Raw genomic sequence first — 230,686 nt, forward strand, 5'->3', positions numbered from 1 at the left:
TCGAGATATGGGAATGTAAACAAATCTTTCGACTCGCCCAAGGGATAAGAGCTTCAGGAATAACGGGATTTGCGTTGCTCTTGCGTCTTGAAGGGAGGTGACTTACATAAGGCGAATTCCATTCATCTTCCGCTCATTTGGGGGGTGGCCCTGACGGGCCGCCTTTTTTGTCTTGTCTCAGCAGAACGCCTCTTCCGACATCGAACTGCCCCATCTTACGGGGCTGGAAGCCCGCATCGCGGAGCGGATCGCACCGACGCTGGCCGATCTGGGCTACGAGCTCGTGCGTCTGTCCGTGCTGGGACGTGACACTCCGACGATCCAGATCATGGCGGACCGTGCAAACGGCTCCCTGATTTCGGTGGAGGACTGCGAGCAGATCAGTCACGCTGCTGGCGCCATTCTGGACGTTGACGATCCGATCCCCGGTGCGTGGATGCTGGAAGTTTCGTCCGCCGGAATCGATCGTCCGTTGACGCGCGCCAAGGACTGGGAGCGATTCGCCGGCCATCTTGCGAAGGCCGAGCTGGACGTGCCGCTCAATGGCCGTCGTCGTTTCTCGGGCACTGTCATGGGGGCACGGGACGGTAATGCCATTATCCGTCTGGATGATGGGACCGAGGCTGTGCTGCCGCTGGTGGACATCCGCAAGGCCCGTTTGGTCCTGACCGATGCGCTGATCGAAGCGAGCGCTGCTCTTGCAGGGGTCAGCTCCGAAGGGGAAGATGGCGGGGAAGCGCGCCAGGCGCCCAAACTGAATCCGAAGAAGCCGGGGAAAAAGTGATGACCCGTCTCATGCTGGCTGGAGGTCCGATCTGATGGACACGTCTGTTACACGTCCCGAACTGCTGCTGGTTGCCGATGCAGTATCCCGCGAGAAGAACATTGATCGCGAGGAAGTGCTCGAAGCTATGGAGCAGGCCATCCAGAAGGCTGGCCGCGCGAAGTACGGGCATGAAAAAGACATCCGCGCGACGATCGACCGCAAAACCGGCGAAGTCCGCCTGAGTCGCTGGACCGAAGCGGTCGAATATGTGGAGAACGAGGACACCCAGATCCCGTTGCATATTGCGCGTAAGTTTCAGCCGGAAATTCAGCCTGGCGAGCATCTGGTTGATCCGCTGCCGCCGATCGATTTCGGCCGCATCGCAGCACAGACGGCCAAGCAGGTCATCGTACAGCGCGTGCGCGAATACGAGCGCAAGCGCCAGTATAACGAGTTCAAGGATCGCGTGGGCGAGATCGTTAACGGCACCGTCAAACGCACAGAGTACGGCAACCTCATGGTCGAGATCGGTCATACGGAAGCCCTGTTGCGTCGCGATGAGCTGATTCCCCGCGAATCCTTTCGCAATTCCGACCGCATTCGCGCCTATATTTATGATGTGCGTGACGAGCCGCGTGGTCCGCAGATTTTCCTGTCCCGCACCCATCCGGCCTTCCTCGCCAAGCTGTTTGCGCAGGAAGTTCCGGAAATCTACGACGGGATCATCGAAATCAAGGCTGTGTCCCGTGACCCTGGGTCGCGAGCCAAGATGGCCGTGATTTCGCGCGATGCTGCGATTGATCCGGTCGGTGCCTGCGTTGGTATGCGTGGATCACGCGTTCAGGCTGTCGTGGCCGAACTGCAGGGCGAAAAGATCGACATCATCCCCTGGAGCCCTCAGGCTGCGACGTTCGTCGTCAATGCGCTGGCACCTGCTGAAGTCAGCAAGGTGGTGATGGATGAGGAAGCGGGGCGCGTTGAAGTCGTGGTGCCTGATGAGCAGCTTTCGCTCGCCATTGGCCGCCGCGGGCAGAACGTGCGTCTGGCCAGCCAGCTGACCCGCTGGGACATCGACATTCTGACGGAGGCCGAGGAATCGGAACGTCGTCAGGAAGAGTTCCGCAAGCGCTCCTCGCAGTTCGTTGAGGCGCTGGACGTTGATGATGTGATCGCGGGCCTGCTGGTGACGGAAGGCTTCCACACGGTCGAGGAACTGGCCTACACGGATCCGGGCGAGCTGAACGATATCGAAGGCTTTGACGAGAGTGTGGCTGAAGAGCTCATGCATCGTGCTAACGACTATCTTGCCAGCAAGGAACAGGCCCTGGACGACCAGCGCAAGGCGCTGGGTGTTACGGATGATGTGGCCGATCTGGGAACATTTACTAACCAGATGCTGGTGACGCTTGGTGAGAAGGGCGTGAAAACGCTTGATGATCTGGCAGATCTGGCCGGTGACGAGCTGGTGGAGATTCTCGGTGAAGAGGCCTTCGATGAAGATGCCGCTAACGAGATCATCATGGCAGCACGTGCGCACTGGTTTGATGGTGAAGAAGCCGACTCGGCAAAGCCCGAGAATGGTGACGGGGAGTCGACCGACGTCTGATATTTCTGATACTGATAATGGTCCCGTTCGTGGTGCTCTAGGGCGTCGCGGCTCGGAGCGGCGATGCATCGTTACGCGAGAGCAGAAGCCGCCTGAAGGCATGATCCGTTTCGTGGTCAGCCCGGATAACCGGGTTGTTCCCGACCTCGCCGGAAAACTTCCGGGTCGGGGAATGTGGTTGAGTGCCAGCCGGGATGTGTTAGATAGCGCCCGCACACGACAGGCTTTTGCCAGAGCGGCCAAAGCCCAGGTGATCGTACCGGACGGTCTGGCCAACTTGGTTGAGGCCGCGTTGGTGCAACGGATGCTGGACGCAGTCAGCTTGGCTCGCAGAGCGGGTCAAACGGTCTGCGGGTTTCAGAAGTGCCGGGAGTGGCTCACTTCAGGCAGGGTAGGGGTGGTGATCCGTTCGGAAAGCGCAAGCTCGGACGAGTTCTCCAGACTGGTGTCAGGCCGGCGTTCTCTGCCGGTGGTGACAGTTCCCGATCGGGTCCTGGAATCGGCGTTCAGCCGGGACCGGGCGGTCTATGCGGTGATGGCGCCAGGAGCGTTGGCACAGCGCCTGATCGCCGAACATGAGAGATTTTCGGGAGTGGCAGGACGTCCGCTCCCAGACCCCACAGGGGTCAGTAAGGAACAGGCGGAACTATGAGCGACGGCAACGAGCGCAACCAGGACGGAAACAACACCCCATCACAGGGCGGCGAACAGACCAGAAGCAGCCGCCTGTCGCTTCGCCCTGCTGGACGTCAGGAGGTCGGGCGTACTGTGGATGCCGGCTCCGTGCGTCAGAGCTTCAGCCATGGCCGTTCCAAGGTCGTGCAGGTTGAGGTGCGCAAGCCCAAGCGCAATGCGGCTGGCCCGGGTGCCGGTGCGGCAGGCCGTGGTGGCCGTGCGGGTGGCCGTGCTCTGACGGCAGCCGAACTGGCAGCCCGCCAGCGCGCCCTTGAGCTGCAGCGTAAGGCTGCGGCCGAAGAAGCTGCACGGCGCGAGGAAGAAAAGATCCAGATCATGTCTGCCGCCGAGGCCGCGCGTCGCGCCGCTGAGGAAGAGCGTCTGATCAGCGAACAGAAGGCTGCGGAAATCGCGGCTCTGAAGGAAAGCGAGCAGCAGGCTGCCCGCGAACAGGCTGCTGCTGAAGCTGCGGCACGTGCTGCCGAGCAGGCCGCGGCCGAGGCCGCGGCTCGCGAGGCCGAGGAGGCCGCTCGTTCGGCTCCGCTCGATCCGCGCAGCCATTCGACCGGCGGTGTGCAGCTTGCCGCTCCGGTCCAGCGTCTGCGTCCGCTTGCCGAGCGTGCCATTATGCCGCCGCGTCCGGTTCAGCCGTCCCGTCCGGCCGCCGCCGCTGCTGCGCCGGCCCGTAACAATGAGACGCTGCATCTGCGTTCCGGCGCTGCCGCCGGTGGCGATGACGAGCGTCGTCCCGCACCGCGCCGTAGTGGCCCTGGTGCCCCGCCGGCTCCGGCGCGCCGTCCGTCTGCGCCTTCCCGCAAGGGTGGTGGCAGCGATCGCCGTTCGGGTCGCATCGACGTCCGCGCCGCGATCGAAGGTGATGACGACAAGACGCGTTCGCTGGCTTCGGTCCGCCGTCAGCGCGATCGCGAGCGTCGTCAGGCCGAGCTGGAGCGTCTGCGCTCTGATCAGGTCCGCGTCGTGCGTGATGTCATCGTGCCGGAAACCATCACGGTGGCCGAACTGGCCAACCGTATGGCGTCCCGTCAGGGTGAAGTTATCAAGGCGCTCATGAAAATGGGCGTCATGGCAACGGCTGCGCAGAGCATTGACGGCGATACGGCCGAGCTGGTGGTTGAGGAATTCGGCCATCGCATCAAGCGTGTTTCCGAGAGCGACGTTGAAATCGGCATTGAAGGCCTGGAAGACAGCGCCGATGAGCTGTTGCCGCGCGCTCCGGTTGTAACGGTCATGGGGCATGTCGATCACGGCAAAACCTCCCTGCTCGACGCCCTGCGCACCACGGATGTGGCTGCAAGCGAAGCCGGTGGTATCACGCAGCATATCGGCGCGTATCAGATCACGGCGCCGTCCGGGAAGAAGATTACCTTCATCGATACGCCGGGTCATGAGGCCTTCACCTCCATGCGTGCCCGCGGTGCGTCCGTCACCGATATTGTGGTGCTGGTCGTGGCAGCCGATGACGGTGTGATGCCGCAGACGATCGAAGCCATTAAGCATGCCAAGGCTGCCAATGCTCCGATCATCGTTGCGATCAACAAGATCGACAAGCCGGGTGCCAATCCGAACCGTGTCCGCCAGGAACTCCTGAGCCACGAGATCGTGGTCGAAGAAATGGGTGGCGATACCCAGGACGTCGAGGTTTCGGCCCTCAAGCGGACCGGGCTGGACAAGCTGGAAGAGTGCATCCTGCTTCAGTCCGAAATGCTGGATCTGCGCGCTAATCCGGATCGTGTTGCCGAAGGTGTGGTGATCGAAAGCCGTCTGGATCGTGGACGTGGCCCTGTTGCCGCTGTTCTCGTCCAGAAGGGAACGCTGCGTCGCGGCGATATCCTGGTGGCCGGTTCCGAATGGGGCCGTGTCCGCGCCGTGCTCGACGATCGTGGTCGTCAGCTCAAGGATGCTGGCCCGTCCATGCCGGTCGAGGTGCTCGGCCTGACGGGGGTGCCGGGTGCGGGTGAGCCGTTCGTCGTTGTTGAAAATGATGCCCGGGCCCGTGAGATCAGCGAATTCCGTCAGCGGAAGATCAAGGAGAAGGAAGCCGCGTCGCAGGTTGCGGCTCGTGGAACGCTCGATCAGATGCTGGCCCGTATTCAGGCTGGTGTGCAGAAGGAAGTTGCTCTTCTCATCAAGGCTGACGTGCAGGGATCGGCGGAAGCTATTTCCACGACCGTACAGAAGCTGGCCCATGAGGAAGTTGCGGTTCGCGTGCTGAACGCCAGTGTCGGTCAGATCACGGAAAGTGACATCCAGCTCGCCAAGGCGTCGAATGCCATCATCGTGGCCTTCAATGTCCGTGCAACCACGCAGGCTCGTGAACTGGCCCAGCGCGAGGGTGTGGACATTCGCTACTACTCGATCATCTACCAGGTGGCAGATGATGTGGAGCAGCTGGTCAAGGGTAAGGTCGCGCCGAAGCATCGCGAGAAGTTCCTGGGCTACGCCGAGATCCGTCAGGTCTTCAACATCACCAAGACCGGCAAGGTGGCGGGTTGCTACGTCACCGAAGGCCTCGTCAAGCGCGGCTGTGGCGTGCGTCTGCTGCGTGACAACGTGGTCATTCATGAAGGCGAGCTGAGCCAGCTCAAGCGTTTCAAGGATGACGTCAAGGAAGTGGCACGCGGTTACGAGTGTGGCCTGTCGTTTGCGGGTTACAATGACCTGCGCGAAGGCGATGTCGTCGAGTGCTACGAAATGGAAGTGATCCCGGCTTGAGTTCGCGTTCTAAACATGACCTGAAAGGCCCCGCTGGCGTCACCGCCCAGGGGCCAAGCACCCGCCAGCTCCGGGTGGCTGAGGAGGTCCGTCGTGTTCTCGCGGAGCTGTTCGCGCGGACGGAGTTCCGTGACCCGGAACTTCTGGATGTGCGGATCACGGTCACGGAAGTCCGCATCTCCCCGGATTTCAGACACGCCACGGCTTTCGTGACGCGTCTGGGGCGGAGTGATGTGGAGGTTCTGCTGCCTGCTCTGAAGCGGGTGGCGCCGTTCCTGAGAACGGGTCTTTCCAAGGCCCTCAATCTCCGGACGGTGCCTGAGATCCACTTCCAGCCTGATACTGCGCTGGATAACGCCATGGAACTCGACGAGATTATGCGGTCTCCAGAAGTCCAGCGGGATCTGAACTCCAAGCCCGACTGACTTTTAAAAAGCCCCTCACTTCTGGTGAGGGGCTTTTTTTGCATTCCGTGCCTCTGCTGGTCTATCAGCGGCCCTTCAAAAGTAAGGACGGGATGTATGGGTAGGAAACGTGGACGCGATATCGACGGGTGGCTGATTCTCGACAAGCCGCTGGGGCCGACCTCCACGGATATGGTCAACAAGCTGCGATGGGCTTTTGATGCAAAAAAGGCCGGCCATGGCGGAACGCTCGATCCGTTGGCCTCTGGCGTGCTGCCGATCGCGTTCGGCAAGGCCACGCGGACTATTCCCTACATTATGGACGCGACAAAGCGTTATCGTTTTACCCTGACTTTCGGCGAAAGCCGTACGACGGATGACCTTGAAGGCGAGGTTCTGGCGACGTCGCCAAACCGCCCGACCGATGAGCAGATCCTAGCCGTCTTGCCTGCGCTGACGGGCAATGTCATGCAGGTACCCCCGGTTTTTTCGGCGCTTCGGGTCGGGGGCGAGCGGGCCTATGACATGGCGCGGGCCGGCCGTCCGCCGGAACTTCCGCCGCGTCCGGCGCGGATCGATTCGATAACGTTAGTGGAACGTCCGGACGCAGATACGGCCGTCTTTGACGTCCAGTCCGGCAAGGGCGTTTATATGCGTTCTCTGGCGCGGGATATTGCGCTGGCCTGTGGAACGGTCGGACATATTTCGGTGCTACGGCGGACGAAGTGCGGGCCGTTCGATCTGAGTCACGCCTTGACGATCGATCAGATATCACTGGACAAATCGTCTCAAACTGTGGACAACGCCGATGCTCTTCCGGCTCCTCTGCTGGATGCGGCGACCGCGCTGGTCGACATCCCGGCGCTGGCCGTCACCGATGCGGAGGGAAGGATGCTTGTCTGGGGGCAATCGATAGACCCCGCGGACCTCGTGCATCCTCTGCCGGCGTCGTCGCAGGTGGAAGACCATCTGTGGCGCGCGATGATCGGAGAGCACGTGCTGGGTCTGTGTCATGTCCGTCATGGGCGGCTCAGGGCAGCGCGTATGCTGGAAAACCACGAGTTTTTTGGAGAACACGATGTCGATTACCGCAGAACGCCGCACGGCACTGATTTCTGAGTACAAGCAGAGCGAGACGGATACGGGTTCGCCGGAAGTGCAGGTTGCAATCCTGTCCGAGCGTATCGTCAACCTGACCGAGCACCTGAAGACCCACAAGAAGGACTTCCACTCCCGTCGTGGTCTTCTGATGATGGTCGGTCAGCGTCGTAGCCTGCTGGACTACCTGAAGCGCAAGGACCAGGCTCGTTACCAGAGCCTGATCGAGCGTCTCGGCCTGCGTCGCTGAGCTAGATCTGTCCGGGAGCCTGCTCCCGGACATCCCGCCATCGCCTGTCCGGCGGTGCGGGTGCGCGACCGGCGTTTCAGGCCACATGGTGTCGTGCCGGGGACTTCCCGCCATCACCGCCATGCCGTCCGAAACGCTGCTCCGCCACCTGCCGGACACCCGGAGATGGTTTCACCCTTAATTTGGGAAAACATGCATGTTTGATTATTTCCGCAAGGAAATCGAATGGGCCGGACGTCCTCTGATCCTGGAGACCGGGAAGGTCGCACGCCAGGCAGATGGCGCCGTCATGATCACTTATGGCGATACGGTCGTGCTCTGCACCGCCGTTGGCGCCAAGAGCGTCAAGCCGGGACAGGACTTCTTCCCGCTGACGGTCAACTACCAGGAAAAGGCTTACGCCGCCGGCAAGATCCCGGGTGGGTTCTTCAAGCGTGAAGGTCGTCCGTCCGAAGCCGAAGTTCTGAACGCCCGTCTGATCGACCGTCCGATCCGTCCGCTGTTCCCGGAGAACTTCCGCAACGAAGTTCAGATCACCGCAACGGTTCTGAGCTACGACAACGAGAACGATCCGGCTCTCGTGTCGCTGATCGGCTGCTCTGCTGCGCTGACGCTCTCCGGCATTCCGTTCTTCGGCCCGGTTGCATGCGCCCGTATCGGCCGCATCGACGGCAAGCTGGTTGTGAACCCGGTTCACGATGAACTCAAGGACAGCACGCTCGACCTGATGGTCGCCGGTACGGCCGAAGGCGTGCTGATGGTTGAATCCGAAGCCAGCGAGCTTTCGGAAGAGACGATGCTTGAAGCCGTCACGCTGGGTCACACCTCCTTCCAGCCGGTCATCGACGCCATCATCGCGCTGGCCGAGCATGCTGCGAAGGCGCCGTGGGATCTGCCGTCGCTGACGAAGGAAGAAATTGCCCTTCGCAAGCGTGTTGAGAAGGTCGGCAACAAGCTGATGGCGGACGCTTACAAGGAGCGTCAGAAGCAGGCCCGTTACAAGAAGGTCGCCGAAGCCAAGGACCGGATCAACGAGATCCTGGCCGAGGAAGGTCTCGACGTCGAACTGGCCAAGCCGATGCTCAAGGAGCTTGAGGCACAGGTTGTTCGTGGCTCCATCCTCAAGACGGGCATCCGTATTGATGGTCGTGATCTGAAGACGGTCCGCCCGATCCTCGCCGAAGTCGGTATCCTGCCGCGCGCTCATGGAACATCCCTGTTCACGCGTGGCGAGACGCAGGCCCTCGTGGTCGCAACGCTCGGCACGGGGCAGGATGAGCAGATCATCGATGCGCTGGAAGGTGAATACCGTTCCAACTTCATGCTGCATTACAACTTCCCGCCGTATTCGGTTGGTGAGTGTGGCCGCATGGGCTCCCCGGGCCGTCGTGAAATCGGTCACGGCAAGCTGGCATGGCGCGCAATCCACCCGCTGCTGCCGAGCAAGGAAGCTTTCCCGTACACGATGCGTGTGGTTTCCGAGATCACGGAAAGCAACGGCTCGTCTTCCATGGCAACTGTCTGCGGTTCCTCGCTCGCGCTGATGGATGCCGGCGTTCCGCTGCCGCGTCCGGTGGCTGGCATTGCCATGGGCCTGATCAAGGAAGACCGTGGCTACGCCGTGCTGTCCGACATCCTGGGTGACGAAGATCACCTCGGCGACATGGACTTCAAGGTGGCTGGTACGGCTGACGGCGTGACCGCGCTTCAGATGGACATCAAGATCACGTCCATCACGCCGGAAATCATGAAGATCGCGCTGGAGCAGGCCCGTGAAGGCCGGATTCACATCCTTGGCGAAATGTCCAAGGCGCTGACGGAAGGCCGTTCGGATGTTTCGGGCAATGCTCCGAAGATCACCACGATCTCCGTTCCTAAGGAAAAGATCCGTGATGTGATCGGCTCCGGTGGCAAGGTGATCCGCGAGATCGTCGAATATTCTGGTGCGAAGGTTGATATCGGTGACGATGGCACCGTGACGATCGCTGCTTCGAATGACGAACAGGCCCAAAAGGCTATCGCCCGCATCGAAGGTATTATCGCCGAGCCGGAAATCGGTCGTATCTATGACGGTAAGGTCGTCAAGACTGCCGATTTCGGTGCGTTCGTGAACTTCCTCGGTCCGCGTGACGGTCTGGTTCACATCTCCGAGCTGGCCGAAGGCCGCGTTGCGAAGACGTCCGACGTCGTCAAGCAGGGCGATACCGTGAAGGTCAAGGTCATCGGATTTGATGACCGTGGCAAGGTCAAGCTCTCTATGAGGGTTGTCGATCAGGCCACGGGCGCCGATATTACGGAGAGTGTGGGGGCCAAGCCTGGCCGTCCGCCCCGTCGCGACGCCGAATGAGTGTTGGGGCGGGGCTCGCAAGGCCCCGCCTTTTTTTTTCTGAGTTTCGGAGACAGCCAGTCCCCATGAAATCTATTGATACCCTCCGTTTTGGTGGTCAGGATGTGCTGCCTCTGATCGAAGGGGGCAAAGGTGTTTCCGTCTCCACGGGTTTTTCAGCCGGACACTGGGCTGCCGCTGGCGGGATCGGAACCATCTCGGCCGTCAATGCGGACAGCTACGATCAGGACGGTAACCCCGTACCGCAGATCTATCACGGTCGCACGCGCCGCGAGCGCCAGCAGGAGCTGATCCGCTACGCGATCGACGGCGGCATCGCCCAGGCGAAAATTGCTCGCGACATCTCGGGTGGCAAGGGCCGGATCAACGTCAATATCCTGTGGGAAATGGGCGGGGCCGAGGAAGTCATCATCGGGATTCTCGAAGGAGCTCCCGGACTGGTACATGGCGTGACCTGTGGGGCGGGGATGCCGTATCGCCTGTCCGACATCGCGGTCCGTTTCGGTATTCCGTATTACCCGATCGTGTCCTCTGGGCGCGCCTTCAACGCTCTGTGGCGCCGTGCCTACAGCAAGGCTCCCGAACTGCTGGGTGGTGTGGTTTATGAAGATCCGTGGCGTGCGGGGGGCCATAACGGCCTCTCCAACACGGAAAATCCGCTGTCTCCAGAAGATCCCTATCCGCGCGTTCTCGAACTGCGTCGCGTCATGCGCAATTATGGTCTGGGCGAAACGCCAATCATCATGGCTGGTGGCGTCTGGCATCTTGAGGAATGGCAGGACTGGATTGGCAATCCGGAACTGGGGCCGATTGCGTTTCAGTTCGGAACCCGTCCGCTCCTGACGCAGGAAAGTCCGATCCCTAACGCCTGGAAGCGCCGTCTTCTGACGCTGAAGAAGGGAGATGTGTATCTCAACCGCTTCTCCCCGACCGGGTTCTACTCTTCGGCTGTCAAGAACAGCTTCCTGAGCGATCTGTGCGACCGCTCCGCGCGTCAGGTGCCGTACAGTCAGGAAACCGGTGACGGATATGAGGCGTCTTACGGCGTCGGTGTCCGCAAGCGTGAAGTCTTCGTGCCGGCGGCCGATCGTCCGAGGATTGCCGAATGGGAAGCCGCGGGCTTCACCGAGGCCCTGCGCACACCGGATGACACTCTGGTTTTCGTGACGCCAGAAAGCGCTCGCGAGATCCTGGCGGACCAGACGGCCTGCATGGGCTGTCTGTCGCAGTGCCGTTTCTCCAACTGGACGCAGAAAGAGCCATACACGACGGGCCAGAAGGCTGACCCGCGTTCCTTCTGCATCCAGAAGACGCTCCAGACCATTTCCCATATCCCGCCCGGAGCGGATGACGATGTGGTCATGGACCATAACCTTATGTTCGGCGGCACGAATGCGTGGCGCTTCGGGACGGATCCGTTCTACGCAAACGGATTTGTTCCGACGGTCGGCCAGCTCGTGGAGCGTATTCTGACCGGTCGCTGAGACATGGTCCGTGACCCTCTCTCTTTTGGTCCGTCGTCCCGGCCTGCCCTGAATCGGGGCAGGCCGTTCGACTTTCTAACGCAGTTTCTGGCGCGGTATTCGATCCCTGTCAGTCCGGAGCAGATTGCTCCGGCGGAAGGAAGCCGGGCTGCAGTTGCCACGGTCGTGGCACTTCTTCCCGCAATTTATGAACATCAGGCCGTGCTGGCCTGGGCTGCGTTTGCGGCCTTCTGGAGCTGTCTGATCGAGCCGGGCGGGACGGCTCGAGAACAACTCCGTATTCTCGGACTCTTTACGGTGGCCGGCGCGATCCTTGGGGGCGTGACGTCTCTTATCGCCGTGTATCCGTTCTGGGGCGTGTTGCCCTGGCTGCTTTTGACGGGCCTGCTGGTCGGTATGGCCCGCGCGCTGACACCGTCCATGGCGTTGCTCAGCACGCTTCTGGGCTGCGTGATGCTCGCGGGAACGGGGTTCCCGGCCCATGGGCTTCAGGATGCTTTTGTCATTGCCGGGGCATTTGGTGGCGGCGGTCTGTGGGCCACGCTCCTGTGCCTCGTCATCTGGCCGCTGCATCCCTATGCGCCTGCACGGCGGGCCGTGGGAGGCTGTTACCGGCTGCTGTCGGTTATGGCGGGCGAGATCGCGGCGGGGCGTTTTCAGGAAACCGTACACCGGCAGAACGTACGGACGGCAATCGAGCGCGCGCGCGCTATGGCGCTTCAGATTGATGCCGGGCATGCGAGTTATGGCATGCGCGGGCGACTGATTGCATCTCTGGCCGGTGCGGAACGCCTGTTCACTGCGATGCTGGCCGTCGAACATCTCGTTGAGACGCGTGGCCTGGACTTTGAGGCCCGGGGCACGCTGGCGGCGTTTTCCGCGCTTTGCCTGCATGCCAGTGACGCCGCACTTGATCCCGCACCGGACCTTGCTCATCTGGCCTCTGAGGGGCTCGCGCTTGCGGAGAGCATTCCCGCGACGACGGGGCCGATTGGGGAATTGGTCGCGACCAGTGCGCGGACCCTGGGAACGCTGGCTGAAGGGCTCGCGCAGAAGGAACGCCTGCCATTTGATGCCGAACTGCCCCGACATGTCGCCCGGCTGACGCCGGCGATCTGGCAGCATACGCTGCGTCTCGTGGTCGGTCTGCTGGCGACCTATATGACCACCTGGTGGCTTGGACTTGATTACGGGTTCTGGGCGCTGGTGGCGGTGGTACTGGTGATCCAGCCGTCCGGACAGACGACGCTGGTGCGGGCGCTGGAGCGTGTGCTCGGGACCGTGGGCGGTGGTGTGCTGGCGTTGCTGCTGACGCCGTTCCTGCCAGGATCGACCCAGATGCTGGCGGCTGTGGCGCTGTTCGTGATCGGTGCCATTGCCATGCGGGCGGTCAATTACACCATGCTGGTCGTATTCATCAGCGCGCAGTTCATCGTTGTGACTGAAATGATCATGCCATCGCAAGGTGTGGCCTGGATGCGGATGCTCGACAACACGCTTGGCAGCGTGATCGGGCTGCTCTGCGCTTTCATGGTCTGCCCGCAACGCCGGGGTCAGGACATGGATGGTCTGTTGCAGACGGCTGTTGTGGGCAATCTGCGCTATCTGGCGGCCGTTCTGAAACGGGAAGATCCGGTCATGACGGACCGCATCCAGCGTCAGGCCGGCATCGATACGACACGCGCGGAGTTCGCCCGAGGCTCGCTGCCTGTTCTGGGGGGAGTATCCGCCGTCGGAGAACGCGCGACGCAGGCCCATGCCCTGTTGCGGGCGCTGCGCCGGTTGAGCGGCGAGGCGACCCTGCTGCGTTTCGATATCTCTGCCGGGCTGTGTGAAGGCGATGCGCAGGCTGGTGAACGCTGGAGCGCTACGGCGGCAGCTTTGGAAGCGGGTGGCCCGCTTGCAGGTATCACCCTTAAGCTCCAGAACGGGGAAATCATGGCCGAGATCGCGGCTTTGGAACGGGCCGGACGCGGGGATCGCGCCGTTTCCTGAAATCAGGACGGGGGGAGACGGAACTCCATCTCCCCTTCTGTTTGTGTCTCATGTTTCAAAAGAAGCGCGGGCGTCAGTGACGGCCGCCGCCGCCATGACCACCACCGCCGGGACCGCCGCCATGTCCACCTGGACCGCCGCCGGGACGACCGCCGCCACCTGGGCCACCGGGCCCACCACCATGACCCCCGCCACCCATGTGACCTCCGCCCCCCGGCCCGCCACCGCCGGGGCCACGTCCGCCGGGGCCGCGGCCACCACCTGGGCCGCGTCCGCGATAGGGACCGACACCATAGCCTGGGCCCCAGCCGCCACCCCAGCCACCGCCCCAGCCGGTATCGTAACCGCCATAATAGCCACCGCCTCCATAGCTGCCATAGCCGCCGTAACCATCATAGCCGACGCAACCGGACAGCATGCCGAGCAGGCAGAGCGCGCCGCTAATGCGGGCGAAGGTCTGTGTTGTCCGACGGATCATTTCGCGTCTCCTGTCAGGTCGGTGTCATGCAGTTCCATGACGCCGAAGGCGGCACCCGCTGGATCCGCAAGGACGGCGATCATGCTGTTCTGATGATCCAGATGTGGTTCGACCAGGACGCGGCCGCCAAGTTGCACGGCTTTTTCGGCCGCACTGCCCACACTGTCCACCTGTACGAAGCTGAGCCAGCGGGCCCGTGCGTTCGGCGGTAGTCGCGGTGGGAGCGGATTAACCGTTGCGCGGGCTACGGACTGCGCCTCAAGGATGTAACGCTGGTTGGTGTCAGGCGCTGGCGCGGCCTCGACCTGATAGCCGAAGAGCTTCTGGTAGAACCCTGCGCTTGCAGACGGCGTGGAGGTCAGGAGTGAATGCCAGATCCAGTCGCCCTGTACCGTAGGATCCGTATCGTTTTGGTCGCCATGCAGGGCATGCAGGCTTGCAAAGAGGGCCCCTTGCGGATCGGCGATGATGGCCTGTTCGCCCCGGCCCTGGATCATGGTCGGGCGGAACAGCACCTTGGCGCCCCACTGACGTGACGATTTCGTCAGTGTCGCAACGTCTGGCGCTGAAAAGAAAGGCAGCCAGAGCGGATGAGGCGGGTTGTCGGTATCGGGCAGGGGGCGCTCGACCAGACCGGCCACGACATGCCCGTTCACGAGGGCTTCAGAGTAGTGCCCGCGAGAGACGGGACGGTCCTGAAAGGTCCAGCCCAGAAGGCCGCCGTAAAATGCCTTAGCCTTGGCGAGATCGGGAGTGGTGAGCTGGGCATAGACGATTTTGCCAGGCAGGACCTTGGCCTCGCTGGCAGGAGCCGGGACTGTCGTCTGCGCATGGGCGCCGGAAAGGGGGGCTGTCAGGCCGAGACCGATGGAAAGAGCCGCTGACAGCGTGACGGCAGCCGTACCTGCTCGGGAAGGACGGGGAAAGGGCGGCAAGGCGGCACTCCTTCTGTTCTGACCCGCACGAAGCGCCTGCTGGCACCCGACGCTGGGCGGAGAGGGGGTATTCTGTGGTTCCCCGGAATAGGGGCATGACGTTTCATGTCCCATTCCGTTCCCGGAATGCAGCAAAAATGAGGCAAGCCCTTGTCGGGGAAACTCAGATCAGGGCCAGCTCGGTCAGTTCGCGCCGCAGCTGGGGCGGAAGATCGGCAATTCCGTCCTGTATCAGGCTGTTGCCGAGGTCCGGCGGGGCGTCTTTGGGTTCCAGATAGCGCCAGCCCTGAAAGGGCCGCATGGGGCGGGGCTGGACCGGGATGATGTCATCGGACACGACAATCAGCGTACCCGTACTGCCATCAGCGCGTTGGCAGGATTCCAACCCGATGATTGGCTGGCGGCACAGGACCATGCCGTCCATCACGCGGTACAGCGAGCCACCATCCAGCACCTCTTCGGCCCGTTTGGGCATGGTGCGGGTCTGGACGGTGGCGTGGCCGTTAACGCGGTCGTGGTTCAGCCGCTCGCGCAGGACTTCAATACTCGGGCAGCCGACGGCCAGCTTGATGATGTTCAGCATAGTGTCGGATGCCCTCCTGTAAGCTTTTAGTGCGTGCCCATGGCGTTCTGGGATTGCGAGACGAACTCGTTGATGAAGCGCGTCTTGTCGATGGACTGCACGATCTTCACCTTGCGCAGATTAACGCCTTTCGGAGCTGTGGAATCCGGCCAGACATGGGCATGACCGTAATCCATCCCGTGTTCGATATTGACGTCCATGACGGCCGTGACGGACTTCGTGATCAGTGTGGGATCAACGGCGATGGCAGAAGTCAGTTCATCCCACAGCGGCAGAGGGGCCTGATACTTTTTCAGATAGTCCGTGACAGCATTGTGCTTTTCGTCGATGCGGTTGGCGATTTCAGGCGTCATCATGATGTCGTTCGAGACATTTCCGACGCAGGTGATGGAAGCCCACGGCGCGGTCAGGGCAATGCGGGCGGCTTCAGGGTCCATAATCAGGTTGAAGTCGGACGCGAAATCGGCATTGCCGGTGACGGACATCATGCTGGCATCAAGCAGACCGCCCATGAAGACAAGCTGTTTGGCGGTTGCGGCAAAAGTCGGGTCGATGCGGATGGCGAGCGCAAGATTCGTCAGCGGACCGGCTGCAATGATCGTGACCTGATGCGGATGGGCATGAACTTCGCGGATCAGGAACATGGCGGCCGGGAGCGAATCGGCAGTGATATGGGGGGCACCTTCCGGCAGTTTGCCGACGGGGGGCTGCGTGGCCGGGACGTGTTCGATGGAGCCGAGGCCACCCCAGGCGCCTTTCCACGGAATGACACCAAACTGTTGTTCGCGCAGTTTCGTCTCCGCGACGGTGTTGACCAGCGGCGTGGTGGCGCCATTGGCGACAGGGATCTGTGTCTGGCGGGTAATTTCCAGAAAGCGCAGGGCATGCGCCGTGCCTGCGTTCTCCCAGTCATCGCCGATAACGGAGGTCAGGCCGAGCAGCGTCACGCCGGGGCGGTTGAGGAGCGGGATGATGGCCTGAATGTTGGAGCCGCCCGGGCCTAGGAAGTCGTTGTCGAGCACGACATAGTTCGGAGCGGGGGTCGAAGCAGGGGCAGCGTTCGCAGTGGCAAGCGGAGCCAGTACGGTGCAGGCGCCCAGAAGGGCAGAGAGAATGGGTCGGCGCATGGTCTCTTCCAGATGGATTAAGCCCGGATCATGCCCTCAAGTGACGAGGCGCGCCAGTATCGCTTCAAGACGAAGCCGTCCTTCGCCGGTCGCGCGCAGGATACCGCTGTCCCGTTCGAGATAGTTTTCCTCGATGCAGGCTTCAAGCAGAGCAGGGTCCACACAATCCAGAAGTGCGCGGCCCGTGCGGGCGGCGAAGGCCGCCTCGTCGATGCCTTCGGACAGACGCAGGCCCATCAGCAGGGCTTCGCGGCCTTTTTCTTCCGGCGTGAGCAGGGTTTCTTCGGTACTGCCAGAGCCGGTCTTTTCCACCCGGTCGGCCCAGGGTTCGGGCGCACGATGACGGCGGGTGGCGTAAAGTTCCCCGTCCAGCGTCAGGCGTCCATGAGCGCCGGGGCCAATGCCGATGTAATCCGCATAGCGCCAGTAGGTCAGGTTATGCCGGCTTTCTGCGCCGGGGCGGGCATAGTTTGAGACTTCGTAGGGTAGCAGACCGTGACGGGCAGCAATGTCGCCGGTCAGGTCATACAGGTGGGCGGCGGTGTCTTCGTCGGGCAAGGTGAGTTCGCCGCGCCGGTGCATGGCTTCGAACTTCGTGCCCGGTTCGATGGTGAGCTGATACAGCGACAGGTGATCGGCCACGAGGTCGAGTGCTGTGGTCAGCTCGTCCGTCCAGTCGGCATCGCTCTGGCCGGGGCGGGCGTAGATCAGATCGAAGGAAATGCGTGGGAACAGGGTTCGGGCAGTTTCGAGTGCGCGGATGGCCTGTGTGGCGGAGTGTTCGCGGCCAAGCTTGTGCAGCGCATCGTCCCGCAGGCTCTGTACGCCGAGCGACACCCGATTGACCCCGGCCTGACGAAACGCCGCGAATTTTCCGGCTTCGACGCTGGTTGGATTGGCTTCGAGCGTGATTTCCAGATCGTCCTGTGCGTCGAACAGGCGGTGTGCGTCCTCGATCAGGGCGGCGACGGTTTCGGGCGCCATGAGCGACGGCGTGCCCCCGCCGAAAAAGATCGAACGCAGGGGACGTTTGACGCCATCCCGGGTCAGTCGGGCGGCGTCATGGGCCAGTTCACGACGCAGGGCTGCGGCGAAGCGCTGCTGCGGGATCACGTCCCGGACATGGGAGTTGAAATCGCAGTAGGGGCACTTCGCCAGACAGAACGGCCAGTGAATGTAGAGGGAAAGCGGCTCAGCCAAAGGACGGGAGGTCAAATGGCGATCCGGACGCCGAATTCCACCACGCGGTCAGGCGGGATGCGCAGGAACTCGGTCGTGGAGGCCGCATTGCGCTGGAGCAGGAGGAAGATCCACATGCGCCAGAGCTGCATCTTCGGCACGCGGGAGCGGACGACGAGTTCATGGGACGTGAAATAGGAGGCCTGAATGGCGTCGAAGGCCACGCCGAGCGCGTTCAGTTCCAGCAGCGCGCGGGGCAGGTTGGGCATCTCCATGAAGCCGTAGCGGACGATGACGCGGTGAATGTTGGGGGCCAGTTCCTGAATGATGGCGCGGTGGCCGCGCTCGGCTTCCGGCTGGTCAAGGTTCTGGACCGTCACGAACAGGATGTGATCGTGCAGGACCTTGTTGTGCTTGAGGTTATGCAACAGCGAATTCGGCACGATGTCGGGGTTGGCAGTCAGGAAAACGGCCAGACCAGGGACGCGGATCGTGCGGGACTGAGGCAGACGCGCGAGGAAGGAGCCCATCGGCATGGAATCCGCCTGCTGGCGTGCAGCGATGAGGCTGCGGCCGCGCTTCCAGGTGGTCATGATGATGGTGCTGATGATGCCGATTGCGAGCGGAACCCATCCGCCATCGGGGATCTTGAGCACGTTTGCGGAGAAGAAAATGCTGTCCACGATGAAGAAGAAGCCGAAGACGATCGCGACCGTAGCGGTCTTCCATTTGAAAACGCGGCGGAACACCACCATAGCCAGCACGCAGGTGCACAGGAATGTTCCCGTCACAGCAATGCCGTAAGCCGCAGCGAGGGCCGAGGATGAGCGGAAGGAAAGGACCAGAACCAGCGCACCGAAGGCCAGAATCCAGTTCAGCGAGGGTAGATAGATCTGCGCTTCCTCGGATGCGTTGGTGTGCATGATGCGGGTGCGGGGCAGGTAGCCGAGCTGGATGAGCTGGCGGCACAGCGAGAAGCTGCCCGAGATACCGGCCTGCGAGGCGATCACGGTTGCGAAGGTCGCAAGGATCAGCATCGGGATCTGCGCCCAGTGCGGCACCAGAAGATAAAACGGATTGGACAGGGCGTGCGGATTATGGATCAGCAGGGCGGCCTGTCCGAAATAGTTCAGTGTCAGCGACGGCAGGACGAAGAACAGCCAGGCCTTGCGGATCGGGGCGCGTCCGAAGTGGCCCATATCGGCGTAAAGGGCCTCGGCACCTGTGACGGACAGCACGACCGAGCCGAGCGCGATGAACGACAGATAGCCGTGCATGGCGATAAATTCGAGCGCGAAGGTCGGAGACAGCGCGAGCAGGATATGGGGATAGAGGAGAATGCCCTTGACCCCGAGAATGGCGAGTACGCTGAACCAGCAGATCATGATCGGCCCGAAAGCCTTGCCGATCTTCCCTGTGCCTAGAACCTGGACCGAGAACAGGGCGATGAGGACGATCATGGCCAGTGGAATGATGATGTGACTGGCCGAGGGAACGGAAGTTTCAATACCCTCCACAGCCGAAAGTACGGAAATCGCCGGGGTAATGATGCTGTCACCAAAGAACAGACAGGTGCCTGCAATACCCACGAGGCCGAAGAGCCATCGGAAATGCTGTGATTTACACACGCGCTGGGCCAGGGACATGAGCGCGATGATGCCGCCTTCGCCATCATGATCCGCCCTCATGATGAGGATAACGTATTTGATGGTGACGATGAGCATCAGCGCCCAGAAGGTCAGGCTGGCGAGCCCCATGATTTCCCAGGGCTGGGCCGGCGCCTTCGGCGAACTGACGATGCTGACCGAGGATTGCAGGGCATAGAGCGGGCTTGTGCCGATATCGCCATAGACCACCCCCAGAACCGCGAGCAGGGCGCCCATGCCGGCGGGACGCTTATGGCCCGAGCCTTCTTCTCCACCGCCGATTTCGTGGGTGTGTCCCTCCGAACGTGCCTGCTCGATCGTTTGCACGATTTCGGCGGATTCGTTGGGAATTCCTACGCCATGAGGAGAATTGGAGGCGCGGTCACCGTCATGTTCAGGCATTGCTGGTTCCATTTACGGGCGTCAGTAGAATGCCGTCATCTCCTGTCGCAGCGCTCGTCAAGCGCGCTCCACATCACGGCAACTTCCCCTCATGACAAGATTTCTGCGACGGACGCAAGCCGCGTGTCAGGATTGTGGCGCGGGACGGCTTCCGAAAATGGCAGTCCCGACCCGGACCAGCGTGGCATTTTCTGCAATGGCTTCCTCAAAATCCGCCGACATACCCATCGAGAGTACCGGTAACCCGTGACGCTGGCCCATCTGGCGCAGGAGACGGAAATGCGGAGCGGGGTCCTCGCCTTCAGGGGGAATGCACATCAGCCCACGGATTTTCGGACCAAACCGTTCGAGCGAGGCTTCGATGAAAGCATCCGCCTCCTCGCGCGGAACACCGGATTTCTGAGGTTCGTCGCCGGTGTTGACCTGCACGAGCAGCTCGGGAAGGCGCCCGGCTTTTTGTGCACCCTTTTCGATGGAGGCGGACAGGGACGGGCGGTCGAGGCTCTCGATCATGTCGGCGATCTGGCAGGCTTCGGCCGCCTTGTTGGTCTGAAGTCCGCCGATGATATGCAGCCGCAGGTCGGGCCAGCGCTTCCGGAGCTCGGGAAATTTCGAGGCGGCTTCCTGCACGCGGTTCTCGCCGAACAGGCGCTGTCCGGCGTTCAGGGCCGCCTCCACGCTCTCGATCGGATGGAATTTGCTGACGGCGACGAGGGAGACATCGCCTGCCGCACGTCCGGCCTGTTCGCAGGCCCGGGTAATGCGGTTGCAGATGGCGGCAAGGTTCCCGCTGATAAGGGTTTGGGCAGTAAGATCGGACATGCCCGGAGAAGACGCCATTGCGTCCGTGGCCGCAAGATGCGATTTCGGCAGGATGCGAGAGATCGATAGCCTGTCATGACCCAGACTCCTTCCAACACGTCACCCCGTAATCCGGCCTCCAAAACCCGGAAGGGCGGACCACGCCGCCCTCAGGGAAGCCGTACGCCACCGAGCCGTCCCGCGCCCGATCCGACGCGCGATCTGGCCTTTGATATCGTCTGTGGCGTAGTCGAGCATCGCCGGATGCTGGAGACGACGCTGGATCGTGCTGGCGCGATGGACGCACGCGACCGTGCGTCCGCGCACCGTCTGGCGGCAACGACCCTGCGTCATCTCGGTAGCATGACCGAACTGCTCCAGCCCCTGCTGCGGCGCGAACCGCCTGAGCCGGTGCGTTGTGCGCTGCTCATGGGCGTGGCGCAGCTTCTCCATCTTGAGACACCGCCTCATGCAGCCGTGGGCACGATTGTGGACCTGCTTCGCCGTCGAGGTCTGGCACCTTTCGCGGGGCTGGCCAACGCCGTCCTGCGGCGTGTCGCGCGTGAAGGGCAGGACCTTCTCGACGGTCTGGACGAGGACCGGCTGGATGTGCCGCCCTGGCTGTGGAGCGCGTGGGGCAAGCGGGCGCGGGCGATTTCGCGCGGTCTGCATCGTGAAGCCCCTCTGGATCTGACACTACGCCCGGGTGCGGTCGCACCGGAAGGCGGCGAAATGCTGCCGACGGGCTCCGTCCGCTATCCGGCCGGGACGCGCATTACGGCGCTCGAAGGGTTCGAGGACGGCGCGTTCTGGGCGCAGGACGTCGCGGCGACGATGCCGGTAAAGCTGATGGGCGATGTGTCGGGCAAAACCGTCGTCGATCTCTGTGCGGCTCCGGGCGGCAAGACGGCGCAGCTTGCAACGGCAGGCGCGCAGGTCGTGGCGGTTGAGCGTGAGGAAGCGCGGGCAAAGCGGCTTGAGGAAAATATCGTTCGTCTGAAGCTCTCGGCGAAGACGGTTGTGGCTGATGCTGCCACATGGCGTCCGGACGCTCCGGTGGACATGGTTCTGCTCGACGCACCGTGCTCCGCAACGGGCACGCTGCGTCGTCATCCGGACGTGCTGTGGATCAAGCGCCCCCGCGATGTGACGGCGCTGGCGGAAGGTCAGGATACGCTGATTGATGCTGCGCATGACATGCTCAAGCCAGGCGGCGTGCTGCTTTATGCCGTCTGCTCGCTTCAGGACGAGGAGGGTCCGGAGCGGATCAAGGCGGCGATTGCGCGCGGTGGCTGGAAGTTCGATTCGTTTTCGGAAGCGGAACTCGCCGATATGGCCGTTGCCCGGACATGGGACGGGATGTTTCGCACCCATCCGGGGCTTTGGAGTGAACTTGGCGGCATGGACGGCTTCTTTGCCGCGCGTCTGATCAAGGTCTAAGGCCGGTCGGCATCGGGAATGTCTCCCGATGCCGGATGTGCTGCCTTCAGGGCGCCGGGTTGGAGTGGACCTGATGGATGGCGTTGATCTTCTCTTCCAGCTCGGGCGTGATGACGACATCTGTTGCACCGAGAATGGTGCGGAGCTGATCGACGCTGGTGGCGCCAATGATATTGGACGTCACGAACGGGCGTGAGGTGACGAACGCGATCGCGAGCTGAGTAGGATCAATCCCTTCCTCACGGGCGAGGGCGTGATAGGCCAGAATAGCATCGTCAACGCCGGGCTTTTCGTAACGCTGGCCACGGTTGAACAGTGTGGTGCGGGCTCCGGCGGGGCGGGCGCCGTTCAGATATTTCCCGGTCAGGTAGCCCTGCGCGAGCGGGGAATACGCCAGCAGTCCGACCTTCTCGTGAAGCGCCATTTCGGCAAGACCGATTTCGAAGGTCCGGTTGATCAGGTTATAGGCATTCTGGATGGAGGCGACGCGCGGCAGGCCCGTGCGGGAGGCTTCCAGAAATTTCGAGACACCCCACGCGGTCTCGTTGGAGAGGCCGACATGGCGGATTTTGCCTTCAGCCACGAGATCGCCGAGCACGCCAAGCGTGTCTTCGAAAGGAACGGCGGAGTCTTCCGGCAGGTCGCGGAAGGTCGTGCCACCTTCACCGAACAGGCCGATTTTCCGGTCGGGCCAGTGGAGCTGGTAGAGATCGATGTAGTCGGTGCCGAGGCGGCGCAGGGAGCCTTCGAGTGCGTAGCGGATCTGACGCGGGGTCAGGCGTGCTTCCTCGCCCTCGGGGCGGAACCACGGCATGGCTGTCCGTCCGACGACCTTGCTGGCGATGACGAGGCGGTCACGGCCGCCGCGTGCTTTTAGCCAGCTTCCGATGATGGTTTCGGTCGAGCCCTGCGTCTCGGCGCGGGGCGGGATGGAATAGAGTTCGGCGGTGTCGATGAAATTGATGCCGTGGTCCAGCGCCATGTCGAGCTGGGCGTGCCCCTCGGTTTCGGTGTTCTGCTGACCGAAGGTCATGGTGCCGAGGCAGATTTCACTGACGGTAATGCCGGTGCGGCCAAGTTCACGCTGTTTCATGGAAAAGACCTGATCAGAAAGATGGGGGAGTCCTTAGCATGGACAGAGCCGGGCTATTGATCAAGGCGGGGTTCTGTCCATGTCCTGCTTATGGAGCCAGCGTGACGATCACGCGCAAGCCCTTGTCGGGACGGTTTTCAAGGCGGACATCACCGCCCTGACCGTGCAGAATGGTCCGGGCAATAGCCAGACCAAGGCCGGTTCCGCCGGTTTCACGGTTGCGGCTGCTCTCGATGCGAACGAAAGGTTCGAACACGCGGTCCAGCTCGTTTTCAGGCAGGCCGGGACCATTATCCTCGATCAGGATGCGGACCGCATTGCCTTTTTCGCCGGAATAGGTGGCCGGAATGAGCGTGACATGGGCGTCTCCGCCATATTTCAGGGCATTGAGGATCAGGTTGTTCAGCGCGCGTTTCAGCGCGACTGACCGGGCCTTGATGCGGACGGGCACATTGGGCGGTTCGTAGAACAGGTCGTCGGCCTTGTCCGGCAGGCTCTCGGCGGCTTCATCCATGATGGTCTGGAGCAGGGCGCGCAGGTCCAGCGTGACGATGGGCTCAGCGGAGGCGCTGTCGCGTCCGAAGGCCAGCGTGGCGGAGACCATGGCCTCCATCTCGTCCAGATCGGCCAGAACCTTGTTGCGAAGTGCGTCGTCGTCAATGAATTCGGCGCGCAGTTTCAGGCGCGTGATCGGCGTGCGGAGGTCATGGCCGATGGCGGTCAGCATGAGCGTGCGGTCGGTTACGAAACGGCGGATGCGCGTGGCCATCGTATTGAAGGCAATCGCGGCACGTCGAATTTCGGAAGGGCCATTTTCAGGCAGGGCTGCGGTGTTGACGTCCCGGCCCAGTGCCTCGGCGGCGTTGGCAAGCGTCGTGACGGGGGCGATCAGGCGTCGTGTGGCCCAGACGATCATTGCACTGCCAGCAATCGACATGACGAGGAAGGCGATCAGGAAAGTCGGAGAGCCGAACGGATTGGGCAGGGGAGTGACGAAACGCACCACGAGCCAGCAGTCCCGGTCAGGCAGGAGGATCGAGGTCGAACGCGTGCGCATTTTCTGCCCGATCAGGACCTTGCGTGGATAGAGCGACGATGGCAGGAGCGCCCAGCGCATGAAGGGCGGCATATCGTGGCGCCATATAGCGCCAGGCAAGTGGGGGGCGCCGTTCGGGTGCTCGGCATCCGCGCGTTCGCTATCCGCGTGGTCGGCAGGAAAATGAAACTCCGGTCCTGGTCCGCCGCCCATTGGGCCCATCGGTCCGGGACCAGGGCCGGGAAATCCTGGCCCCCCCATGTCGGGGTCAGGGTGTGCACCGCCCGGATCCATCGGGCCGGGAGGCGGAAATCCTTCATGGCCCTGCGGGTCTTCATGCAAACGATGCAGGAAAGACGGTGACGTCAGCGCCGGGAATGGGATTTCATGCCCCTCGATCAGTGGGTCCGGCTCTTTGAGAAGCAGGACTGTGATGTTGGAGGGGCCGTGCAGGTCTTCGATCGTGTCGTGACGGTCGGCGGGTTTGGCTTCCGCGACCGCACGGTAGATCGAAAAGACCTGGACCTGCTCTTCATGGAGCTGACTGCGCTCTTCCAGGTCAAAGCGATCCAGCGCGTGGATTCCGAGTCCTGCCGCTTCCACGACCGCAAGGCCTACGATCAGCAGAAGGCTGGTCCGGGCAACAAGAGACCGTGGCAGGATGTGCATCGGGTTCAGAGACGCTCTACTTCCGCTGCGAGCACGTAGCCGCCGCCACGGACCGTCTTGATGACCTGCGCATTGCGCCCGTCATCCTCGAGCTTACGGCGCAGGCGGCTGATGGCCACGTCGATCGCGCGGTCGAACGGCCCGGCCTGACGGCCGCGCAGCAGTTCGAGCAGCATGTCGCGTGTCAGGACGCGGTTGGCACGTTCGAGCAGCGCCATCAGTAGATCGTACTCGCCACCCGTGAGGGAAACTTCCGCCCCGTCCGGGTTCAGAAGACGGCGGCGCACGGGGTCGAGGCACCAGCCGGCGAAATGGATCTTGCGGGTATCGGCGGCCTGACGCTTGTCTTCCACATCGACTGTCCGGCGCAGTACGGCGCGGATACGGGCCAGAAGTTCACGCGGATTGAATGGCTTGGCGACATAATCGTCCGCACCGAATTCGAGGCCAATGATCCGGTCGGTTTCATCGCTCATGGCGGTGAGCATGATGATGGGGACATTGTCCTGCGAACGCAGCCAGCGTGCGACTTCAAGACCACTTTCGCCGGGCAGCATCAGGTCCAGCACCACCAGCTGGTAATGCCCGTTGGCCCAGGCTTTGCGCGCCTCGCGGGAATCACGGGCGGCCGTGACGCGGAAATGGTTGCGCTCAAGGAACTGGCTCAACAGTTCGCGGATTTCGCGGTCATCATCCACGACCAGAAGATGGGGCAGTGTTTCCGTGCTCATGACCAGAGGCCTTTCAGGAATGCTGTGACCGCGTTCGGACTGCGTGTGCCGCCCCCGAGAAGGGACGGCACTGCGGCGATGTTAGGCCAGCCAAGGCGGAACAGGCAGGTTTTTCGCACGCAGGAACTCCGGGTTGAACAGCTTGGACTGATATCGGGCACCACCGTCGCACAGAATTGTAACAATCGTATGTCCGGGACCAAGTCTGCGTGCCGTCCGGATCGCTGCGGCCACATTGATGCCCGACGATCCCCCCACCGACAGTCCTTCTTCAGATGTCAGGGAGAAGATCTGTTCCAGCGCTTCGGCATCGGGAATGCGTTCGGCATCGTCTGGAGCCGAGCCTTCAAGATTGGCCGTCACACGACCCTGTCCGATGCCCTCGGTGATGGAGCCGCCCGTGATGGTGAGGTCATTGGATTTGACCCAGCCATAAAGCGCGGAGCCTTCCGGATCAGCCAGGACGATACGCGGGGCTGTCTTCCCGGCAGCCTGCGCCTGATCGCGCAGTCCCAGCGCAATTCCGGCCAGCGTGCCGCCGGTGCCGCAGGCGCAGGTGAAGGCATCGACCTTACCGCCCGTCTGCTCCCAGATCTCGCGCGCGGTGGTGGCACGATGGCCTTCTCGGTTGGCGGTGTTGTCGAACTGGTTGGCCCAGAACCCGCCGATCTCTTCGGCCAGGCGGCGCGAGACGTGAACATAGTTGCCCGGATCGCGATACGGCTTGGCTGGCACGAGCCGCAGATCGGCGCCGATCATGCGCAGGAAGTCCAGCTTCTCACGGCTCTGTGTTTCCGGCACGACGATCACGGCCTTGCAGCCGACGGCATGGGCGACCAGTGTGAGGCCGATTCCCGTATTGCCGGCCGTTCCCTCCACGACCGTCCCGCCGGGCTTCAGCGCTCCGCTTTTCAGCGCGTCCTCGATGATTGCCAGGGCAGCACGATCCTTGACGGAGCCGCCCGGGTTCATGAACTCGGCCTTGCCATAGATGTCGCATCCCGTTTCCTCCGAGGCGCGTCTGAGGCGGATGAGGGGGGTGCCCCCGATCGCGGCGGTCATGCCCGGAGAGACGGCCTGCCACCCCTTCGTAGGGAGCTGGGCGCTGGTTTGGTGGTTTGGGGAGATGTCAGTCATAGTTCACTCCTGTGTTGGGTGAATTATAGAACGCGTTTTGGAAGGATGAGGAAGAGCATGAAGGTCCTGACGGCAAGACAGGCATGGGAAATGCTTGAAAAAGACCCTGAAAATGCCACCGGGAATGCTGATGAAGTCGCGCCGCGTCCCGTTCTGGTGGATGTCCGGACACCGCCGGAATGGATGCATGTGGGATTGCCGGATGCCGACGCGATGACCGCACCGCTCCTATGCATCACCTGGCAGCCGGATCGTCAGCAGGAGTTCGTGGAAGCGCTGCTTGAAGCTGTCCCCGATCAGCAGATACCGCTGCTGTTCCTTTGCCGGTCGGGGGTGCGTTCGCATCATGCTTCACTTCTGGCGGAAAATGCCGGTTATGCAGATGTCAGCAATATCGTAGACGGATTCGAAGACCAGCACGGCCCCGGCAAGGGCTGGCGCTCCAGCGGCTTGCCGTCCTCTTACATGCCGCTGTCGGGTTCCTGATCCGCGTCGTAATGAACTTCCAGAACGGCACACCAGGGATAGCGGCTGTCATAGCTGTGGCCTGAGCCATCGGCGATCATGCCGTTGGCATCCGTGGGAACATGGGTGAGGGCCACGGCATCGTCCACATTGCCGCCGACGATGCTCAACTCATGACCAAAGGGTTGGGCGTTCTGGTTCGTCGCTGACACAATGCCGCAATGGGCCGGAAAGCCGTAGCTGGTGGGCAGCATGGAAAAGGTGACGGTCTTGCTGCGGCCTCGGCCGACGCAGATCAGGTCGCCGATCTTCGGGGCATAGGTGCCCGGGTCATGGGCCGTAACACCACTGGACTGCCCGCTGGCAGCGGCGTTGATGTAGGTCGAGTGATTGGGCGAATACGGGAAGCGGCCGTTGGCCCCGGCTACCCGCATCACATAGGAAATGAAAGCTGCGGACCAAGCGTAATGGCCGTCATGTTCGATCTCGAAACGGGTGCCCTGGGAGTCTGTCTTGCCCGTCCAGCCAACTTCCGTCTCGTATGGGTCCTGCCCGATCCACCAGTACTCACCAATGCGCTGCCACAGGCCGGGAAGGCGTTCGGGCTTCAGTGCAGCATCGGTGGGTTCGGGCCTGTCTTCGGGGTTATCGTCCGAAACGGGGGAGCCGAACATCCGCCATTCGCGCAGGGCGATGGCAGCGACGTCCTGCCGGTTGAATGGTTCGAAATTGCGGGTGGCGAAATCCGGGACGTGGCTGTCATAGCCCACCGGACCAGTGGTTCCGTTCGCATACTGGGCGTTCGGCGTGCTGGCCGGGTACGTGCGGACACTCTGCTGGCTGGAACATGCAGCCAGTGCGAGCAGGGCGGCCGTAGCAGCCGCTCGCCTGAAAATATGCGAATCTGGCACTGTCATCCTCGTTGGGGGATCTGTTTCCCAGGCTGAATGAAGGGCCAAGACGACCGGGGCGTCAAGGATGAGCGTTCAGAGGGGCATGGCTGGCCGTATCGGCCACCATGATTTTCGTACAGGCTTTCTCAAGCGGTGCCAGGCCCGATCTCCCGCAGACCGGAACAGTGATGGGTATTGCATAGTCCCGGTCCCGGCAGGAGGGCCTCGTCAGAGGGCTTCTGTCTGCTCGGGAAAGAGGGACTGCAGTCCAGCCTCGGATGCATCACAGCGGCCGCGTTCGGTGATGAGACCCGTCACGAGCCGCGCAGGCGTTACGTCGAAAGCGGGGTTTGCTGCCGGGCTGCCCTGTGGCGCAATCCGCACGCGGCCGGCTTCCCCGTTGCTGTCTAGCCCCGTCATGAACAGGACTTCGTCCGGACTGCGTTCCTCGATGGGGATTTCCTTTACGCCATCGCGGACGCGCCAGTCGATGGTGGAGGACGGCAGGGCCACCCAGAACGGAACATTGTTGTCATGGGCGGCCAGCGCCTTGAGATACGTACCGATCTTGTTGGCGACATCACCCTGGGCGGTCACGCGGTCTGTGCCGACAATGACCATGTCAACACGCCCGGCCTGCATGTAATGGCCGCCTGCATTGTCAGCGATCACGGTATGCGAGACGCCGTGGCTGCCAAGTTCCCATGCGGTCAGGAGGCTACCCTGATTGCGGGGGCGTGTTTCGTCCACCCAGACGTGAACAGGGATACCTTCGTCATGGGCCATGTAAATCGGGGCAAGGGCAGTGCCCCAGTCCACGGTCGCGATCCAGCCGGCATTGCAGTGGGTCAGCAGGTTCACCTGTCCCTGACGGCCTTTGCGCTCCCAGATTTCGCGGATCAGTTCCAGCCCGTGACGGCCGATGGCCTCATTGACCTGCACGTCCTCATCGCAGATTGAATCGGCCTCGACATAACCTGCCGCTACGCGTTCTGTCGGCGGGACGGCTTTGAGGTGCGTCACCATCCGCTCGATGGCCCAGCGCAGGTTGATGGCCGTCGGGCGTGTGGCCACCAGAAAGGCCGCGGCCTTTTCCAGAGCCTCGTCCGACGCATCGTCCTGAAGTGCAAAAACCAGACCATAGGCCGCAACCGCCCCGATCAGCGGCGCGCCACGCACCTGCATGCTGGTGATGGCGTCAGCGACGGCGCCCACATCCCGAAGCTCCAGGAGTTCCACGTTCCAGGGAAAGCGGGTCTGGTCGAAAATTCTGATGCTGCTCGCATCGTCGGAAGGGCGCCAGAGACTGCGATAGGAAATGCCGTTGATTTTCAAGGGAACGCTCCTTGCGGACGGAAAAGGAGGGTGAGTCGCTGAGCGGGCCGCAGCACTAATGGCACGCGTGGCCCGCGACATGCTGGACCAGAGGTTCCTGCATGTGCGTGATCCGCCGCCCTAACTCAAGTCCCTTAGCGTGAAACTTTCACGCGCGGGAAGTTCAGAGAACCCTGTCGAGAATTGCCCTGGCGCTGTCTTTCCAGGGTACAGGCTGGAATTCGGCCCGGACTTTTGCCGTCCACGCCGCCAGTCCCTCAGGATCTTCGATCGTCTCGCGGATCACTGTATAAGCCTCATCAAGGCTGTAAGGGCTGAAATATCGCCCGAGCGGTCCGCCGGCCTCGGGAATGGAGGTCGTGTTGGACACCACGCACGGGCGCCCCATGGAGAGGCTCTCTGTCACGGGCAGCCCCCAGCCCTCAAAGAAGGATGGGAAAACGGAGAAGCTGCAATCCGCATAAAGGCGACGCAGGTCTTCGTCCGTGGGGTTCCGGATGAACCGGATCTTGCCGTTCAGCCAGTTCGCGTTTTCAAGCTGCTGCATGAAATCGGAAACAAGCCAGCCTTCCCGCCCTGCAAAAACAAGGGTCGGTATTCGGTCAGCCGGCATCTCTTCCAGCATCCGCCGCCAGACCCGGAAGAGAAGGGCATGGTTCTTGCGGGCCTCAATGGTCGAAACAAACAGCACATAAGGCTCACGCACCAACGCTTCCGCACTCATGCTTCCATCGGACAGACCAAACCCGGTCCCCAGGGGAATAGGGTGAACAGGAATATTCGTGCCGATGTCCTGTTCCGAAAGATACGTCCGTACGTCTTTTGCCGTGGCATGGCTGATGGCGAAAAGTGTATCCGCGAGAGGCAGGATGTCCTGATGCCAGGCGCGGAACGTCGTGATGATGCCGCGGTTGCACCATTCCGGACAGCGGATGGGAACCAGGTCGTACATGAGTAACGCGTAGGACAGTCGCAGATCATCGCGTAGCCATCTGACGGTCTGGCTGTAACTGGCGTGGTGCCAGGGGGAGCCTAGGGTCAGGAAGACATCGCCGGGGCGAGCGACATCTGCAAGTTGTGTGCCTTCCGAGAAGGTTGTGAGTTTCGGTCGGGCGTGACGCGCGTCGAGGCGGCTCCTGAGAGCTTTCAGACCCAGCCGTACGAATGTGTGGGGAAGGCCGGCGAGACCTTTAAGGATCCGGCTCTCCGTCCGCAGGAAAGCAGAGAGTGTGTCTTCCGGCGCAACCTGTTCGAGTGCCTGGACTGTCAGGGGCGGTGCATTGACCGAGGACGCTCCGGGTTTAACGCTAGTGTTGGTAGCCTCGCGGAACACGGTTTCGACCATGGTCCAGTCGACGGTTCTGAAATCTCGGGCATCGCTGGCACCCGGTCCACGGCGCACGAACTGGACGTCATGGCCGGCAAGATTGCGCAGGGCCGATCCAATTTCGAACACGACGCGCTGGATGCCGCTTGGCCGGCTGTGATGCAGCAGGTGATGCAGCAGATCGTCGATGTCGATCCACAGGGTCATGATGTCTGTCCGTTCATACGGCCCATCAGATGGGCGGAATGGCAGGCGTCCAGGATCGCATCCGCGCTGCGTTCCCAGGGGACGGGTCTGAACTGTTCACGGACTTCGTCCTGCCATTTTTTCAGGCCGGGCCTATCCTCGATTGTTTCCCGGACGACACGATAGGCTTCGTCGAGGTCTTCGGGGTTGAAGTACCGCGTCAGCGGGCCGCCGGCTTCGGGGATGGAGGTCGTGTTCGACGCAATGCAGGGACGTCCGTTGACGAGGCTCTCGGTCACGGGCAGTCCCCAGCCTTCATAAAGGGACGGGAAGATCGTGAACATGCAGCCATCGTACAGGTGGCCCAGTTCCTCATCTGACGGGTCACGGAGAAGACGGATTTTCCCCCGCAACCACTCGGTATTTTCGAGCTGTTGCATGAGGTCGGAGACGAGCCATCCGACCCGGCCCGCAAAGACGAGGGTCGGAACCTGATCCCGCGGCAGGTCCGTTACGAGACGGCGCCAGATGCGGAATGCCAGCATGTGGTTCTTGCGGGCTTCAAGGGTGGACACGAACAGCACATAACTGTCTTTCGCGGGAAGGCCCTTGGGACGTTCGTTTTCGATCCTGCGGGGCGGCCCGAAGCCGCTGCCGATCGGGATGGTCTGTACGGGGGCCAGCAATTTCAGGCGCTGTTTGCGGGCGTAATCTTCTACGGTCTCGGCCGTGGAATGGCTGATCGCCAGAAGGCGACCGCACTGGGGAAGAGTGGTGTCGAGCCAGTGCCGGAAATCCCGTATCAGGGAAATTGCGCACCATTCGGGCCGGACGGCAGGAATGAGATCATAAAGCAGAAGGACAGGCTGGATGCCGTAGGTTTTGCGCATCCGGGCCAGGCGTTCGCCGAAATCGGGCTCCGACCATGCTGCACCGAGGATCAGGAAGATATCACCGGGTTTTGGAGCGTCGGCCGAAGCGGCTGCGGGCGTAGTTGGGGACAGGGGAGCCTGTACTGCGTTGCGCGGCGGGGCGGCCCGCTGGAACTTCGTGCGGGCGTAACGGCGTAAGAGTTGCAGAGCTCTGAGCTGATTGACGGCGAGGTTCAGGAGCGGACGTGCCAGTTCGGGCGGCAGGCTCTCGATGCGCCGGATAATGGCATGACGCAGACGGCGCATCAGAGAGTGGGATGGCGTATGCGCAGCGCTGCGCCCCTCTGTGTGAGTGGGCGTTGCGTCGTCCGTGTGGGTGGAAAAAAGCGTGTTCAGCGCGTCAAAGGAAACAGGAGAAAGGAGAGAACCTGTCTCGGGAATGGCACCTGTGTTCCGACGGGTAAGAACGATACGGCCGATATCCGATTTCGCGGCAGCTTGCTGGCGGATGACGCTGAGTATTTCGAACACAAGACGCTGGATGCCGCTGGGGCGGGTGTTGTTTTCGAAATACCGGAAGATATCTTCGACATCGATCCAGATGGTGTAGTCTTTGGTCATGTGTCAGAACTGGCTTCGCTATTGCCGACGAAATCATCGGTCTTTCAAAGATCTATAATGCGGTATTGTAGAATAATCATCGCCTTGTGGGCAAGGGGTGGGCATAACGTTGCAGGTCAGTGAATAGTTTTCTTAAATATTCGATATGATACATTCCATAAAATTTGCGACATGTTTCCGACATAGTTTGTTTTTTCTGGAAATATATTCAGTCTTCCTAAGAATTTTCTGAGGTATTTGTCTGGAAAAGCTCTTTAGGGCAAAAGATCGGGGCTGATTTTTCGCGGCTCCGTAACCATGGTTCCGTAAGTTTCCGCATTTTGTCCCTCGGGAACATGGTCGTCTTCGAAGCAGGCTCGTTTTTTTTAAAACCGTTCCTTAAGACGGTTAAAAAAAAGAAACGGATGTTTGCCGATGATTGCTGCCTCGTGAAAGCTGCCACAAAGATACGCATCAGTGCGTTCGCAGTCTATTTTGCACTTTCTGCCTTACTGCTCGTCAAAGGGTTTTCCCTGCGTCACCACCTGATTGGTGTGGGGGGCGATGTGGAGTCCTTTGCCTGGATGCTTTACTGGTGGCCCTGGGCTATCGGGCACGGCATCAATCCGTTTGTGACGGATCTGGCGTGGAATGGCCTGGGCTATAACCTGACCTGGGCAACCGCACTGCCGACTTTCGGGCTTCTCCTTGCGCCTCTGACGTGGCTGGGTGGCCCAGTTCTGACGACCAATCTTGTAGCTGTACTGGCCCCCGCCTGTGCGGCTTTCGCGGCATTCGTTTTGCTGCAGTCTGTGACCAGGCGTTGGGGGCCGGCGTTTCTGGGAGGGCTGGTCTTCGGGTTTTCGCCGTATGAGATGGGGCAGTCGCTTGGTCATCTCAATCTGACGAGCATCGCACTGGTGCCGGTCTGTCTGCTTTTGTGCAAAGCCTATCTCGACCGAACGATTACAAGGCTTCGCTTTGTTGCAGCGCTGTCGATGACGGCTTTGCTCCAGCTCGGCATCTCTACGGAAGTTCTGTTTACTTCCGCTGTTATGGGGGGCGTGACCTGGTGCGTGTTTGTGGCGACTGCGTCGGGCAAGGCACGATACATTTATTTTCTTCTGGCGCGTGACGTCGTGCTGGCCGGGATTGTAACGATTACTTTTGCATCGCCTTTTTTATTCTATCTGATCAAAGGCATGAAGGTCGTGCCGGGGCAGCTGAATGATGCAGATTTCTATTCTGCGGACATTCTCAATTTTCTGGTTCCCACGCCGGTGACGCTTCCCGGTGGGACGTTGTTCAGTTCGATCTCCGATCAGTTTACGGGGAATATCAGTGAGCAGGACGCCTACATCGGGTTGCCGTTTTTTCTTTTGGCCGTCTATTTTTCAACCATAGCATTCCGGAGTTCGCTGCTGGTGAAGCGGTGTGTGCTGGTGTTCTGGATTTCCGTTCTTTTCTCGCTGGGCGGTGTTCTCCACGTCGGGAATGACGTTGCCCATGTCCCCTTGCCATGGCGTCTCGTGGATTGTTTGCCAGTTGTGAGTTCGGTGCTGCCCGTCAGATTTGCGATGTTTACCAGTCTGGCTCTGGCTGTCCTGTGTGCAGTGTTTCTCGCGCAACGTGCGACAGTGGGCCGTTATGGCGTTGTTCTATGCGGGCTTCTGTTCCTGCTTCCCGCTCCGGCAGCGCAGGGTTGGGAAGCGACGACGTCCAGTCCGTTTTTCACCGAGGCCAGTATAAAGCGTCATTTCGGCGACGATCCTGTTCTGGTTGTTCTGCCCTTCGGATATCTGGGGCATTCCATGGCTTGGCAACTCCAGTCCGGCTACGCCTTCCGGCAGACTGGCGGATATCTTGGCTATACTCCGACCAGTGAGCGTAACGACGCTGTTCTTTCGGGCTTTCTGAATAACGTCATACCGCCACATTTTGATGAGCAGCTGGGTGTTTACTGCGTCGATCATCATGCGACGGCCATTGTCATCGGGCCCGGTACCAAAGACATATTGAGACGGGCGCTCCTCGAGACACATTGGCCGGCTGAACGGGATGGAGACATGATCATCGTCCGGGTCCCGCCGCGCGAGACGCTGCCGCTCTTTCGCATTTCGGGAGATTACTGGCCAAGCCCCGCTGAAGTGAACTGGATGGGACAGCAGGTCGCGGTCGAGACGGGTGTTGTGCCAGCACGGATCGAAATTGGCCGGCCTTATGCCGTTTCTTCGCCCGGAGTGTCGGTCTCTACAGACAATATTATACGACATATTAGCTTTCAGCCTGGAGAGAAGGCTGTGCTCAATCTCCCTGCGAATAGCAGAACGACCATCCGGGCAGATAAGGTATTTGTTCCCGCAAAGGAGGGAATCAATACGGATCAGCGGGCCCTTTCTCTCCTGATTGGTCGGCGCTGATGCTGCATGAGGGGGCGTTCTGGGATGTCGGGAAGATAGCCGCCGATGAAATCCAGCCTCTGTCTGGGAGCTTTCTTCGGCCGGCAATTTTTCTCGATCGGGATAGGGTCATTAATCGCGACCATGGCTGGGGCGGAATCCGTAAGCGGTTTGAACGGGAAAGCAATGTCGGTGAAACCATCGCCCGTATTGCGGGCCGTGGAATTATATCTTTATCGTAACGAAATAATCCGGGAATATGCGTAATTTTTATTCCAAGTGCGATTTTTATTATCTCATGAACTGGGTATTCTGTAGTATTCGGTAATATTGTGATAATATTTATTTTTGAAAAATACTGACCTATGCGTCATCAGTGATTATCGGAAAATACCGGGGGACGATTATGGATCGCAAACCCGGACTAGGGATGTTTCTTGATTTGATGGAGCGGTGGAAACTATGCCCTGACTGGTGCCTCATGTTCGGGGATCAGTCTTCCGATATAACGGTCGCTCACGCGGCGGGTGTGGAAGGCCTGACTGTGGGGACTGCATCGCCTGCATAACTGATCGCTTCAAGAGAGGGTTTTGGACTGCCTGCGTTCCCTTGAGGATCAGGTTGTCGTCTTCCGCATGCAGTCTTCATAGATATCACGCAGGGTGTCTTCCCATGCGACCTGTCGTTTCCACCCCAAGGTCGAGGTGATGAGTGTCGCATCGCCTCGGGCAACCGGGATATCCGAGGGGCGTAACCTGTCAGGATCCGTGACGATTTCGGCGTTGATGCCGCTGATGGTCAGAAGATCGTCCAGAATTGAGCGAATGGAACGCGTCTCACCAGAGCACACATTCAAGATCGTGCCCGGCGTTAGAGGCTTATTCGCTGTGAAGACATCAAGATAGGCGTTGCACACATCGCGGACATCGAGAAAGTCGCGCTGGGCATCCAGATTGCCGACGCTGATTTCCGGTTTCTGGAGCCCTTTTGCGATACGCGCGATCTGGGATGCAAAGGCTGGAACCACGAAATCGGGCGACTGGCCGGGGCCGGTATGGTTGAACGGACGCATCCGGATGACCCGCAGGCCCTCTTTGGCAATTGCGCCCAGTGCCAGATCGGCAGCAGCCTTGGTCGCGGCATACGTATTGCCCGGGGCGAGGGGCGCACTCTCGGTCAGGGCTGTCCCGCGCTGGAACGTAGTGCCATAAGCTTCTGCCGTAGAGGCGAAAAGGAAGGTGCTGTGTGGAACATGCCGCAGCATGGCGCGTGCGACATTGAGCGTTCCGTGCAAATTGACGTCCCAGGCATGGTCCGGAGATTTCCGGGCCGCACCAATGGTCGAAACGGCGGCGAGATGGATGCAGTGATCCGGTTTTTCGGCTGCAATGACCTTCTCAACAGCCTGCGTATCCCGGATATCCGGGATGGCAGCTAAAATCTCGCTGCCGGGGAAGCGTCTCCGCACCTGGTGTTGCAGATGCTGCCCGACAAAACCCCTTAGCCCCGTTATGAGAAGGCGCATACGACCGTCCGCTTAAAGGCCGCTGCGTTTGCGGTGGCGGGCCAGATCAGCTTCCACCATCTCGGTGATCATCTGTTCCAGCGTGGTTTCCGGCTCCCAGCTGAGAGCTTTTTTCGCTTTGCTGGCATCGCCCAGAAGAACCTCGACTTCTGCTGGCCGCAGGAAGGCCGGGTTGGTGACAACGTGATCTTCGTAATTCAGGCCAGCCGAAGAGAAGGCGATACGGCACAGGTCGCGGATGCTTGTGGTGCGGCCCGTTGCGATGACGTAGTCATCCGGAACATCCTGCTGGAGCATCAGATACATGGCACGGACGTAATCCCGCGCATGTCCCCAGTCCCTGGTAGCATCCAGATTGCCCAGGGCCAGTTCTTTTGCCAAGCCGAGCTTGATACGGGCGACGCCGTCCGTAACCTTGCGGGTTACGAATTCGATGCCCCGCAGCGGGCTTTCATGATTGAACAGGATGCCGGAGGAGGCATGCATCCCGAAGCTCTCGCGGTAATTTACGGTCATCCAGTGCGCGTAAAGCTTGGCGGCGGCATACGGAGAGCGCGGATAGAACGGCGTTTTTTCGTTCTGTACCGGTTCCTGGATCAGGCCATACATTTCAGAGGAAGATGCCTGATAGAAGCGGGCATCGCTTTTGACGATGCGGGCCGCTTCCAGCATGTTGACAGTTCCCATGCCGGTTACATTTCCGGTCAGCAGAGGCTGCTGCCAGGATGCAGCGACAAAGCTCTGGGCAGCAAGATTGTAGATTTCGTCAGGTTTGACGGTTTCCACAATGCGAATGAGCGAGGACAGGTCGGTCATATTGCCGTCAAGCAGCTCAACATCATCAAGAATGCCGAGCCAGCGAAGACGCTCGCCGATGACATCCGCGGAAGCTGAACGGCGCAGGAGGCCTACGACCCGGTAGCCTTTTCCAAGAAGAAGCTGACTGAGATAGGCGCCGTCTTGGCCAGTGATTCCTGTAATGAGAGCTGTAGGCATGCTTTTCCCAGTCCGGCTTGATGACAATCTGTGCCCACCATACGGGCTCGTAGGGTTTCAGGGGTTAACCTTCCGTATCACAGTGGTCAATGTTTGAGTGGGGGCCTGCGGAGACACTCGGTAACAGAAATAGGGACTGTCTTTTGCAAATCACTAAGAGGTGTCTGTGGGGACGGAAATATGCTCACATTGTCGCAGCTAAGGGGCTACTGGAGACCCTCTCGACAGCTCAGAAGTGTCCTGGTTACAGTATGTAGCAAAATATCTGAATGGAAAGATGATGGCATCTTACAGGAAACCTGAGAGGTCTTCGTTTCATATTCCTGCGGAGTCACAGGATGCTCGCTTTTCTGCAGGAGAGGGCAAGTCAGCGCTATCGGCTGTTGAGAAGTATCGCCTGCTGCGTGAAACGCGGCGTGTGCTCAGGCGCGAGCGTCGCGCCGCTGAGAGGAAGGTCGACCTGCGTTAAGAGGCAGATGCCGAGGTGCTGATGCTCGAGCCGGACATGACGGGAATCTCAGTCATTCCAGGATAGGCTGACGACAGCTTGGCGAGGGGGGCAGGGCGCCCCATCAGAAAGCCTTGTGCCGTGCTGCAGGAAGTGTGCCGCAACATGTCGAGTTGGGCAGCGGTTTCGACGCCTTCGGCAATGACTTCCATCGACATGGCGTGCCCTAGTGTCATGATGGCGCTGACGATGCTTTGGGTTTGCGGGTCGTTCAGCATGTCCCGGATGAATGAGCGGTCGATCTTGATCCTGTCGAAGGGGAAGCTGCGCAGGTAATTGAGGCTTGAAAACCCGATACCGAAATCGTCCATGACGATTTTCACGCCGAGAGCACGGATTTTGCTCATGGTTTCCAGATTGCGCTGCACAGCCTCGAGAAAGATGCTTTCCGTCAGTTCGAGTTCGAGCCGCTCTGCCGCCAGTCCTGTCTGGAGCAGGGTCTGGATTACGGCGGCGTACATGTCGTCGTGAAGGAACTGGATGGCGGAAATATTGACGGCAACTCTGACGTGCGAGGGCAGTTTACTGACCTGGGTACAGGCTTCGAGCAGTACCCATCGGCCGATTGAGACGATCAGGCCGCTTTCTTCCGCAACGGGAATGAAATCGTTGGGAGGAATGACACCTCTTATGGGGTGCTGCCAGCGCAGAAGTGCTTCAACGCATTCGATCCGGTTTGTTCTGATGCAGATCAGGGGCTGGAATTCCAGGAAAAACTGGTTTGTCTCAAGTGCTCGTTGCAGATCGTGTTCCAGCTCCGAGCGATGATGGACATCGGCCTGCATGAGGGGGGTGAAGCTGATCCAGTCCGGCGACTGAAGGCGGCGTGCTTCGTTCAGGGCCAGTTCTGCGTAGTGGCAGGCCGTTTCGAAACGATAGGTGTCGAACGGGATGAGGCAGCACCCGATGCTGGCCGTCAGATGTATCCTGTGTCCGTCTATCGAAAGGGTAGCGTGGAAAATATCCCGGACGATCTGAGCCCAGCGCGTTGCCTGGCCCGGGTGTTCGTAAGGGATGGGGCAGAAAATACCGAAATCGTCGTTGCCCAGTTGTGCGACGATGCACTCTTCGGTCAGGAAGGCCCGAAGACGTTTCCCGATTTCGTTGAGAACGTTATCGGCGATGCAGGTGCCATAACGCCCGCTAATGGTGCGGAAACGATTGATGTTGGCTCGCAGGAGGATCCCTGCGGGCTGCCGCGTTGTTTCGTTGCCGAAAAACGCTTTTACGGCTTTCCCGAACTCTTCCTGACCGCATAATCCCGTGTCACTCTCCGCAGACAGGCTGCGGAATGTGGTCAGGAACGGGGGAAACGTAACGGCCAGGGCCAGGCAATCCAGGTCATTGCGTCGCAAGGGTATCAGCCGGAATTCGACCTGGAAACTCCGTCCTTCCAGTGTTCGGAGGGTACCGGGACGGTAACTGTTATCCGGTGGGGCTGTCAGGGCTCCGGGCAGGATATCGCGGATGGAGGGAAAGTTCTGGAGATCGGTTCCGACGCAGGAGAGAAGGGGTCTGTTGGCCTCGATGACCCGGTCCTGGTGGAGGATGGCCAATCCTTCGCTGGAGGCATCGGCGAGATGATGGATAGGAAACAGCGCCGTGATGTTTTCTCGTGATGTGCTGTCCTGTGTCTTTTCCCGGGGCGCAGTCGTCGGAAGGGTGACGTCCGCACGGGGTGGAACTCCTTCCTGGCTGATCCTCTGGGAAATATGCACAATCATTTCGGTCCCTCTGTCTCTCAAGAAGATGGCCCGGCTTCTATTAAGAAACTGGAAATGTCAGACAGTCATAAACTGAGCAAACTGCAACAAAATGTTTCTAAAACGAGGATTCGGCCATCATGCAGCACCCCGTCCTGACCATTCTGCCGCCGCGGGAGCGTTATGAGGCGGGTCATGCGGGGGCGATTTCCCTTCTTGTCAGTCGGAAAGCACAGTTTTCGGATGTGGTGGCAGGGGTTGGACGGATCGGTATGCCTTTGCCCGGCGGGCAATACAGGCCGTTAATTCTGCCCCGGGTTCCGCTCTTGCGGAATTGGCGTCTGCGTCTCGCCTGTGTGGCGATGATGCGGCTGTGTCGTCCTGCTTTGACAGAAATTCACAATCGGCCCGATCTGGCGCGCTTTCTGGCCCGGTTCGGGCCCGTCAGACTGATTCTTCATAACGATCCCTGCACCATGCGCGGTGCACGCTCCGTCCGGCAGAGGGAAGATCTTGCCCGGCATGTTCTGGTCTGCGGCGTTTCGGACTGGGTGACCGGGCGTTTTTGTGAAGGATGCGCGCCGCTCAGGACGGAGGTGCAGCCTAACTGTATCGACCTGTCCGTATTGCCGACGGCCGGTCTGCGGCAGAAGGTGGTGCTGTTCGCGGGGCGGGTTGTGGCTGACAAGGGGGTAGATGCATTTGTCCGAGCATGGGGGGCGATCCGGGCGCAGTATCCGGGATGGCGGGCTGTCATTATGGGGGCCGACCGTTTTGGACCCGATTCACCGGAAACACCATTTCTGGAAAAGCTGCGGCTTCAGGCTGCCGCAGCGGGGGTCATGATGACGGGGTACCGGCCTCATGATGATGTGCTGGAGGCGATGGCCGGGGCGGCTGTCGTGGTGGTGCCCAGTCGCTGGGAAGAGCCTTTTGGCATGACTGCGCTGGAAGCCATGGGGTGCGGCGCGGCAGTTGTTGCGTCACCCGTGGGTGCGCTGCCTGACCTGGTGGGAGATGCGGCCTTGCTCGCAGCGCCGGATGAAGCCGGGGCGCTGGAGCAGGCTTTGAGCCGTCTGATGGACGACGAGGGTTTCAGAACCCGGTTGGGCGAACAGGGGCGCAAACGGGCGGCGCTGTTTGATGTTGCGACTGCCCGTGTCCGGCAGGAAGAACTGCGGCAGGCGGCGATTGCATTCGCGCGTCGCCCACAGCAGCTTTGAGGTCAGTCCCGTGCCGGGGGTGCCATGAAGGTCGGGTCGATGGGGTTGGGGACATGCCGGGCCAGAATATCGTCCACGGCTTTCTTTTCCTCGTCGGTCAGGGACCAGCCGAAGACGTCCTTCACGCCTGAGACCTGACCCGGTTTGCGGGCACCCCACAGGGCGATGATCGGGCCCTGATCGAGAAGCCAGCGAACGGCGAAGGCCATTACCGACTTGCCGCGCTTTTCGGCAAGCTTTTCGAACTCGTCGACGGCTGCGAGGTATTTCTCGAAATTCGGCTTCTGAAACTTCGGATCGTTTGAGCGCAGGTCATCTTTCGGAAAGGTCGTGTCGCGGTTCATCTTGCCTGTCAGCAGGCCGCGGCAGAGGGCGCCGTAAGCGAGAACGACGGCATTGTGCTTTTCGGCGTAGGGAAGGATGTCCTTTTCGATGGTGCGCTCGAAGAGGTTTAGCGGGGGCTGGATCGTGGCGAGAGGAGCGACTTCGCGGAAAATGTCCATCTGTTCGGGCGAAAAATTGCTCACGCCGAGGGCGCGGATCTTGCCTTCCTGATGGAGCTTCTGGAGTTCACGGGCGCTCTCGTCGATCGGTGTCTTGTCGTCGGGCCAGTGGATCTGCTCGAGGTCAATCGTTTCCACGCGCAGACGGCGGAGCGAGTCTTCGACCTCCTTACGAATGCGGGCCGGGCGTGAATCCCGGAAGACCTTCATGTTCTTTTCGTCTTCGCCAACCCAGTGCAGGCCGAGCTTGGTAGCGACATGCGCCTTGTGGGGCTTCTCGGCCAGCGCGCGGCCAACGATTTCCTCGGAATGACCGAAGCCGTAGACCGGGGCAGTGTCGATCAGGTTGATGCCTTCGTCGATGGCAGCATGGATGGTGCGGACACCGTTGTCATCATCGGGGCCGCCCCACATCCAGCCACCGATGGCCCAGGTACCTAGGGCGACGCGGGAGAGAGGCGTATCGATGCCGGGGATGCGGATGGTGTCGGATGCCATGAGTGTCTCCACTTGAAATAGACAGTAACGAAAAAGCGCTTCGGACTGTAAGTGGTTGCATGGCAGCAGGAAACCTTCCATCCACGCCAGATGCGTTTCTCTCCTTCTGTCCTGACCCGGATCGGCCGCTGGGCCGCCGTAGTACTGCCTCTGACCCTGACGCATGTGCGTGTGGCGGGTGAAGCCGATCTTGATCTTCTGGCCGTGCTGCTTCTGCTACATTCGTCTCTGACCGGGCGGCGTCAGGGCGGATGGGACTGGTTCCGGGAGCCTTGGGTTATCGCCACGTTCTGCTGGTGGGGCTGGCAGGTATTGTGCACGCTGTGGGCGTCGCCGGGGCACGGGGCGCTGGTTCAGTCTCTGCTGGCAATCCGGTTCCCGCTTGCCGCCGCTGCTTTGGGCTGCTGGTTGCTGAAGGATGCGCTCTGGCGTCGGCGTGTGTTGTGGCTGACCTGTGCGTGCGCGATCTATATCGCGTTTCAGATGCTGGTCCAGGCTGTGTTCGGGCGCAATCTGTTCGGGATTCCGCGCTTTCATGACGGAACACTGACCGGACCCTATGCGCATCCACGCGCTGCGGCACCTCTGTCCCGGTTGATTTTACCACTGCTGATGGTCGGGTGCGCGGCGGCGGAAGGGGCGCGGAGCCGTCTGATGCGAACATTGGGGCTTTGTGCGGCCACGGTTTTGGCGGTCGGTATCATGGTTCTGGCCGGGCAGCGGATGCCGCTTGCGCTGTCTCTGCTGGGGATTGGTGTCTGTGCGTTGCTGTACCGGCCGATGCGTCCGGCGGCACTGGCTGCGGCCGCGATGCTCCCGGTTTTAGTGCTGGTGGCTCGGGTATTTTCGCCGGGCAGCTTCTTCCATCTCGTGACGCTGGCACGGCAGCAACTCACGCATTTCGGTCAGTCGCCCTATGGTGAAATCTATACCCATGCTGTCGTGATGGCGCAGGCGCACCCTTGGATCGGGCAGGGTTATGATGCCTACCGGCATTACTGTGCTACGCCCTCCACCTTTCATGGAATTGCGGGTCTGTCTGATACCATACCGGGCCAGGGATGGCTGTCCCTTTGTGTGCAGCATCCGCACAACCACTACCTTCAGGCGCTGGTCAATGCAGGAGTGCCGGGGCTTATCCTGTTCGTGTTGATGATTGCGACCTGGTTGAAGGCGATTTGGCCGGGACGGAATGGCGCGGCCATTTCGATCGGCCTGTTTGCCGCGGTGTTCATTCAGGAATGGCCGATCGCGTCCTCGTCGGACTTCCTGAACCTGCCGCTGAGCGGCTGGGGCTTCCTGCTTCTGGGGCTGGCGCTGGCCTATGGGACATTCCGGGGTGGGGACGGGTTTCAAGCGGACAGGGACCGGCCTATATCGTAAGGCAGATTACGGAGGCTTTATGTCCAGCACCCCTGACACCATCCCCCAGACTGCTGCGTCTGACCGGAGCGGCACTGTTCCTGTAACGGTCCTCACGGGCTTTCTCGGCGCCGGCAAGACGACGCTTCTCAATCATATTCTGACGGCCGAGCATGGCCGCAAATATGCGGTTGTCGTGAACGAGTTCGGCGAACTTGGGATCGATAATGACCTTGTCGTGGATGCCGATGAGGAAGTGTTTGAAATGAACAACGGCTGCATCTGCTGCACGGTGCGCGGGGATCTGATCCGCATTCTGGGCAGTCTGCTGCGCCGGCGGAACCGTTTTGATGGTATCATTGTCGAGACCACCGGGCTGGCCGATCCGGCTCCGGTCGCGCAGACGTTCTTCGTGGACGAAAACCTGCGTGAGAAGGCTCGTCTGGATGCGGTCGTGACGGTTGTGGATGCGTTCAACGTCATGGAAACGTTGGACGAAAGCCCCGAAGCGGTGAACCAGATCGCGTTTGCCGATGTGATCGTGCTCAACAAGGTCGATCTTGCGGATGAAGAACGCCGCAAGGAGATCGTGGCCCGTCTACGCAAGATCAATGCGGTGGCGCAGATCCATGAGGCGCAGCATGGCGGCGTGAAGCTGACGGATATTCTGGACCGGGGTGGCTTCGATCTGACTCGTGCGCTCAAGACGATGCCGGACTTTCTCGAGAACGAGCATCACTCGCACGAAGAGGGCATCACCAGCATTTCCCTGAGCATCAAGGACCTGATCGATCAGCGCCGTTTTCAGGCCTGGATCGGAGCAATCCTTCAGGAGCAGGGAGCAGACATCCTGCGGGCCAAGGGCATTCTGCATTTCAAGGGCGAGAAGGACCGCTTTGCGTTCCAGGCTGTGCACATGATGGCGGATGGCGATTTCATTGGTCCGTTCCGCGAGGGCGAGAGCCGGGACTCCCGTCTGGTGTTCATCGGGCGCAATCTCAACCGTCCGCAGCTTCGGCGCGGCTTTGAAAGCTGCATTGCGGAATGATGGGTGATCTTCTGACGGACCGGGGCGGAGAGCGCCGCTTCGAGAGCCCGGTTGTCCAGGTCATCTCCTCGCGGGATGGTCACGGCTTTGCAGCGCTGACGGCGGACGGGGAGCTTGTGCTGATCCCACGGGACCGTCTGCGGGATCCAGAAAGCTGGACGGTTGTCGCAGTGCATGACGGCGGGCTGTGCCTGACGCGGGATTGCGCTCCGGATGCGTTCCTGTCAGGCGGCGAGGACGGAAAGCTTGTCCGGACGTTCGCTGACGGGCGGAGCGAAATCCTGCATGAAGGCCGCCGCTGGATCGACTGCGTGGCGAGCACGCCAGACCATCTGGCGTTCTCGACGGGCAAGCAGGTCGAGGTCCGGAAAGCAGAAGGGCGGGAGACGCTCAAGGTTCTGGAGCATCCTTCGACCGTGACTGGCATCGTTTTCGATGCAAAGGGCAAGCGGATCGCGGCGTCACACTATAATGGCGCGTCGGTTTGGTTCGTGCAGGCGAAGGTCGATACCGTGCGGCCGTTCGAATGGAAGGGCAGCCATATCGCGATTGCCATCCATCCGGGCGGGGAGGCACTGGTGACGTCCATGCAGGAAAATGATCTGCATGGCTGGCGCCTGTCGGACGGGCACAATATGCGTATGAGCGGCTATCCGAAGCAGGTGAAGTCGCTGGCGTTTACGCGCAATGGCCGCTGGCTGGCGACGGCCGGGGCGGATGCGATCATTCTGTGGCCGTTCTTCGGCGGTGGGCCGATGGGCAAGGCTCCGGCCGAACTGGCACGTCTGCCGGGCCTGTTTGTCAGTGCGGTCTGTCCGAATCCGAAAGAGGACATCATCGCCGCGGGCTATGAGGACGGGACGGTCGTTTTGGCGGAAATCGGCGGAGGCGACCAGCGTGTTCTGCCGCTGTGTTCCGGGCAGGACACGAAGCGGGGCAAGGTGACGTCACTGGGTTTCACGCCGCAGGGTGGGGCTTTGGTGTTCGGAACCGAAGAGGGTGTTCTGGCCGCGATTGACCTGTCCAGTGCGGGCTGATGCCTGAAAAGGCCGGCAACTTTTCTGATGAATTGTTGCTGCGCCTGAAACACGGTATGTTCGCTCATGCCCAGCATGGACCCCGCCTCAAAAGCGCCTGTGAAGACCGTGGTTTCACCGGACGCCCTGCGGCTTCCGGCGGAGCGGCCTGATGATCTGAATATGTACGGAGATCTGAGAGCATTTTCAGATCTCGACCTTGATGACATTGCCGTCGCGGCAGCGGCTGTCTGTCGCACGCCGATCGCGCTGGTTAGTATTCTCGACGGGGACCAGCTTTGGTTTTCCGCGCGGGTCGGTACGGATCAGCCGTCTGGGGCCCTGGCCAATTCGGGATGTGCGCCTGTTATCGCGCGCGGGGTTCCGGTGGTAATCCCTGATATGCTGGCCGATCCCGAGACGCGGAAGAACGGTCTCGTCTGTGGGGCACCGGGCCTGCGCTTTTATGCAGGCTATCCGCTGTTCACCGTAGAAGACGAGGTTTTCGGCACGCTGTGCGTTGTGGATCATCAGACACGTCCGCAGGGTCTGTCGCAGGCGGAAAATAGCGGACTGGCGGCTCTGGCGCGTCAGGCCATGCGGCTGATGGAGATGCGTCGGGAAACGGTGGCGCAGGAGCGGCGTCTGACGGCGCAGCAGATTCGTAGGGAGCGGGCCACCAGGCAGGCCAGACAGGCAGAGGCGGAACGTCGGCAAACCCTGGAAAAATACGCTATCCAGCAGGCTGCCGGTGCAGCCGGCGGGGTTGGAATCTATGAATATGATCTGACCAGCGGGGACATCGCCGTTTCCCCGGAAGTCTGCCGCATTATCGGCCTGCCCGTCACGGATGTCATAACGGCGCGACAGTGGGTGGGGCAGGTGCATGAAGACGATAAGCCGCAGATCCCGGTTCTGTCGCAGTTGCTGGACGGATCGGCACCGCTGAAACTTGAATATCGCGTGGTGCGGGCGGATGACCAGCGGGAACGCTGGGTCCTGCGCCAGGGGGTGCTGGACCGTGATGAGGCCGGGCGTCCCGTCCGCCTGATCGGGACAATCCAGGACATCACGCCTGAGCGGAATGCGACCAGCCGTCTGACAACCCTTCTGGCGGTGGGCGATGCCCTGCGTATGGCCACGACGCGCAGAGAGGCGCTGACGAAGTCTGGCCAGCTCCTGGGGCAGCGGCTGGAGGTGCAGCGTGTCGGGTTTGCGACCGTTACGGTGCGTGACGAACTCTTTACCATCGATCAGGGGTGGTGCGCGCCGGGGATGCCGGTGCTTTCGGGAGAACTCTCCTTCAAGGCCTTCCGCCGGACTTCGGATCTCCTGCGTAGTGGCGCCGTCCTTATTCTGGACGACCTCTCCAGTCCATCCTGGATGCGCGAGGAGCGTGAAGCCTGTCGTGCGATGCAGGTCGAGGCGCAGATTATCGTCCCGAAAATTGATCACGGCGAACTGACGGGCTGTCTGTTCGTCCATAGCGCGCTTCCGCGGGAATGGACGCTGGACGAGACATCTTTCATCCGGGCTGCCGCGGACCGGATTTTTGCGGCGCTGGATGAGTGGGATGCCGAGACACGGCAGGAGATCGTCAATCATGAAATCCTGCATCGTCTGAAGAATACGCTGAGCATCGTGCAGAGTCTGGCCCATCAGGGGTTCCGCAGCGTGGATGACCAGGGGCCACTCACGACCTTTACGTCCCGCCTGGTAGCGCTGAGTGCAGCACATGATCTGCTGATGCGCCGGAACTGGCAGTCTACGGATCTGGCGAGCCTGGTTCAGGGTGTGCTGACGCCGCTGGGCGTGGAGAACAGGGTTCAGGTCTCGGGGGCGTTTCTGAAGCTGGGTCCGGATACAGCGACGTCTTTCTCGATGCTGCTGCATGAACTGGCGACGAACGCCATGAAATACGGTGCACTGAGTGTTGCCGAGGGGACGGTGTCCCTGCACTGGACGACGACAGGCACCGGCGAAGGGGCTGTCATGTCATTGCAGTGGCGTGAGGCCGGAGGACCGCAGGTTACGCCACCCGCACGGACCGGCTTTGGCGTGCGCCTTCTGAAGGCTGGACTGGGACGGCACGGGAAAACGGAACTTCACTACGCCCCGACGGGTTTATGTGCAGATCTGACCGCTCCCATCCTGTCGCTTGCGACGGCCTGAGACACACCGGAGACCGTTTTTTATATGCCGGAGGATCCTGACACACGACTCACGATCCTCATCGTCGAAGACATTGTCTTCATCCGTATGATGACGGAGGACTATTTCGCGAATGCCGGTTTCAAGACCCTGAGCGCGCGTACGACGGCAGAGGCTATTGTTCTTCTCGAAACGGACCCGACGATCCGTTACCTGTTCGCGGATATTCATTTGCCAGGCGGTGAAGACGGCCAGAAACTGGCTGACATGGCTCCGAAACGCTGGCCTCTCGTGAAGATCATTCTGACCTCCGCCGACACGCCTGCGGGTCAGGTCCGGCTGCCGGTGCGCGGGTTGTTTGTTTCTAAACCCTACAGTCTGGACCGGGTCAGGCAGGCTTTCGAGACAATGCCCTGATCGGATTGTGCCTCAGCGGTCCGTGTGACCGAGGTCGCGTTCTGGAGCAATGATGTCCCTGACACGCTGTTTCAGTTCTTTGGGGCCGGGGAAGCCGCCGTCGCGTTTGCGTTCCCAGATCAGCGTTTCATTCACATGAATTTCGAATCGGCCGCCCGTATTGGGAATGAGCGCAACTTCGCCCAGGGCCTGACCAAAGGTGGAGAGCAGTTCCTGCGCCATCCAGCCAGAGCGGAGCAGCCAGTTGCATTGCGTGCAGTAGCGGATGGAGACACGGGGTGAATCAGGTGTCATGAAGATCCTGTGGCGACTTTGGGGTGTTTGTTCCGAGACAGTCTCATAAGAGTTTCACACGTAAAAGCCTTCGCGCCCGCAGTAGTGAACGTTAAGGATACGGACTGGTCCCTCATTCCGTTTTCTTGACAGGATTTTCCGGCTTATGCGCCCTGCCTTTCGTCTGCCCGCTGCACTGCTCCTGTGTGCGACTGTTCTTTCCGCCTGCGCACCTGCGGCGCATACGCCCGCTACTGCCCAGAACGGCATTCTGCCTGACAGTGCCGCACCGGACGAACGCCTCGTGTTGGCTCCGCCGCCTGCGCCCGGGAGTGCTGCGCAGGGTGATGATGATCGGGTGTTTCATGTCACGCGTGCGCTGAAGGATACGCCCCGCTGGAAACTGGCGCAGAACGATGCGGATCTGGATCCGGCGCATCTGGTCCGGGATTTCTCCTGTGCTGCAGGTTTCGAGATTGATCTGGCCAAGGCACCGCATCTGGTCCGCGTGCTGGAGCGCATCCGCCATGCCGTCGGGCACCGGACTTCGGACGTGAAGAAATACTGGCACCGTACGCGGCCGTTCGTGGGCACGAACCTGCCGATCTGCACGTCTTCCGAAGGACTTGGACTGAACGCGTCCTATCCGTCAGGTCATACGACGGCGGGATACGGGATGGCGCTGCTTCTGGCGCATCTGATGCCGGAACATGCCTCGGCCATTCTCCAGCGCGGGCGTGTGTTCGGGGAAAGCCGGATCGTCTGCGGGGCGCACTGGAAGTCGGATGTCCAGGCCGGGTACCTGAACGCCTCCTCGCTGATGGACGTGCTGCTGGCGCGGCCGGAACTTCAGGACGATCTGGCGGCGGCGCGGCAGGAACTACTGGTTATGCAGGGAACGGCTCCGGCTCCTGAGGCGGGAATGTGCGCTGTTGAGCATGACGCTGCAACCCATTCCCTACTTAGTGAACCGTAAGTTTGTGACCAGTGTCCTGAGAGATCAGGACACTGGTTTATTGTCTTTCGGCGGCGAATGATTGTGGCGGGTACCACGGTCATTGGCTTCCATGAAGCGGTCGGCCAGGCTGCTATATAGTGAATGCGGACAGATCATTTTCGAGACGCCGAAGGCCAGGAAGGACGTGGCCAGAAGCGCCAGCGTGACCTGCTGGTTGTCGCACATTTCCATGACGATGATCGTTGCTGTCAGCGGCGACTGCGACATGCCACAGAAATACGCCACCGTGCCAAGCAATACGACCGCACCGGGTGTCGTGTGGGGCAGGAACTGTTCCACCCAGCCGCCGATCCCCGCCCCGATGGCGAGTGAGGGCGCGAACATGCCGCCCGGGATGCCCGAGCAATACGAGACGATCATCGCCAGATATTTGAGGATGAAGAACGAGGCCGGGTAGTGCTCGGTCCCGTTGAAAATGGCGCGGGCCTGATCATAGCCCGTGCCATAAGTCGCGCCCTTGGAGACAAGGCCGATCAGGGCCAGAACAAAGCCGCAGGCTGCGGCAAAGGCGATCGGGCGTTTGGCAGCGAACTGCCCGACACGTCCGGGAATGCCGCGAGAGGCCTTGATGAGAAGGGCTGAGAAGCTGCCTCCTGCGAGGCCGCCGAGAATGCCGCAGGTCAGCACCGCGATCCATGCCGTGCCGACCGGCACGTCCACATCTGCATGGCCAAAATAGGTGTAGTTGCCGATTAGCGCGATGGCGGTGACACCGGACAGGACAACGACGGTCAGGGTACGTCCCGAGGCCTTCTGCTCGAAGGAGTGGGACAGTTCTTCGATGGCGAACATGATTCCCGCGAGCGGCGTGTTGAAGGCAGCGGCCATGCCGGCAGCCCCGCCGGCCAGGATCATGCTGCGTCGTGCGGTGATGTTTGATTGTCCGAGCAGACGGGAGAAAGCGTGCATGATGGACGCGCCAACCTGAACGCTTGGGCCTTCACGGCCGATGGAGGCGCCGCAGATTATCCCGAAAGATGTCAGCAGGATCTTGCCAAGAGACGTCTTGAGGGACAGCACGCGGTCCACGACGGTAACGTTCTCGATATGCAGCGTCGCGATTGTCTGTGGAATGCCGGAGCCCTGTGCTCCTTTGAAGATGGTGCGCGTGGCCCAGGTAATAAGGGCGAGTCCTGCGGGAGCTACAACCAGCATGGCGGTGGGGTGCCAGTCCACAATCTGATGGCGCACGCCCGCCGCCCAGTCACCCAGCCGGGCGAACAGGACTGCTATGATGCCGACCAAAACCGCACCCAACCAGTAGACCGCCGTGCGACGCCATTGTTGCGTCGTGACCTTCGCCGAGCGTCGCAGATGCAGGATACGGTCCTTGCGGCGCATGGCGTGCTGCGAGGAGTGGGCTTCCTGGAGCGGAGGTTCGGGCGGGACGGCGGCGACGGGTGAAGGAGGCGGTGTATCAGCCAATATTCGAACGTCCGGGAGGGGCGGGGTGTGGAAGAGACGCCCGGTTCAGGCCCGCGCGCTGATGTTTTGCACCTGCCATTAACATGGGAAAGGGGTCAAGGGTTCTCGGGCGCTGGGGCGTGGACAGCTGAATCTGTCTGTGACTGTGTCATAAACCGCACAATCTGCAGCGGCTTCCCCAAAGGAGTCCCGGCCGTGGCCCCCTTCAGCCTAATTCAGGACGAGCGCGCCGGAATGCTTGGCCTTGTCTTCGGGTTCGACATGGATGTGGATGGAGGCGCGGCCGAGCTCGGAACGGATGGCGGCTTCTATCTGGTCGCAGATCTCATGGGCATCATGGACCGTGAGCATGCTCGGGACCACGAGGTGGAACTCCACGAAAGACAGTGCGCCGACCTTACGGATGCGCAGATCATGGGCCTCAAGCGCACCCGTGGCGCTTTTGGAAATGACAGCTTTGACCGCGTCCATCTGCTCGGGGGAGGGCGCTTCGTCCATCAGCCCGGACAGGGAGTGCTTCATCATGGAGAAGCCCGCGCGCATGACGTTCAGTGCCACCAGTGCGGATAGCACGGCATCAAGGCGGTCCCATTTAAGCAGCGGGATTAGCGAGACGCCGATCACGAGTGCGATCGTTGCCCAGACATCCGACACGACATGCTCGCCCGCGGCCTGAAGGGCCTGTGAGGACTGTTTGCGTCCGACGGTGATCAGGGTGCGACCCCAGGCGAGATTGACCAGCCCGGCCAGTGCATTAAGCGCCACACCCGCGAAAGGCGCGTTGACCGGCTCGGGGTGGCGCCAGTCATGGATGGCTATGACCAGAATGCCGATGGCAGTGAGGACGACCAGCACGCCTTCGATGACGGCGGAGAGATACTCCGCCTTGCCGTGACCATAGGGGTGGTTGTCGTCGGCAGGCATGGCGGCAACGGACATGGCCCAGAGCGTGCCGACGGCCGCGACCACATTCAGGATGGTCTCGATCGCGTCCGAAAGCAGCGCTTCCGAGCCCGAGACCATATAGGCCGCGTATTTGATGGCCAGCACCACCACACTCAGCACGATGGAGGCGCGGGCGACCTTAATGCGGGTGGATGTCATGACAGGTCCTCAGCAGCAGGGCTGGTGCGTGTCGCAGACTGAAGACCGGGTTTCAAGCTGGAAAGTGGGATGGGCGATGTCAAAGCGCGTCCGGACAAGTTCTGCAGCGCGGGCGATGACGAGATCCGGACTGACGGCTTTCGCGGGATCGCAGATCAGATGGACGGTCAGGGCAGTCTCGGTCGTACTCATGGCCCAGATATGCAGGTGATGCAGTCCGGAGACGCCATCAAGCGACAGAAGGGCAGCCTGTACGGCGTCAGGATCGATTCCCGCCGGGACCGCATCGAGTGCCAGGTTCAGCGAACTCCGCAGCAGCGACCATGTCCCGATCACGATGGAAACCGACACGACCAGACTCATGATCGGGTCGATGATCGTGTAGCCCGTGAATGCGATGAACAATCCTGCGATGACGACTGAAAATGCCATGACGGCATCGGCCGCCATGTGCAGGAATGCGCCGCGGACATTGAGATCGTTCGAGGCGCCTTTCATAAAGAGCAGGGCTGTCACAGCATTAACGGCGATTCCAACCAGCGCGACCCAGCTGATGACTTCACCCTGGACATTCTGGTGCGAGAACAGGCGCAGGACGGATTCCCAGACGATGCCACCTGTGACGAGCAGCAGGATCGTGGCGTTCGCGAGGGCCGAAAGGATTGTTGAGCGTCGCAGGCCGTAGGTGAAACGCGTGCTGGAGGGGCGTGTGGCGAGAACCTGTGCCAGCCAGGCTCCGGCGAGACCGAGCACGTCCGACAGGTTGTGTCCCGCATCGGCCAGCAGGGACAGCGAATGCGCCCAGACACCCCACAGGGCCTCCCCCGCGACATAAGCTGTGTTCAGGGTGATACCGACTGCAAACGCCATGCCGAAACTGGCGGGAGCATGGACGTGCTGATGGCCGAATCCGAAACCGTGACTATGTCCGTCGCAATGGTCGTGATCATGGTGATGATCATCATGATCGTGGTCCGCATGATTATGCGCGTGATGCTCATGCGGAAGGGCGGTGTCATGATGATCGTGATCGCAGGCACAGTCGTGATGGGGATCCTGGGTCATGGAGGCCAGTGCTATGAGAATTGAAAGCCGACCTTACTGCATGTTAGGCGGCCGTCCCATATCTATTGCCGAACCATGCATGGCATGGTGTCGTGCCTGATATGAACGGCAGCGCTCCTGATGCGTCAGGACGTGCATAATGAAAAAGGAGAAAGAGACGATGGCTGAAAAGCGTATTCTCATTATCGCAGGTGATTTCGTTGAGGACTATGAAATCATGGTGCCGTTCCAGATGCTGCTTCTTGTCGGGCACAAAGTCGATGTCGTCTCACCGGGCAAGAAGGCCGGAGAGCAGGTCGTCACAGCCATTCATGATTTCGAGGGGCACCAGACCTATACCGAAAAGCGCGGCCATAACTTCACGTTGAACGCGACCTATGCAGGCGTGACGGCAGACGCTTACGACGCGCTGGTCATTCCAGGCGGACGTGCGCCGGAACAGCTCAGCACCGATGAAAGCGTGCTGGATCTGGTCCGCGCTTTTGTCGAGAGCGGCAAGCCGGTTGCCGCAGTCTGTCACGGTCCGCAGCTTCTGGCAGCGGCAGGCGTCATCAAGGGCAAAAAGATTTCGGCCTATCCGGCCTGCCGTGCCGAAGTGCTGCTCGCCGGGGCCGAGTACCAGTCCCTCCCGATGGATGGTGCCGTGACGGACGGGCAGTTCGTGACGGGGCCGGCATGGCCTGCGCATCCGGCGTGGATCGGGCAGTTCCTCAAGGTTCTGGGTACGCAGATCACACCGTAAGGGATTCATCGGCGGCGTTCACAACACTGTGGCGAAACGCGGCCTGAAATCGTAGAGAGGAAGCATGACGACTTCCTCTCCTTCTCCTGATCCGCAGTCCACCAGACGCACCGGCAGCTTCGGCCGTGCCGAAGGTTTCATGGAGCGCGCCTTCTTTGCAACGCGCTGGATCGCCGCACCGCTCTATTTCGGTCTGACGATCGGGTTGCTGCTGGTGGCGTTCAAGTTCTTCCAGCAGTTGGTTGGACTGGTGCTGAAGGCGACGGGGCTGGATTTCGACGATGTATTCGTCGGCGTGCTGGACCTGATCGATCTGGTCCTGCTGGCCAATCTGCTGCTGATCGTCATGTTCTCAGGCTACGAGAACTTCGTTTCGCGGCTCGATATCCGCAGTCATGAGGATTATCCGAGCTGGATCGGGCATGTCACGTTCGGGGACATCAAGATCAAGCTCATGGCCTCGATCGTGGCGATGTCCGCGATCCATGTGTTGGCGGATTTCATCCGCGTGGATGAGACCTCGACGCGCGCTCTGGAATGGAGCGTGGGCATTCATCTCGCTTTCGTGGTTTCGGGCGTGCTGATGGCCATCATGGACCGCATCATGGAAGGCTCACCGGATACGCATCATGCCGATCCTGCGCCGCAGGTTGCAGGAAAAGCGGGCAATGATTCGGGGAACGGGCACCACTGATGATCCGAATAACTGAACTGCGCCTCCCGCTCGACCATCCGACGGAGGCGCTGCGCGACGCCGTGCTTTCGCGTCTGAACATCGCGTCCGAAAACCTGAAGAGCCTGACTGTGGCGCGTCGCGGATATGATGCCCGCAAACGCGGCCATATCGTGCTTGTCTATAATGTGGACTGTGATGTCTCGGACGAGGCTGCGGTTCTGGCCGCCCATGCGGGCGATCAGCATATCCGCCCCACACCGGACACGACCTACCATCTGCCTGAGGCGACGCTGCCCGAGGGAATGCCACGTCCCGTCGTGATCGGGGCCGGCCCCTGCGGGATCATGGCGGCGCTGACGCTGGCGCAGGCCGGTCTGAAACCCATCATCATCGAGCGTGGCAAGGATGTGAAGGCGCGGACGGTCGATACGTTCGCCCTGTGGCGTAAATCCGTCCTGACGCCTGAAAGTAACGTGCAGTTCGGTGAAGGCGGAGCCGGGACCTTCTCGGACGGGAAACTCTATTCCGGCGTATCGGATTCCCGACATCTGGGGCGGCATGTTCTGGAAGAATTCGTCCGTGCGGGTGCGCCGGAAGAAATCCTGACCATTTCCAAGCCCCATATCGGCACCTTCCGTCTGGTCACGATGGTCATGTTCATTCGCGCTGAAATCGAGCGTCTGGGCGGCGAGTACCGTTTCGAGACGCGCGTCGAAGGGCTCGAGACTGAAGGTGAGGGCACCGGGCGTCGCCTTCGGGGCCTGAAACTTTCAACAGGTGAGATTCTTCCAGCAGAACGCGTGATCATGGCCGTGGGACATTCAGCGCGTGACACGTTCGAAATGCTGCGGGACGCGCAGGTGGAGATGGACGCCAAGCCGTTCTCCATTGGCGTACGCATCGAACACCCCCAGTCCGTGATCGATGTGGCCCGTTTCGGGGCCAGTGCCGGTCACGAGATGCTGGGGGCTGCGGATTACAAACTCGTCCATCATGCCTCGAATGGCCGCGCGGTCTATTCGTTCTGTATGTGCCCCGGCGGTCAGGTCGTGGCGGCCACATCCGAGGAGGGGCAGGTCGTTACAAACGGGATGAGTCAGTATTCCCGGGCCGAGCGGAATGCCAATAGCGGCATCGTCGTTGAAGTGAAGCCGGAACTGGACTTTCCGGACGATGTTCTGGGCGGAATGGCCTTCCAGCGCATCTGGGAAAAAGCGGCGTTCGTCGCAGGTGGCAGCAATTATAATGCGCCTGCCCAGCGGGTTGGAGACTTTCTGGCCGGGCGTGCTTCCAGCTCGCTGGGGGACGTCGTGCCATCCTACCAACCGGGCGTAACCCCGACAGACCTGACGCTCTGTCTGCCGTCCTTTGTGACGGATGCCATCCGTGAGGCCCTGCCGCAGTTCGAACGGAAGCTCCGTGGTTTCTCCATGGACGATGCGGTCATGACAGGCGTGGAAACGCGGACCTCATCCCCGATCCGCGTGCGTCGTGACCATGAAGGGCAGAGCCCCACACTGCGCGGCCTGTTCCCGGCTGGCGAGGGCGCGGGCTATGCCGGGGGAATCCTCTCCGCAGGAATTGATGGCATCCGCGCCGCGGAGTGGCTCGCGGCCTCTCTTTAAGAGGCCGTTTCGTCGCCTTCCATGTGCTCGCCGGGAAGTTCTTTCGGACGGATCAACGCGATCGCACCGGTCACCACACTCGTCGTCAGCACGAAAATCTCCGCTGACAGTGGCAGGGTCAGGGCCGTGGGGCCGAACATGGGAACGAATTTCTGCGCCATGCCCTGGCCGATGGAGCCAAGGGCGTAGCCCAGTCCCATGCCGAAACTCCGTGTGTCGGACGGGAAACGCTGTGCCAGATAATGCGGGACCAGTGCGAAGATGCCCGATGCAGCACCTCCCATAACAAAGGCGGCGATCAGCAGTGTGTTCCATCCCGGCGCACTCAGGAACGGCCAGATCGTCAGCATCACGACAATAAGTGCGCTCAGCATGACCCGGACTTCCCCAAACCGTTCGGCAAGCCATCCGCACAGGACCTTTCCGCCAAAGGATCCGGCGCAGTAGAGCGTGACGGGCCAGAAAACGGCCTGTTGGGACAGATGGTGGCTGCCGCGAAGGATGGTCGGATAATAGGTATAGATCGCGGCTTTCTGGAACTCGAGAAAACCCATGAAGGCAATGGCCTGAAAGGCCGCGCCCGTCAGCTTGAACCTGGGACGCAGTTTGGCTGGAGCGCGGGGCTCGTGTCGCTGAGCCAGACGCGCTTCACGGTTTCGAAGCCAGACCGGGCTTTCCGGCACCCCGATCCGGATGAAAAGAGCCAGAAGTGTCGGGGCCAGACCGATGAAAAACAGCACCCTCCAGCCGTAATGCGGAAGAACGAGCGCCTGCACACCCGCCGCTGCGAAATAGCCGACCTCATAGCCGGACATCATGAGCGAAGACGCCATCGGGCGCGTCCAGGCCGGAACGCTTTCCATCAGAAGTGCGGCAGAGGCCGTCCATTCGCCACCAAAACCGATTCCGAACATGAACTGGATTGCCATCAGCACATAAAAGTGATGTGTCAGGCCCGTCATGGCGGAAAAGACAGCGAACCACACGACACCAAGCATGAAAGCAGGCTTGCGCCCATAACGGTCAGCCAGCCATCCCCAGCCCGTATTGCCCAAGGCCCGTCCGATGGACTGGCCCATCAGCACGGCGCCCAGATCCGCAATGGTGCATCCGAGATCATGAGCGATGTCGGGCAGCGTGAACATCAGCGTGGTCTGGTCGAACGCGTCGAGAAACCAGCCAAGAAAAGACGCAAAAGTGACCTGCCAGTAGGGCAGGAGGGCCCTCAGGGAGCCTTGGGAAGAAGATGTTACGGCGGAGCGGGTGGTAGCATCCGTCATGCAGAATGGGTCCTGTTCCGGCATCGGAGATGAAGCCGTTCCGAAGGGGTGTCACAGACCCGGAAGTACGTCCGGGCGGGAAACCGTAACAGCTTTGTCCGAATTGATCGAACGAAGAGTTCACTTCTTCAGAGAATGAATAGGTCGGGAGGGTAGGAGAGGGCGATGTGTGTCAGGAGCGTGCCATAAAAACCCATTCTATTAAGGAAAAATTAGGCTCTTGAGCGGCATTGTCCCCGACATGAAGAACGGAGGTGTCCGCATTGGATGATCTAGGACAGGGAGCAACTTTGGTGCCGGTAGCCCCTCAGGACCTGCATGCCGGCCGGACAGTCATGGCAGAGGAACTGTCCGAACTGCCGAAAGGCAAGACCGGCCATGCCTTACCGATGACTGCGTCCAACGCAGGGATGTTTGCAACGACGTTAAGGAGCCGCAGAGCACGCCAGAAAAGTGCGCTGCCCCCTCTGCGATGGTTGCCGCGCTTTGTGGTGGGACGTAGTGGAGCAGACAAGGTGATCGGGGCGCAGGTGGACATGAGCCAACTCTGGCTTTCCGTTCCGCGCCGGACCCTACGCAAGAGTCGGCGCAAGAGTCTGGGCCAGCAGCAGCGGGAATTTGACACCGATCTGCTGGGGAATGCCTGTGCACAGGCTGCGACATGGCCGGAAGGTATGCGGTTGATGGTTTCGCTGGAAGACGATCAGGCACCGGACGGAGATTTCAACAACCGGCTGAATACCGTTCTTCAGGATAGTGGTTTTCCGGTCAGCCGGCTTGATCTCGTGTTTCAGGAAAGCGGTCTGGCGCAGGACAACAAGGAAACCTGTTACGCGCTCTCAGCACTGCGCGATCAGGGATGCCAGATTTTTCTGGGCGGTTTTGGCAGCGCGCCTTCCAGTCTGAGTCTTTTGCGGGAACGCGCGATGGGAGGGTTGCTGGACGGGGTCCAGTTCGATGCGTCTATGCTCGTACCCTCCGGCTTGACCTGGCGTCAGTCCGGCGATGCTCCGCAGCTGGATGAATCCGCCACGGTTTTTTACCGCGCAGCTCTTGAGGCCGTGAAGGCACTGGGTTTGAAGGTCCGCAGTATCGGCGTGGATCTTCCGGATCTTCTGGCTTTCATACAGAAAGTCGGATGTGTCGAAGCATCTGGAACGATGCTGGCTGCACCGGAAACGACGGTACAGATCAGCGAGCGCTTTGAGGAAACGGCGGGGCGTCCGCGCCGTCGTCGTATGGCAAGAACGGCGGAAGGTCTCTGAGGAGATTTTCCGCCGTATTGGCCGGAAAGGAGCAGGACCGCCTGCAGGATGGGGGAGGATCGTTCAGTTGATCCTACACTGGTAACTGAAGAGGCGTTCCGGATTTTCCCGAAGCATTGTGGCTAGCATCGGCAGTACTTCGGTCAGTGCCGTTTCAACAGCTTTCGGTGACTGACCGGTCTGGTCACAGATATGGTTCAGCCGCTTTTCTCCCATGAGATCCTCGACCTGTTCAGGAGACAGGGGCGTTGAAGGAGGAAGCCGGATTTCGCTGATGGTAGTGGCGAACTGGCAGTCTTCCTTCATCATCTTGATGGTAACTTCCGTCAGGCCGGAACGATCCGTGCTTGCGCCGCTCAGCCAGTCACCGAAACGGGTGAACACGGATGTTGCGGCCTGGGCTTCCGTCTGGCCTTTGCCGGATACCGAGGGCTTGTTTGTGAATGTGTTCTGAACGGTCATTGTCAGGCTCCTTCATCTCAGAAGAAAATGGGCCTTTGCCGGGCTGGTGGCCCTGCGATGACAACGCCCTTCAGGGCTGAAGGCTGCGCAGCCGGGACAACACCTTTCTGTGTGATCCGTCACAGAGAATTCGGGTGTTGCCACGATCTGCCGCCTGGCCTTTTTCAGCTAAGCGCCGCGCTTTCCACGAGAACGATTTCCGCATCTTCCAGCGCGGTGATTGTGAAGCGTTCCACGTCATGAAGTGCCGCGCCGTCGCGGTGTCCGACGGTCTCGCCGTCGATTTCCACGCTGCCGCTTGCAGGGACCAGATAGGAAAACATGCTGCGATCCGTCTCGTAGGTCAGTGTCTCCCCTGCCTTGAGGGTTGCACCGAGAACCCGTCCACGGGTTCTGATGGGGAGGGCATTGTCTTCCGGGAAACCGGATGCGAGAGGAACGAACCGCCCATTGCGTTCATGCCGTGGGAAAGGGCGTGTGCCCCAGGACGGTGTGCCGCCTGTTTCATCCGGGATCAGCCAGATCTGAAACAGGGTCGTGGCCTCGTCATCCCGGTTGAATTCGGAATGAATGATACCGCTTCCGGCTGACATGACCTGCACATCGCCTGCTTCGGTACGACCCCGATTACCGAGGCTGTCTTCATGCGTGATAACGCCGGTCCGGACATAGGTGATGATTTCCATGTCGCGATGGGGGTGCGCGCCAAAACCGTTATGCGGTGCGATGCGATCATCATTCCAGACACGCAGCCGCCCCCAGTGCATGCGGTTGCGGTCCTGATAGTCCGAGAAGGAAAAATGATAGTGGGCGTCGAGCCAGCCATGATTGGCGTGACCGAGGGTCTTGAAAGGTCTGATGTTCAGCATGGGGTCATGCTCCTGAGTGGATGTCGTGCTGTAGATAATGGGATATTGAGAGGATGAAGAAAACGGAAAGGATGGAAATGTTAAGTTTCCAAAAATGACATCACAGACCTGCCTGACCTTGGGGGCTGGGCCATTTTCGCGCGGGCTGCGGCAAGCGGGTCTCTTGCGGTGGCCTCGCGCTCCCTGTGGCGCTACCCAGGTATTACGCTGGATCTGGATGATGGAGTTGTGAATCTGTTGGGCGGCGGGTGCGGCACGACTGAGGGTTCTGCTGGCTCATCTGGAGAGAGAGCTTGGCGAGATCGTGTCACAGGATTACAGTGCCGGGCAGGAGAAAACGCGATGAACTATGATGCGATGTTTCAGTCCGCCCTTGACGGTCTGCATGCGGATGGGAGCTACCGTTACTTTGCGGATCTCGAACGCCGGGCCGGAAATTTCCCCAAGGCATTCCATCATGGCCTGGGCCGTGATGTCACGGTCTGGTGCTCCAACGACTATCTCGGCATGGGGCAGCACCCTGAAGTCCTGAAAGCCATGCACAAGGCGCTGGACGAAACGGGCGCCGGCGCAGGCGGAACCCGCAATATTTCCGGCACCAACCATTATCATGTGGAACTGGAAAAAGAACTCGCTTCCCTGCATGGCAAGGAAAGCGCTCTGCTTTTCAACTCCGGCTATCTCTCGAATTGGGTGACGCTTGGCACCATCGCCGGGCGGCTGCGTAACTGCGTGGTTCTGTCCGATGAACTCAATCATGCGTCCATGATCGAAGGTATTCGTCATTCCCGCGCCGAGAAGCAGATCTTCCGTCACAATGACGTCGAGGATCTGGAGCGCCGCCTGAAGGAACTTCCGGCGGATGTTCCGAAAATTATCGCTTTCGAGTCGGTTTACTCGATGGATGGCGATATTGCCCCGATCGAGGCCTTCTGTGATCTCGCCGACAAATACGGTGCTATGACGTATCTCGACGAGGTTCATGCGGTTGGCATGTATGGTGATCACGGTGCGGGCGTGGCTGAGAAGCTTGGTCTGTCCCATCGCCTGACGGTCATCGAAGGAACGCTCGGCAAGGGCTATGGCGTCGTGGGCGGTTATATCGCCGCCTCTGCCGCGCTGTGCGATTTCGTCCGTTCCTTCGGGTCTGGCTTCATCTTTTCAACAGCTCTTCCGCCGATGATCGCGGCCGGCGCTCTCGCCAGTGTGCGTTATTTGCGCAGCAGCAGTGCGGAGCGGGAAGGCCAGCAGCGGGCCGTTGCCTATCTGCGTCAGGCGCTGGACAAGGCTGGCCTTCCTCATCTCATGAACTCGAGCCATATCGTGCCGGTAATGGTGGGTGAGGCCGAATTGTGCCGCAGCCTGTCGGATGAACTGCTGAACCGCTTTGGCAACTACATCCAGCCGATCAACTTCCCGACTGTTCCGCGCGGAACGGAGCGTCTGCGGATTACGGCGACGCCGCTGCATACGAACGAGATGATCGATGAACTGGTCGAGGCGCTTGCGACATTGTGGCAGGAGCGTCAGCTCAAGACTTTCAAGTCCGTCGCAGCCTGAAGCGAACAAAAGAGAAGTTTTCGGACAAGCTTCTCTTTATCTTTCCGTGAACCGTTAGAAAAAAGGCAGCCCTTGGAAGGGGCTGCCTTTTTTGTGTCAGGTCATCGCCGGGATGAGGTTCAGGCTGCGACTGCAGTCTGGGCCTGGACACCATGTGCGATGATCTGGAGGCTGAGAATGCCACCGGACATTTTCAGCGTCTGGCCGAAATCCAGACGGGCATTGCCACCGGTCCAGCGTGCATGGCTGGTTTCGATGCTTCACCAGCCATCGGCATAGGGGTCCGAAAGGTGGTTGGAGAGTCGGTGCGTCTGTTCGGCGCTCCAGATCGTGACTTCGCCTACGAGAACGCCGAGTGTGCGACGGTCATCGACGAAGGGGCCGATATGGTCAGCCGGGCGTGCGGCTGGACTGATGATGCGTGCAGTCTGGCAGCCTTCGGGCAGCATGAAAACAAACTGTTCACCACGGGTCCGGATCGGATACAGGACTGTTTCGTCCTGCAGAATCAGATGGATCTGGTTCGTTTCATCCTTAGACGGTGCGGCCTGCGGAGCGGTGTAACCCAGTGTCTTTGCGCGCAGGGCAAGTGCTGCGAACAGGGGTTCGACGCGGGCACGGTCCGTAATAAGCGGCAGTGCGGCATCCTTCTCCCAGCTCAGTGCATGCAGACGGGTCAGGGTGTTCCCCTGCATGAGTGCATCAGGGCGATGACCGACATCCAGGAAGCTTTCCGACAGCGCGCCATTGGCGATCAGCACCGAATGCTGTTCGGTTTCGACATGGTAGTAGTCGTATTCCGTGATGGCATGGTCATAGGCAATGCTCATACCATTGACGAGCATCCGCACCGGAATGAAACCACCTTCGAGCATCATGCAGTGTTCAGGCGTGACCAGCAGATCCCGGCTCGGGACGCCGTCAGCCAGAGCACCGGCACGGACGCGCACGGGGACGCCATCCAGGTCAGCATGTCCCGTGGAACCGTTCTTCGCATGGGCACGGCCGACGCGCAGGACCGTCTGTGTGAGGGTCGTCCCGTTCTTGTAGATCGTGATCTGATCACCAGCCTCAAGGGTCTCGATGGCCCGCTCGCCCTGGGGCGTCAGGAGCATGGTGCCGGCGAGGTAGCAGACCTGCTTTGAAGCGTTGACGATCTTTGAACCGTTGACGATGCTCCAGCTTCCGTCAGCATTTTGAATGACGGTCGGTGTGCCGGCTTCATAACCTGCGGCGAACGAGATGTTCGAAAGCGTGATCGTGCTGCCTGCTGGATTGGTGCTGGTTGTTAGTGTGTAAGTGCCGTCGGCATTCTTGGTAAAAGCGGCTTTGGCAGCGGCATATGACCCTTTTGCGATCGTGATGACGGAGGTCGCATCGTAGCCCGTGATGGGCGTGGTCACCGTTTGTTTGTTATCCGTCAGGAGAAGCTGGTTGGGCTTGCCGTTCGTCGCGTCACTGCCAAAAGTGATCGCTTTGCCGGCAACAGCATTGTTGACGTAAAGGGAAGCCCCGTTCTGCAGCACTGTCGTGAGCGACGAGTCCATCTGGAACCAGTTATTCGTGCTGCCCAGTGTTGATCCGTCGAGGATCAGGGGTCCGGAGCCTGTGACGTTGTCGCTGCTGGTCAAAATGGTCGGGTTGTCGCTGATTTTCAGGGTGCCATTTACGAGCGTATTGCTGCCAAGATTTACGGTGTTGGACGTGGCGATATTCATCGTCCCGCCCTGGTTGACCGTCAGCTGGTTGGTATTGAAGACCGTGGTGCTGGCATCAGAGGATGTTGCCGTGACGTTGAGTGTCGCGTTGGTGGCGACCGTCAGCGTACCGAAGTTTGTTGAATTCGCCTGTGCAGCATTGATCGTGACCGTCGCATTATCGGACGTGCCAGCTACGACGCTGTCCCATCCGTAATCCTGCGGGACTTTGCCTTCACTCCAGTTTGCTGCGACGAACCAGTTTCCGGTTGCGCCACCCTTCCAATAGTTTGTCATTTTTTAACGCCCTGATGGGGCCGGAATGGGCGCGCCGAAAACGACATCACCCTCAAACCTGACTCGCTATGTGTTGTTCTGCGCGGGGTGTTAACTATTAGATAACAAAACGACAAGATTACATATGTTTTAAAAATAGAAACAGCGATGACAAATTATGAAAATCATATTTTTCGATAGCCTGTAGAGCACCCTACAACTGCATCATTCTGTGTCAAAGCGTGCTGGAGTATCTCTTTTTCGAGTAGGTCCGGGCGACGTCCTGGCAGGAAAAAATGGCGAACGGGTTGCCTGTCTCCGGTGTTCCGCTCATCATGCCGTGATGGTGTCACAGGAAAAATCGACTCCCTTCCGTAAGAATCGGAAAGTAACGAAGCTTTCCCAAAGAATGGGAATTGCGGGAGCCTCCTGTGTACTGGATGTCATGGTCAATGACCGGTCTGCTCTGGTCCGGGACAGCGCGGCTTTCATTGCGATTCTGGAAAAAATCTGGAAAGCGCGTGATGTCGATGCGAGCCTGGTCTGGTCGGAGCTCGACGAGCGGATCCGTCTGGCGGATGAGTTGCGTGCGAGTGGGATCCGTCCCTACAAGGGGGGCCGTTTCCGCTCGACGAAGCTGCCGTGACATGCCGCCCCTGCCAGACCTGTCCCATATCAACCCTGACGATCTGACCCGTCTCGACATCGTTGCCCTCATTATCATGGCGCTTTCGGCGTTATGGGGGCTGACGCGGGGTTTTGCGACCGAACTGGCCGGGCTTCTGGCCTGGGTAGGCGCGATTGTCCTGACCTATCGGTTCCACGGGATGCTCGAGCCTTATCTGGAACCCTATCTGCATCAGGCGGCACTGGCCGGAAGCGCGAGTACGGCAATTCTTTTTGTTGTCGTGCTGCTGGTCTTCACCATGCTGGGCGCGCGGGGCGGTTCGGTGGCGCGGGGCGTTTTGTCTGGTGGCGTGGACCGTATTCTGGGTGCCGTATTCGGTGTGGCGCGGGGTTATGTGGCCCTGATTGTGCTTTATCTATTGGCGGGGTCTTTTTTCGGCTCGTGGATGTCCTATGTGATGCAGGGAAGCCTCATCGGCCCTTACATTGCCGCTGGAGCCACCCATCTGACAGGTTATCTGCCTCATTTCCTGCAACCGCATCTTGCGTCTCCGTTCACAAGCGGCCATGAGGCGTCCTTGTGAAACCAGTCCGGAAAGGCCGCGCCGCATGACCCAGTCCGACAGTCTCAACCGCCCCTACGAAGAATGCGGGGTTTTTGGCGTCTGGGGTGTGCCTGATGCGTCCGCCCTGACGGCTCTGGGGCTGCATGCCCTGCAGCATCGCGGCCAGGAAGCCGCCGGTATCGTCAGTTTCGATGGCGAACGGTTCCACCAGCACAAGGGACTGGGGCTGGTTGGCGATGTGTTCGGTGACAGCCACGTCATGGCGACGCTACCCGGTACGGTGGCCATCGGTCACAACCGCTATGCGACAACGGGCGGAACCCATGTCCGCAACGTGCAGCCGCTTTATGCCGATTATGAGTTTGGTGGTCTGGCTGTCGCGCATAACGGCAATCTGACCAATTCTGCGACCCTCAAGCAGGCGCTGGTCAAGCGTGGATGCATCTTCCATTCCTCGACGGATACGGAAGTCTTCATCCACCTGATCGCTATTTCGCTTTATACGACCGTGCTCGACCGCTTCATCGATGCCGTCAAGCAGGTGAAGGGTGCGTACTCGCTCATCACGTTAACGCCGGATGACGGTCTGATTGGCATGCGCGATCCGCTCGGTGTGCGTCCGCTCGTTCTCGGCCGGATGCCTGGCTATGAGCAGGGTAATGGTGGCTGGGTACTGGCGAGCGAGACCTGTGCTCTGGACATCATTGGTGCGGATTATGTCCGGGATATTGAGCCCGGCGAGATCGTCGTCATCAATAATGAAGGTCTGCGTTCCCTTCGGCCTTTCGGGGACAAGGGCGGGCGCTTCTGTGTCTTTGAATATATTTACTTCGCACGGCCTGACTCCGTGCTCGAAGGGCAACCGGTCTATGAAGCGCGGCGGCAGATCGGCTGCGAACTGGCGCGGGAGAGCGCGGTTGAGGCGGATGTCGTGGTGCCAGTGCCGGATTCCGGCGTGCCGTCCGCGATCGGCTATGCGGCAGAGAGCGGTATCCCGTTCGAGCTTGGCATTATCCGTAACCATTATGTAGGCCGGACTTTCATCGAGCCGACGGATCAGATCCGTAATCTCGGCGTGAAAATGAAGCACTCTGCCAACCGGCCGGTTCTGGCCGGCAAGCGCGTCATTCTGGTGGATGACTCGATCGTCCGTGGCACGACGTCGCGCAAGATCGTGGACATGGTGCGTGCGGCCGGTGCGACGGAAGTGCACATGCGCATCACGTCTCCGCCGACGAAGCATGCGTGTTTCTACGGGATTGATACGCCTGAAGAGAGCAAGCTGATGGCAGCGACGCACACGCTAGATGAGATGGCACAGGCGATCGGTGCAGACAGTCTGGCTTTTGTCACCTTCGACGGGCTTTACCGGGCGCTGGGTCATGCCAACCGGGCCGAGGGCGCGCGCCGTTACTGCGATGCGTGCTTCACCGGGGATTATCCGATTGAGCTGGTGGACAAGGAAGGCAATCTGGTCGCGTAAGATCAGATTTTCCTTGAGAACACAAAAAAGGCGCCGGACCACAAGTCTGGCGCCTTTTTTTTATGCCTGAATGCGGGGAAGGCTCAGGGAGATGGGTAGGGGGGATGAGACAGGGCAGCCTTGGTGCCGGTATCCGCTTCCGAAGGCAGAACAGTGTCCAGCGGCAGGGTCATGACGGCTTCCAGGCCCGGGGTGAGCGTGGTGTAGGTCAGTGTGCCCGAGAGGCTGCTGACGACGGCATTCATCATGCGCGTTCCGAAACCTGTTCCTTTGAGCTGAGGAGTGCATTCGCCCTGATCAGAGACGGTCAGCACCAGACGGTCGCTGGTTTGAGCTAGGCCGACATACAGTGGGCCAGCCTTGCCATCATAAGCGTATTTGCTGGCGTTGATGACCAGTTCGGTCAGGATCAGGCCGATATTGATGGCGCGATCGGCCGAAATCATGATCGGGAAGAGGGAGAGGTGTAACTGTTCCTGCCAGTCTCCGCCCAGTGCCGAGCACAGCTCTTCCATCAGTTCTTCAAGATAGCGGCCGAGGTCCACGATGCCGAAATGTTCGTCCCGGTACAGGCGTCGATGAACGAGGCCGATGGCAGAGATACGGTGCTGCGCTTCGGTCAGGGCGGTTGTGGTGTCCTCGTTTGAGGCGCTGCGGGCCTGGAGTTTGAGGAAGGAGGCAACCATCTGAAGGGAGTTCTGTACGCGGTGGTTTACTTCCTGGATTAAGAAGTCCTTCTGGCGGAGCAGGCTTTCACGCTCTTTCAGTGTGGCGGCGAGGGTCGCGTTGAGCTCGCGGAGTTGCTGGGTCTGGTAATCCGCGATCAGAACGCGGCGCAGGCGGCGGGCGGTCTGTTTCTGTTCGCTGGTCCAGCGTGTGCTGTGACCGCGGATTGTCTGTTCCCAGGTTCTGAAGGAGGCGCGGGGGCGTAGGACGTCGCTGCCTTCCGCCGTCTCCTTATGCGGGTTTCCGGCCCATTCGATGGTCTGGATGATTTCGACGCGGCTCCAGATCAGGCAGGTCGGCGTCCGGAACGGGAGTGTGATGGCCATGAGGCCGGCCGAACGTTCGGGCCACTCGGCTGCGGGAGGATAATCCTTGCCCAGCATGGTGCTGACGAAAATTCCGCCGTTTGTGCCCAGTCTCAGCCAGTCATGCAGTCGGTGCAGGTTGTCCGCATCGGGCAGTACGCCGCTCCCGGTAATGGTCCGGTCACTGATGACGGCAAAGCCATTGCACGGGAAGAGGGACTGCAGTTCGCTCATGAAGCTGCGCAGGTTACTTTCGATGGGATGGTGCACGTCGAAATGGGACGTCACAAATTCCATCGCGTTGCGCAGGCGCAGACGCTCCTGATAGGTGACCAGTTCTTCCTTGTTCCGCAACTGCCGCGACATGACACCTGCCAGCGTCCGGCAGGCGGCGCGGATGTCTTCGGACAGACAGCGCGGTGTCGCATTGTGGCAGGCGATCAGGCCCCACAAAACGCCGTCCACGACCAACGAGATGGAGGCCGATGCCCGTGCGCCCATATTGGTCATGTACAGAAGATGGATCGGTGAGACGCTTCGGAGCTGGATATCGCTGAGATCGAGCCCTGTTAGTCCGGCCTCTCTGGGGCGGATGGGGGCGGCTTCGTATGTGACGTCGGGGATCACACGGATGCGGTTGCGCAGATAGAGCGCCCGGGCCTGCGCGGGGATATCGCTGGCCGGAAAATGGTGATGCATCAGGGAGGGGAAGGCCTCGTTCCGGCTTTCGCCGACAACGCGACCCGTACCGTCTTCCAAGAAGTGGTAGACCAGAACGCGGTCAAAGCCCGTGAGGCGCTGGAAGACCTCAGCGCCTTGACGACAGACGGATATCGTATCCGGACAGCGCTCGAAGCGGTCCGCCGCTCTGTCGATTTCCCCGAAAATATCCCAGGTCAGCAGGTTGTGCGCTTCGACTGGTTCAAGCTCAATGAGGAGACGGGTGTCCTGAACGTGGCGCAGGATGCTGAAGGTTTCGTCTTTCAGCCCTGCAACGCGCAGATCGGACAGGGAAGACCGCTCTTCATCGTGAAGACGGCTTTCCGGGATTTTCAGCACATCCGCCAGGGGGTGTCCGAGCCAGTCGGAAGCGAGACGCCCTTCGATGTCGCCTGCGCCACCGATGAGTTTCAGGTTCGTGCTATCGGCGACGAGCAGCAGCCCATAGGGCTGGATGGCGTCCGGTCGATGGATCGGCTCGCGGTCGCACGAGGTCATGATGGCATGTTCCAGCGTACAGCCCTGTTCGGGGGCGAGGGGGCGCTGGACTGTCAAATGGAGATCCACCCGAAAGAGGAAGAGAGCGCCCGAAGCCCCTGAAAGAGAGCAGATATGAAAGGTCCAGAAGTCATCGCTTCCATTATCTGCTCCTTCATCAGGACTCTCTATTTATGACATCATGCTTCAAAGATGGCTGTTTTAGGGCTGGCGCCCGTCGGCCTGGATCCAGGAGGCGACGTCTGCCGAGAGGGCATGACGGCTAGCCGGGCGTGTGTAGAGCATGTGGCCGCCCTGATAGAGATGCAGGGACACGCGATCCGCACCCACTGTCAGATGATCCTTCATCCAGTGTGCGGTGCCGAACGGGCAGGCCACGTCGTAATAGCCATTGGCCACGAAAACGCGCAGGCCCGGATCGAGCGCCAGCAGGCGGTTGAGGACTGGGATCTGGTGGATCGGCGCGGGACCGCCCGAACTCCACTTCCAGCTTCCGTTCACTTTGAGGGAAAGCAGGTCGTAAGTCAGCGGGGTCTTGAAGCCGAGCTCATTGGCCGCATAGCCCGAGAAGGCGTTTCCATAAGCACGGCCGAAGCCGAACAGCGTCGGATCGGGGCTTTCGTCCAGACCGTCGGCTGCGGGGTCGGCGATGGACTGTGTAAAGTCGTACAGCCCATACAGGCGGCCGTTACGGGACATAATGTCATGCGAGCCGATGGCCGGGATACCGTGCTGACGCGCGATCACATCCTGCGGCAGGCCGGTGCGCTGGGCGATCTCGGCATACAGCGCCTGACCTTCGCTGCCAGACGGGAGCTTGCCGGCGATTTTCGGCAGATAGGTGTTCAGGGACCACTGATAGGCGTCTTCGGCGGTCTTTTCCGTCACGTTCGGGCTCTGATGCGATGTGATCAGGCTGGGCATCATGAGGGCGGCGGAAAGCGGGTTCTCGTCTGAATCCAGCAGGGGCATTTCGATGGCCGGGGAGATCATGACGATGCCGTTGAGCAGGATACCCTGTTCCATCTGGAGTGCATTTGCGACCTGAATGGAGCGGATGCCGCCATAGCTTTCACCCACGAGGTAGTGCGGGGAGGCTTGGCGACCGTTGGCCGACGTCCAGAGACCGATGGCCTTGGCGAAGGCGCTGGCGTCCTGCTTGACGCCGTAGAACTGGTCTCCGGCCTTTGCCGTATCGGTGGGGCGGGAATAGCCCGTGCCTACGGCGTCGATGAAGACCATGTCCGTGACGGGGAGCCAGCTGTCGGGATTGTCACCCATTGTGGCATGTGTGCCGTCCGTCGGATCTTTGGCAGGCATGGTCAGGGCCTTGGGGCCTGCGGCGCCCAGGTTCAGATAGGCCGTAGCTGCGCCCGGACCGCCATTGAAGAAATACGAGACCGGGCGTGTGCCAGCCGGGACGCCGTCCTTTGTGTAGGAGACGTAGAACATGCGGGCGGTCGGTTTACCGTCATGGTCGCGCAGGATGAGCGTGCCAGCATGGGCGGTATAGGCGATGCCGTTCAGATGATGCTGGGTGATGGAATCTGCCGGAAGCAGGGCTGCTTCGCCGGTGAAGGCGTCGGTGGCCTTGCCGGATTCGACTTTTGTCGTGTCGGTTTTGGGAGCCTCGGCCGCCGCGGCCGTACAGACGGGGGATAGGAGCGTTAAAGCGAGCAGGGCTGCGCGGCGGGTCATCATCTGACGGGCATCTCCGATAAAAAAGCAGGAATATTCCGCCGTATCAGTCCTGAGGCGGAACGGCTACCGCTGCCGCATGAAGTTTTCGTCATGCGGCAGGGTGAGGGGCCCGGATCTGTTCAGGCTTTGGGCGGTGTAATGTTGGGACGCAGCATCAGGCGCGGGTCGGCGAAGCGGTCATACTCTTCTGATGTCATGAACCCGAGTTCCAGCGCGGCTTCGCGCGGGCTCAGTCCCTTCTCCATGGCGTGATGGGCGACTTGCGAGGCGCGATCATAACCAATGGCGGGGGAGAGCGCCGTAACGAGGACGAGCGAACGCTCCAGATCCTGCTTCAGCTTCTTCGTATTGGCTTTCGTGCCTTCGACGAGGAAGCGGCGGAAGTTTTCCGACCCATCATGCAGAAGGGTGATGCCCTGCATGATGTTGTGGATCATGAGCGGTTTGTAGACATTCATGTCCAGCATGCCCGCAGCCCCGCCAAGGCCGACGGCAACATCATTGCTCATGACCTGAAGGGCGAGCATGGCCAGCGCCTCGGCCTGCGTCGGGTTGATCTTGCCCGGCATGATCGACGATCCCGGCTCGTTCTCCGGCAGGTGCAGTTCACCCAGACCGGCTCGCGGGCCGCAGGCGAGCAGGCGAATGTCGTTGGCGATCTTGAACAGGCTGCCCGCTGTCGTGCGCAATGCGCCGGACAGATGCACGAGCGCGTCATGCGCGCCCTGAAGTGCGAACTTGTTCTCACTTGCCGTGAAGCCGAGGCCCGTCAGGCGTGCGATTTCCGTACACGCGCGACGGTCAAAGCCTTCATCCGTGCTAACGCCCGTGCCCAGCGCCGTGCCGCCAAGGGCAAGCGGGAACAGACCATCGCGGGCCTGTTCCAGACGGGCGATATTGTCCGTCAGCATCCCGGCATAACCATGCCATTCCTGACCCAGCGTGATGGGCACGGCGTCCTGAAGATGGGTGCGACCAACCTTCACCAGATCGCGCCATTCTTCGGCCTTGGCGGCCATGGCGTCACGCAGGCGCGTCAGGGCCGGGATCAGGCGACGATGCGTGCCGAGGACGGCCGCGATATGCATGGCGGTCGGGAAGTTGCAGTTGGTGGACTGCGACATGTTGACGTGATCGTTCGGATGCAGGGGCGTCTTGCTGCCGAGCGGATTGCCGGTGATCTGGCAGCCGCGGTTCGCGATGACCTCGTTGACGTTCATGTTGAACTGCGTGCCTGAGCCCGTCATCCAGACATGGAGCGGGAACATCCGGTCATGCTCGCCCTTCGTGATTTCGTCACAGACCGTGTGGATCAGATCTGCACGCTCCTGAGACAGACGTCCACTTGCAGCATTGGCCGTGGCACAGGCACGCTTCATGATCGCATAGGCCTCGATCATCTCACGCGGCATCAGTTCGCGACCGATGCTGAAATATTTCAGGGAGCGCTGGGTCTGCGCGCCCCACAGCACATCGTCAGCAACTTCGATCGGGCCCATGCCATCGGTTTCGGTACGGCTCATTGTCTGTTTTCGGCTTTCCTGCGGGTGATCCGGCTCATTTCACGAGGGAAATTATCGCACAATCGCCGCAGGACAAAGGAAGACAGCCATAGAAAATCAGGATGCCGTCACAGCGAAGAAGCAGCTTCAGGATTCCACGATCTGGGCAACCGGGTGGCGACCATAGGTATTGGTCAGGATCACGCCGGCCATCACGACGGCTCCTCCGATTAGGGTGCGCAGAGAGGGGACCTCCTTGGTGAGGATATAGGCCAGAACCATCGTGACGGGGGGCAGAAGATAAAGTAGCGCGGCGCCCCGGGACGCGCCGAGATGGCCGATCACGAAACCCCAAGCCGCATAGCCGAACGCTGCCGGGAAAATGCCGAGTTCCAGCACCGCGGCCTGTCCCTGCCATGAGGCGTGGGAGAAGCTTGTGAGGCCCTGAGGCAGCCAGGGCGTCAGGAAAATCGCACCAGAAATCAGGACATAAGCGATCGTCGGCAGGGCGCCGTAGCGGCGGATCAGGCCCTTCTGAAGGATCGTGTAAAACGCCGCGCAGACAGCCGCGCCGAACACCAGTGTCGCACCGGAACCAAAGGAGAGGCCGCCGCTTTGTCCGTTGGCGATCATGGCCACGCCGCTGAAACTCAGAATCGATCCTGCCCAACCCCAGCGGGACATGCGCTCACCGAGGAACACCATGGCCAGAAGGCCTGCCATCAGTGGGGCAGCACTGATCAGAAGGCTGGCCGCGCCGGATGAGACGGTCATTTCGCCGCAGTTGAACATGATATTGTAGACCGTAATCCCGATGACCCCGCAGGCCAGGATCTGCGGAATATCCGTCAGTTCCGGGCGGCGGGGACGCTTCCACAGCAGCCACAGGGCGGCCATGACGGCCGCAACGGCGTAGCGCAATGCGGCCAGAGGCACGGGGGCAAAGTCATGCAGGGCAATCCGGACGACGGGATAGGCGCTCGCCCATGACAGGATGGCCACGGCGACGAAGAACGGCATGAAACGCCCGGAAGAATCTGTCATCACTGTCCATTATCAGGAATATTTCCCGAACGGGAGACGGACTTTACGCGAGGCTTCAGAATGTATGCTCGAAGGTCAGTGTTCCGATGACCTGACGGGCTGTATCGCAGCCTGAGAGTGGCAGTCCGGTGCCCCCGAGAATGGAGGTTCTGGCGTTCTTGCACATGGGAATCGCTGGAGCAGTCCCGGATCAGGTCCTCGTCCAGGACCTGTCGGTATATTATTTCAGCCAGCGATCACCGCTGAAACGGTTGTGGGAGAAGAGAAAACCGGCCACCAGCCCGATAGCGGCGAACATGATCGTCCACAGCGAGATTGGCAGCAGCAGAGTCGAGAGCGCCGCGAGCAGGACCATTCCGGCGAAGGCGCAGACGGCGGATTCGAGGATGCGCGGACCGTAATGGCGTTCAGCCCCGCAGCTGGGGCATTTTTCCGAGGTCGGGCGCATGGGCTGGCGGCAGACGGGGCACAGCGCGATGGCGTTGGCTTCGGGTTTTCTCACTGACCGTTATTCTCCTGATGTTCGCCGACCGCGATACGCGCTTCCACGGCCATACGCCAGGGCGCATCGGCCGGTGCCGCTGCCAGGGCGCGGCGATAGAGGTCAAGGCTCTCACCAGAGATATGGCTGCCATTGCGACTTTCAAGCTCGGCGAGGCGGATGGCAAGCTCGGGCTCGAAATGCGCATTCAGGGCGACTTTCCAGTCCCGGATTGCGTCATCCGTCAGGCCTGACCTAGCTTCGACCTGCCCCAACATGAAGTGTCCGGTCGCATAAGTCGAGGACGTGGCAGGGATCGTGGCGACTTCAGCCTGAAGTTTATGAATTGTTTCCAGACCTTTCGCGTCTGGCCCCGTCTGACGTCCACTCAGCGGTTGAGGCGGAAGGGATGGGTGCCCGTTGACGATATAGAGCGCGAAAGCAAGCACAGGGATGCCGATCCCGACGGCGACAACCGGCAGGGTACGGCTGCGTTTTGCAGGCTCGGCGTTCAGGTCCTCAACGGCGGCTTCGCCATCCGTGGCCAGAAGGCGACGCTGAACCTCCAGACGGGCGGCCTGGTATTCCTCATCATTGATAAGGGCAAGAGCATGGTCGCGCTCCAGATCGCCAAGCTGTCCGCGATAGAGGGTGAGAGCAGAGTCACGCGCGTTGACGCGCCGGCGCAGGGTTCGCAGCCCCAGAAATGCGGGGCACAGGGCCACCGCCGCGATTATCAGGATTCCCAACCAGAACAAAAAGATTACTCCCGGCCCGACAGGGCATCCAGACGCGCGCGCTCATCATCCGTGAGCGGCGCAGGCGTGACGACGGTGCGGCGTCTGGTCGCACGCCACGCAATGACAAGTCCGGCCACCAGCGCGAGCGCCGGCATCAGCCAGAGCAGGGCGGTGGACCATGAAAACTGTGGGGCCAGACGGATGAACTCGCCATAGCGCTCGGTCATCCAGTCCATGATCTGCTGATCAGATTTCCCAGCCGAGACCTGCTCGCGCACGACCTTGCGCAGATCGCGGGCGAGGGGCGCGCTACTGTCCTCGATGCTCTCATTCTGACAGACAAGGCAGCGCAGATGCGCTCCAATGGCTTCGGCCCGCTTTTCCTGCGCCGGGTTGGGCAGCATTTCGGACGGATCATCCACGGCGAGTGCTACACCACCACCAATCAGAGCAACTGCGAGCAGCAGGGCCGGAAAGCGTTTGAAGGTCTTCATAGTCCAGCCAGCCTTGGGCGGATTTCCGCCTCGTAGATCTGTGGATCGAGGGCTGCGCTTCCGTGCCAGATGATGCGGCCTCCCGGTGCGACCAGAAAACTCTCGGGCACGCCTGTCACGCCCCAGTCTATGGCGACGCGGCCATGACGGTCTGACGCAACGCGCGCATAGGGGGAGCCGTCACGCTGGACGAAGCCGGCAGCGTTCTCGGGCTTGTCCTCATAGGCGATGCCCCAGATCGGCATATTGCGCGAGATAGCGCGCAGGCCGGGCATTTCTGCCACGCAGGGAATGCACCATGAAGCAAAGAAATTGACCAGAACCGGGCGGTGCTGGGCTTTGAGTTCCGCATCGGTGAAGCCATCGCCAAGGCCTGGGAGGCCCGGCATGGCGAAGCTCGGAATGGGTTTGCCGACATTGGGGTTCTTGATGGCGCGCGGGTCGAAGGCGCCGCTGCGCATGTCGCTCAATATCCGCCAGAAGCCGACGCCGAGGACACCTGCACCAATGATCGGAGCGGCCGTGAGGATGCCGCGTCGTGTTGCGTTCATGTCTCTCTCCCCTCAGGCGCGGGCCATGTTGCGGGCGGACGCGCGCTTGGGGGCGCCGATCCGCATGCGGCGGTCAGACAGCGAGAATGCGCCGCCAATGGCCATGACCAGCCCGCCCAGCCACATCCAGGGTGCGAGCGGATTGCGGTGCAGTCGCAGAACATAGGTCGTGTCCTGGCCGGTGCCGTGCCGGTCACCGATCACACCGTACAGGTCGGTGATGAAGTTGGTGTGGATGGCGACTTCGGTCGTGGTCTGGCTCTGCGTCGTGAAGTCGCGCTTTTCAGGATGCAGGATGGTCACGAGCTTTCCGTTATGGCGGATGGCGATGTCGGCCTGCATGGCCTTGTAGTTCGGGCCGATATAGTCGTGCACGTCGAGAAGCGTCCAGTCGTCTCCGGCCAGAGAGCGTGTCTCGCCGATATGGACTTCAACGATGGCATGTTCGGCCTGAGACATGCCGCACAGCCCAAGGATAGTGATACCCGCGCCGATATGGGCCAGCGCTGCTCCCCAGCTCGAACGCGGCAGGTTCTTCATCCGCTCCCACACGCCCTGCACGGAGGTATGGCCGATGCCGATCCGGCGCAACACGTCGGAGACGGACGCCGCGATCACCCAGACGGCCAGCGCGCCGCAGGCGATGGGCAGGATGCCGGAGAGCTTCCAGAAGCACAGGACCAGCCCGATCGCCGCAATCCCGGCTGCGGCATAAAGATGCGAGAAGGTCCGGGCGAGCTGTGCGCGCTTCCACGGCAGCGCGGTGCCGACGCCCATGGCCAGCAGGAGCGGCAGGGTCAGCGGGATCGTGGCGGCGTCGAAGAACGGCTTGCCCACGGAAATCGTCCGTCCGGCCAGAAGCTGCATGAAGGGCGGGTACATCGTGCCTGTGACGACGACGGCGCAGATCGAGCACAGCAGGATGTTGTTCAGGACCAGCGAGCCTTCACGCGAAACGGGCGAGAACAGACCGGTCGAGGTGAGGGAGGGTGCGCGCCACGCAAACAGTGTAAGCGAGCCGCCGATAACGATGGCCAGCAAGGCAAGGATGAACACGCCACGAGCGGGATCGTTGGCGAAGGCATGGACCGAGTTCAGGATCCCCGAGCGGACGAGGAACGTGCCGGACAGGGAGAACGAGAAAGTCGCAATGGCCAGAAGGACCGTCCAGATTTTCAGGCCTTCGCGCTTTTCCACGACAATGGCGGAATGCACGAGTGCTGTCCCCGTGAGCCATGGAATGAGGGAGGCGTTTTCCACCGGATCCCAGAACCAGTAACCGCCCCAGCCCAGCACATAATAGGACCACCAGGAGCCCAGCGCGATACCACAGGTCAGAAAGCACCAGGCCGCCACGGCCCAGGGACGAACCCAGCGGCCCCATGCGGCATCAACGCGGCCCTCAATCAGGGCGGCGACCGCGAAGGCGAAGGGGACGGCGAAACCGACATAGCCGGTGTAGAGAATGGGAGGGTGGAAGGCGAGGCCGGGATCCTGAAGGAGCGGATTCATGCCCTGACCATCCATCGGTGCCGGGAACACACGGTCGAACGGATCGGAGGTCAGAAGGCAGAACATCTGGAACCCGGCGGAGACACCGCCGAGGATGGCCAGAACGCGTCCGCGCAGGATGTCCGGCAGGTTGCGGCCAAATAGTGAGACTGCGCCGCCGCAGACAGCGAGGATCAGCGTCCAGAGCAGGACGGAGCCTTCATGGTTGCCCCAGACGCCCGTGATTTTATACAGCAGCGGCTTGGAGACGGCGGAATTCGCCGCAACGTTCTGGACAGAGAAATCGTCGCTGACGGCGCACATCACGAGGCATAGGAACGAATAGCCCAGCGCGATAAGCTGCGAGACCGCGAGATAGGGCGCAAGCCCTACGAGGCGCGCATCGCGGCGGCTGGCGCCCCAGAGCGGGACGGCGAACTGCACGAGGGCGAGCACGCAGGCGAGGGCCAGGGCGAAATGGCCCTGTTCTGGTCCGAACATCAGGCGATCAGCCCCCTGCTTTCTTTGCGGTCATGGTGTCCCAACTTGAGGCGTCCGGCGCTTTGCCAAAGCGCGGGTCCCATTTGCCAGTCCGTTTGAGTTCGTCCGCGACTTCCTTGGGCATGTAGGTCTCGTCATGCTTGGCGAGGACTTCGCTGGCTGTGAAGCCACCATCCTTCTGCACGGTGCCGAGGGCCACGACGCTCTGTCCTTCGCGGAACAGGTCGGGGAGAATGCCCGTGTAATGGACCTCGACGGCGGCCTGTCCGTCTGTAACTTCGAAGGCGTTCACGGGAGTACCGTTCTCGTTGATGCGGTGCAGGCTGCCGGCCATGACCATGCCGCCGAGGCGGATGGTTCGGTCAGGCGACGGCGGATTGGCCTTCACCTGCGAGGGCGCCATGAAGAAGACGATGTTGGACGAGAACGCCCGCAGGGTCAGGGCTGCGGCGGAGCCAACACAGGCCAGACAGGCGATGACGATCCAGAGGCGACGGGTCTTGCGGGTCATGATGCTGACCTTTCACGGCGGCGGGCATGGCCCTCAACGGCGGCCAGACGGGCTTTGGATTTCCGCAGGCGCAGGGCAGCACCGACACCGAGGACGAGCGAACAACCCAGCGTCAGGGCATAGGAGGCCGCGATATACGGCCAGTGGTTCGGGAGATGCATCATGCTGCTTGACTGTCCCTGCGATCGAGACGCGAACGGGCCATCATCTGGCGCGCACGGCTTTCATGGATGGCGGCGCTGAGCCGGGTGAAAATGACGGCCGCAACACCCAGCGTAAAGCCGATCGTGCAGATCAGCAGCGGCCAGAGCATCATCATGGACATGGTGGGTGCGCCGGTCAGGGTGATGCTGTCGGGCTGGTGCAGGGTGTTCCACCACTGGACGCTGAACTTGATGATCGGAAGGTCGATGACGCCAGCCAGTGCGAGGATCGCGGCGGCGCGCTGGCCGCGGGCCGGTTCATCGAAGGCGCGGATGAGGGCGATATGGCCGAGATACAAAAAGAACAGCACCAGCATCGAGGTCAGGCGTGCATCCCACACCCACCATGTGCCCCACATCGGCTCACCCCAGAGCGACCCCGTAATCAGGCACAAAGCAGCGGCGCAGGCGCCGACCGGGCCGATTTCGATGGCAGCGAGATCGGCCAGCGGATGCCGCCAGACCAGCGAGAGCACGCTGCAGATCGCAAGCCCGAGGTAGCAGGACGAAGCCAGCCAGGCCATCGGGACATGTACGTACATGATGCGCACGGTGTCACCCTGCTGCCAGTCAGCCGGGGCGACGAACAGGCCCCAGATCACGCCGACTACGAGAAACACGATCGCACCACCGGTCAGCCAGGGCAGCAGAGTGCGCGCCAGACGTAGAAACTGCCCCGGATTGGCATAGCGATGGAGCAGGTTGGGGGTAGGGCGCACTGGGACACGGACCTCGGCAGAGTGGCAACGCGGCGATGGGTTCCCCGCGACAAGTTCCCCATTGAAATAGTCCGAAGCAATCATATTCGGAAGAGGTGCGTTGTCCCATTGTTCCGATCACTGTTATCACGTTTCACGGAATTGAGCGGCAAATGCTCTAATAAATGCCCTTGCGGCGGGAGTGAGACGTGGCTTTCTGGCTGGTGAAATCGGAACCTGAGGCGTTCTCGTGGGCACAGCAGGTCCATAACGGCGTCGAGCCGTGGACGGGAGTGCGCAACTATCAGGCGCGCAACAACCTCTCGGCCATGAAAAACGGCGATCTGGCGTTTTTCTATCATTCCGTCAGCGAAAAACGCATTGTCGGCGTGGTTGAGATTGTACGGGAGGCTTATCCGGACCCGACAGCAGAAGATCCGCGCTGGGTCTGTGTGGATGTGAAGGCGATGGGGGCTTTTGCCCATCCAGTGAGTCTTGCCGACATCAAGGCGGATCCTGCCCTGGCGGAGATGGCACTGCTGAAACAGTCCAGACTGTCAGTTGCGCCGGTGACGGAGGCGGAGTTCCGTCACCTGACGCAGATCGGGGGGTGGACGCGTCCCTGAGAGGTGCGGTTTTAGTGAATGGGGGAGGAGTCGCCGTTCACGAGGATGTTCGTCTGGCCGTTGACCGGATGGCCGGCGTAGCTCGTCGGGGAGTCTTCATCTTCATAAGATGACTGAACGGGCGCGTTGAACTTCACCGGCATGCCGAACAGCGTGAAATGGGATGGCAGGTTGTTGGTGCCATTGGTCTTCTGCTGGGCGTTCGGGCCGGGCATGCCGACCGGAAGATGGGTGCGGACGCGATCGCTGTAGCTGGCAAGCACGGTCTCCGAGTCTTCCACTTCTGCATAGCCATGTGGCGGCGGCGGCGCGCCTTCATCGGGCAGGGCGGACTGCTGGGCCGGAGTCAGAGGTTTGGCCGGTGCGCCGACGATCTGGCCGGCTGTCGGGCCCATCTGCGGAAGATTGGCCGTGCCGTGTACGGCATGGTGACGGGTGTGAGTTGTGGCGGCATGGGCCGAAAAACCGGCCGGGATGAGGAGGCTGGCTGCCAGCGGAGCAGATAGGATCCAGCGCGATAATACGGTCATTGTTGTAATTCTCCTCACCCCGCCGGGGGCGTCCCGGGTAGCGTCACAGGGCCGATATCCCCATGATGGCGCCATGTTAGGATATGAAACCTGCTATCCGGTAAACGGTTTCGGGTCTTACGAACAGGAGTTTTGATCGTCATGACCGTAGTGAATGACACGCAGCTTCCAACCAGCGAATTCGCTTCGATGGCGCTGGACGGGGATTCGCTTGCCCAGCTTCAGTCGGTTCTCGAAAAGGTGGAACAGGGTCGCGGGGTTCTCGTGCGTCTTGCAGACCTGATGGGGGGGGCGGTCGGACAGGCGACGCGACTCGGTATGCAGGGACTTGGCCTGGCGCCGGCAGTGCAGGAAAAATTCCACAACGCGGCTGAGATCGCCATCGAGCGTGCGTTCAAGGTCGCCATACTTGGGATCGATAACGAGGCTCCTGCCGTTCGTGAGCCCTGGCGCGAAAATGTGGGACAGGCCGCCGTGGCTGTTTCGGGCGCGCTGGGTGGTTTCGGCGGAATCTTCGGTCTTGCACCGGATGTGGGTTTCACGACGCTGACCATCATGCGCGAGATCGCGCGTATCGCCCGCGAGGAAGGCGAGGACCTGCGTAATGAAGACACGCGCCGGGCCTGTCTCGAAGTGTTCGCCCTGCGCAGTTTTCCGGCACGACAGGCCGAAGATGAGAGCGAACTCGGGTTCTTCTCGGCGCGGGCGTTGCTGCGCGGACGGCCGATCGTCATGCTGATGGCGGAAGTGGCGTCGCATTACGGAATTGGCCTGTCGCGCAAATTCGCGTTGCAGATGGTGCCCGTGGCGGGCGCGCTGTGTGGGGCATCGCTCAATGCGGCATTTCTCGCGCATTACCGCGCGCTGGCCCGGGCCCATTTCACGATCCGCCGTCTGGAACGGACGCATGGGCTGGCCGTTAAGGAAGCAGCTGCCGACCTGCGCGCAGGGGGAACCGGCGCATCTGAAACATTCTCCTGATTTTCGGGAGTTTCCGGGGAAACCCCATGCCGATCAGTCCTGTCTGGCTTGGATAGACATTGTTGCTGGCGGTCGTAAGCTTTTCCTCACCGCCGCCGCGTGCCGTCAGCAGGACGGTCTGCACTGGGCGAGCAGCAACCGCGACGGTGATCCGCCTTGTTATACGGGGATGGCGGGAAGGCTGAATCGGGCGCAGGCCAATCTGGCGTAGACGCTGCCGATCTCTATTGGGGCAGTGCGCAGTCTGATCTGAGGTATCTCGATGGCCGGTCTGATCCTGATGTTGATCAGTCTGCTGTGAAGGACGCCTCGGTCATGGACGGGGGTTCGACACCTTCGCGCATCATCCACAGATCCATGAGCGCGGAGATGACCAGGCAGAAGACGTTGACCTTGGCGAGGGTCATCAGCAGGCCGTGCGCTTCAGGCATTGCAAGACGCAGCGCGCCGAGAATGACGAGAATGATGGCATAGACGAAGGCAAGCGGCACTGGAGGTCTCCCTGACGATGGAACACCCTTACCATGCCCGCTGCCGGCACGGCCATGTTTTCCCGTGATGACCGGATCATGACACGAGTAGAGACTGTATCCTCATGGACGACATAACGCCGGATCTTCTGTTGCGGGCCTATGCCTCGGGGATCTTTCCCATGGCGCCCGACGCCGGAAGCACGGAACTCTCATGGTACCTGCCCGAAGAGCGCGGGATCATGCCGTTGAACGGGATGCACGTCCCCAAGAAGCTTATGCGACTGGTGATGTCCGGCAAAATGACGGTGACGGCTGACCGGGCTTTCGATGCGGTCATGCTGGCCTGCGCAGAGCCTGCGCCAGGGCGGGAGACGACCTGGATCAGCGGGCGTATCCGCGCTCTTTACGGTACACTGCACAGGCAGGGAAACGCCCATTCCATCGAGGTCTGGGACGGTGAAAAGCTGGTGGGTGGCCTGTATGGCGTGTCGCTGCATGGGGCTTTTTTCGGCGAGAGCATGTTTTCGCGCGAACGTGATGCTTCTAAGGTGGCTCTGGTTCATCTTGTCGCAGGGTTGCGCAAGGGGCGGTTCACGCTGCTGGATACACAATACACCACGCCTCATCTGACGGGGCTTGGCGGTATCGGAATTCCAGCGGCGGATTATCAGTCCCTGCTTCATCAGGCGCTGACCGTGTGTGCGGTCTGGCCTGACGATTTCAGCCTTCAGGCCCTGCGGGAATCCATTGCGTCCCTGCGTGTGCCTGCCGGGTACGCGCCTGCCGGAGATCCGCCATGATTGTTTTCACGCGCCCCGCCCTCATGTCTGCCGCGCCCTTGGGAGTGCTGGCTGTCGGCCTGTGTCTGGTGACGCCGGCCCGTGCGGAGGACCATCCCCGCCTGACGCCGACGCGCGATGTCACGGTTGTCTATGAACTCACCACGCCGTCTTCGCCTGCCAAAGCTGGGCCCAATACCGTCAAGGTGGCGTTCTCGGGGGCGGGCGATCTGCTGCGGATTGATTCGCAGGACGGCAATGGCGTGACGATTCTCGACCGGCCGGCGCAGCAGGTGACGCTCGTGATGATGAAGCAGCAGGTCTATACGCGTCTGCATCCCAGCCATGGCCTGCATAATCCGTTCATGCTCGATATGGACATGCAGTATACGCCGGCGGGACATGAAACCGTGGCGGGCGTGGCCTGTGAGCGCTGGGACATCCAGAGCAGCCATGGCAAGGCCAGCGCCTGCGTGACGGAAGACGGCGTCATTCTTACTGAGAATGGCGTGGATGCGGATGGGGTGGAAGGATCGATCAAGGCCCTTTCGGTGTCCTATCATGATATTCCTTCCTCGACGTTCGAGCCGCCGGCGGGATTCCATATTCTCGAGCCGAAGGCCCGGCCAGCCCATCAGAGCCAGGCCGGAAGTGCGACACCGTCTCCCGTGCCGGAAGCCTCAGGCAGCGACATGAAGACGACAATGCCTGAGGCAGCGCGCCCCGAGACGTCCGATTCCGACAGCCCCGTGATTGGAAGCCAGGACAGTCCGGCCCCGGCGGCGACAACACCTGGCCCTGAGGCACAGTTGCCGGGGCAGTCGTCCCAGACTGATACGACCCAGCCTTCCGTTTCCAATGATTCTTCGGGGGATGGCTCGGTGTCCGCTCCGGATCAGCCGCCCAGCGGTCCTGCTGATGGAAATCAAAAATGAGGCTGACGTTCTGGCACGGCGCATGCGGCGCGGCCTGTATTCTGATGGCGGCAGTATGCGCTTTCCCGGCAAGGGCAAATGTGCCGTCTGCTCCGGTTCCGGCACCCTCGCCAGAGTTGGGTTCGGCCCCGCTGGTAACGCCGCTGCATGACGCCGATATCGATTATGTCCTGACCGGCCCGTCCGGGCAGCGCATGCACCAGCGCATGCGCTGGACGTCCGCGCTGTGGCGGCAGCGGGTCGAGCCGGAAGGCTCTGCTACGATCATGCTGACGGATTACCGTACGCATACGCTGATGGTGCTGGATGGCACGAACCGTACGGCGACTGTCATGTCTGCGCCGGGGCAGGGTTTTTCCGCGCCTGGGACACCAGCATCCGGATCATGGCGCAGACTGGGGCAGGGCAGGATCGCGGGTGAAGCCTGCACGATCTGGGAAAGCGCGGACAGCGATCATCACCCAACCACATTCTGTTACACTGATGACGGTCTGATGCTCGGGGCGGTCCATGATGGCAAGCCGGTCGTGGAGGCAGTTTCCGTCAGCCACGCCCCGCAGCCTGTCGAGATTTTCGACCCGCCGCCGGGCTATCACCGCGTCGATCCCGCGCACTGAGATCGTAGGGCCTGAGCGGCCCGGCGCTGTTACAATTCGTCCGGCTTCTGCCATGATTGGCGCCTCTTGCTGCCATTTTCAGCGGTCATGATCTTTCTCATGGACGGAAAAAGACCCCCTTCATCCGGGGATTTCCGGTCCACGTGTTTCGAGGAGAAAGATGCCATGCGTCGCATCACACGTGCAGTTCTTATGGCCGCTCCCCTGCTGATCGGCTCTGCCATTGTCCCGAATGTTCTGGTGCCGCAGGCTCAGGCTCACTGGCATGGTGGCGGCCCTGGCCCGGGCTATGGATATGGTGGCCCGCGCGGTGGCTGGCATGGTGGCTATCACGATCATTCTGGCGCTATCGTAGGCGGGATTCTGGGTGGTCTGGCGCTGGGTGCCGTGGGTGGTGCGCTTCTGGCGCAGCCTTATGCGCCTCCGCCGCCCCCGCCTCAGGTGGTCTATGCCCCGCCACCGGTCGTTTATGCACCGCCGCCGCAGGTCGTTTACGGACCGCCGCCGGCAGTGGTCTATCCAGGGATGTATCGGGGTTACTGATCAAGGCAAACTGAACACTCTGTGTCCACTTTGCCTTGATCGGAGCGGAAGGGTGAGGCAATCATGCCTGTCATGACAGCTTCTCTCTCCATAACGGACCTTCAGCCGGGTGACCGTGCGCCGGATTTCACGCTTTCCGCCTCGGGTGGACGCACGGTTGGCAGTGCAGAGCTGAAAGGGAAGCCCTATCTGCTCTATTTCTATCCGAAGGCCGATACACCGGGCTGCACGACGCAGGCCTGTGGGCTTCAGGAAGTTCTGCCGAAGTTTGAGGCTGATGGCCTGACCATCATTGGCGTCAGCCCCGATCCGGTGGCGAAAATTGAAAAATTCGCCACCAAATACGGGCTTCAGTTTCCCTTGGCTTCGGATGAGGATCATGCCGTCGCCGAGGCTTATGGAACATGGGTTGAGAAATCCATGTATGGCCGGACCTATATGGGAATGGAGCGCAGCTCCTTCCTGGTGGACGGGCAGGGCATCATCCGGAATGTGTGGCGCAAGGTGAAGCCTGCGACCCACGCAGCTCTGGTGTCTGAAGCATTCCGGAATCTCTCTTTGGGAGCCTGAGGGCTTCCCGCACGAACTTTTTTACGAGGGAGACAGGCCGGAAACGCGCCGATGACCGTCTATGGCCGTCCCCGACTTCCCGCGCTCTCCCCGCAGGCGTTTCCATCCTTTCTGTCCAGGGCCACATTTCCCCCGGCATCTGCATATTGCGCGCTGGGCAGCGCTGGTCTGTATCACGCCCATCGCGCTCGTCGCTGCCGCGGGAAGTGTCTTCCTGTGGGAGCTGGCGCATGGTCCGGTGGACATCACGCGCATCTCGCATCTTGTGGAGCCAGTTTCCATCGCGGCAGGCAAGCGCCCGGGACATCCGGCCGGCCGTCTGAGCTGGGATACGCTGCACATCCAGTGGCAGCCTGCGGCGGGTGGCGTTCCCGCCGGACTGGTGCTGATGGCGCGCGGACTGAAAGTCACCCGCTTCGATGATCTGATCGCCGAACGTGCCGAAGAGGCTGATGCCGTTCTGTCGCTGAGCGCGCTGTTTGAGGGCGTGATCGCGCCCAGAACCCTGCGGCTTGAGAACGCCACGCTGGCCCTTCGCCGTCTGCCCGGTGGCGATGTGGACATGGATCTGCCTAACCAGAAACGGGGTGGCCGGGGCGTGCCGACGCGGCTGGACAGGTTGCGGGCAATTGATGTCCACAATGTTTCCGTCACTCTCGCCGGATTGCCGCAGGGCCGGACCGCCGTGATCGGACCGGTCGAGATGCAGGGGCGCCGCATCCGGGTGGCGCACCATTCGCCGAATTTCGTCTGGACGGGAACTGCCCGGACGATGGTCATGCTCGACGGGTTCCGCACGACCCTGACGGCGCAGGCCAGGCAGGTTGGGAATACGGGCAGGCTCCATTTGGGCAGCACGCCGTTTGAACCTGCGAAGCTTGGTATTTTCAGCCCGCTGGTGGCGGACTGGCATGTTCCGGTATCGGTCGGCGCGGATGCAGTTTTTGTGCCGCATGGCATGGACGAGCAGCCTTCGGAACTGACGCTGAACCTGTCGCTGGGCGATGGACAGGTGTTCCAGAAAACGGCTGATCCGATTCATCTCCATGCCGGACAGGCGAGTGTGCATCTGCAGATGGATCGCCTGGGCCTGAATGGGGGTGCTACGGTTTCGGTGCCGTCTGTCGGGCTGGATGTGGCGGATAATACGGGTGCGCTGACACATGTGCATGCCTCGGCCAGTTTGAGGCTGGACAGTCTGCGTCAGCCACGGGTGATGGACGGGGACGTCGAGGCCGGGCTGGACGGGGTGCGCTTTGCGACGCTGGGCTCCATCTGGCCGGCCAGCATCATCAAGGGCGGCCGGCGCTGGATTTCCAGAAACATCACCGACGGCACGGGGCGGGACCTTGAGGTTAAAGCCCATCTGCACGGCGATCATGGGCCGGCCAGCATTCTGCCAGTCTCGGTTCAGGGGCAGTTGACGGGGCGCGGTCTGACGGTGAACTGGCTGCGGCCGGTTCCGCCCGCGACGGGCCTGGATGCGTCCCTGCATTTCGACGGGCCGGAGACGCTCGTGATTGATCTGAGCCGAGGTGTCCAGCCTACAGGCGTGAAGGAAAATGTGCTGCTTCCGGACGGGGAGATCCGGATTGGCGATCTGTATGCAAAGGATCAGACCGGGGATATTTCCACGCATCTGACGGGGTCTCTGGCAGGCTTCATGTCCGCGCTGGCGCATCCGCGGCTGCATCTTCTGGCGCGACATCCGCTGCCGTTCACGAATCCGGATGGAATGGTGGATGCGCATGTGCGGATGACGCTGCCGCTTGTCGCGCATATTCCGGACGGGGCGCTGCATGTCTGGACGCAGGCCACGTTCTCCGGCGTGCATCTGGGCAATGTCCTGCTGGGGCAGCCGGTGGACGGGGCGTCTGGAAAGATGTCTGCGACCGAGGCTGCGCTGGACCTGACGGGAGACGGACGGCTTGCGGGGATTCCCACGCATGTCGTGCTGCATGAGAATTTTCAGGGCGGGGCGCCGTCTCGGGTGTTGCAGACGATCGATGCACGTTCGGTTCTGGACCCGCAGTCCGCCGCGAAGGCTCGGATCGCGCCGGGAGGGCTGTTTGATGGGCATGCGGTTCTGAATGCGCATTTCGTGCAGCAGGCCAATGAGATGTCCGATCTGAAGCTGTCGTTGGACATGGCGCAGGCGGCCCTGACAGTGCCGATCTGGGCCAAGCCGATGGGTGAGCCTGCGACGGCCATGGTGCATATCGGGTTCCAGAACGGACGCATGTCGGTTCTGGACGGATTGCAGGCGCATGGGACCGGGCTTTCAGTTGCGGGGCGCGGTGTGACCCGTGCAGGCAAGCTGACGGAGATCGTGCTTGAGGGCTTCCGGATCGGCCGGACGGAGGGTGATGCGCGTATTGCCCTGCCGCAGGCCGCGGGTCAGCCCATTGGCGTGACGGTCGATGCGGATCCGCTGGATCTGGCGCCGATGTTCGCGCCCCATCTGCCGACGGCGCCGGCTGCTGCGCCGCGGAGTGGGGCAGGCGAAAAGAACGTGTCCATGGGGGACAGCTGGTCCATCAGCCTGAATGCGCCGCATGTCTATTATGGGCCCAGGGCGCAGGTCGGCGGTGTTGTCTCGCAGATTGAGCTGCGGAACGGGCATTTGGTCTCGGGGCGATTTGCGCTCGATGCGCCGACGCGGGTGCGGGCGGTGCTGGGCGATACGGGGCGTGAGCATCCGTTTGTGCTAGATATTGATAATCTGGGAACGCTGCTTGAAGGTCTGGGCCTGTATGACCGTATCCGGGGCGGTCAGACGCATCTGGACGGGGTATTCACGCCGGACGAGACGACAGTGCGGAAGGTGCCGGAAGGGCAGAATACGAAATCGGCCGGACTGTGGGGAGGTCTGCCTCCTTTCCGGGGGCATGTGGAAATGGGACCGTCACAGTTCCTGCGGCCGCCTTTGACGCTGACTGCGGTATCGGACCTGTCTCCGCTGCATTGGCTGACCAATCATCTGGACCGGTTCGAGATCAGCCATCTGGCGACGCGTCTGAGCCTGGCGGGGAACCTGCTGGTGCTGCATGATGGCGTGATCGGTAATCAGGCGCTTGGGGCTACGATGGAAGGGCCGATCGACCTGACGACGGCTAAACTGAGCCTGAACGGGACAATCGTCCCGCTGTTCGGGCTTAATGCGCTGCCCGGACGGCTGCCGGTTTTGGGGCATCTGCTGTCTCCAGAGAAGGGCGGCGGGCTGCTCGCGGCGACGTTCGATCTGCATGGAACGGTCGAGAAGCCGGATCTGTCAGTTAATCCGTTGTCGATGCTGCTGCCAGGCGCGATGCGGCGCATTCTTCATTAAGTCGGCGACCGGGGTTATGCTTCGGTAATGTGAGGCCGGGGATTTTCCTGACCGGCCGGGCTCCCCATATCCGGGGAGCAGACCTTCTGATGGGGTTTCGGGGAGCGGGAGACGCCAGTGACCGACATGACAGATCTTTTCGGCGGCGCTCCGGACGCGAACCGTGCTCCGGGACATCCTTTGGGCCGTACGCCCTCCCGCGTACCGGAGAACATGCGGCAGCAGCGCCCTATCGAAGCGCCTCAGGTGCAGCGTCGTCCGCCGTCCCGGACGCAGCCTCTGGCAGACCGGCTGCGGCCGAAGAGGCTGGAAGATGTGCGGGGGCAGGATCATCTGCTCGGGCCTGAGGGGACACTCACGCGGATGTTGGCGCGCGGGACGCTGTCCAGCCTGATCCTGTGGGGCGGTCCGGGATGTGGCAAGACGACGATTGCGCGCCTGCTCGCAGGACGTGCCGGGCTGTTTTATTCCCAGATTTCTGCCGTATTTTCCGGCGTGGCGGATCTGCGTCGGGCGTTTGAGGAGGCGGATCAGAAACAGGCGGCGACGGGTAAGGGCACGCTGCTGTTCGTGGATGAAATTCATCGTTTCAATCGCGCGCAGCAGGACGGGTTTCTGCCGTATGTCGAGCGCGGGACAGTGGTTCTGGTGGGAGCGACCACCGAAAATCCGTCCTTTGCGCTGAATGCGGCGCTGCTCTCGCGGTGTCAGGTTCTGGTGCTGAACCGGCTGGATGATGCGAGCCTTGAGAGCCTGCTGGAACATGCGGAAGAGGAAGTCGGTCGTCCTCTCCCGCTTGATCCGGAAGCGCGGGCCAGTCTGCGCGCCATGGCGGATGGGGACGGGCGGTATCTGCTGAATATGGTCGAGCAGCTTGTGGCGCTTGATCCGTCGCAGGTGCTGACGCCGCGCGATCTGGCGGCGATCCTGTCCCGCCGGGCCATCCTGTATGACCGGGACCGGGAAGAGCATTACAACCTCATTTCCGCCCTGCACAAATCGCTGCGGGGCAGCGATCCGGATGCGGCTTTGTACTGGTTCGCGCGCATGCTGGAGGGCGGGGAGGATCCGCGCTACATCGCCCGGCGTCTGACGCGGTTCGCGGCCGAGGATGTGGGGCAGGCCGATCCCTCCGCGCTGCCGATGGCCGTGGCGGGGTGGCAGACCTATGAGCGGCTGGGTTCGCCGGAAGGAGAACTGGCGCTGGCGCAGGTTGTGGTGCATCTGGCGACCGCCCCGAAATCCAATGCGGTCTATACGGCTTACAAGGCAGCCCGTGCTCTGGCGCGGGATACCGGCAGTCTGATGCCGCCGTCGCATATCCTGAATGCGCCGACGTCCCTGATGAAGGATATCGGGTACGGCAAAGGCTATGAATATGACCACGACAGCGAGGATGCGTTTTCGGGTCAAAACTACTTCCCGGAAGGGATGCCCAGGGCGTCCCTTTACCATCCCACGGACCGCGGACATGAGGGGCGTATCAGAAAACTTCTGGACATGCGGGCCGCCAAGAGGGCATCCCGCGAACCATGACAGTTACCAACCGCATCGTGACCGAGGATGAGGCCGATATTCGCCTCGACCGCTGGTTCAGACGTCACTACCCCAATCTGACGCAGGGCGCGCTCCAGAAACTGTGCCGCAAGGGACAGATCCGCGTGGAGGGAGGCCGTGTTCAGACCAATACGCGCCTGATCCCCGGACAGAGCGTCCGCATCCCGCCGCTGCCCGACGTGGACAAGCCCGCGCCGCTGCCACCGCCGGATCCGATGCTGGAGCGTGAGATTCGGAAGATGGTGATTTACGAGGACGAGCATCTGCTGGTTCTCGACAAGCCGTCCGGTCTTGCGACGCAGGGCGGGCCTGGCATTACGAAGCATGTGGACATGATGCTTGACGGCCTGCGGTCCGAGGGCGGAGACCGGCCGCGTCTGGTGCACCGCATCGACCGTGATACGTCCGGCATCCTGCTGATTGCCCGTACGCCGGGTGTGGCGGCGAAGCTTGCGGCGGCGTTCCGCGGCCGCGATGTGGAAAAGACGTACTGGGCCGTGGTGGTTGGGCGCCCTTCGCCGGAATCCGGCATCATCGACCAGCCTCTGGCCAAGATTGGCGCGGGTGGCGCGGCGCTGGTGATTGCGGCGTCACGCGATGAGGAAGACGCAGCGTCGGCCAAGACGGATTATGCGACGCTCGATGCGGCCGGAAAGAAGCTGAGCTGGCTGAAGCTGTCTCCGCTGACCGGGCGGACGCATCAGCTTCGCGTGCATACCGAATCCATCGGTACGCCGATCCTTGGTGATCCGCGCTATGGCGGAAAGGCTGCGCATCCGGAAGGGTTCATCGACCGGCTGCATTTGCATGCGCGCCAGCTTGATATTCCTCATCCCGCCGGTGGGCGCCTGATCGTGACGGCCCCTCTGCCGCCGCATATGCGCGAGACTTTCCGCACGCTGGGCTTCGTGCCGGGTGAGACGCCTGCGCCCAAACGCGTTCGTGGAGGCAGCAGCAAGGGCCGGGGGCCTGCGAAATGAAGAAGCTCACCGGCGGTCTGATTGCCGTCATCGTTGCTTTTGTTGGTGTAAGCGTGGCCACGCATGTCCTGATCGATCAGGACGCGCTGCGCGAGCGCGTGGCCGTGGCGCTTCGGCACCAGACCGGGCTTACGATGCGGGTCCGTCATTCGTCGGTGCAATTTCTGCCCTGGCCGGCCTTTGAGGCATCTGATGTTGTGCTTACGCGCGATGGACAGTCGCCGCTTCTCAAGGCCCATACAGTTCATGCCGGGATCGCCGTTTTTGCCTTGCTACATCGGGAAGTACGCTTTCAGGATTTCGTGCTCGAAGGCGCGACAGTCAATCTTGTGCGGGGACTGGACGGGCAGGCGAACTGGTCTCTGACGCCGGATCGTGAGAACGAGGATGCGTCTCTGCCGGTGCATGGTCGGAGCGGGCAGCGGATTCAGGCGCACTGGGATCTGTCTCTGGATGGGTTGCATGTCGCGCAGGCTGCGGTGATCTGGAACGATCGTCTGACACACACAAGCGGTTCGTTCGGTCTGGATAAGCTGGATCTGGCAGGGCTGCGCAGTTCCAGCCCATGGATCAGCCTGCAGGGACATCATGCGGGTACGCCGTTCGCGCTCAAGGGACATGTCGGCAATTTGTCGCAGATCCGGGGCACGCAACCTTGGGCGTTCAGCATCGGGACGACGCTGGGTGAGGGGGATAAGCGCGACTGGCTGAATCTGGACGGTCGGATCGGTAATCCGTCGCGGATGGAAAACGTAGTTCTGACGGCGCAGGGCGAATGGCTCAATCTTCAGGATGCGCATCGTCTGTTCCCGCATGCCAATCTTCCGAATGTGCCGGCCCTTGGCGGAGATGTTGCGGTGCAGGGCAGTCCCGGTCAGCTGACGGATCTGGATGGGGAGGCGTTGCTGCATCAGGTTCTTGGCGGGATGACGCCGACGCGCGTGCATTTGCATGCTGGTTATGTCGCACTGCGGCAGGGCGTGCTGCGGAACCTGCATGTCGACTCCGCAGGGCCGGATGCGGCGTTGACTGTCGCAGCAGATACGCAGTGGCGGGATACGGCCTGGCATGTCGAAGGTGGGGCGGGGACGATGCAGCAGGCGCTTGCGGCCTGGCGCGACGGGTTAAAGACCGCTGTGCCGCTGACGGTGCAGCTGCGGAGCCAGGCGACGCTTCTGTCTGGTGCGCCTTCGCTCAATGCGCAGGATAATGCCCGTTTTGCCCTTTCGGGCACGATCGGTGTGGAAAATGGACATCTTGTGGCAGAAGGAAGCAGCAAGATGCTCCATCTGCCAGGTGCTGTCCTGCATGATGTCAGTCTGCATGGCACGCTGGACGGGCTAGACCGTGAGAACCTGTCGTTCGATGGGCTGGCCTTTGGTAGTCAGGAACTGTCTGTGGACGGGGCGCTCAAGCTGGTTCTGGGGCATGACGTTCCGCCGGTCGTGAGCGGAAACCTGCATGCCACGAAAATGGATCTGGATGTGCTCAAGAGGCTGTGGCTCCAGCCTGCGCAACCGGCTGCACCGGCTGTTACGCCCGCTGTTCCGGCTGTGCCCGCACCGAAGCCTGTGGCATCGCTGAATGATGGCCCGGCTCCGGCTGTGAGCGATCAGCCTTCGGTTGAGACGGCCGCTATGGACCAGACACCGTCCTGGGTGAAGCGGTTGCGGGCGCAGGATGTGAACCTGCATCTGACGGCGGATCATGTCGTATTTGCGGGGCGTGACTATACCGATTTGGCGACGCGCCTGACGCTGTCGGGCGGCCATCTGCGTCTGGATCCGATTTCTGGTCAGGCGCAGGGACTGCCGCTGTCCGGAATGGCGGAACTGGATGCCGCTGCGCTTCCGGTGACGGCTAGCGTGACGTTCCAGCCGCTGATGCTTCCGGCTGGTCTGCTGGAGACGCAGCTTGGGATACCGCTTCTGCTTCAGGGGCCGGTGCAAGTCGTGGGGCAGCTTTCGGCGAAGGGCAACAATGCGCAGGAACTGCGACAGTCGCTGGACGGGCATCTGGGCATTTCCATGGTGGATGGCCAGGTGCAGAGCGAGCTTCTGGGGCAGATGGCAGGGTCTGCGGCCAGTTTGGTGCTCGGGAAAGGGGGGCGTTCGCTCCGCTGCCTGGGGGTGCATATGAGCATTGCGAACGACGTTGCCCATATCGACACACTGGGGCTTCAGTCCGGGCGGTTCTCGACGTCGGGCAGCGGGACTGTTGGGCTTGGGACGCAGGCGCTGGATCTGCGCCTTCTGCCGGTTGTGGATTTTGAAGGCGCAGGTGCGTCCACACCGGTTGTGCTGACCGGAACGTTAGCGGCCCCACATGTCGCGCAGGATCGGGATGCGGGTGGTAATTTCCATGTGACGGTCGGCGGGGACAGCAATACAGCTGATCCCTGCACGGCACCGCTGGCGGCAGCGCGGGAGGGGCAGGCTGGTCCGGCTCCTTCGGCGGTTAAGGCGCATCATTCAAAGGCCGGGGACATCCTGCGGGCTCTGGGAGTTCTGCATTGAGCGGGCACAAGCGTTTCTGGAAAGATGTTACGGTCGTATCGGATGACGGGCTGTTTCAGCCGCGTCTGGATGGCCGGCCGATCCGCCTGCCGCAGGGTCATGTTCTGGCTGTTCGTTCGTCCGCGCTTGCCGAAGCCATTGCCGGGGAGTGGGGCCAGATTGCAGAAGGCACAGCTTTCACGCCGGATTTCCTGCCTCTGACTCGGATGGCCGGGACGATGATCGAGCGGATTGCGCCCGCTCCGCAGGCTGCGCGGGACATGTTGCTCGGACTCGGGGTGGATGACGGACTTTGCTATTGTGCAGACGGGGTCGGGCCTGTTGCGGTGCAGGTTTTCGCCTGGCTTTCGGGTTACGGGGTCCATCCGAGTGTAACCGATGGTCTCATGCCGGTTGTGCAGCCCGAAGGGTACCGGGAGGCCTTGGCGAGGCTTCTGGCGGCACGGGATGATTTGGAACTTGCGGTTCTGGGTGTTCTGGCGCAGGCAACGGGCAGTCTGCTTCTGTCGCTTGCGGTCGTGGGTGGTGCTGTCAGCCTCGTGGATGCGGTGCTGTGGGCCAATAATGATGAAAAATCCCAGCTTGCGACCTGGGGGCAGGATGATGAACTCATCCGCACGATGGAAAACCGCGAGAAGGACATTCTTGACGCAGGCATGTTTCTAACGCTCGGACGGCAGGTTTCGATCTGAGAAGAAAATGCCCTGAATGGGGCACGATCTTGCCATATTCGGGGATCATTGAAGCTCCAGCCATGAGACAGAACGAGATGATTGGTGACTCGCCCCGCCGGGGATCGGGCGCTATCTCCGGATCTGTCGAACACTGTGAGATTCGAGGAAGATATGTCCGTATCCGTTCGTAGGCCCCTGCTGCGCCACATGGGTACCCATGTCGTGAAAACCTGCTCCATCGGAGCATGGGTCTTTCTGGCCGCGACACCATTGATCGTGGTGGTCTGTGCCATTCACGGCTGAGCCGCTGCATAATCAGGCATGAAAAAAGCCCGGCCTCCTTTTGGGAGGGCTGGGCTTTTTGTATGGGACGTCTGTCTACCGCCCGCGTTTGAGCGGTGGCTCAGGAAGAAGTGGTGGCGTGCTGTCCGGAAATGTCAGCCAATTATACCAGATCTCGTAGGTTCTGCCCTCAGTCAATCGCGTCGCGCAGATCAGTTCCATGGTGCCTCTGATCGTTCCATCAGACCATGCACTGTAAACGGCGTTGCATTCCTCTTGGCGGAATTGCTTCCATTCGGCTTGCGCCTGATGGAAATGGGCGAGTGTCTGGGTTGGTGCAGTGCCTGCCTGCATTTTGTGGATGGCGGCCTCAGTATATCGATCGAGTTCTGCCTCAGCCTGTGACAGGTGCAGGCGCTCGCAGGCTTTGCCATCGGGCGTACTGGTTCCATCGCAGGGGGAGGCCGCCAGAGCCGGATGAAGCAGCAATGCCGCTGTGATGCAGCAGCCGGAAAAATAGCAAAACTTCATCAACGGTCTCCGGCGTGTGCGGGCACGAGGAAGGGTCAGGCTTCCCCGTTATCCGGGACCATGATGCTGACGGTAGCGGTGGCGGCAATCCCTTCTTCGCGGCCCGTGAAGCCCAGACGCTCGGAGGTCGTGGCTTTGACCGAGATGCGGCTGACGTTGACCTTGAGAAGGTCGGCGAGGCGGTTACGCATGGCTTCGGCGTGCGGACCGATCTTGGGGCGTTCGCAGATCAGCGTGACGTCGGCGTTCACGAGGAAGCCGCCGCGCTCACGGATGCGCTCGCCGGCATGGATCAGGAAGCGGGCCGAATCCATGTCCTTCCATTCGTTGTCGGATGGCGGGAAATGGCGGCCGATATCACCTTCAGCCAGTGCGCCGTAGATGGCGTCACACAGCGTGTGGATGCCGACATCGGCGTCGGAATGTCCGGCGAGGCCCTTTGTATGGGGCACCTCAATGCCACACAGGATCAGCTTGCGGCCTTCCTCGAAGGCATGGACGTCATAGCCCAGTCCGACGCGGGGCAGCAGGTTTCGGTCAATCACACCTTCAAGACGCATCAGGTCCTCCGCAACAGTCAGTTTGATATTGTCTTCCGAGCCTTGAACGATCGCCACCGGATGGCCAGCCTGTTCGAGCAGGGCGGCGTCGTCGGTACGGGCATCGCGCAGGGTACGGTTAAGTTCGAGCAGGGTGCCAAAGCGGAAACCCTGTGGGGTCTGGGCGCGCCACAGCCCGTCTCGCGGGACGGTATCGATGATGATGCCGTCGGCAGCTTTCTTGATCGTGTCGATGACGGCGACGGCCGGGATCACGCCCTCATGGGTTTTCAGTGCCTCGATCACGTTCTGCACGACTTCCGCCGGGACGCAGGGACGGGCCCCGTCATGAACCAGCACTAAATCGGGCGGCTCGGGGAGGGCAGCAAGGGCTTCGAGGCCGTTACGCACGCTGTCATGACGTTCCGCGCCGCCGCTGACGGGGGGCAGGACGTTCAGTCCGGCGAGGCTGTCGGCCAGCAGGGGGTCGTCGCCCACGGGCAGGAGCATGTCCACATGCGGCAGGAGGGCTTCGGCGGCTCTACGGATGACGGGTTTGCCCCGCAGTATCCGGAACTGCTTGGAAGAATTTTCCCCGTTCTGTGAGGAGGCGTCAAAGCGCCGGCCACGACCGGCGGCGAGAAGGAGGGCAGCGATACGCATGGGGGAGGAATGGGCCGGGACGGCGGGAACGTCAAGCTTGTGTGACTGTTCCTCTGCCTGTCTGTGTGGCCCACTCACGGCCGGTCAGTGCACCAGTGTGCTGTCGTGAGGGCTGTCGAGGCTGAAAACGGGAATACTGACGTCAAAGCGATGGCCCGAGCGGGGCTCCACCATGTGATAGGTGCCGCGCATGAAGCCGGTCGGTGTCGTGAGCATGGCGCCGGACGTATAGTCGAACTGTTCCTGCGGGCCGATCACCGGTTGCTCTCCAACAACGCCATCACCATGGACATGTTCTTTCCGTCCAAGCCCGTCCACGATTTCCCAGCTACGGGAGAGGAGTTGGAACGTGTCTTTGCGCTCGTTCTCGATGCTGATGTGATAGGCCCAGGCGTATTGATGGTCTTCGGGATGGGACTGGTCGTCCAGCCAGAAGGTCCGGACCGTGACCGTCACGTCGTCCGTTGTTTCGCTGAAGCGGGGGGCGCTTTCCATGGCTTCGGCGAGTGCCGTCTCGGGATCGGCGTGCAGATGGGGGTGGGATGACTTGTCAGGCATGACGCCATTGTAAAGCCATCCCGGGGATTTGTCAGGAAAACTTATGCAAGTGCCGCAACGGCCGCCGCCCCGCGCTTGAGGTCATCGATCAGGTCTGCCGGATCTTCCAGACCGACGGAAAGGCGAATGGCGCCATCGGTGATGCCGAGACGGGCACGCTCATCTTCACTGACGCGCATATGCGTCGTCGTGGCGGGGTGGGTCGCGAGACTCCGGGCATCGCCGAGATTGTTTGAAATCGCGATGATCTTGAAGGCGTTCATGAAGGCGAATGCGCCCTCACGGCCCTTGTCCACTACGAAGGCAACCATGGAGCCGCCATTGCTCATCTGGGCTTTGGCGAGTTCATGTTGCGGGTGGTCGGCGCGACCTGGATAGCGGACCTGAACGACACCGGGAAGTTCGGCCAGTGCATCGGCGACGGCGGCGGCATTGCGCGCCATGGCGTCCGTGCGGAGCTGAAGCGTTTCCAGACCCTTGAGGAGAACCCAGGCGTTGAATGGTGAGAGCGCATTGCCCGTATTGCGGGTGTAGGGCTGAAGCGTCTCGTTGATCCATGCGCTGGAACCGAGCACTGCGCCGCCAAGGACGCGGCCCTGACCGTCGATATGTTTCGTACAGGAATAGACGATCACATCCGCGCCCAGCTTGAGCGGGGACTGTCCGAGCGGGGTTGCGAACACGTTGTCCACGATCAGCAGACCGCCTGCCTTGTGCGTCAGCTCGGCAACGCGGGCGATGTCGAGGACATCGAGCATCGGGTTGGACGGGCTTTCGATCAGCACGGCGGCTGTCGGCTTTGACAGTGCGCGTTCCCAGGCGTCGTAATCCGTTCCGTCCACCAGTTCGGTCTCGATGCCGTAGCGGGGGAGGAGGTTGGTCACGATCCAGTAGCAGGAGCCGAAAATGGCACGGGAAGCCACGACGCGGTCTCCGGCCTTCACATGCGACAGGATGGCCGAGGAGACGGCGCCCATGCCGGTGGATGTGGCGACGCAGGCTTCTGCACCCTCGAGGAGGGCCAGACGCTCCTGAAGCGTATCCACGGTTGGGTTGCCGAAGCGGGAATACTGGAAGTGCTGGACGTCGCCTGTGAAGGTCGCAGCGGCCTGTTCGGCGCTGTCATAAACGAAGCCGGAAGTCAGAAAGAGCGCCTCGGACGTTTCGCCGAACTCGGTGCGGTTCGGAGCTTCGTGTAGGAGACGGGTGGCTGTGCGCCAGTTTTCTGAAGACATGATGTCCCTCCATAAGACGCCCTGTCGGTGTAGGGCGCATGTGGTGGGCCGTGGAAGTCCTGGAAATCGTTCGATAACGACGCAGGGCCTCTTTAGCGCAATTCTTTAACCTCGCCGCAAGCCGGCCGCTCAAATCACGAGGGTCAGTCACGTTGGAGCGTTTCTGACAACGGGACTATGGGCCGTATTTCGGTTTTGCGTCAACACCTTGAAGGCGGATTGCGGAGGGATCGCAGAGCGGTTATGATCGCAACCGTAAGCGGGCGTAGTTCAATGGTAGAACGGCAGCTTCCCAAGCTGCATACGGGGGTTCGATTCCCCTCGCCCGCTCCAGACTTCCCGAAAAACAGTGGTTATTTAGGTGCCGGCGGTGCGCTGAGGGTGTCCTGATATTCCTTGCCGTTCCAGATCCAGCGGTCATTCGGGCTGACCAGCAGATCATGCATGCCCTTGTGTCGGGTGGGGAGGACGGAAATATCGCCGTTGACGGAGTCCAGAACCGTGTTCCACGTGTCGTTGTGCTTTAGATAGACGGACGTTGTGCAGCCTGCGGAACCGCAGAGGCGCGCGGACTGGAGCTGTACGAACAGGGCTTCGTCATTTTTGCCTGAAGAGAGCGGGGCGGAGCCGACGAGCACGACCGGCTGGTCATGGTGCTTGGCCGCGTCCTGAAGATCGTCCTCGTTCAGTTTGCGGGCATCTTCATCCAGCTTCGTGCCCGGATGGGCCGTTAGGATGACGGGGGCGGCACCGGCAATGGCCGACTGCGCTGCATGCCGTGTGTGATGGCGGGTCTTGCCTGTCGCGGCATCCGCACAGGACAGGGATCCGGAGAGCATGAAGGACAGGGCCAGAACCGCCGCAGGGCGGGAAAAAATCTGCTGGATCGACATGAGACCTGTCATAACACGAAATTGAAGAAGAACATTGGTGAAGCTTCGGATGTCATTCGTGACGCAACGTCACCACCAGCACGTCCCGGTAAGCCGGTTGTGACGGATCAACGGGCTGGACAGCCGTGACACCGTGATAGACGCGGTGATCGTCCACGATGGCAGCGTCCAGCGGGTTGGTCAGAGTAAAGGAGCCAAGTGGCTCTTTGCGCATGTCATGGATCGTGGTGACGCCCTGTTCCACGTTGTGACGGGCAACCATCAGCACCAGAACCCAGTCCACGCCATCGCGGTGCAGGCCTTCGGGCGTGGGGTGGCCTTCATTGCCTGGACGGGCCTCGATGCGGAACTGATGGACTTCGACATGCCAGACCGGCGGCTTTTCCGTCGGCGGTGTCAGGGAATCCGCGATACGGCTGATTGTGTGGATTGCGGCTGTCATGGCGGGATGGGTGGCAATGGTGTCCGCTACGGCGGGAAACCAGCGTTCGACCCCGCCATTGAGCAGGTTGTAGTCCCGGCTCTGATAATGGGGCTGGTGTTTTTTCCGGGTGATGGTGTCGCGCGAGACGGAGAAGGTCGCATAACGGCGTCGGCGGTAACGGCCACCATCCGCCATGTAGCGGTCAAGACCCAGATGATTCCAGCTCTCGGCAAATCCCTGCCAGTCCGTTAGGCCTTCATGCTCAAACAGAGGGCGTGTGACGTCGGCCTGCAGGAAGGAAAAGCCTTTTTCCAGCAGTGTATCTTCGATGCCGGTCAGAACCCTGTCAAAGGGCGGAGAGAGATCGGTAGGGTTCATGAGTTCTCGGACCAAGGGACGCAGGGTTAGGTGAGGCTGCGTCCCACATTCCCTCTTTGACAGGCTTCTGAAAAGGGATTTCAGGCGCCCAGATCAGGTTTGACCGGCGAAAGATGTTCGCGGACCGTGCTGCAGGCTGTGGGGGCCAAACCGAGGATGCCTGCGAGGTGCTGGCGGTACAGTCCCTCATGGATCAGACGCGCAGCCAGACCTGACAGCAGGCCGCCGCCGAAGCTGCGTTTGGTGTCCAGCATTCCCCAGCCGTTGTAGTCTCCCAGGGCCACAACGGCACCGCGGTCGTTATAGACGAAGGGAGCAGGGTCCCTGCCGGCGATGATTTCCGGTAGGGCGCGGCCAAGATACTGGCCTTCCTGGCGGGCGGCCTGAGCCGTCGGCGCGATCGGGGCTGAATCGATGCGGGAGCAGTCACCGATGGCGAAAACGGCCGGGTCCTGCGTGGTCTGAAGCGTGGTGGTCACGCCGAGCTGGCCCGAGCGTCCGCGTTCTAGGCCTTCGAGAAGGCTCGTGGCATCCGAGGCGCGCACGCCGGCAGCCCAGATGCGGAGGCTTGCGGGGATGTGCTCGCCGGATTTGAGGCTGAAACCGGTCTCGTCCGCGCCTACCACCATGGCTTCAGTCCGCACCGATATCCCGAGCTTTTCAAGCTGCTGCGTGGCGGCGGTGGAGACGGCCTCTGGAAAGGCTGGCAGGATGCGGGGGCCAGTCTCGATCAAGACGGCGTTCAGCAGGGATTTGCGAACGGCTGCTCCCAAACCGCGGGCGTCATCGATGGATTTGCACAGTTCAGCAATCAGCTGGACGCCGGTTGCGCCACCGCCGACGATGCCGATGGAGAGCTTCTCGCCAGCGGCACGGGCTTTCTGTACGGCTTCACGGAAGGTGGTGAAGAGTGCGTCAGCGTCGTTCAGGCTGTCGATGAACATACAGTGATCGACAATGCCGGGAATGCCGAAGTCATTCGCGCGCGAGCCGAGAGCGATCACAAGATAATCGTAAGGCAGTGTCGCACCGGTATCAAGTGAGACGGTCTTGTTTTCGCGATTGACGGCGACGGGGCTGCCCTGGACGAAGGTGAAGCCGAACTTTGTGGCCGTTTCCTTGAAGGGGATGCAGTTCCCCTGATGCTGCATGGTGCCCGCAGCGAATTCGTGCAGAGCCGGCTTCCAGTAATGGACGGGGCTGCGGTCAATGAGTGTCAGAGAGATGTTCTGGCGACGGCCCAGCGCTGCAGCGGCTTCAAGCCCCCCAACGCCACCGCCAAGAACAAGCACGCGAGCTCCAGCAGACATGGATTTTTCCTCATATCAAGTACGAAACGGCACCCGGATTTTGCTAATGGCCGAGGCGGGGCTGCACAAGCCCCGCTCTCGCTGACGTGTTGGGGTGGTCAGCTGCGGTAGGAGCCGTTGATGTCGATGTAGCCATGCGTCAGATCGCAGGTCCAGACGCGGGCTTCTCCGTCGCCCAGGCCGAGATCGACGGCAATTTCGATCTCCTGACCCTTCATGTGGGCAACGACCGGGGCTTCATCGTAATTCTCTACGACGCCGCCATCTTTTGCGATCCACGTACCGCCGATGGCGACGGAGAGACGGTCGCGGTCTGCGGGTTCTCCGCTTTTTCCCACTGCCATGACCACGCGGCCCCAGTTGGCGTCTTCGCCCGCAATGGCGGTTTTAACGAGGGGGGAATTGGCGATGCACAGTGCGATGCGGTGGGCGGAGAGATTGGAGTCCGCTCCGGTGACGGCGATACGGACAAGCTTTGTTGCGCCTTCGCCATCGCGGACCACCATCAGCGCGAGCTCCAGCAGGAGATCGTTCAGCGCAAGGGTAAACTCGGCGAGAGCAGGGTCATTAACGTCGTCGACTTCGGGATTGTCGGCCAGTCCGGTCGCGAAAATCATCAGCATGTCCGAAGTGGACGTGTCCGAATCGACGGTAATCGAATTGAAGCTCTGGGCGCAGCCGGAGGCCAGCAGGGACTGCAGCACGTTCTGCGGCAGTTTGGCATCGGTTGCGACATAGGCCAGCATCGTGGCCATGTCGGGGGCAACCATGCCCGATCCCTTGGCAATGCCCTGGATGCGGACGGGGGTGCCGTTGATTTTCACATCGCGACGTGCGGCCTTGGGGAAGGTGTCCGTCGTCATGATGGCGCGGGCGGCATCGGCCCAGCCATTATCTTCCAGCTCGGCCTTGGCGGCGGGAAGGGCGGCGATGATGCGGTCCTGCGGCAGTTTTTCGCCGATTACGCCTGTAGAGGCGAGAAAGACGTCCTGCGGGGGGCAGTCGAGAAGTTGTGCGGTGGCGTCCGCGCAGTCTTCGCAGGCCTGGATTCCGGCGCGGCCGGTAAAGACGTTCGCATTGCCTGCATTGACGAGCAGGGCCCGGGCATAAGGAGTCGTCAGAGCCTCACGGCACCACAGGACAGGGGCGCCGGGGCAGGCGTTCTTTGTATAGACGCCTGCCGCCACCGTGCCGGGAACGAATTCCGCGAGCATCAGGTCCGTACGGCCCTGATAGCGTACGCCCGCGGCGACGGCGGAAAGCCGCACGCCCGCAATCGTTGCAAGGTCCGGCAGCGGACGAGCGAGCGGAGAGACGGGGAGCGGCTTTGCCATGGTCTTACTTCTTTGCAGGTGCGGCAGCCGGGGCTGCATTCGGGATCACCTTGCCCTGTGCGTCGTAGTGAACGACCTTCACCTGGGATTCAGCGGCCTGAACGATGTCACGCACCTTGTCGCGGATCAGCTCCTGACGGACCTGGTCGTGGACCTGGTCGAAGGTCGGGATCGGGGCCGTGCGGGTCGCGAGAACCTGGATCACGTGCCAGCCGTACTGGGTGTGAACAGGCGTCTGGGTGATCGTGTTCGGCTTCATGGCGAAGGCGGCGGCAGAGAAGGCAGGCAACATGTCAGCCTTCTTGAACCAGCCGAGATCGCCGCCATTTGCGCCAGCCGACCCTTTGTCCTTGGAGAGCTGCGCGGCGAGCTTACCGAAGTCAGCCCCTTTGTCGAGCTGGGCGATGATGTCCTTGGCCTGCGCCTCGCTGTCCACGAGGATGTGGCGGGCGTGGATTTCTTCTTCCGGCTTCTTGTTCGCATAATGCGTCTGATAGAAGTCGTGCAGAGTGGCATCGGTGACCAGCGGGCTGACTTTTTCTTCGAGATAGGCGTTCTGGAGCGCATTCGCGGCAGCGGCATCCATGGCAGCCTTCACGTCCGGCTTGCGGGTCAGGCCTTCCTTTTCAGCGGCGAACTGCACGGCCTTCTGGTCAACGAGTTGGTTGACGATGAGCGGGACCAGAACGGACGGCTGGATCTGGCGGGCCTGCGGCGGAAGATTGCCCGCTGCCCGCTGCACGTCGCCCAGCGTGATCTTCGCACCATTGACGGTGGCGATCAGCATGTCGGGGTTGGGGGCGGCGGCCGGAGCGGCGGCTGGTGCTGCGGCAGCGGGGGCTGCTGCGGGAGCGGCGAAAACCGTCGATGCTGCGACCGACGTACCGGCCAGAAGGGCGGCGAGAGCGAAAGTGGAGCGGGAAAGCCGCATGTGGGGACTACCTCGGATGTAACCTAGAAAAGGATGGTCTGCACCATGACAAAGGCTGGTCCGCCCTGCAAGGGTGCGGTCCGTTACCATTCCTTCACGCACAATGCAGGCGGGTGTCGTGCGAGGTGCGCAGCCGGTCAGAGATGTGACACTGTGATGACAATGGGAACATTTCATCGGAGTTCTGGGCGGGCTCTCCATTGACCCTTTGCGGCCCGGGTCCTATCTCCAGCAGACGTGAAAATCCTGACGGCACGATGTGACGGCTCTTTTCGGTAGTGGAAAGAGCTGGCGCTCCGGGCCTTCGGCATCTCAAGGTTCAGCATGTTCGCACGCCTCGCCCGCGCCCTTTTCGGTTCTGCCAACGATCGCACGCTCAAGGCGTATCAGCGCCGTGTGCCCGAGATCAATGCACTGGAGCCTGCGGTTCAGGCCCTGTCTGACGAGCAGCTTCGGCACAAGACGGTAGAGTTCAAGGAGCGCCTGGAAAAGGGCGACACCCTTGATAGTCTGCTGCCTGAAGCCTTTGCGGTTTGCCGCGAGGCATCGCGCCGTGTTCTGGGGAAGCGTCACTTTGATGTGCAGATGATCGGCGGTATGGTGCTGCATGCGGGCCGCATTGCCGAAATGCGAACCGGCGAAGGCAAGACCCTTGTGGCGACTCTGGCGGTCTATCTGAACGCGCTGAGCGGCAAGGGTGTGCATGTCGTCACAGTGAACGACTATCTTGCGCGGCGTGACGCGGAAGAGATGTCTGTTCTCTATAGCTTCCTCGGGCTGACGACGGGTGTGATCGTGCCGAACCTGTCAGACGGGGAGCGTCGCGAGGCTTATGCCGCGGACATAACCTATGGCACAAATAACGAGTTCGGCTTCGACTACCTGCGCGACAACATGAAATATTCGCTCGCCGACATGGTGCAGCGTCCTTTCAACCATGCGATCGTGGATGAGGTGGACAGCATCCTGATCGACGAGGCGCGGACGCCGCTCATCATTTCCGGTCCTGCGGATGACAGCTCCGACCTCTATCGCTCTGTCGATGATGTGGTCGTGAAGCTCGTTCAGGAGCCGGATGTTTACGATAAGGATGAGAAGCTACGTTCCGTCACGCTGACCGAACATGGTTCACATCGGGTTGAAGAGCTACTTGCTGAAGCAGGCGTGCTTCAGGACGGCGGCCTATACGACATTCATAACGTCGCGGTGGTCCATCACGTCCAGCAGTCCCTGCGGGCGCATACGCTGTTTACGCGGGATGTGGATTACATCGTGCGTGACGGCAAGGTCGTTATTATCGACGAGTTCACCGGCCGTATGATGGACGGACGCCGCTATTCGGATGGTCTGCATCAGGCGCTGGAAGCCAAGGAGCATGTGGAGATCCAGCAGGAGAACCAGACGCTCGCTTCCATCACGTTCCAGAATTATTTCCGGCTCTATCCGAAGCTGTCCGGCATGACCGGTACGGCTATGACTGAGGCCGATGAGTTCGCGGAAATCTATCACCTCGACGTGGTGGAAATCCCGACGAACCTGCCGGTCCAGCGGATCGATACGGATGACGAGGTCTATCTGACGGCTGCGGAAAAGTTCAATGCCGTGGCGGACCTGATCCGCGATATCCACAAAACGGGTCAGCCCATTCTCGTGGGCACGACGTCCATCGAGAAGAGCGAATATCTCTCCCATATCCTGACGCAGCGCGGTATTCCGCATAACGTGCTCAACGCCCGGCAGCATGAAAAGGAAGCCATTATCGTCGCGCAGGCGGGTGCGCCGGGTGCGATCACGATTGCGACCAATATGGCGGGCCGCGGAACCGACATCAAACTGGGTGGCAATATCGAGATGCTGGTGAAGGCCAGTATCGAGAACGTCGAAGATGAGGCGCAGCGCGAGGCCGTTGAGCAGGACATCCGGGCGAGCGTCGAGGAGCATCACGAGGAAGTTCACAAGGCTGGTGGTCTGTATGTGATTGGCACGGAACGCCATGAAAGCCGCCGCGTGGACAACCAGCTGCGCGGCCGTTCGGGTCGTCAGGGTGATCCAGGTAATTCGCGCTTCTTCCTGTCGCTTGAAGACGATCTGATCCGTATTTTCGCCAGCGACCGTATGGGCACGATGATGCAGAAGATGGGCCTCAAGGAAGGCGAGGCGATCGTGCATCCCTGGCTGAACAAGGCCTTGGAAAAGGCGCAGAAGCGGGTTGAGGCGCGCAATTTCGACATGCGCAAGAACACGCTCAAATATGACGACGTCATGAATGATCAGCGCAAGGAGGTTTATGCCCAGCGCCGCGAATACATGGCGACGGAAGACCTGTCGGGCGTGATTGCCGAGCTGCGCGAACATACGATCGAAGATCTGGTTCATGCCCATATTCCCGAAAAATCCTTCGCTGAAGCTTGGGATACGGAAGGGCTGATCCGCGAGGTTTCCCGTGTTCTGAACCTGGATCTGCCGATCGCAGACTGGGCGAAGGAAGACGGCATGGATTCCGAAGGCGTGATCGAGCGCATTCAGGCCGAAGCCGCGAAGGCGCAGGCTGCACGGACGGCCAATATGGGCCCCGAACTGATGCGTCTGATCGAAAAACAGGTCGTGCTGACGACGTTCGATGCGGTCTGGAAAGAGCATCTGCACGGGCTGGACCAGCTTCGTCAGGGGATTGGTCTGCGGGCGTATGGTCAGCGTGATCCGCTGAACGAGTACAAGCAGGAAGCCTTCCAGATGTTCACGGCGATGCTGGATGACATGCGGGTCCGCGTAACGGAGACGATGTGCCGCATTCAGGCTGTCTCCGAGCCGCCGCCGTTCCCGGTTATCAACACTGAAACGTCCGGTCCGTCTGAAGAGCCTGCAGGGCTGTTCGTGCAGGGAACGACGGGTGGTGATATTCCGGCGCCGCAGCCTGTGGTGGGTTTCCCGTCTGCGGCTCCGATGCAGCCCCGCTCGCAGCCCGTCCCAATGGGGGCGGAGCCTGATGCGGAGACGCTTCAGCGCTGGAATGCGGAAACGCCGCGTAATGCCCTTTGCCCGTGTGGATCGGGTCTGAAGTTCAAACACTGTCATGGCAGGCTCGCCTGAGCCTCTGACACGAAGATAGAAGAAGGAGCGACCGATGGCCGGTCATTCACAGTTTAAAAACATTATGCACCGCAAGGGTGCGCAGGATGCTAAGCGCGCCAAGCAGTTTGCTAAGGTTCTGCGTGAAATTACGGTTGCGGTGCGCTCGGGTCTGCCCGAAGCTGCGTCCAACCCGCGTCTGCGTGCGGCGCTGTCCATGGCGCGTGAAGTCAACATGCCCAAGGACAATGTCGAGCGCGCCATCAAGAAGGCGTCTGGCACCGCAGGTGGCGATGATTACGTTGAAGTCCGTTACGAGGGCTATGGCCCGGCTGGCGTTGCGATCATCGTGGAGGGTCTGACGGACAACCGCAACCGGACGGCCGGCGAAGTGCGTGCTGCGTTCTCCAAGCATGGCGGTTCGATGGGTGAGACGAACTCGGTTTCTTTCATGTTCCAGCGTCTGGGTGCCATTAGCTATCCGCTGGATGTCGCCTCCGAAGACGAAATGCTGGAAGCGGCGATCGAGGCAGGTGCAGATAATGCCGTGACCACCGAACAGGGTCACGAAGTGACCTGCGAGATGGAGAATTTCTTCGCCGTACGGGACGCTCTTGAAGCCCGTTTTGGTGAGCCGCAGTCGTCCAAGCTCGATTGGCGCCCGGAAAACAGCGTGACGCTGGATGAGGACAAGGCGCGGTCGGTCATGAAGCTGATCGACGTGCTTGAAGACAATGACGACGTTCAGGCCGTCTACGCTAATTTCGACATTCCTGACGACGTGGCCGAGGCGCTGGCTGCTTGATCCGTCTGATGGGCATTGACCCCGGCCTGCGTTTTATGGGCTGGGGCATCATCGACGTGGACGGCAATCACCTGAAGCATGTGGCATCCGGGGTGATCGGGACCGATGGATCCGAATCCGTGCCACTGCGCCTGTGCGAGCTGCATGGCGCACTTAAAAAGCTGATTCGCGAATATGCTCCGGCCGAGGCAGCTGTTGAGGAGACCTACGTGAACCGTAATGGCTCTTCGACTCTCAAGCTTGGCTATGCGCGTGGGGTTGCCCTGCTGACACCCGCCTATGAAGGGCTGCCGGTTGCGGAATACGGGGCGATGACAGTTAAGAAATCTGTGGTTGGGACCGGGTCTGCGACCAAGGAGCAGGTGACGATGATGGTGAAGCGGCTTTTGCCTGGGGCAGAGATCCGCAAGGCTGATGCGTCCGATGCGCTCGCGGTTGCGATCTGTCATGCGCATCACCGTGCGAGTGCGGCGCATGTCGTGGCCGGAAAGCGCATGGCATGATCGGGCAACTGACTGGACTTGTCGGGCAGATCGAGGGCGAGCGTTGCATCGTTGATGTCAATGGCGTGGGCTATGTGGTTTCGGCCTCGACCCGCACGCTGGCGACATTGCCGCAGCCGCCTTCTGTGGCGCGCGTGTTGATCGAGACGATCGTGCGCGAGGATGCGATCCAGTTGTTTGGTTTTGCGACGACGGATGAGCGGGACTGGTTCCGTCTGCTGACGACCGTACAGGGTGTGGGCGCGAAAGTGGCGCTGGCGATCCTTTCGGCGAATAGTCCGGGTGAGCTTCTGCTGGCGATCAATGCCGGGGACAAAGGTTCGCTGACGCGGGCTGCGGGCGTAGGGCCGCGTCTGGCGGATCGTATTCTGAGCGAATTGCGCAACAAGGTTGCGAAAATGCCGGGCGGTGGCGGGACCGTATCCGCGCCAGGGATCGTCTCGGGTCCGAGTGTCGAGAATGATGCGTTGCTGGCACTGGCGGGGCTTGGGTTCCGTCGGGCTGAGGCATGGCCGGTTCTGAGTAAAGTTCTGGCAGAGAACGAGAATGCGACGCTTGATCTGGCGATCCGTCTGAGCCTGAAGGATCTTGCGCGATGAGTGATACCTATCGCGAAACCGATCCGGCCCGTCAGCCAGAGGATACGGGCGAGGGCAGTCTGCGGCCTGAAACGCTTGCCGATTTTACGGGCCAGAAAGCAAGCCGCGAGAACCTGGCGATCTTCATCGAGGCCGCACGGGCGCGGGGCGAGGCACTGGATCATGTTCTGCTGCACGGGCCTCCGGGTCTGGGCAAGACGACGCTGGCGCAGATTGTGGCGCGGGAACTGGGAGTCGGGTTTCGGGCAACGTCTGGGCCGGTCATCCAGCGGGCGGGTGATCTGGCGGCGATCCTGACGAATCTCCAGCCGCGTGATGTGCTGTTTATTGACGAAATCCATCGTCTCCAGCCAGCGATCGAGGAAGTGCTCTATCCCGCGATGGAGGATTTCCAGCTCGATCTGATCATTGGCGAAGGGCCTGCGGCCCGGTCTGTGCGGATTGATCTGGCGCCGTTTACGCTTGTCGCGGCTACTACGCGGGCGGGTCTGCTGGCAACGCCTCTGCGGGACCGGTTCGGGATCCCGCTGCGACTGGTATTTTATACGCCGGAAGAACTGCGGGCGATTGTTTCGCGCGGGGCTCTGAAGCTCGGGATGCGCTTGACGGACGATGGGGCGGAAGAAATCGCCCGTCGTTCGCGCGGCACGCCCCGGATTGCCGGGCGTCTGCTGCGCCGCGTGCGGGATTTCGCGCTGGTGTCTAAGCATGCGGTCGTGGATCGGGCGCTGGCGGATGCGGCTCTGGGACGACTTGAGGTCGATAACCGCGGTTTGGATGCGATGGACAGGCGCTATCTCAAGCGGATTGCCGAGCATCACCATGGTGGTCCAGTTGGAGTGGAAACGCTGGCGGCAGGACTTGCCGAAGCGCGCGATACGCTGGAAGACGTGATCGAGCCCTACCTGATCCAGGAAGGGCTGGTTCTGAGAACGGCCCGCGGGCGGATGCTGGGTGAGGCGGGATGGCGCCATCTCGGCCTGACGCCGCCGGCGAGTCAGGTGGATCTGCTCTCCTCGCTGGAGCAGGACGACTCCGCGCCCTGAAAGATCCTGAACGCGGTTCGGGGGGTGGCGCACCATGTCTGGAGAGACAGTATGGCTACGCACAAGATCAGGTTTCGGGTTTATTACGAAGACACCGACGCCGGCGGCATCGTCTATCACGCGCGCTATCTGGGTTTTGCCGAACGTGCGCGGAGCGAGGCGATGCGGGATGCAGATGCGTCCGTAACGGAGCTTCTGAACGATTTTGGACTGGTCTTCGTCGTGCGTCAGGCGGCGATCCGGTATCGCTCGCCACTCCGACTCGATGATGAAATGGAAATTGAGACGGCGCTGGACGCCATGACTCCGACGCGACTTAAACTTTGTCAGACTGTCCGGAATTATTCCGGGGATGGCGAAATCGCTACGGTTATCGATGTGGAACTGGCCTGTCTGAGTGCAGCTGACATGAAACCTGCCAAAATTCCGCCTCGGTGGCGTGATGCAGTGAGAAAACTGGAGGCAGGAGAGGTCTGACCCACTTTCCTGTTTCGTCATGAAGTGCAATGGAGAGTCCTGACCCGCAAGGGACAGGATCTGTACAGGAGAGAACAGTGGATCATGAGGTAAGTTCGAGTGCGCTTGGGGCGGTCGGTGCGGCCGGTCTTTCGCCTCTGGACCTGTTCCTGCACGCCTCCATCGTTGTAAAGCTGGTGATGCTGGGGCTGCTGCTGTGCAGCGCTGGCGTATGGGCGATCATTGCGGAAAAAATCATTCTCATCCGTCGCGTTAATCGTGAAGCGACCGAGTTCGAGGACCGTTTTTGGTCAGGCGGATCACTCGATGACCTTTACGAATCTGATGGCGCACGTCCCACGCATCCGATGGCAGCTGTGTTCGGTGCAGCCATGGGTGAGTGGCGCCGCTCCGCGCGGATCGGCGGGATCGACCTGTCGCGGGGTGGTGTGCGTGAACGCGTAGATCGCGCCATCGACATCACCGTCATGCGTGAAAACGACCGCCTGACGCGCCGTCTGATCTTCCTGGCGACGATTGGCCCGGTGGCGCCGTTCGTCGGTCTGTTCGGAACAGTCTGGGGCATCATGCATTCCTTCGCGTCCATCGCGCAGATGCACAACACAAATCTTTCGGTCGTGGCGCCTGGTATTTCCGAAGCCCTGTTCGCCACGGCGATTGGCCTCGTAACGGCTATTCCGGCCTATATCGCCTATAATGGTCTGAGCAATTCCTTCGAGAAGTTTGCTGACCGTATGGAAGCCTTCGGTACGGAGTTCGCCGCCATCCTGTCACGTCAGTCCGAGGAACGTGCGGACGATACGACCGGCGGAAAGGCCTGAGCCATGGGAATGTCTGCGGGAGGACGGGCTGGAGGTGGCGGACGCCGTAAGCGTCGCCCCGCGTCGGAAATTAACGTCACGCCGCTGGTGGACGTCATGCTGGTGCTGCTCATTATCTTCATGGTGACGGCGCCGATGCTGACCAGTGGTGTCAATGTGGATCTGCCGAAGACGGATGCAAGCCCGGTCAATTCGGATACCAAGCCGATCACCGTCTCCCTGAAGACGGATGGGTCGCTCTATCTGGGGGACCAGCAGGTGACGTCGGACCAGCTGATCGACCAGCTCAAGGCACAGTCGCAGAATGATCCGACCCATCGTATTTTTGTTCGGGCCGATGCGCATATCGACTATGGGCAGGTGATGCAGGTCATGGGTCAGATCACGGCGGGTGGCTTCACGCATGTTGCGCTTCTCGCGCAGCAGCCCCAGAGCGGCCAGTAAGAGGCTTCTGCCGTGGTCCGTCCACGCCGCTCTGATAACAGGCGCTTTCGTCATGCGCTTTACGGATCAGCCGCCATTCATCTGGGGCTGATCGCGTATCTGCTTGTGCAGATTCCCCCCGAAAAACCACCCGAGCCGCCCGAGCCGCCCACGGTTCAGATGGAGTTCGAGCAGGCAGGGCCGCCGACCCATCCGGTCAAGGGCGATCATCCGGCGCCTGCGCCCGCTCCGGCCCCCGCACCTGTGAAAAACGAGGCACCTCCTGCCCCGACGCCGCCTTTGAAGGCGCCGACGGAAGAGCCGCCGCCGCCGCCGCCGCCGCCTCAACCCGTGCCGCCACCGCCGGAGACGCCGCCGCAAAAGCTGCCGGACATCAAGCTGCCGCCGAAGGTGACGGATGAGTCGCCCGAGCCTGTGCCAGCGTCGCCGCCCAAACCTTCACCGCCGTCCAAATCGACGATGGTCGCGCCGCCAAGTCCGCAGACGCAGAAGGCCGATAAGCTGCCGGATATGCCGAAATTCTCGCATATGACGCAGCCAAATGCGGCAAAGAAAACGGAAGCCGACAGCCATTCGCTGCTGGCGACGCTGGATAATTTCCGCGCCGATCAGAAGCAGACCCATGCGCCCACTGCAAAAGCGAATCCGCCGCAGGGCGGTGCGCCGAACGGGGGCGGTGTGCCGAACGGCGACATCACCAAGTCGCTCTCCATGGCGGATCAGAAAGCCATCGGTGGTTCCGTGCGTCGTTGCTACACGGAAGATACTGAGGCACGGAATTATGCGAGCTTTGTCGCGCATATGGTCGTGACCGTCGATGCGACCGGTGAGGCGCGGATTGTCAAATTTGCGCCTGATACGGCTGCGAAAATGGCCTCCGACCCGTCTTACCGCGTTCTGGCGGAGCGGGCGCGGGATGCGGTGCTGAGCCCCACCTGTGCTCATCTGCCCATTCCCTCCAAGATGCTTGGTCAGACGCATGAACTGCGTTTTGTCTTCAGGCCGTAATCCACGAGGAAGTCTCATGTCCTTCATTCCCGATACCGACGCCGAGGCCCTGAGCGCGCTGTTTTCGCGCCGCTCCGTTCTGGGAGCCACCGCTGCTGGTGGTCTTCTGGCGACGCCTCTGGCGGCTTTTGCGCAGTCCGCTGGGGCTTCTGGCCCCGGTGAAGCTGAAATCACCGTCGATCAGGCCCGTCAGGAGCCGATCCCCATCGTCATCCCGAATTTCGGGGCGGGTCTGGGTGAGCAGATTTCCGGTGTCATCACGTCCGATCTGAATGGCACCGGCCTGTTCAAGGTCATGAGCGGCAACGTGCCGCCCGGCTCTACACCGGATTTCAGCGCGCTCAAGGCACAGGGGGCCCGTGCTGCCGTGGCCGGTCAGGCGATCGGTTCAGGCAGCGTGCGCGTCGAGATGCGTCTGTGGGATGTGCTTTCCGGCCAGCAGCTTCAGGGCACGGCCTATACGGCTTCGACGTCCAACTGGCGCCGGATCGCGCATATCATTGCTGATGTGATTTATGAGCGGATGCTGGGTGAGAAGGGTTATTTTGATACCCGCATTGCCTATATTGCTCGCACCGGTCCCCGGCATCACCAGATCACCCGTCTGGCTCTGATGGATCAGGATGGCGCCAACGAGCGCATGCTGACAAACGGCGAGTGGCTGACGCTGACTCCGCGTTTCAATCCGGTGCGCGACCAGATCGCGTTCATGTCCTACGCCAACAACCGTCCTCGCGTGTATCTGTTCGACCTGGCTTCTGGCCGTCAGCAGATTTTGGGTGAGTTTGCGGGCATATCTTTTGCGCCGCGCTTCTCGCCGACGGGTGGATCGGTCGTATTGTCCGCCACGCGCGGCGGTGGGTCTGACATCTTTGTGGTTGATCTGGCGTCCCGTGCGAAGCGGCAGATCACCAATTCCAATGGCGCGATCGACACCAGTCCCTGCTTCAGCCCGGATGGCAGCCAGATTGTGTTTAACTCCGATCGTGGTGGCAGCCCGCAGCTCTATATCATGAGTGCGTCCGGCGGAGCGGCAAAGCGGATTTCCTACGGTAATGGTCAGTATGGTTCGCCGGTCTGGTCTCCTCGTGGAGACCTGATCGCCTTTACCAGGATTGGCAGCGGCGGCTTCTCGCTCGGTGTTATGAACCCTGATGGTACGGGTGAACGTATCCTAACGCAGGGCTTTACGGTGGATGGGGCCACGTTCTGCCCGAATGGTCGTGTTCTTGCGTTCTGTCGTCAGAGCGCGTCCGGGGCAGGCGGTGCGGGCTTCGCGTCCGGTATTGGTACGATCGATATTACGGGCTTTAACGAGCGTCCGATCCGGATCTCGACGGGTGCGTCCGACCCGGCCTGGTCGCCGCGCAACGGCTGAGGTTAGGCTCCGCGCTTTCGGTTTGAAAGCGCGGATTTTCAGGGGTGGAAAAACCCGTTTCATAGAGTCCCATTGCTGTGTTGATTCGGTCTGTAGCCGTCGGGGCTATGTAGATCGGTTCTCGATGCTACGCCTGTAGCGCTTGGCTGCCACGCGGACAGTGCATGTATTCAAACTGTAAAACTTCAATTGTGAGACGAGTATGGCGAAATTCTGCCATATTCGTCAGATCCGGTGTGACATTTCTGCCGAGTTTTCTGGTTCCGAAACTGAATCGAACTTTCCGGCCCTGGCCAACGTTAACACGACACTTGACCCATGATTTGAGTCATGAGTATGGGCGCTTATGGCCACTGATTTTCAGGTGCGGCACGCAGGGATCGGAACCGAATCCTGCATGTTCCGGTCTGGAAAAAAGTGGTCCGGAATAACGCGGCATTTTCCGCATCCGGTTCCTGAAATGGGGCCGTTCTCAGGATTGAGACACATGAAGTTCAAGGTATTTGGCGCGCTCGGTCTGGCGCTTGTTCTCGCAGCCTGTTCCAACGGCAACACCAACAAGGGTGACAGCAACGGTGCTGGCGCCGTCGCTCAGGAAGCCGGCCCGATCCCCGGCAGCGAAGCCGATCTGGTTGCCAACGTTGGCGACCGCGTTTTCTATGAGCTGAATCAGTCGCAGCTCAGTGAAGAAGCCCGCGCAACGCTGGACAAGCAGGTTGCATGGCTCGCCAAGTACCCGCAGGTTAGCATTCAGGTTGCTGGTAACTGCGATGACCGCGGCACGGAAGAGTACAACATTGCTCTCGGCCAGCGTCGTGCAAACGCAGCACGCGATTATCTGGTCGCCAAGGGCGTGAGCGCTTCGCGCATCACCACGATTTCCTACGGTAAGGACCGTCCGACTGCCGATGGTGATGACGAGCAGTCCTGGGCCCAGAACCGTAACGCCATTACGTCTGTTCGCTGAACCGACGTTTCAGGCCTGACGGACTGGGATGATGAGCGGCCGGGGGATTATCCCCCGGCCGTTTCTGTTTTATGACTGGGCCATGTCGCACGCGAGACCTGCCTGCGTGCTCGTGACCGTGAGTTTGTCTCAGGAGATCCGTTATGGTGCTGTCCCGTTCCCTACGTGCCGTCTTTCTGGGCACGGCTCTTTCCGTCCTGTCGCCCGTCGTCGCGGCGCTGGCTCAGGATGCTCCTGACAGCGGGGAAATTTCTTCACGCGAAGCCATTGCCCTTCAGGATCAGATTGCATCCCTGCGGCAGCAACTCTCTCAGGTTCAGAACGGTGGGGGGCTCGCTGCGCCAAGTGCGACGGCGGCTCCGCAGGCTTCGAGCGCAGATGGTAATCTGACGGCGCAGCTTTTAGAGCGTGTTTCGGCTCTGGAAGAGCAGAACCGCCAGATGCGGGGCGAACTGGATCAGCTCAGCAATTCCGTCCGGGACAATCAGGCCAGCGTGTCCAAGCAGATTTCGGACATGCAGTTCGCGTCCCAGAATGGCGGGGGATCACCGGCCTCGGCTCCTGTTAAAGCCGCCACCGAGGAAAAGGCATCTGCCCCTGCTGCAGAGGCCGCCGAGCAGCCGAAGACGGCTCTGGATGCCCTGAAGGTCGGAAACGCTTCTCTGCATTCGGGCAATTACACGGATGCGGAAAGCAATGCCCGCTTCGCCATCAAGACGGCGCACAGCGTGGCCGGCAAGATGGATGCTCAGTTTCTGTTGGCTCAGTCCCTGGCCGGGCAGAAGCAGTACCGTCAGTCTGCCGTTGCCTATTACGACGCTTATACCAAGGCGCCTAAGTCCCTGAAGGCCCAGGACTCTTTGCTCGGCGTAGCGGCATCGATGCTGGCGCTCGGGGATAAGGGATCGGCCTGTCAGGCGCTGGATAAGCTCAAGACCGAGTTCCCCGTCCCCGCGCCGCGTGTGAAGACGGCCGAGACGACATTCCGGAGCCGTGCCGCCTGTCACTGAGCGATGTCTTGCTGAGCTCGGGGATGGAGCATCCGGTCGGGGAGCAGGAGTTTGCCGATCGAATGGCCCGGTTTGGTCCGTGGCCACCCGATATCGATGATGCGCCGGTCGGACTGGCTGTCTCGGGGGGCGCCGATTCCATGGCGCTCGCGTTTCTGGCCCGTCGCTGGCGGCGAAATGTCGTGGCGTTCGTTGTGGACCATGCTTTGCGCCCTGAGTCCGCTACCGAAGCGCAGCTGACGGTTCATCGTCTTGCCACGATGAACGTGAAGGCACGGCTTCTGACGCTTGCGCCGTTTCCGAAAGGCCGAATGCAGGAGCGCGCACGCCGAGCCCGGTTCGAAGCTCTTGAGGCGGCCTGTGTTCTGGAAGGCTGTCTGGATCTGCTGGTTGCGCATCATGCTGGTGATCAGGACGAAACGGTGTGGATGCGGCATCTGCGGGCGAGTGGCCCCCTGGGGCTGAGCGGCATACAGCCTGTTTCTGTTCGCGGACGCGTCCGGCTCGTCCGGCCGCTTCTTACGTTTCCCACAACGCGTTTGCGCCTGACGCTGCAAGCAGAAAACCTGCCTTGGATCGAGGATCCATCGAACGCCAACCGGCGTTTCGAGCGTGTTCGTCTGCGACAGGACCTGACGCCTGAGCAGAGACAGGAAGCTCGCGCTTTGCAACAGGTTGCCCTGCAGGAGCGTCAGTGCCTTGAGACGGAGCTGGTGGGGCAGCTTGGGCGCCATGCTGTCTGGCATGCGCAGGGCTGGGTCTTCCTTGGGCAGCAGGGAGTGGATGAAGAGGCCCTGTCTGTTTTGATCCGGCTGGTTTCAGGGAGTGCTTATCGTCCGGGGCGTGAGGCTGTGCAGACCCTGATGACGCACGGATATGGAACACTGTCAGGGGTTCAGGTCCGGCCGGCGGGGCGCTTTGGGAACGGGATCATTCTGGTGCGGGAGGAAAGAGCGCTTGGTCCGTCCGTCCCTGCGAATGCCGGCGCGGTGTGGGATGGACGCTGGCGCCTTCTGTCCTGCGATGTTCCACAGGGGAGTCTGATCGGGCCTCTGGGGGACGCGGTTCATGTGCTGGATCTGCGCAGGCTGGGCGTGCCGTATGCGGTTGCCCGCTGCCTTCCGGGCGTATGGCATGAGGGGCGACTGGTTTTTGGACCGCGTCTTGGGGAGATGGCTTGGGGCGGATTTGCCGGTGAGGCGGATTTTGTCTGGGCGTCCGGTGTTCCTGCGACAGGAGAAAATCATTTCAGGACGTAAAAAGATCTTCAAAAACGCAAGAAATGCGTTTTCCTGCCCCCGATGGGGTAGGATCGTGGACGCGGAGGCTTATGTTATGAAGTCAACGCAGAATGTGACCGGTCGGCCAGTTGTGACGGGGGTTCCCGAGCCGCATCTGACGGAACAGTCTGAAGGACGACAGAGAGCGAGATGAACAATTTAGGCCGTAACGTCGCGATCTGGGTGGTCATCATCGTGGTCGGAATGGCAGTGCTGACAGCCTTCCAGCCCGGTGGCGGCCAGCATGCAGCCCAGCAGATCGCCTATTCCGATTTCATCCATGATGTGGACCAGCATCAGGTCCGTTCCGTTGTGATTCAGGAGCAGAATGTCTCCGGGACACTGACGAACGGAACGTCTTTCGAGACCTACGCCCCGCTTGATCCGAGCCTTCCGGCTCGTCTGACTGCTGCGAACGTCGAAGTGACGGCCAAGCCGATGGAAAGCGGCGAAAGCCCGATCCTGCGTTATGCGAGCGCCTACTTGCCGGTTCTGCTGTTGCTTGGACTATGCTTCATGGTTTTCCGTCAAATGCAGGGGGGCGGCGGCCGGGCCATGGGCTTTGGCAAGTCCCGCGCCAAGCTGCTGACGGAGAAGACCGGTCGTGTGACGTTTGAAGATGTCGCCGGTATCGATGAGGCGAAATCCGAGCTTCAGGAAATCGTCGACTTTCTGCGTGACCCGCAGAAATTTACACGCTTGGGCGGCAAGATCCCCAAGGGGGCACTGCTGGTCGGACCTCCGGGTACCGGTAAGACGCTGCTGGCACGTGCCATTGCGGGTGAGGCCAACGTGCCGTTCTTCACGATTTCCGGTTCGGACTTCGTGGAAATGTTCGTCGGTGTTGGTGCATCTCGTGTGCGTGACATGTTTGAGCAGGGTAAGAAGTCCGCGCCCTGCATTATCTTCATCGACGAAATCGATGCCGTGGGCCGTCATCGTGGCGCCGGTCTCGGTGGTGGCAATGACGAGCGTGAGCAGACTCTCAACCAGATGCTGGTCGAGATGGATGGTTTTGAAAGCAATGAGGGCGTGATCCTGATTGCCGCAACCAACCGGCCGGATGTTCTTGATCCGGCCCTGCTGCGCCCTGGTCGCTTCGACCGTCAGGTCGTCGTGCCGAACCCGGATGTTGCCGGCCGTGAGAAGATCCTGCGCGTTCACATGCGCAAGGTTCCGCTGTCGTCGGATGTTGATCCGAAGGTTATTGCACGTGGTACGCCGGGCTTTTCGGGTGCAGATCTGTCCAATCTCGTGAACGAAGCTGCGCTGATGGCAGCGCGTCAGGGACGGCGGACTGTTGGTATGGCACAGTTCGAAGAGGCCAAGGACAAGGTCATGATGGGGGCGGAGCGTCGTTCCATGGTCATGACCGAGGACGAAAAGCGCTCAACGGCTTATCACGAATCCGGGCATGCCATCTGCGCGATTTTCACGCCGGGTAGCGATCCGATCCATAAGGCAACCATTGTGCCGCGTGGCCGGGCGCTGGGTCTGGTTATGACCCTGCCGGAGAAGGACAATATTTCCTACAGCCGCAAATGGTGCCTGGCTCGTCTGGTGATTGCCATGGGTGGTCGTGTGGCTGAGGAAATCATCTTCGGACGCGAGGAAGTCAGCGCAGGTGCTTCGGGCGATATCAAGAGCGCGACCGATCTTGCCCGCCGCATGGTCACCGAATGGGGGATGAGCGATACGCTGGGTATGATTGCCTATGGTGATAACGGGCAGGAAGTGTTCCTTGGTCATTCCGTGACCCAGAGCAAGAATATTTCGGAAGAGACAGCCCGGGAGATCGACAAGGAGGTCAAGATCCTAATCGACACGGCTTACAAGCAGGCCCACGATCTGCTTACGACCCGTATCGATGACCTGCATCGCCTGACCGCGGCGCTTCTGGAATATGAAACGCTGACGGGTGAAGACATTGGGCGTATCATGCGCGGTGAGGCGATCGAGCGTACATCGGATGATGAACAGGTTCCCGATAACCGTCGTGCATCTGTTCCGACCACACGTCCCAACGCGTTTGATCCGGCGCCTCAGGCGGGGTAATCAGGCAGCCAAACGCACCAACGGGCGCGTCATCGGGAGCTTTCCCGGTGCCGCGCCTTTTTCATTTCTGGCATACAGGCAGGATTCTTCATTATGGCCACCAAAAGGTCTCTGTTCGGTACTGATGGCATCCGGGGCACGGCCAATACCGCGCCCATGACGGTCGAGATCGCACAGAAACTGGGGCAGGCGGCCGGCCTGTATTTCATGCGCAGCCAGAACCGCCGGCATAGCGTCGTGCTGGGCAAGGATACGCGCCTTTCAGGCTACATGCTGGAATGTGCTCTGGTGGCGGGCTTTCTGTCGGCGGGGATGGATGTCATTCTGGTCGGACCGCTACCCACACCTGCCATTGCCATGCTGACGCGTTCCCTCCGGGCGGATCTGGGTGTGATGGTCTCGGCATCGCACAACCCCTTTACCGACAACGGTATCAAACTGTTCGGACCAGATGGTTTCAAGCTTTCTGACGAGGTGGAAGGCGAAATCGAGGATCTGATGTCGCAGGATCTGTCCGCGCGGCTGGCGTCTCCGGCGCAGATTGGCCGGGCGTCGCGCCTGACCGATGCGGCCGGGCGGTATATCGAGAATGCGAAGGCCTCTTTCCCGCGTGGTTTGCGTCTGGATGGCCTGAAGATTGTCATCGACTGCGCCAATGGCTCGGCGTATCGCGTGGCACCTAAGGCTCTGTGGGAGCTTGGTGCTGAAGTCATCAAGATCGGCTGTTCGCCGGATGGTCTCAACATCAATGATGGCGTGGGATCCACGCATCCTGAAACGCTGTGTGCAGCTGTCAGAGAGCATGGTGCGGATTTTGGTATTGCGCTGGACGGTGATGCGGATCGTGTCCTGATTGCGGATGAGAACGGCAATCTTGTGGATGGGGACCAGATTATCGGCCTGATCGCAGCCTTCTGGAAGCAGCATGGCCGGTTGCGGGGCAATACGGTAGTGACGACCGTCATGTCCAATATAGGACTGGAAAAGGCCCTGGCGGAGAATGGTCTCGAACTTCAGCGTACGGCGGTTGGTGATCGTTATGTTGTTGAGCGGATGCGAGAAATCGGGGCCAATCTGGGCGGCGAGCAGTCCGGCCACATGGTCCTGTCGGACTATGCTACCACCGGCGATGGTCTAATTGCTGCATTGCAGGTGCTTGCTGTGTCGGTCGAGACTAAGCGGCCAGCCAGTGAGATCTGCCGTTTCTTTACGCCCTATCCGCAGCTTCTGAAAAATGTCCGTTATTCAGGGACCAGCCCGATGAGTAGCCCTGATCTCGCAGCGGCCAAGGCCTGGGCAGATGAGCGGCTGGCCGGAAGTGGCCGTCTTGTCCTGAGGGCAAGTGGGACTGAACCGCTGATCCGTGTCATGGCCGAGGCGCAGGATGAGGCGCTGGTGCATGAAGTTGTGGACCATGTCTGTGATATCATCCGCGCGATTGCGCACGTCTGATCCCGAAGGCGCTCAGACGGCCGCGGCTGCCGCAGGAACGCTGTTTCTGGACGTGGCGTCTGTCGTGACGGGGATTTCTGCGGTGTCGTCTTCACGCAGGATGTAACCGCGTCCCCAGACGGTCGCGATCAGGTTTCCGGCGCCGACATTCTGCAGTTTACGACGTAGCTTGCAGATGAAGACGTCAATGATCTTCATTTCCGGCTCGTCAATGCCGCCATAGAGGTGGTTGAGAAATGCGTCCTTGGTCAGGACCGAGCCTTTGCGGATGACCAGTAGTTCCAGAATGGCATATTCCTTGCCCGTCAGGTGCAGCGGAGCGCCTTCGACCGTGACGTTTTTGCCATTCAGATCCAGTTCCAGATTGCCGACGCGAAGCCTCGGCTCAGCAAAGCCACGGGAGCGCCGCATGACGGCCTGCAGGCGGGCGACCAGTTCGCCTGCGTCGTAAGGCTTGGTCATATAGTCGTCCGCGCCCATGGAAAAGGCCCGGATTTTCGCTTGGGGACGCAGCAGGGCGGACAGGACAAGGATGGGCGTCGTGATACGCGCGGCCCTAGCGCGGCGGATGACTTCGTAGCCTTCAAGGTCGTTCAGCATCAGTTCGAGCACCACAACATCATAGTCGTAGTGGCGAAGCATTTCGATGGCCTCTTCGCCAGACGGCGTATGGTCCACGGTGAAAGACGCGGTCCGCAGGATCTGGGATAGCGTGGCGGCGGCTGACCGATCGCTGTCGACAAGAAGGATACGCATGTTCTCAACTCCCGGCTTGGTGAAATAATGGTTACTACTCAAGGTTGTGTATGTCGATGAACATGGATCAAAAATCGTAAAATTGTCATTATTTTTCCCGTTATGGGGGAATGTTAGGGTTCTCTTAAGGGTATGGTTGTAGAGTTTGAGGATCGGAACAACCTGCGAAAAACGCTCAGAAACTGCCACTATGGTCGACTACGACAGACTGCTTGAAAGGCTTTCGAACCTCACCTGCGACTGGGTTCTAGGAAGCGTTAAAGACGTTATCGGTCTCTGCCTGACTGTTATTGGACTCGAAGGCTTCATTGCGATTGGAGACCGAGTCGCGGTGAAAGCGCGTGATGGGCGGATTGTACAATCAGAGGTTGTGGGATTTCAGGGTGATGTCGCGCGCCTCATGTCCTTCGGGTCTCTGGACGGAATTGGTCCGGGCTGTGAGGCTAGGATTCCGCTGAACCGCCATGATGACGGCCTTGGCGTCAACGAAGGCTGGCTGGGTCGTGTGCTGGATCCGCTGGGACAGCCGATCGACGGGAAGGGGCCTTTATTTCCATCGTTTGAGCGGCAACCGGTCCAGTGTCCTCCGCCCAATGCCGCAAGCCGAGCACGGCTTGGCGAGCGTATTGATCTCGGGGTTCGAGCGCTTGATACTTTCGCGACGTGCCGGCGCGGGCAGAGGCTCGGGCTTTTCGCGGGGTCGGGTGTCGGGAAATCCACATTGTTGTCCATGCTGGCAAGGGGGGCGGACTGTGATGTCGCCGTGATCTCGCTGGTGGGTGAGCGTGGGCGTGAGGTGCGGGAATTCCTCGAGGATGATCTCGGGCCGGAAGGGTTGGCGCGGAGCGTGCTGGTGATCGCGACTTCGGATTCTCCGCCACTGATGCGCCGCGAAGCCGCCCTGTCCGCCATGGCCATCGCGGAATATTTTCGAAACCAGGGCAAATCGGTCCTGCTGTTGATGGATAGCGTGACGCGCTTCTGTATGGCACTGCGGGAAATCGGTCTGTCGGCCGGAGAGCCACCTGCGACGCGGGGTTATCCGCCTTCGGTTTTTGCAGAGCTGCCTCGTCTTCTGGAGAGGGCAGGACCGGGTTATGCCGATCAGGGCATGATCACGGCGCTTTTCACGGTCCTTGTGGAAGGGGATGACCAGAATGAGCCGGTTGCGGATGCCGTGCGTGGCATTCTGGACGGGCATGTCATTCTTGACCGCAAAATCGGCGAGCAGGGACGTTATCCTGCCGTTGATGTTCTGCGCTCTCTGTCGCGTGCGGTTCCGGGATGTAATTCGCCTGAGGAAAACGCTCTGACGCAACGCGCGCGGGTCGTGATGGCGACCTATCAGCGGATGGCGGACATGATCCGGCTGGGAGCGTACAAGCCCGGAACGGATCGTGAGGTGGATGAAGCCATCGCCCTGATACCGAAGCTGAACGAGTTCCTGTCTCAGGGGCGGAACGAACGGACTACGCGCGCCGAGGCCTTTGAACAGCTGGCGCAGATCATGCAGATGCCGCTGAAAAATCTGCCCCTGAATAAATTGTAAAGGACCTCACAATGGAACCCTCACCTCTCGAGACACTGATTGCCCTGCGGGAGCAGGAACTTGATCTTGTAGAACGCAGCTTTGCAGAGGCCGTAGCGCGGGAAGTGGCTGCGGAAGAAAAACTGACTGTGGCGCAGGCGGAGATCTTGAACGAACAGCGGATCGCATCCAGCCCTACGGCGGATGACGGCGCAGTGGAGGCATTCAGCCGGTGGCTTCCCGTGGGGCGGCAGGTGGTCCTGGAAGCGAGGGAGCGCTGTCGGGAAGCGGCGATGGATCGCGAGGCTGTACGCTCAGCCCTGATCGCTGCCCGAGCAGCGATGGAGGCCGTCAAGACCTTGTGGGAAGAGCAGAAGGAAGAAGAGCGGCAGACTGACCTTAGAAAGGAGCAGAACGTCTTGGATGAACTAGCTGTCCGTCAGTTCGGCAGGTCGTGAGAGGAGGCATGCCCGCGCAAGGCCGCCTCGATCTGGGTAGCAGTGCCAATCAGGGCGCAGGCGACCGGATGGGTGCTGTCGCGGACGAAGGTCAGGACGAGGTCGGAATCGCTGGGAAAGAGGTCGCTTTGCAGCGTGATGACCGGTGTCATTTCGCCGTTACGGGATGCCCCTTCAGCCGCATGTGAGAGAAGGCGTGCAACCGCTTTTTCCAAGGCGGGAAGAAGTATGGTGTGAGGGGCATCATGATGTGCTGCATGGGTCCCAATCAGCTCGTCCCAGCCGCTACGGGTTACGAAAGCGGGGATGCCGTCAGGGGGCGTGTCGCGCTCGGCGCGCAGAAGGGCGCCGGACTGAGCCATGCCGAGGATATCCAGGGCAGGAAGAATAGTTGGGTCGAGTTTGATGGGCATTTGTCTTTGGTTCGCAGGTGGAAGAGGCCGGCTTGCTCCGCGGAAGGCGCGGCCTCTGTGCCGTTGTTAGTGCGGCGGGTTGCCCATGGCCTGCATCAGGGCCGTAACCTGCTCGGGCTGGGCTTTGAAGAGGGCGACATTGGACGGGTTGGGGCTGGGCATTCCTGTCGGAAGCTGTCCATTGCTGGCGGCCAGAGTCATGCCGAATGTGGTCATGCCCATCACAAAGCTCTCGGGTGTGAAACCGTGGCTTTGCAGGACGGGTGTCAGTCCCGGAACCTGACTGATCTGCCGGATCGTTTCTGAAAGACCCGTGCCATGAGAGTTGGGAGGCTGAATATTGCGGGCCTGAAGTTCAGCGATCGTTGCTGCAGCGCGGGTCATGAAATCAGGCGGCAGCGGATAATGCATGGCCCGCTCGGTATCTGCGCGGACCTGAGGAGGGATCTGTTGGGTCTGCTGCGGCGTGCCCTGAAGGGGGGGGCTTCCGTCAATCTGCGTCTGACTCTGAGCACCGCCCTGATAGGCAGAGGGCGGGTAGGACTGTGCCTGTGCGGTCAGTGGCAGTATCGCAGCGGAAACGAGGAGCGCGGAGAGCCCTGTCATGCGGGGAAATATCATGCCTGCACCCATTCGCCAGCGCGCATCAGAGGTACGCGGTTGCCATTCTTGAGACCATCGAGGTCGATTTTGTCCGAACCGATCATCCAGTCAATGTGGATAAGAGAGGCATTGACGCCTCGTTCCAGCAGTTCTTCCGGCGTCAGGCCTTCGATATCGACCATGCATTTCGTATAGGCCTGGCCAAGAGCGATATGGCTGGACGCGTTTTCGTCGAACAGCGTGTTGCGATACAGGATTTTACTGGCCGAGATGGGCGAGGAGTGCGGTACGAGGGCCACTTCACCAATCCGGGCTGCGCCCTCATCGGTGCTGAGGATTCGCTTGAGCACGTCTTCGCCCTGGCTGGCTGTCGCTTCGACGATCCGCCCGTTTTCAAAGCGCACAGCGATGTTGTCGATCAGCGTGCCCTGATGGAACAGCGGCTTGGTGCTGCTGACGCGCCCGTCCACTTTGCTGCGATGGGGCGTCGTGAAGATTTCTTCTGTCGGGATATTCGGATTGCAGACAATACCATTCCCCGACTTTTCCGAGCCGCCGGCCCAAAGATGACCATCAGCGAGTCCGACCATCAGGTCGGTGCCGGGGCCGCTGAAATGCAGGGCGTCAAAGCGGCTGTCATTCATGTATTTTGCCCGGGCATGCAGACGGGCATTATGGGCTTTCCACTCGGCGACCGGGTCGGCCACATCGACACGGGACGCCTTGAAGATTCCGTCCCACAGGGCAGTGAGGGCGTCGTCGGCCGGAAGCTCCGGGAAGACCTGTGCGGCCCAGGCCGGGGTGGCGCAAGCGACGATGTTCCAGTTCACGGCGAACTGCGTGATGATTTCCATTGCCGGGCGGTTGGCTTTGGAGTTGGCGCGGTTGGCCCGGGAAATGCGCTCGGGATCCTGGCCCTTCAGAAGGGTCGGGTTGGCACCCGTGATGGCCATGCGGGCTGCACCTTCACGGAAGGCGCGTGCCATGCCGTCAGCCAGCCATGTCGGGGCAACGTCAAAGGCGTCGTCAGGAGCGTGAATGAAGCGGGCGAGCGTGGTCTCGTCATCCGCGTACAGCGTCGTTACGAGAGATGCGCCGGCCTTGTAGGCGTGTTCTGTTACGCGGCGGACCAGCGGGGCGGCGTCCAGTGGGGCGGTAATGAGCAGTTGCTGGCCGGGCGTAATGTTCAGGCCAACGCGGACGGCAACCTCGCCCAGGCGGTCGAGCAGCTGTTCGTGCGAAAAGGAGGAAGAAGCGGACACGTTGGACTCTTTCGCAGTGATCATTCTGTTCGTTATGGTGTGCTCTGGAGCGCCGAAGTGCAAGAGAGCAGCGCGGGGTGTGGCGTGACAGTGCTGTAGGGGCGCAGTATCGTTTCCGCCATGAAACCCGGACTTCACATTTTCGCCGATACCGGCGAGCCAGACCAGCGGCCGTTCGATGTCGCGGTCGTCATGCCGAGCCTGTTGCGGCCGAGTATTGTGCGGGCACTTCAGTCTATTTTCGAGCAGAAGGGCGGATTGCGGGTCCAGATCATGATCGGGGTGGATCGGGCGCCAGAAGAGGGTGCGGGCGAACTGCTGCGGCGTGCAGTCGAGGGACGGCCGCCGGGCTGGGCTGTTGAAGTCCTGTGGCCCGGCTATTCCACGTCCCAGAGGCATGGCGGATTTGGTCGCGCAAAGGATGGAGGCGTATTGCGTAGTGTGCTCAGTCAGCTCTCGAATGCGCCGCGAATTGCTTATCTTGATGACGACAACTGGTGGGCGCCGGAGCATTTGTCCTCCCTGCTGACGGCGGTCGAGGGGCAGGACTGGGCCTGGGCCGGGCGCTGGTTTGTACATCCGCGAACGCTGATACCTATCTGCGAGGATCAGTGGGAGTCGGTCGGGATTGGCGGCGGTATTTTCCGGGAAAGCTATGGGGGGTTTGTTGATCCGAACTGTCTGATGATCGACCGGACGCGGGTGCCGGAAGCTCTGGACATGTGGAACCAGCCCTTGGTCGGAGACGGGACGCAGATGACGGCGGACCGAAATGTTTTCAGACTGCTAAAGGACAGGCCAGGCAGGCCGACCGGCGAATATACGGCATATTATGTCCTGACCGAAACCGATGGACTTCATCCAGCACGGCTGCGGCTGATGGGGTCGGCGGCCTGGGATGCGGCGTCCCGGAAAACGATCGCTCAGGACGCCTGATGCTAAACGGCCGGTGCAGAGAGGAATTCTGTACCGGCCGTTTAGGCCTCTATTACATGGAGCGGATCGTGTTGCGACGCGGCGGGCGGCGCTGGCGGTCGGACTGGGTGTCCGGGTTGGCGGCTTTGGCAGCTTTTTCACGCGCGATGGTGCGCAGTTCGACCTCCAGTTCGCGGATGCGGCGCTGGATGCTCTCCTTCAGCGTCGGAGAGGTGTGGGACTTCATGGACGCGATCGTCTCCTTGAGGTCCCGGAGCTGTTTTTCCTTTTCGGCCTGATTGCGGCGAATAGGCTGGTTGTCGGACATCTGTCCCTGAAATGCACGCATGTGTTCGTCTTTCCGCATGAAGCATTCATGGACCGCCTGCTCATCCGGAGATGGCGGGATGGAACACGCAAAAGCGTGCCCTGCTGGCCCTGTCTGGCTCATGATTATGGGGGACGGAGTATTGCCGTCCGGTTAATTCAGGATCGGGGAGAAAGGATGTCCCGCAAAGCGTCTGTCAGGCGTATGCAGGCTTCGTCCGTTCCGATCGAGATGCGCAGCCAGTCCTGGATGCGCGGGGTTGAGAGATGCCGGACAAGGATCGCCCGCTCGCGCAGAGCGGTGGCGATAGCTCCGGCTTTGTGCGCCGGGTGGTGCACGAGAACGAAGTTGGCACAGGATGGCAGGACTTGGAAGCCAAGATTTTGCAGTTCCGGGACCAGCCTGTCACGGCTGGCAATGACGCGCGCCGTGATGTCCGCAAGCCAGTCGGTATCCTGGATCGCGGCGATGGACCCGGCCTGTGCCGGACGGGAGAGGGGATAGGAATTGAAGCTGTCCTTGACCCGAATGAGACCTTCGATCAGTTCCGGGGAGCCGATCGCAAAACCCACACGCAATCCTGCCAGAGCGTAGGACTTGGACAGCGTCTGAACCACCAGAAGATTGTCATACCGGTGTGTCAGTTCAATGGCGGACTGCGCCCCGAAATCGACATAGGCCTCGTCGATGATGACGGTCCGGTCCGGATGACGCTTCAGGAGCGTCTCAATATGCTCCAGCGGCAGGGCGATACCCGTATTCGCATTGGGATTGGCGACGATGATCCCGCCGCAGTCGCCGGTATAGGCGTCGATGTCGATCGCAAAACCGTCATTGAGTGGGATGTGGTGGAACGGTTGTTCGAACAGGCCGCAATAGACCGGATAGAAGCCGTAGGTCACATCTGAGAACAGGACTGGCGCATCATCGTGGAACAGGGCACGGAAGGCATGGGCCAGTACTTCGTCCGAGCCGTTGCCGACGAAAACGCGGTCTGCCGTTGTGCCGAAGCGAGCGGCAATGGTGTCGCGTAAAACTGCTGCAGTCGGGTCGGGATACAGGCGTAGATCGTCAGATGCGGCGTCCCGGATTGCGTCGACAACCTTTGGACTTGGACCATAGGGAGATTCGTTGGTGTTGAGCTTCAGCAGGTCCGCGACTTTGGGCTGCTCGCCCGGGATATACGGGTGCAGGTCACGGACGCGGCGGTTCCAGAAACGGCTCATGCGGGCGTTCCGGTGAACAGGTCGGTCATGAGCTGACGTTCGGCGAGGTCGCGGGCGGAGACGCCGTCCGCATCTTTCAGGTCTGGGTTCGCTCCGGCGGCGAGGAGCTTCTTCGCCATGTCTTCGCGGTTAAACATGATGGAAAACATCAGCGGCGTACGTCCGGCATGATTGGCATGATCCACCTGCGCGCCATGATCAAGCAGAAGTGTTGCGATGTTGGTCAGGCCTTTGAAGGCCACGCCGGACAGGGCGGTGGCACCCTTGAGATCGGTTGCTTCCGTATCAGCGCTCCGGTCCAGCAGCAGGCGCGTGGCGTCTGCGTGGCCGTTATAGGTGGCGACGATCAGCGCGGTGTAGCCGCGGCTATCAGGCGTATCGATGGCCATGCCGGCGTCCAGAAACTGGGTCAGGAGGTCGGTATCGCCTTCACGGGCCGCGTCGATGAACAGGGCAGTAATCTGGTCTGACGTGAAAGTGACGTTCTGGGCGTTCATGACGGTTTCCACATGGCGGTGTCCCGCAGAGAGGGGATGTTGGAAGGAGTTTAGCTTTTTGTGTCAGCTGGCGGAAGGGTGAGGCTCTCGCCATTCTCCAGTGCTGCGAAAGGGCGATTACCGGGGCGGCTTGCGAATTCCAAGCGCGTGGGGGGCTCCAGAATGGCTTCGTCGGTGAGCTGGAAGGTCCCGAAATGGATGGGCAGCCCCTGTTTTGCCCTGAGTGTATCAAAGGCCATGAGAGCTTCTTCAGGCGACATGTGGACGCGGCGCATCAGGTCGCGCGGGTCGTAGGCGCCGATGGGCAGGATGGCGAGGTCGATCTCCGGCCAGCGACGATGAATCGCGTCGAAATGCTTTCCCCAGGCCGTATCGCCCGCGAAAAAGACCGTGTGACCATCGGCTTCGATCGTGAACCCGCCCCACAGTGCACGGTTGGAATCGAAGGGTGTGCGCGCGCTTCCGTGAAGGGCTGGCGTGGATGTGATGCGGGCGCCGTCATCGGTTGTGCTCTCCCACCAGTCCAGCTCGACGATGCGGGGCAGGGCGGCCTTTTCCAGATGGCGGCGGTTGCCTGGCAGCGAGAGGCAGAGCGGGTCATCGCGCTCTGCCAGGGCACGCAGGCTTGGGAGGTCCATATGGTCGTAATGGCAGTGTGAGACGAGGATGATGTCGATGCGGGGCAGGGCGTTGAGGGTGATTCCGGGTGGCCTCACGCGACGGGGACCGAAACTGCGGAAGGGGGAGCAGCGTTCGGAGAATACCGGGTCAGTGATGATCCGCAGAGGCGCGCGTCCTGTGCGGCCAAACTGGAGCAGAACGGTCGCATGACCGATAAATGTCACGCAGCACTCTCCCGGAGCGGGTGTACCCTGCGGCCAGGTTTTCTGGGGGGGGAGAGCGTCCGGCCAGCGGGGGCGCAGCCCCATTTGCCAGCGAAAGATATTCCCGATCCGCTGGGACGTCGTGCGGGCCGTGCGTGGTTCGTCCGGGCGCCAGACTTCTGGGTTTTTGTAATGGCGCCCGTCGAAATGTGGCGGGTTGTCATTAAGCACAAGAGCGTGTTTCACAATATGGTTTACCAATCAGCCATTGCGTCCGGCGCGACTTCGCGTCATGCCGTGGCAGCAGAATGTACGGGAGATAACGTTGCGTTTCTTCCCGTCAGTCACAAGCCGGAGACCCCATTCCGATGAGTACGCTTCCCCAACTCGCCATCAATACGATCCGTACCCTTTCGATGGAAGGTGTTGAGCGCGCCAATTCCGGCCATCCCGGCACGGCTATGGCCCTCGCCCCTGCGATGTATGCCGTTTGGCAGCATGATCTGAAATACGATCCGGCCGATCCGTGCTGGCCGGCGCGTGACCGTTTCGTCCTTTCGGTCGGCCATGCATCGATGTTGCTGTACTCCACCCTGTTCCTGACAGGCGTGAAGGATATCCGGGATGGCAAAGTCGTTGATGCACCGTCGCTCACTGTCGAGGATCTCTCGCAGTTCCGTCAGCTGAATTCCAAGACGCCGGGCCATCCGGAATACCACTTTACCGCTGGTGTAGAAACCACGACTGGCCCGCTCGGGCAGGGTTGTGGCAATTCCGTCGGTATGGCGATTGCACAGAAATGGATGTCCGCGCGCTATGATCGCCCGGGCTTCAAGCTGTTCGATTATCACGTGACGGTGTTCTGTGGCGATGGCGACATGATGGAAGGCGTGGCCTCCGAAGCTGCTTCTACCGCTGGCCATCTGGCACTGGGTAATCTGACCTGGATCTATGATTCAAACCAGATTTCCATCGAGGGTTCGACAGATCTGGCCTTTACGGAAAATGTCGGCAAGCGCTTCGATGCCTATGGCTGGCATGTGCAGACACTGACGGACGGCAATGACGTCGATGCTATTCTGGCAGCGCTGAAGGCTGCACGCGCGGTGACGGATCGTCCGAGCCTGATCGTTCTTAAGACGGTCATCGGCTATGGTGCGCCCAAAAAGGCCGGTACAGCGTCGGCGCATGGTGAGCCGCTGGGTGCGGAAGAGATCAAAGGCGCAAAGGCCGCTTATGGTTGGCCTGAAGACGCTCCGGACTTCTATGTCCCGGACGGGGTGAAGGAGCATTTCGCCGAAGGTCTCGGCAAGCGCGGCGCGAAGGCCAGTGCGGAATGGCGTGAGCTGTTCTCGGCCTATCGTGAGGCACATCCGGAACTCGCGGCTGAAATCGACTGCATCATCGAGCATCGTTTGCCGGAAGGCTGGGACAAGGATATCCCGACCTTTGAGGCCGATGCCAAGGGTGTCGCGTCCCGGGCAAGCTCGGGTCAGGTCCTGAATGCGGTTGCGAAGAACCTTCCCTGGATGATCGGCGGTTCCGCCGACCTGACGCCCTCCACCAAGACGGACATCAAGGGCGGTGGCTCTTTCCAGCCGGAAAAATGGAATGGCACCTATGGCGGCCGGAACATCCATTTCGGTGTGCGCGAACATGCGATGGGTTCCATCTGCAACGGCATCGCGTTGTCGGGTATCCGGGCTTACGGGTCGGGCTTCCTGATCTTCTCCGACTACATGAAGGCGCCGATCCGTCTGTCGGCCATCATGGACCTGCCGGTTCTGTACATCTTCACGCATGACTCCATCGGCGTGGGTGAAGACGGACCGACGCATCAGCCGATCGAGCAACTTGCCCAGCTGCGCGCAACGCCGGGCATCATGACGATCCGTCCGTCCGACGCCAACGAAGTGGCCGAAGCCTGGCGTACGCTAATCCCGATGACGCACAAGCCGGCCGTGCTCGCACTCAGCCGTCAAAACCTGCCGACGATCGACCGCACGAAATATGCTTCCGCTGCCGGTCTGGCGAAGGGTGCCTATGTGCTGGCGAGCTGTGAAGGTAAGCCGGACGTGATCCTGATCGCTTCGGGTTCGGAAGTCAGCCTTGTGGTTGGGGCTTACGAAAAGCTGATCGCGGAAGGCATCAAGGCGCGTGTCGTTTCCATGCCGAGCTTTGACTTGTTCGAAGAGCAGAGCCAAGAATACCGTGATTCCGTGCTCCCGCCTGACGTAATCGGTCGCGTTGCAGTCGAGCAGGCCGCAGCCTTTGGCTGGGACCGGTATGTCGGTATCGGTGGTGCAATCATTGCCATGAATACGTTCGGCGCGTCGGCTCCGGCTTCCGCCCTTCTCACGAAATTCGGTTTCACGCCGGAAGCAGTCTTTGACGCAGCAAAGCGTCAGGCCCTGCGCGGCAAGTAAGGAGAAATCCTGTGGCAGACACAATCTCCAATACCGCTCTGAACACCGTCAACAACGCCTTGTGCGACCTTGAGAAATACGGCCAGTCCCCCTGGCTGGATTTCATCCAGCGTAGCTTCACGGAGGACGGAAGCCTCCGCAAGCTGGTGGACGAAGACGGGCTGCGGGGCGTCACGTCCAACCCGGCCATCTTTGAGAAGGCCATCGGGCACGGCACCGAATACGATCCGCAGATCCGCAAGCTGCTGGAAGGCGAGGGCCTGCCGCCCGGCGAACTGTACGAGCACCTGGCGATTGACGACATCCGTTCCGCCTGTGCGGTTCTGTATCCGGTGTTCGAAAAGACCAAGGGGCTGGACGGTTACGTCAGCCTCGAGGTTTCGCCCTATTTGGCGTTCGACCCACACGGAACGATCACGGAAGCCCGCCGTCTGTGGAAAGCAGTCGCGCGCGAAAATCTGATGATCAAGATCCCCGGAACTTCTGAAGGTACGGGCGCCATCCGCGAAGCCATCGCTGACGGCATCAATGTCAACGTGACGTTGCTGTTCTCGTTGGATGCCTACAAAGCGGTCCTGGAAGCCTATATTTCCGGCCTTGAAGCTCGTGCATCCCGCGGCGAAGACCTTTCGCGCATCTCCAGCGTGGCTTCCTTCTTCGTCAGCCGTATTGACGCCAAGATTGACGGCGAAATCGACCGTCGTATTGCCGCTGGCGACGCGGACGCCGAGGCGCTGAAGGCTGTTCGTGGCAAGGTCGCGATCGCCAATGCAAAAATGGCTTATCAGTATTACCTCGAAGTCCGTAACAGCCCGCGCTGGAAGGCGCTTGCCGAGAAGGGCGCCAACCCGCAACGCCTGCTGTGGGCCAGCACCGGCGTCAAGGACAAAGCCTATTCGGACGTTCTGTATGTTGAGGAACTGATCGGCCCCGAGACGGTCAACACCATTCCGCCCGCAACGTTCGATGCGTTCCGCGATCACGGCAAGGCACGTGCCAGCCTCACGGAAAATGTCGAGGAAGCCCGCCATGTGATGGCTGAGGCCGAGCGCCTCAAGCTGGATCTGAATGGTGTGACGACGAAGCTCGTCAAAGATGGCTGTGCGGCGTTCAGCGTTTCGTTCGACACCCTGCTGACGGCTGTGGCAACCAAACGTGAGGCCGTTCTCGGCCAGCGTCTGCTGCGTGTCAGCGCCGACCTGCCGCCGGAACTGCGCGACGATGTCGCCGGTGCGGAGAAGGACTGGAGCCAGAGCGGTGGTCTCCGTCGGATCTGGCAAAAAGACCCGTCGGTCTGGACGAATGGCCCGGAAGCCGATTGGCTGAACTGGCTGACGATTGTGCAGGACCGTCTGTGGAACGTCGAAGAGCTTGAAGTTCTGGCCCGCGATGTTCGCAGTCGTGGCTTCAAGGATATCCTGCTTCTGGGTATGGGCGGTTCGAGCCTTGGCCCGGAGGTTCTGGCCGAGACATTCGGACAGCATGAAGGCTGGCCGAAGCTGCATGTGCTAGACAGTACGGACCCGCAGCAGGTTACGGCGTTCGAGAAGGCCATCGATCCGAAGAACACGCTGTTCATCGTGGCCAGTAAATCCGGCGGAACGCTGGAGCCGAACATCCTGTTCGCGCATTTCTGGCAGGTGGCTGGTCAGGCTCTGGGCAAGAAGCCGGGTGACAGCTTCATCGCCATCACCGATCCCGGCTCACACATGCAGAAAGTGGCAGAGGAAAACGGCTTCTGGCGCGTGTTCTACGGTGATCCGAAAATTGGTGGCCGGTATTCGGTTCTGTCCAATTTCGGTCTCGTCCCGGCAGCGGCAAGCGGCATTGACGTTCGCAAGCTGCTGACGGTCACGCGTCTGATGGTGGAATCCTGTGACGGAAGCGCGCCTCCGACAGCCAATCCGGGTGCGGTGCTTGGCCTGATCTTGGGTCATGCCGCGCACTGTTTTGGCCGTGACAAGGTGACGATCCTCGCTTCTGACGGCATTGCCTCGCTGGGTGCATGGCTGGAGCAGCTTATTGCCGAAAGCACGGGCAAGAAGGGCCTTGGCCTCATCCCCATTGATGAGGAAGAGCTTGGAACGCCGGATGTCTACGGCACGGACCGCGTCTTCGTGGATCTGCTGCTCGGCGATGATGTTCCTGACAGTCGTCTTGGCGCCCTGCGCGCCGCCGGTGCGCCGGTGGTCACTATCCGTCTGGCGGACAAGACCCAGATCGGGCAGGCGTTCTTCCTGTTCGAGTTTGCTACAGCCGTGGCTGGTGCGGTTCTCGGCATTGACCCGTTCGATCAGCCGGATGTGGAGTTCAGCAAGCTCGAGACGCGCAAGCTGACCTCGGCTTATGCCGAGACGGGTTCGCTGCCGCCGGAAACGCCTTTCGCCAAGGATGGTCTGCTGTCTTTCTATGCGGATGCGAAGAACACGGAAGCCTCTGGAAACAAAGGCGATGCCGTCTCCATCCTCAAGGCGCTCTTTGATCGTGTGAAGCCGGGTGACTATGTCGGTCTGCTCGCTTATATCCGTCGCGACCAGCAGACGCGCGACTGGGCACAGTCCGTTCGTATGGAGCTTCGGGATACGCTGAAGGTGGCAACAGCCGCCGAATTTGGCCCTCGGTTCCTGCATTCGACGGGCCAGGCCTACAAGGGTGGGCCCGATAGCGGCGTGTTCCTGCAGGTTACGGCAACGGATGCGGCAGATGTGCCAGTTCCGGGTCATGGCTTCAGCTTCAGTGTCGTGAAAGCGGCACAGGCGCGAGGCGATTTCGAAGTGCTCGCGGCCCGTGGTCGTCGTGCCCTTCGCGTTCATATCGATGGACCGCTGGAAGAGGGGCTGAAGGCTCTGGAAACGGCGATCCACAAAGCACTGGCAGGAGCATAAGTCATGCGGATCGGAATCATTGGACTGGGACGGATGGGCGGCAATATTGCCGTTCGTCTGACGCGCCACGGACATGATGTCGTCGTGCACGACCGTACGCCGGAAGTGACGGCTTCGGTCGCTGGACGCTGTGAAGCGGGGCGCGCGACCTCAGCCAGTTCTGTGGCTGAAATGGTGAAGCTGCTCGAAGGCGACGAGCACCGCGTGGTGTGGGTCATGCTCCCGGCAGGGGCCATTACCGAGGCCTGCGTTCAGGAACTCGGCGGTCTTCTGGGACGTGGGGACGTCATCATTGATGGTGGCAATACCTATTACAAGGACGATGTCCGCCGTTCGGCCGAATTGGCTGAAAAGGGCATTTCCTATGTCGATGTCGGGACTTCAGGCGGTGTCTGGGGCCTGGAACGCGGCTATTGCATGATGTTCGGCGGCACGAAAGAGACCGCTGAATACATCGATCCGATCCTCAGCGCGCTTGCGCCGGGCATCGGGGATGTGCCGCGCACACCGGGCCGTGACGAAGCGGGTCATGATCCGCGCGCCGAGCAGGGCTATCTGCACTGTGGTCCCGCCGGTTCGGGCCACTTTGTGAAGATGGTCCATAACGGCATCGAATACGGCATGATGCAGGCCTTCGCCGAAGGCTTCGATATCATGAAGAGCAAGAACTCCCCGATCCTCGCGGAAAAGGATCGGTTCGAGCTCAATATGGGCGACATCGCGGAAGTCTGGCGTCGTGGCAGTGTCGTGTCGTCTTGGCTTCTCGATCTGACGGCCGAGGCCCTGACCCGCTCGGAGACACTCAATGAGTTCTCTGGCGAAGTTGCGGACTCTGGTGAGGGTCGCTGGACGATCGAGGCAGCCATCGAAGAAGACGTGCCAGCTCCGGTCATGACGGCCGCACTGTTCACGCGCTTCCGTTCGCGGACGGGCAACAACTTTGCCGAGAAAGTTCTCTCGGCACAGCGTTTCGGTTTCGGCGGGCACGTCGAAAAGAAATAAGCCTGCCTCCCTCATGGGCAAGGACTGGCTGGCAGGGTATGGTTTTGCCATCAATGACCAGCCAGCCCCCGCAAAGACTCTGACGGGGGTTTTTACAGGGGCTCTTATGTCAGTTGACCTCGATGCCATCCATGCGGCTCTGCCGCCGCTGCCGCAGACCATCCGGATGGTCGTGTCCGATATGGATGGAACCCTCCTGACGCCAGACAAGACTATCGCGCCTTCGACGCTGGCCATGGTCAGGGTGCTGCAGGAGCGGGGAATTCCCCTTTGTCTGGCCAGTGCGCGGCCGCCAGCCGCCATGCTCCCTTATATCGAGCAGCTCGGCCTGACTGGGCAGAATGCCGGCTTCAATGGCGGTATTATCTTCAAGCCTGACGGGACTACGTCCGTTAGCCGTGTTCTGTCACAGGATGTGCTATCGATCGTGCATGACATGCTGCACCTGCACGGGATCGAGACCTGGTTCCTGCGGCAGTCCTACTGGATGGTGCAGGACGCTTATACGCCCTTCGTGCAGCACGAACAGGGCATCACCGGCCTGACGCCGCATCAGGTTCCCGACCTTCGCAAAGAGTTCGAGGGCATTGGCAAGGTCATGGGCGTGAGCAGCGATACCAGCCTGCTTCAGGACGTCGAGACTGAACTTGGCGCCATGCTTCACGGTGATGCAAGTGTGCGCCGATCTTCCGATATTCTTCTGGACGTGACGCCGGCCCTGGCCAACAAGGGCGAGGCTGTTTGCGAGCTGGCGCGTGCCCACGGTATTGCGCCGCATGAGGTGGCCTGTCTTGGTGATGCCCATAACGATCTGCCGATGTTTTCGGTGGCGGGACTGGGCATTGCGATGGGGCAGGCCGAAGACGATGTGAAAGCCGCCGCGCAGGTTCTCACAGACACCAACGAGCGCGATGGCTGGGCCAAGGCCGTCGAGCGCTACATCCTGCCGAGAGTTTTCAATCCATGATCACCGACATTCGTGCCGCCACGCTGGAAACCCTTCCTGATTCTGAAGCCGTCGCCCTGCGGATGGCCGACCTTCTCGTCGAAGGGATCCTGGCCAAGACGGATGGCCTGTTCCGGGTCGCTCTCTCTGGCGGCTCTACGCCCAAGCGCCTGTTCGAGATCCTGGCTACGCCGTCGCGTGCGAAGCTGATCCCATGGGAGCGCGTCGAGATTTTCTACGGTGATGAGAGGCATGTTTCGGAAGGCCATGCCGACAGCAATCACACGGTTGGCCAGTCTGTTTTGCTCTCCCGTGTTCCGGTGCCAGCGCAGAACATCCACGCCATTCCAACTGGGGCCACAGTGGAAGAGGATGCGAAGGCCTACGAAAAGACTCTTCAGGCGGCCTATGGCGCAACGACGCTCGATCCGGAGCGCCCGCTGTTTGATTTGGTCATGCTGGGTCTGGGCACCGACGGTCACACGGCCTCGCTGTTTCCGGGCCAGCCAGTTCTGAAGGAGCGAACGGCCTGGGTTGGGACGGCTGCACCGTCCACAGCACCTTACGAGCGCATCACGCTCACTTATCCCGCTATCCAGTCCAGCGCGCTGGTCGTGTTCCTCGTGACGGGGGCTTCCAAGGTCGAGATGCTGGAGCGCCTGGTCGAAGGTGACAGTTCCCTCCCGTCTGCACGGGTGACGAGCGAAGGACGGATCATCATTCTGGCAGATCGCGCTGCGGTGGGAGAAGACGCATGAGCGGCACGGATATGAACGTTCACAAACGTACGGCTGCCCGTGAAGCTGCGGATATGGTCAAAAGCGGTATGGTCGTGGGGCTCGGCACGGGCAGCACGGCGGCCTACATGATCGAGCGTCTGGGTGAGCGCGTTGCGGAAGGGCTGGAGATCTTTGGTATTCCGACTTCGGATGACAGCGAAGACAAGGCCCGCAAGGCCGGGATCCCGCTAACGGATTTCAGCGCGCATCGCCGCATTGATATTGCCATCGATGGTGCGGATGAGGTCCAGCGTGGTTCGCTCAATCTTATCAAGGGACTGGGCGGGGCATTGCTGCGTGAGAAGATCGTTGCGCAGGCCGCCAAGCGGTTTGTGGTGATCGTCGATGGCACCAAGCCTGTGGACCTGCTGGGCGAGCGTGCACCGGTGCCGGTGGAAGTTATTTCCTTCGGCTGGGAATGCACGGCGGAACGTCTGGCGGCCTGTGGCGCACGCGGCGTGAAGCCGAGGACGGACCGGGCCGGGTCGCTGTTTGTGACTGATACCGGAAACATGATCCTGGACTGCCATTTCGGGCCGATCGAAAAGCCCGAGGAGTTGGCAAAGAAAATCGACCAGATTGTGGGCGTTGTGGAACACGGCATGTTCCTTAATATGGCGTCTGAGGTCCTTGTGGCGATGCCGGACGGGGTGGAGCACTGGGAACCATGAAAATGACGGAAAATGAAACACAGATGGGTATGAAACCGCGTTTCCTCGTGGTCATGGGCGTGTCCGGGACAGGCAAGACGACGGTTGCAACAGGATTGGCCACGCGTCTGGGGTGGCATTTTCAGGAAGGCGACGCACTTCACCCGCCAACCAATGTCGAGAAAATGAGCACAGGTCAGCCGCTGACCGATGCGGATCGGGCTCCTTGGCTTGCGCTCTGTCATGACTGGCTGCGCGAGCAGGTGGAGGCTAGGCATGGTGCCGTCCTGACCTGTTCCGCGCTCAAGCGTTCCTATCGTGAGCAGCTTCGCGGTGAGGACCTGCCCATTGAGTTTGTGCATATCGATACATCTGCCAGGGAACTCGCTGACCGGTTGCAGCGTCGGGAAGGGCATTTCATGCCGGCGAGTCTGCTGCCCAGTCAGCTGGCGACGCTTGAAGTGCCTGGTGACGACGAGCCGGTGATCCGGGTCTCGGGCGAGAAGCATCCTGATGTGGTGCTGGAGGAACTGATCCGTCATTTTCAGGCGGAGGACTGATTCATGGCCGAGACCACCCGGCTTCTGGTGGATGCGGATGCGTGCCCGGTCAAAGATGAGATTTACCGAGTCGGGGCACGCTACGGCCTGAAAACAATTATTGTCGCCAATAGCTGGATGAATATTCCACAGTCTCCGCTTATTGAGCGCGTCGTGGTCCCGGAAGGGCCAGATGTGGCCGATGACTGGATTGCGGAAAAGGTGACGCCTGCGGATATCGTCATCACCAGCGATATTCCGCTCGCGGTGCGTTGTCTGGCGAAACAGGCTTCTGTACTGCGCCCGAATGGCGAGGAAATTGACGAACGTTCCGTTGGCATGGTCTCGGCCATGCGCGATCTGATGCAAGGTCTGCGCGAAACGGGGGCAGTCACGACCTATAATCCGTCCTTTGGCAAAGCCGACCGGAGCCGGTTTTTATCCGCACTGGATACACTCATCGTGCGACTCCGCAGGAAAGCGGCCCTCGCGCGATCGGTCCCCAGTTCTTCAGAAACAATCCACAGGCCCTTCCCCGGAGATGTTCCCTGATTCTGGGGATATCTTCTGCCGGGGGATAATGCCGTCCCGATGAGGATCTTTCCCCATGAATCCGCTCCGTCTTGCCCAGATTGAGATGTTCTGTGCAGTTGTGGAGGAGGAAACGGTCGTTGCGGCATCCCGTCGCCTAAACTGTGTGGCATCCAATGTGACGGCGCGTTTGAAGGAACTGGAACTGCTGCTTGGGCAGGAACTGTTTCTGCGTGAGAGGGGGCGTCTGACGCTCACTCCTGAAGGTCGCCTGTTCTATCAGCAGGCTATGCCGGTCGTGGCTGGCGCACGGAGCCTGACGGATTTGTTTTCCGAAGGTATTCCGCGCGGCGTCTTGAATATTGGAGCGCTGGATGTCGCGCTTGAGGGCTATCTGCCGCGGATCGTGCCGGAGTTCCTCAAAGCCTGTCCGGGTGTGGAACTGAAGATGTTCCTGCGCCCGACCTATACGCTGGAGCGGATGTTGGCGGATGGGGAAATTGATCTGGCGTTGACGGACGGGCCGATCGTTCATCCCTTGATGGAAAGTCGTTTTGCTTTTCGCGAGAAACTGGCGCTCGCCATACCGGAAGGGCAGAAAGGCGCGTGGGACGGGCAGCATGTGTTTCTGTTCAATACCGACTGCTTCTACCGCCGGTATTTTGAGATCTGGCTTGAGCGGCATGGTGTTTCGAACGCGATTATCCACACGGTTGAATCCTATGACGTCATTCTTGCCTGTGTTCAGGCGGGATTGGGCATTTCCTGTGTCCCACACAGTATCGTTTCGCAGGTCAAAAGACGGCGTCGTGAAGGAATTTCGTTTACGTATCCCGAAGATCTAAAAGGGAGCGAAGTCTATTTTATCTGGCGTGAGCCGGGATTGAATGATCTGGGGCGGAGATTTCTGGATTATGCGCCCACGCATCCGGGCGCTTATGAAAAGTGAACCCATAACTCACAAATCATCACTTTTTATTATGAATGAATGCCTGCACCTTACAGTCATTAAATGAACTGCTGGTTGGCTGATGCGTCTGTTTCACTACGGAGCGCATGATCGCCACACAGAAAATCCAGGAAATTTCATGACTGAGAAAAATAATCTTTTCATTAATGGAAGCTGGGTCGCACCGAAGGGTGGCGAGTGGATCACCGTTGAAAACCCGGCCACAAAAGTCATTGTGGGCGAAGTGGCCAAGGGCACGCAGACCGATGTGGATGCGGCGGTCTCGGCTGCGAAATCGGCCTTCATCGGCTGGAGCCGCCGTACGGCGACCGAGCGGGCCGATTACATTCACGTGCTCAAGGATCTGGTGAAGCGCGACAAGGAAAAGCTTGCCGCCATCATCACATCAGAAATGGGCAAGCCGCTGAAGGAAGCCCGGATCGAGGTGGATTTCGCCATTGGTCTGCTGCGGTTTGCAGCCGAGAATGTGCTGCGGCTTCAGGGGGAGATTATTCCGGGCAGTTCCCCGGAAGAGAAGATCTTGATTGATCGTGTGCCGCTGGGTGTTATCGGTGCGATCACGGCTTGGAACTTCCCGTTGGCGCTTTGTGCTCGCAAGATAGGTCCGGCTGTGGCCGCAGGTAATACGATTGTCGTCAAGCCGCATGAGCTGACGCCGCTGGCCTGCCTTCATCTGGCAAAGCTGGTTGAGGAAGCCAAAATTCCGCACGGTGTCATCAATGTCGTGACGGGCGACGGAAAGGATGTCGGTGTGCCCCTGGTGGCGCATAAGGACATTAAGCTTATCACGATGACGGGCTCCACGCCGGCCGGTAAGAAGATCATGGCTGCTGCGTCCGAGACGCTGAAGGAGGTCCGGCTTGAACTGGGTGGCAAAGCGCCGTTCATGGTCATGGAAGATGCCGATCTGGACAAGGCTGCAGATGCGGCGGTGGCGTCGCGCTTCGGTAATGCCGGTCAGGTCTGCACCTGCAATGAACGCACCTATATCCACGAGGCCGTCTATGACAGGTTCGTCCAGAAGGTCCGTGAGAAGATCGAGGCTCTGAAGGTCGGCTTGCCGACAGATCCGTCCACGGATATGGGGCCGAAGGTGAGCGAGGACGAGCTCAACAAGGTCCATGAAATGGTCGAACATGCTGTCCGTCAGGGCGCACGTCTCGCTATTGGTGGCAAGCGTCTGACAGGCGACGTGTATGATAAGGGCTATTTTTACGCCCCGACGCTCCTGACCGATGTCACGCAGGATATGGACATCGTGCATAACGAGGTGTTCGGTCCGGTCATGTCGCTGATCCGCGTGAAGGACTTCGACCAAGCGATCGCATGGGCCAATGATTGCCGCTACGGCCTGTCAGCCTATCTCTTCACAAACGATCTCGGCAGGATTCTGCGTATGACCCGCGATCTGGAATTTGGTGAGGTTTATGTGAACCGTCCGGGCGGTGAAGCGCCACAGGGCTTCCATCATGGCTACAAGGAAAGTGGCCTTGGAGGCGAAGACGGGCAGCACGGCATGGAAGCCTATGTCCAGACGAAGACCATTTACCTCAACGCGTAATGGACGAACGGGCGACAGCATGGCGGTCGCCCGTCTTTTTCTGAAAGGATCAGCGTCATGGTAAAAGTCCTTGGACTTGGCCATCGCTGGCCTCGAAAAAATTGAACTGACGGGACCGCCGGACGCGCTCGAAAAAGCCGGTGCGACCTGGGTGGATAATGAGGTCGTCATTGACGGGACTTGTGTTTTCTCATGCTGTCCGGATGATATTCCGGCCTTTAACAAGGTTGTCGGCAGGCATTCCAGGCTCGGTTGAGATTTTTATCAGTGCATAAAAAAAGGAGGCCTCCCAAGCCGGGAGAGCCTCCTTTTTTTTATAGGGTAATACGGATCAGATGGTCCCATCCACTGCTATGCGCCCGAGTGCGGGGTCGTCCGTGAAAAAGCCGTCGATCCCCATGTCCAGATAGCGGCGGAGTTCCGCGATCATGCCTTTGGGGTTGCGGGCGGTGTCTCCGGCATCGTTACGAAGCTGGGCCGGGAGGAAGTAGTTTTCTGGCCGTGCCGTATAGGAATGAACCAGAAGCCCGGCCTTATGGGCATCCGTTACGAGCGTAGAGGGTTCAAGCCAGGCGCCCTTGCTGTCCCGCGGGATCAGGTCCGTATTGGACGGGCCGATCACGTCAGCATAGCGGCGAACCTCCTTGAGGCCATCGGGCGACATGAGATCCCCGAAGGTCGTGGTCTTGCCAGCTGCCAGAAGATCCGGCGGAACATCCTTGCGCTCCCCCATAAGGAACATCAGACGCGCCTGCGGGTTGATGGACAGGACGTCGGTCCGGATACGCCCCAGGTTGCCCGTCTCAAAAGACTGGAGTTCCAGCGGGGCCTGCCGGGTGTACTCGTGGGCAGAGATGGTTCGTAGGAAAGCGGCTTCGGGGTTCAGGCCGAGGCTGTTAAAATGGGTGGAGTGCTTGATTTCCGGAACAAGGCCGAAAACCTTACCTGTTGCCGCGGACTGGGCCGCGACCTGTTCGATGACTTCTTCGAAGGTCGGGATTTCGAAATGGTCGTCATAGCGGGTGTTGTGGACCCGGATCGTTGAGAGACGTTCACGTGCGCGAAGGGTTTTGAGCTCGGCGAGTGTGAAGTCTGTGGTGAACCAGCCGGTTTCCGCGCGTCCGTCGATTTTGAGCGTGCGATGACGGGAGGCGAATTCCGGATGATCTGCCACGTCCGTTGTGCCGGCGATGTTGCTTTCATGGCGGACGACCAGATGGCCGTCCTTTGTCATGACGAGATCGGGCTCGATGAAGTCTGCACCATCCATCATGGCGCGGGCATAGGAGGCCAGTGTGTGTTCCGGACGCAGGGCCGAGGCCCCGCGATGGGCGAACACGAGAGGCTTCGGCGCCAGTGAGGGCGCGGCTTTCGCCCGCAGGTGCAGGGCGGGAAGCCCGGCTGCGAGCAGGCCGAGGCTCTGGCGACGTGTCAGCATGGGGCAGTATTCCTTACAGGGCTGCGCTGAGGCTCAGGAAGAACATGCGCGGCGCGATGGGGTAAGCCGAGAACTGACCCGAAGTCTGGGTCGCGTTGATCGTGGACCATCCCTTGGTGTTTGTCAGGTTGGTAATGTTGCCCTGAACCTTCAGGGAGGCCAGATGCGGAATGTTGTGGAAGGTATAGCCCGCATTCAGGTTGAACTGCGCATAGGGTGCCGCCCACATGTCATTGGTATAAGTCGCATAACGTTTGCCAATGACGTCACCGGTGAACTGGCCGTAGGCGTTGCCCCAGTTGGTGGTGAAGACGAACTTCTCGGACCAGTCCGGCATACCGACGACGTTCTTGCCCGCCGTGTGAATGATGCTCGAACCCGTGCTGTAGTTATCGTTATAGGTGGATTTGTTGTAGGACAGCGCGTTGTAAAGCGAGAAATGTGGACCGAAATGGGTGGTGAAGGAGAAGTCCATACCATCCGTCGTGACCGAACCCACGTTTGCGAGCGTTGTGGCCGAGCCGATGATGGACGACAGGGTCTGCGTCGTTGCTACGGCCAGAAGACGGTTTGAGAAGTGGACGTGATAGTATTCGACCTGACCTTCAATCGCCGTCAGCGGGCCGAGATGGACTTGGCGATGTTCACGCAGACCGGTCTCATACGTCCATGATGTCTCGGGCTTGCCGTTTTTCTTGAACTCCTCGAAAGCGGCCTGACTGGTAGCGCCCCAGGGTGTGGCGTTGCCGTAACCTGCGTCCTGATAGGAACGCATGTTTTCCTGGATGTTGGCGAACCACTGCTCGTGCTTCGTGATGTCCCAGACTGCGCCGAAAGCGGGGAGGAACGGCTTGGCTGCATCGATCTCGCCACCCGGAGCCGTTACGGCATAGGACGGGGAGAGCGAACCGGCCTTTGCAGCGACCGGTAGGGTGCCATTCGTATAGACCAGCTCGGACTTGAAGCCCGCCATCAGGGAGAAGTTCTTCGAAATCTGCCAGTTGTCCTGCAGATGCGTGACGAATGTGTTGGTATAGAAATTGTTGGTGTACTGGTCGATCAGGGCGTTCTGCTGGCGCTCATAAGGCGTCGTCGGGTTGGTGGCGCTCAGCGGATACCAGCGACGGGCCTGTGTGTTGTTGTTGCGCTCATACCAGCCACCGAGTTCGATCGAATGCTTGCCTAGATGGTAGCGCAGCGTAGACATCAGGCCGCCGCGATTGTCCCAGTATTCGGTCGTCCGCGTTGCATAGCCTGAGCCGCCGAAGACGCTGTTCAGGTCCTGCCCCGGATAATAGGCGGCAAAAAGTGTCGGCAGACCGGCTGCCGAGATCGGACCGGCGACGACACCTTCACCCATATCATGGTGATAATATATGCTGTTGTCCCAGTGCAGGTTTTCACTGAAATCATGTGTCCATTTCGAATAGGCGAGGAAGTCCTCTCGCTGGGCCGCGGAGTAATAGTTGCGGTAGTTCAGGCCTGCATTTTTGTAGGTTGCTGAATTGATATAGGATTTTGCGTAGTTGAAATTCGGATAGGTGAACGGCCGAACATAGATGCCGTATCCCTGTGGCAGTGTGATGCTGTCCTCGTTGGGTTCGACTTTCTGGGACCAGTCGAAGAAAGTCGAGAAATGGTCGTGTTCGCTGTTGTGCACGAACTTTGCATTGACCTGATAGCCGCCCTGATGTCCGGCAAAGTCCCAGGCGCGTGCGTCCTGACGTGAGAAGGAGACATAGGCCGAGTTGCCGTTGCCGAACTCACCCGTATCGATCCGGGCGAAGGTGCGGAACGTGGACCAGCTTCCGAAAACCTGTTCAATCTGCGCGCCGCGCTTCTTCAGCGGGTCCTGCGTCGTGAACTGGAGTGTTCCGCCAAGGTTGGACGTGGACGCCGTACCAAGCGCACCGGCACCTGAGGAGACTGACGCCGAGCCGATGTTTTCGCTGATGGCTGCACGCTGTGGGGACAGGCCGTTATAGTTACCATAGGCCTGATCGCCGAGGGGGATGCCGTCAAGCGTGTAGCCAAGCTGGTTCTGGTTGAAGCCGTGGACATAGAGCGAGGAGTTCTGCTCGTTATTGCCCCAGGGGTCGGCATTGTTGAACACGACGCCCGGCAGCATCTCAAGCGCCTTGACCGGGTTGATGCCCGGAAGAATGCGCTGGATCTGCACATGGCTCAGCCCTTGTTCAGACCGCGTGCGGCGTGCCGTGATGACGAGCTGTTCCGTACCACCCGCCAGGGCATCCACCTTGGCTTTGTGCCTGGCGTTGCTTTTCGCAGCATGTTTGGCTGGTGTGGCTTTTCTGGTTTCGGCCGCAGCGGCACTGGCAGAGTGCGGAAGGGCGGCAGCCAGCGCAAATGGCGAGCAGAAAACAGTCAGGAACAGGCGGGAACGCAGCAGGTTGCGCGGCATCTAAGATCTTTCCGGAGCAAAAAGGGATCGGACGCGGCGGACCCTAATCTTTCCTTAAAGAACTGCGTGTGAAGCTCCTGTGAACGTGTAATGACAGAATTATGACAGTCAGGCTGTCTGCCAGCCCAGTCCGACGATCGCCACCCGGCGCCCCAGCGGCGTGTCCTGAAGGACGATGACTTCGCGCTCCTCCAGATAGTTCAGCTGCCGCCGCGCGCGACCAAGAGAGTGCGTGCCATAGGCGCGGGCCAGGGCCTCGTCGCCCGGGCAGGTTTCGCCGTCCAACGCCGTGCGGGCGAGAAGCAGGAAGACGCCCTGCACGTCTTCGGGCAGGGTCGCGGCGATGGCCTGGGCCTGTTTCCAGTCCTCGCTTTCCGAACGTTCCCGGTCCATCCCGGCGCGGATCGTGGCCAGCATGCGGTTGAAAGACCCCAGTTCCAGCACATTGCGCGACAGGCCCTGAATACGTGCCCTGAGCTGGAAGTCCTGATACAGGGTCGCCAGGGGTTTATAGTCCGAGCCTTCACCGGCCACGACTTCGGCCACCAGCGACCAGAGCTGGTCGGGATTGGCTTCGACGGCGACGGCTGCCGGAGCGGGTTCTTCGGCCTCGCGTTCGGCTCCGTAAGCATCGAGTTGTGCCAGAAGGTCCGGCGGGGGAGGGCGGGACTCCCGGCGGGGACGGGGCGTGAATTCGTGGACCGGTTCAAGAATGATATCTCGCAAGTCTTCAGCCGAGACGGGTTCGAGTGGCACGAGAACCGGCCCCGTGGCGTGGCTCGCGGTCGTGACGGGCCCAATCGCCACAAGTTTCGGGCGGCGGCTCAGGGCAGGGCCAAGTGCCATGAACTGCCCGCGTGCCAGATCCCGGAACGATTCCGCCGCCCGGCGTTCCATGCCCAGAAGATCGGCGGCGCGGGCCATGTCGATATCAAGGAAAGTCCGGCCCATCAGGAAGTTGGACGCTTCCGCCGCAACGTTTTTCGCCAGTTTTGCTAGACGTTGGGTTGCGATCACGCCTGCCAGACCGCGCTTTCGGCCACGGCACATCAGGTTCGTCATGGCTCCGAGTGACAGGCGACGGGCTTCATCAGACGTGTCGCCACCCGTGACGGGCGCGAAAAGCTGGGCTTCGTCCACCACCACGAGCGCCGGATACCAGTGTGAGCGGGGTGCCTCGAACATGCCGTTAAGAAACGCGCCCGCAGCCCGAAGCTGCATTTCGGCTTCGACCTGCTCAAGGTTCAGCACCACGGATGCGCGATGGGCGCGCACGCGCTCGCCTGCTGCGCGCAGGCTGGCTTCGGACTGGTCTTCGACGTCAATCACCAGATGGCCGTAATGGTCGGCCAGGGTGACGAAATCGCCTTCCGGATCGATCATAACCTGCTGGACGAGGGTAGAGGTCTGCTCCAGCAGGCGTCGCAGGAGATGCGATTTTCCCGAGCCGGAATTGCCCTGGACCAGCAGGCGCGTGGCCAGGAGTTCCGGCAGATCAATGCAGGTGTCGGAGCCGTCGCGGCCCTGTCCGAGAACGATGGATGTCATGGCGTCAGGCGATAGCGGAATTGGACGATTCTAGCCACCCAAGGACGCCATTTGCCGCAGCATGAGCAGTGGAAAAACATCCCTGAAGCAGATACCCGCCCGTCGGTGCCTCCCAGTCCAGCATTTCACCGGCCACGAAAACACCCGGGCGGGATTTGAGCATGAACTGCTCGTCCACAGCAGCCTGATGTACGCCGCCTGCCGTGGAAATGGCGCGATCAAGAGCTTCCATGCCGATCAGTGGCAGAGGAACGGCTTTGATTGTTTGGGCAAGTTGAAGCGGCGTGGCATCTTTAGGGATGGCTGACTTTAGAAGGTCGCGAGATGGTACATCCAGCGACAGTGCCTTGCGCAGCCGGTTGCTCTGGCTTTCCCGCTCCCGCTGCGCCAGCAGGCGTTTGAGGATATCATCCACTGAAAGCGTGGGACGCAGGTCGAGTGTAAGGACTGCGCGTTTTTCGGACGTGATGTTGTCCCGCAGATCCGTCGAGAGCGCGTAGAGCGCGGAGCCTTCCAGCCCGCGAGCTGTGATGGTCAGGTCACCACGTGTCTGCTGCCCTCCGAAGGTCAGGCCAACGGAATGAAGCACGCTGCCTTCGTGGCGCGCTGTGAAATCGGAGGGCCAGTCGGGCAGGAAACCACAATTTGCCGGGGCGAAAGGCTTTATCTCATCCGTCAGGAGATCCGCCCAGCGTCCATCCGATCCCAGTCGCGACCAGCTTGCGCCTCCCATTGACAGAACGGTCGCATCGGCCCTGATGGATGCCTGACCGTCGGCCGTCTCAAACAGCAAACTTGCACCGTCCCAGCCCATAAAGCGATGCCGGGTTCGGATCTGAACGCCCTGTTCTGTCAGACGCTGGAGCCAGGCACGCAGTAGGGGAGAGGCTTTCATCGCGGTGGGAAAGACGCGTCCGGAGGAGCCGGAAAAGCAGGTCTGTCCCAGTCCTTCAGCCCATTGCGTTAACGCCGATGGTGGAAATGTGCGAATGGCCGGTTCCAGCCAGTTGTGTGCTTTGCCGTAGCGGCACAGAAAACGTTTTAGAGGCTCTGAATGTGTCAGGTTCAGGCCGCTGCGACCGGCCATGAGCAGCTTGCGTCCTACGCTCGGCATCCGGTCGAAAACCTGCACCCTGCATCCCTTTGCGGACAGGATTTCTGCCGCGAACAGTCCGGCGGGACCTGCTCCGATAATGGCGATGGATGGGGAAGGGGGTGCAGCATTCATAAGCGCCTGATTGCCATGTGGAGCAGGGTTTGTCAGTCTCCGCGCCCCCAGTTCTGGTGGGAAAGGAACATGACATGCAGATTTTTGAAACAATCGGGGCGCTTCGTGCAGCACGGACGGCTTATCCAGCTCTCGGTTTCGTTCCGACCATGGGGTTTCTGCATGAAGGCCATCTCGGGCTGGTCCGGCGGGCTAAGGCGGAAAATGGCGCGGTGGCCGTCAGTATTTTCGTTAATCCGACGCAGTTCGGCCCGAACGAGGATTATGCCTCCTATCCGCGCGATCCCGAGCGCGATCTGGCGCTTTTGAAAGAGGCTGGGGCCGATCTGGTGTTTCTGCCAACGCCCGATGTGCTCTACCCGCCAGGTTCTGCCACCCGGATTGACGTTGGCGGCGTCGCGGAAGAACTCGAAGGTCAGTCCCGTCCCGGACATTTCTCCGGTGTGGCGACGGTGGTGACCAAACTGTTCAATATCGTTCAGCCGCAGCGGGCTTATTTCGGCCAGAAGGATGCCCAGCAATGTGCGGTGGTCCGGCGCTTCGTGGCAGATCTGGATATTCCGGTTGAAATCGTGGTCTGCGATATTGCGCGTGAATCGGACGGTCTGGCCCGCTCCAGCCGTAATGTGCGTCTGACATCTGGAAGCCGTCAGAAAGCGCCAGCGCTGTTTCAGGCTTTGCAGGGAGCTGCGCGGCTGTTCCGTAATGGCGAGCGTGATGTGGAGATTCTGGAAAATGCGATGCGCGCGGTCCTGATCGAAGCCGGGCTTCCGGATATCGATTATGCGACAGTTGTGAACGCAGACACGTTCTGCCGCGAACAGCCCTGTTCTAACAACGCGCTGGCGCTTCTGGCTGTGCGGGCCGGGGAGGTCCGGCTGATCGACAACATGCCTCTTTGAGTTGCTCACCCTTCATGCGGTATAAGCATGCACTGCTGACGTACGGAGGATTTCAGACATGCAGAAAACCATCATGCGTCGCGTGGCCCAGGGGCAGGGCCACGAACCCGCCGATCTGGTCATCCGCAATGTTCGGCTGCTCGATCTGGTCACGGGTGATCTTATTCCGACTGATATCGCTATCTGCGGCGACCGGATCGTCGGGACTTACGGTGAATACGAAGGTGTCCGGACGATCGATGGTGCAGGCCGGATCGCCGTGCCGGGCTTTATCGATACCCATCTACACGTCGAATCCTCTCTGGTGACACCGTTCGAGTTCGATCGTTGCGTTCTGCCGCATGGTGTGACGACGGCCATCTGCGATCCGCATGAAATGGCCAATGTGTTGGGGCGTGCGGCGTTCGACTACTTTTTGGCCGCTGCCGAGCGGACCATCATGGATCTGCGCGTCAACCTGTCGAGCTGTGTTCCAGCCACGTCCATGGAGACATCGGGCGCGGTTCTGAACGTGGATGATCTGGTGGCCTATCGGGACCATCCGAAAGTGATCGGTCTGGCCGAGTTCATGAACATTCCGGGCGTTTTGAATGGCGATCCCGGATGTGTGGACAAGCTGGCGGCTTTTGCAGGCGGTCATATTGACGGTCATGCACCACTCATGCGGGGCAAGCCCCTGAACGGCTATCTGGCAGCCGGTATTTCAACCGACCACGAAGCCACGGCTGCTGACGAAGCACTGGAAAAAGTTCGTAAGGGTATGACGGTCCTGATCCGGGAAGGATCGGTCTGCAAGGATCTTGAGGCGTTGGTACCGCTTCTGAACGTCGCGACTTCGCCGTTCTTTGCGTTCTGCACTGATGACCGCAATCCGCTCGAAATCGCCCATGAAGGCCATCTGGATTTCCTGATCCGCCGTGCCATTGAACTGGGTGTGGAGCCGCTGGCCGCATATCGGGCGGCCTCATTGTCTGCTGCCACAGCTTTTGGCCTAAAGGATCGTGGACAGATCGCGCCGGGCAAGCGTGCGGATATCGTCCTGCTTGATGATCTGGAGCGCTGTCAGGTTTCAGACGTCATTGCCGCCGGGCGCCTCGTGAATGATGCCTTGTTCGCAAGCCGCGAAATTGTGCCTCCGGTCGGATTGGAAAGCGTGAAGCTCTCCCGCCCCGTAACGGTGCAGGACATGGCTGTTGAAGGCAGCGGCAGAAACCGTGCTGTTATGGGGGTTATTCCTGGTCAGATCATCACGGATTTTTTGCGTCTGGACCTGCCTGAAGGCCATGGCCACGTTCCGCCTGATCCGGAACAGGATGTTGCCAAAGTCTGCGTCGTAGCGAGGCATGGGCATAACGACAATATCGGGCGTGGTTTCGTGCGGGGTTTTGGCCTGAAGGAAGGCGCGCTGGCGTCGTCTGTCGGGCATGACAGCCATAATATCTGCGTTGTTGGAACCAGCGACGCCGACATGGCCTGTGCGGTGAACCATCTGGAAAAAACCGGCGGTGGTTTTGTGGCGGTCCGTAATGGACAGGTGCTCGCAGATCTACGCCTCCCGGTCGCAGGCTTGATGAGCGATGCGCCTTACGAACAGGTCCGGGATGATCTGATTGTCCTGCGTAAGGCGGCGAGGACGATGGGTGTTGTTCTGGAAGAGCCGTTTCTGCAACTGGCCTTCCTGCCCCTACCCGTGATTCCTCATCTCAAGATCACGGATTTCGGGATGATTGATGTCAGGACGATGAGCTTCGTTTGAAGAATGGCTGCCTGAGGGCAGCCATTCACAAAGATAATACAGGTGAGACGTCTTAGGCGCGTATGGCTTGGGCGGATGTCTCATCTGCGTCTAGCAGACAGGGGGCCGTGTTGACGATCTGAACGTCGTTTCCGGTTGGTTCGTTATCACCTGGCGGCAGAGGGCGCAGAACTATTGGTCCATCGCAGGCTTGGGTGTTCCCGCTAATACTCGCCGGGCAGGTCCGTGTTCAGATGGGGGAAACGCCCCCCTCTCAGGTTGCGTGGGTAATAAGGTGACCGTAACAGCCGCGATTGTTTCAAGGCTGCCTGTTGGGAGCATCATTGCCCGAACCGGATCGCAATGGCGCCATCTGCTTGATGACTAGGGCAAGCGGAACAGCGTGTTCTGACACTATTGACGTTGGATAATGACGGGCGTGTTCGATGCAATGCCTCAAACCCTGGCTGACAAGATCGACAGTATGATGGTTCGGGCACATCATTTCGAGCGGCCCCTTCAATAAACTCAGGAACTGGCGGCGCATCGCCACCCTATATGACAAAGCCAAGGGATCATATTCTGGCTTCGTCAATCTCGCCTCAACGCTCCAGTAGATACCCTTTGTCCACGAAATCTAAGGATCGACATGGGAGGGGCAAAAGTGACGGTATCCATTCGTGGACGAATGACGAGAACGTCCGAAATGAAGCGCGCTGGCCGACTGGCATGCGGTAACGTCCGGCACTGGCCTTGCTGTTCCATACAGGTCAACGTCGAAGCAATTTTGTGAAAGTGGGGCCAAGTTCCGTAAGTGCGAGCGGTATCCATCTCCGTCAGCAGAAAACAGGCGCCGAGTTGGATCAGTGGAAGCCGAACAGGGCGGGGAGGTTCCTGACGATTGAGAAAGGCCGCGGCCCGAAGGCTCGCAGAAGCCGGTTGCACAACTCATCAGACCGACGCCATCACAGGTCATCGGAGCCTCAGAGAAGTTGCCTGCTACGTCCGTGTCGCCGTGCAGATGGAATTGGCACGTTCGGCGATGTTAAGGCTAAGACCCGCCCGTCAAACCTGTTCAGGAAGGTGTCAAAGACGCAGAGTAATTGGCGGAATATAGCGATTTCTGAGATCAGTGGTGGACCTGACGCGATTCGAACGCGTGACCTTTGCCTTCGGAGGGCAACGCTCTATCCAGCTGAGCTACAGGTCCATGCGCCTTCAGATAACTGCTTCGGCGACAGATTGCCAGCCCTCTTTTTTGAAAGTTCTGTCGTTCGGACATACGGCTGGCAGAAGGTCACGGAAAAGTCTGCGTCTGGGCGGTGGCCTGCCATGCGCTGGCAGCGATATCACCGCCTGATGGCAGGAAGTGGTCGGGGTCTGTTAACCATGAGACGGCATCCTGTGCCGCCCCCCGGTGGTCCCGGCTGAGAAGGTGGTGTGCGTCGGGTAGTTCGTCGATCCGGGTGTCGGGGGGCAGTTTGCGCAGCAGGCGTGCAGTGAAGGGTGGCAGGACGAACTGGTCACGGCCACCAAAAATGATGAGCAGCGGGGTCCGGGCCTGGGGCGCGGCTTTGTAGGCAGTCTGCATCAGCAGGGTTAAGCCATAGAGCGGATGGATTGTTGAACTGTGCAAGGTGAGGGGATCGAAATACATCCGCCGCAGGGCCTTGATGTTGTCGCTTGCAACCCGGTGACCAGGAACGGCCGAACCGTCCAGCTTCCAGTTTGGGGCCAGGAGATCAAGAGTGCCCAGAATGCTCTCCCAGGGCTGGCCGATATCGAGCGCCGCAGGGGCAAGCAGGATCGTGCTGTTGATATGGGGCGTGTCTGTCGCGGCCAGCAGCAGGGCTATGGCGCCGCCCATGCTTTCTCCCATGATGTGAATGGGTGTGTCGGGATAGCGAGTGTGCAGCCAGAGCACCTGTTCGCGAGCGTCCTGCACCAGTCTTGCCGTGCTGCTCCATTCACCCCGGTCGGCAGTTTCTCCAAAGCCGCGGATGTCCGGCGCGACGAGTGTAAAGCCCTGGGCTGTGAAGACCGGTGCGGCGAACTCCCAGGCATCCCGGCTGTCGCCGTAACCGTGCAGGGCCAGGATGATGCCACGGAGGCTGGGTGTGAGGGCCGGATACAGTCGGAGGGGAATATGGGCGCCATCCGACATGTCGAGTGTGAGTGTCGGGGAGATGAGAGCCGTTTCCTGTGCTGTCGGATGCAGGTCTGGAATATGAGGTGCCGTGCAGCCCTGTAGCGCTAGCGGAGACATCAGGCAGAGCAGTCCGAAGGAAAGACGTCTGAGGCGGTTTGAAACGGAGGGGAATGAGCCTATCATCACGAATGATTTTAGAACGTCCGCTCCTTCGGGGCGAGAAGGGAGACATTCGTGCAGCCAGAAAAGTCTGATCTGGGAAAGCCTGTTTCGGGAAAGCCCCATCTGGTCCTGATCGACGGATCTGGTTTCATCTTCCGCGCCTTCCATGCTCTGCCGCCGATGAGCAGCCCGCAGGGCGTTCCGGTCAATGCGGTGTATGGCTTTACGAATATGCTCACGCGTCTGCTGCGGGATCATGTGGGCACGCATCTGGCCGTGATTTTCGACGCCGGCCGTGTGACGTTCCGCAACGAGATCTATCCACAGTATAAGGCGCACCGTCCGGAAGCACCGGAGGACCTGCGCCCGCAGTTCGGTTTGATCCGTGATGCCACGGCCGCCTTTAATGTACCGTCGATCGAGCTTGAGGGCTGGGAGGCAGATGATCTGCTCGCCGCCTATGCCAAGGCGGTCGTTGAGGAGGGCGGATGTTGCACCATCATTTCGTCAGATAAGGACCTGATGCAACTCGTGCGTCCCGGCGTTGAGTTGATGGACCCTATGAAGCAGAAGTCGATCCGCGAAGCCGAGGTCGAGGCCAAGTTCGGTGTCCGTCCCGATCAGGTCGTGGATGTGCAGGCGCTGATGGGGGATTCGACGGACAATGTCCCCGGCGTGCCCGGTATCGGTCCAAAGGGCGCGGCACAGCTCGTGAATGAGTACGGCACGCTGGAGCAGATTCTCGCTGCCGCACCGGGCATGAAAGCGTCCAAACGGCGCGACAACCTGATCGAACATGCCGATGCCGCGCGTATGTCACGCAAGCTGGTGCTGCTGGACGACAACGCGCCGATGCCGCAGCCGATCAGCGAACTCGCTTGCCGTGAGCCCGTACGCGAGACCCTGCGGGACTGGCTGGAAGAAATGGGATTCCATTCCACCATCCAGCGGATGGGGCTGGGTCTGGCCGCAAAGCCGCGTTCGTTCACGCGCCAGATCGTCCGGCCTGACGACAAGGCAGCGGAACGGGACGACGCTGCGACAATCGCGATCCCTGATGCACCTTATGGTCCCTACGAGACCGTGACGGATATTGACACGCTGGACCGCTGGATTGCGGATGCGCGGGCCGCAGGCGTGGTGGCCGTCGATACCGAGACGGATAGTCTCAACGCGCGGCAGGCCAATATGGTTGGGCTGTCGCTGTCGGTCGCGCCGGGGAAGGCGTGTTATGTGCCGTTCCTGCATGAAGTGACGCGTGATCTGCTGGAAGAGGCTCCGGCAGATGAGCCCGTCAGTTGCCAGCTTGATCGTGCTGAGGCGCTGGAGCATCTGGGGCCGCTGCTGCGTGATGCGTCCGTCCTGAAAGTGTTTCAGAATGCGAAATACGATCTGACCGTTTTTCGCGGCGCAGGCATCTCCGAGATCACGCCCATCGATGACACGATGCTGATTTCCTACGCCCAGTCGGCCGGTGAGCACGGGCAGGGGATGGACGAACTTTCCGAACTGCATCTGGGTCACACGCCCATCACTTATGATTCTGTAACGGGAACGGGCCGCAAGCGCATTCCCTTCGCACAGGTCGCGATTGACGCGGCGACGGCTTATGCCGCCGAGGATGCGGATGTCACGTTGCGTCTGTGGCAGGTGCTGCACCCGCAGTTGCGGACCCGTCAGGCACTGGCGCTGTATGAAGAAATCGAACGTCCGCTTATCCAGATCCTGACAGATATGGAAGATGCCGGCATCAAGGTGGACGCCACAGAACTGCGCCGCATGTCCGTCGATTTTGCCGAACGCATGGGAGCGATCGAGCAGGAGATCCATGAACAGGTTGGGCGAAGCTTCAATGTCGGTTCTCCCAAGCAGCTTGGTGAAATCCTGTTCGACGAAATGGGTCTTCCTGGCGGAAAGCGGACGAAAAGCGGAAGCTGGGGTACGGATTCCGGGGTTCTGGAATCACTGGCCGAGCAGGGGCATGACCTGCCGCGCAAAATTCTGGAGTGGCGCCAACTCGCTAAGCTGAAATCGACCTATGCCGATGCGCTGGTCCAGCAGATGGATCAGGACACGCAGCGGGTCCACACGTCCTTCCAGATGGCGATCACTACGACGGGCCGTCTGTCGTCCAACGAGCCGAATCTTCAGAACATCCCCATCCGTACAGAAGAAGGTGCACGCATCCGTAAGGCGTTCGTTGCCGCTCCCGGTTGCGTTCTGCTGTCGGCGGATTACAGCCAGATCGAATTGCGCCTTCTGGCTCATGTTGCACAGATCGAACCGCTGCTCGAAGCGTTCCGTCTGGGTCAGGACATTCATGCCCGTACGGCGTCCGAAGTGTTCGGTATTCCGCTCGAAGGCATGGACCCGCTGACCCGTCGCCGGGCCAAGGCCATCAATTTCGGCATTATTTACGGCATTTCGGCCTTCGGTCTGGCGCAGCAACTCCAGATTTCTCCGGGTGAAGCACGCTCCTATATCGATGCCTATTTCGCTCGCTATCCCGGCATCCGTGCCTATATGGAGCGGACCAAGGAAGAGGCGAAGAAGCACGGCTATGTCACCACGCCGTTTGGGCGTCGTTGCTATGTGCCAGGCATTGCCGAAAAGAACGGTGCCCGTCGCGCCTATGCGGAGCGTCAGGCCATCAATGCCCCGCTTCAGGGCGGTGCGGCGGATATTATCAAGCGTGCCATGGTCCATTTGGCGCGGCGTTTGCCCGAAACGGGGCTGAAAGCGAAAATGGTTCTTCAGGTGCACGATGAACTGCTCTTCGAAGTTGAAGAGCAGGATGCGAAGGCACTGGCGGAGTTTGTCCGCACAGAAATGGAAGGGGCCGCCAAACTCGACGTGGCCCTTGAAGTAGAAACCGGTATCGGCCCCAGCTGGGCTGACGCACATTAAAGACAGGAAGGTCATGCAGACCAATCATGAACGCCGCAAGAAGGTCGGCAATCGCATCATCTGGGGCGTTCTCGCCGTGGCGGTCGTTCTGGGATATGTCGGCTTCCATCTGGCGTCTAACGGTGGGCCGGGTCTGCTGGTCCAGTCCAACGGTAACGAGGTGGGCGGCAGCTTCCGTCTTGATTCGCTCGGCGAGAGCACCGTCACCGAAGGCGATTTCCATAACAGCTGGATGCTGGTCTGGTTCTTCGACGCCAACTGCCCCGAGGAAAAGTGCAAGCCCGTGTTGAAGAGCATGGAACAGGCGCTGGTCACGCTCCGGGCCGAGGGTATCCATGTCTCGCCGCTGGCTGTCTCCCTCAATCCGTTCGACGAGGCTGACCCGCTCAAGGAATATGTCCTGCCCGTCGCACCCCACGTCATGCCGTTCACGGCTACGCCGAATATGATCAAGGCCATGACGGCCGAATATCATGCGCCGCTCCAGAAGGAGGGGGACCATTTCGTTCCTGCGCCGCAGATCGTCATTATGGACCCGAATGCGCGTTATGCCGGCACTATTCCAGCTGATGGCAACGCAGATGCTCTGATTGCGCGTCTGCGTGAACTGGCGAAACGCTGAATGAAGCGGGGGGCTGCGCTTCTCGCGGCGGGGTTGTTTCTGGGACTGGGGGCTTTTCCGGCACTTGCCGAAGAGCAGACATCGCCTGACTGGAATGGCATCACGCTTGGCAGTCCTCATCGCGGAGGCACGCTGCATCTGACGGCTGATGGTCCGGGCGGGACGCTGGATCCGCAGATAAATTACGGCACCCAGTACATGCAGGTGTTCGTCAACATGTACGATCCGCTGCTGACCTTTCGTCTGGCGCGGGGAACAGCGGGGCTGGAGGTCGTGCCGGATCTAGCCGACGCCATGCCGCAGATCAGTCCGGATGGCCTGACATGGCGCCTGCATCTGCGGCCGGGACTGCATTTTTCCGATGGTGCGCCCGTGCGAGTGGAAGACGTGGTGGCGTCTTTTCGACGGATCTATCGCGCCGGAAGCCCAACTGCCGCCTCATTCTATGGCGGTATCGCAGGTGCTGCCGACTGTCTGGAAAAGCCTGACCGCTGCATGCTACCTGGCGTTGAGGGGCATCCGGAAACCGGCGAGATCGTCTTTCATCTGACAAAGCCGGACGGCGAATTCCTCTACAAACTGGCATTCCCTCATGCGGTGATCCTGCCCGCCGCAACGCCTGCACACGACATGGGTGGAACGACCGTCCCCGGAACCGGGCCGTATCGCATCACGCAGTACGATCCGGGACACGGGATGGTTCTGGAGCGCAATTCGTACTTCCACGTCTGGAACCCCCAGGCCCAGACGGACGGTTTTGTGGACCGGATTGAATATGATTTCGGGCTGTCGGACGAGGCACAGGTTACAGCGGTTGAGCAGGGGCGGTATGATTGGATGCTGGACGCCAAGCCTGCCGATCGGCTGGGAGAGCTAGGCGCGAATTACACGTCCCAGGTCCATATCGAGCAGCTTCTGGGCTTGTATTATCTGGCGATGAATACACGTGAAAAACCCTTCACGGACGTGCGTGTGCGCCGGGCGGTCAGCATGGCTGTCAACCGCCATGCTATGACGATCCTGTTCGGGGGCAGCGCGATTTCCGAACCTTTGTGCCAGATGGTGCCGCATGGAATTCCGGGTGCCGATCTGGGACTGGACTGTCCGCAGGATCTGGAGGGCGCACGTCGTCTGATCCATGAAGCTGGAGCGGACGGTGCCTCCGTCACGCTGGTCGTTCCCAACCGGGCTATGGAGCTCGGGATGGGCACGTATTTACGCAATGCCCTGCAAGCCGCAGGGCTGAACGCCCAGCTTCGCCCGATCACGGCGGGTCTTGCAGAATCCTACGAGCAGAATACCGCCAATCATGTCCAGATCGCGCTGTCCTACTGGTTCGCGGATTACCCGTCTGCCTCAACTTTTCTGGACGATCTGTTCGGTTGCGACAATTATCACCCCAACGCCGCCGTCTCCCCGAACTTCACGGGGTTCTGCGACCAGCACGTCCAGTCCCTGTTCGATCTGGCCAAGGTTCAGACAGATCCGACCAAAGCAGCCCCGATCTGGCAGGAGGCCGGACGCGCCATCATGGAACAGATGCCCGGCGCTCCTATGATCCAGATGCGCACCGTCGATTTCGTCTCGAAACGGCTGGGAAATTACTATTCAACGCTTCTGAATCACATGCTGTTTTCACATGTCTGGGTGCAGTGATGCTGTGAAAGATAAGGATATCAATGATGTCATGGCGATTATTCAGGACATTGTCATGGATGAGAAGGCTACACCCAATGCGGAAACGGCTTTCGATGAGTATTTTCCAATCATCATTGGCATAATGACTTTCGTTGCCATGCTGCTCATGGCTCTTGCCCGCTCTTTTCCATCGTCCGGACTTACGGCCATTCTAGGATGGACTGCGCTGCTGATTTTACTGCTCGCGGTTTTTGTGGTCGGAATCATGCTGCTCCGACTTGTCAGAGCGACCCTGGAGATGGAGCGGAATTATGGGGCGAAGGTCTGGGAAACTGTCAGACAGCGCAGTCAGTCGGATCAGGACTATCTGCGCCGTATGCTCCGGTGTGCCCCCGATGCTGTGCGTTTCTGCGCAGATTTATGGGCGCGCGAGCAGTCCGCACGCAAGGAACGCAGAGCCATGCTCGTAGGAGAAGTCCGAAAAAGAGGTCTGGCTCCATTGTGGCTGTCTGCAATGGCGGCTGGTATTACCATCTTTAGATTTGTTGAGATGCCATACCGTTTCTGGGTGCTGATTGTTCCGGTCAGTCTCGCTATCTGGTCGTTTATGGAAGCCGTTGTCAGCGCCCGGGAAGCGGGGATCGAGCGTGCTGTAGGGCTTTTGGCGCTTGCGCGGGACATGCAGGAGGACTGAGCCTCCTGCCACGAAATTACAGCCCGATATCGCTGCGGAAGATCTTGTCCGCCCACTGGATCGCAGACGCGCCTTCATAGGCCAGCTTCCGGGCTTCTTCCGGCGTCACGGCCTTCGCGCAGACCGTCAGCACACGTCCGCCATCGGCGACCAGAACACCATCGACCAGCTTCGTCCCAGCATGGAAAACCGAGACGCCTGGAACAGCCTCTGCGCGTTCGATCCCACTGATGCGGCCACCCTTTTTCGGGGTGTCCGGATAGCCGTCCGCTGCCAACACCAGTGAGATTGAATGTTCGTCCGAAAACTCTGCGGCGGCGTTTTCCAGATTGCCCTTCGCCAGTGCTGCTAGGATTGGCAGCAGGTCCGATTTCAGTCGGATGAGCAGGGCCTGCGCTTCCGGGTCTCCGAAGCGGACATTGTATTCGATCAGCTTCGGCCCTTCGGCCGTCAGCATCAACCCGGCGAAGATAACGCCACGGAACGGCGTGCCGCGTCGGAGCATCTCGGCCAGCATTGGGCGGACCATGATGTCGAGGGCTTTTTCCTGCATCTCACGCCCGAAAGCGGGGGGCGGGGAAATCGCTCCCATGCCGCCCGTGTTCGGGCCGGTATCGCCATCGCCGAGGCGTTTGTGATCGCGTGCGGCACCGATGAGTACGGCCTTGTCGTCCGAGCAGAACGCGAAGAGCGAGACTTCCTCGCCGACCAGGCACTCCTCGATCACGAGCGGCATGCCGAGCCTGCGAATGGCGTCTTCAGCCTCTTCAACGCTCTGGGCGACGACCACGCCCTTGCCGCCAGCCAGACCATCCGCCTTGATGACGATCGGTGCGCCACGACGACGAACGAACTCGATAGCCGGCGCTTCGTCTTCAAACTGCTCCCAGCGTGCGGTTGGAATGCCGGCTGCGTCTGCCACGTCCTTTGTAAACGCCTTGCTGCCTTCCAGTAGGGCCGCGGCCTTCGTCGGACCCGCGCACGGAATGCCAGCCTCGGCGCAGGCATCCGCCAAGCCGGCGACCAATGGCGCTTCCGGACCGGGTACGATCAGATCGATCTGCTGTTCCTGTGCGAACTGCACCAGCCCTGCGACATCGTCGGCCTTCAGCGGAACGAGCGTTGCAACAGATGCCATGCCAGGATTGCCCGGTGCCGCATACAGGGCAGTCAGGCCCGGTGAGCGCGCAAGACATGTAGCGAGGGCATGTTCACGCCCTCCGGATCCGACTAGCAAAACGCGCATTCCGCTTATCCTTTATTATGCAATCGTGGGCTTCGTTTGACGGCGTGCGTAGCATAGACTGGCGGCATGATGGAGAGTGATGGCGCATCGATCCGCGGGAATGTTCCGCAATATTCGGTTTCCGAGATTTCCGGGGCGATCAAACGCACGCTGGAGAGCGGATTCGGGCGCGTGCGCGTGCGTGGCGAGATCACGGAGCTTAAGCGCTATCCGTCCGGGCATATTTATCTTTCGCTCAAGGATGAAGGTGGCAAGATTGCGGGTGTGATCTGGCGCGGGAGTGTCTCGCGCCTCGGCATGGCGCCAGAGAATGGCAATGAGGTCATCGCGACCGGCCGTGTCTCGGCCTATGGCGAGCGCTCCAGCTATCAGCTTGTCATTGACCGTATGGAGTTCGCGGGCGAGGGCGCACTTCTCGCCAATATCGAGCGCCTGCGTCGCAAGTTGCTCGAAGAGGGTCTCTTCGATCCCGAGCGCAAGAAAGCCATTCCGTTTCTGCCGTCTCTGGTGGGTGTCATCACGTCGCGTTCCGGCGCAGTGCTGCATGATATCATGACGACAATCAGTCGTCGTTTTCCGCGTGACGTTCTGCTCTGGCCGGTGCCGGTACAGGGAGAAGGCGCGGCAGCCCAGATTGCTGCCGCCATCGAAGGCATGTCCGTCCGACGTCCCCGCACGCCGGATGTTTTGATCGTCGCGCGTGGCGGTGGGTCTCTTGAAGACCTGATGGCTTTTAATGACGAACGCGTCCTTCGCGCTGTTGCTGCCTGTCCTGTGCCGGTCATTTCCGCAGTCGGGCATGAAACTGATACGACGTTGATCGATCTCGTGTCGGACCGTCGCGCGCCCACTCCAACCGCCGCCGCTGAAATGGCCGTGCCCCTGCGCTCGGAAATGGTCGCGGACATGGCGCATCGTAATGCGCGTCTGACGGGTGCGCTCACCCGGGTTATCCAGACGGCCCGCGCGCGACTGGATCAGGCCGCTGCCCGTCTGCCTGATCTGCCCGGCCTGCTGGATTCCGCACGGATGCGTCTGGATGATCGTGGCCAGCGGCTCGATCTGGCGCTTCCGTCCTTTGTGATGCGCATCCGCAACCGGCTGGATGCGCCGGGGATGCATCTGCCATCGCCGGAGCTTCTGATCGGACGCAGCCATACGCGGTTGCAGGCTTTGCGTTTGCCTGCGCCCGAAGTTCTCGTCAGCCGTGCCCGTGCGCGCCTGACGGCACCCGCGACGCATCTTCCCAGTCCACAACTCCTGATCGAACGCCGCCGCGCTGCCCTTTGGAGCGTGTCGGGTGGACTGGATACGGCCTGGCAGCGTTCGCTCCAGAATTTTCAGCTCCGAACCGAGCGCCAACGCCTGTCGCCGGACGTTCTTAGGAGTGCCATTCGTCTCCAGCTGGCTCGGATTCAGGGACTGGGCAGCCATCTTGAGGCAGTCTCACCTCGAGCTATTCTCAGCCGGGGCTACGTCCTCGTGCAGGATGTGAACGGACAACCCGTCACCAGTGCGGAGGCCCGTCCTGTTGCGGATCGCGTCGTTCTGTCTTTCGCTGATGGTGATCGTGGGGCAAGACTGGACAGTCTGTCGCCGCAGGGCGATCTTGGACTGTAAATCTTCCATCCACCCGATCTGTGATCCGGAGTCTGCATGCGTTCGTTCTGGTTGAGTCTTGTTGCCCTGCCGCTGCTTGCAGCCTGTGCCCAGCAGCCGACGGCGCCAGCGCGTCCTGCGGGCTCGTCTCCGACGCAGGCCAAAATCCCGCCGCAGGACTTTGCGCCGGGCCTGGCCGAGGAGACGTCTGAAGACGGCAAGAAGAAGCTGTTCAATGATCCTTCAGCCCCGTTGGATACGCCGCTCTGTGGCACGGCGCTGCAGGAGCAGGCGCAGGCGGGGGCAGCGATCTATCCTCAGAGTGTGGCGAGCACGAGTTCCTGCCCGCGCAATGCCTGTTTCCAGCCGCTAACCGGGACTTATATTGCTGCAACCGGCGCACAGAGCGTCTGCCGCTAAAGCAGGCTTTAGGGTTTATTAGGGACAAAAGAAAAAAGGCCGGTGGGGATATCCCTACCGGCCTTTTTTTGTTCGCGGAACGCGCTGACGGATCAGCGCTTCCACCAGCCGGCACGACGCTTCGTCGGCGCGACTTCATCGATGTTCACCGGCTGAAGGATATTCCCTTCCTCGGTGGTTTGGGTTTCAACGGGCTTGGCCTTCGGTGTACGACGGGCGCGGGTGCGCTTCGGCTTGGCGGCTTCTTCAGAAACAGTCTCTGCGGAAGTCGCAGCGGCGTCCGCGGTGGGCTCAGCCGGGGCTTCAGCCTCGACGGGCTGAGCCTTCGGCGTCCGGCGTGTCCGGGTCCGACGCGGCTTGGGAGCCTCTTCGGCCACAGGCTCTTCTGAAGTCAAAGCGGTTTCTGTCGCCGGGGCTTCTTCCGTAACGGTCTCGGCCGGAGTGGCTTCCACAGCCTTGGCGCGGGTCGGACGACGTCCGCGGCCACGACGGGGCTTGGCGGTTTCCTCGACTGCTGGTTCTTCCACGACGATGGGCGTTGCAGCAGCCGGGACATGCTCGATCACGATTTCCGTGGGCGTGCTGATCCCAGTCTGAAGGGCTTCGGTCGTCCCTTCAAGTTCGGCCTGCTCGATCACGTCGAAGATGTCGAAGCTGCCACCGAACGGATCGGCAGGCGTCGGACCCGTATAGCGACGCGGTGCCGGACGTTCCTCGCGCTCTTCACGACGATGCTGGGTACGGGCCGGGGCAGGTGCGCTCGAACGGTTGGTTACTGCCTGGCGTGTCGGGGCGACGTCACGGACCTCGGATACGGGCTGTGCAGCCGTATCGTCAGAGCCTTCAGTGTCCTTGAGGACACGCTTGAAGCGGGTACGGCGACGGCCCGGGATAATACCGTTTTCGTCAGCGGCTTCGGGAGCGGGGATCTCGCGCGTTTCAGCCTTGGGAACATCCTGCTCCTGGCTGTATTCCGCTGCCGGGACGTCACCGTTCTGCTCGCGACGGCCCCCACGACGGCGGCGGCGGCGGCGGCGGCGGCCTCCGTTGCTTTCCTCCTCGCTCTCGGATGTCGTTACGTCTTTGATGATCTCGGCGTCGACAACAGGCGTTTCCGTCCGCACGACGACAGGCGCTTCTTCTTCGATGATCTCGATCGTACGGACATGCTCCGGTGCGCGTTCCGGCGCACGGATCTGGGCGGGAGCCGGGGTCTGGGCCTGAAGGCGCTCGATGCGCATATCAGCCGCAGCCAGGTTCTCCTCCGTGCAGAAAATCACCTGCATGCGGTGATGGCGCTCGATATCCGCCAGCCAAGAGCGCTTGTGATTGAGAATGTAAAGCGCGATGTCCGAGCCTACATGCACCTCGATTTCGGACGAACGCTGGCGTGCGCCTTCCTCGTCAATGGCGCGCAGGACGTGTAGGGCCGAGCTCTCGGTGCCACGGATGAAGCCGGTGCCCTGACAGTGCGGGCAGGGTGTCAGTACAGATTCCGCAATGGACGGACGCAGGCGCTGACGGGACATTTCGAGCAGGCCGAAATGGGAGATATGCCCGACCTGAATGCGTGCGCGATCGGAGCGCAGAGCCTCCTTGAGGCGCTTCTCAACCTGCGCGTTGTGGCGGCGGCTTTCCATGTCGATGAAATCGATCACGACCAGACCGGCCAGATCGCGCAGGCGCAGCTGACGGGCGACTTCCTCGGCTGCTTCGAGGTTCGTGCGCAGTGCCGTTTCCTCGATGTTGCGCTGGGAGGTGGATTTGCCGGAGTTTACGTCGATGGCGACGAGGGCTTCGGTCTGGTTAATGACCAGATAGCCACCCGACGGCAGACGCGCCGTCGGCGAGAACATCGCGTCCAGATGGCCTTCGACATTGTAGCGTGCGAACAGGCTCTGGCCGCGGTTCTGCCAGAGCTTCACTTTGTTGGCATTGCTCGGCATCAACAGGCGCATGAACTCGCGTGCGCTTTTCCAGGCTGCTTCGCCATCCACGAGGATGTCTTCGATGTCCTTGGAAAACAGATCACGGATAACGCGCTTGATGAGGCTTGCCTCCTCATAGACCAGCGTCGGCGCGACTGAAGATAGCGCGTGGGAGCGGATGTCGTCCCAGAGCTGAAGCAGATATTCGCAGTCGCGCGTCACTTCCTGCGCCGGGCGTCCGGCGCCAGCGGTGCGGACGATCATTGCCATGGACTTTGGCAGGTCCAGCTCTGCAATCACGTCCCGCAGACGGCGGCGATCAGCATCGGATGTAATCTTGCGTGAGACGCCACCGCCACGCAGGGCGTTCGGCATCAGGACACAATAGCGACCGGCAAGGGAGATGTAGGTGGTCAGGGCCGCGCCCTTGTTGCCGCGCTCTTCCTTGACGACCTGCACCAGAAGCACCTGACGGCGGCGGATGACTTCCTGAATCTTGTAGTTGCGCAGGAAACGGGCCGTGCGGCGCGATGCTACGCTTTCCTCGCCCGTATCGTGCTCGCCCCCGACAGTCTCGGGAGCACGACGGTCCTGATTGTCGCCGTCTTCGCTGTCCGTGGCCTCTTCGGTAACCGTTTCGGTCTCGCCATCATCGGAAGACTCGCCGCGTTCGGCAATTTCTTCTTCCTGGAGCGCGATGAGCTTCTCGCGATCTGCGACAGGAATTTGGAAATAGTCGGGGTGGATTTCGCTGAAGGCGAGGAAGCCGTGGCGGTTGCCGCCGTATTCGACGAAAGCAGCCTGAAGGCTCGGCTCTACGCGAATGACCTTGGCAAGATAGATATTGCCCTTGAGCTGCTTCTTGGTCGATGTCTCGACGTCGTAATCTTCGACGCGGTCACCATCCATGACCACAACACGCGTTTCTTCCGCGTGCGTGGTGTCGATGAGCATACGCTTGGTCATGGAAAACTGAACTCCATGACGCTCCACAATGGCTGCCTTGGCCGGGCGGAGAGTCAGATTGTGTGAGGTTGTGGGAACGGCGCAGCCCGAACGCACAGCGGCGGGACACGTTGGGTCCCGTTCCGGTGAGGTCGTTTGCTGCAAGCACGTTGAGTGACATTCGTCCCCTGAACAGACGGCCGGTCCAGAGGCTGGAGCCGGATGAAAAACCTGATCCGGACGGGCAGCTGGCCAGTACCGAGATCCATAAGATCGCCAGTTCGATCCGGTCAGGACAGGGTACGGAGGGCTAGTCGCGCATCTGTCAAACGACGGGACGTCGTGGCGGGGACAAGAAAAGGCGGGAGCGGTACGGGAAGGCGTGATCCCGTGTCCGGTCGGACCGCACTTTACAGGCCCCTGTCACGCAGGATGACTGAAACAGCCTTCCGTGGCAAGCGTGGCGTTTTTCATTTGTCCGTGCGCTGTTTTCCGGGCGCTTTCTGCCATGTTCCTGACAGGGTTTAGTGTTGTATAATCGCCCCGTCATTCACCGCTGGACACTGGGAGCAAGGGATGCTGACGCGACGCGCACTGGTAAGTGGTCTCTCAGGGCTACCGTTGCTGACGCCTGTCGCGGCATTCGGACGCCATTCGCTGCATAGGAAACTGCCTGCTCCCGCCGTGCATCGCGGTGCCGCACCTCCGAAACCGCTCGTCATGCTGGATCCCGGTCACGGCGGAAAAGACCCCGGCGCTATTGGAGTTTCCGGTACTTATGAAAAGCATATCGCCGAAGCTGCAGCCTCCGAACTGAGTCGCCAGCTTCTGGCTTCGGGCCAGTATCGCGTTGCTATGACCCGTTCCGAAGACCGCTTCATTCCGCTTGAAGGACGTGTCGAACTGGCGCAGCGCCATCAGGCACATCTCTTTATTTCCATGCATGCCGATGCCCTGCATGACAGGGATGTGCGTGGTGCGAGTGTCTACACACTGTCCAGCGGGGCCTCGGATGCGCAGACTGCCTCTCTGGCGCGGACGGAAAACAGTGCGGATCGCTTCGCCGGTCCGGCCTTTCACGGTATGTCGCCGGATGTCCAGCAGATCCTGGCCAGCCTTGTTTCCGAAGAGACGCGTCGGGGATCGGCTCATATGGCGGCCAGTGTGGTCAATTCGTTCCGAAACAGGATCGGCCTCCTGACCCATCCGTCACGTCATGCGGCGTTCGTAGTTTTGAAATCATCCGAAATTCCATCGGTGCTGGTCGAGATGGGGTTCATGTCCAACCGGCTGGATGAAGCGGCGCTGCGTCAGGCCGTGCACCGCACGCAGGTAGCCAGTGCCATGAAAACTGCTATAGACCGTTATTTCGCAACGCATTCCGGCATTATGACCGGCTGACCCGTTTTGTGCGCGGGGGAGACTTTATGATCATGCGGGTTGCGCATGGCGCAAGAATCGGTCATTTAACGCAACCATGACGTTTCTTTCGATCCTCTCGCTTCGACTTATCGGCCCCTGAACGCCTTATTCTAGGCGGACAGCGCTCCGTTGCGTTCAGGGGATAACAGACCGAAAGCCACCCTGAACCAGACGAGACGATCTCCATCATGACTTTCCATCACCCGTCCTTCGGCACCATCGCCGACAACCGCGTCATTATTTTCGACACTACGCTGCGTGACGGCGAACAGTCTCCCGGCTTTTCGATGAACCTCGAAGAGAAGCTCCGTATGGCCCATGCGCTGAGCGCTCTGGGCGTGGATGTGATTGAAGCCGGGTTTCCCGTGGCGTCTGAAGGTGATTTCGAGAGTGTGCGCCGGATTGCCGAAGATGTCCGTGGATCGGTGATCTGCGGTCTGGCTCGCAGTGGTGGCAAGCGCGATATCGAATCTTGTGGCGAGGCCCTGAAAAAAGCCGAGCGACCGCGGATTCACAACTTCATTTCCACGTCTCCGCTGCACATGAAATACAAGCTGCGTATGGAGCCGGAAACCGTTCTGGAAATCATCGCGTCCGGTAATCAGAAGGCACGTCAGTATACGGATGACGTGGAATGGTCGGCCGAGGACGGTTCGCGGACTGATCCGGACTTCCTGTGCCGCTGCGTGGAAGTGGCGATCCGTAACGGCGCCAACACGATCAATATCCCCGATACGGTCGGTTTCGCCACGCCTGAAGAAATGCGCGCAATCTTCACTATGCTGCGCGAGCGTGTGCCGGGTGCGGATCAGGTGATTTTCTCCGCACATAACCATAACGACCTGGGTCTCGGCGTCGCGAATACGCTGGCGTCCGTCGAAGGTGGGGCACGCCAGATTGAATGCACCATCAACGGCATCGGCGAGCGTGCAGGCAATGCAGCGCTTGAAGAAATCGTCATGGCGCTGCGCACGCGTCACGACCAGTATGGCAAGACGACCGGTATTGAGACGACGAAGCTGCTGGGTATGTCTCGTATGCTGGCTACGATCACGGGCTTTGACGTACAACCGAACAAGGCGATCGTCGGTCGCAATGCTTTCGCACATGAAAGCGGCATCCATCAGGACGGTATTCTGAAAAACGCCGCGACCTACGAGATCATGACGCCGGAGAGCGTGGGCTGGAACAAGACATCACTTGTCATGGGCAAGCATTCCGGCCGTGCGGCCTTCCGAGATAAGCTGGCGCAGCTCGGCTATCCGCCTCTGGAAGATGAGGCCCTGAATGCCGCATTCGCGCGCTTTAAGGATCTGGCCGACAGCAAGAAGGTCATATTCGATGATGATATCCGTGCGCTCGTCGATGACGAGAGCCGCGATCACGAGCGCGTCCATCTGATTTCGCTGGAACTGGCGTCCGGCACGAAGCAGAAATCCCATGCCAAGCTTGAAATCAGTGTCGATGGCGCCATCCAGTATGCGGCTGTAAGCGGCAACGGACCGGTCGATGCAGCCTTCCGCGCTATTGGGGAAGCATTCCCGCATACGGCCGAACTGGCACTGTTTTCGGTCGCTAACGTTACCGAAGGCACCGATGCGCAGGCTCGCACCACGGTGCGCCTGCAGGAAAACGGTAAGCTCGTGGACGGGCAGGGCGCCGATGCCGATACGGTGGTGTCCGCCGTTCGCGCCTATATCCATGCGCTGAACAAGCTGTTGACCAAGCGTGAGCGGACGGAGCCGGAAGCGCTGTCCTGATTCACGGGAGCAGGGTGTTTCACGAAACAGGTATGCAGCGAGACTTGCATACCTGTTTTTTTTGTCACGGATAAAAACAACTAAAACTAATAGTTTATATAAGAAGTAGACAAATATAGCACTATCTGTATTGTTATCTTGTCTGTAGAATAAGGGACCGTAATGCCGCATTCATGGCTCTATACGCTTTCAGGACTGCTGGTCGGTTTTCTGGTGGGAATGACCGGTGTAGGTGGCGGTTCTCTGATGACGCCGCTGCTAATCCTGCTTTTCGGCGTCAAACCGCAATCGGCCGTGGGGACGGATCTTCTCTATGCCGCCATCACCAAGATTTTTGGAACGGTCCTTAATCGTCATCATGGTGTTGTACGTTGGAGAATAGTGTTTCTGCAGATGGTCGGCAGCCTTCCTGCAGGCCTCCTGTGTCTGATTTTCCTGCGTCACTTCGGCCCGAGTCCGTTTGTCTCGAAGCTGATTACCGAAGTCCTGGGCGTGGCTCTCCTGCTGACGGTTCCTGCCATCCTGTTCAAACCATGGTTGCAGAAATGGTCCATTGGTGCGGGAACGCTACGCCCCAAGACAGTGGATGTGTTGACGGTTTTTCTTGGTGTCGTGCTGGGCACGCTGGTGACGCTGTCGTCGGTAGGGGCAGGAGCCATCGGCATGGCGGCACTGACAGTGCTTTATCCACGGGTCAGCACGCGGGAACTCGTGGCGACGGATATAGCCCATGCTGTTCCGCTTGCGCTTCTGGCTGGTGGCGGGCACTGGCTTCAGGGCGCGGTTGATAGCGTTGTGCTGGTGGAGCTGCTCATAGGGTCCATTCCAGGCATCCTGCTTGGGACGCTGCTGGCTGGACGGCTGCCGGAGGGTGCGCAGAGATGGTTTCTGGGCATCCTCCTGGCGATCATCGGTCTGAGAATGATCTGAGGCCGATGATTTCAGGCGTCAGATCTCAGTAACCGTAACCGCCCTGATAGTTCTGGGCCGGCTGCTGCTGATAACCACCTTGCTGTGAGTATCCGCTGTTGGTCGGATACTGGCAGTTTGTGTTAGGTGGGCACTGGTACTGTGGCTGCATGTACTGGCCCCGCTGCTGCGGATAGGCGCCCTGCTGGCCGTTGTAATACCCCTGCTGCTGGCCATTGGCATAGCCGCTCTGATAGCTGGGGCGGTTGGGCGTGGTGACCGCACCTGCACCGGCGCCCAGAACGCCGCCAGCCAGTGCGCCGATCGCCGCACCGCGGCCACCGCCAGCGAGAGCGCCGATCGCAGCGCCCGCTCCGCCGCCCAGAAGGCCGCCCCCCAGTGCGCGTGAGCCAGGATCATAGTTTCCCTGACATCCACCCAGAGCCATGACTGTGGCGAATGCTCCGACCAGCGCTGTACCGCGCAGGGCGGAGTGGGAAAAAGCGGTCCTCATAGTCCGAATCCTTGATCGTCTCTAACGGAATGAGTGATGCTTATAGCTCAATATCCGTTGCGCGGGCGATTGGGCGTTGTCGCCGCACCTACTGCAGCCCCCGTGCCGCCTCCGGCAAGGGCGCCGATGAGGGCGCCGCGTCCGCCGCCAGCAAGCGCCCCGATTGCTGCGCCGCCGCCTGCACCAATAAGGGCGCCCGAGCCTGCGCGGGCCCCGCTGTCATAAGGGTTGCCACAGCCGGTGAGGGCAACGCCGCAAAGGGCAAGAGCCGCCAGAAAGCGGGGTGTTGTGAAAGTCTTCATGACAAATATCCTCATTTGACATTCCGGTCCGCGTGCCAGTGACCGGTGCGCGGACCGGTTTTGCGGATCTAGACACACAGAACGTGACGGAAGGGTGGCAGGATCAGGGCGCACGATTATTTTTTTCGATGTCTCCTGATGGGATCTGTACGATCCATTAAGATCGGTCGCATTATATTGCGTCTTCGGGCCTTGCTGAACCTGCGTCGTCTGGTTAAGTCCACCCGCGGGGAACCGCCCCGCAATCACGATCCGCCATCTGTCCCCCGCACAGAGCCGCGTCAGGAGTTTTGGATGTTTTCTCGTCTGCTGGGTCTCATGTCTGCCGACATGGCCATCGACCTCGGCACTGCCAATACGCTCGTTTATGTCAAGGGTCGCGGCATTGTTCTCGATGAGCCCTCCGTTGTGGCAATCGCCGAGGTTCGGGGTAAGAAACAGGTGCTTGCGGTTGGTAATGAAGCCAAGCAGATGGTAGGCCGTACGCCGGGAAACATCTCGGCCATCCGCCCGCTTCGTGACGGCGTGATCGCAGATTTCGAAGTTGCGGAAGAAATGATCAAACATTTCATCCGCAAGGTTCACAACCGCCGTGCGTTTGCCAGTCCGCAGATCATCATCTGCGTGCCCTCGGGTGCCACGGCCGTCGAGCGCCGCGCCATTCAGGAAAGTGCGGAGAGCGCGGGCGCGCGCAAGGTGATGCTCATTGAGGAGCCAATGGCGGCAGCCATTGGTGCGGGCCTGCCGGTCACGGAGCCTTCGGGCAGCATGATCGTGGATATTGGCGGTGGTACGACCGAAGTTGCGGTCATTTCCCTCGGCGGCATCGTCTATGCCCGTTCGGCGCGCGTGGGCGGAGACAAGATGGACGAAGCCATCATCTCCTATATCCGCAAGACCTATAATCTTCTGGTTGGCGAAAGCTCGGCCGAGCGGATCAAGATCGAACTCGGTTCCGCCATGATGCCGGACGATCCTGCCAACCCGGACGGTCCGCTGACAGAGATCAAGGGCCGCGACCTTATCAATGGTGTGCCGCGTGAAGTGGTCGTCAGCCAGGCTCAGATCGCCGAGAGTCTGGCCGAACCCGTGATGCAGATCGTTGATGCCGTGACGACCGCGCTTGAAAACACGCCGCCCGAACTGGCCGCCGATATTGTGGACAAGGGCATCGTTCTTTCCGGTGGCGGTGCGCTTCTGTATCGTCTGGACGAGGTGCTGCGTCTCTATACCGGCCTGCCCGTGACGGTTGCGGAAAACGCGCTGTCGTGTGTCGCGCTCGGAACTGGGCGGGCGCTTGAGGAAATGCGTCGTCTGCGAAGTGTTTTGAGCAGCATGTACTGAGGACTGTCTGACGCCGGATGCTGTCCATCCATGCCCGGCAGGTGCTTGCAAAGGCCGTCCTGCCTATCCTGATCCTGCTGGCGGTGGGGCTCGTCCTTCTCGGACTGGTTCGTCGTCCAGCCGTTGATGGAGTGCGTCTGATGGCGACGGATTTCATGGCGCCAGCCTATCATGGTCTGGTCTGGCCACAGGAGCGGGTTAAGGTCTGGCTGATGGATCTGCGCGGTGCGACGGATCTGGCGAAGGAAAATGCCCGTCTGCGGGACGAAAACCGTGCCCTGCGCCACTGGTATGATGTTGCCGTGGCACTTGCAGCAGAAAATGGCCGCCTCAAGAAAAGCCTGCACTGGATCCCGGAGACGGTGCCCCAATATGTGACCGGTCGGGTAACGCGCGATGATGGCGGACCGTATTCCCGCGCGGTCCTGCTGGATGTCGGAAGCGGTCATGACGTGCGGATCGGGGATGTCGCGCTGGATGCCGCCGGGCTGCTGGGGCGCGTCACGGAAGTCGGACCTCATACGGTCCGCGTCCTGATGATCAATGACGATGCGAGCCGCATTCCCGTGACGCTCGGGAGTTCGCATCGCGATGCGATCATGGCTGGTGATGACACGGCGTCCCCACGCCTGATCTTCTATCCGCAGGATCATCATCCCGTTGAAGGTGAGCGTGTCGAGACCCGTGGCCAGAGTACGATGCCGGCTGGACTGCCGGTGGGCACGGTCCATTACAGCGCGCCTAACCGGCCGGTGGTGGTGCCGGATGCGGATCTGGACCGGCTGGATATCGTTCGCGTGTTCGATTACGGCGATGACGACTCGCAGGCTCCGGATGCTCCTGGTCGTGTGCGCGTGAAGAAGCTGCCGCAAAATCCGCTGACCGGTCCTCTGCCGTTCTCATGGCTGCCCAACCTGCCTGACATGCCGGGTAGGGGAGGCCAGTAACGCCATGGTTGCCGAGAACTCCACGCCGCATCTGCATTCTGCCGTCGAGCCGAAACAGACCTTCCGCCGTGCGCTCGATATGGCTGCGCGGGCGGCCATGCCGTCCCTGTTCATCATATTTTCTGCGATCCTGCTTTCGGCGCCGTTCGGCATTCCCGGACAGGCGCAGCTTCAGTTTGGAATTGCGATGTGCACGGTCTGGTTCTGGGCGTATAGTCGTCCGCGCTCCATGCCGGCTCTTGCTGTTTTCCTGTGTGGGCTGGTTGTGGAGATCTTCAGCTTCGGGCCACCGGGAACCGTGCTGCTGTCCCTGCTGGTGATTTATGGTGTGGCCCATCACTGGCGCTATGGTCTGTCGCGTCTGGGCTTCATCGTGGGATGGCTGATTTTTAGTATTTTTGCTGTTCTAGCCTCCTTCTTCCAGTGGGCGCTCGTGTGTCTGCATGCGGTGGCACTCCTTTCTCCTGCGCCTGGCCTCTTTCAGGCCGCGCTGACAATCGGTATCTATCCCAGCCTGACAGCGCTGTTTGTCTGGGGACGCCGCACATTTGCCAATCCCGATCAGGCCTGACAGCGTCTTCTGCGTGTCGCGTGGAAGTTTGCTTTCTTTTCCGGATTCTGAATTTCTGCCCTGATGTTTTCCAGAAACACCCCCTTCCGGTCACGGATACGCCAGAAGCATCAGGCCGAGCCTGTGCGTTCGGGGCGTGGCGTCTTTGCGCGCCGGGCACTACTTGTAATGGCAGTCCAGGCGGGGGTGCTCGGCGTGTTAGGGCGAAGGCTCTATAATCTTCAGGTCGTAGACGGAGAGCATCTGCGCCAACTTGCCGAACGGAACCGGACCAGCAAACGCTTACTTGCTCCCGCGCGTGGCACGATCCATGACCGGTTCGGCATAGCGCTGGCGGACAACAAGGTCAGTTGGCGCGCGCTTTTGATGCCTGAAGAGACGACCGATATTCCGGCAGTCATCGAGCGCTTTTCTCAGATCGTTCCGCTGGACGAGCATGATCGCGCCCGTATCGAACGCGATCTGCGGCATGTCCATAAATATGTTCCCGTGACATTACATGAGTTCCTGTCCTGGGACGACATGGCGCGTATTGAACTCAATGCGCCGTCACTGCCGGGTGTGTTGGTCGATGTGGGATCGACGCGGCTTTATCCGTTCAAGGACCTGACGGCCCATATCGTAGGCTATGTCGCACCTCCTAACGAAGAGGACGTAGCCAAGGACACTACGCTTTCCCTGCCGGGCATGCGCGTCGGGCGCGCCGGAATTGAGCAGACGCAGGAAGCCTCCCTGCGGGGCAAGCCGGGCTCCGTGGAAATGGAAGTCAATGCGGTCGGGCGTGTCATCGGCGAGATCGACCGCGTGGAAGGTCAGCAGGGAGAGGATGTCCGCCTGACGCTGGATTCCGTGCTCCAACAGCAGGTGCTCAGCCATCTAGAAGACCGTGTCGCCAGCGCGGTAGTCATGGATTGTCGTAATGGCGAGGTGATGGCGATGGTCAGCACACCGTCCTTCGATCCATCGCTGTTTGATTCCGGTGTCAGCCACGCGCAGTGGAATGAATGGGCGAATGATCCGCGTACGCCACTGGTGGACAAGGCTGTGTCCGGTCTCTACCCACCCGGCTCCACGTTCAAGCCCGCAGTGGCGCTTGCGGCCCTGAAAGCCGGTTCCGTTACGGCTCAGGACCGTTTCAACTGTCCGGGATATTATGATCTCGGCGGCGTACGCTTCCATTGCTGGAACCGCTGGGGGCATGGCCTCATCAATATGCGCGAAGGCCTGAAATATTCTTGCGACGTCTATTTCTATGAAGTGGCGCGCCGTTGCGGCATGGACCCGATTCAGGCGGTCGGTAACGCTATGGGGCTGGGCGTGAAGCTGGGGATCGAGCTTCCGCATGTGCATTCCGGCGTCATTCCCACGCCGGAATGGCGGCAGAAGCATGGCTTCCACTGGAACGGTGGTGATACGGTCAATGCAGGCATTGGTCAGGGTTTCGTGCAGGTGACACCGCTTGCACTGGCGACTTATGTGTCGCGGATTGCATCGGGGCGGGATGTCCAGCCCCATCTTTTGCGGGCGGCCAGAGATCAGCTTTCGGCGATGGCCTCTGTAGACGACGTAGGCAAGGTTGATCTGTCGCCAGAATATCTGGACGTCGTGCGCGGCGGTATGTTTGCCGTCGTTAATGAGCCGCATGGGTCGGCCCCCAAGGCGCGGCTTGATCTTCCGGGCATCCAGATGGCGGGCAAGACTGGCTCGGCGCAGGTGCGGCATGTGTCACGTGCGCTGCGTGAGTCCGGGCATTTCAATTCCATGAATCTGCCCTGGGAATACCGCCCACACGCGCTGTTCATCTGTTTTGCGCCGTACGACAATCCGAAATATGCGGTTTCGGTCGTCGTGGAGCACGGAAACGCGGGTGCGGATGAGGCGGCCCCGTTAGCCAAACTCATCATGACCGACACCTTGCTACGCGATCCGGCCAGTGATGTTCGTCCTCCTGCGCCGAGCGTTGTGCCGCCCCCTTCACCAGTCGCAGAGGGAACGATGCCTTCGCAGACGGCTCCTGCTCAAGCCGCACCTCCGGAACAGACGGGCCCGGGAGTAGCACAATGAGACGGAACGGCATGAACACGTTCGGTTTTCTCAAATCCGACCGGCGCCTTCTGCGGGCCGAACCTGATTTTCGCCCGATGGCGCGTTTGCTTCAGGTCAACTGGTTGTATGTCCTGCTGGTCTGTGTACTGGCAGGCGTGGGTTACATTGCGTTGTATTCGGCAGGGGGCGGGTCAGCCAAGCCGTTTGCAGGACCGCAAATGGTGCGGTTCGGCTTCGGGCTGGTGATGATGATTGCCGTCTCGCTCGTCAGTCCGCGCATCCTGCGCATGGCATCCATGCCGATCTACCTGCTTTCCGTCACGCTGCTCGCGCTTGTGCTGCGCATGGGGCATGTGGGGAAGGGGGCGGAACGCTGGATCAATCTGGCGGGTATGCAGTTCCAGCCGTCCGAATTCGCCAAAATCGGCCTCGTGCTGATGCTGGCAACATGGTTTCACCGCATTGGCAACGAGCGGATGGGTAATCCGCTGCGCCTGGTCCTGCCCGCACTTCTGACGTTGTTGCCGGTCCTGCTGGTGCTGAAGGAGCCCAATCTCGGGACTGCGACAATCATCGGTCTCATCGGGGCAACGCTGTTCTTCGCGGCAGGAATGCGATTGTGGCAGATCGTGCTGCTCGCCGCGCCGCTGCCTTTCATGGGCAAGCTGATTTACAGCCATCTGCACGACTACCAGAAGGCCCGGATCGACACGTTCCTGCACCCTGAACATGATCCTCTGGGCGCAGGCTACAACATCATCCAGTCCAAAATCGCCCTTGGTTCAGGAGGCATGTGGGGTGAGGGATATTTGCATGGTAGTCAGGGACAACTGAACTTCCTGCCGGAAAAACAGACGGACTTCATCTTCACCATGATCGGTGAGGAATGGGGTTTTGTCGGCGGGATTGCTGTCATTACCCTTCTTGGAACGCTCGTCATGGGCGGAATGCTCATTGCCATTCGCAGTCGCAACCAGTTCGGGCGGCTTCTGGGTCTGGGCATTGCCATGGATTTCTTCCTGTACTGCGCCGTGAACCTGTCGATGGTCATGGGCGTCATCCCGGTGGGCGGCGTGCCGTTGCCGCTCATTTCCTACGGTGGTTCAGCCATGCTGACGATGATGTTTGGCTTTGGTCTGCTTATGTCCGCCTGGGTGCATCGCAACGAGCGTGATCCCGGCACGGAAGATGATGACGACGACTAGTCCTGAAGCAGGTCTGCCAGATCGTTCTGTAAAGTGAAGGCCTGGGCAGGGGCCGCAGGCTCCAGAAGGAGCACGCCGCACGTCATCAGAAAATTCGCAATCCGGTCCAGTGTCTCCGGATCGCGCGTTGGATCATCCGCGCTGCCCTGTGGCACCCAGATCAGCGTCTCGTAACGTGCCCGCGTCAGAAGAACGCGATAGGTGTTCAGCCGCCACAGCGTCGCCTCTGCTGTGCTGACATTGATCCATTTCGTGCCCGAAAAGCGGCGAGGCTGCCAGCGATTGCCAGAAGGCACGCGGATCAGATCGCCGTCCCAGCACAGCCCCACAAAATCCAGTTCCAGTCCCTGAATGGCAAACTCCGTAGCACACGTTTCGAGCGCGTCGGAGGCCCGGATATCTCGATCCGGAAGCCAGCGGTTCAGAAACCACTGGGAGACGGCCTTTTCGTCCATATGCGGGACTTCACAGCCAAGCCCTTCGGCTCGCAGCCGCTTGGCCTTTGAACTCGCAACCAGCCCGCAGCGATAGGCCAGTCGTGAACGGTGACGCAGCCCAGCCCGCAGATCGTCCAGACTGCGCGTGAGACGAAACGGCAGATCCGTTTGTGCGGCTAGGTAGCGGGCCGCCTCGACGTCTCCGTTCAGGACGGCGTTGACCCAACGTGGTGCGGTTTCTTCACGCAGAGAGCGGATAGCCACACCGAGATGCAAAAAGCGCTGCCGCCCGGCTTCAAGTGTTGCGGGTAGATGCGTCAGATCCCCGGTTCCGATTACGTCCGGAGCCGCTTCAACGCGCCAGGCTGGGCGGCTCAAAAGGGCTTCGCCCCAGCAGGCCAGACCTCCTTCACCGTCATTGATTTCCTGCCCATGCCCGATCAGGCACAGAATGGCCGCGAAACCGTCATGCCGACCCATGATGTCCAACAGATGCGCAGGCTCGGAGTCTGTCAGCTTCACATGTCGCGATGCACTCTTGCGCACAGCTTGAGCCTGCGTCCAGCAGCGCTGGGCCTCGTCGATGACCATGATCTGTTCAGGCGGACATTCTTTTGGGCACCCGACATAGTGATCACGGAATTTCGTCAGGGACTGAATGGTAGATTCCATCCGCTGCTCGACGAGCGGGCGCTTTTGTCCACGACTGACGGTATCGCGCGTGAGGGCTTCCCGTAGAACCGAAACAAGGGTCGGATTTCCCGTCAGGAACGTGGCGTCCGTTGCGTCGCCGTCATCCGTAAAAGCTACTTTCAGGCCACATAAGGTTTTGCCCGCGCCCGGAATGCCCGAGACGAACACAATCACTTTGCGTCCTTCCGTTCGAGCTTTTTGCAGAATGTTGGCGATGCAGGCAGAGGTCTGTGTCAGGTTCGTTGCATCGGCACGGGCGGTGTGGATGTCGGCAACGCTATGTGTGGCGTAAATCTGCCGTGCCGCTTCTACGATGCTTGGGACCGGATCGTAGGGAGCATGCTCCCATTGTGCGGGGACCAGCGGATGATCGGTATGAGCCGTCTGTGCCGCCAGCGTGGTCAGGAGCGTTTTCAGTCCCGCTGCATTGACGCACTGAACCTCTGTGACGCCCAAGGGGAGCAGAAGCGGCGTTGTTTGGGCTCGGGACGGCGCATCCGTGGCGACCAGAACGGGAACGAGCGGGTGTTTCCGACTTGCGGCATGAAAATCCAGCAGGTCGAGCGCATAGCCTTCCGTCTGGGAGAGAGCGGCCGCGTCGAAGCTGGACGAGCCAATTTTGAATTCCAGTACATAAATCGCGCCGGGCGAGACCAGAACCGTGTCGATCCGGCCGCCAAGCCGCGGGATCGGAAACTCGAACAGAACCTGCCAGTCCTGTGCGTTGGGAAGTGTGGAGAGAATTTCATGCAGAAGATCGATCTGCGCTTCCCAGGCGCGAGCCTGCTGCGGCTCGCCCTGAAAACGGTTCTGCACCACCTGATGGGACAGGGCGGCGCAGAGCTGGTCCGGAGGCGTGTGAAGGAACGTGGTGACGGATCCGGACCACCACGCTCCCATGGCCTCAGCCCTCGATCTGGCCGAAATCGGCGATCAGGGCCGTTGTCTCGCGGAAGAGGGACAGCAGTTTGAGGCGGTTGGCGCGTACTTTCGGTTCCGGCGCATTGACCGTCACGGCCTCGAAGAAGCGATCCAGCGTAGGGCGCAGGGCTGCAATGGCCTGCATCGCATCGGTGAAGCGCTCTTCTTTGAGAGCTGTTTCAATCGTGGGAACAGCCTGATCCAGACCGGCAGCCAGCGCGCGCTCTTCGTCCTGCGTATAGAGGAGCGGATCGGGAGCGCCCGTATGCGGGCCGTCCTTCTTGTCCTCAATGCGCAGAATGTTGGCGGCGCGCTTGGCGGCAGCAAGCAGGTTGCGGCCGTCTTCCGTCTGGATCATCTCCGACAGCGCCGAGGTCCGGGCCAGAAGCCGGACCAGATCGCCGTCCAGCCCGCGCGTCAGAATGGCCGCAAGAACGTCATGCCGCTCGCCCTCGCTGCGAAGCTGCACGCGCAGGCGCTCGGCCATGAAGTCTGGCAGCTTGGCCAGTTCGCCGCCTGTCCGGCCATTTGCGGCCTGCGCGAACAGCGCTGTCAGGTCCAGACGCAGCCCGTTGTCACGGATTGTGCGGATGATGCCCAGGGCCGCACGACGCAGCGCATACGGATCGCCCGAACCACTCGGCAGTTCACCGATGGCGAAGAACCCGGCCAGCAGGTCCAGCCGGTCCGCGAGTGTCACAGCGACCGAAACCGGCGCCTTTGCAGTCTCATCGGACTGACCGCGCGGCAGGTAATGCTCGGCCACGGCGCGGGAGACCGCTTCGTTTTCGCCAGCATGCGCCGCGTAATAGCCGCCCATGACGCCCTGAAGTTCCGGGAACTCGCCGACCATGCCGGTCGTCAGATCCGCCTTGGCCAGCAGACCCGCGCGCTCGGCCTGTGCGATCTGCGCGCCATCAAGCCCCATGGCCTGCGCCACGGTGCCCGCAAGCTTCGAGATCCGCTCGGCGCGCTCGGCCTGCGTACCCAGCTTGGCATGGAACGTCACCGCCGCCAGCGCCGGAACGCGGTCAGCCAGTTTGGTCTTGCGGTCCAGATCCCAGAAGTGCCGGGCATCGGCAAAACGGGCGCGGAGCACGCGCTCATTGCCCGCCGTGGTCAGCTTGCCGCCGTCTTTGAACGGCAGGTTGCCGATGAAGGCGAAATAGGGTGCAGCCGAGCCGTCCGGGTTCCTGAGTGCGAAATAGCGCTGGTTGATCCGCATGGAGACCTGCATCACTTCGGCAGGCAGATCCATGAAGGCAGCGTCGATCTGGCCCAGAAGCGGGACCGGATATTCGACCAGACCACAGACTTCATCGACCAGCCCGTCATCCTGCACGACCGTAATGTCATGCTGCTCTGCCAGACGCGCCACGCCGGTGCGGACCATGTCGCGGCGGCTGTCCATGTCCACGATGACCGAGCGGGTTTCAAGCTCGTCCTGCCACTGCTGGCCCGACAGCACTTCGAATGCGCCCGGAGCAAGGAAGCGATGGCCTTCAGAGAGGTTGGATGCCTTCAGCCCATGCGCATCATCCCCGTCGCGGGCGAGAGCGAACGGCACGACATGCCCGTCCAGCAGGCAGGTGATCCGGCGCAGAGGGCGGACCCAGGTAAAGTTCGATCCCGCACCCCAGCGCATGGATTTCGGCCATGGGAACTTCCACAGCAGATCCGGCACGGCCTCGGACACGCGGCTTTCCGCGCTCACCGGATCGAGCGACTTGTTCAGAACCCAGAAGCCATTCTCCAGCGTCAGATCCGCCGGTGTGACGCCATGCTTGCGCGTGAAGCCTTCCAGAGCCTTTTCCGGCGCACCCTCGCGCGGGCCGCGTTCGGACACGCTGCGGGCCGGGATTTCAGCATCGATGTTCAGCACCGCCGCGATGCGTCGGGCCCCGAAGAACGTCCGCAGATCGCGCGGATTCAGGCCATCAAGCGCCTTGGTCAGCAACGAACCCAAATCGTCCGCCGCACGGGCCTGCATGCCGGAGGGGATTTCCTCGCTGAACAGTTCGAGAAAGAGTTCAGCCATGGGACGTCTCCTCACCGGCGAGCCAGGCGTCGCAGGCGGCTTTGGCAAGCGCACGGACGCGCCCGATATAGGAGGCGCGCTCGGATACGGAAATCACGCCCCGCGCATCCAGAAGATTGAACAGATGGGAGGCCTTGAGGCACTGGTCGTAGGCGGGCTGGGCCACGCCGGCCTCGGACAGCCGGATGGACTCCCGCTCGGCATCGTTGAAATGGGTCAGCAGCATCTGCGTGTCGGCGAGCTCGAAATTATGGCGTGAATAATCCTGCTCGGCCCGCAGGAATACATCGCCATAGGTCAGGCCTTTTCCGTTGAAATCGAGGTCGTAAACGTTCTCGACGCCCTGCACATACATCGCCAGACGCTCGAGCCCGTAGGTCAGCTCCGTCGACGGCATGACGGTCGGAATGCCGCCAACCTGCTGAAAATACGTGAACTGCGAGACTTCCATACCGTCACACCAGACTTCCCAGCCCAGTCCCCAGGCACCGATGGTCGGGTTTTCCCAGTCATCCTCGACGAATCGGATATCGTGCAGTTCTGGATCGATCCCGATGGCGCGGTAGCTGTCGAGCAGCAGCTGCTGGCTGTCTTCCGGCGTCGGCTTGAGCAGCACCTGGTACTGGTAATAGTGCTGAAGGCGGTTCGGGTTCTCGCCATAACGTCCATCCGATGGACGGCGGCAGGGCTGCACATAGGCGGCGGCCCAAGGCTTGGGGCCGAGCGCGCGGAGCGTGGTGTGCGGGGAGAGAGTGCCCGCTCCGAGTTCGGTATCGTAGGGCTGCAAAATAGCGCAGCCCTTCTCGGACCAGAATTGATGAAGGCGCAGGATCAGGTCCTGAAAACAGAGCGGCCGGGTCGCAGACAATTCTATAGGCTCCGGTTGGCAGAAATCGGGCGTCACCTTACAGGCACAGGCCCTGAACCGGAAGGGAGCCTCCTGCTGTTGATCTTGTAGACTGGTCGTGGGTGCATCATATGATGGAGGCTCAGCAATTTCTTCATCTGGAAGGATGATGACGATGAACAACGAAGAACGCGATCTGATCGCCCGTTTCGTCGCCCGTGTCGGGGGAGGGCCGCAGGTCACGGGACCAGGCCAGCCACCGGCCGCCCCTCTGCCGCCGATCGATCCTGAGGCGGACCGCTTCATTGCCGACAACTTCCAGAAATACCCGGAAGCCCGTTATCGCGTCACGCAGATGGCCGTGGTGCAGGAGGCTGCTCTGGCACAGGCGCAGAACCGCATCCGCCAGCTCGAGTTCCAGCTTCAGCAGGCCCAGCAGCAGCTCGCACAGGTGCAGCAGTCTGGCGCATCCAAGCCTGGCCTGTTTGGTGGCCTGTTTGGTGGAGGCAACCGTCCGCAACAGTCTGCGCCCCCGCCGGGCTGGGGTGCACAGGCCGCTCCGCCGCCGAATTTCGCGCCGCAGCAGCAGTACGGTTATCCGCCGGGTTATCAGCCGGGCATGTTCCAGCGCGGCGGTTCGGGCTTTCTCGGCTCGGCCCTGACAACAGCGGCTGGTGTGGCTGGCGGTATGATGGCCGCCAATGCGCTTGAAGGCCTGTTTTCCGATCATCATAGTGCGGGTGGTGATGCGGCTGGTGGCTGGGGTGCGGGTGGCGACACCATCATCAACAACTACGGCAGTGATGCTTCGGCCTTCGATCCCTTCGGCGGCGCCGGGACCGATGCCGGCAGCTTCTCCGATTCCGACTTTGGCGGCGGCGGTGATGTTGGTGGTGGCGGAGATTTCGGTGGCGGTGACGGCGGCGGATTCGACAACATGTTCTGAGCCTGCCTTTTTCAGGTCGGCATCATTCAAAACCCGTCCGGACCTGATGTCCGGACGGGTTTTTTGATGTTTGCCAACCGGGCAGCTTATGCTGCGTTCGCTTTCGTGACTGTCCCCATTTCCCAGCCGGGAGGCCATACTCGATGTCCCAATCCGACCTGACTGCCGATTTCCGCGATCTCTGTGCGTTTGATGCGCTCGAAGACGAGAAAATTACGCCGTTTTCCCTGGACGGCACGCCGGTGGTTCTCATTCGGGACGGGGAGAATGTGCATGGTTTCGCCGGTAAATGCCCCCACAAGGAGGCACCGTTGGAGCAGGGGGCTTTTTGCAAGACGGAAAAAGGAAGTGTGCTGGTCTGCCCTTGGCACAAGGCGGTTTTTGATGCGACGGATGGCAGTCTCGTCGAACCACTGGCACTCGATCCTCTGTCACAGTACCCGGTGCAGGTTGTTGATGGCCGTGTGCTGGTCGGATTGAAGCCGAAGCAACGTCAGGCTTCGGAAAAACGACAGGAAAACGAAAGTGTTCTGCTTCTCGGCGCCGGGGCTGCCGCTGTCAGCGCTGCGGTGACGCTCCGGGCGGAAGGTTTTGCGGGCACCATCACGATGGTCAGTGAGGAAAAAGATCTTCCTTACGATCGTACCGCCCTGAGCAAGACCGTCCTTGTCAGCGAGTCTGAAAAAGCCCATGCGCCCCTGCTTCGGGAAGAGGAATTTTATACTCAACGCGGCATTACCCGCGTCTGCGGCCATGTGGCGCAGTTCGATCCGCAGACCCGCACGGCCAGACTGGAGGACGGGATGGAGTTGACGGCGGATCACGTCCTGATCGCGACGGGGGCCGTAACCAGAAAGCCGGATATTCCGGGCGTGGACATGAAGGGCGTCTATACGCTGCATCGTGGGGTGGATGCGGAGCGGATCGCCGCCATTCTGGATCCCGATCTGGCGGTAACGATCGTGGGGTCAGGATTTATCGGGCTTGAGGCGGCCTCGTCCCTACGGCAGCGTGGGGTCGGGGTGACTGTTATTTCCGATACCGAAATCCCGATGGAAAAGCAGTTTGGCCGCGAAATCGGTATTCGTCTGCGCCAGTTGCATGAAGAAAACGGCGTGGCATTCGTCTCGGATGCTCGGGTCACGAAGATCTATGCCGAGGACGGCAAGAACGGAACGGCTTCAGGTGTGGAACTCGACGACGGCACCCGTCTGCCTGCCGCGTTCGTACTGCTTGGTGTGGGTGTGATGCCCGTCACGGATTACGTGTCCGGTCTGGAGCGTGATGAGAGCGGTGCGATCGTCGTGAACGGTCAGATGCGCGTGACTAGAGGTGGTGAGGCCGGATGCGTCCCCGGCGTCTACGCAGCCGGGGACGCATCCGCGGTTTTTCATGACGGAGCACCACGGCGAATCGAGCATTGGCGCCATGCCGAAGTGCAAGGACGGATCGCGGCTCTTGCGATGATGGGGCATGACACGCCCAACGTACCGCTGCCGTGGTTCTGGACACAGCAGTTCGGCAAGAAAATTGAACTTCTGGGCTGGGGCGAAAGCTTCGACAACGTGGCGCTGGAAGGGGATATCCGGGGTTTCAGGTTCCTTGCGACTTATCTCAAGGATGGAAAGCCTATCGCACTGGCCGGGTCGGGGCATGCGGCAGAGATGGCTCTGGCGGCGATCGATTTCGATGGTTTTATGCAGGAAAAGGCCGGAGAGGCCCTCTGAAGTCGCAGAAAACTTGACATGAGAGGGCCGTCCCGGCTTCCTGCGCCCACTTATCCGCACAGGACGTTGAAGAGGCCCGATATGCATCCATACCGCACCCATGACTGTAGCGCTCTGCGTGAGGAGAATGCCGGGCAGATTGTCCGTCTTTCCGGCTGGGTCCACAGCAAGCGCGATCATGGCGGCCTGCTGTTCATCGACCTGCGCGATCACTACGGTGTGACGCAGATCGTCATCCCTGCTGGTACGGACCTGCTGGAAAAAGCCGAGCGTCTGCGCGTGGAAAGCGTCATCACAGTGACCGGGAAAGTCGTGGTCCGTCATGGGTCGCAGCGCAACCCGAACCTGCCGACCGGTGATGTGGAAGTTCTGGCCGAAGCTCTGGAAATCCGTTCCAGCGCCGAGGTCCTGCCATTCCAGGTGGCGGGCAACGAGAACTACCCCGAAGACCTGCGTCTGAAGTATCGTTACATCGACCTGCGCCGCGACAAGATGCACCAGAACATCCTGCTCCGCAGCAAGGTCATCACGAGCCTGCGTCAGCGTATGATCGCGCAGGGCTTCACCGAGTTCCAGACACCGATCCTGACGGCCTCGTCTCCCGAAGGCGCGCGTGACTTCCTTGTCCCGGCCCGTCTGCATCCGGGTAAGTTCTATGCCCTGCCGCAGGCTCCGCAGCAGTTCAAGCAGCTTGCGATGGTTGCCGGTTTCGACCGCTACTTCCAGATCGCACCCTGCTTCCGTGACGAAGCCTCCCGCGCTGACCGCAGCCCCGGTGAGTTCTATCAGCTCGATTTCGAGATGTCGTTCGTCACGCAGGAAGACGTCTTCACGGTGCTCGAACCCGTCCTCGCAGGCGTGTTCAACGAGTTTACGCCCGAAGGCTGGAAAATCACGGACGGCGCATTCCCGCGCATTCCGTATGCCGATTCCATGCGCGACTACGGTTCCGACAAGCCGGATCTGCGCAACCCGCTGATTATCAAGGACGTGACGGAAGCGTTCCGCGATTCCGGTTTTGGTCTGTTCGCCAAGATCGCAGCGTCCGGTGGCCAGATCCGTGCGATCCCGGCTCCGGGTGCTGGGGATCGTCCGCGCGGCTTTTTCGACAAGCTCAACACTTGGGCGCGTGAAAGCGGTGCCGGTGGTCTGGGCTACATCATTTTCGAGGCAGAAGGCGGCAAGGGCCCGATTGCCAAGAATCTTGAAGCCGAGCGCGTTGAGAGCATTCGTGAAGCCTGTGGCCTCAAGGCCGGAGACGCCGTGTTCTTCGCCGCTGGCAAGGGTGATGAGGTCGCCAAGTTCTCTGGCGTCGTCCGCACCAAGGTCGCAACCGAACTGGACCTGATCGAGAAGAATGCGTTCCGCTTCTGCTGGGTCGTGGACTTCCCGATGTTTGAGCTGAACGAGGAAACCGGGAAGGTCGACTTCTCGCACAACCCGTTCTCCATGCCTCAGGGGGGGCTCGATGCTCTGAACACGCAGGACCCGCTGACGATCAACGCCTATCAGTACGATATCGTCTGTAACGGCGTGGAACTGTCCTCTGGCGCCATCCGGAACCATCTGCCGGAAGTCATGCTGCGTGCCTTCGAGATTGCAGGCTATGGCCCCGAAGTCGTGGAAGAGCGTTTCGGCGGCATGCTGAACGCCTTCCGTTACGGCGCTCCGCCGCATGGTGGCGCCGCACCGGGCGTGGACCGTATCGTGATGCTGCTGGCCGATGAGCCGAACATTCGCGAGGTCATCCTTTTCCCGCTTAACCAGAGCGGCGAGGACCTGATGATGGAAGCGCCGGCCCCGGTCGAGCCGGCCCGTCTGAAGGAGCTTCATCTTGCGCTCGATCTGCCGAAGCCCAAGCCGACCGCCAGCAAGTAAACCTTAAGCAGCCTCGCTTGCTGTTGCAGAACCGGCATCTTCCATTCGGGAGATGCCGGTTTTTTTATGCTGCCTGTTCTGCTTCGTTATTTCCAAGTGTGGTCTGCGCGGAACTACCAGTGGACCCGAATGCCCGCCGTCACAGCTGCACTGCCGCCTGCGGCACCCTGGATGGTATCGCGGTGTCCTCCGAAGAAGCTCGCCGTCAGGTCCACGCCCGGAAGTGATTTTAGCGGATAGGCAAAAGTCGTCGTCACGCCTTTTTCTTCCATTAACGGCGATTGTGCTGCCCGTTCGACGTCCAGAGGGCCAATTTTTAAGAGATTCGACAGATCCAGCTTCATCCACTCCCGTCGCACCACGGGGGACGTTCCTGTCTGGTCAAAACTTAATCCGCCTGACCCGGATCGGCCTGTCATGCTGTCTAGCAGCGCAGGATCCCGCAGGGCATCCGAACGGGGTATTCGTGTGCGGGCGGTATGATGTGCGGGCATGAAATAGGCGGGGGCCTGGGCGCGAAGCGGGAAGGCCCAGACGCTGCCGAGAATACAGGCCGCAATCCGCCAGTCTGTGTACATGATAAAACCCCCAACGAAAAAACGAAATGAGGGTCTGCGGTAATGGCGTGCGAACCGGATGTGCAAGATGTAGGCACACACTACGTACTGCGTCAAAAATGATACAGTCAATATAAAATATTCAAATTCAAAGGCTGGAAATAAATTTAACTCTAAATTTGTATCTCAAAAGACACGAATCAACTTCTGTATCTTTCCGTTACAGGCGTAGGGGAGGGCGTCATGCATGTAACACAAAATCATGATCTGCCCGGATTCCGCCATAGATGCGCCTCAGCTACGCCAAGACGCGCCCGTCATCATCTTTCCGTGACAAGGCGTCATGAGAAGGAGAGCATTAATGCTGAAACATCTGTCAGGGATTTTGGCTGTTTCCGCCCTGTTTGCAGGTACGATGGCGATTGCGCCGATGTCGGGAACAGCCCATGCCCAGTTTGTGCCCTATAGCGGCCCATACCGTCAGCCGCCTCCGCCTCCACATACGCTACCGGAGACCATCCCGTCCCATCGCGGAGACCTGCGCTGGGTACCGGGCTACTGGCGCTGGAGCGGCAACGGGTATCAGTGGCAGTCGGGCCATCTGAGTAGAAAACCTAATCTGCGACACGCATGAGGGGATGCAAGGGGAACAACGTATTCCCCTTGTATGTTCAGACTGTAACGAGAACTGGGACGTGATCGGAGGCCTTTTCCTTCGCCCGCTCGTCCCGGTCGATCACGAAAGCTGTCAGGCGTTCGGTCAGGCGAGGCGACAGAAGTGCATGATCGATCCTCAAGCCCGAATTTCGCTGGAATGCCGCCGCCTGATAATCCCAGAACGTGTAATGCCGGCCTGCAGGGTAGAGCGTGCGCAGGGCATCCGTCAGCCCCATCCATTTTAACTTGCGGAATGCTGCGCGCGTTTCAGGGCGTACCAGTGCGTCGTTAGGTGACAGCGCGCCGGGCGCGAGATCTTCGTCCGTCGGGCAGACATTGAAGTCCCCGATGAACGCAAACGGTTTCTCCGCCTCCAGCAGAACACGCGCCCGTTCCGCTAAAGCGTCGAAAAACGCCAGCTTGGTCGCGTAACCGTCCTCACCGCCGGAATTGCCGTTGGGCAGATACAGATTGCCGATCGTGATGCCGTCGAGTTCCGCCTCGATATAACGGGCAGACGGATGATCGAATCCCGGAAGCGTATGGTGCGTCACCGTGAAGGGGCGGCGTCCAATCAGGGCCACGCCGTTATAGGCTTTCTGACCAGAGGTCGCGACATGCAGTCCGGCTTCTGCGAACATGGCCGGAAACTGGCTGTCCTCGCATTTGATTTCCTGAAGGCACAGCAGATCGCAGTCCGGATGGCGTTCCAGCCAGTCCTGAACGTGATGGGCGCGGGCGCGGATGGAGTTGATGTTCCAGCTTGCAAAGGTGAATGGCGTCGTGGTCATCGGATCAGGCCAGGGAGAAGCTGGTGCCGCAGCCGCATGATGAAGCTGCATTCGGGTTCGTGACCGTGAAATGCGCGCCCATCAGTTTGTCCACGAATTCCAGTTCCGCGTTTTCCAGCAGGTCGAGGCTGGTCGTATCTACGAACACGCGCGCGCCGTCACGCTCGATGACGACATCATCCGCGGCCTGATCGCGCTCCAGTTTGAACTGGTACTGAAACCCGTTGCATCCTCCGGCCAGAACCGCCACGCGCAGCGCCAGCCCCTCAGGTTCTGGCTGGGCTGCGATGATCTCCTGGATGCGGGCGGCCGCACTAGCGGAAACGCTGAAAGGCACGGTGTCGGACATGGGTTCTGGTTCCCGGACTCTTCTGAAAAGACAACTGCGGTCCTGATTATATGGTCAGAGCTCCCCCCAGAGCAAAGGGGAGGGCGGGAGGGCCATGCTTGCGCGGGCACAATGCTGGCGTAGAATGGTCCCGTGGGCCGCCCGAAACGGCGCTCTCTCGGCCCGACGGCTCACGCAGGACATGTCTTGATGGTAGCGATCTACGCGGTACAGGATTCCGGCTCCCCTACGGATTTCAGGGGCCGACTCTACCCCGAAGTGGAAAGCCCGGTCCGCTCGCCCTGGCAGCGGGACCGTGACCGCGTGCTGCATTCCGCGGGGTTCCGGACCCTGCAATACAAGACGCAGGTCTTCATCAATCACGAAGGCGATTTTTTCCGCACGCGCCTGACACATTCGCTCGAAGTCGCGCAGATCGCCCGCTCCATCGCCCGCAATCTGGACCTTAATGAGGATCTGACCGAAACCGTGGCGCTTGCTCACGATCTCGGTCACACGCCGTTCGGCCATGCCGGGGAAGACGCCCTCGCACTTGCGATGAAGGACTGGGGTGGCTTCGATCACAACACCCAGTCCCTGCGGCTCGTGACAGCGCTCGAAGCCCGCTACCACGCCTTTGATGGCCTGAACCTGACATGGGAAGCACTGGAGGGCCTCGCCAAACATAACGGCCCGGTCAAACGCCCGACGCCCTATTTCGCGGAATACGACGCAAAACATCATCTCGACCTGCAAAGCCATGCTTCGGCGGAAGCGCAGGTGGCCGCCATGTCGGACGATATCGCCTATCACGGCCACGATCTCGATGACGGTCTGCGCGCCGGGCTGCTGTCTTTTGAGGATATTGAAGACCTGCCGCTGGTCGGAGACGCTTTGCGCCGGTCCCGCGAGATGGAGCGTCAGATCGGGCGTGAGGCGTCCGATCAGGCCCAGCGCGTGCGTCATGAAACCATCCGCGTCGTCATCAACCAGCTCGCCACCGACCTGACGGACCAGACGCGCCGGAACCTCGAAGCGCTCAACCCGCAATCAGCCGATGATATCCGTCATGCCGGTTATCCCGTGGTGGCGTTCAGCCCGGAAATGCGGGAGGCCAACAAGGCCATCCGCAAGTTTCTCTATGCCAACATGTACCGCCACTGGCGCGTCAACCGCATGGCGCGGAAGGCCAAGATCGCCGTGCGCGAAATTTTCGACATCCTGTCCGAAGATCCCGGCCTTCTGCCCGATCCGCTGCGGGGCCGTGCCAAAGCCGCCGATGACGTACAGCGCAGGCGTCTGGTGGCCGATTATATTGCCGGAATGACCGATCGTTTCGCGATGGAAGAACATCGACGGTTGACGGACCTCTCCGTGCTGGGCTGATAGAGCCTCTGATTTGAAGACGCGTTACAGGAATCGAGCTGAAATGGCCGCTGACACCACGACCCTTACGACTGACTGTCTCTTTGCCCGCACCCGGGTTCAGGTGTGCGATGCTCTGCGATCGGTCGTCCCCGGCCTGCCGGAAGAGGTGGTGCAGCGCGTCGATCTGACCCCTACCCGTGATCCGTCCCACGGTGATATGGCGACAAACGCCGCCATGCTGGCCGCCAAGCCCGCGCGTCGCAAGCCTGCCGATATTGCCGCCGAACTGGTCGCGAAGCTCTCCGAACTTCCGGAGATCGCGAAGGCCGAAGCCGCCGGTCCGGGCTTCGTGAACCTGACACTCAGGCCCGAAGTCCTGCAGGGCGTGGCCGTCTCGGTTCTCAAAGCTGGCGAGCGTTATGGCCGCTCCACAATGGGGCAGGGGACGCGCGTGAACGTGGAATACGTCTCCGCCAACCCGACCGGCCCGATGCATGTCGGTCACTGTCGCGGCGCGGTGGTCGGTGACGCGCTGGCAAACCTGCTCGAAGCCGCAGGCAGCCCGGTGACGCGCGAATATTACATCAACGACGCCGGAACGCAGGTCGTCGCTCTGACCTGGGCCACATACTGGCGCTATCTTCAGGCCATCGGCACGGAGATTTCCGCAGACGATTTCAGCCCGCTGACGCCGAATGGCCTGCAATATCAAGGCGAGTACCTGATCCCTGTTGCCGAGAGCATTGTTAAGACGCATGGTCGCGCGCTCGCCAATGCCGAAGGTGGTCCCGCCGATCCGTCCGTCTGGTTCGAGACGGTGCGCCGTGAAGCCCTGACGCAGATGATGGCGGCCATCCGCGAGGATCTGGAAGCGCTGGGCATTTCGCACGAAGTCTTCGCCAGCGAAGCCGAAACGCTGGCCAGCGGACGCGTCGATGCCGCGATCGCCAAGCTCGACAGCAAGGGCCTGCTCTATGAAGGCGTGCTGGAGCCGCCCAAGGGCAAGATGCCGGAAGACTGGGAAGCCCGTCCGCAGACGCTCTTCCGCTCCACCGAGTTCGGTGACGATCAGGACCGCGCACTCCGCAAGTCCGACGGCACCAACACCTATTTCGCCAACGATATCGGCTACCACGCCCAGAAGGCTGAAAATGCCGACGTCCTGATCGACGTCCTCGGCGCCGATCACGGCGGGTACGTTTCGCGCATGCGGGCTGCTATTTCCGCCCTGACGGATGGCAAGACCGGCTTTGAAGTCGTGATGTGCCAGATCGTGCGCGTCGTGAAGAACGGCGAGCCGGTGAAAATGTCCAAGCGCGCCGGCACGTTCGTGACCCTGCGCGACCTGCTGGACGAAGTGGGCAAGGACGCCGTGCGCTTCACAATGCTGACCCGCAAGGCCGACGCGCAGATGGAGTTCGACCTGGATGCCGTTGTCGCCCAGACGCGCGACAATCCGGTGTTCTACGTCCAGTACGCTCATGCCCGCTGCCGGTCGGTCCTGCGTTCGGCCGAGACGATGTTTGGTGCAGAGTCCGTGACGCCCGAAGCTTTGTGTGAAGCCGATCTGTCCAACCTGTCTTCGGACGTCGAACTAGCCGTTCTGCGTCGTCTGGCGGCTTTCCCGCGCAGTGTTGAAGCTGCTGCGACAGCGCGCGAGCCGCACCGGATCGCGACCTATTGCATTGATCTGGCCTCCGACTTCCACGCTCTGTGGAACCGGGGCCGCGAAGACACCACCCTGCGCTTCCTGCATGAGAACGACCGCGCAACCAGCCTCGCCAAGCTGGCGCTGGTCTCGGCGATTGCAGGAACGCTGCGCTGTGCCCTCACCATTCTCGGCGTCGTGCCGGTAGAGGAAATGCGATGAGTCCGGAAAACGATCAGGACCGCAACCGCCCCGATCCGGGCGATTACGCCCGTACCCCGAAACAGCCTGCGGGTCCGGCTCCAGGAGCGCGTCCGCAGACGCGTTTCGAGCGCGAACGCCTGAGCAACGATTATGACGACGAACCCCCACCGCGCCGCCGCCCGGCTACCGCCGGCGGTGCGTCCGGGGCAGGGCGTCTGACGTCCGTGCTGGGTAACGACCCCGCCACCCGCAAGCTGGTTGGTGGCGCAGTGGGCATCGGCGTTGTGCTGCTGCTGGCGGTTGGCGGCTGGTCGCTTATGGGCAGCCATCATGGCGGCATTCCCATTATAGGTCCGCCGCCGGGCCCCGTGAAGGACCGTCCGGCCGATCCGGGCGGGATGCAGATCATGGGCGGTGATGACGGCGACACCGACATGACCGGCAATGGCGAGGCGCATCTTGCTCCGGGTCCGGAGCAGCCGGATACGAAGGCACTGGCCCGTCAATATGGCGTCCCGCCCGGAACGCCTGCTCCGGAAGCACCAAAGACCGATGCTCCCAAGGCAGATGGTGCAGCACCGGATAACGCGCCGGCAGCCCAGACGCCTGCTCCGGAAGCAGCCGCGCCAGCCGACACTGGGCAGATGTCTCCGGGCACCGCGCTGCCTGCCACGGTTCCGGAGAAGCTGCAGGATCAGGCTGCCGCACCTGCCGAAGCGCCGAAAAAGGAAGAGGCGCCCGTCCATCATGCCGCACGACCTGCCGAGAAGCCGCTTCCCGCGCCGCTTCCGGATCCTGAGAATGTTGGACCGCCGAAAGCCGCTGCTCCGGCTGCGGAGAAGGCGGAAACATCGCGTGGGACGCATGAAGTCCAGCTCGGCGCGCTCGACAGCGAAGCCGCGGCCCGCAAGGAATGGGACAGTCTGCGCCATCAGGCTCCGGCCCTGTTCGCAGGCCATACGCCGCTGTTCGAAAAGACCACACGCGGTGACCATACCTTCGTGCGTCTGCGGATCGGTGGCTTTGCGGATCTCAAATCCGCACGCGCCTATTGTGTGAAGCTGCACGCGCAATCCGTCGCCTGTACGCCGGCCCAGTTCTGAGAGCTGGCGTTTGAGCGAGACACTTCATCTGACGCTTGACGGGTTCGAGGGGCCGCTGGACCTGCTCCTCGATCTAGCCCGCAAGCAGAAGGTGGATCTGGCGAAAATCTCCATCCTGCAACTGGTGGAGCAATATCTGGCAGTCGTGGAAAAGGCACGTGCGGAAGCGCGGAGCCTGCGGCTGGAACTGGCGGCGGACTGGCTGGTAATGGCGGCGTGGCTCGCCTGGCTGAAGTCCAAGCTGCTCCTGCCTGCCGAAAATGAAGATCCGGACGCAGAAGATGCCATCGAACTTCTTCAGGAACGCCTGATTGAACTCGAGCGGATGCGTGCCGCCGCCCGCTGGCTGGCGGAACAGCCCCGCCTGGGTCTGGACGTGTTCCGGCGCGGACGGGGCGAAGATTATACCGAAATTGACCGCTCTGGTCTGCGCGTGGACATGCCCGCGCTGATCACAGCCTATCTTTCCGCCCGTCGCAGAACGGGGCGCCGGCGCGTCTATGCGCCGCGTGCCCGTCGGTACTGGAGCGTGCAGGATGCGCTATCCCGTCTCAAGCGCCTGCTCGGGACAGATCATGTTATCGGCTGGCACACCCTGACGTCCCTTCTCCCGGATCCGAACGAACTGGACGGAGAGGAAGGGCCATACGGGCGTAATGCGGCACTTGCCGGTACGCTGCTCGCAGGGCTGGAAATGGCCAAAGGTGGCGCGCTTGAACTGCGTCAGCCCGAAGCGTTCGGGGAAATCGAATGGCGGGTGGCCACGCCCTCATGACAGATCCCACAATGCTCGATCGCGCCTGTCTGCTTGTGGAGGCGTTTGTTTTCGCCAGCCCCGATCCCGTTAAGCCTGCGGCGATCGCCGATCTTTTGACCGCCCAGTCCATTTCCGTGCCGGTCGAGGACGCACTTAATGCCGTCCGCAGTCGTTATGCCGATCATGCCGTGGAAATGGTGCTGGTCGCTGGCGGTTGGCAGTTCCGCACCCGCTCGGAATTCGCGTCCGCTCTGATAAAAATCGTGGAAAAGCCCCGCCGCCTCAGCCGTGGCGCGATGGAAACACTGGCGATCATCGCCTATCATCAGCCCTGCACCCGTGCGGAAATTGAAGCCATCCGTGGTGTTTCGCTCGGGCAGGCCGTTCTCGATGCCCTGCTGGAAGACGGTCTGATCGCTCCCAAAGGCCGCAAGGACGTTCCAGGCCGGCCCGTATTATGGGGCACCACCGCTGTTTTTCTGGAAAGTTTCAGCCTTCCGGATCTCCGGGGGTTACCCCGCCGGGAGGACTTCCTTCTGGACCGCGCGCCCACGGAAGCAGAAGACGATGCTTCTGCCGTAGGCGGAGCGGAGCAGACAGGTTAGGAATGTCGCATGTTTGACTTCAGTTTCTCGGAAATTGCGCTGTTCGTGATGGTGGCGATGGTCTTCATCCGCCCGAAGGACCTGCCGGTTGCTATCCGCACCCTGTCGAACGGGTTAAAGGCGATGCGGCGCATGGCGGCTGAATTCCAGTCCCATGTCGACGAGATGGTTCGTGAGGCTGATCTGTCCGAGGCGCGGGATCAGTTCCGGGATCTGAAGAATTTCAACCTGCGCGACCGTGTCACGAAGGCGATCGACGGCGACAATTCCATCCGGCGCAGTCTGGAGCTCGACACACCTGCAAAAGCGTCCGCGGCCGATCTGCCCAAGGTTCCGCCCGCGCCACCGCTTCCCCCGCCGCCCCTGACCGATCTGAAAACGGTGCCCTACAATGCCCGTCCGCAGTTCGAGCCAGTCGTGGACCTGCCCGTGCAGGAAGAGCTGGATGTCAACGAAGATGTCGCGGGCGCTCCGTCCATTCTGCCGCCCAGCACGGCACGGCGGCTCCAGCATGAGCGCTCCCGCTGGCGCGCGCCTGATATCCTGCCGCCTGTCCGCGCTATCCATGCCGGTCGGCGCATCTCCATCGCGAGCGGAAAGGACGGCGAATGACCGACACTGACAGCATCAATGACACGCCGATGCCGCTCCTCGAGCATCTCGTGGAGCTGCGCAAGCGGCTGATCTGGTCCATCGTGACCTTCGTGATCGCATTCGCCATCTGCTACCATTATTCGGGTGAGATCTACCGGTTCCTTGCGGCCCCGCTCGGCAACATCATGCGCAAGAACGGCGAGCAGCCGCATCTGATCTATACCGCGCTGTATGAAGCCTTCTTCACCTATATCCGCGTGGCCGTTTTCGGTGCGACCTGCCTGTCCTTTCCCATGATCGCCATCCAGGCCTGGATCTTCATCGCGCCCGGCCTGTATCGCAGTGAAAAGCGCGCCTTTGCCCCGTTCCTGATCGCCACCCCGATCATGTTCCTGATCGGTGCGGCACTCGCCTATTACGTGGTGTTCCCCTACGCATGGCAGTTCTTCCTGTCGTTCCAGACACCGCAGAGCACCAATGGTGGCATGCAGATCGAGCTTCAGGCCAAGGTCTCGGAATATCTGACGCTGGTCACGAAAATGATCCTGGCGTTCGGAGTCTGTTTTGAGCTGCCCGTCGTGCTGACCCTGCTGGTGCGTGTCGGCCTGCTGAGCGTGGCCCAGCTCAAGCGTTTCCGCCGCTATGCCGTCGTCGCGTCCTTTGCCGTGGCCGCCGTGATTGCCCCTCCCGATGCGATTACGATGCTGAGCCTCGCCATTCCCCTCGTCGCCCTGTACGAGGTATCCATCCTCACGGCCCGGTTCGTCGAACCGAAACCCATGGCCGCTGATGAAGACTAATCACCAGACCTGCCGGAGCCCTGAACCATGCATGACCTGAAAGCCCTGCGCGCCGACCCGGCCGCTTTTGACGCTGCTCTCGCACGTCGGGGCCTGTCACCCGTGGGACAGCAGCTTGTCAGTGACGATGAAGAACGCCGCGCCGCACTCGCTGCGCTTCAGGAAGCGCAGGGCGCACGCAAGGCACTGGCCAAGGAAATCGGCCTGCTCAAGCGCCAGAAGCTCGACACCGCCGAGATCGAAGCAAAGGCCGTGGCCCTGCGTGACCAGATCGCCGGTCTGGAAGAGCGCGCCAACACGATCCAGACCCGCATCGACGATGTGCTGAAATCCCTGCCGAACCGCCTTGACGCCTCTGTCCCGGACGGCAGGAGCGAAGACGACAACGTAATCGTTCATGTCCGTGGCGAAAAGCGAGAGTTGGCTTTCGAGCCGAAACAGCATTTCGAGCTTGGTGAAGCTCTCGGTCTGATGGACTTCCCGACCGCCGCCAAGCTGTCGGGCACGCGCTTCGTCGTCCTGCGTGGCGCGCTCGCCCGTCTGGAACGCGCACTTGGCCAGTTCATGCTCGACACCCATACGACCGAGTTCGGCTATAGCGAAACGAGCGTGCCGCTTTTGGTTAATGATGAGGCAATGTACGGCACAGACAAGTTGCCCAAATTTGCTGAGGACTCGTTCCGCACCGAAGACGGCCGCTGGCTGATCCCGACCGCCGAAGTTCCTCTGACGGCTTCTGTCATGGGTGATATCCTGCCCGCTGACGCCCTGCCGATCCGCATGACCGCGCTGTCCCAGTGTTTCCGATCCGAAGCCGGTTCGGCCGGACGTGACGTGCGTGGCATGTTGCGTCAGCACCAGTTCACGAAATGCGAGTTGGTCTCTGTCGTGAAGCCCGAAGACAGCGACGCCGAGCATGAGCGCATGACGCAGGCCGCCGAAACGGTGCTGGAGCGTCTGGGCATCACTTTCCGTCGGATGCTGCTCTGTGCGGGCGATACGGGTTTCGGCGCGGCAAAGACCTTCGATCTGGAAGCGTGGCTTCCGGGGCAAAAGGCGTGGCGCGAAATCTCTTCCTGTTCCAACACGCGTGATTTTCAGGCACGTCGCATGAATGCCCGTTATCGTGCGGAAAACGGACCGGCTTTCGTCAACACACTCAACGGGTCCGGTCTTGCTGTCGGCCGGACGATGATCGCTGTGATGGAGACATATCAGAACGAAGATGGCAGCATCGATGTTCCAGAGGTTCTGCGTCCTTACATGGGCGGGCTGAACCGCATCGGCTAAGGACTTTCAGGCATGATCACGATCCGCCGTTTCGCGTTGGCTCTTCTAACCGCAGGCTCCGTTCTCGCCTCATGCCCCGCCGAGGCGGACAGTATGCGCACTCTGCACGGTGAGGCTCTGTACCGTGAGCGCATGGCCCTGCCGCCGGGTGCTGTCCTGAGTGTTTGGATTGAAGATACGGGTGCCACTCATGGCGCCCCTCTGGTCATGGCCGAGCAGCGCGAAGAGATCCATCGCGGAGTACCTATCCCTTACACATTGACCTACCCGGCTCTGCCCCCGGGAGGACATTATGTGCTGAATGCCGAAATTACGGTTGAGGGACGCAGACTTTTTGCTACGCCGGACGGTGGCACGCCTCTGGCTCATCCCCAACTCCTGCTGCGGCATGTGGCGGGAACGGCCATCCGCGCTCCTTACGGTGCTTGGCGGATCCAGAGCGTAGGTAGCCTTCATTTCGACAATACCGCCGAAGCGCCCGGCCTGACGCTGCAACACGATGGCACGGTTTACGGCACGGATGGTTGCAACCGCCTGATGGGGCATTTTACCCTTTCGGGTCAGACACTTCATTTTCTGCCGCTCGCCATGACGCGGAAGGCCTGCCCGCCGCCCCTGATGGCGCAGGAGCAGCCGATCGGAGTTTTTCTGCCGAGCGTGAATTCATGGTCGCGTGATAGTGACAGTCATCTTGTGTTGCATGGAAGCGGTTCCCTTGGCACGATGGTCCTTGTCCCGCAGGATGCACAGTAGGTCTGCCCACAGTCATTCTAGGTCTGATTCCAAAAAAACTTTTGATATTTCACGATTTTTTTGAAAGGGTAGAGGGGTATCGCACCTCTTTCCCTGAAAACGGAAACGAGACTAGTGTTACCCGGCTTTCTCCATAATTCAGATGGGGGAGCAGAAAGATCTTCTTCCGTGTCATTGCGGGAGTCCTCTGACCGGCAGAGGTTTTTTGTCGCACGGCGTAACGCGCTATTGCTATCATGCCGGAGGCTTGGGAATGAAAACAACGATCCAGCTTGGGTTGGGACAGAAATGGACGGCATCGCCTACTGCCAAGCAGGGGGCAGGTGAGGTCAGGGAGATTATGACTCTGGGGGCCGGCTGGGTGGAGTTCCGGGTGGAAAACCAGTCGCTTGCTCTGACGCAGGCTTCCGAGGCGGCGTACAGGGCATGGATCAGAGAGACGGAGGCCGTATTGACCAGAGACGCCATCCCAGCGGCTCAGCTTTCTCCGGGGCTGGAACTCGGGCGTCGCATCCGGTTGCTTCGGGAGATGGCGGGGCTGAGCCAGCAGCAGCTTGCGGATAAAGTCGGGATCTCGCGCTCGGCCGTGGCATTCTGGGAAACTGGTCGCTCGGGGCATGTCGGCAAGCATCTGGGTAGTCTTGCGCAGGTGCTGGGCGTTGAACCTGAAGTGCTGCTGACAGGAATGGCCTATAAGGCCATTCAGGCAACGCTTACTCCCGACGAAAATACGATGCTTATGCTTTACCGGCAGCTTGATCCTCTCATCAAGCTTCAGGCCCAGAAATGGATCGAGCGTCGTGTGCGCAACAGAACAGGCGAAGAGCAGGACGTAAAGCCTGCCGCTCAGTCTAAAAGAGCCTGATCTCCCGGCCCGACAGACGTCAGGCCGGCCTGCGTTTTATGATGGCCGCTTGCGCGGCCCCCCCGGCCGCCGGTTTCCCTTCGCGGGGAAACTGCGGCCCCCCGGTTTTTTGGGGCTGGAAAAACCCGTCCTATTGCCGGGTCTGTCACTATGGCTGCCGCGGCCTGGGCGGCCTCCGATGCGCTGCTGCTTTTGGCTTTCGCGCATCCGGCTCTGCGTACGCAGGACCTGTTCAATCCAGTCATTGAGAATGGATGTGTTAATTTCCGCATCCTGACGGGCCGGATAGGCGTCCGGGAATCGCAGTGCCAGCCACCGCCAGGCGACCAGTCGCTTGTGCCGCTTCTCGGCCCTTTCCAGCTCTTCGCGCCCTGCCTGCTCTGGATGCGGAAGACGCCCCGTACCCGGCGGCGGTACCGAGCGTCCGGCTGCATGATCCGCGGCCCACTGAACAAGTCGCTGAATGCCATTGTCCCGCTCATCAATCGGGCACATGGCATACGTCCAGCGTGTCGAAAGATCGAGGTTTTCCACGCCTTCCAGAGCAGCTGCGATTTCCAGTGCCTGCTCCATGTCGGCAAGGCGGTAGTTCGGGTCATCAGCACGCAGAACGGCGTGTTTGATGCGTGTCAGAACGCCGTAGAGACTGTCACTGCCGATCTCTTCGGCCACGGCCCGGACGATATCTGAATCCGGCTGCACGAGGGGACGGAGTTCCTTGATCTCCTCAGGCGGAGCGCTCAGCATTTTTCGGACAAATGTCGGACTTCCAGCACCCGCCAGTAAGCAGACCAGCCCGCTTTCATGTTTGCCGTAACGTCCGGCACGGCCGCCGATCTGCTTGACTTCCTGTGAAACCAGATCGCGCGTCTGGCGTCCGTCGAACTTGCGGAGCGCACTGAACACTACGCGTCGGATTGAGAGGTTCAGTCCCATGCCGATCGCATCCGTCGCAATGAGGATATCGGCTTCGCCATTGTTGAAACGGGCTGCTTCGGCACGGCGGACTTCCGGGCTCAGGGCACCATAGACTACGGCGACACGACGCCCGCGCGCCATGAGTTCAGCACGCAGATCCAGTACTTCGCGGCGCGAAAAAGCGATGACTGCATCGCTGGGCTTCAGTTCATCAAGATGCAAGGTCTCACCTGCTTTGAGCGGGCTTTTGCGTTCGAGGTGGATCTCATCCACCGGATCATCGCAAAGTTCGGCAATGCGCTTGACCAGCGGGATGCAGTCCGGCGCGCCGAGGATGAAGACATGCCGCGCCGGAACACCCATGATGGCCGCCGTCCAGGCGGCGCCACGGTCCGGATCGGCGAGCATCTGGGCTTCGTCAATAATCGCCACATCCACAGGGTTGTGGAACGGACACATCTCGACCGTCGCTGCCAGATGGCGCGCGCCCGGCATTTCGATCCGCTCCTCGCCCGTCGACAGGGATGCCGGAACGCCGCGTGAGAGCAGGGACTCGCGGAATTCGTGGGCGAGCAGGCGCAGGGGCGCGAGCGCCAGCCCGCTTTCGGCATTCGCCAGCGCATTGAGGGCGGTATAGGATTTTCCGGAGTTCGTTGGACCCGTTACCAGAGTGATGCGCCGCTTCAGCGCACGGGCAGTGCGGAAATGCCCGGCAAACCGGTCCAGCGCGGCAACGCGGGCAATCGCGGCATTGCCGGCCTTGTTGCCCAGATCCAGAACTTCCGGCCGGTCTTTGGTTCCACTGCGCCATTGCGGCAGGAACGTTCGGAGACGCTTGAGTTCTGTTGGATCGAAGAAGAACAGTTCAATCCCGTCCGGGCGCGTTTCGCGGCGGGCAACGGGAATCCGGTTTTCGGCAATCCAGCGCAGAGCTTCACGACGCGAGCAGTGCAGGACGTTTGGCAGCTCATCGAAGCTGATCAGTCCTGCTTCCCACTCGCGCAGCCGTTCAAGCTCACGCGCCCTGCGTTCTTCGGCACGGGCCTGAATATCGGCCTGTTCGCGAGCGCGACGTTCCTCGGCAATTCGCAGATCGTCCTCGAACCCGAGATCGACGCTGCCGAAAGCGGCTGCGATGCTCTGGGACAGTTTTTCAAGCTGACCGCTCGATAGGATCACTCCGGTATCGGCCAGATCAGCCCGAACGTCTTCAAGCACGGCGCGAGGAGAATCGCCCATTTCCTGCCAACGCGCCATCAGAACGTCGTCGAGGGTTCGGCGCAGGGCAGGCATGTCGGCGCGCGGGTCATGCGTGCGTGTGGCGGCGTCCAGAGTGTCGGCTTTGCCAATCCAGACCTCACCGGCCCGACGGCAGACATTCATGAGCTGTGAGGCCCAGGTCTTGCGGCGTACGACGCATAGCGCTTCGATCAGCCCGTCATGAGACAGGCTCGCCTCGGGGCCTTCAAGCCTGCGCGCAACCTGACGCAGCAGGGCAGGGCGCTCGCGTGACGTGATGTCGAGCGAGGTTCCGAATTCGGCCTCGGCCCGCTGAAGGGCACGTTCGGCCGGGGAAAGAGTATCGGAAAGCGTGGCGTCCGGCATGGAGTCGTCTGTCATAAGAGTCTTGTGCGTCATTCCGGCATGCGCTTCAACGCGCATGGGTTTCCCGAGCGGCAATGATTGGGCTAAAAGACCCGACTCTTATCAGGTCCGTGACCTGTTATCCGTTCCGCCCCGGAGACAGAACCAGACATGTCCACCTCGACTTTTGCCGCACCGACTCCAACAATCGACGAGCCCCTGACCGGCCTGGTGCCGTTTGAAGGCCATCCGAAGCAGTATCGTCTGGCTGAACCCAGCAAGGAATACGCTCATCTGTATCCGGCGAAGGTGCTGACAGTCCATCACTGGACGGACCGCCTGTTCAGCTTCACCACGACGCGTGACCCGGGCCTGCGTTTCGAGAATGGCCAGTTCGCGATGATTGGCATTGAGGTCGAAGGCAAGCCGCTCCTGCGCGCCTATTCGATCGCGTCCGCCAATTACGAAGACAACATGGAGTTCCTCTCCATCGCGGTTCCCGATGGCCCGCTGACCTCGCGTCTACGCCATGTGAAGGTCGGCGATACGGTCCTGATCGGCCGCAAGCCGGTTGGCACGCTGCTGCTCGATAACCTCAAGCCGGGCCGCAACCTGTATTTCCTGTCTACGGGAACGGGGCTGGCGCCGTTCATGAGCCTCATCAAGGACCCCGAGGCCTATGAGCGCTATGAGAACGTGATCCTCAGCCACACCGTCCGCATTTCAGGTGAGCTGGCCTATGAGAACCACATTCGCCATGAACTGCCGGAGCATGAATTCCTGGGCGAGTTCGTCAAGGACAAGCTGCGTTATTACCCAGCCGTGACGCGTGAAGATTATGCCGTGACCGATCGCATCACCAAGCTGATCGAGACGGGCAAGATCTTCGAGGATCTGGGCATCGACAAGCTCGATCCTGAGCATGACCGCGTCATGATCTGCGGTTCGCCGGAAATGCTGGCTGACACCGAAGCCCTGCTGGAGCGTATGGGTTTCGAGGAAGGCAATATGAGCCATCAGGGTTCGTATGTCGTTGAGAAGGCCTTCGCAGAGCGCTGAGGTCTCAAAAGGGTACGAAAGGCCGGAATGATGCAGGATTTTGATCTGTTCGTTATTGGTGCCGGATCGGGCGGTGTGCGCTGCGCGCGTATCGCCGCCCAGAACGGAGCGCGCGTCGCAATTGCGGAGCGCCGTCACTGGGGCGGAACCTGCGTCAATCTGGGCTGTGTGCCCAAGAAATTGATGGTCTATGCGGCTGATTATGGCCGCGAGATTCCCGATGCCCCGGCTTATGGATGGGATGTCGCGCCGGTCGCGCATGACTGGTTCACGCTGATCAGCGCCAAGGACCGCGAGATCGAGCGCCTCAACCGCATCTATGTCTCGATGCTGGAAAAGGCCGGGGTCACGCTGTTTACGGGCGATGCCAGTTTCGTGGATGCCCATACCGTCGAGATTGGGCCGTCCGAACTCGCGCCGGATGCACCCGTCCAGCGCATTCGGGCAAAGAAAATCGTCATCGCCACGGGGTCCACGCCTACGCGTCTGGATATCCCCGGGGCGGAACATGCCATCGTCTCGGACGATGCGTTCCATCTGACGGACCGTCCAGAACGCGTTGCCGTGATTGGCAGTGGGTATATTGGCGTTGAGTTCGCGGGTATTTTCGCAGGGCTTGGTTCCACGGTTGATCTGGTCTTCCGGCAGCCCCATCCCCTACGCGGCTTTGACGACGAACTGCGCGCCCATTTGTCCGAACTGCTGCCACTAAACGGCATCAAGGCGCATCCCGGTCGCTCTCCGGAGCGGATCGAGAAGGTCGGCGAAATTTTCTGTCTGTATCTTGAAGGCGGGGAGGTCATCGAGACGGACTGCGTGTTCATGGCGACAGGGCGTCATCCCAATCTGACCCCACTGAAACTCGACAATGCTGGCGTGGCGACGAGGGACGGACGGATTCCGGCCACGCCCGATGATGCGATGACCAATGTCCCCGGCATTTATGCCATCGGAGACGTGACGGACACCTACAATCTTACGCCCACAGCTATTGCTGAAGGCCATATTCTGGCCGAACGCCTGTTTGGCGAGCCGGGTCGCGAATGGTCCTTCGCCACGACGCCCAAGGCTGTATTCTTCTCCCAGCCGCTCGCCACGGTTGGCTTGAGCGAAGAAGAAGCCGTGGAGAGCCATGACGTGGACATCTACACGTCCAGCTTCACCCCGATGCGTCAGACGTTGTCGGGGCGCAAGGGCAAGACCCTGATGAAGCTGGTCGTGGATGCGCAGAGCAAAATCGTGCTTGGCGCTCACATGATCGGTCCCGATGCGCCCGAAATCATTCAGGGCCTCGCTATTGCGATTACGGCAAAGCTGACGAAGCGGGATTTCGATCGCACGATCGGTCTGCATCCCACCAGCGCGGAAGAGTTCGTGACTATGCGAAGCCTCACACGCCACGTTCCCCGAAAAGCAGGCTGAAAAACACCATGACGGCGCGTAACGGTCTCACGGAGGCTCCGCAGTCGGGCCGTCACACAGTTTCTGAAAGGCAGCACCAGGCATGAGGTTTGGCTGGCTGTTTGCCCCGTCCATCACGTCCGTCATGTTCGCTCTCCGCACCACGGTCGCTTCGCTTCTGGCGCTGGCGATTGCGCTGTGGATGGAACTCGGTGAGCCACAATGGGCCGCCATGACCGTCTGGATCGTCGCCCAAAACTCCCGTGGCGAGAGTATTTCCAAGGGCCGTTGGCGTCTCGTTGGCACCATGATTGGGATGGTGATGGCCATCGTGCTCATGGCGGCGTTTCCGCAATATCCCTGGCTGTTCCTGCCAGCTCTCGCCATCTGGGTCGGGTTGTGTGCCGGTCTTGCGACTCTGACACATAATTTCCGCGGCTATGCCCTCGTACTGGCAGGCTATACCTGCACCATTATTGCGCTTGGTGCGGTCAAGGAGCCCGATCACGTCTTCAATGTGGCAATGGCGCGCGGTACCTATATTTTCCTCGGTGTGATCTGCGAGACGGCGATGGGTATGATTGCCCTGCCCAATGTCGCAGGCCGGGCGCGCGAGGAACTCCGCAAGCGTCTTCAGGGCATTCTGACCCGGGCCATTCCTGCCCTGACGTCCGTGCTCCGCCAGCAGCCGGGTGCCAGGGACGACCTGTCCACTCTGCTGGGCTCGTTGCAGGCTTCCAGCGACCAGATCGAGTTCAGCCGTATTGAGATCCGCAGCGAAGGCAACGAGGTCGAGCACGCCTATGTCACGCTCGGGCTTGTCGCGCGTGTCCTGTCACGCGGGCTGGGTCTGCGGACGCGCATGACGTCTGTCTCGCATCAGCCCGAAGCCCTGCGGCCTTTCCTTGAAGAAATGGCCACAGCTCTGGACGGCCTGCCGGAGCGCCTTCTCACGGATCGACGTGGCATCGCCGCCCTCGTCCAGATCGAAGCTCTTCTTGCCGAATGCCGGGGGCGTATGCAGACGATTTTGCCTCGCGACGATGAGGATTCCCTGAATGAAGGGATTATTCTTACCGGCGTGGAAGTCATGCTGTCCGACCTGTGCGAGACGCTGCGTTCCTATCGGGCCAGCGTGGATGGGGCTCCCGTGTCCGAACGCCATCGCCTGACCCGCAATCCGGACTGGCGTGCCTCGATGCGCAATGGCGTGCGTACGACTGTGGCCCTGCTGTTCGGCGCTTATGTCTGGGAAGTCACTGCCTGGCCACAGGGCAGCGTGTTTTTGACCTTTATCGCCGTGGTCTGTGCACGTTTTGCCACCTTCGAGAATACCGTTCTGCTGAGTGCGGCCTTCTTCTACGGCGCGGTTTTCGCCGCTCTGGCGAGCGTTATTCCGGTGTTCGTCGTCATGCCGGTGACGGCCAATTATCCGTTCTTCTGTCTTGTGGCAGGTTTTTTCATGCTGCTGGGCGGTCTAGCGTCCCGCAATCCGCCCACTGCTGTTATGGCGGCGTCCTATGGCACGTTCTTTCCCTTTTTGCTGGGTATGGATAACCAGGGGCGCATCAACGAGCTCAGCTGGTTCAACACCACTATTGCGCTCCTGCTGGGTCTTGGTGCCGGTGTGGTGATTTTCCGCGCCGTGCTGCCATTCACTCCCGCCCGCGCGGGCGAGGTCCTGCGCTACCAGCTCAAGCGTAGCCTGCGACGGCTGGCGTTGCCCGGCGTGGTCATGGACGAATATGTCTGGATTAATGAAGGCACACAGAGCATGGAGCGCGCCGTGCGCTTTGCTGGCTCTCTCTCCAGTGAGCGGGCGGAAGCCATGTTGCGGGGGACGTTATCCGTTCTGACCGTCGGGCGTAACGTGCTGATGCTGCGCAAGCTTGCCGAGCATGGAAGTCTGCCTGATACGGCGGTAACGGCGGTGGATGGGCTGGTCCGCAACCTGCTGCGTCGCAAGCTGCCCCTGACCCATACGACCGCCACAATCGATCCGACCCTGGACGAACTCTATGCGCTGGAACGTCAGTCACAGGACCCTTCGATCCGGCATGATCTGGTTCTAGCCATCGGTTCTCTGCTGATCGTACGTACCGAGATGCCGGTCAGCAGGGCCTTTCTCAGGGGCGCGTTCTAACGTCCGTCAGGGTGTGGCGAGGAAGCGCAGCAGATCTTCGTTCACCCGCTCGGCATGGGTCATGAAAAGTCCGTGCGGGGCGCCTTCGTAGGAAATCCAAGTCGAGCCCGGTATGGCAGCTGCGGCTTTCTCGCCGGCGATGCCAGCCGGAACGGCAGAATCGGCCGTGCCGTGAATCACTAGTGTTGGGACGGTGAAGGCCTGCAGGTCCGAACGGAAATCGGTCGTGCCCCAAGCATCCACACAGTCCAGCATGGCCATCGGGCTGGCCATGCTGGCCAGTAGGAAGGACCAATCCAGCACGCCCTGACTGACAGGGTGATGGAGCATGCTGACGCCGTAGAATTCAGGAATGAAGTCTTTCAGGAAGCCGAAACGGTCCTGACGGATTTTCTGCTTGATGCCGTCAAACACGGAGATGTCCACGCCCTTGGGGTTGTCGGACGTCTTGAGCAGGAACGGCACGACAGACGACAGCAGGACTGTCTTGGAAATGCGCGACCGGCCATGGCGGCTCAAATAACGCGCGACTTCCCCGCCTCCCATGGAGAATCCGACGAGCGTCGCATCCCACAGATCAAGTTGTTCAAGAATGACCGCCAGATCGTCGGCGAAGGTATCGTAGTCGTAGCAGTTGATCGGGTGGCCGGACTGGCCGAAGCCGCGACGGTCATAGGTGATGACCCGATAACCCGCTTCCACCAGTGCCAACGTCTGCTTTTCCCACATGTCCCCGGTCAGGGGCCATCCATGGATTAGAACAACGGGCTTACCTGCGCCCATATCCTTGACGTGAAGGCTGGTTCCATCAGTGGCGGTGATATACGGCATGCTTCTGATCCTCGAAGGAGTTCATACGGGGATCAGAACTTGCTGCCGAGGCTTTGGTTGCCTGTCTTACCAGCCGTTTCCGCGGGGTGCGACGTAGCCGTTTCCGGTGGCGTCGCCGAGCTGACCGGACTGAGTGTTGTTGCTGCCCTGATAGGACGATCCAAATTTAGACAGGTTTGCGCCCGTTACGGAATCACGCTCCACCCCGGCCTCGTGATCCGGGTCCGGACCATGCTCGAAATCATTGGACGGTGTATCAGAATAGCCCGGAGGTGGCTTACGATGGCCGCGCGCGCGGAAATGCTCGCCGCCAGTTGTGGCCTGCTGTTTGGCGTCCGTCTGGGCCTGATCCGGCTGCACGGGAAGGGTCGTGCCGGAGGCATAAGGCTGACCGAATGTCGCGGTCTGGGCTTGTGCCGCCCCGGCCACCAGGGCAGTCGCCAGCAGGGCATGGCAGAAGAAACGGGAAGAGGACAACATGTGATCCAGTCCTTGGCCGATCATAACAACAAGACTGCCTTCCGGACGAGAGAGAACGTCATGTTCCGACATTCCCGGCAAGACGGCATACGACACTATAATCGGCGTGCTTTAAGCTGGGTTCAAGAGTTCTTTTCCCCTGACAGAGGCCTCAAAGGGCTCCTATATAAAAATCATGCCGATATTCGAGAGCTTTTATCGCCTTTTGAAAGCCTCTGAGGAATAACCGGATGGAGGATCTTTTCGCATCCCTGCGTTCCCGGACCGTTCTGGCGGAAGGTGCGGTATGGCTGCCTGGTTTTGCCTGGCCGGATGCCCCCGCGCTCCATCAGGCCATTGCGGATGTGAGCGCCGTCGCGCCCTTCCGGTATTTCCACACGCGCATGGGGGCGATGTCCGCCGCCATGACCTCCTGCGGAGCCTGCGGCTGGACGGCCGATCCATCCGGATACCGCTATACTCGGACCGATCCAGAAACCGGTGAGCCCTGGCCCGCAATGCCGGACGTACTTCGTCATCTTGCAATCCGGGCCGCATCGGAAGCGGGATACGACGGCTTCGATCCAGCGTCCTGCCTCATCAACCGCTATGCGCCGGGAGCGGGCATGGGGCTGCATCAGGACCGTGGCGAGGGGCGGCCGGAAGCGCCGGTCGTGTCAGTTTCCCTTGGTATCCCGGCACGTTTTGCGTTTGGTGGCACGAGCCGGAGCGATCCGAAGCGCGTCATCGAACTTCTGGAAGGGGATGTCGTGGTCTGGGGTGGGGCATCGCGCTTTGCGTGGCACGGAGTCTCCCGTATTCGCGAAACATTCCATCCGCAGACAGGTGCCATGCGATACAATCTGACGTTTCGCGCTATCAACGCCGCGCTTTTTCGGCCATAACCAGCCCCCCGCAACTCCTGCATTCACATCCTTCTGGAGGGCATTTGATGCACCCCTCGAGCCAGACCCCGACGTCCACCAACACGATGTCCTGGTCTCCTGCAAGCTGGCGTTCCCGTCCCATCGTCCAGGCTCCATCCTATGCGGATGAAGCGGCGCTTGCTGCCGTCGAAGCTCGTCTGCATCGATATCCACCGCTGGTCTTTGCGGGAGAAGCCCGCCGCCTCAAGACGCGCCTGGCCGCGGCGTCACGTGGGGAGGCTTTCGTCCTTCAGGGCGGCGCCTGTGCCGAGAGCTTTGACGAATTCACCGCTGACATCGTGCGCGACACGTTCCGTGTCCTGCTCCAGATGGCCGTCGTCCTGACGTTTGCTGCCAAGGTGCCGGTCGTGAAGATCGGACGTATGGCCGGACAGTACGCCAAGCCGCGCTCGTCCAATACCGAGACGATCGATGGCGTGACGTTGCCCTGCTACCGTGGTGACATCATCAACGGTCCTGAGTTCACGCCTGAGGCCCGCATTCCTGATCCCGCCCGCATGGAGACCGGATATTTCCAGTCCGCCGGCGTGATGAACCTGCTGCGCGCGTTTGCGCATGGCGGATATGCGAACCTACATCAGGTCCATCGCTGGAACCTCGGATTTGTCGAGCGTTCTCCGCTTTCCGCGCGTTATCAGGATCTGGCCCATCGCATCGATGAGACGCTGTCGTTCCTCCGTGCCTGCGGTTTCGATGGTTCGGCGTCGCAGATCGACGAGACGGAATTCTACACGTCTCATGAAGCCCTGCTTCTGCCTTACGAGCAGGCCTTGACCCGCGTGGATAGCACGAGCGGCGATTACTACGACTGTTCGGCACATTTCCTGTGGATCGGTGACCGTACCCGCCAACCGGATGGCGCACATGTCGAGTTCCTGCGGGGCGTGCAAAACCCGATCGGCATCAAGGTGGGCCCGACGACAACGGTTGCAGATCTCGAAAAGCTGCTCGAAATCCTGAATCCGAATGACGAGGCCGGGCGCATCACGCTGATCTCGCGCATGGGCAAGGACAAGGTGCGTGAGCATCTGCCGCCTCTGCTTGATGCCGTGAACCGTACGGGCCGCACCGTGACCTGGCTGTGCGATCCGATGCACGGCAACACCACGACCACGGCCAGCAAGATCAAGACCCGTTCTTTCGATAACATCCTTGGCGAAGTGCTCGGCTTCTTCGACGTCTTCGAGGCTGCGGGCCGTCGTCCGGGCGGGATTCATCTTGAAATGACCGGTCAGGACGTCACGGAATGCATCGGTGGTGCGCAGTGCCTTACCGAGGATGATCTGGCGGGTCGCTATGAAACATTCTGTGATCCGCGCCTTAATGCGGAACAGTCCCTTGAAATGGCTTTCCTTCTTGCTCAGGAATTGACGGGACGAGCAGGAAAGAAATAATGACCGTTTCCGATCCCCAGAATACTCCACAAGCCGCGCTCCAGCGCGCGCTTGGCACTCTCGGCCCGTTGGACGAGACAACCATCGAAGCGCGGACGGACGCCTATTTCGGGCGAACGCGGCATATCGTGGAGCATTTCGGAGATTCCCGCGTCACCTATGCGGTGTTCATCCGTCGCCCGGTGATCGCGGCCTGCGGCCTTGTCACGCAGTGGCTGAAGAATGTTGCGGAGGCGCAGGGCTTCGACCTTGAATGTCGGGAAATGTATGCCGAAGGGGAATGGGTCGGCGCGGGTGAACCGCTCCTGTACCTGACCGGAAGTTTCACCCGTCTGGCACCGCTGGAAACCCTGGTGCTCCAGCGGATTGGCGCCACCTGCGTGGCAGCGCACAATGCTTATCAGATGGCCATGGCGCTGCCGTCCATTCCGTTTCTTGCTATGGACGCCCGGCATTGTGCGGGTTTCGAGATGCAGGAACAGATGGCTTATGCCGCAGGCGTCGGCTCCCGTGCGGCGCAGAAAGAAGGGGCACGCGGCTTCATCGGCAATGCCAATGACGCGACGGCTGGTTTCTTTGGTCTTGATGCCGGTTTGGGCACGATGCCTCATGCCCTGATCGGTTATGCAGGCTCCACGCTGCGCGCGGCGGAGATGTATGACGAGGTCTATCCGAATGATCCGCTAACGGTTCTGGTGGATTATTTCGGGCAGGAAGTTACGGATGCGCTCGCCGTCTGCCGCCGTTTCCCCGATCGTGCGGCGAAGGGCCATCTGAGTGTCCGTCTTGATACGCATGGCGGACGCTTCCTTGAAGGACTGGACCCCCAGACCTCATATGGAGTGCTTGAGCGTCACACGCCGGGCACCATCCGCCGCTACCGTTCCGATCAGGAATTGCGCGATCTGGTGGGAACGGGCGTATCGGCCGCAGCCATCTGGCGTATGCGCGAAGCTCTGGACCATGCCGGTTTTCACCATGTGAAGATCGTTGTGTCTTCGGGTTTCAACGTCGCCAAATGCTCGACGATGCGGGACGCTCATGCCCCGATTGACGTGATCGGCAGCGGGTCCTTCATTCCCGACCGCTGGTCCGAAACCTATGCAACGGCTGATATCGTAGCCTATGACGGACAGCCTCGCGTCAAGCTTGGACGCGAGTTCCTGCTCCAGAAGGTCCGTGACAGCCACGACACATCCAAGGACATTTCATGACCGACGATACGATTGACCCTGTCGAAGGCGCACCTGAAACCGTCACCGAACCGGGAACGTGGAGCGTACGCATCATCGATCTGTCCGGCGCGTCGGAAGGCGAGGACGATACGGTCGAAGTCGTAAAAGACTTCATCGACCTGATGCACGCCAATGCCTATGCCCGCGCTTACGTCCGCGACAGCATCGAGCGATGCCGAACTCCGGGTGCGAGCAGCAAAGAAGTGATCGAGAACTGGTTCGCCTTCGGTGAAAATGCCGAAGTCGTAGATGCGGGCGAAGACGGCTGGAAGTCCTCCACCGAACTCGAAGACTTCGCTGCCAGCCGTGCCACCCCGATGGAGCGTGACTGGCGCGCCATCGATCCGCGTCGCCTCGTTGATGATGAGGAAATCGCTGGTCCGCCGGATGATGATGACGATGACGAGGATGACGAAAACCGTCACGAAGTGATCCGTCACTGACCAGCTGGTGCAGGGAAGGGATATGCACCCCTTCCTTCACACGGTCGTTCCTACAAAACCTGCTCTGGCAACGCGGCGCATCATGCGGCATTAAGGCGTTATGAAACTGCGCTTCGCTCCGTCCCCGACCGGTTACCTGCATGTTGGCAATGCGCGCCTTGCCGTCGCCAACTTCCTTTTTGCACGCCATAACGGCGCCAAGTTCCTGCTGCGGATCGATGATACCGATACCAGCCGCGGCAAGCCCGAATATGAAGAAGCTATCGGCAAGGATCTGTCATGGCTGGGGCTGAAATGGGACGAGTATGTGCGTCAGTCCGAACGTCTCGACCGCTATGCCGAAGTCATCGAAAAACTGAAGGCATCTGGCCGTCTCTATCCGTGTTTTGAGACGGAATACGAGCTGAACGCCAAGCGTGAAGCCCGCATCCGCGCTGGCAAGGCACCGATCTATGACCGTGCGATGCTCAAGCTCACCGCTGACCAGCGCGCCCGCGCCGAAGCCAATGGTAAGACGCCGCACTGGCGTTTCCGCCTCAGCGACGGCAGCCGCAAATGGCAGGATCTCGTCATGGACGAGTGTTCGGTCAAGCTGACGGCCATTTCCGATCCGGTTCTGGTGCGTGGTGACGGCACGATCCTCTACACGCTGGCCTCTGTGATCGATGATCTGGATCTGGGCATCACCCATATTGTTCGTGGTGAAGACCATGTGACCAACACCGGCGTGCAGATCGACATTGCCGAAGCCCTGGGTGCCAAGCCGAACCGATTCACCTTCGCGCATCTCCCGCTGTTGCTGGATTCCGATGGCGGAAAGCTGTCCAAGCGATTTGACTCTCTGGCACTGAAATCCCTGCGTCAGGACGGGCTGGAGCCGATGTCGATCGTCTCCTATCTCGCACGCGTGGGCTCCTCGGATGATCCGCAGGTCATGACGATGGATGAGGCCATTGCGGCTTATGACATCTCGCATGTCTCCAAGTCGGCCGCGCGGTTCGACATGACGCAGCTTCTCGCCCTGAACCGTCGTGCACTGCACAGCCTGCCGTTCGAAGCGGCGAAGGCGCATCTTCCGCCAGAAGCTGACGAGACATTCTGGAATGCCGTGCGTGGAAACGTGGATCTCTCAGCCGAGATCCCGCATTGGTGGGACGTGGTGCATGGCACGATCGTCCCGCCCTCACAGCCCGAAGACCGTGAGTTCCTTCAGCAGGCCCTCGACACCCTTCCCGCCGAGCCGTGGGGCGAGGACACCTGGAAGGACTGGACCAATACGCTCAAAGAAGCTTCCGGCCGCAAGGGGCGTACCCTCTTCATGCCGCTGCGTCTGGCCCTGACGGGTGAAGATGCCGGTCCGGAACTGCATGTTCTGCTCGGCCTGATGGGGCGCGAGCGGACGGTGTCCCGTCTGAGGGATGCCATTCAGGCCTGATCCTGTTGCCCCGTCGCGCGTTTCAAGAAGCGCGATGGGGTTGATTTTTTCAGATCGCCTTGACGGACCAGAACGCCGCCCAGCTCTCGCCTGGCTTTAGATGCAGAAGGCCGGGTTTCTGTGAAAAGTCTCCCTTGAAGCCGGCTGGCGTCGCATAGCCATGCCAGGGCTCAATACACAGGAAATTCGCGCTCGGTTTTGTCCACAGGCCAAGCTCTTTGAAGCCGCCCCAGACAAACCGAAGACCTGTTCCGTCCGACCCGACCATGTCGACGGACCGGCTTTCGGGCTTCTCCATGATGAGAGCGTCTTTTTCAAAAAGCGCATCCGTCAGCGCAAGGACGTTGTCCCGGAGCGGCGTATGCTGCTTTTCCGGCAGAAGCAGGCCGTCGGCGCCAATACGCCGAACCGGCAGCGGCTCGTCATATTCAAAGACCAGCCTATAGGTGTCTTTGGCGACACCCTCCTTCAGCGGCCAGCGAAACGCCGGGTGCGCGCCAAGGGAGGCATGGAGCGTGCTTGTGCTGTCCGGATTATGCAGATGATAGGAGACGCGCAGGGTGTTGTTCTCGATCAGATAGACCATTCGTAGCCGGAAGGCGGATGGGAAGATCGCGCGGCTTTCGGCGTCGTCCACAAGTTCCAGCGTGCAGCCTTCGGGGGTCCGCGCAATCCAGCGAAAGACCCGATCCCGCGCGAAGCCGTGCTGTTTCAGCCGGACGGGCGTGCTATCGAGCGTGATCTCGCATTCGGGGAGTCTGCCGATGATCGGGAACAGGACCGGAGAGTGTTTCGGCCAAGCGGCTCCTGCATTCCAGAGCAGTTCCTCGTCCCCGCTTCGCAGGGCGATCAGTTCGGCGCCATGATTTCTGACCGAAGCCTTTAGTTGGCCAGTTCCGAAATCATGTGTGTCCTCCGTCACGGGATTCGTCATGGGATGTCTCCTGTTCTGGTACCATGGGCAGATCGCCCGGCTCGGTGGTATGGAAACGACGGAAATCGACCTCCACCCGACCATCTGGACGATTCTGGATCATATCTGAAAAACGGTAGCCGTGCTTCACGTGTCCGATCTCGTAAGCATGGCGGGCGAATATGGTTTGAGATGAGATTTCATCGGTGCCGTCCATCGTGATGATGATTTCTGCATTCTGGTCGATCAGCGTTTCTGCTTTCAGTCCGTAAAGCGGGCTCTGGGTGTCGATCAGATGGGTCGCATTGAGGCTGATACGGAAAATCGGCATGTGGGACTGTACGAGCGTGAGTCGGTCGAAACGCCGGACCAGACGCCCATGTTCGTCCGGCATCAGGCGCGTGAGCGTCATCTCGATATTGGCGGACAGGATCAGGGTGCGACGCTGGTTAGCGATGCGGATCGTGAGCGTTGGGACAACGTCGTCATAGGAAACAACCGCGACATGACTGAACAGCACGCGAGCGCGGGGGCGCGAAAAGCGGGCAAAGACCAGCCCTGTAGCGAGCGCGTTCAGCATCATTCCTGCCAGCACTTCAAAAGAGACGATCGTATTCGTCAGGCGTCCGACTGGAGCCATGGTGCCGTAGCCCACGGTTGAAATGGTTTGAACGCTAAAGAAAATATCGTCGAGAAAATCGCCGTTGGGCACGCCACTCACACTGTGCGGAATGACGTAATACATCAGCGCAAAGGCGATGTTGATGACCAGATACAGCCCGATCGAGGCCCAGAAGAACATGAACCAGCTCATGGTCATCAGGGTGTGGTAGAGGTCTCCAAGAGAAGCGGAATCCAGGCCCGTGCGGATGATGTCGCGGCGACCGTTCTCTTCAAGAACATGTGCCCGGATCCTGTTGACCGTCTCAACGACGGTGGGATGTCCGTCCTGTGCTTCTGGCGCCCCCGGATCAGGTCGGGCTTGCATCCGTTTCCGGTGGCGCCAGTGGATCATGGGGTCAGCTCCTGTTCCTGCGGGCGCTGCTCAGTTCGCTGACAACGCCGTGAAGGGTGCGAAGCTCCTGTTCCGTTACTTCGCCTCTGGTGAAGAAATGACGCAGGTTTCGCACCATGCCGGGGCGTTTCTGCTCGTTTCGAAGGAAATTGGTCTCATTCAGATCGCGGATGAGATGGGACATGAAATTCTCCATCTCCCCCTTCGTTGCCACATGCGTCTCGTTGGTCATGAGTTCGCGCGGTGGCGTCATGTCTTCGGTCAGAAACCATTCATAGGCCATGATCAGCACGGCCTGTGCGAGGTTCAGCGACATGAATTTCGGGTTGAGCGGATAGCGGACCAGCGTATCGGCGCGGGCCATATCCTCGTTATCCAGTCCGGCGCGCTCGGGTCCGAACAGGATGCCGGTGCGCAGGCCACGAGTGGAGGCGACACGCAGTTCGGCGGCGGCACCTCGCGCAGTCATGACCGGCTTGACCACATGGCGCGGGCGCGGGCACGTCGCGAAAATGCGGTGCAGGTCGGCCACGGCATCGTCCACCGTCTCGAACACCTGAGCCGCGTCCAAGATCCGGTCCGCGCCCGACGACGCATACCAGGCGCGTTCCTGCGGCCAGCCGTCGCGCGGGGCCACGATCCGCAGATGGAACAGGCCGCCATTCGCCATGGCGCGTGCCGTCGTACCAATATTTTCGGCAAGCTGCGGGCGTACCAGGATCACAACTGGATCAAAATCTCCAAGGGGCCCGATATCCGCCCCGCCGTCACGTCCGGTCATGGTTACGCCTTTCGCCAGGTTGTGCCGCCAGGGCCGTCTTCAAGGGTGATGCCATCTGCCGCAAGCTGCGCACGGATGGCATCGGCGCGGGCGAAATCGCGGGATTTTCGGGCTGCAAGACGCTCTTCGATCAGGGTTTCGACCGCACTTGCGTCTACGCCGGACTGGAACCACTCGGCGGGCGTCACATTGAACAGACCCAGCATTTTTCCGGCGGCCAGCAGGCTTGAGGCCGCGTCCTGATTGCCCTGCATGGCGGCATCCGCCAGCGGGTGAAGAGCGGCAATGGCCAGCGGCGTGTTCAGATCGTCGCATAGCGCATCCATGACCGCTGCCGGAACAGCAGCACCCGGCTGGGCATCGCCGCGCTCAAGCGCCCGGTACAGCCGGTCCAGAACCCGACGGGCTTCCTCCAGTTTGTCCCAGCTGAAATCCAGCGTGGAGCGGTACTGCGCGCCCAGATAGAGCAGGCGCAGCGGTTCTGCGGGGGAGCGGTCCAGCACTTCGCGGATCGTGAAGAAATTGCCGAGCGATTTCGACATTTTCTCGCCGTTCGACAGCAGCATCCCGTTATGGACCCAGTGCGTGGCGAATTTGCCATGCGGATGGCAGCACATGGACTGCGCACGTTCGTTTTCATGATGCGGAAACAGCAGATCGTCGCCACCACCATGAATGTCAAAGCTCTCGCCCAGATAACGGTGTGACATGGCCGAGCATTCGATATGCCAGCCCGGCCGTCCGCGCCCATAGGGGCTGTCCCAGCCCGGCAGATCCGGCTCGGAGGGCTTCCACAGCACGAAATCGCCAGGATCGCGTTTGTAGGGCGCGACCTCAACACGCGCCCCCGCGATCATGTCATCGAGCGAGCGTCCGGACAGCGCGCCATAGGACGGGAAACTGCGCACCGCAAACAGCACATGCCCTTCGGCTTCATAAGCATGTCCGGCTTCGATCAGCTGCGCGATCATCTCCAGCATATCGTCGATATGATGAGTGGCGCGGGGCTCGATATCGGGCGGCAGAATGAAGAGTGACGCGAGATCTTCATGAAAGGCCTGCGTCGTCCGTTCAGTCAGGGCGGAAATGTCCTCCCCGTTTTCCTTCGCGCGCGCGTTGATCTTGTCGTCCACGTCGGTGACGTTGCGGACGTAAGTGACGCGCGGATACAGCGTCCGCAGCAGGCGGATGAGGATATCCGCGCACATCATGGCGCGCAGGTTGCCCAGATGCGCGCGGTCATAGACGGTCGGTCCGCAGAAATAGACGCGCACATTCTCAGGGTTGAGGGGCGTGAACGGTCGCTTTTCGCGAAGATGGGTATCGTGCAGGCGGAGCACGTGTGCAGCAGGATCGGCCATACGCCGATCAATGCGCCAGCCTTGGTTCAGGTGCAACAGGCTTTGTTACTCTTGTCGGAAGGTTGGGCCCCTGTAATAGGGGGCGTATGAGCAGTGCCCTTTCCAGTCCGCCGACCGATCCGATAACTCCGCGCAGTCACGCGCTGGCCCTGCTGCGCGTTGCTTTGCCTCTGGCCCTGTCGCAGCTTTCCGAAATGGCTATGGGTGTCACGGATACGATCCTGCTCGGTGGCCTCGGAGTGACAGAGGTCGCGATCGGTGGCCTGTCGAGCACGTTCTTCTTCACGACGATGGTGACCTTTCAGGCCATGCTCGGCGGGGCAGGAGTGCTTCTGTCACATGGCCGGGGGGCGGAAGAACATGGCCGGACATCCCATGATGGTCGCAGCGTCATGAGTGCGACGTTGATGCTGGCTATTGCGGTCTTTATTCCCTGCGCGCTGTTGCTGGCTTTCTCAAAGACGATCTTTGGTGCGATTGGCGAGCCTGCCGAAGTTGTCACGCATGGCAGCCGTTTCATCGACATCCTGCTTTTGTCTCTGCTGCCCGATCTGGCAGTCATCGGCGTCCTGCGTGTCGCGCTGCCAGCGCTCGGAGCGGAAACACTGCTGCTCTGGATCATGCCCGCCATGGCAGTCTGTAATGGTCTGACCAATGCGGCTCTCATTCATGGTTGGGCCGGGCTGCCAGCCATGGGGCTTTATGGTTCCGCAACCGCCACGACGTTGACTGGCTGGGTCGTCAGTTTCGCGCTTTTCGGACTGTGCCTGACCCATCCGCGCGTTCGGGCGGTGCTGAAGCCGGCCGCCGTGCAGTGGTCTGTCGTAAAGGAGCTGCTGAAGCTCGGCGGGCCGATGATGATGGGAGCGGCGGCCGAGATCCTGATGTTCCAGATTACCAGCCTGCGTGCTGGTGAACTTGGGACACATAGTCTGGCCGCTCATCAGGTGGCGCTGAATGTCAGTTCGTTGTTGTTTATGGTGTGTCTGGCAGTCGGTCAGGCGACCAATGTCCGCGTAGCTTACTGGCGTGGTGCGGGCCGCATGGAGCAGAGCCGTCGTGCAGCCCTGACTGGTACGGGAATCGTCCTGATGTGGAGCCTCGCCACATCCTCGCTGCTGCTGATCTGGCCGGAAAAAATCCTGCCGCTCTATTTTTCGAATCGTGCGCCCGATCCCGAGACCACGGCGCTTGTTGTCATCCTGCTCCGGACCGCTGGGCTGTATCAGATCGTGGATGGGCTGCAATGCGTGTTCAGTGGCGCCCTACGTGGCTGCGGCGATGCCATTACGCCCATGCTAATTGCAGTAGCGAGTTACGGTCTGATTGGTTTGGTTTTCGGGGGATGGCTGGCCTTCCACCAGCATGTCGGTGTGGAAGGCCTGTGGATCGGCATGGCGCTGGCGTTGGCCACGACCTGCGTGGCTTTCGGGATCAGGCTGCTTCGCGTGATGCGGAAGCCCGCGCCTGCCATATCGTAAGCCCGTAGATCACCAGTCCCAACGACGAGAACAGCGCTCCGCCCCAGCCAACGGACCCCAGCCCCAGCCCTGAACTGACCAGCACCGCCCCCAGCCATGCTCCGAAGGCGTTGGCGAGATTGAACGCCGAATGGTTGAGTGAGGCGGCGAGGGTCTGTGCGTCTCCGGCAACTTCCATCAGGCGCGTCTGAAGGGCGGGGGAGAGCATAATGATCCCGGCCGGAACAAGAAACGTGATCGGTAGCATGGCGTAGGGTGACGGCAGTAGCAGCCAGAACCCCAGCATGAAAACAATGCTTGCCGTCAGCGAGACGATTACCGTCCGGTCAATGCTGCGATCCGCCATGGTGCCGCCGAGCGCATTGCCCGCAACCATACCTAGACCCCATACCACCTGATAGACCGCGACAAGCCAGCCTGGAAGCTGCGTCACTTCCGTCAATCCGGTCGTCAGAAAGGTGTAGATCCCGAACAGGCCGCCGAACCCAACTGCGCTGGTCAGCAGTGTTAGCAGAACCTGCGGGCGTTTGAACGCGCCGAGTTCGGTGAGTGCGGTTGCACTCGGATGAGGCCTGTCGCGCGGTGCGAAGAACCATATCCCCGCAAAGCAAAGAGCGCCCAGCGCCGCGATCGTGCCGTAGGCCTCACGCCATCCCACGTGATTGGCGGCATAGGTCGAAAGCGGAGAACCAATAACGGTTGAAATCATAATGCCCGACAGCACCCGTCCGACCGCTCGTCCGCGTCGGGCGCGCTCGACCATCGACGCGCCGATCAGGGCCGAAACGCCAAAGAAAGCCCCGTGAGGCAGGCCCGTGATGAAGCGCATAAGTTCGATGCCTGCAAAGCTGGGCATCAGGATGCTGCCAATATTGCCCACGATGAACAGGCATAACAGGCAGAGCAAGAGCGTGCGGCGTGGCAGCCGTGCGCCTAGGATCGCAATCAGCGGTGCTCCGATGACGACGCCCATGGCATAGGCCGAAATGGCCCAGCTTGCCTGCGAAATGGTGATGTTCAGGGAGTGGGAAAATTCCGGCAGCAGACCCATCATGGCGAATTCGCCGGTGCCGATGGTGAATGTCGCCAGCATGAGGGACAGCATGGCCGGTTCGACACCGTGGGGTGGGCGCACCCGTTCGACGTCGAGAGGTTCGATGGAGTCCATAAGAAGTAAGCCCGGGAATGGAGGTCAGGACTGTGCTGTCATTGCCGGATAATGAGAAGCAGTAACGGCTCCCCGAGAGGGAGGAGCCGTTGCGGACAGATCAGTTCTCGGTTGGCAGGCGGATGGTCTGACCCGGATAAATGTCATCCTTGGATGTGACAAGCGGTTGATTTGCATCAAGGAGCTCATCACCCGTGACATCTTGGGGCAGCTTGTCGGCAACCTCGTCCAGCGTCTTACTGGTCTTGATCTCCAGAAACTCGGGATCGGGCGTTCCGGGCGGTACGGCAATCTCGGCCTCGACTGCGGACACGCCTGCGACGTTGCCAGCCGCCAGGATCATCTGGTCGCGTTCCTTGGCGCTTTCCGCCTTGCCACGCAGATAGATGGTACGGTCATCGATCACCAGATGGGACATGTGCATCTGGGCGAGGCCAAATCTCTTGAAGGCACGCTTAATGACGCTCTCCCCGGGCTTGGGGGGCAGTGGCGCGTCAAGGGACTGAACCAGTCCTTCAAGGGAGCCTTCGCCGACACGGCCGGCCTTGGGATTGAAGCGATAGATTTTCATACAGGAAACTCGAAAAAGCGTGTTGCTCCCCTAAGGCGCGTTGCTTCAGAAACGCATGGGGAGTTCCGGACCGTTAGCGCAGCCTGACATAAAGTGGTTGCGTATTTTCCGAACCCCCACTGCAAGAAAATCACAGAGCTCGCAAGAAGGTTTTGATTGACCCCAGCCGGGGACTCCTGTAGGCGCGACGGCACAGCCGGAAACGTGGACGTACCGGCCGGACCATTAGTGCGGGATTCTGCATCTCGCCGGCCCGGCATCTGGGTGCGCGCCCGTCCTTTCCAATCCGGGGAAGGGCCTACCGGCACAACAAAACGGACTGCCATGCAGCATGGGGCGGTTCAGATGAGTACAGGGGTTAACCCATGTCAAAGCGTCTTGAGAGCAAGTACAAGATTAACCGCCGCCTCGGCGTTAACCTGTGGGGCCGTGCCAAGTCCCCGGTCAACCGTCGCGAATACGGCCCAGGCCAGCACGGTCAGCGCCGCAAGCAGAAGCCGTCCGACTTCTCCATTCAGCTGATGGCCAAGCAGAAGCTCAAGGGCTACTACGGCAACATTAGCGAGAAACAGTTCCGTAAGTATTATGACGAAGCCGTCCGTCGCAAGGGCGATACGTCCGAGAACCTGATCGGTCTGCTCGAGCGTCGTCTGGACGCCGTTGTGTACCGTCTGAAGTTCGCGATCACGCCGTTCGCTTCGCGTCAGTTCGTTAGCCACGGCCACGTCACGGTTAACGGCAAGAAGGTGAACATCCCGTCCTACCTCGTGAAGGAAGGCGACGTCATCGAGGTTCGTGACTCCTCCAAGCAGCTCGCCATCGTGCTTGACGCTGTGCAGACGGGTGAGCGCGACACGCCGGAATACGTCGAAGTCGATCATCGCCAGATGAAGGGCACGTTCCTGCGTACCCCGGTTCTCTCCGACGTGCCGTACCCGGTGCAGATGGAACCGAACCTGGTCGTCGAGTTCTACTCCCGCTAATCCGATCCTGGGCCACCGGCCCGGATCAGAAAGCGACCGGAAACGCCGGGCGGGTCTCCCGTCCGGCGTTTCCTGTTTTCAGGCCCACCGCCCGGATGCGCGGCCAGTGCCGGTTTGCGGCGTTTTGGCGTAATTCCGGGCGTCCCGTTTCCATCGGAGTTCCCATGTCCGAAGTCCCTAGCGCGGAAATCAGCCGCGAGATCGCCCGTCGGCGCACCTTTGCCATCATCTCCCATCCTGATGCCGGTAAGACGACCCTGACTGAGCGTATCTTGCGTGCCGGTGGTGCTATCCAGATGGCAGGCAATGTCCGCGCCAAGGGCGAGCGTCGCCGGACCAAGTCCGACTGGATGGGCATCGAGCGTGACCGTGGTATTTCCGTTGTGACTTCGGTCATGACCTTCGAATATGGCGACTGCGTCTTCAACCTGCTCGATACGCCAGGTCATGAAGACTTCTCCGAAGATACCTACCGGACCCTGACGGCGGTGGACTGCGCGGTCATGGTTATTGACGCTGCAAAGGGCATCGAGGACCGGACCCGCAAGCTGTTTGAGATCTGCCGCCTGCGCGACATTCCCATCGTCACATTCATCAACAAGATGGACCGTGAAGCACAGGATTGCTTCGCGCTGCTCGACGAGATCGCCAGCACGCTGGCTCTTGATACGTCCCCGGCGACCTGGCCGATCGGGCGTGCCGCAAAGTTCATCGGCACCTACGATCTGCGCACGAAGGAAGTGCACACCAAGGAGGCCGTCGGAGAAGACGATCCTCGCATCATCCAGATGCGCGAGGAAGTTGAGCTCGCTGAAGCCGCCCTGCCGGAATTTGACCGTGAATCCTTTGATGCCGGTCATCTGTCCCCGGTGTTCTTCGGCTCGGCCATGAAGGAAATTGGCGTCACGGATCTGCTTGATGCGCTTGTCGCCTATGGTCCGGCCCCGCGTGCCCAGCAGACCGAGACCCGGGAAGTGAAGGCCAGCGAAGATCAGGTCACGGCCCTGGTCTTCAAGATCCAGGCCAACATGGACCCCAATCACCGTGACCGCATGGCGTTTGCCCGCGTGTGCTCCGGCCGTCTGACTCGCGGGATGCGCCTCAAGCATGTCCGCACTGGCAAGCAGTTCGCTCTGCACACGCCACAGTTTTTCTTTGCTCGTGACCGCCAGCTTGCTGAAGAAGCGTTTGGCGGCGATGTCGTTGGTATCCCGAACCACGGAACCTTGCGGATCGGCGACACGCTGAGTGAGAGCGAAGACTTGCGTTTCACCGGCGTGCCGCATTTCGCCCCCGAAATCCTGCGTCGTGTTCGTCTTGATGATGCGATGAAGGCCAAGAAGCTCCGTCAGGCTCTTGTGGAACTGGCCGAGGAGGGCGTCGTCCAGCTCTTCCGCCCGCAGGACGGTCTGTCGCCGATTGTGGGTGTGGTCGGAACGCTTCAGCTCGACGTGCTTCAGTCCCGGCTTCAGGGCGAGTACGGCGTGGCTATCGGCTTTGAGAGCACGCCCTATTCCCTGGCTCGCTGGATCACCGGCGACCGCGCCAAGATCGAGGCGTTTCAGGATCTGAACCGATCCGCCATGGCCGACGATCTGGATGGAGATCCGGTTTTCCTCGCAACCTCGTCTTTCATGATGCGCCGGACCATCGAAATGAACCCCGATCTGGAGTTTCATGACATCAAGCAGATCGGTATGGCCTCGGTCTGAAACGCAAAAACCCCGCTCTGTAAGGAGCGGGGTTTTTTCTTACAGTCCCATCAGGGAAAGAACGCTGTCGAAGGACCGGAGCGATGCGCCTTCAACAATCAGCGTCCGGCCGATCTGAAGCGCCTTCTGCCGTGCGAGCAGACGCTTCTGTTCCGTGGTGCAGAGACCATAATCCGCCACCTGAGCGAACCCGACGGTCCGGCGGATCATTTCCAGTCCGCAGAACCCGGCCGTATCGCGCAGGATTTCGCTCAGGAGGGTTTCGATGAGGGCTGGTCGGGTATCGGGCCGGGACAGCGCCCACATATCTCCGCAGCCTGTCCGAAGGCCGGTTCGCAGTTCTTCAGAAAATTTCTGCCAGAAGGCCAGCATCTCTGTCCGGATTGCGTCCGCCTTGTGCGGCGCTGCGCAGAGGTGCAGCGCCAGATTGCCCAGATAAAGCCCGCAGTCAAAGCCGATGGGGCCCATCGTTGCGAATTCACCGTCAATGACCCGCACATCCGCGCCATCCAGCATGATGGAGCCTGTATGCAGGTCGCCGTGTAACAGGGCCTGTCGGGCTGTCAGGAAGCGGTCCTGAAGCCGTCCGACGGCCTGATGCAGGATCTGATCGGTTTGAAGTGCCTTTACATCCGCTCGCAGGCCTTCTTCCGGTTCCGGATTGCGGTCGCAGACACGATACGGGTCCGTCAGGATCAGATCGACCGTAATGCGGGTGAGGGCGGTATTGCCGGAAAACTGTTCCAGCAGATGCGCGCCGGTTTCAAAGGGCTGGCTGACCCAGCCCGTCGCCTGGACGGTGCGGGCGACATACGACCCGATTACGGTGGAAAATCCCGGAGTGGCCTGATCCGCGATCAGGGCCGAACGCAGCACTTCATGCTCCGTCAGGCATTCCATGACGAGCAGGAACAGGTCCGGAGCATAAGCGAAAAGCTCGGGCATCAGCCCCGTAACGGCAGGGGCGACGGCCTGCATGTAGCGCGACTCATACAGGGCGCGTTCCAGAGGCATCGGCCAGTCCGGCGCCACGCGCACATGGGGGAGCGCCTGCTTGCAGCACAATGCTCCCGTCGAGCCATTCACCAGGAATACCGTATTGAGATTGCCGTCACTGACTTCGCGAATGTCCCAGTCGGCAGCCGCGCCGCCCAGACGCTCTGAGAGGTCATGTCGCTGGGCCAGCCAATCCCGCAAGGCTGAAGCATCGAGAATGCGGTAGGTCATCGGGTTTGCTCCAGCATGGCAGACAGGGTGGGGACGAGCCGTTCGGGCAGTTCCGTATCAGGCTGAACCAGTTTCAGCGCCTGATATTCCGCATTGCCAAGACGGCGGCAACGCCCCTTCAGGGATTCGAAATCCAGTGTAGTGGTAAGGTCCATTCCGATATCCACGATATGCGTCCGGGGATGCTCGCAGGCTAGAAGGCAGCCCCCGACCTGACAGTCGGCTTCCGTCAGACCCAGTTCCTCGTGACATTCCGCGAGAAGCTGGGCCGCCAGATCGATCTCCGCCTCGCCCTCGCGGCTTTCCACATTGCCTGCCGGAGCGCCCTGCCAGTAGCTGGGAAGATAGATGGAGTGTTCCGACCGCTGACCGATCACGATCCCGTCGAGGGTCCGTAGCAGTCCTACAACCGCCAGCGGGCGTAGCATTTGCGGGCCATAAAGATCTGGCTCGCGCATCTGGGCGAGAACCCGGCGGTATTCGGACCAGTGACCGCTGATGACGTCAGGCTCGATTACATCCGCACAGAAAACGCGGCCGTTATACAGGCTGGGATGCTTCGCAAGGGCAGCCTCCCAGTGCGATGCCACGCAGGCTTCGGTTTCCGGAGACAGCACTGGCATGGAGCGTCCGACCCGTACGACGACGTCGGGTTCCAGAAGCGTCACAGGCCATTCTGACGGGGAGGGGGGCATCTGGCGCTCCGGACGAGAAAGCGGAAAGGGCTTCTTTCATGGACTGGAATATCCGGCCCCGCAACGTGCCCTCAGGGCATTTCAAGCCGGACTGAAACCGGACAGTGATCTGACAGTCCGGCAGGCACCGTATCGTTCCTGTAGGTCATGACCCGCAGGCTGTCGGGCACGAGCCAGTCCTGCGCTGCATTTCCCAGCAGGATATGATCGATGAAATATTCCCCGCCCCAGCACGGGCTGGCCTTGCCCGCCGTCGCGAGCGTAACGGGCGTTTCGGCCTCGATCTGCTGCATCAGCGGATCATGCAGGGTCAGACGGCGGTTGAAGTCACCCAGAACCGCATAGGCTTCGCCCTCATCGTGCCGTTCCAGCATCCAGTCCTGGATGATGCGGAATTGTTGGTACAGGATCGGGCAGGAATGCTGGCGCTGGTTCAGTGGCTGGTCCCAGCATCCGGTCTTGAGATGGACTACCAGAAGACGCAGGCTCGCATGACCGTCGCTGATGGTCACATCCAGCCCACCCCGCAACTGGTGCGGCGCGTCCGGCTTTGCGACGTTCAGAGCTGAGAGTTCATCGTTGACCGTCACGTGCAGATCTTGACGTACGGCCACGCCAACCCGCTGCACTACAGAATCGGGCGTCAGAATGATCTGATAGGTTGTAGGACTGAAAACACGGGATGCGGCGACGGGGCCGTCTGTTTCTTCAAAAGCTACGACATCCGAGTCCAGATGCCGGGCATAAGCCGCAAGTTTTGCGAAATCGCGGTGCTCGCCCCCTGGAACATCTTCCGGCAGGGCCGGATCTCCGGACAGGCGCAGCGTCAGCCAATCCATATTCCAGGTTGAGAGTTTGAGGGTGTGAGCTGAAGCAGGCTTCAGGCTGCCGGCCAGAAAAAGACTGGCCAGCATGGAAGCCGCAGTGTGCTTCAGGCTGTCTGTCCTTCGGCCGCGCGGATTTCCTCAAGCACGTTCTCGACGGTGCGCGTCTTGCGCGTGCCTTCGTCGAGAATGAGGATCTCGCCCTTGGGGATGTCGTAGAACCAGCCCTGAAGCTTAAGGGCACCCTGTGCCAGCGCCCGGACGACCGTGGGATGTGTGCGCAGATGCACGAGCTGGAGCAGCACGTTGTATTCTGCGAGGGAGCGGATGTCTTCCGGCCCAGCATCCTCGGCCTTCAGATCGCCCAAAGCAGCGCGTGCAGCTTCGCCGTGGCGCATCCAGCTCTTGACCGTCGGCAGGCTGTCCAGCTTCGGCGAGTTCAGATCCATTAGCGCGCCCATGGCGCCACAGTTGGAGTGACCGCAGATGATGACGTTCTTCACCTTGAGCGCGCCAACCGCGTATTCAATGGCGGACGACACTCCACCCAGCATCTCGCCATAGGCCGGCACGATATTGCCGACATTGCGCACGATGAAGAGTTCGCCAGGCTCCGTCTGGGTAATGAGACTGGGGCTGATCCTGCTGTCGGCGCAGGTAATGAACAGGGTAGATGGAGACTGGCTGGAGGCCAGGCTTTCAAACAGTTCCGCATTTTCCGGATAGACGTCCGTTTCGAATTGACGGACGCCGCCCAGCAGTTTCGCCAGAGTATCACGACCACAGGCCATGGTGTTCTCCTTCATCTTGAACTACCGGGCAATTAGAAGGCTTTGTCAGGGCAGGTAAAGCATGATTTCGGTCCCCCCATGCTTTGTAACCGGCCTGACATACCATGACGTGTTTTCTTATGCGGATTCCAGTGCCTTGTGCAGCATTGCAAACACCGCCTCCGAGTCCGCATCCGGACCACCGGCCTGAGCCATGTCCGGCCGGCCACCGCCGCCTTTGCCACCCATCAGCGCCGAAGCCTCGCGCACCAGCTTGACCGCATCCAGACGGTCCGTCAGGTCCTTGGTCACGGCGATCACGATGCTGCCACGGCCATCGGCACTGGACATCAGCGCCACGACACCCGAACCGATCTGCTTGGAGATGCTCTCCGCAAGGCCCTTAAGTTCCTTAGGGCTGACATCGCCCAGATCGCGTGCAGAAAGCGTGATACCGTTGATGCTCTCCGTGGCACTGGTGCCTTCGCCGGTCGCGAGCTTGCGCTGAAGATCCGAGACCTGCGCCGTCAGGGACTTACGCTCTTCCAGAAGCGCAGCAACGCGGGAGGTAGCATCAGCGACCGGAACCTTGAGCAGGTCCGCAATTTGCTTCAGACGGCTCTCGGTCTCCAGTGCCAGTGCTTCAGCAGCGAGACCACAGACAGCCTCGATCCGGCGCACGCCTGCTGAGACGCCACTTTCCGACACGATCCGGAACGGCCCTATCTCGCCGACACGGTTCACATGCGTGCCGCCGCAAAGCTCGATGGAATAGGCCGTGCGATCATCGTCACCCTTGCCCATCGAGACCACGCGGACTTCATCACCGTACTTCTCGCCGAACAGAGCCATTGCGCCTTCTGCCACGGCTTCTTCCTGTGTCATCAGGCGCGTTTCGACCGGGGCATTCTCGCGGATGCGGGTATTGACCTCTGCCTCGACCGCAGCCAGCTCCTCATCCGTCAGTGGACGCGGCTGACTGATATCGAAGCGCAGACGCTCCGGCGCATTGAGACTACCCTTCTGCGTGACATGCGTGCCGATCTGCCGACGCAGGGCCTCATGCAGCAGATGGGTTGCGGAGTGATGGCCACGCACCGCCGTGCGGCGCGCGTGATCAATTTCGGCATGCACAGCCATGCCTGGCTTCAGCGTCCCTTCGACAACCTTGCCGTAATGCACGATCAGATCGCCATTGCGCTTCTGTGTATCGGTGATCTCGACGCGTAGGCCCGGAGCCGTCAGTGTTCCATGATCGCCAACCTGACCGCCGCTTTCACCATAGAACGGGGTCTGGTTCAGCAGGATCGCAACAGTATCGTCACCAGAAGGTGCCTCGGCAAGTTCGTCATTGCCCCGGAAGATTCCTTGAACTTCCGCATCGGCCTTTTCAGACACATAACCGAGGAACTCGCTCGGCCCATGCTTGTCCCGTGCGTCGAACCACACCGTTTCAGCCGCGGCATCCCCCGACCCGACCCAGGCCGCACGCGCACGCTTGCGCTGCTCGGTCATGGCCGTGTCGAAACCGGCCTCATCCACTGTGCGGCCCTTTTCACGCAGCGCATCCTGCGTCAGATCCAGCGGGAAACCAAACGTGTCATAGAGCTTGAACGCTACGTCACCCGGAAGAGCTTCCTTGTCGCCCAGACGGTCAAGTTCGTCGGAGAGCAGCGTCAGGCCGCGTTCCAGAAGGGCAGTGAAACGTTCTTCTTCGCCCTTCAGCGTCTGTGCAATCAGGGCCTGATGCTGGACGAGTTCCGGATAGGCCGCGCCCATCTGTTGGATCAATGCCGGCAGCAGTCGATAGAACACCGGCTCCTTCGCACCCATGATGTGCAGATGGCGCATGGCGCGACGCATGATGCGACGTAGCACATAGCCGCGGCCTTCCTTGGACGGCAGCACGCCATCGGCGATCAGAAATGCAGTGGAGCGCAGATGGTCGGCCACAACGCGATGGCTGGCCTTGAATGGGCCATCGGCGTCCTGATGCATTATTTCGGCTGAGGCCTCGATCAGCGCGCGCATCGTGTCGGTATCGTAGTTGTCGCGCTTGCCCTGCATGATCGCGGCAAAACGCTCCAGTCCCATACCTGTGTCGATCGACGGACGGGGTAGGGCATCGCGCGAGCCATCCGGCTGGTCGAGGAACTGCATGAACACGAGGTTCCAGATCTCGACGAAGCGGTCCCCGTCTTCGTCCGGGCTGCCCGGGGGGCCGCCGAACACGCTGTCGCCGTGATCATAGAAGATCTCGGAGCACGGACCACACGGGCCCGTATCACCCATGCGCCAGAAATTATCCGAGGTGCCGATGCGGATGATCCGGTCGTCGGACAGGCCGGCGATCTTCTTCCAGAGATCGGCTGCGTCCTCGTCTTCCGCATAGACCGTAGCGAGTAACTTGTCTTTCGGAAGGCCGAAATCGCGCGTTAGCAGCGTCCAGGCGAATTCGATGGCTTCAGGTTTGAAGTAATCCCCGAAACTGAAATTGCCCATCATTTCGAAGAAGGTGTGATGGCGCGCCGTGTACCCGACATTGTCGAGATCGTTATGCTTGCCTCCTGCGCGTACGACCTTCTGTGCCGTGGTGGCGCGGGAGTAGGGGCGTGTTTCCTGACCGGTGAAAACGTTCTTGAACGGCACCATGCCAGCATTGGTGAACAGCAGTGTCGGGTCGTTCTGCGGCACCAGGGATGCTGAAGGAACGATGCGGTGGCCCTGCGAACCAAAGTATTCGAGAAAGGCCGATCTGATATCGTTGGTGCTGGTCATGATGAGGGAGCGTCAGTTCCGGGAAGACAGGGAAATAATCTGTCTGTCCTTAGACTATTGTGGCCGCCTTGGAAATGCGGCCCTCAGTCATTGCGGTTATGTGGTCCGGTGCTGTTGTCTGGGAAAACAGATAGGTTGGAGTTAGCTGCCGGCATTGTGCCGTCAGCCTGCGCCCGGAAGACGAGGTGTCGCGAAAGATTGAAATTGGCGATCATGCCGCACAGAGCACCTGCAGCAAGTGCAATCACTGGATGACGAACGGTCAGCGGAACCGTTGCGTACAGCAGGAAGACCATGCCGCGATTGAGGAGAAAGCCGACCGAATTGGCTAGCAGGAATCGCAGCCACTGCAGGGCCATGTGCTGGTTCGAGGCTGCCGAGAGGCGGAAAGTCCAGAACCGGTTGAGGAGCCAGTTCTCGGTCGCCGCAACGAAATATGCGGTCAGGGTTGCCGCGGTCAGCCCCAGAGGTGAGCGGAGCAGCGATACCGTTCCCCAGTCCACCAGAAACCCTAGACCGCCCACCGCCCCGAAACGCAGGAACTGATCGATGATTTCCGACCGGGTGCGTGGATAGAAAATGCGGCTGAGTGACAAGGAGCATGTCTCCGGGGGCTCGGGGTGCGCCCGCTCTAGCCTGTAGGGAAAGTCAGCTGCAAGGAGAGTTTCGTTTCCGGTATGGTGGCTACCTAAAGAAAAAGGCGCCCCGAAGGACGCCTTTCTCAAAACCGAAGTCGAAGACCCCGGCGTCAGATCATGTCTGAATTACTTCAGGATGATCTCGACGCGACGGTTCTGCGGCTCGCGGGTGTTCGGGCCGGTCGGAACCAGCGGCTTGGACTCGCCGTAGCCGTGGATGTCGATGGCAGCAGCCGGCACACCGTCACGGATCAGCTCAGCCTTCACGCTGGAAGCGCGACGGTTGGACAGACCCAGGTTGTACTTCTCGCCGCGGGGACCCGGGTGAGCAGCAGAGTTATCCGTGTAGCCGTTGACTTCGATGCGCGTCGTCTGGACGTGCGTGGAAGCCTGGGCTGCCTGGGCGACGATCTCACGGGCGCGGCCCGTCAGGTCAGACTTGTCCCAGTCGAAGAACACGAGATACGTGCGGGCCGGGGTCGGAGCCGGCGGAACAACAACCGGAGCCGGCGGCGGCGGCGGCGGAGCCGTGTCGAAGGCATAGCGCAGGCCCAGGATGAACTGGTGCGAGAAGCGCTGGTCGAAGTTCACGTTGCCCTTGTGCACGCCGGAAGCGTTGTAGGCCGTGGAATGATACGGACCGTTGACAAAGTCCTGACCGATGAAGCGGTATTCCGTCGTGATGGCCAGACCCGGAACGTTCGGGATGTCGTAGGCTGCACCGACGATGCCCTGGTACGCGAAGCTGCCCTGCGTGCCGCCCATGCGGTCAACAGCGCCGTTCACGTAGTTGGTCGTGGTCGGGTTGTAGTGCTGCCACAGATAGCCAGCGCCGACACCGACGAACGGCGTGACGGGGACGTTCAGGCCGAAGTTGGCGAGATCGATGTCATACAGCACGTTGACGAGGCCGCCATAAGCCTGGTCGGACCCGTGGGTCATGCCGTTAACAGCCGTCGGGCGACGGTGGTTGATCTGAGAGTAGTTGTACAGACCCTCGACTTCAACGCGCAGGCCGTTACCGAAGCCCCAGCCGAATGAACCGAAACCGGTGAAGCCGTCGTGGTGGCGGTAGCGGGAGCTCGAAGCAGCGTTGCTGCTCGTGCCGTCAGCCTGCGTTGTCGGCGAGAAGGAGCCGTGCTGCTGCTGAACCAGGTTGTAACCACCGCCAATGTTGACATAGGGGCCGGTGATCGTGCTGGCCATGGCAAGCGACGGTGCGGCGACCATCGACGTCATGGCAAGGAGTGCCGTGCGGAGACGCATGTTTTCGTCCTCTTAGTGACTAACGTTCGAGCCGTTGGAAAATGCTTTCGCCAACGGACCCAGCGCGATGCATAAGCGCATATAGAGCGCAGAGTTCCCTGCGACAAAGCCAGTCAGGGTCTTCAGGCTCTACTCGGGGTAGGGGAGTGACATAAAAGCCACATTCCATTTCGCCCGCTTCACGATCTACGCCTCGCGTCTATGTTGCCTTAGCTCATGGTTCCAGCAGAAGCCAGAGGCTGGAGTAGAAATCAGCTATGCAAAAATGGAAGTAAAACAGTTATTTAGCTGCCATGTGACGGAATTTTAAGATTCCTCACGGGCGGCAGCCTTCGCGGATGAGTAGATTACGCACTATTTCTGAAGAAATATCACGGGTTGTGAAGGCCTTCCCGATCCCGCGCAGCAGAACGAAGGCAACCTTCCCATCCTGCATTTTTTTGTCCCGAGTCATGTGGCGCAGAAGCGTATCGGCGGAGAACGACTCCCGGAACCAGTCAAAACTCACCGGCATGTCGAGACTGCGCAGATGACAGTCCAGTCGGTGCAGGTCTTCGACTGGCGCGTAACCAAGTTCCACAGATAGGGTCATGGCCAGATGAATCCCGATCGAGACCCCTTCGCCGTGGAGCAGGCGTCCGTCATATCCCAGTTCTGCTTCCAAAGCGTGCCCGAACGTATGTCCCAGATTGAGCAGCGCCCGGCCGCCGACAGAAGCTTGTTCTTTTTCATCTGCCACCACGACCGCTGCCTTGAAGGCGCAGGCCCGACGCACAGCCTCTGCTAGAGCCGCAGGATCGCCGTCCAGCACTGCGTGTCCATGTGCTTCGCACCAGGCGAACAGCTCCGGATCGGCAATGAGGCCGGATTTGACGATTTCGGCATATCCTGCAATCCGCTGGCGACGGGGCAGGGTCGCCAGCGCGGAGCTGTCGGCGAGAACTGCGATGGGCTGATGGAACGCCCCGATCAGGTTCTTGCCTGCCGCGGCATTGATGCCTGTTTTGCCGCCGACGCTGCTGTCCACTTGCGAAAGAAGTGTGGTCGGGATCTGTACGAAGGGCAGTCCACGCAGGGCTGTCGCTGCGACAAAGCCGGCCAGATCGCCCACGACGCCACCACCTAGGGCGACAATGGTTGTCTTGCGCTCGATGCCTGTGGATAGAAGCTGGTTCATGACATCGCCGTAGCAGGCGAGGGACTTGCTTTCCTCGCCGCCTGAAACCGAAATCACATCCGCGCGGATGCCGGTGTCCTCGAACGATGCCAGAAGTCGCGGCAGATGCAGTTCAGCCACGGTTGCATCTGTAATAACGACGACGCGCTTTTGGGGCAGGTGCGCGGCCAGCCGGGCGCCTGCCTGAGAAATGAGATCCGGTCCAATCAGCACATCATAATTATGATGGCTGAGCGACACGTGAACTGTCTCTGGCCTACGATATTCTTCCAGGACTTCCCGTACGCGCTGCACGCCCTGTTCCACTGTATCATCTCCACAATCGATAATGATGTCCGCCTCGGCGTAGACGGGGTAACGCAGCCCGACCAGCCGCTCCAGCACCTCATCCGGGCGTCCCTGCGCCAGAAGCGGACGTCCCGTACGTCCGGCAACCCGCTTGACGAGGACATGCACCGGGGCACGCAGCCAGACCGAAACCGCATGACGGCGGACCAGATGGCGCGTCTGGGCATCCATCCAGGCCCCACCGCCCGTTGCAAGGATGCAGGGTGGGCCGTCGAGGAGTCGCTGGATGACGCGGCGTTCGCCGTCCCGGAACGATGCCTCGCCATGGCGGGCGAAGATTTCGGGAATCGAACAGCCAGCCGCTCTTTCGATCTCGATATCGGCATCCACGAACGGCAGCCCGCAGATTTGGGCAAGGCGCCGTCCGATGGTGGTTTTGCCGGCCCCCATCATTCCAACGAGCACAACCGTGCGTGACGGTATGCCATCGGGTGAGAAAAAGGGTTCCGGCTTGGCTGAAAGGGGGAAAGGCAGGCGTGACATGCCCTGCTACCTATCATAGGAGAAGGAGCACGTCCTGCCTTCACTTCGAGACCTTTTCCAATGGCAAATCTTGATCGTTCCCTTTTCCGCCTGCCGATGATCGGTGGGGCTGTTGCTGTCCTTCTTGTTCTGGGCGCCGGCGGAGCGTTTCTGCGTCTGGGCATGACCGCCACCCCACCTGCCCAGACCATGGTCCACAAGGATCTGCCCGGAGG

General features: G+C 60.7%; 202 protein-coding genes, 2 tRNA genes and 1 riboswitch (1 of these 205 cut by a window edge). Of the genes, 113 read left to right on the top strand and 91 right to left on the bottom strand.

What is annotated here, in order from left to right:
- Positions 1–172: 172 nt before the first annotated feature.
- From rimP to GSP01_RS00340, 10 genes are all read left to right on the top strand, one after another.
- Complete coding sequence (rimP, locus tag GSP01_RS00295; RefSeq protein ID WP_011253104.1) at positions 173–784, top strand: ribosome maturation factor RimP; 612 nt, start codon at positions 173–175, stop codon at positions 782–784.
- A 34-nt stretch (positions 785–818) separates the two neighbouring features.
- On the top strand, positions 819–2,372 hold the full coding sequence (gene nusA / locus GSP01_RS00300) for a transcription termination factor NusA (protein ID WP_141349498.1): 1,554 nt from the start codon (positions 819–821) through the stop codon (positions 2,370–2,372).
- The gene (locus GSP01_RS00305) at positions 2,344–3,024 is read left to right on the top strand and encodes an RNA-binding protein (RefSeq protein ID WP_174787498.1); all 681 of its coding nucleotides are present in this window, start codon (positions 2,344–2,346) and stop codon (positions 3,022–3,024) included. The genes nusA and GSP01_RS00305 overlap by 29 nt, the downstream gene beginning before the upstream one ends.
- Positions 3,021–5,780, top strand: coding sequence for a translation initiation factor IF-2 (infB, locus tag GSP01_RS00310; RefSeq protein ID WP_141349500.1), 2,760 nt, complete (start codon positions 3,021–3,023; stop codon positions 5,778–5,780). Before GSP01_RS00305 ends, infB begins: the two co-directional genes overlap by 4 nt.
- Positions 5,777–6,205, top strand: a complete 429-nt coding sequence (gene rbfA, locus GSP01_RS00315) for a 30S ribosome-binding factor RbfA (protein ID WP_174787499.1) — start codon at positions 5,777–5,779, stop codon at positions 6,203–6,205. The genes infB and rbfA overlap by 4 nt, the downstream gene beginning before the upstream one ends.
- 96 nt (positions 6,206–6,301) lie before the next feature.
- Positions 6,302–7,303, top strand: coding sequence for a tRNA pseudouridine(55) synthase TruB (gene truB, locus GSP01_RS00320; RefSeq protein ID WP_141349502.1), 1,002 nt, complete (start codon positions 6,302–6,304; stop codon positions 7,301–7,303).
- Entirely contained in the window at positions 7,263–7,532 is a 270-nt protein-coding gene (gene rpsO / locus GSP01_RS00325; protein WP_011253110.1) for a 30S ribosomal protein S15, read from the top strand. The genes truB and rpsO overlap by 41 nt, the downstream gene beginning before the upstream one ends.
- Positions 7,533–7,728: 196 nt before the next feature.
- Positions 7,729–9,879 (top strand): polyribonucleotide nucleotidyltransferase, encoded by a 2,151-nt coding sequence (gene pnp / locus GSP01_RS00330; protein ID WP_141349504.1) that lies wholly within the window; start codon positions 7,729–7,731, stop codon positions 9,877–9,879.
- A gap of 65 nt (positions 9,880–9,944) precedes the next feature.
- Positions 9,945–11,363, top strand: coding sequence for an NAD(P)H-dependent flavin oxidoreductase (locus GSP01_RS00335; protein ID WP_141349506.1), 1,419 nt, complete (start codon positions 9,945–9,947; stop codon positions 11,361–11,363).
- Positions 11,364–11,366: 3 nt separating this feature from the next.
- Complete coding sequence (locus GSP01_RS00340) at positions 11,367–13,358, top strand: FUSC family protein (protein ID WP_141349508.1); 1,992 nt, start codon at positions 11,367–11,369, stop codon at positions 13,356–13,358.
- A gap of 73 nt (positions 13,359–13,431) precedes the next feature.
- Here GSP01_RS00340 and GSP01_RS15365 read toward each other — a convergent pair whose 3' ends face one another.
- From GSP01_RS15365 to GSP01_RS00375, 7 genes are all read right to left on the bottom strand, one after another.
- The gene (locus tag GSP01_RS15365; RefSeq protein WP_167495445.1) at positions 13,432–13,836 is read right to left on the bottom strand and encodes a hypothetical protein; all 405 of its coding nucleotides are present in this window, start codon (positions 13,834–13,836) and stop codon (positions 13,432–13,434) included.
- Positions 13,833–14,771, bottom strand: coding sequence for a VOC family protein (locus GSP01_RS00350; protein ID WP_228123666.1), 939 nt, complete (start codon positions 14,769–14,771; stop codon positions 13,833–13,835). The genes GSP01_RS15365 and GSP01_RS00350 overlap by 4 nt, the downstream gene beginning before the upstream one ends.
- 163 nt (positions 14,772–14,934) lie before the next feature.
- Positions 14,935–15,354 (bottom strand): DUF1489 family protein, encoded by a 420-nt coding sequence (locus GSP01_RS00355; RefSeq protein ID WP_141349512.1) that lies wholly within the window; start codon positions 15,352–15,354, stop codon positions 14,935–14,937.
- 26 nt (positions 15,355–15,380) lie between these two features.
- Positions 15,381–16,481: a nucleoside hydrolase gene (locus GSP01_RS00360; RefSeq protein ID WP_141349514.1), complete on the bottom strand. Its 1,101-nt coding sequence runs from the start codon at positions 16,479–16,481 to the stop codon at positions 15,381–15,383.
- 36 nt (positions 16,482–16,517) lie between these two features.
- The gene (hemW, locus tag GSP01_RS00365; RefSeq protein WP_141350122.1) at positions 16,518–17,681 is read right to left on the bottom strand and encodes a radical SAM family heme chaperone HemW; all 1,164 of its coding nucleotides are present in this window, start codon (positions 17,679–17,681) and stop codon (positions 16,518–16,520) included.
- An 11-nt stretch (positions 17,682–17,692) separates the two neighbouring features.
- A complete protein-coding gene (locus GSP01_RS00370) occupies positions 17,693–19,720 on the bottom strand; it encodes a potassium transporter Kup (protein WP_141349516.1) in 2,028 nt (675 codons plus the stop codon).
- A 114-nt stretch (positions 19,721–19,834) separates the two neighbouring features.
- Positions 19,835–20,530: a YggS family pyridoxal phosphate-dependent enzyme gene (locus GSP01_RS00375; RefSeq protein ID WP_141349518.1), complete on the bottom strand. Its 696-nt coding sequence runs from the start codon at positions 20,528–20,530 to the stop codon at positions 19,835–19,837.
- 75 nt (positions 20,531–20,605) lie between these two features.
- On the opposite strand from GSP01_RS00375, the gene GSP01_RS00380 reads away from it, so the two are divergent.
- Positions 20,606–21,949, top strand: coding sequence for an RsmB/NOP family class I SAM-dependent RNA methyltransferase (locus tag GSP01_RS00380; RefSeq protein ID WP_141349520.1), 1,344 nt, complete (start codon positions 20,606–20,608; stop codon positions 21,947–21,949).
- A 46-nt stretch (positions 21,950–21,995) separates the two neighbouring features.
- On the opposite strand, the gene GSP01_RS00385 is transcribed toward GSP01_RS00380, so the two are convergent.
- The 4 genes from GSP01_RS00385 to GSP01_RS00400 all read right to left on the bottom strand — a co-directional run bounded on the left by GSP01_RS00385 (position 21,996) and on the right by GSP01_RS00400 (position 26,615).
- Positions 21,996–23,042 (bottom strand): aldo/keto reductase, encoded by a 1,047-nt coding sequence (locus tag GSP01_RS00385; RefSeq protein ID WP_141349522.1) that lies wholly within the window; start codon positions 23,040–23,042, stop codon positions 21,996–21,998.
- Between the two features lie 88 nt (positions 23,043–23,130).
- Positions 23,131–24,747, bottom strand: a complete 1,617-nt coding sequence (locus GSP01_RS00390; protein WP_141349524.1) for an ATP-binding protein — start codon at positions 24,745–24,747, stop codon at positions 23,131–23,133.
- 5 nt (positions 24,748–24,752) lie between these two features.
- Positions 24,753–25,478: a response regulator gene (locus GSP01_RS00395; RefSeq protein ID WP_141349526.1), complete on the bottom strand. Its 726-nt coding sequence runs from the start codon at positions 25,476–25,478 to the stop codon at positions 24,753–24,755.
- A gap of 81 nt (positions 25,479–25,559) precedes the next feature.
- Complete coding sequence (locus tag GSP01_RS00400) at positions 25,560–26,615, bottom strand: cysteine synthase A (RefSeq protein WP_141349528.1); 1,056 nt, start codon at positions 26,613–26,615, stop codon at positions 25,560–25,562.
- A 57-nt stretch (positions 26,616–26,672) separates the two neighbouring features.
- On the opposite strand from GSP01_RS00400, the gene GSP01_RS00405 reads away from it, so the two are divergent.
- Positions 26,673–27,101, top strand: coding sequence for a rhodanese-like domain-containing protein (locus GSP01_RS00405; RefSeq protein WP_141349530.1), 429 nt, complete (start codon positions 26,673–26,675; stop codon positions 27,099–27,101).
- On the opposite strand, the gene GSP01_RS00410 is transcribed toward GSP01_RS00405, so the two are convergent.
- The 4 genes from GSP01_RS00410 to GSP01_RS00425 form a co-directional block, all read right to left on the bottom strand.
- A complete protein-coding gene (locus GSP01_RS00410) occupies positions 27,077–27,997 on the bottom strand; it encodes a DUF2272 domain-containing protein (protein WP_141349532.1) in 921 nt (306 codons plus the stop codon). The genes GSP01_RS00405 and GSP01_RS00410 overlap by 25 nt on opposite strands.
- A 204-nt stretch (positions 27,998–28,201) precedes the next feature.
- Complete coding sequence (mtnA, locus tag GSP01_RS00415) at positions 28,202–29,308, bottom strand: S-methyl-5-thioribose-1-phosphate isomerase (protein WP_141349534.1); 1,107 nt, start codon at positions 29,306–29,308, stop codon at positions 28,202–28,204.
- A 163-nt stretch (positions 29,309–29,471) separates the two neighbouring features.
- Entirely contained in the window at positions 29,472–30,842 is a 1,371-nt protein-coding gene (locus tag GSP01_RS00420; RefSeq protein WP_141349536.1) for a glycosyltransferase family 4 protein, read from the bottom strand.
- A complete protein-coding gene (locus GSP01_RS00425; RefSeq protein WP_141349538.1) occupies positions 30,839–32,314 on the bottom strand; it encodes a glycosyltransferase family 4 protein in 1,476 nt (491 codons plus the stop codon). Before GSP01_RS00425 ends, GSP01_RS00420 begins: the two co-directional genes overlap by 4 nt.
- Positions 32,315–32,742: 428 nt before the next feature.
- On the opposite strand from GSP01_RS00425, the gene GSP01_RS00430 reads away from it, so the two are divergent.
- Both GSP01_RS00430 and GSP01_RS15400 read left to right on the top strand, forming a co-directional pair.
- A complete protein-coding gene (locus GSP01_RS00430; protein ID WP_141349540.1) occupies positions 32,743–34,713 on the top strand; it encodes a glycosyltransferase family protein in 1,971 nt (656 codons plus the stop codon).
- 424 nt (positions 34,714–35,137) lie between these two features.
- The gene (locus GSP01_RS15400; protein ID WP_373862327.1) at positions 35,138–35,260 is read left to right on the top strand and encodes an HAD hydrolase-like protein; all 123 of its coding nucleotides are present in this window, start codon (positions 35,138–35,140) and stop codon (positions 35,258–35,260) included.
- Positions 35,261–35,308: 48 nt separating this feature from the next.
- Here the strand turns inward: GSP01_RS15400 and GSP01_RS00440 are convergent, their stop codons facing one another.
- From GSP01_RS00440 to GSP01_RS00450, 3 genes are all read right to left on the bottom strand, one after another.
- Positions 35,309–36,217 carry a GDP-mannose 4,6-dehydratase gene (locus tag GSP01_RS00440; RefSeq protein ID WP_141349544.1) on the bottom strand — a complete coding sequence of 303 codons (909 nt, stop codon included), beginning with the start codon at positions 36,215–36,217 and terminating at the stop codon, positions 35,309–35,311.
- 12 nt (positions 36,218–36,229) lie between these two features.
- Positions 36,230–37,213, bottom strand: a complete 984-nt coding sequence (gene gmd / locus GSP01_RS00445) for a GDP-mannose 4,6-dehydratase (RefSeq protein WP_141349546.1) — start codon at positions 37,211–37,213, stop codon at positions 36,230–36,232.
- A gap of 465 nt (positions 37,214–37,678) precedes the next feature.
- A complete protein-coding gene (locus GSP01_RS00450; protein ID WP_141349548.1) occupies positions 37,679–39,445 on the bottom strand; it encodes a putative bifunctional diguanylate cyclase/phosphodiesterase in 1,767 nt (588 codons plus the stop codon).
- 119 nt (positions 39,446–39,564) lie between these two features.
- On the opposite strand from GSP01_RS00450, the gene GSP01_RS00455 reads away from it, so the two are divergent.
- Positions 39,565–40,647 carry a glycosyltransferase family 4 protein gene (locus tag GSP01_RS00455; protein ID WP_141349550.1) on the top strand — a complete coding sequence of 361 codons (1,083 nt, stop codon included), beginning with the start codon at positions 39,565–39,567 and terminating at the stop codon, positions 40,645–40,647.
- Positions 40,648–40,649: 2 nt separating this feature from the next.
- On the opposite strand, the gene GSP01_RS00460 is transcribed toward GSP01_RS00455, so the two are convergent.
- Entirely contained in the window at positions 40,650–41,648 is a 999-nt protein-coding gene (locus tag GSP01_RS00460; protein ID WP_141349552.1) for an aldo/keto reductase, read from the bottom strand.
- A 51-nt stretch (positions 41,649–41,699) separates the two neighbouring features.
- Between GSP01_RS00460 and GSP01_RS00465 the strand changes: the two genes are divergently transcribed.
- From GSP01_RS00465 to GSP01_RS00485, 5 genes are all read left to right on the top strand, one after another.
- On the top strand, positions 41,700–43,031 hold the full coding sequence (locus GSP01_RS00465) for an O-antigen ligase family protein (protein ID WP_255320837.1): 1,332 nt from the start codon (positions 41,700–41,702) through the stop codon (positions 43,029–43,031).
- 19 nt (positions 43,032–43,050) lie between these two features.
- Positions 43,051–44,058 (top strand): CobW family GTP-binding protein, encoded by a 1,008-nt coding sequence (locus tag GSP01_RS00470; protein WP_141349554.1) that lies wholly within the window; start codon positions 43,051–43,053, stop codon positions 44,056–44,058.
- Entirely contained in the window at positions 44,055–45,095 is a 1,041-nt protein-coding gene (locus GSP01_RS00475) for a WD40 repeat domain-containing protein (RefSeq protein ID WP_141349556.1), read from the top strand. The genes GSP01_RS00470 and GSP01_RS00475 overlap by 4 nt, the downstream gene beginning before the upstream one ends.
- A 66-nt stretch (positions 45,096–45,161) precedes the next feature.
- Positions 45,162–47,246: a GAF domain-containing protein gene (locus GSP01_RS00480; protein ID WP_141349558.1), complete on the top strand. Its 2,085-nt coding sequence runs from the start codon at positions 45,162–45,164 to the stop codon at positions 47,244–47,246.
- 24 nt (positions 47,247–47,270) lie between these two features.
- Positions 47,271–47,642 carry a response regulator gene (locus GSP01_RS00485; RefSeq protein ID WP_141349560.1) on the top strand — a complete coding sequence of 124 codons (372 nt, stop codon included), beginning with the start codon at positions 47,271–47,273 and terminating at the stop codon, positions 47,640–47,642.
- A 12-nt stretch (positions 47,643–47,654) separates the two neighbouring features.
- Here the strand turns inward: GSP01_RS00485 and GSP01_RS00490 are convergent, their stop codons facing one another.
- Positions 47,655–47,936 (bottom strand): SelT/SelW/SelH family protein, encoded by a 282-nt coding sequence (locus GSP01_RS00490; RefSeq protein WP_141349562.1) that lies wholly within the window; start codon positions 47,934–47,936, stop codon positions 47,655–47,657.
- Between the two features lie 145 nt (positions 47,937–48,081).
- On the opposite strand from GSP01_RS00490, the gene GSP01_RS00495 reads away from it, so the two are divergent.
- Positions 48,082–48,891: an acid phosphatase gene (locus tag GSP01_RS00495; RefSeq protein ID WP_141349564.1), complete on the top strand. Its 810-nt coding sequence runs from the start codon at positions 48,082–48,084 to the stop codon at positions 48,889–48,891.
- 24 nt (positions 48,892–48,915) lie between these two features.
- On the opposite strand, the gene GSP01_RS00500 is transcribed toward GSP01_RS00495, so the two are convergent.
- The 3 genes from GSP01_RS00500 to GSP01_RS00510 all read right to left on the bottom strand — a co-directional run bounded on the left by GSP01_RS00500 (position 48,916) and on the right by GSP01_RS00510 (position 52,527).
- Entirely contained in the window at positions 48,916–50,274 is a 1,359-nt protein-coding gene (locus GSP01_RS00500; RefSeq protein WP_174787517.1) for a chloride channel protein, read from the bottom strand.
- Positions 50,275–50,568: 294 nt separating this feature from the next.
- On the bottom strand, positions 50,569–51,462 hold the full coding sequence (locus GSP01_RS00505) for a cation diffusion facilitator family transporter (protein WP_141349566.1): 894 nt from the start codon (positions 51,460–51,462) through the stop codon (positions 50,569–50,571).
- Positions 51,463–51,471: 9 nt separating this feature from the next.
- Positions 51,472–52,527: a cation diffusion facilitator family transporter gene (locus GSP01_RS00510; protein ID WP_141349568.1), complete on the bottom strand. Its 1,056-nt coding sequence runs from the start codon at positions 52,525–52,527 to the stop codon at positions 51,472–51,474.
- 139 nt (positions 52,528–52,666) lie between these two features.
- Between GSP01_RS00510 and GSP01_RS00515 the strand changes: the two genes are divergently transcribed.
- The 3 genes from GSP01_RS00515 to GSP01_RS00525 all read left to right on the top strand — a co-directional run bounded on the left by GSP01_RS00515 (position 52,667) and on the right by GSP01_RS00525 (position 55,570).
- On the top strand, positions 52,667–53,269 hold the full coding sequence (locus GSP01_RS00515; RefSeq protein WP_456304013.1) for a DJ-1/PfpI family protein: 603 nt from the start codon (positions 52,667–52,669) through the stop codon (positions 53,267–53,269).
- A 64-nt stretch (positions 53,270–53,333) separates the two neighbouring features.
- Positions 53,334–53,963: a TIGR00645 family protein gene (locus tag GSP01_RS00520; RefSeq protein ID WP_141349570.1), complete on the top strand. Its 630-nt coding sequence runs from the start codon at positions 53,334–53,336 to the stop codon at positions 53,961–53,963.
- Positions 53,963–55,570, top strand: coding sequence for an NAD(P)/FAD-dependent oxidoreductase (locus GSP01_RS00525; protein WP_141349572.1), 1,608 nt, complete (start codon positions 53,963–53,965; stop codon positions 55,568–55,570). The genes GSP01_RS00520 and GSP01_RS00525 overlap by 1 nt, the downstream gene beginning before the upstream one ends.
- On the opposite strand, the gene GSP01_RS00530 is transcribed toward GSP01_RS00525, so the two are convergent.
- Positions 55,567–56,850 (bottom strand): MFS transporter, encoded by a 1,284-nt coding sequence (locus tag GSP01_RS00530; protein WP_141349574.1) that lies wholly within the window; start codon positions 56,848–56,850, stop codon positions 55,567–55,569. The two genes, GSP01_RS00525 and GSP01_RS00530, sit on opposite strands and share 4 nt — an antisense overlap.
- Before the next feature lie 293 nt (positions 56,851–57,143).
- Between GSP01_RS00530 and GSP01_RS00535 the strand changes: the two genes are divergently transcribed.
- Positions 57,144–58,115: an EAL domain-containing protein gene (locus tag GSP01_RS00535; RefSeq protein ID WP_141349576.1), complete on the top strand. Its 972-nt coding sequence runs from the start codon at positions 57,144–57,146 to the stop codon at positions 58,113–58,115.
- 63 nt (positions 58,116–58,178) lie between these two features.
- Here GSP01_RS00535 and GSP01_RS00540 read toward each other — a convergent pair whose 3' ends face one another.
- Both GSP01_RS00540 and GSP01_RS00545 read right to left on the bottom strand, forming a co-directional pair.
- Positions 58,179–58,577, bottom strand: coding sequence for a YidB family protein (locus GSP01_RS00540; RefSeq protein ID WP_141349578.1), 399 nt, complete (start codon positions 58,575–58,577; stop codon positions 58,179–58,181).
- Positions 58,578–58,741: 164 nt separating this feature from the next.
- A complete protein-coding gene (locus tag GSP01_RS00545) occupies positions 58,742–59,446 on the bottom strand; it encodes a pirin family protein (RefSeq protein ID WP_141349580.1) in 705 nt (234 codons plus the stop codon).
- A 342-nt stretch (positions 59,447–59,788) separates the two neighbouring features.
- On the opposite strand from GSP01_RS00545, the gene hemA reads away from it, so the two are divergent.
- Positions 59,789–61,006, top strand: a complete 1,218-nt coding sequence (hemA, locus tag GSP01_RS00550; RefSeq protein WP_141349582.1) for a 5-aminolevulinate synthase — start codon at positions 59,789–59,791, stop codon at positions 61,004–61,006.
- A gap of 260 nt (positions 61,007–61,266) precedes the next feature.
- Here hemA and GSP01_RS00555 read toward each other — a convergent pair whose 3' ends face one another.
- Entirely contained in the window at positions 61,267–63,000 is a 1,734-nt protein-coding gene (locus GSP01_RS00555) for a Hint domain-containing protein (RefSeq protein WP_141349584.1), read from the bottom strand.
- A gap of 388 nt (positions 63,001–63,388) precedes the next feature.
- Here GSP01_RS00555 and GSP01_RS00560 point away from each other — a divergent pair, with 388 nt between their 5' ends.
- The 3 genes from GSP01_RS00560 to purF are packed head-to-tail and all read left to right on the top strand — an operon-like array spanning position 63,389 to position 65,655.
- Complete coding sequence (locus GSP01_RS00560) at positions 63,389–63,625, top strand: hypothetical protein (RefSeq protein WP_228123665.1); 237 nt, start codon at positions 63,389–63,391, stop codon at positions 63,623–63,625.
- Between the two features lies 1 nt (position 63,626).
- Complete coding sequence (locus tag GSP01_RS00565; protein ID WP_141349588.1) at positions 63,627–64,190, top strand: CvpA family protein; 564 nt, start codon at positions 63,627–63,629, stop codon at positions 64,188–64,190.
- Between the two features lie 25 nt (positions 64,191–64,215).
- On the top strand, positions 64,216–65,655 hold the full coding sequence (gene purF / locus GSP01_RS00570; RefSeq protein ID WP_141349590.1) for an amidophosphoribosyltransferase: 1,440 nt from the start codon (positions 64,216–64,218) through the stop codon (positions 65,653–65,655).
- A gap of 83 nt (positions 65,656–65,738) precedes the next feature.
- Here the strand turns inward: purF and GSP01_RS00575 are convergent, their stop codons facing one another.
- The 12 genes from GSP01_RS00575 to GSP01_RS00625 all read right to left on the bottom strand — a co-directional run bounded on the left by GSP01_RS00575 (position 65,739) and on the right by GSP01_RS00625 (position 77,842).
- Entirely contained in the window at positions 65,739–67,961 is a 2,223-nt protein-coding gene (locus tag GSP01_RS00575; protein ID WP_228123664.1) for a histidine kinase dimerization/phosphoacceptor domain -containing protein, read from the bottom strand.
- A 144-nt stretch (positions 67,962–68,105) separates the two neighbouring features.
- On the bottom strand, positions 68,106–69,605 hold the full coding sequence (locus GSP01_RS00580; protein ID WP_141349594.1) for a S10 family peptidase: 1,500 nt from the start codon (positions 69,603–69,605) through the stop codon (positions 68,106–68,108).
- A gap of 119 nt (positions 69,606–69,724) precedes the next feature.
- On the bottom strand, positions 69,725–71,128 hold the full coding sequence (locus GSP01_RS00585; protein WP_141349596.1) for a class II fumarate hydratase: 1,404 nt from the start codon (positions 71,126–71,128) through the stop codon (positions 69,725–69,727).
- A gap of 126 nt (positions 71,129–71,254) precedes the next feature.
- Positions 71,255–72,151: a DMT family transporter gene (locus tag GSP01_RS00590; RefSeq protein ID WP_141349598.1), complete on the bottom strand. Its 897-nt coding sequence runs from the start codon at positions 72,149–72,151 to the stop codon at positions 71,255–71,257.
- Between the two features lie 220 nt (positions 72,152–72,371).
- A complete protein-coding gene (locus GSP01_RS00595) occupies positions 72,372–72,653 on the bottom strand; it encodes a hypothetical protein (RefSeq protein WP_141349600.1) in 282 nt (93 codons plus the stop codon).
- Positions 72,650–73,390 (bottom strand): c-type cytochrome biogenesis protein CcmI, encoded by a 741-nt coding sequence (gene ccmI, locus GSP01_RS00600; RefSeq protein ID WP_141349602.1) that lies wholly within the window; start codon positions 73,388–73,390, stop codon positions 72,650–72,652. Before ccmI ends, GSP01_RS00595 begins: the two co-directional genes overlap by 4 nt.
- A 5-nt stretch (positions 73,391–73,395) precedes the next feature.
- Entirely contained in the window at positions 73,396–73,866 is a 471-nt protein-coding gene (locus tag GSP01_RS00605) for a cytochrome c-type biogenesis protein (protein ID WP_141349604.1), read from the bottom strand.
- On the bottom strand, positions 73,863–74,417 hold the full coding sequence (locus tag GSP01_RS00610) for a DsbE family thiol:disulfide interchange protein (protein WP_141349606.1): 555 nt from the start codon (positions 74,415–74,417) through the stop codon (positions 73,863–73,865). Before GSP01_RS00610 ends, GSP01_RS00605 begins: the two co-directional genes overlap by 4 nt.
- 12 nt (positions 74,418–74,429) lie before the next feature.
- Positions 74,430–76,409: a heme lyase CcmF/NrfE family subunit gene (locus GSP01_RS00615; protein WP_141349608.1), complete on the bottom strand. Its 1,980-nt coding sequence runs from the start codon at positions 76,407–76,409 to the stop codon at positions 74,430–74,432.
- A 7-nt stretch (positions 76,410–76,416) separates the two neighbouring features.
- Positions 76,417–76,920: a cytochrome c maturation protein CcmE gene (ccmE, locus tag GSP01_RS00620; RefSeq protein ID WP_011253174.1), complete on the bottom strand. Its 504-nt coding sequence runs from the start codon at positions 76,918–76,920 to the stop codon at positions 76,417–76,419.
- Positions 76,917–77,084 carry a hypothetical protein gene (locus GSP01_RS14670; protein ID WP_167315815.1) on the bottom strand — a complete coding sequence of 56 codons (168 nt, stop codon included), beginning with the start codon at positions 77,082–77,084 and terminating at the stop codon, positions 76,917–76,919. The genes ccmE and GSP01_RS14670 overlap by 4 nt, the downstream gene beginning before the upstream one ends.
- Positions 77,081–77,842, bottom strand: a complete 762-nt coding sequence (locus tag GSP01_RS00625) for a heme ABC transporter permease (protein WP_141349610.1) — start codon at positions 77,840–77,842, stop codon at positions 77,081–77,083. Before GSP01_RS00625 ends, GSP01_RS14670 begins: the two co-directional genes overlap by 4 nt.
- A 188-nt stretch (positions 77,843–78,030) precedes the next feature.
- Between GSP01_RS00625 and GSP01_RS00630 the strand changes: the two genes are divergently transcribed.
- Entirely contained in the window at positions 78,031–78,447 is a 417-nt protein-coding gene (locus tag GSP01_RS00630; protein ID WP_141349612.1) for an EVE domain-containing protein, read from the top strand.
- Positions 78,448–78,458: 11 nt separating this feature from the next.
- On the opposite strand, the gene GSP01_RS00635 is transcribed toward GSP01_RS00630, so the two are convergent.
- Complete coding sequence (locus tag GSP01_RS00635; RefSeq protein WP_141349615.1) at positions 78,459–78,977, bottom strand: hypothetical protein; 519 nt, start codon at positions 78,975–78,977, stop codon at positions 78,459–78,461.
- A 141-nt stretch (positions 78,978–79,118) separates the two neighbouring features.
- Here GSP01_RS00635 and GSP01_RS00640 point away from each other — a divergent pair, with 141 nt between their 5' ends.
- Complete coding sequence (locus GSP01_RS00640) at positions 79,119–79,958, top strand: EcsC family protein (RefSeq protein ID WP_141349618.1); 840 nt, start codon at positions 79,119–79,121, stop codon at positions 79,956–79,958.
- A gap of 287 nt (positions 79,959–80,245) precedes the next feature.
- Here the strand turns inward: GSP01_RS00640 and GSP01_RS00650 are convergent, their stop codons facing one another.
- Positions 80,246–80,449 carry a hypothetical protein gene (locus tag GSP01_RS00650; protein ID WP_141349620.1) on the bottom strand — a complete coding sequence of 68 codons (204 nt, stop codon included), beginning with the start codon at positions 80,447–80,449 and terminating at the stop codon, positions 80,246–80,248.
- 104 nt (positions 80,450–80,553) lie between these two features.
- Here GSP01_RS00650 and aat point away from each other — a divergent pair, with 104 nt between their 5' ends.
- The 11 genes from aat (at position 80,554) to GSP01_RS15030 (ending at position 93,233) form a co-directional block, all read left to right on the top strand.
- Complete coding sequence (gene aat, locus GSP01_RS00655; RefSeq protein ID WP_141349623.1) at positions 80,554–81,231, top strand: leucyl/phenylalanyl-tRNA--protein transferase; 678 nt, start codon at positions 80,554–80,556, stop codon at positions 81,229–81,231.
- Positions 81,228–82,145 carry a DUF4412 domain-containing protein gene (locus tag GSP01_RS00660; RefSeq protein ID WP_141349625.1) on the top strand — a complete coding sequence of 306 codons (918 nt, stop codon included), beginning with the start codon at positions 81,228–81,230 and terminating at the stop codon, positions 82,143–82,145. The genes aat and GSP01_RS00660 overlap by 4 nt, the downstream gene beginning before the upstream one ends.
- Positions 82,142–82,762 carry a hypothetical protein gene (locus tag GSP01_RS00665; RefSeq protein ID WP_141349627.1) on the top strand — a complete coding sequence of 207 codons (621 nt, stop codon included), beginning with the start codon at positions 82,142–82,144 and terminating at the stop codon, positions 82,760–82,762. The genes GSP01_RS00660 and GSP01_RS00665 overlap by 4 nt, the downstream gene beginning before the upstream one ends.
- Before the next feature lie 165 nt (positions 82,763–82,927).
- Positions 82,928–83,305, top strand: a complete 378-nt coding sequence (locus tag GSP01_RS00670) for a hypothetical protein (protein WP_141349629.1) — start codon at positions 82,928–82,930, stop codon at positions 83,303–83,305.
- Between the two features lie 63 nt (positions 83,306–83,368).
- On the top strand, positions 83,369–83,875 hold the full coding sequence (bcp, locus tag GSP01_RS00675) for a thioredoxin-dependent thiol peroxidase (RefSeq protein ID WP_141349632.1): 507 nt from the start codon (positions 83,369–83,371) through the stop codon (positions 83,873–83,875).
- 61 nt (positions 83,876–83,936) lie between these two features.
- Positions 83,937–87,203: a DUF3971 domain-containing protein gene (locus GSP01_RS00680; protein WP_141349635.1), complete on the top strand. Its 3,267-nt coding sequence runs from the start codon at positions 83,937–83,939 to the stop codon at positions 87,201–87,203.
- A gap of 213 nt (positions 87,204–87,416) precedes the next feature.
- The gene (locus GSP01_RS00685; protein ID WP_228123706.1) at positions 87,417–88,739 is read left to right on the top strand and encodes a replication-associated recombination protein A; all 1,323 of its coding nucleotides are present in this window, start codon (positions 87,417–87,419) and stop codon (positions 88,737–88,739) included.
- Complete coding sequence (locus tag GSP01_RS00690) at positions 88,736–89,740, top strand: RluA family pseudouridine synthase (RefSeq protein WP_141349637.1); 1,005 nt, start codon at positions 88,736–88,738, stop codon at positions 89,738–89,740. Before GSP01_RS00685 ends, GSP01_RS00690 begins: the two co-directional genes overlap by 4 nt.
- Positions 89,737–92,256 (top strand): AsmA family protein, encoded by a 2,520-nt coding sequence (locus tag GSP01_RS00695; RefSeq protein ID WP_141349640.1) that lies wholly within the window; start codon positions 89,737–89,739, stop codon positions 92,254–92,256. Before GSP01_RS00690 ends, GSP01_RS00695 begins: the two co-directional genes overlap by 4 nt.
- Positions 92,253–92,948, top strand: coding sequence for an ATP12 family protein (locus tag GSP01_RS00700; protein WP_141349642.1), 696 nt, complete (start codon positions 92,253–92,255; stop codon positions 92,946–92,948). The genes GSP01_RS00695 and GSP01_RS00700 overlap by 4 nt, the downstream gene beginning before the upstream one ends.
- Positions 92,949–93,101: 153 nt before the next feature.
- Entirely contained in the window at positions 93,102–93,233 is a 132-nt protein-coding gene (locus tag GSP01_RS15030; RefSeq protein ID WP_255320838.1) for a hypothetical protein, read from the top strand.
- Between the two features lie 75 nt (positions 93,234–93,308).
- Here GSP01_RS15030 and GSP01_RS00705 read toward each other — a convergent pair whose 3' ends face one another.
- From GSP01_RS00705 to metZ, 4 genes are all read right to left on the bottom strand, one after another.
- Positions 93,309–93,743, bottom strand: coding sequence for a lysozyme inhibitor LprI family protein (locus tag GSP01_RS00705; RefSeq protein WP_141349645.1), 435 nt, complete (start codon positions 93,741–93,743; stop codon positions 93,309–93,311).
- Positions 93,744–93,778: 35 nt separating this feature from the next.
- Positions 93,779–94,945, bottom strand: a complete 1,167-nt coding sequence (locus GSP01_RS00710) for a bifunctional 2-C-methyl-D-erythritol 4-phosphate cytidylyltransferase/2-C-methyl-D-erythritol 2,4-cyclodiphosphate synthase (RefSeq protein WP_141350132.1) — start codon at positions 94,943–94,945, stop codon at positions 93,779–93,781.
- Positions 94,946–95,029: 84 nt separating this feature from the next.
- Positions 95,030–95,503: a Co2+/Mg2+ efflux protein ApaG gene (gene apaG / locus GSP01_RS00715; protein WP_041111971.1), complete on the bottom strand. Its 474-nt coding sequence runs from the start codon at positions 95,501–95,503 to the stop codon at positions 95,030–95,032.
- 41 nt (positions 95,504–95,544) lie between these two features.
- The gene (gene metZ, locus GSP01_RS00720; RefSeq protein WP_141349647.1) at positions 95,545–96,738 is read right to left on the bottom strand and encodes an O-succinylhomoserine sulfhydrylase; all 1,194 of its coding nucleotides are present in this window, start codon (positions 96,736–96,738) and stop codon (positions 95,545–95,547) included.
- A gap of 71 nt (positions 96,739–96,809) precedes the next feature.
- Positions 96,810–96,889, bottom strand: a riboswitch (SAM riboswitch).
- Positions 96,890–96,997: 108 nt separating this feature from the next.
- On the opposite strand from metZ, the gene GSP01_RS00725 reads away from it, so the two are divergent.
- Positions 96,998–97,071, top strand: a tRNA-Gly gene (locus GSP01_RS00725).
- 20 nt (positions 97,072–97,091) lie between these two features.
- Here the strand turns inward: GSP01_RS00725 and GSP01_RS00730 are convergent.
- The 5 genes from GSP01_RS00730 to GSP01_RS00750 form a co-directional block, all read right to left on the bottom strand.
- On the bottom strand, positions 97,092–97,631 hold the full coding sequence (locus tag GSP01_RS00730; protein ID WP_174787500.1) for a hypothetical protein: 540 nt from the start codon (positions 97,629–97,631) through the stop codon (positions 97,092–97,094).
- 52 nt (positions 97,632–97,683) lie between these two features.
- Positions 97,684–98,433 (bottom strand): 2OG-Fe dioxygenase family protein, encoded by a 750-nt coding sequence (locus GSP01_RS00735; protein ID WP_141349651.1) that lies wholly within the window; start codon positions 98,431–98,433, stop codon positions 97,684–97,686.
- A gap of 80 nt (positions 98,434–98,513) precedes the next feature.
- On the bottom strand, positions 98,514–99,743 hold the full coding sequence (locus GSP01_RS00740) for an NAD(P)/FAD-dependent oxidoreductase (protein ID WP_141349653.1): 1,230 nt from the start codon (positions 99,741–99,743) through the stop codon (positions 98,514–98,516).
- 98 nt (positions 99,744–99,841) lie between these two features.
- Positions 99,842–101,077 (bottom strand): bifunctional glutamate N-acetyltransferase/amino-acid acetyltransferase ArgJ, encoded by a 1,236-nt coding sequence (gene argJ, locus GSP01_RS00745; RefSeq protein ID WP_141349655.1) that lies wholly within the window; start codon positions 101,075–101,077, stop codon positions 99,842–99,844.
- Positions 101,078–101,081: 4 nt separating this feature from the next.
- Entirely contained in the window at positions 101,082–102,008 is a 927-nt protein-coding gene (locus GSP01_RS00750; RefSeq protein WP_174787501.1) for a peptidylprolyl isomerase, read from the bottom strand.
- A gap of 324 nt (positions 102,009–102,332) precedes the next feature.
- Between GSP01_RS00750 and secA the strand changes: the two genes are divergently transcribed.
- The 15 genes from secA (at position 102,333) to glmM (ending at position 118,922) form a co-directional block, all read left to right on the top strand.
- Positions 102,333–105,098: a preprotein translocase subunit SecA gene (gene secA / locus GSP01_RS00755; protein WP_141349657.1), complete on the top strand. Its 2,766-nt coding sequence runs from the start codon at positions 102,333–102,335 to the stop codon at positions 105,096–105,098.
- 34 nt (positions 105,099–105,132) lie between these two features.
- Positions 105,133–105,882 (top strand): YebC/PmpR family DNA-binding transcriptional regulator, encoded by a 750-nt coding sequence (locus tag GSP01_RS00760; RefSeq protein WP_141349659.1) that lies wholly within the window; start codon positions 105,133–105,135, stop codon positions 105,880–105,882.
- The gene (gene ruvC / locus GSP01_RS00765; RefSeq protein WP_041111979.1) at positions 105,879–106,385 is read left to right on the top strand and encodes a crossover junction endodeoxyribonuclease RuvC; all 507 of its coding nucleotides are present in this window, start codon (positions 105,879–105,881) and stop codon (positions 106,383–106,385) included. The genes GSP01_RS00760 and ruvC overlap by 4 nt, the downstream gene beginning before the upstream one ends.
- A complete protein-coding gene (gene ruvA / locus GSP01_RS00770; RefSeq protein WP_141349661.1) occupies positions 106,382–106,984 on the top strand; it encodes a Holliday junction branch migration protein RuvA in 603 nt (200 codons plus the stop codon). Before ruvC ends, ruvA begins: the two co-directional genes overlap by 4 nt.
- On the top strand, positions 106,981–108,030 hold the full coding sequence (gene ruvB, locus GSP01_RS00775) for a Holliday junction branch migration DNA helicase RuvB (protein ID WP_141349663.1): 1,050 nt from the start codon (positions 106,981–106,983) through the stop codon (positions 108,028–108,030). Before ruvA ends, ruvB begins: the two co-directional genes overlap by 4 nt.
- A gap of 51 nt (positions 108,031–108,081) precedes the next feature.
- Positions 108,082–108,507: a tol-pal system-associated acyl-CoA thioesterase gene (gene ybgC, locus GSP01_RS00780; protein WP_141349665.1), complete on the top strand. Its 426-nt coding sequence runs from the start codon at positions 108,082–108,084 to the stop codon at positions 108,505–108,507.
- Positions 108,508–108,536: 29 nt separating this feature from the next.
- Positions 108,537–109,328, top strand: a complete 792-nt coding sequence (tolQ, locus tag GSP01_RS00785; protein ID WP_174787502.1) for a protein TolQ — start codon at positions 108,537–108,539, stop codon at positions 109,326–109,328.
- Between the two features lie 3 nt (positions 109,329–109,331).
- The gene (gene tolR / locus GSP01_RS00790) at positions 109,332–109,772 is read left to right on the top strand and encodes a protein TolR (protein ID WP_141349669.1); all 441 of its coding nucleotides are present in this window, start codon (positions 109,332–109,334) and stop codon (positions 109,770–109,772) included.
- Positions 109,773–109,784: 12 nt separating this feature from the next.
- Positions 109,785–110,780, top strand: a complete 996-nt coding sequence (locus tag GSP01_RS00795) for an energy transducer TonB (RefSeq protein ID WP_141349671.1) — start codon at positions 109,785–109,787, stop codon at positions 110,778–110,780.
- Between the two features lie 16 nt (positions 110,781–110,796).
- Entirely contained in the window at positions 110,797–112,158 is a 1,362-nt protein-coding gene (gene tolB, locus GSP01_RS00800) for a Tol-Pal system beta propeller repeat protein TolB (protein WP_141349673.1), read from the top strand.
- A gap of 487 nt (positions 112,159–112,645) precedes the next feature.
- A complete protein-coding gene (gene pal / locus GSP01_RS00805; protein WP_062458768.1) occupies positions 112,646–113,125 on the top strand; it encodes a peptidoglycan-associated lipoprotein Pal in 480 nt (159 codons plus the stop codon).
- Positions 113,126–113,268: 143 nt separating this feature from the next.
- Positions 113,269–114,135, top strand: coding sequence for a tetratricopeptide repeat protein (locus GSP01_RS00810; RefSeq protein ID WP_141349675.1), 867 nt, complete (start codon positions 113,269–113,271; stop codon positions 114,133–114,135).
- A gap of 23 nt (positions 114,136–114,158) precedes the next feature.
- Positions 114,159–115,394, top strand: a complete 1,236-nt coding sequence (gene tilS, locus GSP01_RS00815; RefSeq protein ID WP_255320839.1) for a tRNA lysidine(34) synthetase TilS — start codon at positions 114,159–114,161, stop codon at positions 115,392–115,394.
- A gap of 171 nt (positions 115,395–115,565) precedes the next feature.
- Complete coding sequence (gene ftsH, locus GSP01_RS00820) at positions 115,566–117,470, top strand: ATP-dependent zinc metalloprotease FtsH (RefSeq protein WP_141349677.1); 1,905 nt, start codon at positions 115,566–115,568, stop codon at positions 117,468–117,470.
- A gap of 93 nt (positions 117,471–117,563) precedes the next feature.
- The gene (glmM, locus tag GSP01_RS00825; protein ID WP_141349679.1) at positions 117,564–118,922 is read left to right on the top strand and encodes a phosphoglucosamine mutase; all 1,359 of its coding nucleotides are present in this window, start codon (positions 117,564–117,566) and stop codon (positions 118,920–118,922) included.
- A gap of 12 nt (positions 118,923–118,934) precedes the next feature.
- Here the strand turns inward: glmM and GSP01_RS00830 are convergent, their stop codons facing one another.
- Complete coding sequence (locus GSP01_RS00830; protein ID WP_141349681.1) at positions 118,935–119,678, bottom strand: response regulator transcription factor; 744 nt, start codon at positions 119,676–119,678, stop codon at positions 118,935–118,937.
- A 190-nt stretch (positions 119,679–119,868) separates the two neighbouring features.
- On the opposite strand from GSP01_RS00830, the gene fliI reads away from it, so the two are divergent.
- Both fliI and GSP01_RS00840 read left to right on the top strand, forming a co-directional pair.
- The gene (gene fliI / locus GSP01_RS00835) at positions 119,869–121,227 is read left to right on the top strand and encodes a flagellar protein export ATPase FliI (protein ID WP_141349683.1); all 1,359 of its coding nucleotides are present in this window, start codon (positions 119,869–119,871) and stop codon (positions 121,225–121,227) included.
- 11 nt (positions 121,228–121,238) lie between these two features.
- On the top strand, positions 121,239–121,664 hold the full coding sequence (locus GSP01_RS00840) for a flagellar export protein FliJ (RefSeq protein WP_141349686.1): 426 nt from the start codon (positions 121,239–121,241) through the stop codon (positions 121,662–121,664).
- Here GSP01_RS00840 and GSP01_RS00845 read toward each other — a convergent pair.
- The 3 genes from GSP01_RS00845 to GSP01_RS00855 form a co-directional block, all read right to left on the bottom strand.
- Entirely contained in the window at positions 121,646–122,077 is a 432-nt protein-coding gene (locus GSP01_RS00845; protein WP_141349688.1) for a hypothetical protein, read from the bottom strand. The genes GSP01_RS00840 and GSP01_RS00845 overlap by 19 nt on opposite strands.
- 66 nt (positions 122,078–122,143) lie before the next feature.
- A complete protein-coding gene (locus tag GSP01_RS00850; RefSeq protein WP_228123663.1) occupies positions 122,144–122,683 on the bottom strand; it encodes a hypothetical protein in 540 nt (179 codons plus the stop codon).
- Between the two features lie 11 nt (positions 122,684–122,694).
- Positions 122,695–123,966 carry an aminopeptidase gene (locus GSP01_RS00855; RefSeq protein ID WP_228123662.1) on the bottom strand — a complete coding sequence of 424 codons (1,272 nt, stop codon included), beginning with the start codon at positions 123,964–123,966 and terminating at the stop codon, positions 122,695–122,697.
- Positions 123,967–124,062: 96 nt separating this feature from the next.
- Here GSP01_RS00855 and GSP01_RS00860 point away from each other — a divergent pair, with 96 nt between their 5' ends.
- Positions 124,063–124,878, top strand: coding sequence for a glycosyltransferase family protein (locus GSP01_RS00860; RefSeq protein ID WP_141349692.1), 816 nt, complete (start codon positions 124,063–124,065; stop codon positions 124,876–124,878).
- A gap of 52 nt (positions 124,879–124,930) precedes the next feature.
- Here the strand turns inward: GSP01_RS00860 and GSP01_RS00865 are convergent, their stop codons facing one another.
- From GSP01_RS00865 to GSP01_RS00880, 4 genes are all read right to left on the bottom strand, one after another.
- The gene (locus GSP01_RS00865) at positions 124,931–125,206 is read right to left on the bottom strand and encodes a hypothetical protein (protein WP_167495448.1); all 276 of its coding nucleotides are present in this window, start codon (positions 125,204–125,206) and stop codon (positions 124,931–124,933) included.
- A 137-nt stretch (positions 125,207–125,343) separates the two neighbouring features.
- A complete protein-coding gene (gene hisC, locus GSP01_RS00870) occupies positions 125,344–126,411 on the bottom strand; it encodes a histidinol-phosphate transaminase (RefSeq protein WP_141349696.1) in 1,068 nt (355 codons plus the stop codon).
- The gene (locus GSP01_RS00875) at positions 126,408–126,908 is read right to left on the bottom strand and encodes an ankyrin repeat domain-containing protein (protein WP_174787503.1); all 501 of its coding nucleotides are present in this window, start codon (positions 126,906–126,908) and stop codon (positions 126,408–126,410) included. Before GSP01_RS00875 ends, hisC begins: the two co-directional genes overlap by 4 nt.
- Before the next feature lie 50 nt (positions 126,909–126,958).
- On the bottom strand, positions 126,959–127,963 hold the full coding sequence (locus tag GSP01_RS00880) for an MBL fold metallo-hydrolase (protein WP_141350140.1): 1,005 nt from the start codon (positions 127,961–127,963) through the stop codon (positions 126,959–126,961).
- A gap of 137 nt (positions 127,964–128,100) precedes the next feature.
- On the opposite strand from GSP01_RS00880, the gene tkt reads away from it, so the two are divergent.
- From tkt to aldA, 10 genes are all read left to right on the top strand, one after another.
- On the top strand, positions 128,101–130,158 hold the full coding sequence (gene tkt / locus GSP01_RS00885) for a transketolase (protein WP_141349699.1): 2,058 nt from the start codon (positions 128,101–128,103) through the stop codon (positions 130,156–130,158).
- A gap of 11 nt (positions 130,159–130,169) precedes the next feature.
- Positions 130,170–133,043: a bifunctional transaldolase/phosoglucose isomerase gene (locus GSP01_RS00890; protein ID WP_141349701.1), complete on the top strand. Its 2,874-nt coding sequence runs from the start codon at positions 130,170–130,172 to the stop codon at positions 133,041–133,043.
- A gap of 3 nt (positions 133,044–133,046) precedes the next feature.
- Positions 133,047–134,045, top strand: a complete 999-nt coding sequence (gene gnd, locus GSP01_RS00895; RefSeq protein ID WP_141349703.1) for a phosphogluconate dehydrogenase (NAD(+)-dependent, decarboxylating) — start codon at positions 133,047–133,049, stop codon at positions 134,043–134,045.
- Positions 134,046–134,151: 106 nt separating this feature from the next.
- Positions 134,152–135,012, top strand: coding sequence for a Cof-type HAD-IIB family hydrolase (locus GSP01_RS00900; protein WP_174787504.1), 861 nt, complete (start codon positions 134,152–134,154; stop codon positions 135,010–135,012).
- Positions 135,009–135,749 carry a 6-phosphogluconolactonase gene (pgl, locus tag GSP01_RS00905; protein ID WP_141349705.1) on the top strand — a complete coding sequence of 247 codons (741 nt, stop codon included), beginning with the start codon at positions 135,009–135,011 and terminating at the stop codon, positions 135,747–135,749. The genes GSP01_RS00900 and pgl overlap by 4 nt, the downstream gene beginning before the upstream one ends.
- Positions 135,746–136,441: a ribose-5-phosphate isomerase RpiA gene (gene rpiA, locus GSP01_RS00910; protein ID WP_174787505.1), complete on the top strand. Its 696-nt coding sequence runs from the start codon at positions 135,746–135,748 to the stop codon at positions 136,439–136,441. The genes pgl and rpiA overlap by 4 nt, the downstream gene beginning before the upstream one ends.
- Positions 136,442–136,464: 23 nt before the next feature.
- Complete coding sequence (locus tag GSP01_RS00915; protein ID WP_228123703.1) at positions 136,465–136,980, top strand: gluconokinase; 516 nt, start codon at positions 136,465–136,467, stop codon at positions 136,978–136,980.
- Between the two features lie 3 nt (positions 136,981–136,983).
- Positions 136,984–137,511 carry a YaiI/YqxD family protein gene (locus GSP01_RS00920; protein WP_141349709.1) on the top strand — a complete coding sequence of 176 codons (528 nt, stop codon included), beginning with the start codon at positions 136,984–136,986 and terminating at the stop codon, positions 137,509–137,511.
- A 55-nt stretch (positions 137,512–137,566) separates the two neighbouring features.
- Positions 137,567–138,439, top strand: coding sequence for a LysR family transcriptional regulator (locus GSP01_RS00925; protein ID WP_141349711.1), 873 nt, complete (start codon positions 137,567–137,569; stop codon positions 138,437–138,439).
- 139 nt (positions 138,440–138,578) lie between these two features.
- Complete coding sequence (gene aldA, locus GSP01_RS00930) at positions 138,579–140,021, top strand: aldehyde dehydrogenase (protein ID WP_141349713.1); 1,443 nt, start codon at positions 138,579–138,581, stop codon at positions 140,019–140,021.
- Positions 140,022–140,352: 331 nt separating this feature from the next.
- On the opposite strand, the gene GSP01_RS00940 is transcribed toward aldA, so the two are convergent.
- From GSP01_RS00940 to GSP01_RS00955, 4 genes are all read right to left on the bottom strand, one after another.
- Positions 140,353–141,459, bottom strand: coding sequence for a glycerophosphodiester phosphodiesterase (locus GSP01_RS00940; protein WP_141349715.1), 1,107 nt, complete (start codon positions 141,457–141,459; stop codon positions 140,353–140,355).
- 13 nt (positions 141,460–141,472) lie between these two features.
- Positions 141,473–143,881, bottom strand: coding sequence for a TonB-dependent receptor (locus tag GSP01_RS00945; RefSeq protein WP_141349717.1), 2,409 nt, complete (start codon positions 143,879–143,881; stop codon positions 141,473–141,475).
- 108 nt (positions 143,882–143,989) lie between these two features.
- On the bottom strand, positions 143,990–145,429 hold the full coding sequence (locus tag GSP01_RS00950) for an ATP-binding protein (RefSeq protein WP_141349719.1): 1,440 nt from the start codon (positions 145,427–145,429) through the stop codon (positions 143,990–143,992).
- A gap of 4 nt (positions 145,430–145,433) precedes the next feature.
- Positions 145,434–146,657, bottom strand: coding sequence for a TIGR03862 family flavoprotein (locus GSP01_RS00955; RefSeq protein ID WP_141349721.1), 1,224 nt, complete (start codon positions 146,655–146,657; stop codon positions 145,434–145,436).
- A gap of 74 nt (positions 146,658–146,731) precedes the next feature.
- On the opposite strand from GSP01_RS00955, the gene panC reads away from it, so the two are divergent.
- Complete coding sequence (gene panC, locus GSP01_RS00960) at positions 146,732–147,559, top strand: pantoate--beta-alanine ligase (protein WP_141349723.1); 828 nt, start codon at positions 146,732–146,734, stop codon at positions 147,557–147,559.
- A 58-nt stretch (positions 147,560–147,617) separates the two neighbouring features.
- The gene (gene ade, locus GSP01_RS00965) at positions 147,618–149,315 is read left to right on the top strand and encodes an adenine deaminase (protein ID WP_141349725.1); all 1,698 of its coding nucleotides are present in this window, start codon (positions 147,618–147,620) and stop codon (positions 149,313–149,315) included.
- A 1,112-nt stretch (positions 149,316–150,427) separates the two neighbouring features.
- On the opposite strand, the gene GSP01_RS00970 is transcribed toward ade, so the two are convergent.
- Both GSP01_RS00970 and GSP01_RS00975 read right to left on the bottom strand, forming a co-directional pair.
- Positions 150,428–150,504 (bottom strand) — tRNA-Arg (locus GSP01_RS00970).
- An 87-nt stretch (positions 150,505–150,591) separates the two neighbouring features.
- Positions 150,592–151,560, bottom strand: a complete 969-nt coding sequence (locus GSP01_RS00975; RefSeq protein ID WP_228123660.1) for an alpha/beta hydrolase — start codon at positions 151,558–151,560, stop codon at positions 150,592–150,594.
- A gap of 117 nt (positions 151,561–151,677) precedes the next feature.
- On the opposite strand from GSP01_RS00975, the gene polA reads away from it, so the two are divergent.
- From polA to GSP01_RS00995, 4 genes are read left to right on the top strand one after another with little or no spacing between them, the layout of a single operon-like run.
- On the top strand, positions 151,678–154,512 hold the full coding sequence (gene polA / locus GSP01_RS00980) for a DNA polymerase I (RefSeq protein ID WP_255320840.1): 2,835 nt from the start codon (positions 151,678–151,680) through the stop codon (positions 154,510–154,512).
- A gap of 13 nt (positions 154,513–154,525) precedes the next feature.
- A complete protein-coding gene (locus GSP01_RS00985; protein WP_141349727.1) occupies positions 154,526–155,134 on the top strand; it encodes an SCO family protein in 609 nt (202 codons plus the stop codon).
- Positions 155,135–156,790, top strand: coding sequence for an ABC transporter substrate-binding protein (locus GSP01_RS00990; RefSeq protein ID WP_141349729.1), 1,656 nt, complete (start codon positions 155,135–155,137; stop codon positions 156,788–156,790).
- A 31-nt stretch (positions 156,791–156,821) separates the two neighbouring features.
- Positions 156,822–157,466, top strand: coding sequence for a hypothetical protein (locus tag GSP01_RS00995; protein ID WP_141349731.1), 645 nt, complete (start codon positions 156,822–156,824; stop codon positions 157,464–157,466).
- 16 nt (positions 157,467–157,482) lie between these two features.
- Here the strand turns inward: GSP01_RS00995 and purD are convergent, their stop codons facing one another.
- A complete protein-coding gene (gene purD / locus GSP01_RS01000; RefSeq protein ID WP_141349733.1) occupies positions 157,483–158,712 on the bottom strand; it encodes a phosphoribosylamine--glycine ligase in 1,230 nt (409 codons plus the stop codon).
- Between the two features lie 66 nt (positions 158,713–158,778).
- Between purD and xseA the strand changes: the two genes are divergently transcribed.
- Complete coding sequence (xseA, locus tag GSP01_RS01005; protein ID WP_141349735.1) at positions 158,779–160,332, top strand: exodeoxyribonuclease VII large subunit; 1,554 nt, start codon at positions 158,779–158,781, stop codon at positions 160,330–160,332.
- A 36-nt stretch (positions 160,333–160,368) separates the two neighbouring features.
- Complete coding sequence (locus tag GSP01_RS01010) at positions 160,369–160,731, top strand: hypothetical protein (protein WP_141349737.1); 363 nt, start codon at positions 160,369–160,371, stop codon at positions 160,729–160,731.
- Between the two features lie 92 nt (positions 160,732–160,823).
- On the opposite strand, the gene GSP01_RS01015 is transcribed toward GSP01_RS01010, so the two are convergent.
- Positions 160,824–163,625 carry an Rne/Rng family ribonuclease gene (locus GSP01_RS01015; RefSeq protein ID WP_141349739.1) on the bottom strand — a complete coding sequence of 934 codons (2,802 nt, stop codon included), beginning with the start codon at positions 163,623–163,625 and terminating at the stop codon, positions 160,824–160,826.
- A 555-nt stretch (positions 163,626–164,180) separates the two neighbouring features.
- On the opposite strand from GSP01_RS01015, the gene GSP01_RS01020 reads away from it, so the two are divergent.
- The 3 genes from GSP01_RS01020 to GSP01_RS01030 all read left to right on the top strand — a co-directional run bounded on the left by GSP01_RS01020 (position 164,181) and on the right by GSP01_RS01030 (position 167,716).
- The gene (locus tag GSP01_RS01020; protein WP_141349742.1) at positions 164,181–165,005 is read left to right on the top strand and encodes an N-acetylmuramoyl-L-alanine amidase family protein; all 825 of its coding nucleotides are present in this window, start codon (positions 164,181–164,183) and stop codon (positions 165,003–165,005) included.
- Between the two features lie 209 nt (positions 165,006–165,214).
- Positions 165,215–166,786 (top strand): 2-isopropylmalate synthase, encoded by a 1,572-nt coding sequence (locus GSP01_RS01025; RefSeq protein ID WP_141349744.1) that lies wholly within the window; start codon positions 165,215–165,217, stop codon positions 166,784–166,786.
- Positions 166,787–166,948: 162 nt separating this feature from the next.
- The gene (locus GSP01_RS01030) at positions 166,949–167,716 is read left to right on the top strand and encodes a sulfite exporter TauE/SafE family protein (RefSeq protein ID WP_141349746.1); all 768 of its coding nucleotides are present in this window, start codon (positions 166,949–166,951) and stop codon (positions 167,714–167,716) included.
- A gap of 25 nt (positions 167,717–167,741) precedes the next feature.
- On the opposite strand, the gene GSP01_RS01035 is transcribed toward GSP01_RS01030, so the two are convergent.
- A complete protein-coding gene (locus GSP01_RS01035) occupies positions 167,742–168,209 on the bottom strand; it encodes a hypothetical protein (RefSeq protein ID WP_141349748.1) in 468 nt (155 codons plus the stop codon).
- A 47-nt stretch (positions 168,210–168,256) separates the two neighbouring features.
- On the bottom strand, positions 168,257–168,511 hold the full coding sequence (locus tag GSP01_RS01040) for a YMGG-like glycine zipper-containing protein (RefSeq protein WP_141349750.1): 255 nt from the start codon (positions 168,509–168,511) through the stop codon (positions 168,257–168,259).
- A 294-nt stretch (positions 168,512–168,805) separates the two neighbouring features.
- Here GSP01_RS01040 and GSP01_RS01045 point away from each other — a divergent pair, with 294 nt between their 5' ends.
- From GSP01_RS01045 to rodA, 5 genes are all read left to right on the top strand, one after another.
- On the top strand, positions 168,806–169,855 hold the full coding sequence (locus GSP01_RS01045; RefSeq protein ID WP_141349752.1) for a rod shape-determining protein: 1,050 nt from the start codon (positions 168,806–168,808) through the stop codon (positions 169,853–169,855).
- A gap of 17 nt (positions 169,856–169,872) precedes the next feature.
- Complete coding sequence (mreC, locus tag GSP01_RS01050) at positions 169,873–170,802, top strand: rod shape-determining protein MreC (RefSeq protein WP_141349754.1); 930 nt, start codon at positions 169,873–169,875, stop codon at positions 170,800–170,802.
- A gap of 4 nt (positions 170,803–170,806) precedes the next feature.
- Complete coding sequence (locus tag GSP01_RS01055; protein WP_141349756.1) at positions 170,807–171,373, top strand: hypothetical protein; 567 nt, start codon at positions 170,807–170,809, stop codon at positions 171,371–171,373.
- A 63-nt stretch (positions 171,374–171,436) separates the two neighbouring features.
- Positions 171,437–173,437 (top strand): penicillin-binding protein 2, encoded by a 2,001-nt coding sequence (gene mrdA / locus GSP01_RS01060; protein WP_141349758.1) that lies wholly within the window; start codon positions 171,437–171,439, stop codon positions 173,435–173,437.
- A gap of 11 nt (positions 173,438–173,448) precedes the next feature.
- Positions 173,449–174,624: a rod shape-determining protein RodA gene (rodA, locus tag GSP01_RS01065; protein WP_255320843.1), complete on the top strand. Its 1,176-nt coding sequence runs from the start codon at positions 173,449–173,451 to the stop codon at positions 174,622–174,624.
- On the opposite strand, the gene GSP01_RS01070 is transcribed toward rodA, so the two are convergent.
- From GSP01_RS01070 to GSP01_RS01080, 3 genes are read right to left on the bottom strand one after another with little or no spacing between them, the layout of a single operon-like run.
- On the bottom strand, positions 174,621–176,654 hold the full coding sequence (locus tag GSP01_RS01070; protein ID WP_141349762.1) for a DNA/RNA helicase domain-containing protein: 2,034 nt from the start codon (positions 176,652–176,654) through the stop codon (positions 174,621–174,623). The two genes, rodA and GSP01_RS01070, sit on opposite strands and share 4 nt — an antisense overlap.
- Before the next feature lie 4 nt (positions 176,655–176,658).
- On the bottom strand, positions 176,659–178,713 hold the full coding sequence (gene glyS, locus GSP01_RS01075) for a glycine--tRNA ligase subunit beta (RefSeq protein WP_141349764.1): 2,055 nt from the start codon (positions 178,711–178,713) through the stop codon (positions 176,659–176,661).
- Complete coding sequence (locus GSP01_RS01080) at positions 178,706–179,581, bottom strand: glycine--tRNA ligase subunit alpha (protein ID WP_141349766.1); 876 nt, start codon at positions 179,579–179,581, stop codon at positions 178,706–178,708. The genes glyS and GSP01_RS01080 overlap by 8 nt, the downstream gene beginning before the upstream one ends.
- Before the next feature lie 154 nt (positions 179,582–179,735).
- Here GSP01_RS01080 and GSP01_RS01085 point away from each other — a divergent pair, with 154 nt between their 5' ends.
- The 3 genes from GSP01_RS01085 to aspS all read left to right on the top strand — a co-directional run bounded on the left by GSP01_RS01085 (position 179,736) and on the right by aspS (position 184,111).
- Positions 179,736–180,506, top strand: a complete 771-nt coding sequence (locus GSP01_RS01085; protein ID WP_141349768.1) for a DUF2076 domain-containing protein — start codon at positions 179,736–179,738, stop codon at positions 180,504–180,506.
- A 143-nt stretch (positions 180,507–180,649) separates the two neighbouring features.
- Positions 180,650–182,233: an FAD-dependent oxidoreductase gene (locus GSP01_RS01090; RefSeq protein ID WP_141349770.1), complete on the top strand. Its 1,584-nt coding sequence runs from the start codon at positions 180,650–180,652 to the stop codon at positions 182,231–182,233.
- A gap of 81 nt (positions 182,234–182,314) precedes the next feature.
- On the top strand, positions 182,315–184,111 hold the full coding sequence (gene aspS / locus GSP01_RS01095; protein WP_141349772.1) for an aspartate--tRNA ligase: 1,797 nt from the start codon (positions 182,315–182,317) through the stop codon (positions 184,109–184,111).
- Positions 184,112–184,224: 113 nt separating this feature from the next.
- Here aspS and GSP01_RS15035 read toward each other — a convergent pair whose 3' ends face one another.
- Positions 184,225–184,689 (bottom strand): hypothetical protein, encoded by a 465-nt coding sequence (locus GSP01_RS15035; RefSeq protein ID WP_141349774.1) that lies wholly within the window; start codon positions 184,687–184,689, stop codon positions 184,225–184,227.
- Between the two features lie 340 nt (positions 184,690–185,029).
- Here GSP01_RS15035 and GSP01_RS01105 point away from each other — a divergent pair, with 340 nt between their 5' ends.
- Entirely contained in the window at positions 185,030–185,302 is a 273-nt protein-coding gene (locus tag GSP01_RS01105) for a YXWGXW repeat-containing protein (RefSeq protein ID WP_141349776.1), read from the top strand.
- Between the two features lie 37 nt (positions 185,303–185,339).
- On the opposite strand, the gene xth is transcribed toward GSP01_RS01105, so the two are convergent.
- Both xth and GSP01_RS01115 read right to left on the bottom strand, forming a co-directional pair.
- Positions 185,340–186,116 carry an exodeoxyribonuclease III gene (xth, locus tag GSP01_RS01110; RefSeq protein WP_141349778.1) on the bottom strand — a complete coding sequence of 259 codons (777 nt, stop codon included), beginning with the start codon at positions 186,114–186,116 and terminating at the stop codon, positions 185,340–185,342.
- Positions 186,117–186,120: 4 nt separating this feature from the next.
- Positions 186,121–186,465: a HesB/IscA family protein gene (locus GSP01_RS01115; protein WP_141349780.1), complete on the bottom strand. Its 345-nt coding sequence runs from the start codon at positions 186,463–186,465 to the stop codon at positions 186,121–186,123.
- A 189-nt stretch (positions 186,466–186,654) separates the two neighbouring features.
- Here GSP01_RS01115 and GSP01_RS01120 point away from each other — a divergent pair, with 189 nt between their 5' ends.
- The 10 genes from GSP01_RS01120 to GSP01_RS01165 all read left to right on the top strand — a co-directional run bounded on the left by GSP01_RS01120 (position 186,655) and on the right by GSP01_RS01165 (position 196,431).
- Positions 186,655–187,830 carry a deoxyguanosinetriphosphate triphosphohydrolase gene (locus tag GSP01_RS01120; RefSeq protein ID WP_141349782.1) on the top strand — a complete coding sequence of 392 codons (1,176 nt, stop codon included), beginning with the start codon at positions 186,655–186,657 and terminating at the stop codon, positions 187,828–187,830.
- 43 nt (positions 187,831–187,873) lie between these two features.
- Entirely contained in the window at positions 187,874–189,682 is a 1,809-nt protein-coding gene (gene argS / locus GSP01_RS01125; protein ID WP_141349784.1) for an arginine--tRNA ligase, read from the top strand.
- The gene (locus tag GSP01_RS01130; protein ID WP_141349786.1) at positions 189,679–190,767 is read left to right on the top strand and encodes an SPOR domain-containing protein; all 1,089 of its coding nucleotides are present in this window, start codon (positions 189,679–189,681) and stop codon (positions 190,765–190,767) included. The genes argS and GSP01_RS01130 overlap by 4 nt, the downstream gene beginning before the upstream one ends.
- Before the next feature lie 10 nt (positions 190,768–190,777).
- A complete protein-coding gene (locus GSP01_RS01135; protein ID WP_141349788.1) occupies positions 190,778–191,542 on the top strand; it encodes a segregation and condensation protein A in 765 nt (254 codons plus the stop codon).
- Positions 191,539–192,129 carry an SMC-Scp complex subunit ScpB gene (scpB, locus tag GSP01_RS01140; RefSeq protein WP_141349790.1) on the top strand — a complete coding sequence of 197 codons (591 nt, stop codon included), beginning with the start codon at positions 191,539–191,541 and terminating at the stop codon, positions 192,127–192,129. The genes GSP01_RS01135 and scpB overlap by 4 nt, the downstream gene beginning before the upstream one ends.
- Positions 192,130–192,138: 9 nt before the next feature.
- Positions 192,139–192,741 (top strand): Sec-independent protein translocase subunit TatA/TatB, encoded by a 603-nt coding sequence (locus GSP01_RS01145; protein WP_141349792.1) that lies wholly within the window; start codon positions 192,139–192,141, stop codon positions 192,739–192,741.
- The gene (gene tatC, locus GSP01_RS01150) at positions 192,738–193,523 is read left to right on the top strand and encodes a twin-arginine translocase subunit TatC (protein WP_011253278.1); all 786 of its coding nucleotides are present in this window, start codon (positions 192,738–192,740) and stop codon (positions 193,521–193,523) included. Before GSP01_RS01145 ends, tatC begins: the two co-directional genes overlap by 4 nt.
- Positions 193,524–193,550: 27 nt before the next feature.
- Positions 193,551–194,813, top strand: a complete 1,263-nt coding sequence (gene serS, locus GSP01_RS01155; RefSeq protein WP_141349794.1) for a serine--tRNA ligase — start codon at positions 193,551–193,553, stop codon at positions 194,811–194,813.
- A 12-nt stretch (positions 194,814–194,825) separates the two neighbouring features.
- Positions 194,826–195,566 (top strand): META domain-containing protein, encoded by a 741-nt coding sequence (locus tag GSP01_RS01160; protein WP_141349796.1) that lies wholly within the window; start codon positions 194,826–194,828, stop codon positions 195,564–195,566.
- A gap of 253 nt (positions 195,567–195,819) precedes the next feature.
- Complete coding sequence (locus GSP01_RS01165; protein ID WP_141349798.1) at positions 195,820–196,431, top strand: helix-turn-helix domain-containing protein; 612 nt, start codon at positions 195,820–195,822, stop codon at positions 196,429–196,431.
- A 36-nt stretch (positions 196,432–196,467) separates the two neighbouring features.
- On the opposite strand, the gene GSP01_RS01170 is transcribed toward GSP01_RS01165, so the two are convergent.
- Entirely contained in the window at positions 196,468–198,969 is a 2,502-nt protein-coding gene (locus tag GSP01_RS01170; RefSeq protein WP_141350151.1) for a helicase-related protein, read from the bottom strand.
- A gap of 135 nt (positions 198,970–199,104) precedes the next feature.
- On the opposite strand from GSP01_RS01170, the gene GSP01_RS01175 reads away from it, so the two are divergent.
- From GSP01_RS01175 to GSP01_RS01185, 3 genes are all read left to right on the top strand, one after another.
- Positions 199,105–199,992 (top strand): ferredoxin--NADP reductase, encoded by an 888-nt coding sequence (locus GSP01_RS01175; RefSeq protein WP_141349800.1) that lies wholly within the window; start codon positions 199,105–199,107, stop codon positions 199,990–199,992.
- A 27-nt stretch (positions 199,993–200,019) separates the two neighbouring features.
- Positions 200,020–201,414: a glutathione-disulfide reductase gene (gene gorA / locus GSP01_RS01180; RefSeq protein ID WP_174787507.1), complete on the top strand. Its 1,395-nt coding sequence runs from the start codon at positions 200,020–200,022 to the stop codon at positions 201,412–201,414.
- Between the two features lie 82 nt (positions 201,415–201,496).
- Complete coding sequence (locus GSP01_RS01185; RefSeq protein ID WP_141349802.1) at positions 201,497–203,536, top strand: FUSC family protein; 2,040 nt, start codon at positions 201,497–201,499, stop codon at positions 203,534–203,536.
- Positions 203,537–203,542: 6 nt separating this feature from the next.
- Here GSP01_RS01185 and GSP01_RS01190 read toward each other — a convergent pair whose 3' ends face one another.
- Both GSP01_RS01190 and GSP01_RS01195 read right to left on the bottom strand, forming a co-directional pair.
- The gene (locus tag GSP01_RS01190) at positions 203,543–204,367 is read right to left on the bottom strand and encodes an alpha/beta fold hydrolase (protein ID WP_141349804.1); all 825 of its coding nucleotides are present in this window, start codon (positions 204,365–204,367) and stop codon (positions 203,543–203,545) included.
- A 66-nt stretch (positions 204,368–204,433) separates the two neighbouring features.
- The gene (locus GSP01_RS01195; RefSeq protein ID WP_174787508.1) at positions 204,434–204,847 is read right to left on the bottom strand and encodes a hypothetical protein; all 414 of its coding nucleotides are present in this window, start codon (positions 204,845–204,847) and stop codon (positions 204,434–204,436) included.
- A gap of 230 nt (positions 204,848–205,077) precedes the next feature.
- Here GSP01_RS01195 and alkB point away from each other — a divergent pair, with 230 nt between their 5' ends.
- The 5 genes from alkB (at position 205,078) to gltX (ending at position 210,280) form a co-directional block, all read left to right on the top strand.
- Positions 205,078–205,731 carry a DNA oxidative demethylase AlkB gene (alkB, locus tag GSP01_RS01200; protein WP_141349806.1) on the top strand — a complete coding sequence of 218 codons (654 nt, stop codon included), beginning with the start codon at positions 205,078–205,080 and terminating at the stop codon, positions 205,729–205,731.
- A gap of 47 nt (positions 205,732–205,778) precedes the next feature.
- Positions 205,779–207,167, top strand: a complete 1,389-nt coding sequence (locus GSP01_RS01205) for a class II 3-deoxy-7-phosphoheptulonate synthase (protein ID WP_141350157.1) — start codon at positions 205,779–205,781, stop codon at positions 207,165–207,167.
- Positions 207,167–208,381, top strand: a complete 1,215-nt coding sequence (locus tag GSP01_RS01210) for a nicotinate phosphoribosyltransferase (protein WP_141349807.1) — start codon at positions 207,167–207,169, stop codon at positions 208,379–208,381. The genes GSP01_RS01205 and GSP01_RS01210 overlap by 1 nt, the downstream gene beginning before the upstream one ends.
- The gene (locus GSP01_RS01215; protein WP_141349809.1) at positions 208,378–208,845 is read left to right on the top strand and encodes a hypothetical protein; all 468 of its coding nucleotides are present in this window, start codon (positions 208,378–208,380) and stop codon (positions 208,843–208,845) included. Before GSP01_RS01210 ends, GSP01_RS01215 begins: the two co-directional genes overlap by 4 nt.
- 100 nt (positions 208,846–208,945) lie before the next feature.
- A complete protein-coding gene (gltX, locus tag GSP01_RS01220) occupies positions 208,946–210,280 on the top strand; it encodes a glutamate--tRNA ligase (protein ID WP_141349811.1) in 1,335 nt (444 codons plus the stop codon).
- Between the two features lie 49 nt (positions 210,281–210,329).
- On the opposite strand, the gene GSP01_RS01225 is transcribed toward gltX, so the two are convergent.
- The 4 genes from GSP01_RS01225 to cysS are packed head-to-tail and all read right to left on the bottom strand — an operon-like array spanning position 210,330 to position 214,350.
- Positions 210,330–211,214, bottom strand: coding sequence for an aldose 1-epimerase family protein (locus tag GSP01_RS01225; RefSeq protein ID WP_141349813.1), 885 nt, complete (start codon positions 211,212–211,214; stop codon positions 210,330–210,332).
- Entirely contained in the window at positions 211,183–212,208 is a 1,026-nt protein-coding gene (locus GSP01_RS01230) for an ion channel (protein WP_141349815.1), read from the bottom strand. Before GSP01_RS01230 ends, GSP01_RS01225 begins: the two co-directional genes overlap by 32 nt.
- A gap of 4 nt (positions 212,209–212,212) precedes the next feature.
- Positions 212,213–212,989 (bottom strand): RNA methyltransferase, encoded by a 777-nt coding sequence (locus GSP01_RS01235; RefSeq protein ID WP_141349817.1) that lies wholly within the window; start codon positions 212,987–212,989, stop codon positions 212,213–212,215.
- 2 nt (positions 212,990–212,991) lie between these two features.
- Positions 212,992–214,350, bottom strand: coding sequence for a cysteine--tRNA ligase (gene cysS, locus GSP01_RS01240; protein ID WP_141349819.1), 1,359 nt, complete (start codon positions 214,348–214,350; stop codon positions 212,992–212,994).
- Positions 214,351–214,436: 86 nt separating this feature from the next.
- On the opposite strand from cysS, the gene GSP01_RS01245 reads away from it, so the two are divergent.
- On the top strand, positions 214,437–215,831 hold the full coding sequence (locus tag GSP01_RS01245) for an MATE family efflux transporter (RefSeq protein WP_141349821.1): 1,395 nt from the start codon (positions 214,437–214,439) through the stop codon (positions 215,829–215,831).
- Here GSP01_RS01245 and GSP01_RS01250 read toward each other — a convergent pair.
- Both GSP01_RS01250 and GSP01_RS01255 read right to left on the bottom strand, forming a co-directional pair.
- Positions 215,785–216,999: an MFS transporter gene (locus GSP01_RS01250; protein ID WP_141349823.1), complete on the bottom strand. Its 1,215-nt coding sequence runs from the start codon at positions 216,997–216,999 to the stop codon at positions 215,785–215,787. The two genes, GSP01_RS01245 and GSP01_RS01250, sit on opposite strands and share 47 nt — an antisense overlap.
- A gap of 100 nt (positions 217,000–217,099) precedes the next feature.
- Entirely contained in the window at positions 217,100–217,570 is a 471-nt protein-coding gene (locus GSP01_RS01255) for a BON domain-containing protein (RefSeq protein WP_011253299.1), read from the bottom strand.
- Between the two features lie 365 nt (positions 217,571–217,935).
- Between GSP01_RS01255 and rpsD the strand changes: the two genes are divergently transcribed.
- Together rpsD and GSP01_RS01265 are read left to right on the top strand one after the other, a co-directional pair.
- A complete protein-coding gene (rpsD, locus tag GSP01_RS01260; protein WP_141349825.1) occupies positions 217,936–218,553 on the top strand; it encodes a 30S ribosomal protein S4 in 618 nt (205 codons plus the stop codon).
- 164 nt (positions 218,554–218,717) lie between these two features.
- Entirely contained in the window at positions 218,718–220,265 is a 1,548-nt protein-coding gene (locus GSP01_RS01265; protein WP_141349827.1) for a peptide chain release factor 3, read from the top strand.
- 39 nt (positions 220,266–220,304) lie between these two features.
- Here GSP01_RS01265 and mtnK read toward each other — a convergent pair whose 3' ends face one another.
- The 8 genes from mtnK to aroB all read right to left on the bottom strand — a co-directional run bounded on the left by mtnK (position 220,305) and on the right by aroB (position 230,471).
- Entirely contained in the window at positions 220,305–221,492 is a 1,188-nt protein-coding gene (gene mtnK, locus GSP01_RS01270) for an S-methyl-5-thioribose kinase (protein WP_141349829.1), read from the bottom strand.
- Positions 221,489–222,187, bottom strand: coding sequence for a hypothetical protein (locus GSP01_RS01275; protein WP_141349831.1), 699 nt, complete (start codon positions 222,185–222,187; stop codon positions 221,489–221,491). The genes mtnK and GSP01_RS01275 overlap by 4 nt, the downstream gene beginning before the upstream one ends.
- A 71-nt stretch (positions 222,188–222,258) precedes the next feature.
- Complete coding sequence (locus GSP01_RS01280) at positions 222,259–223,101, bottom strand: endonuclease/exonuclease/phosphatase family protein (RefSeq protein ID WP_141349833.1); 843 nt, start codon at positions 223,099–223,101, stop codon at positions 222,259–222,261.
- A gap of 17 nt (positions 223,102–223,118) precedes the next feature.
- A complete protein-coding gene (locus GSP01_RS01285; RefSeq protein ID WP_141350159.1) occupies positions 223,119–223,802 on the bottom strand; it encodes a carbonic anhydrase in 684 nt (227 codons plus the stop codon).
- Between the two features lie 117 nt (positions 223,803–223,919).
- The gene (gene alaS, locus GSP01_RS01290) at positions 223,920–226,559 is read right to left on the bottom strand and encodes an alanine--tRNA ligase (protein WP_141349835.1); all 2,640 of its coding nucleotides are present in this window, start codon (positions 226,557–226,559) and stop codon (positions 223,920–223,922) included.
- Positions 226,560–226,642: 83 nt separating this feature from the next.
- Positions 226,643–227,155, bottom strand: a complete 513-nt coding sequence (locus tag GSP01_RS01295; protein ID WP_141349837.1) for a GtrA family protein — start codon at positions 227,153–227,155, stop codon at positions 226,643–226,645.
- A 168-nt stretch (positions 227,156–227,323) separates the two neighbouring features.
- Entirely contained in the window at positions 227,324–228,463 is a 1,140-nt protein-coding gene (locus tag GSP01_RS01300) for an OmpA family protein (protein ID WP_141349840.1), read from the bottom strand.
- A gap of 316 nt (positions 228,464–228,779) precedes the next feature.
- Complete coding sequence (gene aroB / locus GSP01_RS01305) at positions 228,780–230,471, bottom strand: 3-dehydroquinate synthase (protein ID WP_141349843.1); 1,692 nt, start codon at positions 230,469–230,471, stop codon at positions 228,780–228,782.
- Between the two features lie 60 nt (positions 230,472–230,531).
- On the opposite strand from aroB, the gene GSP01_RS01310 reads away from it, so the two are divergent.
- Positions 230,532–230,686 carry the beginning of a hypothetical protein gene (locus GSP01_RS01310; RefSeq protein WP_141349846.1) on the top strand. It continues 220 nt past the right edge of the window, so 155 of the gene's 375 nt are visible here — the first part of the coding sequence; it begins with the start codon at positions 230,532–230,534; its stop codon lies off the right edge, out of view.

The organism is Gluconobacter sphaericus NBRC 12467 (genome assembly GCF_006539125.1).
GTDB classification, from domain to species: Bacteria; Pseudomonadota; Alphaproteobacteria; order Acetobacterales; family Acetobacteraceae; genus Gluconobacter; species Gluconobacter sphaericus.

Coding starts and splice junctions, on each gene's coding strand:
- GSP01_RS01030 (WP_141349746.1), top strand. CDS start 166,949: ATGCCGCATTCATGGCTCTATACGCTTTCAGGACTGCTGGTCGGTTTT.
- GSP01_RS00505 (WP_141349566.1), bottom strand. CDS start 51,462: ATGACATCCACCCGCATTAAGGTCGCCCGCGCCTCCATCGTGCTGAGT.
- GSP01_RS14670 (WP_167315815.1), bottom strand. CDS start 77,084: ATGATGCATCTCCCGAACCACTGGCCGTATATCGCGGCCTCCTATGCC.
- aroB (WP_141349843.1), bottom strand. CDS start 230,471: ATGTCACGCCTGCCTTTCCCCCTTTCAGCCAAGCCGGAACCCTTTTTC.
- GSP01_RS00470 (WP_141349554.1), top strand. CDS start 43,051: ATGTCCAGCACCCCTGACACCATCCCCCAGACTGCTGCGTCTGACCGG.
- GSP01_RS01285 (WP_141350159.1), bottom strand. CDS start 223,802: ATGGCCTGTGGTCGTGATACTCTGGCGAAACTGCTGGGCGGCGTCCGT.
- GSP01_RS00605 (WP_141349604.1), bottom strand. CDS start 73,866: ATGAAGACCTTCAAACGCTTTCCGGCCCTGCTGCTCGCAGTTGCTCTG.
- GSP01_RS01145 (WP_141349792.1), top strand. CDS start 192,139: ATGTTTGACTTCAGTTTCTCGGAAATTGCGCTGTTCGTGATGGTGGCG.
- GSP01_RS01230 (WP_141349815.1), bottom strand. CDS start 212,208: ATGATCCACTGGCGCCACCGGAAACGGATGCAAGCCCGACCTGATCCG.
- GSP01_RS00510 (WP_141349568.1), bottom strand. CDS start 52,527: ATGACCCAGGATCCCCATCACGACTGTGCCTGCGATCACGATCATCAT.
- GSP01_RS00730 (WP_174787500.1), bottom strand. CDS start 97,631: ATGTCGATCCAGCAGATTTTTTCCCGCCCTGCGGCGGTTCTGGCCCTG.
- GSP01_RS00410 (WP_141349532.1), bottom strand. CDS start 27,997: ATGACAGTGCCAGATTCGCATATTTTCAGGCGAGCGGCTGCTACGGCC.
- GSP01_RS00990 (WP_141349729.1), top strand. CDS start 155,135: ATGAAGCGGGGGGCTGCGCTTCTCGCGGCGGGGTTGTTTCTGGGACTG.
- GSP01_RS01190 (WP_141349804.1), bottom strand. CDS start 204,367: ATGCCGTATATCACCGCCACTGATGGAACCAGCCTTCACGTCAAGGAT.
- GSP01_RS00760 (WP_141349659.1), top strand. CDS start 105,133: ATGGCCGGTCATTCACAGTTTAAAAACATTATGCACCGCAAGGGTGCG.
- glmM (WP_141349679.1), top strand. CDS start 117,564: ATGGCCACCAAAAGGTCTCTGTTCGGTACTGATGGCATCCGGGGCACG.
- GSP01_RS00355 (WP_141349512.1), bottom strand. CDS start 15,354: ATGCTGAACATCATCAAGCTGGCCGTCGGCTGCCCGAGTATTGAAGTC.
- GSP01_RS00985 (WP_141349727.1), top strand. CDS start 154,526: ATGCAGACCAATCATGAACGCCGCAAGAAGGTCGGCAATCGCATCATC.
- GSP01_RS01170 (WP_141350151.1), bottom strand. CDS start 198,969: ATGACAGACGACTCCATGCCGGACGCCACGCTTTCCGATACTCTTTCC.
- GSP01_RS00395 (WP_141349526.1), bottom strand. CDS start 25,478: ATGAGCACGGAAACACTGCCCCATCTTCTGGTCGTGGATGATGACCGC.
- aspS (WP_141349772.1), top strand. CDS start 182,315: ATGCATCCATACCGCACCCATGACTGTAGCGCTCTGCGTGAGGAGAAT.
- GSP01_RS00845 (WP_141349688.1), bottom strand. CDS start 122,077: ATGCCCATCAAACTCGACCCAACTATTCTTCCTGCCCTGGATATCCTC.
- GSP01_RS00705 (WP_141349645.1), bottom strand. CDS start 93,743: ATGAAGTTTTGCTATTTTTCCGGCTGCTGCATCACAGCGGCATTGCTG.
- glyS (WP_141349764.1), bottom strand. CDS start 178,713: ATGGCTGAACTCTTTCTCGAACTGTTCAGCGAGGAAATCCCCTCCGGC.
- GSP01_RS00710 (WP_141350132.1), bottom strand. CDS start 94,945: ATGCGTATCGCTGCCCTCCTTCTCGCCGCCGGTCGTGGCCGGCGCTTT.
- aldA (WP_141349713.1), top strand. CDS start 138,579: ATGACTGAGAAAAATAATCTTTTCATTAATGGAAGCTGGGTCGCACCG.
- GSP01_RS00565 (WP_141349588.1), top strand. CDS start 63,627: ATGCCGCCCCTGCCAGACCTGTCCCATATCAACCCTGACGATCTGACC.
- GSP01_RS00735 (WP_141349651.1), bottom strand. CDS start 98,433: ATGAACCCTACCGATCTCTCTCCGCCCTTTGACAGGGTTCTGACCGGC.
- GSP01_RS00495 (WP_141349564.1), top strand. CDS start 48,082: ATGCGCCCTGCCTTTCGTCTGCCCGCTGCACTGCTCCTGTGTGCGACT.
- purD (WP_141349733.1), bottom strand. CDS start 158,712: ATGCGCGTTTTGCTAGTCGGATCCGGAGGGCGTGAACATGCCCTCGCT.
- GSP01_RS01130 (WP_141349786.1), top strand. CDS start 189,679: ATGAGTCCGGAAAACGATCAGGACCGCAACCGCCCCGATCCGGGCGAT.
- GSP01_RS15035 (WP_141349774.1), bottom strand. CDS start 184,689: ATGTACACAGACTGGCGGATTGCGGCCTGTATTCTCGGCAGCGTCTGG.
- GSP01_RS00530 (WP_141349574.1), bottom strand. CDS start 56,850: ATGACGGATGCTACCACCCGCTCCGCCGTAACATCTTCTTCCCAAGGC.
- GSP01_RS00555 (WP_141349584.1), bottom strand. CDS start 63,000: ATGACAAACTATTGGAAGGGTGGCGCAACCGGAAACTGGTTCGTCGCA.
- panC (WP_141349723.1), top strand. CDS start 146,732: ATGCAGATTTTTGAAACAATCGGGGCGCTTCGTGCAGCACGGACGGCT.
- GSP01_RS01185 (WP_141349802.1), top strand. CDS start 201,497: ATGAGGTTTGGCTGGCTGTTTGCCCCGTCCATCACGTCCGTCATGTTC.
- GSP01_RS15400 (WP_373862327.1), top strand. CDS start 35,138: ATGGAGCGGTGGAAACTATGCCCTGACTGGTGCCTCATGTTCGGGGAT.
- GSP01_RS00485 (WP_141349560.1), top strand. CDS start 47,271: ATGCCGGAGGATCCTGACACACGACTCACGATCCTCATCGTCGAAGAC.
- GSP01_RS00460 (WP_141349552.1), bottom strand. CDS start 41,648: ATGGCATCCGACACCATCCGCATCCCCGGCATCGATACGCCTCTCTCC.
- GSP01_RS00995 (WP_141349731.1), top strand. CDS start 156,822: ATGGCGATTATTCAGGACATTGTCATGGATGAGAAGGCTACACCCAAT.
- GSP01_RS00860 (WP_141349692.1), top strand. CDS start 124,063: ATGAAACCCGGACTTCACATTTTCGCCGATACCGGCGAGCCAGACCAG.
- GSP01_RS00975 (WP_228123660.1), bottom strand. CDS start 151,560: ATGTCTCCGCTAGCGCTACAGGGCTGCACGGCACCTCATATTCCAGAC.
- xth (WP_141349778.1), bottom strand. CDS start 186,116: ATGACCACGACGCCATTCACCTTTGCAAGCTGGAACATCAACTCCATC.
- GSP01_RS00810 (WP_141349675.1), top strand. CDS start 113,269: ATGGTGCTGTCCCGTTCCCTACGTGCCGTCTTTCTGGGCACGGCTCTT.
- GSP01_RS01250 (WP_141349823.1), bottom strand. CDS start 216,999: ATGGACTCCATCGAACCTCTCGACGTCGAACGGGTGCGCCCACCCCAC.
- ccmE (WP_011253174.1), bottom strand. CDS start 76,920: ATGACCCGCAAGACCCGTCGCCTCTGGATCGTCATCGCCTGTCTGGCC.
- GSP01_RS01265 (WP_141349827.1), top strand. CDS start 218,718: ATGTCCGAAGTCCCTAGCGCGGAAATCAGCCGCGAGATCGCCCGTCGG.
- GSP01_RS01010 (WP_141349737.1), top strand. CDS start 160,369: ATGCGTTCGTTCTGGTTGAGTCTTGTTGCCCTGCCGCTGCTTGCAGCC.
- fliI (WP_141349683.1), top strand. CDS start 119,869: ATGGTCGACTACGACAGACTGCTTGAAAGGCTTTCGAACCTCACCTGC.
- GSP01_RS00915 (WP_228123703.1), top strand. CDS start 136,465: ATGGGTATGAAACCGCGTTTCCTCGTGGTCATGGGCGTGTCCGGGACA.
- ruvA (WP_141349661.1), top strand. CDS start 106,382: ATGATCGGGCAACTGACTGGACTTGTCGGGCAGATCGAGGGCGAGCGT.
- GSP01_RS00670 (WP_141349629.1), top strand. CDS start 82,928: ATGCGTCGCATCACACGTGCAGTTCTTATGGCCGCTCCCCTGCTGATC.
- GSP01_RS00490 (WP_141349562.1), bottom strand. CDS start 47,936: ATGACACCTGATTCACCCCGTGTCTCCATCCGCTACTGCACGCAATGC.
- scpB (WP_141349790.1), top strand. CDS start 191,539: ATGACAGATCCCACAATGCTCGATCGCGCCTGTCTGCTTGTGGAGGCG.
- GSP01_RS01045 (WP_141349752.1), top strand. CDS start 168,806: ATGTTTTCTCGTCTGCTGGGTCTCATGTCTGCCGACATGGCCATCGAC.
- GSP01_RS00500 (WP_174787517.1), bottom strand. CDS start 50,274: ATGCGCCGCAAGGACCGTATCCTGCATCTGCGACGCTCGGCGAAGGTC.
- GSP01_RS00405 (WP_141349530.1), top strand. CDS start 26,673: ATGAAGGTCCTGACGGCAAGACAGGCATGGGAAATGCTTGAAAAAGAC.
- GSP01_RS00665 (WP_141349627.1), top strand. CDS start 82,142: ATGAGGCTGACGTTCTGGCACGGCGCATGCGGCGCGGCCTGTATTCTG.
- GSP01_RS00340 (WP_141349508.1), top strand. CDS start 11,367: ATGGTCCGTGACCCTCTCTCTTTTGGTCCGTCGTCCCGGCCTGCCCTG.
- GSP01_RS00610 (WP_141349606.1), bottom strand. CDS start 74,417: ATGAACGCAACACGACGCGGCATCCTCACGGCCGCTCCGATCATTGGT.
- GSP01_RS01210 (WP_141349807.1), top strand. CDS start 207,167: ATGACCGTTTCCGATCCCCAGAATACTCCACAAGCCGCGCTCCAGCGC.
- GSP01_RS00740 (WP_141349653.1), bottom strand. CDS start 99,743: ATGTCTGCTGGAGCTCGCGTGCTTGTTCTTGGCGGTGGCGTTGGGGGG.
- pgl (WP_141349705.1), top strand. CDS start 135,009: ATGATCACCGACATTCGTGCCGCCACGCTGGAAACCCTTCCTGATTCT.
- GSP01_RS00635 (WP_141349615.1), bottom strand. CDS start 78,977: ATGACCGTATTATCGCGCTGGATCCTATCTGCTCCGCTGGCAGCCAGC.
- rodA (WP_255320843.1), top strand. CDS start 173,449: ATGAACACGTTCGGTTTTCTCAAATCCGACCGGCGCCTTCTGCGGGCC.
- metZ (WP_141349647.1), bottom strand. CDS start 96,738: ATGTCTTCAGAAAACTGGCGCACAGCCACCCGTCTCCTACACGAAGCT.
- GSP01_RS00855 (WP_228123662.1), bottom strand. CDS start 123,966: ATGATCACTGCGAAAGAGTCCAACGTGTCCGCTTCTTCCTCCTTTTCG.
- rpsO (WP_011253110.1), top strand. CDS start 7,263: ATGTCGATTACCGCAGAACGCCGCACGGCACTGATTTCTGAGTACAAG.
- GSP01_RS00590 (WP_141349598.1), bottom strand. CDS start 72,151: ATGACAGATTCTTCCGGGCGTTTCATGCCGTTCTTCGTCGCCGTGGCC.
- GSP01_RS01160 (WP_141349796.1), top strand. CDS start 194,826: ATGATCACGATCCGCCGTTTCGCGTTGGCTCTTCTAACCGCAGGCTCC.
- tilS (WP_255320839.1), top strand. CDS start 114,159: ATGGAGCATCCGGTCGGGGAGCAGGAGTTTGCCGATCGAATGGCCCGG.
- GSP01_RS01015 (WP_141349739.1), bottom strand. CDS start 163,625: ATGACCAAGCGTATGCTCATCGACACCACGCACGCGGAAGAAACGCGT.
- gmd (WP_141349546.1), bottom strand. CDS start 37,213: ATGCCTACAGCTCTCATTACAGGAATCACTGGCCAAGACGGCGCCTAT.
- GSP01_RS01105 (WP_141349776.1), top strand. CDS start 185,030: ATGCTGAAACATCTGTCAGGGATTTTGGCTGTTTCCGCCCTGTTTGCA.
- GSP01_RS01090 (WP_141349770.1), top strand. CDS start 180,650: ATGTCCCAATCCGACCTGACTGCCGATTTCCGCGATCTCTGTGCGTTT.
- GSP01_RS15365 (WP_167495445.1), bottom strand. CDS start 13,836: ATGATCCGTCGGACAACACAGACCTTCGCCCGCATTAGCGGCGCGCTC.
- tolR (WP_141349669.1), top strand. CDS start 109,332: ATGGGAATGTCTGCGGGAGGACGGGCTGGAGGTGGCGGACGCCGTAAG.
- GSP01_RS01205 (WP_141350157.1), top strand. CDS start 205,779: ATGCACCCCTCGAGCCAGACCCCGACGTCCACCAACACGATGTCCTGG.
- GSP01_RS01070 (WP_141349762.1), bottom strand. CDS start 176,654: ATGGGAGCGTGGTGGTCCGGATCCGTCACCACGTTCCTTCACACGCCT.
- GSP01_RS00545 (WP_141349580.1), bottom strand. CDS start 59,446: ATGCTGAACATCAGACCTTTCAAGACCCTCGGTCACGCCAATCATGGC.
- gorA (WP_174787507.1), top strand. CDS start 200,020: ATGATGCAGGATTTTGATCTGTTCGTTATTGGTGCCGGATCGGGCGGT.
- rpiA (WP_174787505.1), top strand. CDS start 135,746: ATGAGCGGCACGGATATGAACGTTCACAAACGTACGGCTGCCCGTGAA.
- alkB (WP_141349806.1), top strand. CDS start 205,078: ATGGAGGATCTTTTCGCATCCCTGCGTTCCCGGACCGTTCTGGCGGAA.
- GSP01_RS00390 (WP_141349524.1), bottom strand. CDS start 24,747: ATGCACATCCTGCCACGGTCTCTTGTTGCCCGGACCAGCCTTCTGCTG.
- GSP01_RS01225 (WP_141349813.1), bottom strand. CDS start 211,214: ATGACGAATCCCGTGACGGAGGACACACATGATTTCGGAACTGGCCAA.
- GSP01_RS00520 (WP_141349570.1), top strand. CDS start 53,334: ATGACGACTTCCTCTCCTTCTCCTGATCCGCAGTCCACCAGACGCACC.
- rpsD (WP_141349825.1), top strand. CDS start 217,936: ATGTCAAAGCGTCTTGAGAGCAAGTACAAGATTAACCGCCGCCTCGGC.
- GSP01_RS01165 (WP_141349798.1), top strand. CDS start 195,820: ATGAAAACAACGATCCAGCTTGGGTTGGGACAGAAATGGACGGCATCG.
- GSP01_RS00480 (WP_141349558.1), top strand. CDS start 45,162: ATGCCCAGCATGGACCCCGCCTCAAAAGCGCCTGTGAAGACCGTGGTT.
- ybgC (WP_141349665.1), top strand. CDS start 108,082: ATGGCTACGCACAAGATCAGGTTTCGGGTTTATTACGAAGACACCGAC.
- hemA (WP_141349582.1), top strand. CDS start 59,789: ATGAACTATGATGCGATGTTTCAGTCCGCCCTTGACGGTCTGCATGCG.
- GSP01_RS00375 (WP_141349518.1), bottom strand. CDS start 20,530: ATGTCCGATCTTACTGCCCAAACCCTTATCAGCGGGAACCTTGCCGCC.
- GSP01_RS01235 (WP_141349817.1), bottom strand. CDS start 212,989: ATGACCGGACGTGACGGCGGGGCGGATATCGGGCCCCTTGGAGATTTT.
- GSP01_RS01055 (WP_141349756.1), top strand. CDS start 170,807: ATGGTTGCCGAGAACTCCACGCCGCATCTGCATTCTGCCGTCGAGCCG.
- GSP01_RS00685 (WP_228123706.1), top strand. CDS start 87,417: ATGCGGCAGCAGCGCCCTATCGAAGCGCCTCAGGTGCAGCGTCGTCCG.
- GSP01_RS00380 (WP_141349520.1), top strand. CDS start 20,606: ATGACCCAGACTCCTTCCAACACGTCACCCCGTAATCCGGCCTCCAAA.
- GSP01_RS00515 (WP_456304013.1), top strand. CDS start 52,667: ATGAAAAAGGAGAAAGAGACGATGGCTGAAAAGCGTATTCTCATTATC.
- GSP01_RS00335 (WP_141349506.1), top strand. CDS start 9,945: ATGAAATCTATTGATACCCTCCGTTTTGGTGGTCAGGATGTGCTGCCT.
- GSP01_RS01115 (WP_141349780.1), bottom strand. CDS start 186,465: ATGTCCGACACCGTGCCTTTCAGCGTTTCCGCTAGTGCGGCCGCCCGC.
- GSP01_RS01215 (WP_141349809.1), top strand. CDS start 208,378: ATGACCGACGATACGATTGACCCTGTCGAAGGCGCACCTGAAACCGTC.
- GSP01_RS01300 (WP_141349840.1), bottom strand. CDS start 228,463: ATGCGTCTCCGCACGGCACTCCTTGCCATGACGTCGATGGTCGCCGCA.
- hisC (WP_141349696.1), bottom strand. CDS start 126,411: ATGAGCCGTTTCTGGAACCGCCGCGTCCGTGACCTGCACCCGTATATC.
- argS (WP_141349784.1), top strand. CDS start 187,874: ATGGCCGCTGACACCACGACCCTTACGACTGACTGTCTCTTTGCCCGC.
- pal (WP_062458768.1), top strand. CDS start 112,646: ATGAAGTTCAAGGTATTTGGCGCGCTCGGTCTGGCGCTTGTTCTCGCA.
- GSP01_RS00945 (WP_141349717.1), bottom strand. CDS start 143,881: ATGCCGCGCAACCTGCTGCGTTCCCGCCTGTTCCTGACTGTTTTCTGC.
- GSP01_RS00540 (WP_141349578.1), bottom strand. CDS start 58,577: ATGACCGTTCAGAACACATTCACAAACAAGCCCTCGGTATCCGGCAAA.
- GSP01_RS00370 (WP_141349516.1), bottom strand. CDS start 19,720: ATGGAACCAGCAATGCCTGAACATGACGGTGACCGCGCCTCCAATTCT.
- GSP01_RS01280 (WP_141349833.1), bottom strand. CDS start 223,101: ATGCTGGCCAGTCTTTTTCTGGCCGGCAGCCTGAAGCCTGCTTCAGCT.
- GSP01_RS00440 (WP_141349544.1), bottom strand. CDS start 36,217: ATGCGCCTTCTCATAACGGGGCTAAGGGGTTTTGTCGGGCAGCATCTG.
- GSP01_RS00425 (WP_141349538.1), bottom strand. CDS start 32,314: ATGACCAAAGACTACACCATCTGGATCGATGTCGAAGATATCTTCCGG.
- pnp (WP_141349504.1), top strand. CDS start 7,729: ATGTTTGATTATTTCCGCAAGGAAATCGAATGGGCCGGACGTCCTCTG.
- GSP01_RS00660 (WP_141349625.1), top strand. CDS start 81,228: ATGATTGTTTTCACGCGCCCCGCCCTCATGTCTGCCGCGCCCTTGGGA.
- GSP01_RS01040 (WP_141349750.1), bottom strand. CDS start 168,511: ATGAAGACTTTCACAACACCCCGCTTTCTGGCGGCTCTTGCCCTTTGC.
- GSP01_RS00680 (WP_141349635.1), top strand. CDS start 83,937: ATGGCCGTCCCCGACTTCCCGCGCTCTCCCCGCAGGCGTTTCCATCCT.
- mreC (WP_141349754.1), top strand. CDS start 169,873: ATGCTGTCCATCCATGCCCGGCAGGTGCTTGCAAAGGCCGTCCTGCCT.
- GSP01_RS00695 (WP_141349640.1), top strand. CDS start 89,737: ATGAAGAAGCTCACCGGCGGTCTGATTGCCGTCATCGTTGCTTTTGTT.
- GSP01_RS01085 (WP_141349768.1), top strand. CDS start 179,736: ATGAACAACGAAGAACGCGATCTGATCGCCCGTTTCGTCGCCCGTGTC.
- truB (WP_141349502.1), top strand. CDS start 6,302: ATGGGTAGGAAACGTGGACGCGATATCGACGGGTGGCTGATTCTCGAC.
- apaG (WP_041111971.1), bottom strand. CDS start 95,503: ATGCCTGACAAGTCATCCCACCCCCATCTGCACGCCGATCCCGAGACG.
- GSP01_RS01255 (WP_011253299.1), bottom strand. CDS start 217,570: ATGAAAATCTATCGCTTCAATCCCAAGGCCGGCCGTGTCGGCGAAGGC.
- ftsH (WP_141349677.1), top strand. CDS start 115,566: ATGAACAATTTAGGCCGTAACGTCGCGATCTGGGTGGTCATCATCGTG.
- gltX (WP_141349811.1), top strand. CDS start 208,946: ATGAAACTGCGCTTCGCTCCGTCCCCGACCGGTTACCTGCATGTTGGC.
- GSP01_RS00920 (WP_141349709.1), top strand. CDS start 136,984: ATGGCCGAGACCACCCGGCTTCTGGTGGATGCGGATGCGTGCCCGGTC.
- GSP01_RS15030 (WP_255320838.1), top strand. CDS start 93,102: ATGTCCGTATCCGTTCGTAGGCCCCTGCTGCGCCACATGGGTACCCAT.
- GSP01_RS01275 (WP_141349831.1), bottom strand. CDS start 222,187: ATGCCCCCCTCCCCGTCAGAATGGCCTGTGACGCTTCTGGAACCCGAC.
- purF (WP_141349590.1), top strand. CDS start 64,216: ATGACCCAGTCCGACAGTCTCAACCGCCCCTACGAAGAATGCGGGGTT.
- serS (WP_141349794.1), top strand. CDS start 193,551: ATGCATGACCTGAAAGCCCTGCGCGCCGACCCGGCCGCTTTTGACGCT.
- GSP01_RS00450 (WP_141349548.1), bottom strand. CDS start 39,445: ATGATTGTGCATATTTCCCAGAGGATCAGCCAGGAAGGAGTTCCACCC.
- GSP01_RS00305 (WP_174787498.1), top strand. CDS start 2,344: ATGGTGACGGGGAGTCGACCGACGTCTGATATTTCTGATACTGATAAT.
- bcp (WP_141349632.1), top strand. CDS start 83,369: ATGCCTGTCATGACAGCTTCTCTCTCCATAACGGACCTTCAGCCGGGT.
- GSP01_RS00900 (WP_174787504.1), top strand. CDS start 134,152: ATGTCAGTTGACCTCGATGCCATCCATGCGGCTCTGCCGCCGCTGCCG.
- ade (WP_141349725.1), top strand. CDS start 147,618: ATGCAGAAAACCATCATGCGTCGCGTGGCCCAGGGGCAGGGCCACGAA.
- tolQ (WP_174787502.1), top strand. CDS start 108,537: ATGGAGAGTCCTGACCCGCAAGGGACAGGATCTGTACAGGAGAGAACA.
- GSP01_RS00585 (WP_141349596.1), bottom strand. CDS start 71,128: ATGAGCCGTACCGAAACCGATGGCATGGGCCCGATCGAAGTTGCTGAC.
- cysS (WP_141349819.1), bottom strand. CDS start 214,350: ATGGCCGATCCTGCTGCACACGTGCTCCGCCTGCACGATACCCATCTT.
- xseA (WP_141349735.1), top strand. CDS start 158,779: ATGATGGAGAGTGATGGCGCATCGATCCGCGGGAATGTTCCGCAATAT.
- GSP01_RS00925 (WP_141349711.1), top strand. CDS start 137,567: ATGAATCCGCTCCGTCTTGCCCAGATTGAGATGTTCTGTGCAGTTGTG.
- gnd (WP_141349703.1), top strand. CDS start 133,047: ATGCGGATCGGAATCATTGGACTGGGACGGATGGGCGGCAATATTGCC.
- secA (WP_141349657.1), top strand. CDS start 102,333: ATGTTCGCACGCCTCGCCCGCGCCCTTTTCGGTTCTGCCAACGATCGC.
- tatC (WP_011253278.1), top strand. CDS start 192,738: ATGACCGACACTGACAGCATCAATGACACGCCGATGCCGCTCCTCGAG.
- GSP01_RS00580 (WP_141349594.1), bottom strand. CDS start 69,605: ATGATGACCCGCCGCGCAGCCCTGCTCGCTTTAACGCTCCTATCCCCC.
- GSP01_RS01025 (WP_141349744.1), top strand. CDS start 165,215: ATGACTTTCCATCACCCGTCCTTCGGCACCATCGCCGACAACCGCGTC.
- mrdA (WP_141349758.1), top strand. CDS start 171,437: ATGTTTTCCAGAAACACCCCCTTCCGGTCACGGATACGCCAGAAGCAT.
- argJ (WP_141349655.1), bottom strand. CDS start 101,077: ATGGCAAAGCCGCTCCCCGTCTCTCCGCTCGCTCGTCCGCTGCCGGAC.
- GSP01_RS00865 (WP_167495448.1), bottom strand. CDS start 125,206: ATGCGTGCATTTCAGGGACAGATGTCCGACAACCAGCCTATTCGCCGC.
- GSP01_RS00400 (WP_141349528.1), bottom strand. CDS start 26,615: ATGACTGACATCTCCCCAAACCACCAAACCAGCGCCCAGCTCCCTACG.
- GSP01_RS00690 (WP_141349637.1), top strand. CDS start 88,736: ATGACAGTTACCAACCGCATCGTGACCGAGGATGAGGCCGATATTCGC.
- GSP01_RS00750 (WP_174787501.1), bottom strand. CDS start 102,008: ATGCGGCTTTCCCGCTCCACTTTCGCTCTCGCCGCCCTTCTGGCCGGT.
- GSP01_RS00455 (WP_141349550.1), top strand. CDS start 39,565: ATGCAGCACCCCGTCCTGACCATTCTGCCGCCGCGGGAGCGTTATGAG.
- GSP01_RS00360 (WP_141349514.1), bottom strand. CDS start 16,481: ATGCGCCGACCCATTCTCTCTGCCCTTCTGGGCGCCTGCACCGTACTG.
- GSP01_RS00950 (WP_141349719.1), bottom strand. CDS start 145,429: ATGACATCCATCGTTCTCGGACAGGGCCGCGACGGCTCCGACACCTGC.
- GSP01_RS01245 (WP_141349821.1), top strand. CDS start 214,437: ATGAGCAGTGCCCTTTCCAGTCCGCCGACCGATCCGATAACTCCGCGC.
- mtnK (WP_141349829.1), bottom strand. CDS start 221,492: ATGACCTACCGCATTCTCGATGCTTCAGCCTTGCGGGATTGGCTGGCC.
- GSP01_RS00385 (WP_141349522.1), bottom strand. CDS start 23,042: ATGAAACAGCGTGAACTTGGCCGCACCGGCATTACCGTCAGTGAAATC.
- nusA (WP_141349498.1), top strand. CDS start 819: ATGGACACGTCTGTTACACGTCCCGAACTGCTGCTGGTTGCCGATGCA.
- GSP01_RS01035 (WP_141349748.1), bottom strand. CDS start 168,209: ATGAGGACCGCTTTTTCCCACTCCGCCCTGCGCGGTACAGCGCTGGTC.
- GSP01_RS01120 (WP_141349782.1), top strand. CDS start 186,655: ATGGTAGCGATCTACGCGGTACAGGATTCCGGCTCCCCTACGGATTTC.
- GSP01_RS00830 (WP_141349681.1), bottom strand. CDS start 119,678: ATGCGTATCCTTCTTGTCGACAGCGATCGGTCAGCCGCCGCCACGCTA.
- GSP01_RS00615 (WP_141349608.1), bottom strand. CDS start 76,409: ATGTTCGGACCAGAACAGGGCCATTTCGCCCTGGCCCTCGCCTGCGTG.
- aat (WP_141349623.1), top strand. CDS start 80,554: ATGGACGACATAACGCCGGATCTTCTGTTGCGGGCCTATGCCTCGGGG.
- GSP01_RS00955 (WP_141349721.1), bottom strand. CDS start 146,657: ATGAATGCTGCACCCCCTTCCCCATCCATCGCCATTATCGGAGCAGGT.
- tkt (WP_141349699.1), top strand. CDS start 128,101: ATGAGTACGCTTCCCCAACTCGCCATCAATACGATCCGTACCCTTTCG.
- ruvB (WP_141349663.1), top strand. CDS start 106,981: ATGAGTGATACCTATCGCGAAACCGATCCGGCCCGTCAGCCAGAGGAT.
- GSP01_RS00560 (WP_228123665.1), top strand. CDS start 63,389: ATGGGAATTGCGGGAGCCTCCTGTGTACTGGATGTCATGGTCAATGAC.
- GSP01_RS00475 (WP_141349556.1), top strand. CDS start 44,055: ATGATGGGTGATCTTCTGACGGACCGGGGCGGAGAGCGCCGCTTCGAG.
- GSP01_RS01020 (WP_141349742.1), top strand. CDS start 164,181: ATGCTGACGCGACGCGCACTGGTAAGTGGTCTCTCAGGGCTACCGTTG.
- GSP01_RS00420 (WP_141349536.1), bottom strand. CDS start 30,842: ATGACCCTGTGGATCGACATCGACGATCTGCTGCATCACCTGCTGCAT.
- infB (WP_141349500.1), top strand. CDS start 3,021: ATGAGCGACGGCAACGAGCGCAACCAGGACGGAAACAACACCCCATCA.
- GSP01_RS00940 (WP_141349715.1), bottom strand. CDS start 141,459: ATGCTGACACGTCGCCAGAGCCTCGGCCTGCTCGCAGCCGGGCTTCCC.
- GSP01_RS01195 (WP_174787508.1), bottom strand. CDS start 204,847: ATGTTGTCCTCTTCCCGTTTCTTCTGCCATGCCCTGCTGGCGACTGCC.
- GSP01_RS00875 (WP_174787503.1), bottom strand. CDS start 126,908: ATGAACGCCCAGAACGTCACTTTCACGTCAGACCAGATTACTGCCCTG.
- alaS (WP_141349835.1), bottom strand. CDS start 226,559: ATGACCAGCACCAACGATATCAGATCGGCCTTTCTCGAATACTTTGGT.
- GSP01_RS00850 (WP_228123663.1), bottom strand. CDS start 122,683: ATGACAGGGCTCTCCGCGCTCCTCGTTTCCGCTGCGATACTGCCACTG.
- GSP01_RS00840 (WP_141349686.1), top strand. CDS start 121,239: ATGGAACCCTCACCTCTCGAGACACTGATTGCCCTGCGGGAGCAGGAA.
- tolB (WP_141349673.1), top strand. CDS start 110,797: ATGTCCTTCATTCCCGATACCGACGCCGAGGCCCTGAGCGCGCTGTTT.
- GSP01_RS01175 (WP_141349800.1), top strand. CDS start 199,105: ATGTCCACCTCGACTTTTGCCGCACCGACTCCAACAATCGACGAGCCC.
- GSP01_RS00640 (WP_141349618.1), top strand. CDS start 79,119: ATGACCGTAGTGAATGACACGCAGCTTCCAACCAGCGAATTCGCTTCG.
- GSP01_RS00525 (WP_141349572.1), top strand. CDS start 53,963: ATGATCCGAATAACTGAACTGCGCCTCCCGCTCGACCATCCGACGGAG.